188 protein-coding genes, 6 tRNA genes and 1 riboswitch (2 of these 195 running past the window's edge) are annotated in these 230,686 nt (G+C 70.1%); of the genes, 82 read left to right on the plus strand and 112 right to left on the minus strand.

Going from position 1 to position 230,686, the window contains the following annotated elements:
• Both OV427_RS02660 and OV427_RS02665 read right to left on the minus strand, forming a co-directional pair.
• On the minus strand, window positions 1-822 hold the 5' portion of the coding sequence (locus OV427_RS02660) for a potassium transporter Kup (protein ID WP_267854544.1). The gene continues 1,161 nt to the left of window position 1, outside the view; 822 of the gene's 1,983 nt are visible here — the first part of the coding sequence; its start codon is at window positions 820-822; the stop codon falls past the left edge of the window.
• A riboswitch (cyclic di-AMP (ydaO/yuaA leader) is annotated at window positions 822-960 on the minus strand. It overlaps the preceding gene by 1 nt.
• Before the next feature lie 85 nt (window positions 961-1,045).
• Window positions 1,046-2,155 carry a winged helix DNA-binding domain-containing protein gene (locus OV427_RS02665; protein ID WP_267854545.1) on the minus strand — a complete coding sequence of 370 codons (1,110 nt, stop codon included), beginning with the start codon at window positions 2,153-2,155 and terminating at the stop codon, window positions 1,046-1,048.
• A 91-nt stretch (window positions 2,156-2,246) separates the two neighbouring features.
• Between OV427_RS02665 and OV427_RS02670 the strand changes: the two genes are divergently transcribed.
• On the plus strand, window positions 2,247-3,347 hold the full coding sequence (locus OV427_RS02670) for a D-TA family PLP-dependent enzyme (RefSeq protein WP_267854546.1): 1,101 nt from the start codon (window positions 2,247-2,249) through the stop codon (window positions 3,345-3,347).
• Window positions 3,348-3,356: 9 nt separating this feature from the next.
• Here OV427_RS02670 and OV427_RS02675 read toward each other — a convergent pair whose 3' ends face one another.
• Window positions 3,357-4,349: a hypothetical protein gene (locus OV427_RS02675; RefSeq protein WP_267854547.1), complete on the minus strand. Its 993-nt coding sequence runs from the start codon at window positions 4,347-4,349 to the stop codon at window positions 3,357-3,359.
• 237 nt (window positions 4,350-4,586) lie between these two features.
• Here OV427_RS02675 and OV427_RS02680 point away from each other — a divergent pair, with 237 nt between their 5' ends.
• From OV427_RS02680 to OV427_RS02690, 3 genes are all read left to right on the plus strand, one after another.
• A complete protein-coding gene (locus OV427_RS02680) occupies window positions 4,587-5,909 on the plus strand; it encodes a styrene monooxygenase/indole monooxygenase family protein (RefSeq protein ID WP_267854548.1) in 1,323 nt (440 codons plus the stop codon).
• A gap of 52 nt (window positions 5,910-5,961) precedes the next feature.
• Window positions 5,962-6,921 (plus strand): ketopantoate reductase family protein, encoded by a 960-nt coding sequence (locus OV427_RS02685; protein ID WP_267854549.1) that lies wholly within the window; start codon window positions 5,962-5,964, stop codon window positions 6,919-6,921.
• Between the two features lie 91 nt (window positions 6,922-7,012).
• Window positions 7,013-7,750: a hypothetical protein gene (locus tag OV427_RS02690; protein WP_267854550.1), complete on the plus strand. Its 738-nt coding sequence runs from the start codon at window positions 7,013-7,015 to the stop codon at window positions 7,748-7,750.
• Here the strand turns inward: OV427_RS02690 and OV427_RS02695 are convergent.
• Entirely contained in the window at window positions 7,739-8,743 is a 1,005-nt protein-coding gene (locus OV427_RS02695) for a DUF4105 domain-containing protein (protein WP_267854551.1), read from the minus strand. The two genes, OV427_RS02690 and OV427_RS02695, sit on opposite strands and share 12 nt — an antisense overlap.
• 656 nt (window positions 8,744-9,399) lie before the next feature.
• Here OV427_RS02695 and hppD point away from each other — a divergent pair.
• Together hppD and OV427_RS02705 are read left to right on the plus strand one after the other, a co-directional pair.
• On the plus strand, window positions 9,400-10,473 hold the full coding sequence (gene hppD, locus OV427_RS02700; RefSeq protein ID WP_267854552.1) for a 4-hydroxyphenylpyruvate dioxygenase: 1,074 nt from the start codon (window positions 9,400-9,402) through the stop codon (window positions 10,471-10,473).
• 189 nt (window positions 10,474-10,662) lie between these two features.
• A complete protein-coding gene (locus OV427_RS02705) occupies window positions 10,663-10,887 on the plus strand; it encodes an MbtH family protein (RefSeq protein WP_163997411.1) in 225 nt (74 codons plus the stop codon).
• A 195-nt stretch (window positions 10,888-11,082) separates the two neighbouring features.
• Here the strand turns inward: OV427_RS02705 and fruA are convergent, their stop codons facing one another.
• Window positions 11,083-11,775 (minus strand): response regulator transcription factor FruA, encoded by a 693-nt coding sequence (gene fruA / locus OV427_RS02710; RefSeq protein WP_163997410.1) that lies wholly within the window; start codon window positions 11,773-11,775, stop codon window positions 11,083-11,085.
• A gap of 526 nt (window positions 11,776-12,301) precedes the next feature.
• Between fruA and OV427_RS02715 the strand changes: the two genes are divergently transcribed.
• Window positions 12,302-13,069, plus strand: coding sequence for an RDD family protein (locus OV427_RS02715; RefSeq protein ID WP_267854553.1), 768 nt, complete (start codon window positions 12,302-12,304; stop codon window positions 13,067-13,069).
• A 1-nt stretch (window position 13,070) separates the two neighbouring features.
• The gene (locus tag OV427_RS02720) at window positions 13,071-14,063 is read left to right on the plus strand and encodes a stage II sporulation protein M (protein ID WP_267854554.1); all 993 of its coding nucleotides are present in this window, start codon (window positions 13,071-13,073) and stop codon (window positions 14,061-14,063) included.
• On the opposite strand, the gene OV427_RS02725 is transcribed toward OV427_RS02720, so the two are convergent.
• Complete coding sequence (locus OV427_RS02725) at window positions 13,997-14,506, minus strand: DnaJ domain-containing protein (protein ID WP_267854555.1); 510 nt, start codon at window positions 14,504-14,506, stop codon at window positions 13,997-13,999. The two genes, OV427_RS02720 and OV427_RS02725, sit on opposite strands and share 67 nt — an antisense overlap.
• A 135-nt stretch (window positions 14,507-14,641) precedes the next feature.
• Here OV427_RS02725 and OV427_RS02730 point away from each other — a divergent pair, with 135 nt between their 5' ends.
• The 5 genes from OV427_RS02730 (at window position 14,642) to OV427_RS02750 (ending at window position 18,192) form a co-directional block, all read left to right on the plus strand.
• Entirely contained in the window at window positions 14,642-15,235 is a 594-nt protein-coding gene (locus OV427_RS02730; RefSeq protein ID WP_267854556.1) for a HEAT repeat domain-containing protein, read from the plus strand.
• Window positions 15,236-15,350: 115 nt separating this feature from the next.
• A complete protein-coding gene (locus OV427_RS02735) occupies window positions 15,351-15,878 on the plus strand; it encodes a DivIVA domain-containing protein (protein ID WP_163997405.1) in 528 nt (175 codons plus the stop codon).
• Between the two features lie 3 nt (window positions 15,879-15,881).
• On the plus strand, window positions 15,882-16,181 hold the full coding sequence (locus OV427_RS02740; protein WP_267854557.1) for a DUF167 domain-containing protein: 300 nt from the start codon (window positions 15,882-15,884) through the stop codon (window positions 16,179-16,181).
• Window positions 16,182-16,192: 11 nt separating this feature from the next.
• Window positions 16,193-17,467, plus strand: coding sequence for a peptidase MA family metallohydrolase (locus OV427_RS02745; RefSeq protein WP_267854558.1), 1,275 nt, complete (start codon window positions 16,193-16,195; stop codon window positions 17,465-17,467).
• Between the two features lie 200 nt (window positions 17,468-17,667).
• Complete coding sequence (locus OV427_RS02750; protein WP_420718240.1) at window positions 17,668-18,192, plus strand: hypothetical protein; 525 nt, start codon at window positions 17,668-17,670, stop codon at window positions 18,190-18,192.
• A gap of 318 nt (window positions 18,193-18,510) precedes the next feature.
• Here OV427_RS02750 and polA read toward each other — a convergent pair whose 3' ends face one another.
• The 11 genes from polA to OV427_RS02805 all read right to left on the minus strand — a co-directional run bounded on the left by polA (window position 18,511) and on the right by OV427_RS02805 (window position 37,779).
• On the minus strand, window positions 18,511-21,240 hold the full coding sequence (gene polA / locus OV427_RS02755) for a DNA polymerase I (protein WP_267854559.1): 2,730 nt from the start codon (window positions 21,238-21,240) through the stop codon (window positions 18,511-18,513).
• Between the two features lie 43 nt (window positions 21,241-21,283).
• Window positions 21,284-23,542: an FHA domain-containing protein gene (locus OV427_RS02760; protein WP_267854560.1), complete on the minus strand. Its 2,259-nt coding sequence runs from the start codon at window positions 23,540-23,542 to the stop codon at window positions 21,284-21,286.
• 6 nt (window positions 23,543-23,548) lie between these two features.
• On the minus strand, window positions 23,549-25,327 hold the full coding sequence (locus tag OV427_RS02765; protein WP_267854561.1) for an ATPase, T2SS/T4P/T4SS family: 1,779 nt from the start codon (window positions 25,325-25,327) through the stop codon (window positions 23,549-23,551).
• 156 nt (window positions 25,328-25,483) lie between these two features.
• A complete protein-coding gene (locus OV427_RS02770) occupies window positions 25,484-26,932 on the minus strand; it encodes a type II and III secretion system protein family protein (protein WP_267854562.1) in 1,449 nt (482 codons plus the stop codon).
• 38 nt (window positions 26,933-26,970) lie between these two features.
• Window positions 26,971-27,501 carry an A24 family peptidase gene (locus OV427_RS02775; protein WP_267854563.1) on the minus strand — a complete coding sequence of 177 codons (531 nt, stop codon included), beginning with the start codon at window positions 27,499-27,501 and terminating at the stop codon, window positions 26,971-26,973.
• A 103-nt stretch (window positions 27,502-27,604) separates the two neighbouring features.
• A complete protein-coding gene (locus tag OV427_RS02780) occupies window positions 27,605-28,471 on the minus strand; it encodes an FHA domain-containing protein (RefSeq protein WP_267854564.1) in 867 nt (288 codons plus the stop codon).
• A gap of 63 nt (window positions 28,472-28,534) precedes the next feature.
• On the minus strand, window positions 28,535-30,697 hold the full coding sequence (locus OV427_RS02785) for a hypothetical protein (RefSeq protein ID WP_267854565.1): 2,163 nt from the start codon (window positions 30,695-30,697) through the stop codon (window positions 28,535-28,537).
• Window positions 30,694-32,154, minus strand: coding sequence for a YncE family protein (locus OV427_RS02790; RefSeq protein WP_267854566.1), 1,461 nt, complete (start codon window positions 32,152-32,154; stop codon window positions 30,694-30,696). Before OV427_RS02790 ends, OV427_RS02785 begins: the two co-directional genes overlap by 4 nt.
• Before the next feature lie 187 nt (window positions 32,155-32,341).
• Window positions 32,342-34,453 (minus strand): glycine--tRNA ligase subunit beta, encoded by a 2,112-nt coding sequence (glyS, locus tag OV427_RS02795; protein ID WP_267854567.1) that lies wholly within the window; start codon window positions 34,451-34,453, stop codon window positions 32,342-32,344.
• A complete protein-coding gene (gene glyQ, locus OV427_RS02800; protein ID WP_267854568.1) occupies window positions 34,443-35,435 on the minus strand; it encodes a glycine--tRNA ligase subunit alpha in 993 nt (330 codons plus the stop codon). Before glyQ ends, glyS begins: the two co-directional genes overlap by 11 nt.
• 82 nt (window positions 35,436-35,517) lie before the next feature.
• Window positions 35,518-37,779 (minus strand): protein kinase domain-containing protein, encoded by a 2,262-nt coding sequence (locus OV427_RS02805; protein WP_267854569.1) that lies wholly within the window; start codon window positions 37,777-37,779, stop codon window positions 35,518-35,520.
• An 11-nt stretch (window positions 37,780-37,790) separates the two neighbouring features.
• Between OV427_RS02805 and OV427_RS02810 the strand changes: the two genes are divergently transcribed.
• The 6 genes from OV427_RS02810 (at window position 37,791) to OV427_RS02835 (ending at window position 48,206) form a co-directional block, all read left to right on the plus strand.
• A complete protein-coding gene (locus OV427_RS02810; RefSeq protein WP_267854570.1) occupies window positions 37,791-38,201 on the plus strand; it encodes a hypothetical protein in 411 nt (136 codons plus the stop codon).
• A gap of 130 nt (window positions 38,202-38,331) precedes the next feature.
• Window positions 38,332-39,297 (plus strand): LysM domain-containing protein, encoded by a 966-nt coding sequence (locus tag OV427_RS02815; RefSeq protein ID WP_267854571.1) that lies wholly within the window; start codon window positions 38,332-38,334, stop codon window positions 39,295-39,297.
• Window positions 39,298-39,367: 70 nt separating this feature from the next.
• Window positions 39,368-40,462: a hypothetical protein gene (locus OV427_RS02820; protein ID WP_267854572.1), complete on the plus strand. Its 1,095-nt coding sequence runs from the start codon at window positions 39,368-39,370 to the stop codon at window positions 40,460-40,462.
• Between the two features lie 6 nt (window positions 40,463-40,468).
• Window positions 40,469-41,641: a hypothetical protein gene (locus OV427_RS02825; protein WP_267854573.1), complete on the plus strand. Its 1,173-nt coding sequence runs from the start codon at window positions 40,469-40,471 to the stop codon at window positions 41,639-41,641.
• A complete protein-coding gene (locus tag OV427_RS02830) occupies window positions 41,638-46,068 on the plus strand; it encodes a M15 family metallopeptidase (RefSeq protein ID WP_267854574.1) in 4,431 nt (1,476 codons plus the stop codon). Before OV427_RS02825 ends, OV427_RS02830 begins: the two co-directional genes overlap by 4 nt.
• Before the next feature lie 26 nt (window positions 46,069-46,094).
• The gene (locus OV427_RS02835) at window positions 46,095-48,206 is read left to right on the plus strand and encodes a hypothetical protein (RefSeq protein WP_267854575.1); all 2,112 of its coding nucleotides are present in this window, start codon (window positions 46,095-46,097) and stop codon (window positions 48,204-48,206) included.
• A gap of 11 nt (window positions 48,207-48,217) precedes the next feature.
• Here OV427_RS02835 and dbpA read toward each other — a convergent pair whose 3' ends face one another.
• From dbpA to OV427_RS02850, 3 genes are all read right to left on the minus strand, one after another.
• Complete coding sequence (gene dbpA / locus OV427_RS02840; protein ID WP_267854576.1) at window positions 48,218-49,606, minus strand: ATP-dependent RNA helicase DbpA; 1,389 nt, start codon at window positions 49,604-49,606, stop codon at window positions 48,218-48,220.
• Window positions 49,607-49,717: 111 nt separating this feature from the next.
• A complete protein-coding gene (locus OV427_RS02845) occupies window positions 49,718-50,917 on the minus strand; it encodes a cyclic nucleotide-binding domain-containing protein (RefSeq protein ID WP_267854577.1) in 1,200 nt (399 codons plus the stop codon).
• Between the two features lie 144 nt (window positions 50,918-51,061).
• Window positions 51,062-51,457: an MmcQ/YjbR family DNA-binding protein gene (locus tag OV427_RS02850; protein WP_267854578.1), complete on the minus strand. Its 396-nt coding sequence runs from the start codon at window positions 51,455-51,457 to the stop codon at window positions 51,062-51,064.
• 78 nt (window positions 51,458-51,535) lie between these two features.
• Here OV427_RS02850 and OV427_RS02855 point away from each other — a divergent pair, with 78 nt between their 5' ends.
• From OV427_RS02855 to OV427_RS02865, 3 genes are all read left to right on the plus strand, one after another.
• Window positions 51,536-52,363, plus strand: coding sequence for a helix-turn-helix transcriptional regulator (locus OV427_RS02855; protein ID WP_267854579.1), 828 nt, complete (start codon window positions 51,536-51,538; stop codon window positions 52,361-52,363).
• 31 nt (window positions 52,364-52,394) lie between these two features.
• On the plus strand, window positions 52,395-52,940 hold the full coding sequence (locus OV427_RS02860) for a hypothetical protein (RefSeq protein WP_267854580.1): 546 nt from the start codon (window positions 52,395-52,397) through the stop codon (window positions 52,938-52,940).
• 108 nt (window positions 52,941-53,048) lie between these two features.
• Window positions 53,049-53,858 (plus strand): metal-dependent hydrolase, encoded by an 810-nt coding sequence (locus tag OV427_RS02865; protein ID WP_267854581.1) that lies wholly within the window; start codon window positions 53,049-53,051, stop codon window positions 53,856-53,858.
• 3 nt (window positions 53,859-53,861) lie between these two features.
• Here the strand turns inward: OV427_RS02865 and OV427_RS02870 are convergent, their stop codons facing one another.
• Entirely contained in the window at window positions 53,862-54,581 is a 720-nt protein-coding gene (locus OV427_RS02870) for a TetR/AcrR family transcriptional regulator (protein WP_267854582.1), read from the minus strand.
• A 138-nt stretch (window positions 54,582-54,719) separates the two neighbouring features.
• On the opposite strand from OV427_RS02870, the gene OV427_RS02875 reads away from it, so the two are divergent.
• Window positions 54,720-55,361, plus strand: coding sequence for a hypothetical protein (locus OV427_RS02875; protein ID WP_267854583.1), 642 nt, complete (start codon window positions 54,720-54,722; stop codon window positions 55,359-55,361).
• A 78-nt stretch (window positions 55,362-55,439) separates the two neighbouring features.
• Here the strand turns inward: OV427_RS02875 and OV427_RS02880 are convergent, their stop codons facing one another.
• Window positions 55,440-56,417 (minus strand): hypothetical protein, encoded by a 978-nt coding sequence (locus OV427_RS02880; protein ID WP_267854584.1) that lies wholly within the window; start codon window positions 56,415-56,417, stop codon window positions 55,440-55,442.
• 193 nt (window positions 56,418-56,610) lie between these two features.
• Between OV427_RS02880 and OV427_RS02885 the strand changes: the two genes are divergently transcribed.
• Window positions 56,611-58,194, plus strand: a complete 1,584-nt coding sequence (locus OV427_RS02885; RefSeq protein ID WP_267854585.1) for an alpha/beta hydrolase family protein — start codon at window positions 56,611-56,613, stop codon at window positions 58,192-58,194.
• A gap of 249 nt (window positions 58,195-58,443) precedes the next feature.
• Entirely contained in the window at window positions 58,444-59,862 is a 1,419-nt protein-coding gene (locus OV427_RS02890; RefSeq protein WP_267854586.1) for a sigma 54-interacting transcriptional regulator, read from the plus strand.
• A gap of 3 nt (window positions 59,863-59,865) precedes the next feature.
• Here the strand turns inward: OV427_RS02890 and OV427_RS02895 are convergent, their stop codons facing one another.
• The 4 genes from OV427_RS02895 to OV427_RS02910 all read right to left on the minus strand — a co-directional run bounded on the left by OV427_RS02895 (window position 59,866) and on the right by OV427_RS02910 (window position 68,683).
• Entirely contained in the window at window positions 59,866-61,203 is a 1,338-nt protein-coding gene (locus tag OV427_RS02895; protein WP_267854587.1) for a serine/threonine-protein kinase, read from the minus strand.
• Window positions 61,204-61,227: 24 nt separating this feature from the next.
• Entirely contained in the window at window positions 61,228-62,703 is a 1,476-nt protein-coding gene (locus OV427_RS02900; RefSeq protein WP_267854588.1) for a hypothetical protein, read from the minus strand.
• Between the two features lie 163 nt (window positions 62,704-62,866).
• Window positions 62,867-66,811: a serine/threonine-protein kinase PknK gene (locus OV427_RS02905; RefSeq protein WP_267854589.1), complete on the minus strand. Its 3,945-nt coding sequence runs from the start codon at window positions 66,809-66,811 to the stop codon at window positions 62,867-62,869.
• 15 nt (window positions 66,812-66,826) lie between these two features.
• Window positions 66,827-68,683, minus strand: coding sequence for an OPT family oligopeptide transporter (locus OV427_RS02910; RefSeq protein ID WP_267854590.1), 1,857 nt, complete (start codon window positions 68,681-68,683; stop codon window positions 66,827-66,829).
• Between the two features lie 72 nt (window positions 68,684-68,755).
• On the opposite strand from OV427_RS02910, the gene OV427_RS02915 reads away from it, so the two are divergent.
• A complete protein-coding gene (locus tag OV427_RS02915) occupies window positions 68,756-69,154 on the plus strand; it encodes a hypothetical protein (protein WP_267854591.1) in 399 nt (132 codons plus the stop codon).
• A gap of 43 nt (window positions 69,155-69,197) precedes the next feature.
• Here OV427_RS02915 and OV427_RS02920 read toward each other — a convergent pair whose 3' ends face one another.
• From OV427_RS02920 to OV427_RS03060, 29 genes are all read right to left on the minus strand, one after another.
• Window positions 69,198-70,205, minus strand: a complete 1,008-nt coding sequence (locus tag OV427_RS02920) for a carbohydrate kinase family protein (RefSeq protein ID WP_267854592.1) — start codon at window positions 70,203-70,205, stop codon at window positions 69,198-69,200.
• Window positions 70,206-70,224: 19 nt separating this feature from the next.
• Window positions 70,225-70,959, minus strand: coding sequence for a DNA repair protein RecO (gene recO / locus OV427_RS02925; protein WP_267854593.1), 735 nt, complete (start codon window positions 70,957-70,959; stop codon window positions 70,225-70,227).
• 9 nt (window positions 70,960-70,968) lie between these two features.
• A complete protein-coding gene (locus tag OV427_RS02930; RefSeq protein WP_267854594.1) occupies window positions 70,969-71,355 on the minus strand; it encodes a helix-turn-helix domain-containing protein in 387 nt (128 codons plus the stop codon).
• Between the two features lie 22 nt (window positions 71,356-71,377).
• Window positions 71,378-72,139: a social motility TPR repeat lipoprotein Tgl gene (tgl, locus tag OV427_RS02935; protein ID WP_267854595.1), complete on the minus strand. Its 762-nt coding sequence runs from the start codon at window positions 72,137-72,139 to the stop codon at window positions 71,378-71,380.
• 44 nt (window positions 72,140-72,183) lie between these two features.
• Window positions 72,184-72,651 carry a social motility and stimulation tgl protein gene (locus OV427_RS02940; RefSeq protein WP_267854596.1) on the minus strand — a complete coding sequence of 156 codons (468 nt, stop codon included), beginning with the start codon at window positions 72,649-72,651 and terminating at the stop codon, window positions 72,184-72,186.
• Between the two features lie 34 nt (window positions 72,652-72,685).
• Window positions 72,686-73,396: a hypothetical protein gene (locus OV427_RS02945; protein WP_267854597.1), complete on the minus strand. Its 711-nt coding sequence runs from the start codon at window positions 73,394-73,396 to the stop codon at window positions 72,686-72,688.
• 128 nt (window positions 73,397-73,524) lie between these two features.
• On the minus strand, window positions 73,525-74,274 hold the full coding sequence (locus tag OV427_RS02950; protein WP_267854598.1) for a lytic transglycosylase domain-containing protein: 750 nt from the start codon (window positions 74,272-74,274) through the stop codon (window positions 73,525-73,527).
• A complete protein-coding gene (locus OV427_RS02955; RefSeq protein WP_267854599.1) occupies window positions 74,271-74,621 on the minus strand; it encodes a phasin family protein in 351 nt (116 codons plus the stop codon). The genes OV427_RS02950 and OV427_RS02955 overlap by 4 nt, the downstream gene beginning before the upstream one ends.
• Window positions 74,622-74,790: 169 nt before the next feature.
• The gene (locus tag OV427_RS02960; RefSeq protein WP_267854600.1) at window positions 74,791-75,312 is read right to left on the minus strand and encodes a hypothetical protein; all 522 of its coding nucleotides are present in this window, start codon (window positions 75,310-75,312) and stop codon (window positions 74,791-74,793) included.
• Window positions 75,313-75,527: 215 nt separating this feature from the next.
• Window positions 75,528-79,739, minus strand: coding sequence for a DNA-directed RNA polymerase subunit beta' (rpoC, locus tag OV427_RS02965; protein WP_267854601.1), 4,212 nt, complete (start codon window positions 79,737-79,739; stop codon window positions 75,528-75,530).
• Between the two features lie 131 nt (window positions 79,740-79,870).
• Entirely contained in the window at window positions 79,871-84,103 is a 4,233-nt protein-coding gene (rpoB, locus tag OV427_RS02970) for a DNA-directed RNA polymerase subunit beta (protein ID WP_267854602.1), read from the minus strand.
• A 177-nt stretch (window positions 84,104-84,280) separates the two neighbouring features.
• Window positions 84,281-84,652, minus strand: a complete 372-nt coding sequence (gene rplL, locus OV427_RS02975) for a 50S ribosomal protein L7/L12 (RefSeq protein ID WP_163997357.1) — start codon at window positions 84,650-84,652, stop codon at window positions 84,281-84,283.
• A gap of 102 nt (window positions 84,653-84,754) precedes the next feature.
• Window positions 84,755-85,276, minus strand: coding sequence for a 50S ribosomal protein L10 (gene rplJ, locus OV427_RS02980; protein ID WP_163997356.1), 522 nt, complete (start codon window positions 85,274-85,276; stop codon window positions 84,755-84,757).
• A gap of 390 nt (window positions 85,277-85,666) precedes the next feature.
• The gene (gene rplA, locus OV427_RS02985) at window positions 85,667-86,380 is read right to left on the minus strand and encodes a 50S ribosomal protein L1 (protein ID WP_267854603.1); all 714 of its coding nucleotides are present in this window, start codon (window positions 86,378-86,380) and stop codon (window positions 85,667-85,669) included.
• Window positions 86,381-86,417: 37 nt separating this feature from the next.
• Entirely contained in the window at window positions 86,418-86,864 is a 447-nt protein-coding gene (gene rplK / locus OV427_RS02990; protein WP_267854604.1) for a 50S ribosomal protein L11, read from the minus strand.
• A 147-nt stretch (window positions 86,865-87,011) separates the two neighbouring features.
• Complete coding sequence (gene nusG, locus OV427_RS02995; RefSeq protein ID WP_163997353.1) at window positions 87,012-87,554, minus strand: transcription termination/antitermination protein NusG; 543 nt, start codon at window positions 87,552-87,554, stop codon at window positions 87,012-87,014.
• The gene (gene secE / locus OV427_RS03000) at window positions 87,554-87,997 is read right to left on the minus strand and encodes a preprotein translocase subunit SecE (protein WP_267854605.1); all 444 of its coding nucleotides are present in this window, start codon (window positions 87,995-87,997) and stop codon (window positions 87,554-87,556) included. Before secE ends, nusG begins: the two co-directional genes overlap by 1 nt.
• Before the next feature lie 101 nt (window positions 87,998-88,098).
• A tRNA-Trp gene (locus OV427_RS03005) sits at window positions 88,099-88,174 on the minus strand.
• A gap of 24 nt (window positions 88,175-88,198) precedes the next feature.
• Window positions 88,199-88,363, minus strand: coding sequence for a 50S ribosomal protein L33 (rpmG, locus tag OV427_RS03010; RefSeq protein WP_011553120.1), 165 nt, complete (start codon window positions 88,361-88,363; stop codon window positions 88,199-88,201).
• A gap of 102 nt (window positions 88,364-88,465) precedes the next feature.
• Window positions 88,466-89,656: an elongation factor Tu gene (gene tuf, locus OV427_RS03015; protein ID WP_267854207.1), complete on the minus strand. Its 1,191-nt coding sequence runs from the start codon at window positions 89,654-89,656 to the stop codon at window positions 88,466-88,468.
• 17 nt (window positions 89,657-89,673) lie between these two features.
• A tRNA-Thr gene (locus OV427_RS03020) sits at window positions 89,674-89,749 on the minus strand.
• Window positions 89,750-89,775: 26 nt separating this feature from the next.
• Window positions 89,776-89,851, minus strand: a tRNA-Gly gene (locus OV427_RS03025).
• 9 nt (window positions 89,852-89,860) lie between these two features.
• Window positions 89,861-89,943: transfer RNA gene (locus OV427_RS03030), tRNA-Tyr, on the minus strand.
• A gap of 82 nt (window positions 89,944-90,025) precedes the next feature.
• Window positions 90,026-90,098 (minus strand) — tRNA-Thr (locus OV427_RS03035).
• Window positions 90,099-90,231: 133 nt separating this feature from the next.
• Complete coding sequence (rlmB, locus tag OV427_RS03040; protein ID WP_267854606.1) at window positions 90,232-91,128, minus strand: 23S rRNA (guanosine(2251)-2'-O)-methyltransferase RlmB; 897 nt, start codon at window positions 91,126-91,128, stop codon at window positions 90,232-90,234.
• The gene (locus OV427_RS03045; protein WP_267854607.1) at window positions 91,129-91,578 is read right to left on the minus strand and encodes a hypothetical protein; all 450 of its coding nucleotides are present in this window, start codon (window positions 91,576-91,578) and stop codon (window positions 91,129-91,131) included. It lies immediately after the preceding gene.
• Window positions 91,579-91,643: 65 nt separating this feature from the next.
• Window positions 91,644-92,633, minus strand: coding sequence for an ATP-grasp domain-containing protein (locus tag OV427_RS03050; protein WP_267854608.1), 990 nt, complete (start codon window positions 92,631-92,633; stop codon window positions 91,644-91,646).
• 78 nt (window positions 92,634-92,711) lie between these two features.
• On the minus strand, window positions 92,712-93,983 hold the full coding sequence (gene cglB, locus OV427_RS03055; protein ID WP_267854609.1) for an adventurous gliding motility lipoprotein CglB: 1,272 nt from the start codon (window positions 93,981-93,983) through the stop codon (window positions 92,712-92,714).
• Window positions 93,984-94,232: 249 nt separating this feature from the next.
• Window positions 94,233-94,625: a DsrE family protein gene (locus OV427_RS03060; protein WP_267854610.1), complete on the minus strand. Its 393-nt coding sequence runs from the start codon at window positions 94,623-94,625 to the stop codon at window positions 94,233-94,235.
• Between the two features lie 82 nt (window positions 94,626-94,707).
• On the opposite strand from OV427_RS03060, the gene OV427_RS03065 reads away from it, so the two are divergent.
• The 4 genes from OV427_RS03065 to hrpB are packed head-to-tail and all read left to right on the plus strand — an operon-like array spanning window position 94,708 to window position 100,061.
• A complete protein-coding gene (locus OV427_RS03065; RefSeq protein WP_267854611.1) occupies window positions 94,708-95,355 on the plus strand; it encodes a HEAT repeat domain-containing protein in 648 nt (215 codons plus the stop codon).
• Window positions 95,356-95,408: 53 nt separating this feature from the next.
• Window positions 95,409-96,113, plus strand: coding sequence for an HAD family hydrolase (locus OV427_RS03070; RefSeq protein WP_267854612.1), 705 nt, complete (start codon window positions 95,409-95,411; stop codon window positions 96,111-96,113).
• Window positions 96,114-96,154: 41 nt separating this feature from the next.
• Window positions 96,155-97,453, plus strand: coding sequence for a hypothetical protein (locus OV427_RS03075; protein WP_267854613.1), 1,299 nt, complete (start codon window positions 96,155-96,157; stop codon window positions 97,451-97,453).
• 43 nt (window positions 97,454-97,496) lie between these two features.
• Entirely contained in the window at window positions 97,497-100,061 is a 2,565-nt protein-coding gene (gene hrpB / locus OV427_RS03080; RefSeq protein WP_267854614.1) for an ATP-dependent helicase HrpB, read from the plus strand.
• Between the two features lie 6 nt (window positions 100,062-100,067).
• Here the strand turns inward: hrpB and OV427_RS03085 are convergent, their stop codons facing one another.
• A complete protein-coding gene (locus tag OV427_RS03085; protein WP_267854615.1) occupies window positions 100,068-100,544 on the minus strand; it encodes a GNAT family N-acetyltransferase in 477 nt (158 codons plus the stop codon).
• A 77-nt stretch (window positions 100,545-100,621) separates the two neighbouring features.
• Here OV427_RS03085 and OV427_RS03090 point away from each other — a divergent pair, with 77 nt between their 5' ends.
• The 3 genes from OV427_RS03090 to OV427_RS03100 all read left to right on the plus strand — a co-directional run bounded on the left by OV427_RS03090 (window position 100,622) and on the right by OV427_RS03100 (window position 103,826).
• On the plus strand, window positions 100,622-101,797 hold the full coding sequence (locus OV427_RS03090) for an MFS transporter (RefSeq protein ID WP_267854616.1): 1,176 nt from the start codon (window positions 100,622-100,624) through the stop codon (window positions 101,795-101,797).
• A gap of 16 nt (window positions 101,798-101,813) precedes the next feature.
• A complete protein-coding gene (locus OV427_RS03095; RefSeq protein ID WP_267854617.1) occupies window positions 101,814-102,863 on the plus strand; it encodes a hypothetical protein in 1,050 nt (349 codons plus the stop codon).
• A 120-nt stretch (window positions 102,864-102,983) separates the two neighbouring features.
• Complete coding sequence (locus OV427_RS03100; protein ID WP_267854618.1) at window positions 102,984-103,826, plus strand: hypothetical protein; 843 nt, start codon at window positions 102,984-102,986, stop codon at window positions 103,824-103,826.
• Between the two features lie 74 nt (window positions 103,827-103,900).
• Here OV427_RS03100 and fdxA read toward each other — a convergent pair whose 3' ends face one another.
• The 4 genes from fdxA to OV427_RS03120 all read right to left on the minus strand — a co-directional run bounded on the left by fdxA (window position 103,901) and on the right by OV427_RS03120 (window position 107,152).
• On the minus strand, window positions 103,901-104,236 hold the full coding sequence (fdxA, locus tag OV427_RS03105) for a ferredoxin FdxA (protein ID WP_267854619.1): 336 nt from the start codon (window positions 104,234-104,236) through the stop codon (window positions 103,901-103,903).
• Between the two features lie 108 nt (window positions 104,237-104,344).
• The gene (gene asd, locus OV427_RS03110; RefSeq protein ID WP_267854620.1) at window positions 104,345-105,433 is read right to left on the minus strand and encodes an aspartate-semialdehyde dehydrogenase; all 1,089 of its coding nucleotides are present in this window, start codon (window positions 105,431-105,433) and stop codon (window positions 104,345-104,347) included.
• Between the two features lie 75 nt (window positions 105,434-105,508).
• Window positions 105,509-105,862 carry a rhodanese-like domain-containing protein gene (locus tag OV427_RS03115; protein ID WP_267854621.1) on the minus strand — a complete coding sequence of 118 codons (354 nt, stop codon included), beginning with the start codon at window positions 105,860-105,862 and terminating at the stop codon, window positions 105,509-105,511.
• 138 nt (window positions 105,863-106,000) lie between these two features.
• Entirely contained in the window at window positions 106,001-107,152 is a 1,152-nt protein-coding gene (locus tag OV427_RS03120; RefSeq protein WP_267854622.1) for an acyl-CoA dehydrogenase family protein, read from the minus strand.
• 153 nt (window positions 107,153-107,305) lie between these two features.
• On the opposite strand from OV427_RS03120, the gene OV427_RS03125 reads away from it, so the two are divergent.
• Window positions 107,306-107,377, plus strand: a tRNA-Cys gene (locus OV427_RS03125).
• A 108-nt stretch (window positions 107,378-107,485) separates the two neighbouring features.
• Here OV427_RS03125 and OV427_RS03130 read toward each other — a convergent pair.
• Window positions 107,486-109,144 carry a right-handed parallel beta-helix repeat-containing protein gene (locus OV427_RS03130; protein ID WP_267854623.1) on the minus strand — a complete coding sequence of 553 codons (1,659 nt, stop codon included), beginning with the start codon at window positions 109,142-109,144 and terminating at the stop codon, window positions 107,486-107,488.
• Window positions 109,145-109,296: 152 nt separating this feature from the next.
• Between OV427_RS03130 and OV427_RS03135 the strand changes: the two genes are divergently transcribed.
• The 3 genes from OV427_RS03135 (at window position 109,297) to OV427_RS03145 (ending at window position 113,482) form a co-directional block, all read left to right on the plus strand.
• On the plus strand, window positions 109,297-111,135 hold the full coding sequence (locus OV427_RS03135) for a SpoIID/LytB domain-containing protein (protein ID WP_267854624.1): 1,839 nt from the start codon (window positions 109,297-109,299) through the stop codon (window positions 111,133-111,135).
• A gap of 120 nt (window positions 111,136-111,255) precedes the next feature.
• On the plus strand, window positions 111,256-112,497 hold the full coding sequence (locus OV427_RS03140; protein ID WP_267854625.1) for an energy transducer TonB: 1,242 nt from the start codon (window positions 111,256-111,258) through the stop codon (window positions 112,495-112,497).
• Between the two features lie 73 nt (window positions 112,498-112,570).
• Window positions 112,571-113,482: a cation diffusion facilitator family transporter gene (locus OV427_RS03145; RefSeq protein ID WP_267854626.1), complete on the plus strand. Its 912-nt coding sequence runs from the start codon at window positions 112,571-112,573 to the stop codon at window positions 113,480-113,482.
• Between the two features lie 13 nt (window positions 113,483-113,495).
• On the opposite strand, the gene OV427_RS03150 is transcribed toward OV427_RS03145, so the two are convergent.
• The 4 genes from OV427_RS03150 to gcvT form a co-directional block, all read right to left on the minus strand.
• On the minus strand, window positions 113,496-113,873 hold the full coding sequence (locus OV427_RS03150) for a response regulator (RefSeq protein ID WP_267854627.1): 378 nt from the start codon (window positions 113,871-113,873) through the stop codon (window positions 113,496-113,498).
• Window positions 113,874-114,101: 228 nt separating this feature from the next.
• Window positions 114,102-117,008, minus strand: a complete 2,907-nt coding sequence (gene gcvP, locus OV427_RS03155) for an aminomethyl-transferring glycine dehydrogenase (RefSeq protein WP_267854628.1) — start codon at window positions 117,006-117,008, stop codon at window positions 114,102-114,104.
• Between the two features lie 79 nt (window positions 117,009-117,087).
• Window positions 117,088-117,477 (minus strand): glycine cleavage system protein GcvH, encoded by a 390-nt coding sequence (gene gcvH / locus OV427_RS03160; RefSeq protein WP_267854629.1) that lies wholly within the window; start codon window positions 117,475-117,477, stop codon window positions 117,088-117,090.
• A 30-nt stretch (window positions 117,478-117,507) separates the two neighbouring features.
• Entirely contained in the window at window positions 117,508-118,590 is a 1,083-nt protein-coding gene (gcvT, locus tag OV427_RS03165) for a glycine cleavage system aminomethyltransferase GcvT (RefSeq protein ID WP_267854630.1), read from the minus strand.
• A 96-nt stretch (window positions 118,591-118,686) separates the two neighbouring features.
• Between gcvT and metF the strand changes: the two genes are divergently transcribed.
• On the plus strand, window positions 118,687-119,559 hold the full coding sequence (metF, locus tag OV427_RS03170) for a methylenetetrahydrofolate reductase [NAD(P)H] (protein WP_267854631.1): 873 nt from the start codon (window positions 118,687-118,689) through the stop codon (window positions 119,557-119,559).
• On the plus strand, window positions 119,556-119,984 hold the full coding sequence (locus tag OV427_RS03175) for a hypothetical protein (RefSeq protein WP_267854632.1): 429 nt from the start codon (window positions 119,556-119,558) through the stop codon (window positions 119,982-119,984). Before metF ends, OV427_RS03175 begins: the two co-directional genes overlap by 4 nt.
• 57 nt (window positions 119,985-120,041) lie before the next feature.
• Here the strand turns inward: OV427_RS03175 and OV427_RS03180 are convergent, their stop codons facing one another.
• Complete coding sequence (locus OV427_RS03180) at window positions 120,042-120,986, minus strand: ADP-ribosylglycohydrolase family protein (RefSeq protein ID WP_267854633.1); 945 nt, start codon at window positions 120,984-120,986, stop codon at window positions 120,042-120,044.
• Window positions 120,987-121,153: 167 nt separating this feature from the next.
• Between OV427_RS03180 and OV427_RS03185 the strand changes: the two genes are divergently transcribed.
• The 4 genes from OV427_RS03185 (at window position 121,154) to OV427_RS03200 (ending at window position 125,013) form a co-directional block, all read left to right on the plus strand.
• On the plus strand, window positions 121,154-121,417 hold the full coding sequence (locus OV427_RS03185; RefSeq protein ID WP_267854634.1) for a hypothetical protein: 264 nt from the start codon (window positions 121,154-121,156) through the stop codon (window positions 121,415-121,417).
• Between the two features lie 159 nt (window positions 121,418-121,576).
• A complete protein-coding gene (locus tag OV427_RS03190; protein ID WP_267854635.1) occupies window positions 121,577-121,906 on the plus strand; it encodes a hypothetical protein in 330 nt (109 codons plus the stop codon).
• Between the two features lie 160 nt (window positions 121,907-122,066).
• Window positions 122,067-123,848: a glycoside hydrolase domain-containing protein gene (locus OV427_RS03195; RefSeq protein WP_267854636.1), complete on the plus strand. Its 1,782-nt coding sequence runs from the start codon at window positions 122,067-122,069 to the stop codon at window positions 123,846-123,848.
• Between the two features lie 106 nt (window positions 123,849-123,954).
• Window positions 123,955-125,013 (plus strand): hypothetical protein, encoded by a 1,059-nt coding sequence (locus OV427_RS03200; protein WP_267854637.1) that lies wholly within the window; start codon window positions 123,955-123,957, stop codon window positions 125,011-125,013.
• Window positions 125,014-125,047: 34 nt separating this feature from the next.
• Here the strand turns inward: OV427_RS03200 and folD are convergent, their stop codons facing one another.
• Window positions 125,048-125,899, minus strand: coding sequence for a bifunctional methylenetetrahydrofolate dehydrogenase/methenyltetrahydrofolate cyclohydrolase FolD (gene folD / locus OV427_RS03205; RefSeq protein WP_267863347.1), 852 nt, complete (start codon window positions 125,897-125,899; stop codon window positions 125,048-125,050).
• Window positions 125,900-125,951: 52 nt separating this feature from the next.
• Between folD and OV427_RS03210 the strand changes: the two genes are divergently transcribed.
• The 4 genes from OV427_RS03210 to OV427_RS03225 are packed head-to-tail and all read left to right on the plus strand — an operon-like array spanning window position 125,952 to window position 129,632.
• Entirely contained in the window at window positions 125,952-126,752 is an 801-nt protein-coding gene (locus OV427_RS03210; RefSeq protein WP_267854638.1) for a TerB family tellurite resistance protein, read from the plus strand.
• 24 nt (window positions 126,753-126,776) lie between these two features.
• The gene (locus OV427_RS03215) at window positions 126,777-127,484 is read left to right on the plus strand and encodes a Smr/MutS family protein (protein WP_267854639.1); all 708 of its coding nucleotides are present in this window, start codon (window positions 126,777-126,779) and stop codon (window positions 127,482-127,484) included.
• Between the two features lie 37 nt (window positions 127,485-127,521).
• On the plus strand, window positions 127,522-128,517 hold the full coding sequence (locus OV427_RS03220; protein WP_267854640.1) for an adenosine deaminase: 996 nt from the start codon (window positions 127,522-127,524) through the stop codon (window positions 128,515-128,517).
• Window positions 128,518-128,525: 8 nt separating this feature from the next.
• The gene (locus OV427_RS03225; protein ID WP_267854641.1) at window positions 128,526-129,632 is read left to right on the plus strand and encodes a quinone-dependent dihydroorotate dehydrogenase; all 1,107 of its coding nucleotides are present in this window, start codon (window positions 128,526-128,528) and stop codon (window positions 129,630-129,632) included.
• A 117-nt stretch (window positions 129,633-129,749) separates the two neighbouring features.
• Here the strand turns inward: OV427_RS03225 and OV427_RS03230 are convergent, their stop codons facing one another.
• The 6 genes from OV427_RS03230 to OV427_RS03255 all read right to left on the minus strand — a co-directional run bounded on the left by OV427_RS03230 (window position 129,750) and on the right by OV427_RS03255 (window position 136,051).
• Complete coding sequence (locus OV427_RS03230; protein ID WP_267854642.1) at window positions 129,750-130,439, minus strand: DUF4097 family beta strand repeat-containing protein; 690 nt, start codon at window positions 130,437-130,439, stop codon at window positions 129,750-129,752.
• A gap of 106 nt (window positions 130,440-130,545) precedes the next feature.
• Entirely contained in the window at window positions 130,546-131,700 is a 1,155-nt protein-coding gene (exoK, locus tag OV427_RS03235; RefSeq protein WP_267854643.1) for a spore coat polysaccharide biosynthesis glycosyltransferase ExoK, read from the minus strand.
• Window positions 131,690-132,976 carry a spore coat polysaccharide polymerase ExoJ gene (gene exoJ / locus OV427_RS03240; RefSeq protein ID WP_267854644.1) on the minus strand — a complete coding sequence of 429 codons (1,287 nt, stop codon included), beginning with the start codon at window positions 132,974-132,976 and terminating at the stop codon, window positions 131,690-131,692. The genes exoK and exoJ overlap by 11 nt, the downstream gene beginning before the upstream one ends.
• Window positions 132,977-133,126: 150 nt before the next feature.
• Window positions 133,127-134,800 carry a DUF6178 family protein gene (locus OV427_RS03245; protein WP_267854645.1) on the minus strand — a complete coding sequence of 558 codons (1,674 nt, stop codon included), beginning with the start codon at window positions 134,798-134,800 and terminating at the stop codon, window positions 133,127-133,129.
• Between the two features lie 125 nt (window positions 134,801-134,925).
• Window positions 134,926-135,549, minus strand: a complete 624-nt coding sequence (gene yihA, locus OV427_RS03250; RefSeq protein WP_267854646.1) for a ribosome biogenesis GTP-binding protein YihA/YsxC — start codon at window positions 135,547-135,549, stop codon at window positions 134,926-134,928.
• Window positions 135,550-135,553: 4 nt separating this feature from the next.
• Window positions 135,554-136,051 (minus strand): cytochrome c3 family protein, encoded by a 498-nt coding sequence (locus OV427_RS03255; protein ID WP_267854647.1) that lies wholly within the window; start codon window positions 136,049-136,051, stop codon window positions 135,554-135,556.
• Window positions 136,052-136,203: 152 nt separating this feature from the next.
• Between OV427_RS03255 and OV427_RS03260 the strand changes: the two genes are divergently transcribed.
• Genes OV427_RS03260 through OV427_RS03285 form a run of 6 tightly spaced genes read left to right on the plus strand, consistent with a single transcriptional unit; the run spans window position 136,204 to window position 140,295 of the window.
• Window positions 136,204-136,671, plus strand: coding sequence for a hypothetical protein (locus OV427_RS03260; protein WP_267854648.1), 468 nt, complete (start codon window positions 136,204-136,206; stop codon window positions 136,669-136,671).
• A 10-nt stretch (window positions 136,672-136,681) separates the two neighbouring features.
• Window positions 136,682-137,278: a dephospho-CoA kinase gene (coaE, locus tag OV427_RS03265; RefSeq protein ID WP_267854649.1), complete on the plus strand. Its 597-nt coding sequence runs from the start codon at window positions 136,682-136,684 to the stop codon at window positions 137,276-137,278.
• 23 nt (window positions 137,279-137,301) lie between these two features.
• The gene (locus OV427_RS03270; protein WP_267854650.1) at window positions 137,302-138,471 is read left to right on the plus strand and encodes an SDR family oxidoreductase; all 1,170 of its coding nucleotides are present in this window, start codon (window positions 137,302-137,304) and stop codon (window positions 138,469-138,471) included.
• A gap of 2 nt (window positions 138,472-138,473) precedes the next feature.
• Window positions 138,474-139,388 carry a hypothetical protein gene (locus OV427_RS03275; RefSeq protein ID WP_267854651.1) on the plus strand — a complete coding sequence of 305 codons (915 nt, stop codon included), beginning with the start codon at window positions 138,474-138,476 and terminating at the stop codon, window positions 139,386-139,388.
• Between the two features lie 27 nt (window positions 139,389-139,415).
• The gene (locus tag OV427_RS03280; protein ID WP_163997289.1) at window positions 139,416-139,811 is read left to right on the plus strand and encodes a MaoC family dehydratase; all 396 of its coding nucleotides are present in this window, start codon (window positions 139,416-139,418) and stop codon (window positions 139,809-139,811) included.
• Between the two features lie 4 nt (window positions 139,812-139,815).
• Window positions 139,816-140,295, plus strand: coding sequence for an FAS1-like dehydratase domain-containing protein (locus tag OV427_RS03285; protein ID WP_267854652.1), 480 nt, complete (start codon window positions 139,816-139,818; stop codon window positions 140,293-140,295).
• Between the two features lie 4 nt (window positions 140,296-140,299).
• Here OV427_RS03285 and OV427_RS03290 read toward each other — a convergent pair whose 3' ends face one another.
• The 10 genes from OV427_RS03290 to trmFO form a co-directional block, all read right to left on the minus strand.
• The gene (locus tag OV427_RS03290) at window positions 140,300-141,184 is read right to left on the minus strand and encodes a hypothetical protein (RefSeq protein ID WP_267854653.1); all 885 of its coding nucleotides are present in this window, start codon (window positions 141,182-141,184) and stop codon (window positions 140,300-140,302) included.
• Window positions 141,185-143,023: a molecular chaperone DnaK gene (dnaK, locus tag OV427_RS03295; protein ID WP_267854654.1), complete on the minus strand. Its 1,839-nt coding sequence runs from the start codon at window positions 143,021-143,023 to the stop codon at window positions 141,185-141,187.
• A gap of 17 nt (window positions 143,024-143,040) precedes the next feature.
• On the minus strand, window positions 143,041-144,384 hold the full coding sequence (locus OV427_RS03300) for a J domain-containing protein (protein ID WP_267854655.1): 1,344 nt from the start codon (window positions 144,382-144,384) through the stop codon (window positions 143,041-143,043).
• 107 nt (window positions 144,385-144,491) lie between these two features.
• Entirely contained in the window at window positions 144,492-145,733 is a 1,242-nt protein-coding gene (locus OV427_RS03305; RefSeq protein ID WP_267854656.1) for an aspartate aminotransferase family protein, read from the minus strand.
• A gap of 34 nt (window positions 145,734-145,767) precedes the next feature.
• Window positions 145,768-147,165, minus strand: a complete 1,398-nt coding sequence (gene hslU, locus OV427_RS03310) for an ATP-dependent protease ATPase subunit HslU (RefSeq protein ID WP_324289920.1) — start codon at window positions 147,163-147,165, stop codon at window positions 145,768-145,770.
• A gap of 12 nt (window positions 147,166-147,177) precedes the next feature.
• Window positions 147,178-147,705, minus strand: a complete 528-nt coding sequence (hslV, locus tag OV427_RS03315) for an ATP-dependent protease subunit HslV (RefSeq protein WP_267854657.1) — start codon at window positions 147,703-147,705, stop codon at window positions 147,178-147,180.
• Window positions 147,706-147,834: 129 nt separating this feature from the next.
• The gene (locus OV427_RS03320) at window positions 147,835-148,737 is read right to left on the minus strand and encodes a tyrosine recombinase XerC (protein WP_267854658.1); all 903 of its coding nucleotides are present in this window, start codon (window positions 148,735-148,737) and stop codon (window positions 147,835-147,837) included.
• A 54-nt stretch (window positions 148,738-148,791) separates the two neighbouring features.
• Entirely contained in the window at window positions 148,792-151,029 is a 2,238-nt protein-coding gene (locus OV427_RS03325; RefSeq protein ID WP_267854659.1) for a kinesin, read from the minus strand.
• A gap of 111 nt (window positions 151,030-151,140) precedes the next feature.
• Window positions 151,141-152,811 carry a gliding motility protein gene (locus OV427_RS03330; protein ID WP_420718346.1) on the minus strand — a complete coding sequence of 557 codons (1,671 nt, stop codon included), beginning with the start codon at window positions 152,809-152,811 and terminating at the stop codon, window positions 151,141-151,143.
• On the minus strand, window positions 152,811-154,178 hold the full coding sequence (gene trmFO / locus OV427_RS03335; protein ID WP_267854661.1) for a methylenetetrahydrofolate--tRNA-(uracil(54)-C(5))-methyltransferase (FADH(2)-oxidizing) TrmFO: 1,368 nt from the start codon (window positions 154,176-154,178) through the stop codon (window positions 152,811-152,813). Before trmFO ends, OV427_RS03330 begins: the two co-directional genes overlap by 1 nt.
• A gap of 270 nt (window positions 154,179-154,448) precedes the next feature.
• Here trmFO and OV427_RS03340 point away from each other — a divergent pair, with 270 nt between their 5' ends.
• Window positions 154,449-154,841, plus strand: coding sequence for a TraR/DksA family transcriptional regulator (locus OV427_RS03340; protein WP_420718241.1), 393 nt, complete (start codon window positions 154,449-154,451; stop codon window positions 154,839-154,841).
• 48 nt (window positions 154,842-154,889) lie between these two features.
• Here the strand turns inward: OV427_RS03340 and OV427_RS03345 are convergent, their stop codons facing one another.
• From OV427_RS03345 to pgeF, 8 genes are all read right to left on the minus strand, one after another.
• Window positions 154,890-155,471, minus strand: a complete 582-nt coding sequence (locus OV427_RS03345) for an ExbD/TolR family protein (RefSeq protein ID WP_267854662.1) — start codon at window positions 155,469-155,471, stop codon at window positions 154,890-154,892.
• Between the two features lie 3 nt (window positions 155,472-155,474).
• The gene (locus OV427_RS03350; RefSeq protein WP_267854663.1) at window positions 155,475-156,005 is read right to left on the minus strand and encodes an ExbD/TolR family protein; all 531 of its coding nucleotides are present in this window, start codon (window positions 156,003-156,005) and stop codon (window positions 155,475-155,477) included.
• A gap of 18 nt (window positions 156,006-156,023) precedes the next feature.
• Entirely contained in the window at window positions 156,024-156,761 is a 738-nt protein-coding gene (locus tag OV427_RS03355; protein WP_267854664.1) for a MotA/TolQ/ExbB proton channel family protein, read from the minus strand.
• 164 nt (window positions 156,762-156,925) lie between these two features.
• A complete protein-coding gene (gene topA / locus OV427_RS03365) occupies window positions 156,926-159,484 on the minus strand; it encodes a type I DNA topoisomerase (protein ID WP_420718242.1) in 2,559 nt (852 codons plus the stop codon).
• Window positions 159,485-159,495: 11 nt separating this feature from the next.
• Window positions 159,496-160,617 carry a DNA-processing protein DprA gene (locus OV427_RS03370; protein ID WP_267854665.1) on the minus strand — a complete coding sequence of 374 codons (1,122 nt, stop codon included), beginning with the start codon at window positions 160,615-160,617 and terminating at the stop codon, window positions 159,496-159,498.
• Window positions 160,618-160,776: 159 nt separating this feature from the next.
• Window positions 160,777-161,985 (minus strand): LysM peptidoglycan-binding domain-containing protein, encoded by a 1,209-nt coding sequence (locus OV427_RS03375; protein ID WP_267854666.1) that lies wholly within the window; start codon window positions 161,983-161,985, stop codon window positions 160,777-160,779.
• 26 nt (window positions 161,986-162,011) lie between these two features.
• On the minus strand, window positions 162,012-162,857 hold the full coding sequence (locus tag OV427_RS03380; RefSeq protein WP_267854667.1) for a tetratricopeptide repeat protein: 846 nt from the start codon (window positions 162,855-162,857) through the stop codon (window positions 162,012-162,014).
• 82 nt (window positions 162,858-162,939) lie between these two features.
• Window positions 162,940-163,698 (minus strand): peptidoglycan editing factor PgeF, encoded by a 759-nt coding sequence (gene pgeF / locus OV427_RS03385; RefSeq protein WP_267854668.1) that lies wholly within the window; start codon window positions 163,696-163,698, stop codon window positions 162,940-162,942.
• Between the two features lie 181 nt (window positions 163,699-163,879).
• Between pgeF and OV427_RS03390 the strand changes: the two genes are divergently transcribed.
• On the plus strand, window positions 163,880-165,814 hold the full coding sequence (locus tag OV427_RS03390) for a diguanylate cyclase (RefSeq protein WP_267854669.1): 1,935 nt from the start codon (window positions 163,880-163,882) through the stop codon (window positions 165,812-165,814).
• 17 nt (window positions 165,815-165,831) lie between these two features.
• Here OV427_RS03390 and OV427_RS03395 read toward each other — a convergent pair whose 3' ends face one another.
• The 4 genes from OV427_RS03395 to OV427_RS03410 form a co-directional block, all read right to left on the minus strand.
• Window positions 165,832-166,425 (minus strand): SGNH/GDSL hydrolase family protein, encoded by a 594-nt coding sequence (locus OV427_RS03395; RefSeq protein ID WP_267854670.1) that lies wholly within the window; start codon window positions 166,423-166,425, stop codon window positions 165,832-165,834.
• 22 nt (window positions 166,426-166,447) lie between these two features.
• Window positions 166,448-167,941, minus strand: coding sequence for a trypsin-like peptidase domain-containing protein (locus OV427_RS03400; RefSeq protein WP_267854671.1), 1,494 nt, complete (start codon window positions 167,939-167,941; stop codon window positions 166,448-166,450).
• Between the two features lie 98 nt (window positions 167,942-168,039).
• Window positions 168,040-169,629, minus strand: coding sequence for a glycoside hydrolase family 57 protein (locus OV427_RS03405; protein WP_267854672.1), 1,590 nt, complete (start codon window positions 169,627-169,629; stop codon window positions 168,040-168,042).
• A 25-nt stretch (window positions 169,630-169,654) separates the two neighbouring features.
• Complete coding sequence (locus OV427_RS03410) at window positions 169,655-171,664, minus strand: DUF4912 domain-containing protein (protein WP_267854673.1); 2,010 nt, start codon at window positions 171,662-171,664, stop codon at window positions 169,655-169,657.
• Window positions 171,665-171,795: 131 nt separating this feature from the next.
• Between OV427_RS03410 and OV427_RS03415 the strand changes: the two genes are divergently transcribed.
• The gene (locus OV427_RS03415) at window positions 171,796-175,326 is read left to right on the plus strand and encodes a glycosyltransferase family 4 protein (protein ID WP_267854674.1); all 3,531 of its coding nucleotides are present in this window, start codon (window positions 171,796-171,798) and stop codon (window positions 175,324-175,326) included.
• A 100-nt stretch (window positions 175,327-175,426) separates the two neighbouring features.
• Window positions 175,427-179,668: a response regulator gene (locus tag OV427_RS03420; protein WP_267854675.1), complete on the plus strand. Its 4,242-nt coding sequence runs from the start codon at window positions 175,427-175,429 to the stop codon at window positions 179,666-179,668.
• Window positions 179,669-179,870: 202 nt separating this feature from the next.
• Here OV427_RS03420 and OV427_RS03425 read toward each other — a convergent pair whose 3' ends face one another.
• A complete protein-coding gene (locus tag OV427_RS03425; protein ID WP_267854676.1) occupies window positions 179,871-180,092 on the minus strand; it encodes a hypothetical protein in 222 nt (73 codons plus the stop codon).
• 189 nt (window positions 180,093-180,281) lie between these two features.
• Between OV427_RS03425 and OV427_RS03430 the strand changes: the two genes are divergently transcribed.
• From OV427_RS03430 to OV427_RS03460, 7 genes are all read left to right on the plus strand, one after another.
• On the plus strand, window positions 180,282-181,220 hold the full coding sequence (locus tag OV427_RS03430; RefSeq protein ID WP_267854677.1) for an AAA family ATPase: 939 nt from the start codon (window positions 180,282-180,284) through the stop codon (window positions 181,218-181,220).
• 21 nt (window positions 181,221-181,241) lie between these two features.
• A complete protein-coding gene (locus OV427_RS03435) occupies window positions 181,242-182,657 on the plus strand; it encodes a patatin-like phospholipase family protein (RefSeq protein ID WP_267854678.1) in 1,416 nt (471 codons plus the stop codon).
• Between the two features lie 101 nt (window positions 182,658-182,758).
• Window positions 182,759-183,706: a branched-chain amino acid transaminase gene (locus OV427_RS03440; RefSeq protein ID WP_267854679.1), complete on the plus strand. Its 948-nt coding sequence runs from the start codon at window positions 182,759-182,761 to the stop codon at window positions 183,704-183,706.
• A gap of 119 nt (window positions 183,707-183,825) precedes the next feature.
• Entirely contained in the window at window positions 183,826-185,163 is a 1,338-nt protein-coding gene (locus tag OV427_RS03445) for an AAA family ATPase (RefSeq protein ID WP_267854680.1), read from the plus strand.
• 116 nt (window positions 185,164-185,279) lie between these two features.
• The gene (locus tag OV427_RS03450; protein WP_163997256.1) at window positions 185,280-186,122 is read left to right on the plus strand and encodes a Fic family protein; all 843 of its coding nucleotides are present in this window, start codon (window positions 185,280-185,282) and stop codon (window positions 186,120-186,122) included.
• Window positions 186,123-186,515: 393 nt separating this feature from the next.
• Window positions 186,516-187,661 (plus strand): DHH family phosphoesterase, encoded by a 1,146-nt coding sequence (locus OV427_RS03455; RefSeq protein ID WP_267854681.1) that lies wholly within the window; start codon window positions 186,516-186,518, stop codon window positions 187,659-187,661.
• Window positions 187,658-188,803 carry a cysteine desulfurase family protein gene (locus OV427_RS03460; protein WP_267854682.1) on the plus strand — a complete coding sequence of 382 codons (1,146 nt, stop codon included), beginning with the start codon at window positions 187,658-187,660 and terminating at the stop codon, window positions 188,801-188,803. The genes OV427_RS03455 and OV427_RS03460 overlap by 4 nt, the downstream gene beginning before the upstream one ends.
• A gap of 6 nt (window positions 188,804-188,809) precedes the next feature.
• Here OV427_RS03460 and OV427_RS03465 read toward each other — a convergent pair whose 3' ends face one another.
• The 5 genes from OV427_RS03465 to OV427_RS03485 all read right to left on the minus strand — a co-directional run bounded on the left by OV427_RS03465 (window position 188,810) and on the right by OV427_RS03485 (window position 193,876).
• Entirely contained in the window at window positions 188,810-189,892 is a 1,083-nt protein-coding gene (locus OV427_RS03465) for a hybrid sensor histidine kinase/response regulator (RefSeq protein WP_267854683.1), read from the minus strand.
• On the minus strand, window positions 189,889-191,358 hold the full coding sequence (locus OV427_RS03470) for an ATPase domain-containing protein (RefSeq protein WP_267854684.1): 1,470 nt from the start codon (window positions 191,356-191,358) through the stop codon (window positions 189,889-189,891). Before OV427_RS03470 ends, OV427_RS03465 begins: the two co-directional genes overlap by 4 nt.
• 263 nt (window positions 191,359-191,621) lie before the next feature.
• Window positions 191,622-191,864, minus strand: coding sequence for a hypothetical protein (locus OV427_RS03475; protein WP_267863598.1), 243 nt, complete (start codon window positions 191,862-191,864; stop codon window positions 191,622-191,624).
• 48 nt (window positions 191,865-191,912) lie between these two features.
• Entirely contained in the window at window positions 191,913-192,920 is a 1,008-nt protein-coding gene (locus OV427_RS03480; RefSeq protein WP_267854685.1) for a serine/threonine-protein kinase, read from the minus strand.
• Window positions 192,917-193,876, minus strand: a complete 960-nt coding sequence (locus tag OV427_RS03485; protein ID WP_267854686.1) for a tetratricopeptide repeat protein — start codon at window positions 193,874-193,876, stop codon at window positions 192,917-192,919. The genes OV427_RS03480 and OV427_RS03485 overlap by 4 nt, the downstream gene beginning before the upstream one ends.
• A gap of 376 nt (window positions 193,877-194,252) precedes the next feature.
• Here OV427_RS03485 and OV427_RS03490 point away from each other — a divergent pair, with 376 nt between their 5' ends.
• From OV427_RS03490 to OV427_RS03505, 4 genes are all read left to right on the plus strand, one after another.
• A complete protein-coding gene (locus tag OV427_RS03490) occupies window positions 194,253-194,876 on the plus strand; it encodes a 5-formyltetrahydrofolate cyclo-ligase (protein ID WP_267854687.1) in 624 nt (207 codons plus the stop codon).
• Window positions 194,873-195,661, plus strand: coding sequence for a TIGR00282 family metallophosphoesterase (locus OV427_RS03495; RefSeq protein ID WP_324289922.1), 789 nt, complete (start codon window positions 194,873-194,875; stop codon window positions 195,659-195,661). Before OV427_RS03490 ends, OV427_RS03495 begins: the two co-directional genes overlap by 4 nt.
• A 59-nt stretch (window positions 195,662-195,720) precedes the next feature.
• Window positions 195,721-196,992: a tyrosine--tRNA ligase gene (gene tyrS / locus OV427_RS03500; RefSeq protein WP_267854689.1), complete on the plus strand. Its 1,272-nt coding sequence runs from the start codon at window positions 195,721-195,723 to the stop codon at window positions 196,990-196,992.
• Window positions 196,993-197,140: 148 nt separating this feature from the next.
• Window positions 197,141-198,280 carry an EndoU domain-containing protein gene (locus OV427_RS03505; RefSeq protein WP_267854690.1) on the plus strand — a complete coding sequence of 380 codons (1,140 nt, stop codon included), beginning with the start codon at window positions 197,141-197,143 and terminating at the stop codon, window positions 198,278-198,280.
• A 64-nt stretch (window positions 198,281-198,344) separates the two neighbouring features.
• Here OV427_RS03505 and OV427_RS03510 read toward each other — a convergent pair whose 3' ends face one another.
• Genes OV427_RS03510 through OV427_RS03520 form a run of 3 tightly spaced genes read right to left on the minus strand, consistent with a single transcriptional unit; the run spans window position 198,345 to window position 202,884 of the window.
• Entirely contained in the window at window positions 198,345-200,198 is a 1,854-nt protein-coding gene (locus OV427_RS03510; protein WP_267854691.1) for an ABC transporter ATP-binding protein, read from the minus strand.
• On the minus strand, window positions 200,180-201,079 hold the full coding sequence (locus OV427_RS03515; protein WP_267854692.1) for a CCA tRNA nucleotidyltransferase: 900 nt from the start codon (window positions 201,077-201,079) through the stop codon (window positions 200,180-200,182). The genes OV427_RS03510 and OV427_RS03515 overlap by 19 nt, the downstream gene beginning before the upstream one ends.
• Window positions 201,076-202,884, minus strand: coding sequence for a bifunctional metallophosphatase/5'-nucleotidase (locus OV427_RS03520; protein WP_267854693.1), 1,809 nt, complete (start codon window positions 202,882-202,884; stop codon window positions 201,076-201,078). The genes OV427_RS03515 and OV427_RS03520 overlap by 4 nt, the downstream gene beginning before the upstream one ends.
• 63 nt (window positions 202,885-202,947) lie before the next feature.
• On the opposite strand from OV427_RS03520, the gene OV427_RS03525 reads away from it, so the two are divergent.
• A complete protein-coding gene (locus OV427_RS03525; RefSeq protein WP_267854694.1) occupies window positions 202,948-204,189 on the plus strand; it encodes a hypothetical protein in 1,242 nt (413 codons plus the stop codon).
• An 8-nt stretch (window positions 204,190-204,197) separates the two neighbouring features.
• Here OV427_RS03525 and OV427_RS03530 read toward each other — a convergent pair whose 3' ends face one another.
• Window positions 204,198-204,776 carry a hypothetical protein gene (locus OV427_RS03530; RefSeq protein ID WP_267854695.1) on the minus strand — a complete coding sequence of 193 codons (579 nt, stop codon included), beginning with the start codon at window positions 204,774-204,776 and terminating at the stop codon, window positions 204,198-204,200.
• Window positions 204,777-205,004: 228 nt separating this feature from the next.
• Here OV427_RS03530 and OV427_RS03535 point away from each other — a divergent pair, with 228 nt between their 5' ends.
• From OV427_RS03535 to OV427_RS03565, 7 genes are read left to right on the plus strand one after another with little or no spacing between them, the layout of a single operon-like run.
• Window positions 205,005-206,450: a class I adenylate-forming enzyme family protein gene (locus OV427_RS03535; protein ID WP_267854696.1), complete on the plus strand. Its 1,446-nt coding sequence runs from the start codon at window positions 205,005-205,007 to the stop codon at window positions 206,448-206,450.
• Window positions 206,447-206,746 carry a phosphopantetheine-binding protein gene (locus OV427_RS03540; protein WP_267854697.1) on the plus strand — a complete coding sequence of 100 codons (300 nt, stop codon included), beginning with the start codon at window positions 206,447-206,449 and terminating at the stop codon, window positions 206,744-206,746. The genes OV427_RS03535 and OV427_RS03540 overlap by 4 nt, the downstream gene beginning before the upstream one ends.
• A 37-nt stretch (window positions 206,747-206,783) precedes the next feature.
• Window positions 206,784-208,067: a coproporphyrinogen-III oxidase family protein gene (locus tag OV427_RS03545; RefSeq protein ID WP_267854698.1), complete on the plus strand. Its 1,284-nt coding sequence runs from the start codon at window positions 206,784-206,786 to the stop codon at window positions 208,065-208,067.
• Window positions 208,068-208,084: 17 nt separating this feature from the next.
• The gene (locus OV427_RS03550; RefSeq protein ID WP_267854699.1) at window positions 208,085-208,834 is read left to right on the plus strand and encodes a hypothetical protein; all 750 of its coding nucleotides are present in this window, start codon (window positions 208,085-208,087) and stop codon (window positions 208,832-208,834) included.
• Window positions 208,835-208,850: 16 nt separating this feature from the next.
• A complete protein-coding gene (locus OV427_RS03555; RefSeq protein ID WP_267854700.1) occupies window positions 208,851-209,558 on the plus strand; it encodes an SDR family oxidoreductase in 708 nt (235 codons plus the stop codon).
• A gap of 5 nt (window positions 209,559-209,563) precedes the next feature.
• Window positions 209,564-210,445, plus strand: coding sequence for a sulfotransferase family protein (locus OV427_RS03560; RefSeq protein WP_267854701.1), 882 nt, complete (start codon window positions 209,564-209,566; stop codon window positions 210,443-210,445).
• The gene (locus OV427_RS03565; protein WP_267854702.1) at window positions 210,442-211,128 is read left to right on the plus strand and encodes a GrpB family protein; all 687 of its coding nucleotides are present in this window, start codon (window positions 210,442-210,444) and stop codon (window positions 211,126-211,128) included. Before OV427_RS03560 ends, OV427_RS03565 begins: the two co-directional genes overlap by 4 nt.
• Here OV427_RS03565 and OV427_RS03570 read toward each other — a convergent pair.
• From OV427_RS03570 to OV427_RS03580, 3 genes are read right to left on the minus strand one after another with little or no spacing between them, the layout of a single operon-like run.
• Window positions 211,125-211,958: a CCA tRNA nucleotidyltransferase gene (locus OV427_RS03570; RefSeq protein ID WP_267854703.1), complete on the minus strand. Its 834-nt coding sequence runs from the start codon at window positions 211,956-211,958 to the stop codon at window positions 211,125-211,127. The genes OV427_RS03565 and OV427_RS03570 overlap by 4 nt on opposite strands.
• Before the next feature lie 14 nt (window positions 211,959-211,972).
• Window positions 211,973-218,029, minus strand: a complete 6,057-nt coding sequence (locus tag OV427_RS03575; RefSeq protein ID WP_267854704.1) for an alpha-2-macroglobulin family protein — start codon at window positions 218,027-218,029, stop codon at window positions 211,973-211,975.
• A gap of 49 nt (window positions 218,030-218,078) precedes the next feature.
• Window positions 218,079-218,717, minus strand: a complete 639-nt coding sequence (locus tag OV427_RS03580) for an RlmE family RNA methyltransferase (protein ID WP_267854705.1) — start codon at window positions 218,715-218,717, stop codon at window positions 218,079-218,081.
• A gap of 76 nt (window positions 218,718-218,793) precedes the next feature.
• On the opposite strand from OV427_RS03580, the gene OV427_RS03585 reads away from it, so the two are divergent.
• Together OV427_RS03585 and OV427_RS03590 are read left to right on the plus strand one after the other, a co-directional pair.
• Window positions 218,794-219,207, plus strand: a complete 414-nt coding sequence (locus OV427_RS03585) for a hypothetical protein (RefSeq protein WP_267854706.1) — start codon at window positions 218,794-218,796, stop codon at window positions 219,205-219,207.
• 62 nt (window positions 219,208-219,269) lie between these two features.
• The gene (locus OV427_RS03590) at window positions 219,270-219,557 is read left to right on the plus strand and encodes a hypothetical protein (RefSeq protein WP_267854707.1); all 288 of its coding nucleotides are present in this window, start codon (window positions 219,270-219,272) and stop codon (window positions 219,555-219,557) included.
• A 9-nt stretch (window positions 219,558-219,566) separates the two neighbouring features.
• Here the strand turns inward: OV427_RS03590 and OV427_RS03595 are convergent, their stop codons facing one another.
• On the minus strand, window positions 219,567-221,897 hold the full coding sequence (locus OV427_RS03595) for an arylsulfatase (RefSeq protein WP_267854708.1): 2,331 nt from the start codon (window positions 221,895-221,897) through the stop codon (window positions 219,567-219,569).
• A 319-nt stretch (window positions 221,898-222,216) separates the two neighbouring features.
• Here OV427_RS03595 and OV427_RS03600 point away from each other — a divergent pair, with 319 nt between their 5' ends.
• Window positions 222,217-223,035 (plus strand): NHL repeat-containing protein, encoded by an 819-nt coding sequence (locus tag OV427_RS03600; protein ID WP_267854709.1) that lies wholly within the window; start codon window positions 222,217-222,219, stop codon window positions 223,033-223,035.
• 82 nt (window positions 223,036-223,117) lie between these two features.
• Here OV427_RS03600 and OV427_RS03605 read toward each other — a convergent pair whose 3' ends face one another.
• Window positions 223,118-223,726, minus strand: coding sequence for a hypothetical protein (locus OV427_RS03605; protein ID WP_267854710.1), 609 nt, complete (start codon window positions 223,724-223,726; stop codon window positions 223,118-223,120).
• Window positions 223,727-223,802: 76 nt separating this feature from the next.
• On the opposite strand from OV427_RS03605, the gene OV427_RS03610 reads away from it, so the two are divergent.
• Window positions 223,803-224,429, plus strand: coding sequence for a class I SAM-dependent methyltransferase (locus OV427_RS03610; RefSeq protein ID WP_267854711.1), 627 nt, complete (start codon window positions 223,803-223,805; stop codon window positions 224,427-224,429).
• Window positions 224,430-224,489: 60 nt separating this feature from the next.
• On the opposite strand, the gene OV427_RS03615 is transcribed toward OV427_RS03610, so the two are convergent.
• A complete protein-coding gene (locus tag OV427_RS03615; protein ID WP_267854712.1) occupies window positions 224,490-225,587 on the minus strand; it encodes a M35 family metallo-endopeptidase in 1,098 nt (365 codons plus the stop codon).
• A 342-nt stretch (window positions 225,588-225,929) separates the two neighbouring features.
• On the minus strand, window positions 225,930-227,072 hold the full coding sequence (locus OV427_RS03620) for an acyl-CoA dehydrogenase family protein (RefSeq protein ID WP_267854713.1): 1,143 nt from the start codon (window positions 227,070-227,072) through the stop codon (window positions 225,930-225,932).
• Between the two features lie 339 nt (window positions 227,073-227,411).
• Between OV427_RS03620 and OV427_RS03625 the strand changes: the two genes are divergently transcribed.
• A complete protein-coding gene (locus OV427_RS03625; protein WP_420718347.1) occupies window positions 227,412-228,494 on the plus strand; it encodes an efflux RND transporter periplasmic adaptor subunit in 1,083 nt (360 codons plus the stop codon).
• Between the two features lie 39 nt (window positions 228,495-228,533).
• On the plus strand, window positions 228,534-230,686 hold the 5' portion of the coding sequence (locus OV427_RS03630) for an efflux RND transporter permease subunit (RefSeq protein ID WP_267854715.1). It continues 997 nt past the right edge of the window; 2,153 of the gene's 3,150 nt are visible here — the first part of the coding sequence; its start codon is at window positions 228,534-228,536; the stop codon falls past the right edge of the window.

A 230,686-nucleotide genomic window follows, 5' to 3' on the forward strand; every position in this document is an offset into this window, starting at 1 on the left:
GCCCATGTCCGCGTACAGCGCCTCGCCACCGGTGACGACGAGGAACACCGCGCCCAGCACCAGGAAGCCGTGCCACCCGTTGTGCACGAAGAAGCGCACCGCGTGCGTGGGCAGCACGGCATGGAGCACCGAGAGGTTGCTCACCACTTCGTGGATGCCCAGCACCGCGATGACGGTGAACCACACCACCATCAGCGGGCCGAACACCCGGCCGATGCCACCCGTGCCCTTGCTCTGCACGAGGAAGAGCGCGAGCAGGATGACGAGCGCAATCGGCACCACGTAGGGCGTGAAGAGCGGCGTGGCCACGCTCAGTCCCTCCACGGCGGAGAGCACGGAGACGGCCGGAGTGATGACGCCGTCGCCGTAGAGCAGCGCGGCACCGAAGAGGCCGAGCGTCAGCAGCACCATGCGCCGGGCCCCGCTGCCCTCCCGCCCTCCGCGCTGCACCACCAACGCCAGCAGGGCGAGGATGCCGCCCTCGCCGCGGTTGTCGGCCCGCATCACGAAGCCGAGGTACTTCACGGAGATGACGATGATGAGGCTCCAGAAGACCAGGCTGAGCACGCCCAGTACGTTCGCTGGCGTCGGAGCGATGCCGTGCTCGCCGCTGAAGCAGTCGCGGAGCGCGTACAGCGGGCTGGTGCCGATGTCGCCGTAGACGATGCCGAGCGCCCCCAGGGCCAGTGGGGCCAGCCGGGAGAGCGGCTCCGGGCCCGCGCCATGAGCACGGTGTCCAGGGGAAGACGGAGGCGAAACGGGAGCGGCCGAGCCCGCGGACGTTGGCGAGCCCGGCCCGTGACTGCTGGGGTCGGAAGACATCAGGTTCTCCTCGACGCCTGCGGGGTTAGCTGACGGACTCGGGCTGGGAACCTGCCCTACGCTCGCTTGCGAGCGACTCGCCCCTACGAACCTGGGTCCCCCGCTCCCGCTGACGGCGGGACTCGGCGTTTTGCGGCATAACTAGCCCCGCTCCAGGCAGGTCGCAATGGCCTCGGGGAAAAGGTCAACAATCCCGGACACCTGGCCGAGGCCCGCCGGCCGTTCAGGCGAAACGGACCTCGAACGCCCGGGCCTCGGACTCGACGAAGCGGAGCAGTGCCTCCCCCTCCCCGGCCAGCGCGTCTCGCGTCTTCTTCGTCAGCGGCTCGAAGGGCTCGACGAGGAGGACCGCGGTGGTCTTCTTGCGCTCCACCTTCCACGTGCCGGTGACGAAGCCGTCCACCAGGAACGTGGCGGGAATGCGCAGGTTCTTCGTGATGAGCCGCGGGCGGTGCGCGTCCGCCACCAGCCGCGAGCGGTCGTCATGGCCGAGCACGAGGCTGTCGAACTCGGGAAGGAAGCGCGGGGGCGCGGCCATGTCCTCCGGCGGTCGGGGCGCCTTGGGCAGGTCGAACAGTTCGCGGCCCTTCTCGTCGCGGAAGGTGCGCAGCTTCGGCTTCAGCGACGCCAGCACGTCCTTCAGGCCCTTGAGGCCCGTCCACGTCTGCACGTCGCCCACGGTGGCGGGGCCGAAGGCGGACAGGTAGCGGAGCACGAGCGTGTCCAGTTCCGCGCCGGCGCCCAGTGGCTCGCCCAGCCAGGACTCCGCGAGCGCGAAGTCCGTGGCGGGCGGGAAGCCCCACTCCGCATCCGTGGGGACCTGGACGAGTGGCAGGTACATGCGCACGAGGAAGCCCATGGCCCGCTCGTCGGCCTTCGGGTAGCGCTCCAGCAGGTGGTCTCTCACCTCCTCGAAGGTGCGGGGCTCCTCCTCCAGGTACTCGCGCGCGGCGCGGACGAGGGGCTCGATGTCCAGCCCCTCCGCTCGCTCGCGGAGCACCGAGTGCACCGAGGCCTCCAGCAGCGGGCTGAAGGCGGCGCGCAGCTTCAGGTAGTCCTTGGCGCTCGCGAGGTGCAGCGTGCCGCGCATCAGCGTGGCGCGGACGACGTCTCGCTTCTGGAGGAGCCGCGTCAGGTCCTCGCGCCGGAAGCCCTCGACGCGGGACCAGAGGCCGACGAAGGGCGGCTTCGCCTGCTGGGCCTGGAGCGCCACCAGTCGCTCCACCGCGCGAAGGAGGGGAAGCTTCTCCCGCTCCAGCAGCAACTGGCGCGCGAGCGTGGCGCGGTTGAGCTCTCGGGTCGTCAGCGTCGGGGAGGCAGTCGCGGCGGGCATGGGACCTCGGGGCCGGGAAGCCCGTGTGTAGCACTCCGCTGCATGTCGGGGCGCGCTCCCCCACTGGAGCCGTGTCGTGCGGGGTGTCACCATGCGGCGCATGGACGCCCACTCGCTGGACTCGCTCGTCACCCCCGCCGCCCTCGTGGACCTGGACCGCGTGGAGGCCAACCTCCAACGCGTGGCCACGTATGCGCGCGAGCACGGCCTGCGCTGGCGCCCCCACACGAAGACGCACAAGACGGCGGAGCTCACCGCCCTCCAGCTGCGGGCCGGTGCGATTGGCGCCACCGTGGCCACGCCCCGCGAGGCCGAGGTCATGGCCAACGTCGCGGCCGACGTGCTGCTGGCCTACCCGCCCGTGGGCGCCGGACGGCTCGCGCGCCTCATGGCCCTGCCCCCCTACGCGCGGCTTTCGGTGGCGCTCGACTCGCGCGAGGCGTTGGAGGGACTCGGCCGCGCCGCCGACGCGGCGGGGCGCACCGTGGGCGTGCTGGTGGAGGTGGACATGGGCATGCGCCGCGTGGGCGTGCAGACGCCCGAGGACGCCGTCGCCCTCGCGCGCGCCATCGCTTCCACGCGCGGCGTGGAGTACCGCGGCATCATCTTCTATCCGGGCCACCTGCGCGCGCCGCTGGCCGAGCAGGGCCCCGCGCTGCACGAGCAGTCCTCACGCCTGGGCACCTTCGTGGACGCGCTGGCCGCCGCGGGGCTGCGGCCCTCCATCGTGAGCGGCGGCTCCACGCCCACCCTCTGGCGCTCGCACGAGGTGGTCGGGCTCACGGAGATACGCCCCGGCATCAACGTGCTCAATGACCGCAACTCCGCCGCCGTGGGCGCGTGTGATTGGAGTGAGTGCGCATACTCCGTGCTCGCCACCGTGGTGAGCACCGCCGTGCCCGGCCAGGCCGTCATCGACGCGGGCTCGAAGGCACTGGCGAAGGAGGAGGGCCTCGCGCCCCAGGGCGGCTACGGCGCCCTGTTGGACAGGCCGGAGGTGCTGGTGCGCGGGCTGTCCGAGGAGCACGGCCTGCTGGATTTGTCCGGCACCGCGTGGCGCCCGCGCGTGGGAGAGCGCGTGCGCGTGGTGCCCAACCACGTCTGCGCCTCCGTCAACCTGCATGAGCGGCTGCACGTGCTACGCGGTGGCGCTCCCCATGCCACGTGGGCCGTCGCGGCGCGCGGGTGGTGAGCGCGGCCTTCAGCCGAGCCGCTCCAGCTCGCGTGCCAGCACCGTCTCCAGCTCGCGAATGCTGCGGTAGACGATGCAGCGGTACGAGGCGACGTCGAACCGGAGCTCCTTCACGTCGCGCACCAGCATGATGGTGGGCCGTCCCTTCCCCCACGCGTAGCCGACCTCCAGGTACACGTTGGGGTTGGCCATGGACAGGTCGGCGATGACGACCTTCGCCGTGTCGATGCGCTCCTTGATGCGCTGGATGATGGGGCCGTCGAACACCGCCTGGTCCACGCGCTCGCACAGCAGGCCCGCCGCCTTCACCGGCCCCAGGATGCCGTAGTGGTAGGTGTCCTCCAGTTCCGGCGCGAAGGGCATGGCCACGAAGGCATGCGGCTTCGCCATGGACACCGTGCCCGCCGTGGCCATGGGCGGCGCCTGGACGAAGGCGCTCATCCGCTCCACGCGGAAGCCCCCGCCCGGCAGCGCCGTCACGCCCGGCGTGCCGCTCAGGCCCCGCTCCATCGCCTTGCGCAGCCGGTTCGCCCGCCGCGCGTCCACCTCCACCACCGTGAAGCGCTCCAGCCCCTGCGGCCCGGTGCCACGCTGGAAGGCCTCGACGAGGCCTCCGACGAAGGCGAGCACCGCCTCGTCCTCGTCCAGCCCGTAGTTGGGCCCGTGCACCGTGCCCGCGACATGCTTGAGCCCCGAGTGCGCCTCCAGCGCCTTCAGCGCGCGCACCGTGAACTGGCGGATTTCGTGGTAGCCGAAGTCCCCCAGCCGCACCGTGCCCACGAAGAGCGCCAGCGGCGAGGCCAGGCTCCCGCGCGTCTCCACGAAGCGGTACTCCCCCGGCTTCAGCTCCAGCTGGGATGACGGCACGCCCGCGAGCTCCAGCCGCTGCGCCGCCGCACCCGCCGCGCCGTAGAGTCGCTGCGCGTACTTGAAGACCACCGCGTCCGCGGACGTGTCCGCGAGGTCTCCCACTTCCAGCATCACGTCGAGGGACACGCTCATCGCCCCTGACTGTAGGCGCTCCCGCCACGTCTCCCCAACCCGGCGCCACGCCGTCCGCGCGGGTGGAAATTCGAAGCCCTCCGCGAATTCTCAACGAATGAGTGCGACCAATTTGTAAGTCTCCATTCGTATTGTGCTAACTAGCCCGCGTTCCCGGGAAGCCGGGTACCCCATGTCCCCTGGGGGGGTCCATCCCGACATAGCTACGACGGCACGCGGGACGCGGAGGAGAGACATATGGCGAGCATCGGCATCGTTGGCGCCGGCACGGCCGGTTTGCACCTCGGACTGAAGCTGCTGTCCCACGGCATCTCCGTGACGATGTACGCGGAGCAGGACCCCGCGAAGCTGCGCGCGAGCCGGCTGCCGAACACGGTGGCGCACCACTCGCCCACGCGCGCCCGGGAGCGGGAGCTGGGGGTGGACCATTGGGGCGGGCCGCAGGCGGACATGCACCAGGTGGGCATCCATGTGAATGGGCCGCAGTCGTTCGGGCTGAAGGGCCGGCTGGAGCACCCGACGATTTTCGTCGACTACCGGCTGTACCAGCCGAAGCTGGCCGAGGACTTCGTGGCACGCGGGGGCCTGCTGGAGGTGCGCTCCGTGGACGCCGCGGCGCTGGAGGGACTGTCCACCCGGCATGACCTGGTGGTGGTGGCCACCGGCCGCAACGGGCTGACGGCGCTCTTCCCGCGCATCCCCGAGTTGTCGCCGCACACGCAGCCGGCGCGCCTGCTGTTCGCCGCGCTGCTCAAGGGCGTGCGAATGCAGGACCCCATCGGCATGGAGGCGCACCTGGTGCCCGGCCAGGGAGAAATCTTCGAGGCGCAGGTCATCTCCCGCCAGGGCCGCGTTCCGAGCATCCTCATCGAGGCGCTGCCCGAGGGTGAGCTGGCGGTGCTGAGCACCCAACGGTACGACGAGGACCCGCGCGCCTTCGAGGCGCTGCTGATGGACCGGCTGCGCCGCTTCGCGCCCGCCACGTACGAGCGGGTGAACCCCGCGGAGTTCGGCGTGCTGGGCCCCATGGACTGGCTGCAGGGCTCCTTCACGCCAATGGTGCGCCGGGGCTGGGCGCCGCTGGCGAACGGCCGCTTCGTCGTGGCCGTGGGCGACACGCACGTGACGAACGACCCCGTCGCGGGCCAGGGGGCCAACGCCGCGTCGGCCTCCGCCTTCGCGATGGCGGAGAGCATCGTGGAGGCGCTGGGCTCGGCGCGTCCGTTCGACGAGGCCTTCTGCCGCACCACGGAGGAGAAGACGTGGGCCGCCGCCGCCCCGGCGACGCACTGGAGCAATGCGCTGCTGCAGCCGCCCCCGCCGCATGTGGTGGAGGTGCTGGTCGCCGGCAGCCAGGAGCCGCGCGTCGCGGACGCCATCGCCAATGCGTTCATGATTCCGGAGCACATCCTCGGCGCGTGCGCGAGCCCGGAGAGCGCCGCCGCGTTCCTCGCGAAGAACCGTCCCGCGACGGCCCGCGAGGCGCTGCCCGTGCCCGAGGCGCTCGCGTGGCGGCCCCTGCCCGACAAGGTGGTGGCGCCAGGGGTCGAGGTGCACTGATACCGCTGAATCGTCCCTGCCGTGAGCGGAGCGCGCCGTTATGGTGCGCGCCATGCGATTCGCCATCGTCGGTTCGGGTGGAGTGGGCGGCTATTACGGCGCCCGGCTGGTGCGCGCCGGCCAGGACGTGACGTTCCTCGCCCGGGGCGCGCACCTGCGCGCCATGCGTGAGCGGGGGCTGAGCATCCGCAGCGCCGAAGGGGACTTCACCGTCCAGGTGCGCGCCGAGGAAGACGCCACGCGCGTGGGCCCCGTGGACGTCATCGTCCTCGCGGTGAAGAACTACGACGTGCCGTCGGTGCTGCCCACCGTGAAGACGCTGGCCGCCGCGTCGGACAGGCCTGGCCTGGGCGGCTCCACCGCCGCCGTCCTCACGCTGCAGAACGGCGTGGACAGCCCCGGCGAGGTGGCCACCGTCGTGGGCGAGGCACCGGTCATCGGTGGCACCACGTACATCTCCACCGCCATCTCCGAGCCGGGCGTCATCTCTCAGACGGGGACGCTCCACCGCATCATCCTCGGCGAGGTGTTCGGCGACACGTCCCGCGTGTCGGCGCGCGTGCAGACCCTGCGCGACACGCTGGCCGGCGCGGGGCTCAACGTGGAGGCGGTGGCGGACGCACGCGCGCCGCTCTGGGAGAAGCTCGCGTTCCTGGCGCCCATGTCCGGCTTCTGCACCGCGGCCCGACTCCCGCTGGGCCCGCTTCGCGACGCGGGGCCCGCGTTCCGCGAGCAGTTCCAGGAGGCCGCGGCCGAGGTGCTCCGCGTCGCCAACGCCGAGGGCGTGGCCACCACCACCCGCGCCGAGGACGTCGTCGCCTTCATGGCCGGCCTGCAGGACGGCATGCGCCCCTCCATGATGGTAGACTTGGAGGCCGGCAAGCCGCTGGAGGTGGAGTACCTCCAGGGCACGGTGTCCCGGCGAGGCCGGGCCCGAGGCGTCCCCACCCCGGTGATGAGCACGCTCTATTCCCTGCTGCTGCCGCACGCGCGCGGGCCGGGGAAGGGCTGAGCGTCCTGCATCCAGCAGGTGGGCCGGGGCCCGGCCGGACAGGCGCGACACGCCGCGCAATGGAAGGCCGGGATTGGCATATGAACAGGGCATGACCGAGCCGAAGTCGCGCCCTGCCTCGAAGAACGACCTGCCGCCGCTGGCGGGCCGCGTGGCCTTTCTCGCCGTCGCCTCCGGCCTGACGCCGCTCATCCCCGTGCCCTTCCTGGACGACTATGCCCTCGGCCAGGTACGCGAGGGCATGGTCCGGCAGATTCTCGGGGAGCACGGCCTGCCCACCCCGGCCAAGGCGGTGGAGGTGCTTGCCGGCTCGCACGTGAGCACGTCCCTGAGTGGCCACGTGAAGAGCTTCGTCAAGGGCGTGCTGCTGTTCCCCATGCAGTGGGTCTTCCGCAAGGTCTTCTTCGTGCTGTGGGTGAAGGACTGCGTGGACATGGCCTCCACGTCCCTGCACCACGGCTTCCTGCTCACCCACGCGGTGGAGCGCGGGGACCTGGACGCGAAGGCGCTGGAGGCGGACATGCCGCGCAAGGTCTACGACGCCATGGTCGCCACGTGCGCGGAGGTGGACGCGCGCCCCATCAATCAAATCCTGCGCAGGCTCTTCGCCAGCAGTCGCGTGCTGATGGCCGAGGCCTCCCGCGCCTTCTTCAGCCAGAAGAACCCCGGCCCCCGCACGCCCGACGCGGCGGAGAGCGCCGAGGTGAAGTCCCTGACGGACCGCCTCCTCGCGGAGTTGTGGGAGGAGCGCGGCTACTTCGTCACGCTCCAGCAGCACTACGACAAGCACCTGAAGGCCGGCCCGGCCGCGGGCGGCTCAGGGCGCTGAGACGGCGGTGGCCTGCGACTCGCGGATGCGCCGGGAGAAGTCCGGCAGGCCATTGGCCGCCATCGCCTTCGCGTTGATGCGATGCCGGGCGCGCACCACTTCCAGGGGCGCGTCCTTCTCGATGAGGCCCAGCTCGTACGCCAGCGCATCCGAGTACGCCGGCAGCAACGTCCGGTGGTCATACGGCACGTCCACCGCGCTCACCTTCTCCACGTGGTGCACGAGGTTGGTGGTGCAGTTGCTGGAGAGCGTGTCGTAGAACTCCGGCCGCGCGTGCAGCGCGTTCATCCGCGCCACCATGTCCAGGAAGAAGGAGGCGATGCGCTCCTTCGACGCGTCCACCGGGTACAGGTACACGTCGTCCTTGCGGTGGTTGGAGCGCAGCTGGACCAGGTCTCTCTCGTCGCCCACCACGTAGATGAGCTCGAACTGGCGGAACAGGCCGCCCAGCGCGGAGAACGTCTCGCCCTTCTCGCGCCGCACCTCCACGGAGAAGACGACGTAGCGCCCGTCCGCGAAGCCGAAGCTCACCATGGTGTGCGCCGCACCCCAGACGCCCGAGAACGGCTCCACGATGAACCACGCCCCCGTCAGCTCGCGTGTGTCGTACGTGGCCGTGTACCAGCTGGTGTCCCAGTCGGAGGTGCTCCGGTAGCGGAAGTCGCGCACGTCGTGAATCGTCACGCGGGTGCCGTCCACCTCCGCCCGGGCCGCGCGCGCCAGGTCCGGCGCCCAGTCGCGCTGCTCCGACGGCTGCACCGTCCGCACCCAGCCCCAGGTCGCCGCGCAGCCCAGCACCACGACGGCCACCGCCGCCCACCGCGAGCCCCGGCGCCACACCGCCACGGCCGCCCCGGCCAGCACCAGCGCCAGCAGCGCCCTCACGAGGTGCGCGCCTTCCGGCCCCGCGCCCGTCAGGGCCAGGGCGAGCGCGACCCACGCGGTGCCCAGCAGCAGCACGAGGGCGGTGATGATCCAGGAGAACAGGCGCATGCCGCGAGTATCGACGTCCCCGTGCGGGCTGTCACCGGGCGGCTACGACCAGCCCTTCCGGCCTCCCCCCTGTTCACTCTCCACGGCGCCAACTTCAACGGGGGAGAGCTTCGCGGCCAGCTCGAGCCCTGAGCCCGAGGCTTCCGCTCGTCGAAGTGAAGCCTCCGCGCGGCGGAGGCGTGTGACGGCCCCCGGAATCCGCTGAGCCGGGTTCCGAGGCGCCGGGGACGCGCGCTGCTCGCACTGATGTTCCAGACGCCCGACGCGCCGCGACATCTCGCGGCGCGTCCAGGGCTGCCCGCGGCGCCTGCTGTCGCAGGCCCGTGTTCCATGCGCACGTGCCTCCGTCAGGAATTCCAGCAAAAGCAACTCAGGTACGGAAGGCGCGTTTTGGACGTGAATTTACGCGTCGGATGCTTCCTCGTGGCCTCTCGCGTCATGAGATGCCAGCGAGCCCTTCCCTCTCAAGTACCCGAGACTTCTAGGTTTTCGGTGCGAGGGTCGGATTCTCAGCTTCAAATTTTCCGCCCTGAATACACGAAGCTCACGTCAGATCCGTGATTCATGCTAGGGATGTATCACTGCATCCAGTGGCCGATAGTGCCGCCGTCCTAGAAGGTGATGGACGGGCCACGCCAACAGGATTGGAGCGTCGAGTGGAATTCACAAGCGTGGATCATGTGGAGCTGTACGTTGGGGACTCGATGCTGTCGGCATACTTCTTCTGCCACGCGCTGGGCTTCCGGATGGTGGCCCATGCAGCGCCGGAGAGTGGCCTGGAGGGGCGGCGGTCCATCGTCCTGAAGCAGGGCAACTCGCGGGTGGTCGTCACGTCCGCGCTCGGCTCGGTGGGTCCGGTGGCGGACTTCGTGCGGCAGCACGGCGACGGCGTGAAGGACGTGGCCTTCGCCACGCCGGACGCGGCCGGGGCCTTCGAGGCGGCGGTGCGCCGGGGCGCGCGGCCGGTGATGGAGCCCGCCACGTTCGAGGGCGCGGGCGGCCGCGTGGTGAAGGCGACCATCGCCGGTCCCGGTGACCTGGTGCACTCGTTCATCCAGCGCGACACCGCGGCGAGCGGCTTCCTGCCGGACGTGTACCTGCCGCTGGAGACGGCGCCGGCCGTGGGCGAGGAGCTGTTCACCGGGCTGGACCACGTGGCGCTGTGCCTGGACCGTGGCACGCTGCTGGACACCGTGGCCTTCTACGGGAACGTGCTGGGCTTCGAGCAGACGCACGAGGAGAACGTGCGCACGGAGTACAGCGGGATGAACTCGCGGGTGATGCAGACCGCCGGCGGGCGCATCTGCTTCCCGATGCAGGAGCCGTATACCGGCACCCGGCGCGGGCAGCTCGAGGACTTCCTCGCGGCGCACGGCGGCACGGGCGTGCAGCACCTGGCCTTCCTGGCCCCGGACATCTCCCGGGCGGTGGACGTGCTGCGCCGGGGCGGCATGAAGATTCTCGACGCGCCGCCGGGCTACTACGAGTCGCTGGAGGCGCGACTGGGCGACCTGGGCGGCTTCCGCCGCGAGACGCTCCAGGAGCGCAACATCCTCATGGACCGCGACGCGTGGGGCCACCTGCTCCAGGTCTTCACCCGCACGCAGCACGCGCGCCGCACGCTCTTCTTCGAGGTCATCCAGCGTCAGGAGGCGCGCGGCTTCGGCGGCGCCAACATCCAGGCGCTCTACGAGGCCAAGGAGCGGGAGACCCTCCGCGCCACGCGCTGAGCGGCCCTGGCGGCACACCTCCCCACCCATGCCCGCCAGGCGACCGGTCGTCGCCGCGGGCCCACGCTGGGAGGAACAGGGTTCCTGCGCGGTGCGGCACTGGAACTCGGGGTGCCAACCAGCCTACCCTGCTTGACGCCTTTTTCAGGGGTGTGAGCAGAATGCACCCACTCCCAGGAGTCGAACACCATGGCGGATGAGCGCGAAGATACGACTATCTACAAGGTCGTCGTGAACCACGAAGAGCAGTACTCCATCTGGCCGGCGGACCGCGAGAACGCGCTCGGCTGGAAGGACGCGGGCAAGCAGGGCCCGAAGGCCGAGTGCCTCGAGTACATCAAGCAGGTCTGGACGGACATGCGTCCCCTGAGCCTCCGCAAGAAGATGGAGGAGCAGGCGCAGCTGAAGAACTGAAGCAACCGGGTCCACGCCCCCGAAAAGCCCGGCATCTGTGCCAGGGCCCGGGGGCGTGCTTCCCTCCGCCGTACCGCCGTCGCCGCGCGGGCCGCCGAAAAGGGCAGGCCGCCATGAGACGGCCCGCCCGCGACACTGCCGTGATTCAAGGACTCCCTCTCCCCGCGGAGCGAGGAGAGGGTGGGCCGGCCTCGCTCAGAGGTCCGGCGGTGGGCGGACGCCCAGGTGGCACGCGCGCAGCGCCAGCTGCGTGCGGTTCTCCGCCCCCAGCTTCCGGTAGAGCTGGGTGACGTGGGACTTCACGGTGCGCTCGGCAATCTGGAGGTGCGCGGCAATCTTCAGGTTGTCCGCGCCTCCCGCCACGTACGCCAGCACCTCGCGCTCCCGCTGCGTGAGCGCCAGCAGCACGCTCGCGGTGGGCGAAGTGACGGGCGGATGCTCGAAGTCGTTCCGCAGCAGCTGCACCGGGAACAACCGCTCGCCTCGCACCAGGGACTGGATGGCGGAGGCCACGGCCGTGGTGCCGAGCCCCGCGCGGAAGAGGTAGCCGGAGGCTCCCTCGTCGAAGCACTGCGAGATGATCTCCGGCTGACTCACCGCGGAGAGCAACAGCATCCGGACCTCCAGGCGGCGCTTGCGCGCCTCCCGCAGGAGGTTGATGCCCTCCGTGACGGAGCAACCGACAGCCGCCTCGCTGTCACCCTCCACGTCCATCACCGCCACCTGTGGCGGATCGGTTCCCAGGCCATCGAGGAAGAGGCGCACGTCCCTCGTCACCGAGGACACCTGCACGCCTTCTCCGCGGAGACCATCGGCAAGGCCCTGCCAGGCCGCCCACGGTCCCTCGAGAATAGATACACGAATCGCTGCTTGATTGGATGTTGCCATGCGAAGGCCCCCCAGCCGCCATGGCGAAGACTTCTGGAACTACCTGTTGACCACAGCCGACTCCGAAACTCCGGTGCCAGCGGGGAGAGACCTGTTGAAGAACGAGCACGTCCGCTGAATCACTTCGGGGTCGGTCTACCGATACAAGACTCGACTCCTGACTGCTTTCGACTTTCGACTACGTCCAGCGTCCTTCCGGGCCACCTCCAAACGGCCCACTTCATCGTCCTACGGCATGAAACCCTAACACCGGGAAAGCGCAGACGCGAATCAGCCCGGGCGCGAGTGTCTGGTGCGCATGATTTGGAGAGGGATCCAGGGGCTTCCGACGTCGGTTCGTCATCGCTGTCAGCCTCCTGACACACCCTGGCGTTCAGTATGAGATGGCAATGCCCTCCGGTACCGGCCCCGCCGTTCAACGCCGCACACCCTACAGCAACCTGGAATTCATGTAAATCGCCACGTAACGCGGGGAGTCGGGTTCCGCGAGGCCGAAACCGTGGGCGTGTATGCTGGGGGTGCCCACATGCGCACCGCCCCATCTCCGCACCTCGACGTGGCCACGCCCGAGCGCGTGGCGCTCACCCTGCCCGTGGCCGGCATCGGCTACCGGTGCCTCGCGTGGCTCGTGGACGCGGGCCTGCTGTTCTTCTTCTGGATTGTCGCCTACTTCGTCTTCACGCTGCTGGTGTCCGACGTGCTGGGTGTGTTGCAGGCGCTGTCCGGGCTGGCGCGCACGCTGCTGGTGGTGGGGCTCTTCGCCACGCAATGGCTGTACTGGACGGTGGGCGAGGTCTTCTTCCATGGACAGACAGTGGGCAAGCGGGTGCTGGGCATCCGCGTGGTGAGGATGGACGGCTCGCCGGTGGGCCTCTTCGAGAGCGCGGTGCGCAACCTCTGCCGCGCGGTGGACTTCCTGCCCATGCTGTACGCCGCCGGCTGCATCTCCATGCTGCTCACCCGCCAGCATCGGCGCCTGGGAGACCTGCTCGCCGGCACGCTGCTGGTGCGCGAGGAGCGCATCGACCTGGACAAGTACACCGCCACCTCCGAGCTGTCGCAGGGCGTCGTGCCCGCGCAGTCCGCCACCCGCGCGCTGACGCCGGGCGAGGTGGAACTGGTGCTGGCCTTCCTCGCGCGCGCGGGAGGGCTCACGCCCGAGGTGCGGCAGCGGATGGGTGAGAAGCTCGTGGACCGGGTGGGCGGGCTGTCCGGCGACGAGCGCGCCGCGGTGCTCGCCTCGCCCGAGCGCACGGAGGCCTTCCTGCGCGCCCGCGCCCGGGCGGAGGTCTGAGTTGGCCACCCCGCTGCCCGCCTTCGTAGCGAAGCGCCGCCCGGACTGGGACGCGCTCCAGGCGCTGCTGGGCCGCCAGAAGGCCGGGGCCCTGAAGCTGGAGGAATTGCGCACGCTGGACACGCTCTACCGGCGCGCGGCGTCGGACCTGGCCCACACCCAGACGTTCTACCCGGGCACGGACGCGCACCGCTTCCTCAACCAGCTGTGCGGGCAGGCCTACGCCGCCATCTACCAGCCGCCGCGCGAGCGCTGGCCCGCGGTGCGCGACTTCTTCCGGCGGGACTTCCCCGTCACCCTGCGCCGTGAGCTGCGCTTCGTGGGCGCCAGCGCGGCGGTGTTCTGCCTGGGACTGCTGCTGGGCGCGCTGGTGGTGCTGTGGGAGCCCCGGGGCGCGGAGCTGCTGGTGCCGGCCGGCATGCGCCAGTACGTGGCCGAGGGCCGTATGTGGACGGACGACATCCTGTCGGTGGCGCCGCCCAACTCGGTGGCATCCGGCATCGCCACCAACAACCTCACCGTCACCATCGCCACCTTCGCCCTGGGCATGCTGGGCGGTCTGGGCACCCTCTACATGCTGGTGAACAACGGTGTGCACATCGGCGCCATCGGCGCGCTGTGCGTCCGCGAGGGAATGACGCGAGGCTTCCTGGACTTCATCGCCGCGCACGGCCCGGTGGAGCTGTCCATCATCGTCATCGCCGGGGGCGCGGGCCTCATGGTGGGTCAGGCGCTCATCGACCCGGGCGAACTGCCGCGCGGCCAGGCCCTGGCGCTGCGGGGGCGCGAGGCCGTGAAGCTGGTGCTCGGCTGCGCGCCCTTCCTGGCCCTCATCGGCGTGGTGGAGGGCTACGTGTCCCCGGGCAGCCTCTTCCCCACCTGGGTGAAGGCGGGGCTGGGGCTGTCGCTGGGCGCCCTCTTCTGGGGCTACCTGCTGCGGGCGGGCAGCTCGGAGGCGGGGCGCACCGGGGAGCCGGCGGACAGCGCCTCCTGACGCTTGCGCGCGCGGTGCCGGAGGATCTTCTCGTAGGCCGCGTTCAGCTCGCGCATCTTCTCCGTCGAGCCGCCGCGGTCCGGGTGGCTCTCCATGGCCAGCGCGTGGTAGCGCGCGCGCACCGTCTCCTCGGTGTCCAGCGGGGATACGCCCAGCAGGCGGTACGGGTCCTGGTCCTCCAGCGCGTTCAGCCAGCGGTCCAGGCGGCCCTTCACCTCGAGGAACTGCTCGTCCTGGGCGCCGGTGTCCTTCACCGGGTGGGTCCGCACCTTCGCGTCCGCGCGGAACACCTCCGAGTAGGTGCTGGACACCCAGCGGTGACACCCGGAGCACCGGTAGTACCGCACCCGGTTCCCGGGCTGCAGGGTCATCCGGATGCCGCAGTGGGTGCACTCCACCTCGACGTTCTCCAGCGTCTGCCAGTTCGCGACCGCCGCGCTCATCAGCCCTTGCTCCCTCTTGCAACACGCCTGTAGCGCCGCCAAGGTCCCACGATCGGAGATCGCGTCAAGAAAAACTCCCGCGCCGCGTCAGGGCCGCCCCTCCCGGGAAGCGGGTTTCGGGGTAGAAGGGGGGCCATGCGTCCCCTGCTCGTTGCCGGACTCCTGGTCGCCGCCGCCGCGCGGGCCCAGGCTCCGGCCCGCCCCCGTCCCGCTGCCCCGGCCCGGCCCGCCCCGGCGAAGGAGCAGCCCGCGCGCGCCACCCCCACCGAGGCGCCCGTGCCGCCCTCCGCGCCGCCCCCGCCTCCCGCCGAGCCCGCCGCCACCGGGCCGGACGACACCGCCCTGCTGCGCGGCCTGCTGTGGGCGGTGAAGCCGGCGCCGGAGGAGGTCCGCGCCATCGCGATTGAAGACGTGGCGCTGCTGGGCGACGCGCGCGCGCTGGACTCGCTGGCCACGCTGCTGTGGGACTCCAACCCCCGCATCCAACAGGCGGCGCTCCGCGCGGTGGCGCTCTTCCAGGAGCCGCGCGCCGAGGAAATCCTCGGCAACGTGGTGCGCCACCCGCGCATGCCGGACGCGCTGAAGATTCAGGCGCTCAACGGGCTCATCTTCCAGCGCACGGCCACCGCGCGGCGCACCGTGCAGGACGCGGCGCTGGACGCCCGGCTCACCGCCCCGGTGCAGAACGCCGCGCGCACCGTCGCCGCCCAGTGGGAGGCCCCGCGCTGACGCCCGCCTGCTCCCCTTCCGGGCAGGCGCATGTAAACCACCGGACGCGGCCGCCCCCCACGTGGGTGGGGCGGTTTCCTGGAGAAGTCATTGCCCTGCGCTAGAATGCGGGGCCATGAAGATCACCCCGCTCGACATCCGGCAGAAGCGGTTCGAAACGGCCCTGCGCGGCTTCTCGCGCCGCGAGGTGGAGGCCCACCTCGAGCTGATCGCCGGCGAGTTCGAAGAGGTGGTGAAGGAGAACATCGCGCTCAAGGAGGAGCTGAAGCGCACGCAGCTCAAGCTCGAGCAGCATCAGGAGCGCGAGCGCACCCTCCAGGAGACGATGGTCACCGCGCAGCGCATCAGCGAGGACCTGAAGGCCGCCGCGAAGAAGGAAGCGGAAATCATCATCGCGGACGCCGAGCATCAGGCGGAGAAGATCGTCCACGGCGCCCACCAGCGGCTGGTGCAGGTGGTGGAGGACATCAACGAGCTGAAGCGCCAGCGCACCCAGTTCGAGTCCCAGGTGCGCTCCGTGCTGGACGCGCACCAGAAGCTGCTGGAGACCTTCAAGGGCCCCTCCTTCGCGGACCGCGACTACGCGCGCGTCGAGGACAACGTGGCCTACCTCTCCCAGAAGAAGGCCAACCTGGGCGAATAGCCCGTGGCCCCACCCTGGCTGAAGGCCGTCCCCGACGGCGTGGAGCTGGCGGTGCTCGTCCAGCCGCGCGCCTCGCGCACCCGCGTCGTGGGTGAACACGACGGCCTCCTGAAGGTGCAGCTCGCCGCGCCCCCCGTGGACGGCGAGGCCAACGCCGCCCTGCTGGAGTTCTTCGCGAAGCACCTCGGCGTCCCGCGCCGGCAGGTGACGCTCACGTCCGGTGACGCGTCGCGCCGCAAGCGGGTGAAGGTGGTGGGGGTTGATGCGGCGCGGGCCGAGGCTGTTATGTCTGGGCAAACGTGAGGCCGCCGCACATGCGCCACCTGCTCCTCCTGCTTCCGCTGCTGCTGGCCGCACCCCGAGCCCTGGCCCAGGAGCCGGGGGACACGCATGGCTCCCATGCGCACGAGGTGGTGGTGGATGACGCCGTGCTCGTGCCCCATGAGCGCCCGTCCCGCGTCACCGGCGAGGTGACGACGAAGCGCTTCCGCATCCTCCACACCGCGGCGGCCACCGTGGCCGCGAAGGACCTTGCGGGACAGATTGAAGGCATCCGCGACAGCTTCGGCGCCATCCTCGGGCGCGACTGGTCCGGCATCACCGAAATCCGCCTGGGCGTGGGCCGCACGGAGTTCGAGGCGCTGGCGCTGCCCGGAGGCCGGCCTCCCGGCTGGGCGGTGGCGCTGGCCTACCCGGCGCACCAGATCATCCTGCTGGACGCGCTGAGCCTCTACGAGCCGGACGGCCAGCAGACGCTGCGGCACGAGCTGGCGCACGTGGCGCTGGGCCAGCTGGCGAAGGGCTGGCCCCGCTGGTTCCAGGAGGGCGTGGCGCAGAACGTCACCGGCGAGCGCTACTCCCTCACGCACTACTCCGCCCTCTTCCGCGCGGTGACGCAGGAGCGCGTCTTCCACTTCGAGGACCTGGAGGACTCCTGGCCGGACCACCCGTCGGACGTGGAGATTGCCTACGCGCAGAGCGCCGCCTTCGTGGCGCACCTGTCCGGCAAGTTCGGCCCCCAGGCCATGGGCGTGCTGGTGGACGGCGTGCGCGACGGCGAGCCCTTCGAGCAGGCCTTCGGCAAGGCCTTCCGCACGTCGCTGCTGGTGGAGGAGACGGACTGGCGCGAGGGCCTGGCGGCGCGGTACGGCTGGCTGCCCCTCACCACCAGCTCCGCGCTGCTGTGGCTGGCCGCCTCCGCCCTGTGCGTCGCCGCGTACATCCGCCGGCGCCAGCAGAAGGAAGCGCGCCTGGCGGAGATGGCCGCCCAGGACGCCGCGGAGGACGCCGCGCTGCGGGTGCTGGCCGCGCGCGCCGCCGCCCTGCCGGGCGCCCTCCCCGGCCCGGACGCCGCCGGCCCCGCCCCGGCGCTGACCTGGCCCGAGTGGCCCGCCGGCGCCACCTCCAACGAGTCGGACGCCCTCGAGTCGCACGACTCGCAGGAGGCCGTCAGCGGCCCCCACGAGACGCCCCCGCTCGCCAGCGAGGCGCCGGGTGAGGCCCCGGAAGAGCCTCCGGAGGAGACGTCCGGCGAGTCCGTGGCGGACCTTCCGGCGGGCCCCCGCCCCCCGAAGCCCACCCTGCACTGACGAGGTGCCCTCCCCACCGGGGGACCCCAGTGCTTTCGGACACCCCTACAGTCAGCCCCCCGGAAGAAATTACCTGCTGCATGCTCCTCTGCCTGCTCTAGGGGTGAGCCCAAGCGGTTGATTTTCCTGGAAAATGGTACCTCCAGGGCGTTGGCAGTCGGCTTGCTATGCCTCCCGTCGCGATGCGGAAGGCACTGGACATGAACGAGCGGGGACGTAAGGCGGCGGTGCTGGCGCGGTTCTTCCGCCAGCAGCCGGATCGCATCGCGGCGCTGTGGCGCCGGATGCGGCTGGCCACGCATGAGGCGGACGGTTCAGCGGCCTCGCTCGGACAACTGGACGGGCTGGTGGAGCCCTTCATCCGCGAGGTGGGGCGGACGCTGGAGGGCGAGGAGACGAGCCCCTGGAGCCGCACGCGGGCGGTGCTCCGCCTGTCGCCAGAGCGCGGCGCGCGCGCCCTCTACGAGGAATTCGCGGCGCTGCGGCGCTGCCTGGTGGACGCCGCGGAGGTGCTGGGCGGCGGGGATTGGGAGCGCGAGCGCATCAACCGCGCGGTGGATGAGGCGGTGGACTCGGCGGTGGCCCTGCTGCAGCGGCTCAAGGATCCGCGCGCGGACGGCCCCCGGGTGGCTTTTGGAGGTCTGGTCGTCGAGTACTTCGAGAGACCTTCACGAGTGAAGCGCACCACGCCGGACGCGAAGGACGGGCGTCCAGCGATGCACTGAGGAAGGGGTTGGTCGGGTTTGCCGACCCGTCCGGCTTGATGCTCCCGTCTTGGGGAGCGTCCGAGGCCGGCGGGAGGGAGCGCGCCGTGGGTGGGGGCCCGTGGCGTGCCTTTGGGGAGCGTGTTCCCACTGGGGAGTGGTGAGCGCGCCTCGTGAGCTGCTGGCAAGACGCGTGGATGGGGGTCCGCGCGAATCGCCGGTCGGACGGGTCGGCACTTTTGTGGGGTCAGGCTGGGGAGCCTGGGTGGAGAGCAGGGACACGGGAGGGGCGCCTACGGGGGTGGGCGCTCCTCCCGTACTTTTTGGGGGTGCGCCGCGTCAGTGCGCGTCCGCCCAGCTCCGGCCCGCGCCCACGTCCACCTTGAGCGGCACCTTCAGCGAGGCCACCGAGGACATGCCCTTCATCGCCAGGGCCTTCACCCGCTCCACCTCGGCGTCGGGCGCCTCGAAGAGGAGTTCGTCGTGCACCTGCAACAGCATGACGGTGCGCAGGCCCTCTTCGCGCAGCGCCGCGTCCACCACCAGCATCGCCTTCTTGATGAGGTCCGCGGCGGTGCCCTGAATCGGCATGTTGATGGCGGCGCGCTCGGCGGCCTGCACCACGCCGCGGTTCTTCGAGTTCAGGTCCGGCATGTACCGGCGGCGCCCGTAGAGCGTCTCCACGTAGCCCGTCTTGCGCGCGGTATCCACGGTCTCCCGCAGGTAGCGGTGGATGCCTGCGTAGCGCGTGAAGTAGCGCTCGATGATGTCGCGCGCCTCCTCCTGCGGAATCCCCAGCCGCGCGGACAGGCCGTGCGGTGACAGGCCGTAGGCGATGCCGAAGTTCACCATCTTCGCCCTGCGGCGCTGCTCGCGGTCCACCTGCTCCGGGGGCACGCCGAAGACTTCCGCCGCCGTGCGGGTGTGGATGTCCTGGTCGTTGAGGAAGGCGTCGATGAGGACCGGGTCCTCCGCGATGTGCGCCAGCAGCCGCAGCTCCACCTGGCTGTAGTCCGCGCTGACCAGCTGGTGCCCTTCCGCGGCCACGAAGGCGCGGCGGATTTCGCGGCCCAGCTCGGTGCGCACGGGGATGTTCTGGAGATTGGGGTCCGTGGACGACAGGCGCCCCGTCGCGGTGGCCGCCTGGTGGTAGGTGGTGTGGATGCGCCCGTCGGCCGCCACCAGCGTGGGCAGCGTGTCCAGGTAGGTGCTCTTCAGCTTGGTGAGGCTGCGGTACTCGATGATGGCGGCCGGCAGCGGGTGTTCCTCGGAGAGCTTCTCCAGCACCTCCATGTCCGCGGACGGGCCCGTCTTGCCCTTCTTGATGATGGGCAGCCCCAGCCCTTCCGGCTGGGGCGAGAAGAGCACCTCCACCAGCTGCGGGTTGGAGCCGATGTTGAACTCGCGCCCGGCGTGTTTGTAGACCTCCTTCACCTGCGCCTCGACGGCGGCGTCCACCTTCACGGAGATGCGGGCCAGCTCGGTGGTGTCCAGCTTCACGCCCCGCTGCTCCATCCGCGCGAGAATCGGCAGCAGCGGCAGCTCCATGTCCCGCGCCAGCTCCGCCAGGCTCGCCGCCTGAAGCTCCTTCCACAGCTCCGGCGCCAGCCGCCGCGCCGCCTCCGCGCGGATGGCGAAGCCCGCGGCCACCTCCTCCACCGTGTGGTCCGCCAGCGCCTTGTCCTTCTTGCCCCGCTTGCCCTCGGCCGCGGGCGGCAGCGCGGGCAGCTCCGTCTGCAGGCGCTCGCGCGCCAGGTCCGCCAGCGCGTGCTCGCGGCGGGACGGGTTGAGCAGGTAGCTGAGCAGCTCCACGTCGTCGTGGCCGCCGCGCAACGTGATTCCCTCGTTGGCGAGGACGAGGGTGAGCGCCTTGAGGTCGTGCCCGCCCTTCTTCACGGCCGCATCCTCCAGCACCGCCTTGAGCGCGGCCGTGAAGGACTCCGGCTTCACCTGGGTGGCGCCGAGCACGCCATGGCGCAGCGGCACGTAGTACGTGCTCGCGTCCGGCAGCGCGGCGCCCAGGCCCACCAGCTTCGTGGCGAAGGGCATGCCCTCGTACGCGGGGATGAGGCTGACGGTGCCCGCCGCGCGCACCGCATCCGCCAGCGCCTTCAGCTCCGCCTCGGTGCCCACCAGCTTGTGCTCGGCGGCCAGCGGCGCGGCCTTCTCCTTCGGCGCGGCCTCTGGCAAGCCCTGCTGCGGCAGGTCCTTGATGAGCGCGTAGAACTCCAGCTCGGTGAAGAGCTCGCGGGCCTTTGCCGGGTCCACCGCCTTGCGGGCCAGGTCCGCCATCTTCACGTCCAGCGGCAGGTCCGTCTTGAAGGTGACGAGCTGCTTGGCGCGCAGCAGGCTCTCGCGGTGCGAGGCGATGGCGTCGCGAATCTTCGGCTTCTTCACCTCGTCCAGCTTGGAGAGCAGCGTCTCCACGTCGCCGAACTGCTGGATGAGCTCCGTGGCCGTCTTCGGGCCGATGCCCGGCACCTTGGCGACGTTGTCCACCGCGTCACCGATGAGGGCCAGGTAGTCGCGCATCTGCCGGGGCTCGATTCCCAGCTTCGCCTTTACCTCGTCCGGCCCGGTGTGCGTCTCCTTCATCGGGTCGAACAGGCGCACGTCCGGTTCTACAATCTGCACGAAGTCCTTGTCGCCCGTGACGACCTGGACGCAGAAGCCCTCGGCCTTCGCCTTCACCGCCAGCGTGCCGATGACGTCATCCGCCTCCCAGCCGGCCATCTCCAGCACCGGCAGGTTGAGCGCCTCCACCACCCGGCGGATGAGCGCGAACTGCGGCACCAGGTCCTCGGGCGGACCCTCGCGGTTGGCCTTGTAGTTGGGGTCTATCTTCTGCCGCTCCGTGCGGCTCTCCTTGTCGAAGGCGAGCGCCACGTGCGTGGGGTTCAGCTCCCTCAGCCCCTTGAGCACCATGCGGGTGAAGCCCAGCACGGCGTTGGTGGGCACGCCCTTGCTCGTCGTGAGGGGCGGAATCGCATGGTAGGCGCGGAAGATGAAGCCGGACGCGTCGATGAGGACCAGGGTGGGCGCGGAGCGCGAGGGGCTGGTGTCGGCCATGGCCCCGTGCCTAGCGCGCCCGTCCGCCCCTGTCCATGTCGCGTCAGGGGCAGCTCCACTCCTTCTTCTTCTCGTCCACCTTCTCCGCGATGCCGTCGCCCTTGACGGCGTAGTCGAGCACGGCCGCGAGGTCCGGGCAGGCGCCCGCCGCCCGGAGGGCGTCCGAGGCGTTGCTCGAGCAGAAGGCCGCCGCCTTGTTCAGGTCCGGGTTGCCCGCGTAGAAGCCGAAGCCCAGCTTCCAGATCCTGCACGCGCGACGCTTGTCCTGCCGGTCCGCCCACTCCCTGCCCCGCTGGTAGGACTTCTCCGCCATGTCCTGGAGGATGTTGCGCCGGTAGAAGGACGGCTTGGACTCGGCCAGGTCCAGCATCAGCTCCTTGTCCACCTGCAGCGCCTCGCGGAAGGGCTCGGCGGCCTTCTCCGGGTCGTCACCAGCGAGGAACGTCTCACCATTCTTGAAGAGCTGATCCACCGTGGACATGATGCGCACCAGCTCGTCCGACTGGGCGTGGAACGCGGCGGCCTCGTAGTTGCCGCGCAGCTTCTGCAGGGTGGCCAGCGCCTCGCTGCCGCGGCCGGCCCAGTAGTCCATCATGGCCGCCTGGAGCAGCTTGTGGCCGAAGCGCTTCTTCACCGCCGCGTCCACCACGGAGCGCGGGTCGGTGGTCGCCTCGTCCGGGCCGATGATTTCCGTCACCGGGCACACCCACGGCGCCGCGTTCGGGTCCAACCGGAACCGCGCGATGAGGAAGCGCACGTAGAGCGAGTCCTTGGGCCGCCACTCGTTGCGGCGCAGCCGGCCCTCCAGCTTCATCGTGTAGCCCAGCGGTGGCTGCAGGTCCTCGCGCGGCTGCCCCTGGCACCAGACGGCCATGTACTGCTCGCAGCGCGGCACCGCGGCGCTCAACTGGGAGTTGCCCAGGTAGCGCTTGCAGTCGTCCAGCGCCCGCTTCGTGACCTGCTCGGCCGCCTCGCGCGCCTTGCTCTTGCCGCGGCGGAAGTACTCGCTCTCCTTCGGAATCTTGCTGAAGGCCTCGAGCGCCTCATCCGGCTTGAGGCGCTGCAGCGCCTTCTCGCCCGTCGAATAGTGATCGAAGGACTCCTTCTCCAGCTTGATGCGCCGGATGAGGGTGTTGGCCTCCGGGTGGATGGGGTCCAGGTCCAACGCCTTGGTGCAGCTCTCCTCCGCGCGGGCCCAGTTGGGTGATGAGCCCAGCTCGTTGGACGCGTAGGAGCGGCACTCGCTGAGCAGCGCTTGAATCTGCTCCGCCGGGTCCACCACCGCGCCCGCCGGGTCCACCGGCGTGTCCGCCGGCCCGGCGCCCGGCATGGCCACCTTCACCACCGCCGCCACCACCAGCAGGCCCACCACGCCGCCGGCCACCATCATCAGCTTCTTGCGGCTCGGGGGCGCTGCTTCCATTTCCGACGGCGCCGCCGCGGCCCCACCGCGCCGCGTGGGGACGGGACCCGAGCCCCGCCGCACCGGCGCGGCCAGCGCCACGTCCTCGGCTTCGAAGGACATCTCCACCACGCCGAACTGGAGCTGGTCGCCCGGCTGCAACTCCACCGGCTCCGGCCCCAGCGGCTCGCCGTTGAGCAACGTGCCGTTGGCGCTGCCCAGGTCCTTCACCGTCACGCCGGACGCCGTCGCCTCCAGCTCCGCGTGCCGCCGGCTGACCGAGTCGTCCTCCAGCATCACCAGCGCCGGAGGCTGCCGCCCCACCAGCACCTTGCCCTTGAGGGGATACGTCCGGCCGGCCCACGGGCCCACCAGGCCCTTGAGCATGGGGCCCGCGCCACCGCCCGCCGCGCCGCCTTCCACCACGGCACCGGCCGGCTTCGCGGGCCTCGCGGGCCGCTTCGGCGGGGGCGCGCCCGCGGGCGGCCTCGCCTTCAGGCTCGGCAGGGCCCGCGTCGCGCGCGCGCCGCTGCCCTCCGCGCCCACCGGCATCTCCTCGGCGGGGGGCGCCGCGGCCTTCGCCGCCTTGCGCGGACCGGAGCGGGAGGGCGCCGCCGCGACCTTGAGCCGCAGCGTGTAGTCCCCCAGCACCACCTCCGACTGCGGGGTGAGCGGCGTGGGGTCCGCGATGCGCTCACCGTCCACGAAGGTGCCGTTGGCGCTGCCCAGGTCCTCGATGAAGACGGCGCCGCCGTCCTCGAAGACCCTCGCGTGGTTGCGAGACACCCCGCCCTCGGTGAGCAGGAGGTCATTGCCCGCCTGACGGCCCAGCTTCAGCTCGCCAGTGATTTCGTGTTCGTTCTCGGAGCCGTCGGGGAGACGGACGACCAGGGTGGGCATGACGCGTCAATCCTCCCGGAAGATGCTCATGTTGACGGGGATGCCCTTGCGCTGCAGCTCGTCGTAGAACTTCGGTACGAAACCGGACGCGACGAAGCGGCCCCGGACCTTGTGGTCCTCCGTGAAGCCATCCTGCTTGAAATAGAAGATGTCCTGGAGGGTGACGATGTCCACCTCCATGCCCGACACCTCGGTGACGTAGTTGATCTTCCGCGTGCCGTCGGAGAAGCGCGTCTGCTGCACGATCATGTGCACCGCGCTCGCAATCTGCTCGCGGATGGCCTTCACCGGCAGCTCCATGCCGGACATCAGCACCATGGTCTCCAGCCGGGCGATGGCGTCTCGCGGCGTGTTGGCGTGCAGCGTGGTGAGCGAGCCGTCATGGCCCGTATTCATCGCCTGGAGCATGTCCAGCGTCTCGCCGGAGCGGCACTCGCCCACGACGATGCGGTCCGGACGCATGCGCAGGCAGTTCTTCACCAGATCACGGATGGTGATGGAGCCCTTGCCTTCGAGGTTGGCCGGACGGCTCTCCAACTGCACCCAGTGCTCCTGCGGCAGCTGCAGCTCGGCGGCGTCCTCCACGGTGATGATGCGCTCACCGTCGGGGATGAAGGAGCTGATGATGTTCAGCGTCGTCGTCTTCCCGGAGCCGGTGCCGCCGGAGATGACGATGTTGCGCTTGGCCTTCACGCACATCTCCAGGAACTCGGCCATCTGCGCGGTGAGCGTCTTGTACTTCACCAGGTCCTGGATCTTCAGCGAGTCCTTCTTGAACTTGCGGATGGTGATGCACGGACCCTTGAGCGCCAGCGGGGGGATGATGGCGTTGACGCGGCTGCCGTCCTTGAGGCGCGCGTCCACCAGCGGGCTGGACTCGTCGATGCGCCGGCCGATGGGCGCCACGATGCGCTCGATGACGCCGAGCACCGCCTGGTTGGAGGAGAAGGTCTTCTCCGCCAGCGTCAGCTTGCCCTTGCGCTCGATGTAGATCTGGTTGGCGTGGTTCACCATGATCTCGCTGATCTCATCCGACGCGAGGAACGCCTCGAGGGGCCCCAGGCCCAGCGCCTCGTTGATGACGTCGGTGAGCAGCTCCTCCCGGTCCACGTCCTCCGGGAGCTCTCCGTCCGCCTCCATCTGGTCGATGATGTCGCGGATGGCCTTCTCGGTGCGGCGCCACAGCTCGTCGTCCCCGAGCCGGTCCATGTCCATGCGGCGCAAATCGAGGTACTCGATGAGCCGGTCGTGGATCTCCTTCTGGAGCCGGGTGTAGCGCTCGATGCGCGGGTCGACCTTCTTCTTGTTCTTCGCCATGGCGGACGCCATGGACGCCGGCATGCGGCCGGCCACGGGCGCCGGAGCGGGAGCCTCCTCCTCTTCGTACGGCTCCTCCTCCTCTTCGTACGGCTCCTCCTCCTCGGGGTACGGCTCCTCGCCGTCGTCGTAGCCCTCCTCTTCCGGGGCCCCGGCGCGCGTCATCGCCGGGCCCTCTTCCAGGGCCTCGACGTTGAGGATGTAGTCGCCAATGGAGACCTGGTCCGTCGGCTTGAGTACCTGAGGCGCGGCAATCTTCTTGCCGTTCACGAAGGTGCCGTTCGTGGACTTCATGTCCACGATGATGAACTTCCCGTCCTTGGCGACGATCCGCGAGTGGTACTTGGAGACGTTTCCCTTCGCGAGGATGATGTCGTTGCCGGGCAGGCGGCCGATCGTGACTTCGTTCTTTTGGTACTCTCGCTGCTCGGTCCCGCCGCCCTTTTCCGCGAGGGTGATGAGAAACATGGTGGGGTCGGATGCTAGCAAGCGCCTCTTCGTCCTCAAAGCTCCAGGCGCTGCGGCATGCCTGCCCGCAAGGCGACGGGCCGGCACCCGCCCCGGAAACGGGGGAGGACGCCGGCCCGCGGGGAGCCAGGAACGGGGGCCCGGGGCCCCCGGACCTCAGTCGAAGATGTTGAAGTTCACCTCGGACCGGGCCTGCTTGTAGCGGCTCTTCACGTCCTCGATGATGGTCCGGACCTTGTCCGAGTCCGGGTTGACGATGCGCGGGGTGACGAAGATGACCAGCTCGCGCTTGGTCGAGTCGAACCCGCGGCTCTTGAAGAGCTCGCCGACAATCGGGATGTGACCCAGGCCCGGAATCTTGGACACCGACTTCTGCTCGTCGTGGCTGAACACGCCGGACAGGACGATGGTCTCCCCGTGGCGCACGGTGACGTTGGTCTTCACCTTGCGGGTGCGGAAGCCGGGGATGGCGGACGAGCCACCGAAGGACACCGACACCGACGCGTCGATTTCCGACGCCTCCGCCTCGATTTCCGTCTGGATGTTGCCGTTGCGGTCCGCGGTGGGGCGCAGGTTCAGGATGACGCCGTACTTCTTGTACTCCACCGAGAACTGATTGTTGGTGATGAGGGGGATGGGCACCTCGCCGCCGGCCAGGAACTCGGCCTTCTCACCGCTGGCGCACACCAGCTTGGGCTGGGCAAGCAGGCGGCCGTAGCCGTCGTTGCCCTGGAAGCCGATGGAGAAGTCCGCGCCCGCGTTGAGGCCGAGGGTGCCCGCGCCCTCGCCGAACGTGCCGGGGAACAGTTGCTGCGAAATCGTCGCGGAGGCGGCCGCCGTGCCGGAGATGTCCGTGGGGTACTTGATGCCGTAGCGGTCCCGGCTGTTGCGGCGGATTTCGACGAACTGCACCTCGGAGAGGATCATCCGCTTGATGCCCACGACGAGCAGGTTCTCCACCTTCTCGCCGATGGCCTTGGTGATGAGCTCCGCCTTCTGGAGGTCCTGCTGGCTCTCCACGGAGCCCTCCAGGAAGATGGTGGCGCCCACCACGTTGGCCTGGACGTTCTTGAGGCCGGCCTTCTGGAAGGCCGCGTTGAGGTTCTGCGCCACCAGCTTCTTGGCGTTGGGGGCGATCTTCACGAACGACTTCACGTTCGGATAGAGGCTGACCACCTCGTTGATGCGGTCCGCGTCCTGCGTGGTGTAGGCCTGACCGTCCAGGTAGATGCGGTCACCCACCATGCGGACGGAGACGCCTTCGATTTCGCCCAGCAGGCGCTTGATTTCGGAGATGACCTCGTTGGGGTCCTGCTTGCGGACGGCGACGAGGTAGCTGACGCGCTGACCGGAGGTCTTCCAGACGAGGAGCGTCGTCTTGCCCTCGCCGAGGCCGGTGATGAGCAGCTGGCCGGAGCCGAGCGTCTTGACCTCGGCGATGGTCGGGTCGCCGAGTGCGACGCGGCTCAGGCCGGGAATGGTGAGCACCTTCTGGGAGCCGACGCCGAGGCTGACGGTGCTGCCCTCTTGCGCCAGGGCGCTGCCGCCGGCCACCAGGGCGACCAGGGCGCTCAGCGCCGCGGCATGCGTGAAGCGTGTGAACATCGTCCGTATCCCTTCCAGTGTCCGAGCGAACCCGAGCTTCAGCTTCCGTGTTGCCACCACAGCGCCCAGAAAGTACCCAGCGCGATGGCCACCCCGTAGGGGATGTGACGCTGGGTCGAAGGCTGCGCGTCCGCGCTCGCCAGCCGCACCCGCGCCGCCCACCGCCGCACCACCGCCGCCAACGTGTCCCATACCGCGCCCTGCCAGAGCAGCGTCACCACCGCCTGGAGCGCGCCCACCAGTGAGATGAAGGCCGCGGCCGCCAGCACCGCTGGGAATCCCAGCACGGCCCCCACCCCGCCCATCAACTTCACGTCACCCCACCCCATCCGCCCGCGCAGCGCCGCCGGCAACAGCAGCACCGCCAGCCCCGCCCCCGCCACCAGCCCGCTGAGCACCCCGTGCTCCAGGTCCCCGAAGCCCTCCGTGGCCAGGCGCACGCCCAGCGCCACCGCCATCAGCGGATAGGTGACGGCATCCAGGATTTCCCGGCGCAGCACATCCGTCACCACCGAGATCACCAGGGCCACTCCAAGGACCGTCCACAGTGCGATCTGAACAGGCGTCATCCATCGCCTGTCCCATCCGTGGCAGGCCGTCCGGTATCAAACCAGCGAGGCCGGAGCCCGTCAATTGTCGAACATCCGGAAGCCCTGCGGGGAGGTGCGCCGGTCAGCTCACCATGAGGCGAATCTTCTCGCTGCAGATGAAGTACTCGTCGCCGTCTTCGATCTTCCGGCGCTTGATGCGCTGCTTGTTGTACCAGGTGCCGTTGGAGGACCCGAGGTCCTCGATGATCCAGTCATTCCCCTCGTGGACGATGACGGCGTGCTCGCGGGACACCTTGCCGGAGTTGATGACGAAGTCGCAGTGCTTGCCGCGGCCGATGACGAAGCGGTCCTTGACGATGCGCTCCTGGTCTCCGGCCTCGGTGACGAGGTACAGCGCGCCGGGCTCCTCCTCCTCGGCCACCTCGTCCGCGGGCTCCTCCTCGGCCTCCTCGGCGGGCTCGTCCTCCATCGCCGGGTCCTCGGGCTCGGGAAGCGGCTCCTCCTCGTCCTCGATGATGTCGTCGTTGGGAGGAGGCGGCTCGTTCTTGCCCTTGATGAGGCGCTCGAGCTCCGCGGCCGTCTCCAGTACGCGCTCGGCGACCTCGCGGCGCACCGGATCATTGTCCAGGCCGTTGGAGGACGAGCCACGGTCCTCGACGGGCGCGGCGCCGCGGCCGGCGGGACGGGCCGGCTGGGGAGTGGACTCGGGCTTGGGCGCGGGGGCCAGCACCGGGGGCGCGCCCCGGGCCGGAGCCGGCGCCGCGGCCACCGGGGCCGGCCGCGCGGACGCAATGGGGGCGGCCGCCACGGGTGCCTCGCCCCGGGACTTCACCTCGATGAAGCCGTTGAGGCGCGCGAACATGAAGAGCGCCTGGTTGATCAGCGCATCGCGATCCGAGCCCATCTGCTGGGCCATCTCTTCGTACGTCTCCCACAGATGGTCGGCGATGCCGACCTTGCGGGCGGGGCGGGAGTTCTGATCGATCATCGGTCTTGACTCGGGTGATTCAGGATGTCCCGGACGATAGCAGAGCCCCCCCGGGGAGCCCAATTACTCGAAGGGATTGAGCGCGCTGGCGTTGAGGGTGTTGTCCACCACCAGCCCCAGGTTCACCTGGAGGATGCCGTCCGCGGACGGGTAGGCGATGTAGGCCAGATCCGATTTCGGCGCGGCGACCACGGGGCCCGGCAGGGTGTAGAAATTCAGCCCCACTCCCGCGGTGGTGGTATCCACACCAAACGTGTGGGTCCGGATGCCGGAGTCCAGCGTCACCACGAAGCGGTCTCCGCGTGTGAGCCGCCCGGCGACCGAGGGCACGGCCACCCGGATGACGATGTCCGGCGGCGTCGCCGGGAAGGCCGGCACCGTCCAGGCCGGGGGGTCCACATTGGTCACGTCGTCCACTTCGGCGGTCGCCGTGAGCAGGCCCGCCGGATGGAAGTAGTAGCTCGTGGGAATCCGGTACTCGGCCGTTTCGCCCGTGATGTCCCGGGCCAGCAGCGTGCCGGAGTCGTTGAGGAGGATGAAGGGCTGATCCCCCGCGACCCGGACGTTGAAGCGAGGCAGGGTGGAACAGCCGTCGGGGATGGGGGTGGCGCTCTCCAGGCGGACGCGGCCGGCGGTGGTGGGCACCACGGCCGTCACCACGAGGTCCGTGTCACACACCACGTCGTCGCCCGCCAGCTCGATGATGTCGCCCACCGCCACCTGCTGGCGCGGGTCCGTGGGCTGGTCCACCTCGAAGAGCGCGGGGGCCGACAGGTCGCGGCTCAGCGACGCCATCGTCGGGAAGATGCCCTGGTAGACGATGCGGTAGAGGCTGCTGATGACCGAGCCCTCGAAGAGCGTCTTGCGGACGGCCCGGCGCGAGGAGTCCGTGGGGTTCACGTACTCCACGGTCTGCTCCACGGGCACCACCGTGCTGATGTTGGCGACGCCCCGGTCCACGACCTGCTCCGCCGCGTTGCGGATCTCCACGGCGACGCTGGCCCCGGCCGGGTTCAGGTCGAACATGCGCCGGTCGCTGGCGTTGAACAGGGTGATGACACCGGTGGACGACGGCAGGATGCCCAGCAGCGGCACGGTGGCCGTGCCGCCGGTGCCGTCGGTCAGCACCAGCCGCACATTGCCTTCGGGGACGATGGCCAGCCCCGTGGGCAGGCCCGACACGATGATGGGCAGCATCGGCGCGCCGCTGAGGTCCGTGGCATGCGCGCCGGTGGCGGACTCCACCGCCAGCACGCCCGAGCACTGAGGGCCCGCGCCGCACGCGGCCTCGTCGAGCACGCCGTAGATGAACTGGCCGGCGGTGAGGATCTCCTCCTCGTTCACGCCCGTCGTTGCCGGGTTGTCGAAGACGCGAGTCACCTGCGGGTGCGTGGCGAGCAGGCGCACCGGGGCGCCGTCGAAGCCGGCCGACAGGTCCCTCGTGACGCTCGCGAGCCCGCCCGCCGCCGCCTCGGTGAGCAGCAGCGTGCGCCCGGGGAGCGCGGGGGGAAGGTTGGTGTTGCTGCGCGTGGCCAGCACGAACTGTCCCGCCTCCGGCATCACCAGCAGCGCCGCCGCGGACTCGCGCGGGTTGAGGCAGAACACCGGCACAGGGGCCGGACGCGTCTCTTCCGAGAGCACATCCGGGCCGGGCAGCTCCTGGCGCATGACGACGCTCGCCGTGCAGGTGACTCCGGCGGGCGGCGTCTGCAGCGCGTAGTACAGCACGCTGGGGGCGCCCTCCCCCGCCGGCGCGCGTGCGGCGAAGGCCGTGACGAGGCCGCCCGTGCGCAGGCGGGCCACCTCCACGAGGCGCGCTCTATCCGCGGCCACCACGGAGATCTCCTGGGAGCCGGAGCTGCGCGCGTAGACGTACGGGCCCGCTACGTCGGCGGTGCCGGCGCCGGGGGCTCCGTCGGCGAGGACGACGTAGCTCACGTCGTGGGTGAGTGCGTCCGGCCGCTCCAGCACGGGGACGGACAGCGCCTGCAGCGGGTTGGGCGCGGCGATGAAGTCGCGCGGGACCTTGCTCAGGTCCAGCACCCGCAGGTCGTCGTCGTCCGAGGACGTCACGAAGATGAGGTCGTTGGAGAGGACCAGGTCATACGTGCCCGACAGGCCGGCGATGCCGGTGGTGACGTTGGAGTCGGAGCAGGCGCCGGAAAGCCCGGCGCAGGCGAGGAGGACGGCAAGGGTACCGCCAGGGACGAGAGCGCTGCGCTTCAAGGGGAGGTCTCCTGGCACACGCTGGTGCCCTGGCGCGGGTCGCGCAGCTGGCGCGGGCCGATCCGCGCCACCATCCGTGCGTCCTGCGGCCGGTCGAGGTCGGGAATGTCGATGACGGCGACGCGGCCGTCGCCGAAGGTGCTCGCGAAGAGGCGCGCCGAGTTGCCGCGCACGTCCGCCGCCAGGCCGAAGGGCTGGGCGGGCTGGCTCGGGTCCTGCTCTCCCACCAGCACCTGGGCGACGAGCTGGCCCACCTCTTCGTCGAAGAGGGCGACGGCCTCGTCACCACTGCCCGTCACCGCGACGATGTTGCCGCGGCCCACGGTACGGGGAATGACCTCCACCTCGGAGGAGCCCTCGGGGAGGGGCACCGCGGTGACGACGTGAAGCGTCGGGAGGTCCTGGAGCGCGTTCTCCACGTCCATCACCAGCAGGGTGTCCGGCCCGCGCGCCAGCAGGTAGACGCGCTCGCGGTTCGGGTCCAGCACCGTGGGGTTCGCCACGGAGGGGCGCTGCACGACGGCGACACCGCGCGCCTCGCGCACGGAGTAGACCAGCTCCACGTCGCTCTCCAGCACGCGGTCCGTCGAGTTCCGGTCCACCAGCCGCAGGATGAAGCGCGCGGCCAGCGCCCCGAGCTGGGTGGACGAGGAGTTGCGTCCGGAGACGTACACGTACCGGCCGCCGAGGGCCGCGGAGTTCGCGGCGCCGGACAGCCGGCCGTTGGTGCCCAGCGGCGAGAAGTTGCCCACGCCCAGTGCGTCCCGGTTGGGGTCCGCCGCGGGGAGGTCGACCAGGTACGACTGGAACTCGGCCTCCCGGCCCGACTCCTCCGGCCCCACAATCTCCGAGTGGGTCACCCAGACGCGGGAGTCCGGGTTGGTGCGCTCCACGGTGACGCCCACCGGGCCCGGCGCCGACGGGATTCCGGCCGTGGCGCCCGGCACGTCGAGGAGCGACAGCGCGCCGTCGCGGCAGTCGCGTCCGCTGCCGCCCTGTACGCACGTCAGGCTGAGGCCGTCCGCCCCCACGTCGACGGCGTGCAGGAAGCTGCCCTCGGCGCGGGTCGGGACGAACAGGCGCGGGCTGCGGCCGGGCGGGAGCCAGAGGGCCATCTCGCCCGCGAAGCTGTCGATCTGCACGTTCGCCGACGCGCCGACGCCCAGGTCCACGAGGAGCGTCGCGCGGTCCTCTTCGACCGAGCGGGTGAAGGGCGCGCCGAACGGGCGGAGCCCCAGCGCATCCAGGTCCAGCGCGGACACCGCGCCGGAGTCGTAGCACTTGTCGAAGTTGGCGCTCGCCACGTAGAGGTACCCGTTGGTGGACGGGCCTCCGTCGGGATGCCAGAAGGCGAGGCCACTCGGGTAGACGAGGCGGGTGGACGGCGGAGGCCGCGGCTCGGGCGTGGTATCGCACGACACGAGCAGCAGCGCGGCGGTGAGGAGATGGGCGCGCATCAGAGGGGGGCGGAGTGTAGGAAGGGGCCTCCCCCCGGGCAACCGGAAACGGGGCCCGTCATTCCCGGGCGCCCGACAGCGGACGTCACGGCACCCCCAGGGGCCCGCGACGTCCCTGGAAGTCATACCTCTCCCTCCGGAGGCCTGCTTCATCCCCCGGAGGGCAACCAACCGTGCGCGGTGGCGCTCAGGCCGCCGCGGACGCCTCAGCCTGGATCTTCGAGAAGTCGGCCACCTGGTTGAACAGGGCGCCAATCTCCGTGAGGAGCCGGATGCGGTTCTCACGCAATTCCTTGTCCTCGGCCATCACCATCACCTTGTCGAAGAAGGTGTCTACGGCGGGCTTGAGGCCGGTGATTTCGCGAAGGGCGCCGGCGAAGTCGTCCGCCTGCACCAGCCCCGTCACCGTGTTGCGAGCCTGGGTGAAGGCGGTGTGCAGGTGGCGCTCCGGCTCGTCCACCAGCTTCTGCGGGTTGATCTGCCCGCCCTTCACGTCCTTGCCCTGCTTCTCCACGATGTTGGCCACGCGCTTGAAGGCCACGGCCAGGGGCTGGAAGTCCGCGCGGCCGACGATGAGGCTCAGGGCCTCCAGCCGCTTCTGCGCGGCCACGAGGTCGTCGAAGCCGGCGGCCAGCACCGCCTCCACCACGTCCGTGCGGTACTGGTCCGCCCACAGCGCCTTGAGGCGGCCGCGGAAGAACTCCAGCACCTGCTCGCGCGGGGCGGGCTCGCCGGCCTTGCGCTTGACGTTGGTGAGCTTCGGGGCGAGCAGCCGCAGCGCCTCGTCCACGGCGGCGGCGAGGCTGAAGCGGTAGCCGCGGCCCAGCACCAGCCGGATGATGGCGATGCACGCGCGCCGCAGGGCGAACGGGTCCGCCGCGCCGGAGGGCGCCTTGCCGATGGCGAAGATGCCCGTCAGCGAGTCGAGCCGGTCCGCGATGCCGATGAGCGCGCCCGCGTCCTGCGTGGGCAGCGCGTCCTCGGCGCCGCGCGGCAGGTAGTGCTCGTAGATGGCCTGCGCCACCGCCTCCGGCTCGCCGCTGGCGCGCGCGTACTCGCGGCCCATGACGCCCTGGAGCTCGGGGAACTCACCCACCATGCCGGTGACGAGGTCCGCCTTGGCCAGCGTGGCGGCGCGCTCAATCGTGGCCGACTCCCCTGCCCTGCCGGTGTTCTGCGCCAGCCACATGCCGAGCGAGCGGAAGCGCTCCACCTTCTCCAGATAGGTGCCGAGCTGGTTCTGCCACACCACGCGGCCCAGCTTCTCCACGCGGTCCTGCAGCGGCGTCTTGCGGTCCTCGTCGAAGAAGAATCGGCCGTCCGCGAGGCGCGAGGCCAGCACGCGCTGGTAGCCGCGCAGGCTGAGCTGCTCGTCGCGCACCGGCGTGTTGGACACGGCGATGAACTTCGGCAGCAGCTTGCCGCCCGCGTCCACCAGCGAGAAGTAGCGCTGGTGGCTCTTCATCTCCTGCACCAGCACCTCGGGGGGCAGGTCCAGGTGGCGCGCCTCGAAGCTGCCCACCACGGGGTTGGGCTGCTCCACCAGGTTCGTCACCTGGTCCACGAGCGACGCGTCCTCCAGCAGCTGACCACCGGCCTTCTTCGCCGCCGCGCCGAGCTTCTCCACCAGTTGCGCGCGGCGCTTCGCCACGTCCGCCACCACGTGCGCCTTCTCCAGCGCCCCCTCGTAGTCCGCGGGCGCCTTCAGCTCGATGGGCCCGCCCGAGAGGAAGCGGTGGCCGTACGTGGTGCGGCCGCTCTTCACGTCGCCGAAGATGACAGGCAGCACGTCGCCGCCCAGCAGCGCCACCAGCCACTGCACCGGGCGCGCGAAGGACTGGTCCACGTCACCCCAGCGCATGGACTTCTTGAAGTTGATGGAGTGCACCGCCGTGTGCAGCGCCTCCTGGAGGATGTCCGCCGCGGGGCGGCCCTTCTCCTCCACGCGCGCGGACAGGTACTCGCCCTTGGGCGTCGTGGCGCGGCCCAGCTTGTCGACCGACAGCTTGAGGCTCTCGGCGAACTTCTCCGCCGCCTTGGTGGGGTTGCCCTGCGCGTCGAAGGCCGCCTTGGCGCTGGGCCCCAGCACCTCCTTCACGATGTCCTCGCCCGCGTCCGCCACACCCTTCACCCACACCGCCAGGCGCCGCGGGGTGCCGAAGACGCGGACCTCGCCGTGCTTCAGCCGGGCCTCGGCCATGCGCTCGGTGAGCACCCGCTGGAGGTCCTCCAACGCCGGACCGATGAACGACGCCGGAATCTCCTCGGCGCCCACTTCCAGCAGCAGGTCACGCGCCACGGGCCACCTCCGCCTTCTCCTTCTTCTCCACGGGCTTGTTGAGCTGCACCGTCTTCCAGTAGTCGCTCGCCGGCTTGCCCTCGAGCACGGGGGGCTGCTCACCCACCGTCCACGGCGTCTTCAAGAGCGGGTAGCCCAGCCGCTCGCGCATCTGGAGGTAGCCCTCCGCGCACAGGCGCGCGTTGTCGCGCACGCGCTTGATGAAGTTGGCGCGCTCGGTGACGGAGATGGCGCCGCGCGCGTCCAGCAGGTTGAAGGCGTGCGAGCACTTCAGCGCGTAGTCATACGCGGGCAGCGGCAACTGACGCTCGATGAGCCGCTTGCATTCCTTCTCGTACGCGTCGAACAGCGCGAAGAGCATCTGCGGGTCCGACTCGTGGAGCGCGTACTTGCTCATCTCCACCTCGTTGGGGTGGAAGACCTCGCGGTACTTCACGCCCTTGACCCACTCGAGGTCGAAGACGTTCTCCACGCTCTGCAGATACGTGCAGAGCCGCTCCAGGCCGTACGTCAGCTCCGCCGCCACGGGCTTGCAGTCGAAGCCGCCGCACTGCTGGAAGTAGGTGAACTGGGTGACTTCCTGCCCGTCACACCAGACCTCCCAGCCCAGCCCCCAGGCGCCGAGCGTGGGCGACTCCCAGTCGTCCTCCACGAAGCGCAGGTCGTGCTCCATCGGGTCGATGCCAATCTTGCGCAGCGACTCCAGGTACAGTGCCTGCACATTCTTGGGCGCGGGCTTGAGGATGACCTGGAACTGGTGGTGCTGGAACAGGCGGTTGGGGTTCTCTCCGAAGCGACCGTCCGCGGGGCGCCGGGAGGGCTGCACGTAGGCCACGTTCCAGGGCTCCGGACCGAGCGCGCGGAGGAAGGTGGTGGGGGCCATGGTGCCCGCGCCGACCTCGAGGTCGTAGGGCTGGGCGATGATGCAGCCCTGGTCGGCCCAGTGCTTCTGCAGCGTCAGGATGAGGTCTTGAAAATACATGACTGGCGGATCCTTCTCGCAGTGCGTCGAAGGAGAAACGCGCGGACCCTAGTGAGGGGGGTCCAGAGCGTCAAGGACGCGGTCACTCCTTGTACAGAGGGAGGTCCGCCAGTCGAATCTGAATCTTCGTCACCTCGCCCGGCTTGACGGGCGCGGACAGGAGCCTGCTCGCAGCCTCCGCGTCCGTGGGGTCGACCACGCGCAGGCGGTAGGTGCCCACCGGCAGCGGCATCTTCTGCAACGGTGTGGTGCCCAACTGGGTGGCCCCGTCGAACACCGCGGCGCGAGGCACCGTCTGGAGGGTGAGCCACCCGAGCCCCGCCTTCGCGGCCCCCTTGGGCGTACTGGTGTCCAGCACCTCACCCACGTCGTCCGGATTCTGCGTCACCGTGGTGACGGGCTCAGGGGCAGCCGCCTCCGCCGGGGTGCGCGCGCGCTTCACCGTCCTGCCCGTGTCGGTGCCCGAGGGCTCTCGCGAAGCGGTGGCTCCGTCCTTCGCCTTGCGGCCGGGCGAGGACCGCGTCGCCTTGGAGTCAGGACGGGTCCCCTGCCCTTCTTCGCTGGGGGCGGGGGCCTCGGTGTCCGCGGCCACGGCGGGCTCGGTGGCCGGCGGGGTCTCCTCCACGCCGCGCGGGAAGCCCGGCGGAGGACCTGCCTTCTGGGGCGGAGGCCAGGCCCCGCTGGCGGCGGGGTCCACCGGTGGCGCGGGGTCCAGCTCCGCCTTCACCCAGGCCTTCGCGGACTCATAGGCGGGGACGAACTGCGCGCGGACCATGGGCAGCGTCGCGAGCCAGCCCAGGCCGCCCAGCAGCGCGAGCAGGAACAGCCGGCCCACCCAGCGCGACGCAGGGCGCGCGGCCGGCGTCTCCATGGGCGTGTCGGAGCGCGGGGCCGCACGCGCCGCCGGGCGTGCACCCGGGCGCGGAGGCCGCGTGCGGAAGCGCTGCGTCGCCAGATCACTGGGCTCGTCGAAGGTCTCCGCGGCCTCGGCCTCGGGCGCCTCCTGGCGGGGCGCGGGGCGGGGCCGGGGCGTGCGCGTGATGGGCGCCGCGTCCTGCGCGGGCCGGGGCGGGCGCGGGGTGGGCGCGGCGGCCTCCGTGGGGCGCCGCTGGGGCACCGGCTTGGGGCCACTGCCACTGCTGGCGGGGGCGACGCGCGTGGCTGCCGCCTCGGTGGGACGGCGCTGGGGCACCGGCTTGGGCCCACTGCCAGCACGGGTGGGGGTGGCGCTCTCCGTGGGGACGGAGGGCGCGAGGCGCGTCCGCTTCGCCGGCACCTGCGCGGTGGGCGCGCTGTCCCCGCCGCCGTCGTCCTGCTGGAGGGCGCCGGCCACCTCGCTGACGCGCGCGTCCTCCGCGCTGCTGGCGAGCTCCAGGAGCGTGCGCGTCTTCTGCCGCTTGTCCGCGAACAGGTCACCCATCACCGCGGTGATGCCGTCCTCGTCGAACAACTCCGAGCCGAGCGCCGCCTCGATGGCGCGCGACATCTCCCGGCCGCTGGTGAAGCGCTGGGACGCGTCGCGCGACAGGGCGCGCAGCGCCACGGCCTCCAGGGCCTCGGGCACGTCCGGGTTGATGGAGCGGGGTGCCGGAATGTCGCTCTCGACAATCTGCAGCATCACCGCGGCCTCGTGCGGGCCGTTGAACAGCCGCTGGCCGCAGAGCAGCTCGTGCAGCATGACGCCCACGGAGAACAGGTCGCTGCGGCCGTCCAGGGGCGCGCCGCGCACCTGCTCCGGGGACATGTAGCCGCTGGTCCCCTTCACCGTGCCCACCTGCGTGCGGCCCAGCCGCCCGCGCGCCTTGGCGATGCCGAAGTCGATCACCTTCACGACGCCGTCGTAGGTGAGCATCACGTTCTTCGGGGACACGTCGCGGTGCACCACCACCGCGGGCCGGCCCGACGGATCCGTGAAGTGGTGCGCGTAGTGCAGGCCCAGGCAGGCATCCCGGATGACGCGCCCGATGAAGCCCATGGGCAGCGCGTAGCCCTGCCGCGCGGTGGCCTTCACCACCTGCTCGAGGTTCTGCCCTGGCAGGAACTCCATGGCGAGGTACAGCTCACCGCCCTCCTCGCCCAGGTCGAACACCTGCCCGATGTTCGCGTGCGAGAAGGCCGCGGTGATGCGCGCCTCGTCGAGGAACATCTTGACGAACTGCTCGTCCTTCTTGATGTCCGGGAGGATCTGCTTCACCGCGACGAACTTGCGGAAGCCGCCGGGGCCCGAGGTGAACGCAAGGAAGAGCTCCGCCATGCCGCCCATCGAGAGGCGGGTGAGGATCTCGTATTTTCCGATGCGCCTCCCCCGATCGGGATCTTCTCCGGCGCCACCCAACATGGCCATTTAGCGCGCGCATGTTAGCCCCCGGCGTCGCTCGCGCCAATGATCCACGCCCGGAAAGCGCCCTACCCGGCAGGCAGGGCTCCGACCTCCAGCGGTATCGCGTCGCACGGCCCCCCGACGGGGAGTCCTTCGGCGACAGCTTCGCGCGGCCGTGGCCCCGGATTCAGCGCTGGAGCATCCACGACGTCTCCGATCTGCGATGCCCCATCGTGCGCTTCCACGGCGCCCACACCCTGAGCGTGTCCGCGAAGCTCACCAACGAGTGGCACGCCCGACTGCGCGCACCGGAGATGCAACGCGTCTCGTTCGAGCACTCCGCGCACAGGCTCTTCGAGGAGCCCGGGAAGGTGTTCCAGCACCTGCCGCAGGACGTGCGCCCGCTCGCCCTGAAGCACGAGCCCACATCGTCCTCCATGCCCTGAAGGGCCACACCTCACGGGATGGACAGTTGTCGAAGCGCTGTGGGATATTTGACAGCTGCGAAGTTTTCCGTCCGGCTCAATCCGGTTGGTTGAGCCGCCTGCGTCCTATCGCTTCGGCCCGAGCTTCCAAATGCTCCTTCATCAACGCCTGAGAGAAGGGCAGCGCGAGTACCTCCTGCTCGCACTGCATGACCCACTCCCCGAAGGCTGCCAGCCGCTGGATGCCGGCCGAGGGTGGACGCTGGAGCGCCGGCTGCGGCAGCTCGCACAGGACGAGTCAAACCTGAGGACGCTGAGCACGCTGGTGCAGGCGCACGGCCCCCTGGGCCGGCATGCGACGCGCACGGCGGAGGACGTAGTGAAGCAGGCGGCCACGCTGCTCTCCTTCGGCCACCTGCGGCTGGCCCTGGCGCCGCCGCCCGCGCGCTACGGCGCGCCCGCCTTCCCGGAGGAGATACCGAAGCAGGAGCCGCCCGTCACTCCCGACGAGGACGTGACGCTGCGCCTGCAGGTGGTGGACGACGCCTCCGACGGCCCCATCTCCGGCATCAAGCTGCGCATCCTGTTCGCGGACAAGACGGAGAAGGAAGTCACCACGGACGCCGACGGCAACGTCAACCTGGAGAAGGTGCCCAGGGGCAACTTCGATGTGCTGTCCCTCATCGACGGCGCGACGCTGAGCAACAGCGTGGCGATGGTCCGCACCGGCGGCCCGTGGTCCGGCCAGAAGCCCGCGAAGACGGGCACGAAGTCCAAGGCCAATTCGGAGCGCGTGCTGGTGAAGGTGACCGAGCACCGCGTCATCGACGGCGAGACGATGGACAGCGTTGCCGAGATGTATGACCTCACCGCGGATGACCTCTCCCAGTTCAATTGGGAGACGACGGACCCGGCCGAGGTTCAGCAGCGCCTGGAAATCTCGGTGGGCTGCACGCGCAAGGACGAGGGCGGCAAGTTCGTGTTCAGCCGCGACGACGACCCCGGCATCCTCTACGTGCCCCGCCCCGTGGCGCTGAGCGGGCTGGCGGTGGACCAGAGCCACATCCTCCGCGTGAAGCGCGCCCGCAGGCCGCAGCCCTTCAGCTTCTCCATCTGAGGCGGGAGGGCGCCGGGGGGCATTGAGAGCCGCTGGGAACGTAGAATCGCGCCAGGTGACTCGAATGGGGATGACGACGCACAGGACTCGGAGGGCGACGGGCTCGACCCGTGCGCTCGCGCCGTGCGCGCGCTGGCTGCGCGCCTGTGTGCTGGTCCTCTCCGCGGCGGTGCCCGTTGCATCAGCCCGGGCGGCGGAGCCTTCCGCGAGCCCCACGCGCTGCTCGAAGCCGGAGTTCACGAAGAGCCGCCGGAGCGCCGAGGCGCTCTACCGCGACGGCAGGTACGCGGAAGCCGTCGGACTGCTGCGTCAGGTGAAGGAGTCCTGCTGGAGCGCGCTGGACGCCACGGACCGGGGCTGGCTGGTGTCCGACCTCGGCCTGGCCGCGCTGCGCGCCGGTCAGCCGGAGGTGTGCCGGCAGGTACTCGACGAGGCGCCCGCGGAGCTCGACGCGCAGTCTCGCGTGGCGAAGGCCATCGTCCACAACCGGGGCCTCTGCCAGGGAGAGGGCGGCTTCCCGGTGCAGGTCTTCTTCTCGGGACTCCTCATCTCCTCGCCCACGGAGGCACCCGAGGCCCTGACGCGCGAGTGGCCCCATGTCCTCGAGCTGCGCGACGGGCGGCTCCCCCAGCGGAGCGACCGTGAAATCGACCGCTGCACCGAAGCAGAGGGCGTGGCGCTGGATGACCTCGACGTCACGGCCACGATTGAAATCCAACCCGCCCGGGCGCGGCTCCTGCGCTGCCGTGCGCTGAAGAAGGTGACGCAGGCCCGGCCCTCGCGGGTGAGCTACGTCCGGGACCTCTTCTCCACGAAGGCGCTCGGCAATGTCCTTCCGGCGGACCTCGCCCCGGCCTTCGCTCCCGGCGAGGACGAGGAGCGCGCACAGGCCGGCCGCGAGGGCCGGACGTGGAGCAGTCTCGACCGCAAGGTGCGCTTCGAGCCGGACCCCGACCGCAAGGGGACCCTCCGGGTCCAGGGCAACGGTGTGTCGGGCATCCTGGCGCTGTGGGCGATGGGAGACTTCAACGGTGACGGCGTCGAAGATGCCGTCGTGGATCGCAGCATGAGCCCCGAGGGTGGCAGCGCGGTCGACATGGCCACCTTCCTGCTGACGCGCACCCGCCCCGGCGGCGTGCTGACCGTCCTCGAGCGAATGGAATAGCCGAACATGAGCGGGACAATCCCCATGAACGCTGGCAGTGCCTCCCTCCGGTCCGCCGGACTCCCACGCCCCGCGTGGCCGGCCATCCTCACCCTGCTGACGTTGGCGTGTGTCACGCCCCCCACTCCGGCGGACGCCTCGCAGCCGCCAGCGGCTTCTGGCGCGGCGGCCTGCGATGGCGGCAACTGCGGCGCGCCGAAGCCTCAGCAAGCCCAGGCGACCCCTCCCGCTACGCCCCCGGCCTCCACGCCCGCTGCAGCTCCGGCAACGCCCGCGGCGACGCCTCCTGCTCCCGTGACGCCGCCTCCGAGCAGCCCCGTGGCGGCGACTCCCGCGCCTTCGAGCGCGCCCACAACGGCACACGCCGAGTCGCCCTGCGATGCCGACTGGGTGGATGGCCAGGCGCTCATCATCGTGCAGGGCGAGCGGCAGGACGATGGCAAGCCGCTCACGCCCTTCAGACCCTCCGACCCCATGTATCCCTATGAGCTCCGCGGAAGCCGCTTCCTCTTCGGCGGGCAGGGCACCGTCTTCACGGCGGTGGGCAGGTTCGAGGACCCAGAGGAAGCCGAAGCGGCGTTGAAGCGGATGGAGCGAGAGATGCCCAGCACCCGCTCCGTCCTGACGACCCTGGGGCCGTATCTGGTGCCCGAGTCACCCAAGTGCCGGCCAAGCCGGGTGGCCCGCGGGAAGAATCCTGTCATCGATGCCGCCTCGTGGATTGTCGAGAAGGAAGGCGTGCTCCTGGCCGGCTCCCAGACGCAGTGCAAGAACGGCAAGCTGACCAAGAAAGTCACCGTCATGTCCTGCGACGGGATGAAGAACCTGATGACCGACACCTCGGAGCACGTGTGCGACCACGACCGGCATGTCGACACCTGCGTGTACACCCTGGCGCCGGGAGTCGTCTTCCTCAAGCACGCCTATACGCTGAACGGAGTGAACTCCATCCAGGGGCGTGCCCTGGACGTGCGCAAGAAGAAGGTGGTCTTCAAACAGGACATCACCAACGGCAGCGGGCTGCCGGGCGGTGACCCGGAGAACACGCCCCGGACGGACTTCGAGGACGTCGACCAGGACGGAATCCCCGAACTCGTGGTGAGCGTGCCAGACAAGGGCGAGCGCACCTCGGTGCGCAAGTGGCGGCAGGGCAAGTTCGTCGACACGAGGTCGCCATGAGCTATCCCTTGCAGGAACCGTCACACAAGTGCCTCACCAAGCCCGCTGTCCGGGCCCTCTACGGCGACCCGGCCTTCGAGCGCGAGCTGTACAGCACGGACGGCAACAAGAAGTTCGCCAACACAACGCGGTTGCTGGGCAATCCGCTCGTCGAGGGCTTCGAGGCGAACAACATCGTCAGCGTGCCCGTGGTGGGCTTCGGCCCCGACAAGAGCCGATCCATCAACGTGCGGGTCAACCGCAAGCTCGCGCCGCTCATCCAGACGGCCTTCGAGAAGATCAAGGCGGCCCGGCTGCCCTATGTGCTGCACGAGGTTGGCGGCTATTTCTTCCGCTACATGCTCAACGACAGCGTCCACGCCGCCCTCAAGGGCCGCGGCGAGTACGCCGGTGTCGGCGGTGCCTGGAACATCGAGTTCGCGAAGCGCGACCTGAAGAACCAGGCCTTCGACCAGGTCATCCCCTACGGCAAGGGACAGACGGCCAAGAAGAACCTGCTCTCCAACCACGCCTTCGGCAGCGCCATCGACATCAACTGGGGGACGAACGACTACGACGAGGCGAAGCCGTTCGACATGCCGCAGAAGGTCGTGAAGATCTTCGAGAGCCTGGGCTTCTACTGGGGCGGCTACTACCACGACTACATGCACTTCGAGTACGAGCGCTCCAGCATCGTCGGCATCTCCGACGAGGCGCCGCCGCTGGTGCTCTACCCGTTCGGCGCGGACATGCAGCGCCGCGAGTCGCCGCTCAAGTACTACTTCTTCAACGAGGGCGGGGCCGGCGGCTACTTCCCGCTGGGCAAGCAGCAGAACATCCACGCGGGCCTCCACCTGGAGCCGGACTCGCGCGAGGAGCTGGTGCCCGTCAAGGCGGCCATGCCCGGCTACGTCGTGGCCGCGCGGCTGCTGACGCCGGGGAAGGAAGGCGACGACCCGTTCCTCCTGGAGGCCACCGAGGGCCGGCCGCTGGGCTTCGTCCTCGTCAAGCACGAGCTCGCGGCGCTGGAGAACGGCCAACCCTCCGAGGAGGTCCACCCGCTCTACAGCCTCTACATGCACCTGGCCCCGCCCGAGTGGGGCGGCGGGGCGGAGCAGGACAAGGAGTTCCAGAAGGCCCCCTGGCTCGCCGCGTTCCTCCAGTTGCAGCACGGCGCGGTGGTCAACCTGGACCCGACCACGGAGGACGTGGGCAAGACGTTCTGGTCCCAGGAGCCGCTCGACCCCGAAGCGGAGACCTTCAAGGTGAAGGACCGCGCCGACCCGCTGACCGGCAAGAAGAACGGGCAGAGTCTCGCGCTGACGAAGCCCAGTCCCGAGGACGTCCAGGAGGCCATCGAGTCCCTCAAGAAGGGCTCCGTCGTCACCTTCGACCGTCCCCTCTTCCCCGTGGCCGCGGGGGACATCGTCGGCTTCGTTTCCAAGGGGCGTGCCGTTCCCCAACCGGCGGGCGCCACCACGAACCGCGCGCCCCCGCCTCCGCCCCGGTACCTGCACTGGGAGCTGTTCTCCCTGAGCGGCGATGACGGCGGCTTCCACTTCCTCGCCCAGCAGGACCCGGCGCTCAAGCAGCTCCTCCTCGAGGTCAAGGAGCAGCGCCCGGACAACTTCCTGCAGATGCCCTCGGACGGGGCGCCGGGCGCCGACAACGAGGTCGACACCATCCTCGGCTCCACCGGCGTGGAGGTCGTCAAGGCGCTGAAGCGGGCGCAGTACGGCCGGACGCTCCAGGAGTACTTCAACGACGGCACGAAGTTCTTCTCGGCGGACGCCGCCCGCGAGAAGGCGTTCACCTGGCCCCTCCCGCTCACGCTCGACAACAAGCACAAGTTCGCGGGGACCCCGGGCCGGCAGTGCACCCTGGAGGTCCTCTACAAGAAGGCGGGGAAGCCCCTCTCGAAGGAGGTCATCCCCCTCAACCCGAAGAACCAGTCCAAGCTGGACGTGACGCTGAACGTGCCCGCGGACGCGGACGCGCTGGCGCTCTGGTCCGCGGATTTCTTCTCCGACCCGGTGGAGGTGGCACCGGAGGTGCTCCGCGAAAAGCGACTGGCGAGCCGCACGAAGCTCTTCCAGAAGGCCGCGGGCCACCGCTGGCGCAACCTGGTGCTGGACCACCTCAACGAGTGGACCCCCAAGGGCCTGGGCGAGCAGCTCGCCGCGCGCGACGAGGCGAAGCTCTTCGAGCACCTCAAGGACGACCCCGACTTCAGCGTCGAGCGCCTGAAGAAGCAGTTGCTGCCGCTGTGCTGGTGGGCGCGCCCCGCGACGAAGGAGGACCCGTTCGGCGAGGTCCCCGTACTGGGGGCCGAGCAGAAGAGCCTCTTCGGGGCGGACGCGGGACGGCTCCCCGAGGATGCGTCCATCGTCAACATGCACCCCGTCACGGCGCTGTGGCTGGTGGACCTGCTGCTGGAGAAGGAACTCATCGCCCTCAAGAAGGAGTGGCCTCCCGCCACGCTGAAGCGCGACGAGAGCAACGAGAAGCCGCTCTACCTGGGGCTGCTCTCCAGGCAGTCGACTGCGCTGTCCGGCCTGGAGGTGCTGGCCGTCCTCGTGCAGCACGGCTACGGCACCACGGAGGGGACAACGGGCGCCCACGTCACCTTCTGGCTGGCCCCGAAGGGCGACGGGGCCGCGGGTCCGCCACGCGTCCTGTGCCGAGCCCCCTACGACGAGGGCGTCGCGAGGGCGCGCATCCGCATCCCTTCATGGGGGCAGTGGGAGGTCTACGCGACGGGAGCGGACGAGAAGCGCTTCGCGCCCGCGCAGACGCAGGCGACGACGTTCGAAGTGCCGAAGCCCGTGCTCACCGGGCAGCCCTTCGTGCTCGGCACGAAGCAGGTCAAGGCCGCCTCCAAGCAGGGCCCGTTCCGCCCGCTCACCACCGGCAGCTTCGTCGTCAGTGACAACTGGCCCGTCGCGCTCGCGGGCTACGTCGTCTTCGAGTACTGGAAGGTGCCCCCGAAAGGACAGCCTCCGGCCGACGTGCCCCCGACTCCCGCCACCCTCGCGGTGCCTGTCGTCGCGCAGCGCCCCCCGGAGGAGACGACGGCCGGCGGGCTCAAGTACAAGAACGACTTCATCGTGGGCGTGGAGAAGAAGGGGACCAACCCGAAGGTCACCCCGAACTTCTCCTTCAACGAGTTCCTGAAGCATCCCACCCGAGGGATGATCTTCGATGGTAACGAGGCGAAGTTCCAGCTCGCCGTCCCCCTGGCACTGCGGCTCCAGCAACTGCGTGACAAGTGCAAGCCGACGACGCCCGGGGGGAAGGACCTCCAGCTCAGGGTGCAGTATCTGTCGACCCTCGGCACCTCGCTCCTCGTCGGCCCCTCCCTGGGCACTCCCGCCGCACTCAACACGCTCATGGAGAAGGTGGCCCTGCTGCCACTCTCGGACCCGCCCGGGCTGTTCACCATCACCCGCGACGACACCGAGGTGGCCATCCGCATCACCTACCACCCGCCGACCACGGCCACCGGCGTGCTCCTGCTCGAGTTCGACCCGGCCCCCGCGCTGGGACGGCTGGCCGCGGAGGCCCTCAACGGCGAGACGGCCGGCGAGACGCTCCACGTCCGCCCCCGCTTCATCGTCCCGAACACCGGGCACGCGCTCCACCAGTCCGGGACGCTCGCCCCCGTGGAGGGCGTGGCGGACGTGTTCACCGCGTCGGCGGCGCAGCTGAAGGCCGCGTGTGGCAACGACTTCCTCGAGGTCATCGCGGACAAGAGCCTGCCCCCGGTGGCCCGGTTCGAGTTCGGCGACATCCAGTTCAAGATGGGCGGCAACAAGCTGCGCACCGAGGTGCCCCTCCACGGAGACGCCAATCAGTGGAAGGCGGGCGAGCCCCTCTTCAAGCTCGCGGGCGCGTCGCAGAGCAAGCGCGTGGGCACGGTGCTCCAGGCGGACTGGCCCCTCGTCGACGCGCAGGGCGCGCGCATCCCCGCCATGTGGGGCGGGCCGCTCAAGTTCACCGCCGAGGTCTCCCAGGCCGGCAAGGTGCTGACGCCGCCCCCGCCGGTGACGCTGGAGGTCAAGGTCGAGCCGCGCCTGGAGCCGCTCACCCACGAGGTCCGAGCCAAGGAGCTGGCCTTCACCGGCAAGGGGCACTTCATCCCCACCGACGCGGACTTCCGACTCTTCTGCGAGAAGCTGGACGCGGCCACGAGCCAGTGGGTGGAGGACACCACCGTCAACAGCGCCGTCCGCTACAAGACGCCGGGCGACCCGGCCTACGGCCGCTGCACGGAGCTGGGGGTGTTCGAGGCGTCCGTCCCCAAGACGGCGCTGAAGAAGGCCGGCGGCCCCTTCCGCTTCACCTGGCGCCGTCGGCCGGACAAGGCGGGCGCGCCCCGGCCGGTGCTGGGCGTCGTCCTCGACGAGCCGACCACGCCGCAAATCACGGTTGAAGAACTGGGCCTCTAGCCACGGCGCACAGCCGCTCCCGAACCATGCCCCCACAGAACTCCCAGCAGAACGGTGCCGCGCCCACGTGGACCGCGCCCCAGGAGACCGAGGCCACCCACGTGAGCGCGGGCTACCGGGACGCGCTGTCGTTCGTGCTCGTGCCGCGCACGTCCCTCCAGTTCGACACGCCGGACCCCGCCGCCGTGAAGCAGCTCAACAGCCCGAGCGCGTTGCTCATCGACGTGCCCATCCGCGGCAAGGCGGTGAACTTCGAGCCCGGCGTGACGCTGCCGTGCGAGCTGTCCTGGCTGGTGCAACACGGGACGGGCTCGCCGCTGGGCGTGCCCGTGGGCAACGCGCAACTGAAGGTCGACGCCAACGGGCGCTTCCAAATCCTGGTCGACAACAAGACGCCCGTCGTCGACCTGGTGGCGCACAAGCTCATCAACCAGGGGCTGCTGGGCTACTCCGTCACGCCCCGCTTCCCCCACGCGGAGGCGTCCGAGCTCGCGCCGGCCATCCGCTTCAACAACCCCTGCGCCATCAAGCCGAAGAAGCCCGCGGGTGAGAACATCCGCATCGGCGAGCTGGTGACGTTCGTCCCCCAGTTCGCGTCCGTACTGAACAAGGCGGACCTGGAGCTGCGCGTCGTCGAGCTGGACGAGGGCTCCGGCGAGGTGCCGTCCGCCGCGGGCCGGTATGCCTTCACGCACCGGTGGGCGCCCGCCGGCTTTGCCATGTTCCTCAGCAACAGCAGCGTGGACTGGGCCATCGGCTTCACGGATGACACCTGCGAGCGCTTCGCGGACGTGGGCGACGAGGAGGAAGGCAGCTACGAGTTCGGCTGGGAGCTGTGGGGCCGCAGCCTCCCCGGCGGCCCGCAGACGCTGCTGCTGGAGGACAAGGACTTCCTCAAGCTGCCGAAGCCCCACCTGGAGGAGCTGCGCGTCGAGTATGACCTGTCCTGGGATGGCACCTGGGAGGTCCACGGGAAGATTGTCGGCGTGGCCCCGCGCGCGCGCCTGTTGCTGGAGGTGGCGGTGGTGGAGCCCGCCGCGCCCCCGCCGGGGACGGCCACGCCGCTGATGACGCCGTCGCCGCTGATGACGCCGGCCACACCCTTCTCTCCGCTGATGCCCACGGCCCAGGCCGGCGCGGCGACTTCCCACGCGGAGGACAAGCGCACCGCCACCGTCCGGGTGCAGCTCGGGGCGGACGGAATCTTCGAGGCCCACCTGGGCGAGCGGCACTGGGGCATCAACCTGGCGCAGAGCTCCACCGTCGCGAAGCCGAGGGGCTACGCCATCGTCACGCTGGTGGCGGCGACGCGCGAGGGCAAGCCGGGTCCCGTGCAGCCCTACCTGGACTTCGACGAGAACAAGCACTCCCCCTTCAAGGACGACAAGCTGTCCTGGGACGTGGACTCGCCGTGGGTCTGCTCGGAGGAGGCCACCACGCTGGCGACGCGGCCCCCCAAGCCGACACGGCGCAAACGGGGCGTCTCCGTCGCTCCGGCGCCCGGCCCCGAGGTGGGTGACCCGAAGACGCCCATCACCTTCGACGACATGTGGCTGGACATCATCGCCTGGGAGGGCGTGGTGCCGTACATGTACCTGGACACGGAGGGCTGGGTGACGGTGGGCGCGGGCAACCTGCTCAAGCACATCGAGCCCAAGTCCGTCGGCGACAAGATTGCCGCCAAGACGCACCCCTTCCAGAACATGGACGCGGGCCGGGCCGCCACGGCCGCCGAAATCACCGAGGCCTTCAACAAGGTGAAGGCCATGCCCGCGAAGCTCTTCTACACGGAGTACGCGCAGCGGCCGAAGATTGCCCTCACCGACGCGTACATCAAGCAACTGGCGAAGGAGCGCTACGAGAAGGAGTTCCTGCCCGCCGTGAAGAGCGGCTTCCCCGACTTCGAGACGTACCCCCGGTCCGCGCGCCGCGGCATCCTCGACGTGACGTACAACGTGGGCACGTCCGTCCCCACCAAGTGGACGAACCTCATCGCCGCGGTGAAGGCCCGCAACTGGACGAAGGCCTCCATCGAGTGCCGGACCAAGCCCCAGAACAAGGAGGACACGCGCAACGAGTGGCGCAAGGCGCTCTTCCTGTACGCCGCGAAGACTGACTGGAAGAAGCCGGGCGCGTGAGGCCGGGGGCGCTACTTCACCCGCTCGATGCGGGCCTTGCGCCCCTTGATGCGTCCCTCGCTCAGACGCTGGAACGCGACCTTCGCGACGCGCTTCGCGACGGCGACGTACGACAGGCGGTCCTGGATTTCGATCTTCCCCACGTCGGAGGCACTCAGCCCTCCGGCCTCGCCCGTCAGCGCCCCGAGGATGTCTCCGGGCCGCATCTTGTCCTTGCGGCCCGCGGAGATGCAGAGCGTCTCCCACGCGGCCTCCAGCTTCACCGCGTTGCGCGGGTCCGCTGACGGCAGGGCCTCCAGGTCCGCGCGCTCCAGCTTCACGCCGGTGGTGAGCTCGATGTCGTCCAGCCTGCGCGTGTCGCGAGGGGTGATGAGGGCAATGGCCAGGCCCGCCCTGCCCGCCCGCCCCGTGCGGCCGATGCGGTGCACGTAGGGCTCCGGCTGCTGGGGCAAATCGAAGTTGATGACCGCGTCCAGCGCCTCCACGTCGATGCCGCGCCCCGCGACGTCCGTGGCGATGAGCACCCGCGTGCTCCCGTTGCGGAACTTCGCCATGACCCGGTCTCGCTCGAACTGCTCCAAATCCCCCTGGAGGCCGTCCGCGCTCATGCCCGCCTCGGTGAGCGCCTTCTTCACGTTCGAGACTTCAATCTTGTGGTTGCAGAACACGATGGCGGAGCCCGGCTGGTACTGCCGGAGGATGCGCACCAGGAGCTCCGGCTTCTCCTCCACCGCGCAGTCGTAGCGCAGCTGCCGGATGTCCGGCGCCGTGCCGGCCGCCTCCTCCACCGTCACGCGCACGGGCTTCTTCTGGAAGGTGCGGCTGAGCGCCTCGATGTCCGGGGGGAACGTCGCGGAGAAGAGCACCGTCTGCCGCGACGCCGGGGTGACGGAGAGGATGCGCTCCATGTCCTCGCGGAAGCCCATGTCGAGCATCCGGTCCGCCTCGTCCAGCACCACCGTGGCGAGCGTGCGCGGGTCCAGCACCTCGCGGTCCAGCAGGTCCAGGATGCGGCCCGGCGTACCGACGGCGAGGTGGGCCCCCTTCTCCAGCGCGTCCACCTGGGGACGGATGGGCTGCCCGCCCGCGAGCACGAGCACCTGGAGTCCCGGCAGCCTGCGGGCCAGGCGGCGAATCTCCCCCGCCACCTGGGCGCACAGCTCGCGCGTGGGGCAGAGCACCAGCGCCTGGAGCCGGCGGTTTCCCAGGCGCACCCGCTGGAGGATGGGCAGCGTGAAGGCCGCCGTCTTCCCGCTTCCCGTCTGGGCCTGGCCCACGAGGTCCTGCCCCTGAAGGAGCACGGGAATGCTCTGCGCCTGGATGGGCGTGGCGGTCTTGAACTCCAGCTCCTCCAGGACCTGGAGCAGGGGCGGTGCGAGCGGGAGCGCGGCGAAGTCCATCTCTGCCTCGAATGAAGAAAGGGGGCCCTTGTAGCAGCGGGCCCGATTTAGGACTCCTTTCAATTCCAGTTCCTGTTCAAGAACTTCTACATCGCCCGCTGAGCACGCGACTCAGGTGCTCAGGGCGCGGACACGTGCGGCGAGGTTCTGCGTGAAGAGCCGGTAGATGCGCAGCGCGGCGGCTTCGTGCGTGTCCAGGTAGTGCTCGAAGTCGGTGCGGCTGATGCGCAGCGCCCGCACGGACGTGCGGGCGCGGACGTGCGCCGACACGGACGCGTCCTGCACGAGGGAAATCTCCCCGAGGTACTCGCCGGGCCCCAGCGTGTTGAGCTGCCGGGCGTCCGACTCGGGGCCGGTGAAGACCTCCACCGTGCCGTCCAGGAGCACGAAGAGCCCCGTGCCCTGCGTGCCCTTCTCCAGCAGCACCGTGCCGGGGGCGATGACGACCTGCCGGGCCAGCCGGTAGAGGTCCTTCATGTCCTCCAGCGACAGCTCGCCGAAGATGGGGATGGCCTTGAGGAAGCGGTAGCCATTGGCCGCCGGAGCGGACGCACCCGCGGCGCGGCGCAGCAACATGGCCTCGGCTTCCGCCTCCATGCCCATGCGACGCAAGAGGCGCGCCTTCTCAGTCACCAGGGCCGGGTCGGCACGCGCCTCCTCCGAGCTGCTCAGCGCATCCGCCAGCACGGCGAGCGCGCGGTGGGTGAAGCCCTCCGCGTCCAGCAGCGTGCTGGTGCGAAGCACCGCATCCACGTACCGCGAGTCCTCCGGCTTCACCCCGCCCAGCGCCTCCACCTCCGCGTGGGCCTGGCCCAGTTCGCGGTAGAGGTCCGCCGCCTCGAAGGGCCGGCCCAGCCGGACCAGGCACTGCGCCATGGACTCGCGCGCGCCCAGGGTCCGGTACACGTCCAGCGCGCGCTCCAGTGCGCCCGCGCGCTCGAAGGCGGCAGCGGCGCGCTCCGACTCATTGGCACGCAGGTACGCCTCGGCGGCCTCCAGGTACTGGCCGCTCTGGACGTAGAGGTCCGCGACGGTGGCGTCCTCGCCGTCTCCGTCCATCAACCGGGCCGCGCCGAGGAAGTCCCTCGCGCGCCGGAGGACTTCCACCAGCCCGCGCCGCTCCTTGACGGGGCGCTGGGCGGCTTCGCGCCGCAGACGCTCGCGCTGCGCGGCGCCCAGTTCTTCGTAGAGCTGCGTTGCGCGGTCCGTCTCCTGCAATTCCACCAGCGACCGCACCGCCCTCAAGGCCCCCTCGGCGGGCGTGTTGATGCGCCCGCTGCCTTCTCCCTGGCCACCTGCCGCTCCAGCCATGTGCTGCCTCCCCATCCGGTCAGACCGGTCAGCCTACGCCGGCCCCGGCGCTTTCCCGCGTCGTTATCACGTGTCGGCGCGGGGGTCTTCCCAACATGAAAGGAGACGGATGTTGGCGTGGAGACAGCGACGCGCCCGGGCGCGTCATCTGGGTTGCTTCGCCCGCGCCTCCAGGTGCTGTCTGGAGGCGGACTTCCGCCAGGCCTCCTCCACGAGCTTCGCGAGCATTTCGCGGCGGACCTTCGAGAGGCGGACGAGCAGGTACTCGGGGTAGCCGGCGTAGTGTTCGGTGATGAAGAAGGTCTCCGGCTCGGCGCGGGTGAGCACCTCGCGGGCCTCCGGGTCGACCTTGAGGACGAGGGACTCTCCGTCCGGGTGGAGTCGCGCGATGAACTTCTTGCGCACCTTGAAGGAGGGCGTGCCGTAGGACGTGCTCTCTTCCATGCCGGGCAGCGCCAGGGCCAGCTCGCGCACCGCATCGAACGTCAGCCCCGGCTTGCTGCCCTTGCGCGCCGTGCTCCGCTTGCCCCGTGTCGCCATGGTGCCGCGCCTCCTCGTTGGCCCCAGGCAAGCATGGCCGCCGTGCCGGGAGCTTGGAAATTCGTTACCCTGTTGCACATGCGGAGCGTCCCGGTCCCCACCGTTTCCCTCTGGCGCCCTCCCCTGCTGCCGGACGTGCAGGTGGTGCGCGTGGAGGACGACACGCGGCTGTGGTCCGGCCACTCCATCCAGTACGCCATCACCGTGACGCACGCGGGCGCCTTCGACTTCTGGTACCGCAAGCGCGTGTGGACGCATGGCCCGGGAAGGCAGCTCAAGCTCAAGGAGCCGGGTGAGGTCCACCGCGATGTCCACGTGCATGCCCCCGTCACGGCACAGTCCGTGGCCTTCGCGCCCCGACTGGTGGACGAGGCCGCGAGACAGCTCGGCCTCCCCTCCTCCCCCCACCTGAGTGTCGTTCTGAGCCGGGGCACGGGGCGCTGCGAGGCCGCGGCGCTGGCCCTGCACACGACACTCACGCGGCGCTCCGCCAACCGACTGGAGTGCGAGTCACTGCTGACGGAGACGCTCGACGCGCTGCTCACGGAGTATGCGGAGCGCTCGCCTCCGGAGGGGTGTGCTTCGCATCGGCCCGCGGCGCTGCGCGCACGGGACTGCCTGCACGCAAGCTTCACGGAGAACGTGGGCCTGGACGCGCTCGCCAGCGGCGTGGGCCTGAATCGCTTCCACCTGCTGCGCGTGTTCCGCGCGGAGTTCGGCCTGCCACCCCATGACTACGTCACGCACCTGCGCGTGGCGCGGGCCCGGACACTGCTGTCGCAGGGGATGGCGGCCGGAGATGTCGCCGCCGAGGTGGGCCTCTACGACCAGAGCCAGCTCAACCGGCACTTCAAGCGCATCGTCGGTCTCACTCCGGGACAATATGCCCGGGCCGTGTGCCAGTGACGGCTGCTTCCCGTCAGCCCAGGAGCAACGCATGTCCGCCATCAAGCTCGTCAACAACGTCCCCGCCTCCAATGTCCCCACCGTGGAGTTCCGCCTGTTCCAGGGCAACAACCAGATTGCCCGCATCGGCGTCCACGCCGGTGGGCAGGCCTCCATCCCCACGACGACGAACTACCAGGTACAGGCCTTCACCTCGATGGGCGACTTCTCGCTCACGTCCAACACGCTCTCCTTCAACGCCACGTCCGCCACGCTGATCGCGCAGGTGCTGACGGAGGGCGGCATCTACGACTTCCGGCTCGTGCAGTCCTCCGGCAGCCAGCCCTCCGCGCTGGTGTGCGAGAACACCTGGCGCAACCCGGTGCAGTTCACCATCACCCAGCCGGGCTCGCCGGTGCAGATCGTCACCGTGGTGGACGAGCACAACAACACCTCCGTGAGTACCGCACAGCAGTGGCAGTGTTACGCCATCGCCAACGGCATCACCACGCAGACGGTGACCCTCACCAACCCGAACGGTGCCATCACCATCACCCCGGACAACAACGACGAGAACTACATCCTCACGGTGAGCTGAGCCCGGTCAATAACGCCCAAGCGCGCCCCGCTCCCTCCCCTCTATTCCTCCCGTCCAGGACCTCGCCGCGCACCCTTTCCCGCGCGGCGTCTTCGACGCGGAGTGACGATGCGTGGCAATCCTGTTGTTGGTTCCCTGCTCCTGGCCTCATGCCTGCTCGCGGCCCCCACCCTCGCCCAGGCTCCGAAGCCGGCGGAGGGTGCCCCCCAGGCACGGCCCTCCGGTGGCCCTCGGCTGACGTGGCTCGGACACGCGGCCTTCGAGATCGTCTCTCCCGGAGGCACGCGACTGCTCATCGACCCGTGGCTCTCGGAGAACCCGAAGACTCCCGCCGCATGGAAGGAATTGACCCGCTTCGGCCGGGAGGGCGACAAGCCCGCGGCCATCCTGGTGACACACGCGCACGGAGACCACGCGCCCGACGTGCCCGAGCTGGCCCGGCTCAGCGGCGCGCTCGTCGTCAGCACCGGCGAGCACCTCCGGGCCATGAAGATTCCCGAGGCGCAGCAACACAGTGTCAACGTGGGCGGCTCGTTCCGTCTGGGTGACGTCACCGTGCACGCGGTGCCGGCGATGCACTCGACGGACCCGGGAGGCCGGCCGCTCGGCTACGTGGTGACGTTCGCCGACGGGCGCTCGCTGTACCACACGGGCGACACGTGGCTCTTCGGGGACATGGCCCTCATCCAGGAGCTGTACCACCCGGACATCATCCTGCTCACCACCGGTGGCGGTCGCTGGGGGTTGGATCCGAAGACGGCGGCGCTCGCCGTGAAGAAGTACTTCCGCCCGTCCCTCATCATCCCCATGCACTTCGGCACCTTCGAGCCGCTCGCGGAGGAGCCCGAGGTCCGCGCCGCCTTCCCCGGTGACAAGCGCGTGCGTTTCCTCACGCCCGGGCAGCCCACGACGCTCTGAGCGTCAGCGGGAGCGCGGCTTGCGCGAAGCAACCCGGCGCGGTGAGGGCACCTTCCCCCGCCGCGCCTGCCCCTTCGTCTTGCGCGCCGGGGGCTTCTTCCCGCTCGTAATCCCCTGGCTCTCCAGCACGATGCGGCTCAAGAGCGCGTACACGGGCGCGGGGTCGAAGCTCTCGTCCAGCAGGTGGTGCAGCGACAGCCCGTCCACGCATGCCTTGACGATGGCGGCGTAGTGGTAGTCCAGCGGCTCGGGCTTCGCCCCCTCGCCATTGCGGACGGCCGCCACGGTGAGCGCCACCTCGTCGCCCACGCATTGCAGCATCTCCGCCACCGCGGGCTTCAACTCCTTGTTGTGCAGCCCCATGGCGAACAGCTCGTAGCGCACGCGGAACTGCTCCGGCGTCTCCTTCAGCAGCTTCTCGCCCCACGCGAAGCTCGCGGCGGCGAGCTGCTCGTGCGGCGTCTCCTGGCGCAAGCGCTTCAGCTCGTCGATGTACTTCTGGCGGGCCTCCTTCGCGACGGCCAGCAGCAACGCGTCCTTGCTGCCGAAGTAGTAGTGCACCAGGCCCTGATTCACGCCGGCCTCGCGCGCCACCTCCTTCACCGTCGCCGCGTCGTACCCGCGCTCGGAGAGCACGCGGTACCCCGCGGTGATGAGCCGCTCCCGGGCGTCGGGTTCCGGCGAGGAGGCAGGCGTCTTCGAGCCACTGCGTGGACGGGCCATGCCATTCCCATAGGTCAGACGATGTAGGCCCGCAAGGGACACCCGCCCCCCAGTCAGGCCGTCTTGACAACACGCGTCAGCGGCCTTAGTTAGTCGTGTAGCTAATTTAGTCGAACGACTAAAGCCTGGAGGAAAGCCATGAGCGTCTCGTCCCTGAATGTCGTGAAGGTGTCCAAGGCCGTCCTGATGATGGTTCCCCTGCTGGCCGCGCCCGCGTTCGCGGACGACTCCGGCGAGCAGATTCCCGGCCGGGAGCGCGAGCGCCGGGGCGCGGTCCTCCTGGAGGTGTCGCCGCCCGCGCTGGACGGGTCCATGTACGGCGTGCGCCTGGACATCGCGCCCTCCATGGAGGGGCCGTTCTCCTTCGGCCTGATGGGGCGCGCCGGCCAGTGGGGCAACTCGCTGGGAACGAAGACGCGCTTCGACGGCGTGGGCGCCAGCGAGGTGAAGCTGAACTACGCGGTGGGCGTGGACGGCCGCTACACCGTGGGCGCCTTCGCCAACGGCACGCTGAAGCCCTTCGTGGGGCTGACGGTGGGCATGGAGGAGTTCGTGGGCCGCTCCGGCAAGGGCCCCTCGGAGAGCGCCACCACGACGGCGTTCCTGGAACCCGCGGCGGGTTTGATGTGGCAGCCGGGCTCGGGCCGCATCGGCCTGTCGGCGCGCGTGGGTCCGGGCTTCACCTTCACGGACGTGCGTGAGCTGGATGTGCGCTCCGGCAACCTGGAGCTGCGCACGGTGTACCCCACGGCCTCTCTGGGCCTGCTCGTCGTCCTCTGAGAATCGAGCGTCTCGCCTCGCCTGGCACCCGGCCTCGCGCCGGGATGCCAGGCGGCAGACACCCGTAACGCCGTCACCTCACCAGAAGTGCTCCTGCTCCAGGACGAGCACCTTGCGTGACTCCGGGAACAGGATGACGAAGAGGTTGAAGTCCGAGCCCTGCACCGGGCTGGCGTAGGACGCCACCTGCACGTTCTCCGTCCCGTTGCCGTACGTGGCCAGCAGCTGCTCCGGTACGTCATACGTGGAGAAGATGGGCAGCAGCCGCGGCTCCAGGTTCGCGTACGGGAAGGTGCCGGTGCCTTGGTAACCCAAGGTCTGGAAGTGCGCCTGCTGCTCGACGGTGCGCGTGGCCATGGCCAGCGTGGGCTGGTCCGTGTACGGCCACGGGAAGTGGTACGCCGTCAGCCAGCCGTTGCAGGCGCCCTCGCAGCCCCAGTAGACGTCCTCGTTCATCGTCTCCTCGAGCGCGGGCGTCAGGGCCTCCCCCTGGAGTTGCAGCGCGTACCCGGACGGGGCCGGCGCCGAGACACACCCGCCGGCGAGGCAGTCCATCTGGAGGCGGAACTGCTTGCCCACGCCGGAGCCGCTGCTCACGACAACGAGGTACTCGCCCCCCGCGAGATTGACGGAGGAGATGCGGCTGAGCTCGCCGTAGCCGGAGTCGTCGTCCTGGGCCAGCAGCGTGGTGCCGTAGCTGCCATTGGCCTGGCGCGGCCCGTACAGGAACAGGCCCGTGTCCAGGTACATGCTGCTGCCCAGGTGCGTCACCTCCAGCTTCACGGTGGAGCTGGGGCGCACCTGGAAGCTGATGGAGAAGTACTGCGGCGAGGTCGTGTACTGCGCCTGGATGGAGCCGGGGACGTTGACCCGCCCCATGTACGTGGTGCTGTCCAGGATGTTGCCGCTGGTCGGCGCGGCCGGCGGATAGAGCACGGCCTGCGTGCTCTCCCCCACCGGCGACGTCGGGGCTTCGCCGGTTTCGGAGACACCACCACACGCGGTGGCCACGGCCATCAGCATCACGAGACAGGACTTCAGGAGCGGCGAGCGCATCGGTCTTCCTCTTGGGGTGTGGGGGGAAGCGGCAGTGAAGCAGATCCTCCCGACGCCACGCGAGCAGGTGACATGCCCGTCACGAAGATGCCGCACCGCGTTTTCGTGCACGTGGCGGTGACACCGCGCACGGGCCGCGGTGTTCCCCCCGCGTCCGCGAGAGCCGGCGGCCGCGCCGCCAGGAAGAGGGAGCATGCGTACGTGGGTGTCGAAACGTCGTCCCCTGAAGGAAGTCAGCGCGGCGCTCGCGCTCGCGTGGAGCCTGCTGGCCGGAACGGGTTGCGACGAAGACGACACGAAGCCTCCCGATGATTCGCCCTCCCTCCCGACGCACACCCGGGTCGACAACGCGTCCCTCGACGTGCTCCCCGGCGTGAATCCCAATGCCCTCGACGTGTCGGGCACGGGGAACATCGAGGTGGCGCTGCTCGGTGCCGAAGGGCTCGACGTGAGCGACCTGGACCCCGCGGAGGCGACGCTCTGGGACGCGAAGGAGGAGTCGAAGGTCCAGGCGCTCGGGGCCGCGACGGCGCGCGACGTGGACGGAGATGGCCGTCTCGACGCCGTGCTGACGTTCTCCGTTCCCGCGTTGAAGAAGGCGGGCGTGCTGACGCCGGAAACGCATCGGGTCGTCTTCCGGGGAAGGACGCGAAGCGGCGCGGCGCTCTCCGCACAGGACGCGGTGCATGACGTCCACCACGTCGTGGTGCAACTTCCCACGCCGACGGGCCCCCACGCGGTGGGCACGCTCGAACAGGCCTGGACCGACACCTCGCGCGAGGAGTCGCTGACGCCCGAGCCGGGTGACTGGCGCGAGCTGAAGGTGCGCCTCTGGTATCCGGCCGTGGCGCGGCCCCAGGCGCAGCCCGCGCCGTATTTCCTCCAACCGCTCGAAGGAGAGCTGTTCGCAACGCTGGGGGGACTGCCTCCCCAGGTCCTCGGCTTCGTCCTCGCGCACGCGGTGCGTGGCGCCTCCCTGCCCGAGGGCTCGGAGCGCTTCCCCGTGCTGCTGCTGTCGCACGGCTATGGCTCGGCGAGCGCGCTCAGCTCGCGCGTGGCCGAGGAGCTGGCCAGCCACGGGTACGTAGTGGCGGCCATCTCCCATCCGCGGAGCAGCAGCCCGCTCGTCTTCCCGGATGGCCGCGTGGTGAGTGACGTCGTCGAAATCTCTCCGGCGGACCCCGCGCTGAACCGGCGCGTGCAGGACGTCTGGACGGCGGATGCGCGGTTCGTGCTCGACCAGCTGGTGCGGCTCGATGAGGCGGATGACCAGGGGCGTTTCACCGGCCGGCTCGACCTCTCGCGCGTGGGGATGTTCGGCCACTCGTTCGGCGGCTCGACGGCGGGAGAGGCGTGCCGCACGGATGCGCGCGTCAAGGCGGGGCTCAACATGGATGGGACGTTCTTCGGCGACCTGGATGGCGAGGTCCGCGTCCCCTTCCTGGTGATGAACAGCGAGGAGGCCGCCGTCGACCGCAGCCGTGCCCGCTTCTTCGAGCACCTCCGCGCCACCGGCTATGCCGTGAGCTTCCAGGGCGCCGGGCACTTCTCCTTCACCGACCTGGGGCTCTTCCTGCCGCTGCTGCGGCACTACCTGCCGAACACGAAGGCCGAGGCCTACCAACTGGGGACGCTCGACGGAGCGCGCGCGTCCGCCCTCACGGAGACCTACGTGCTCGCCTTCTTCGACAAGCACCTGCGCGGGCACCCTGCCCCGCTGCTGGACGGCCCCTCCGCGCAGGCCCCGGAGGTGGAGCTCGTCGTCCACGCGCCTTGATGCAACTCTGTAACATCGGGCGCCACAACCCGAGGCTCCGTTGTGTCGCAATCCGTTACGTGCGGTGACGTGCGGCGAGCACGTCCCTCTGGGCGGTTCGCGGCACGCGTGCTGCAACCGGAATCCAGCACGGATTGTCCCGAGGGGGGACGCGGAGCCTGGCCGGCTGGACACCGCCGTGCCGGGCTCCGCATGCAGTTCCGCAGCGGAGCGGCCTTGCGGGTCGGGGGCCGTGATATCTTGAATTGCATGTCAGCACTGGATCGCCCCCGGGCCCCCTCCTCCTCGCCGGACGCGAAGGGCGAGCCCCCCTGGACGCAGGAGGCCGAGGAGGGCGGAGACGAAGCACTCCACGTGACGCTGCCGTACGAGCATGCCCGCCGGGCCTACGACGCCTCCACCGTGCGCCGCTTCCGGCTCACCGTGGCGGAGGGCCCCGGCGCGGGGACGATGTGGGAATCCACCGCGGACACGTGCTCGGTGGGCTCGCACCCTCTCAACGACTTCACGCTGGATGACCCCACCGTGTCGCGCTTCCACTGCGAGGTGCGCATCGGTCCGCGCGGGCCGCAGGTGAAGGACCTGGACAGCCTCAACGGCGTCATCGTGGACGGCGTGCAGGTGGTGGAGGGGGTGCTGCGCAGCGGCAGCCTGCTGCGGCTGGGGCGCGTGGTGCTGCGCTTCGACTTCAGCGCGGAGAGCAACCGGCTGCCCCTGTCGGAGAGCACGCGCTTCGGCACGCTGGTGGGCGCGTCGGTGGCCATGCGTGGCTGCTTCGCGATGATGGAGCGCGCGGCGGCACGCGACGTGACGGTGCTGCTGGAGGGCGAGACGGGCACGGGCAAGAGCCAGGCGGCCCTGGCCATCCACCAGGCCAGCCGCCGGCGCGACGCGCCCTTCCTGGTGGTGGACTGCGGCGCCATCCCCGCCCACCTGCTGGAGAGCGAGCTGTTCGGCCACGAGAAGGGCGCCTTCACCGGCGCGCTGCACCGCCGCGTGGGCGCCTTCGAGGAGGCCGTGGGCGGCACGGTGTTCCTGGACGAGATTGGCGAATTGCCCGCGGAGCTGCAGCCGAAGCTGTTGCGCGTGCTGGAGAACCGGGAGATTCGCCGCGTGGGCAGCAACACGCACCAGCCGGTGGACGTGCGCCTCATCGCCGCCACGCACCGCGACGTGCGCGCGGAGGTGAATGCGGGGCGCTTCCGCTCGGACCTGTTCTTCCGGCTGGCGGTGCTGCGCATCTCCCTGCCGCCCCTGCGCCAGCGGCCGGAGGACCTGCCCATGCTGGTGGAGGGCATCCTCGACTTGCTGGGCGCGGACCGCGAGCGGACCCCCGCGCTGCGCACGCCGGACTTCATCGCGCGGCTGCGGCACGCGGCGTGGCCGGGCAACGTGCGCGAGCTGCGCAACTACCTGGAGCGCTGCCTCGTCTTCGAGGAGGCGGTGGACCTCTCCGAGGAAGAGGCCCTGCACGGAGGTCCGCCCGAGGTGGACCCCTCGCAGCCCTACGCGGACCAGCGCCGCCGCATGGTGGATGACTTCGAGCGGCGCTACCTGCGGGCCCTGCTGGAGAAGCACCAGGGCAAGGTGGCCCAGGCCGCCGTCACCGCCGGCATGGACCGCGTCCACCTGTACCGTCTGCTGCGCAGGCACGGAATCAAGCCGTGAGGCTCAGCGGCGCACGGTGACCCTGCCGTCGCCGGGCTCCGTGAGGAAGCCCGGCTCCAGGTCCTTCAACGCCGCCTCGGTGACCACGAGCCCCGTGCCCGGCGACTCCGCCACCCAGCCGGGCAGGTGCAGCAGTCCCGCGTTGGCCACGTGGACGGTGACGGCCAGCGCCACCGCGCCCGCCGCACCCGGGCTGCCCGCGTCCATCACCAGCGCCAGTGCTGAAGCCAGCACCCGCTCGCGCAGGGCGCGCTCGCGGGCCTCGTCCTCCGGCAGCGCGGCCAGGGCCAGCACGCAGCCGCTCCCCTCCACCTTCACGTCCAGCCCCGCGTCCCGCGCCGCCTTCCCGGTCTGCTCCAGCAGTGCGTCCAGCCGCTCCAGCGCCACCGCGTCCGGTGCGCCCGTGAGCCGGGCCTCCGCGTACAGCGCCACCGCGTACCCCGCCCGCGCCGGCGCCCGCCCGCCGCGCACCGCGACGCGCAGCTCTTCCAGCAACGCGTCCACGTCCGGGTAGCGGTCCTCGCGCCGCTTGCCGAGACACCGCAGCACCACCGCATCCAGCGCCGCGGGCACGGGCGCACGCTCTCCGGGACGCGGCGGTGGCGCGTGCAGGTGCTGCTCCTCCACCTCGTGCCGCGTGGCGCCCAGGAACGGCGGCTGTCCCGTGACGAGCTGGAACAGGAGCACGCCCACCGCGTACAGGTCCGTGCGCGCATCGGGCGGCTCACCGCGAATCTGCTCGGGCGCCATGGACAGCGGCGTACCCAGCGCCACGCCGGTATGCGTGAGCGTGGACGCTCCGGGTGCGTCGGGCGTCAGCCCCTTGGCCACGCCGAAGTCCACCAGCTTCACGTGGAGCGCCTCGCCCTTCGCGGAGAGGCGCACCACGTTCTGCGCCTTCAAGTCGCGGTGCACCACGCCCGCTCCATGCGCGGCCCGCAGCGCGGCGCCCACCTGCTCCAGCACCTCCAGCGCCTCGTCCGCGGACAGCGGGCCTCTGGCGGCCAGCTCCGCCGCGAGGTCCCTGCCCTCCAGCCACTCCATGGCGATGAAGGCCCGTCCATCCGGCAGCTCCCCGTGACCGAGCACCTCGACGATGTGCGGGTGGCTCAACCGCTGGAGCGTGGCCGCTTCGCGACGGAAGCGGCGCAGCGCGATGGTGGCCGTGGCCGACTGCGGGTGCAGGACCTTGAGGGCCGCGGGCGCACCGGTGCGGATGTCCTTCGCGCGGTAGAGCGTGGAGACGGGCCCGCGGTAGTGGACGCGCTCCACCACCCAGTGCCCGACCAGGGCACCGGCACCCAGCTCCTCACCGTAGAGTGGCTCTTCTCCGCCTGACACCCTGCCCTCCCAGGACGAGCCCCGTTACTTCCGCCCGCACGAGCGCGTGCCCGCGGCCGACTGTACCGTGTCACACGCGGAGTTCAGCCAGGTGGTCACCGGCTCCCGCCAGACGTTGCCCAGGTTGTCCTTGCACTTCTCGAAGTCTCCATCGCCCGAGACGTCGGACCCATCCTGAATGGCGCACATCCCCGGGGAGGAGTTCGAGTTCCAGCACGGGCCCGTCACCGTGGCGGCGCAGTTCTCGCCGGACGACGGCAGCGCGCAGACGCGGTTGGCCGAGTACGCCGTCCCCGACGACCAGCTCGGGTCGTAGCAGGAGTACATCTTCCGGTAGATGGAACCCTGGACGTGCACGTTGTCGCCCACCACCGTGTAGCTATCCCCCTCGCGGGCGACGTACACGTTGACCTGCGGGTGCAGCGCCACCGGGTCGAACAGGTTGCCGTAGAAGGCGCCTTCGCGCATGCCGTACACCTGCTGCTCGGACAGGTTGTACTGCGCACCGGCGCTCGAGCTCACCGCCACCGTCGCCGAGGACGTCGTGTCCAGCGAGCTCCACGGCGCGGTCATCACGCTGAACCAGGCGGTGGTGGGGCTGCCCTGGTAGGGACAGGTGAAGGACGTCACCGGCGCGGACCCGGCGCAGCTCCCGGCGGCCTCGGTGATGAAGCGGCCCCCCAGGTGGTCACACCCGACGATGCCGTCGCAGACGCGCAGCACCATCTGCCCGCCCGTGGTGGAGCCCAGCCCCGGCCCGGGGCAGGAGACGGGGCCACCCGCGCCCACCCACACCTGCGAGCCCGGCGTGCAGGAGCCGATGGCGTCCGCCTTCCAGCCGCAGTTGCGCACCTCCCCGGTCTGCGTTCCGGCGCAGGGCGTGAAGCTGTTCAGCGCCACCAGCGGGTTCGGGTCCTGCTCCGCCGGACGCGTCACCGGCTCCAGCGTGAAGACGCCCGGGCCCGTCCAGTGCTCGCCCCGGATGGACAGCTCCACGCGCCGGCCCAGCGCGTTGTTGCGCGCGAGGATGCACGCGGACACCAGGCGCTTGCACTCGCCGGTGGGGGCGTTGTCGGCCCAGTCGGGACACAGGCCCGCCTTGCCGAGCCACTTCTTGGGACCGGCCGACGCCGCCCGCGGGTCATACCACTCCAGGACGTCTCCCGCGGGCAGCGCGCAGCCCACCAGGTACTCCATGAACTTCTGCGCGTCCGGGTCCTGGAGCTGCAGGCGGATGTGAGCAGGGCCTGAGATGGCCGTCGGACCGAAGAGCGTCGTGAGCGCGTTGGACGCCAGCAGCCCGTTGGAGGTCGGGTTGGCGGAGAGGGCGTTGAGGACCAGCGCGTCCGTGGTCAGCGAGTTGGCGATGCGGATTTCCGCGACCTGAGAGGAGGGCGCCGGGGACCCGTCCGCTTCGTGAAGCCCGGTGCCACAGCCGGAGAGGGCGAGGACCAGCAGACTGAGGGTGACCGGCAGCGGGCGACACGGACGGATGGCCATGGAGCTTTCCTCCAGTTGAAGCGGGGAAGATGACGGGATGCACCGGAGCAAGCACAGGCCGAGCCAGCCTCCGGAAAACCTCGGCTCACCAGAAGAACCACGTTGAGCCCCGGCCGTCTGTAGCGAGGAGCGTCACATCTCCGGGGCGTTGTGACGTTTCGCGCTACACGGCCCATAGAGAGGCCCTCAGTGACTCCAAACGGGGGCGCCACAGCGGAGCGCCTTCCACGGCGCGCTCGGCCCGCTCCAGCCAGTCCCGGGCCTCCCGGGTCCGTCCCGACTGGAGCGCGCCCCTGGCGGCCTGGAGGAGGATTTCGGCCTTCTCGTCGGCCGAGGCGTACGTGTCCGCGTCCTCCGCCAGCGCCTGCCAGGCCTGGGCGTCCGGGGCCGCGCTTCCGGGAGAGTCCTCACGCACCTGGAGCTCCACCAGCCGGCGCATGACGGCGGTGGGCGGCAGGGACTCCGGAGGGCAGTGCGACTCAATCCAGCGCAGCTGCCGCGCGGCCTCCGCCAGGTCTCCGAGCGCCGCGCCGATGCGCGCCAGGAGCAGCGCGTCCACCGGCACCGGGTGCTCGCGGAAGAAGCGCACGCCCAGCTCGTGGACGCGGCGGGCCAGCGGCAGCGCTTCCTCCAGGCGGCCCTGCATGTAGAGCACCTCCGCGAGGTTGAAGGTGGACCAGCGCTCCACCTGGGCATGGCCCAGCTCGCGGCCCAGGGCCATGGCGCGCCGCAGGTCCTCCTCCATCCGCCCCACGTCTCCCAGCCGCAGCCAGAGCAGCACGCGGTTGATGAGGGTGGCGGCGAGGTGGAGCGCGTCGCCCGTCTCCTCGCAGCGGGTGAGCGCCTCGTCGAAGCGCGTGGCGGCTTCCTCCGTGCGGTCGAGGAAGGTCAGCGCCGAGCCCAGCAGCGCGCCGGCCACCACCAGCGTCTCGTGGTCTCTCGCACGCTCGGCGCCCTCCACGGCCGAGGTGAGGACGCGAGCCGCCGCGCCCCACTCGCCCTGGCGCACGTGCAGCCGGCCCCGGGCCAGGGTGCAGCGCAGGGACAGGCGCGGGTCGTCGAGCTGCTCGATTCGCTCCAGCGCCTCGCGCGTGCAGGCGGCGGAGCCGTCCACGTCCTCCATCCAGTCGCGCGCGGTGGCTTCCTCCAGCAGCAGGTCCACCTGGAGCGCCACGTCCTTGCGGGCCTCGGCCAGCACGCGCGCGGCAGCCAGGTCCGCGAGTCCCTCGCGGAAGCGTTGGAGCCGGTGCCGCACGCGTCCACGCCCCGCCAGTGCGCGGGCGCGGCGCTCTCCGTCCCCGTCAGGCAGCAGTGCGAGCGCGCGGGTGTAGTGCTGCTCGGCCTCCACGGAGAGGTGGGCGCGGCGGGCTTCCTCAGCCAATGCGAGGAAGGTGGCGGTGGCCTCCGCGTGGGCGCCACAGGCCGCGGCGTGGTGCGCGCGGCGGCGGCGCTCGGCCAGGCCCTCGGTGGGCGTGGCACGCAGCGCGGCGGCGTGCAGGGCGCGGCGAGTCGGAGGGGGAAGCAGGGCCTCCAGGGCCTCACGCAGCAGCGGGTGCCGGAAGGCGAAGCGTCCCGCGCCGGCGGAGCGCAACAGTCCCGTGCGCGCCAGCCGGTGGAGCCCCGCGCCCGCGTCCAGGGAGGCCACGCGCTCGGTCTCCTCGTTGAGGTCCAGGTGCCGCAGCGCCGCGTCCACGCGCGCCACCTCCACCTCCGTGCCCAGCACCGCGCACAGGCGCGCGAGCACCCGGTGCGCCTCGGGAAGTCCGGCCAGCGCGCGCGCGGCGAGCCGCTCGAAGAGCGGGGTGATGGAGACGTCCAGCAGCGCGTCCGGGGCGACGTACCAGCCGCCGCCGGGAGACGTGCGCAACGCCCCCGCGGCCCGGAGCGCGCCGGCCAGTTCCACGAGGGAGAGAGGCACGCCTTGCGCGAGCTGCTCGAGTCGCGCGAGCACGGGCTCGGGAATGTGCTCGGCGGGAAGGAGCAGGCGCAGGAGGAGCGCGCGGCTGGCCTCGGGCGACAGCGGGGGCAGCGCGTAGTGCGAGACGCGGGCACTGCGCTCGCCGAGGTGCGGGCGCAGGCCCAGCAGCGCCGGCCGTGCGGCGATGCACACCCAGAGCGGCGCGCGAGTCCCGGCGAGGGTGGCCACCTCCAGCGCGTCGAGGCTGGTGGGGTCCGCGAGGTGGCCGTCGTCCACCAGCAGCACCAGGGGCGCCTGTCGCGCATGATGGCGAAGCTCCTCGGCGAGGGCGCGCGCGGTGGCATGGCGCACGTCCGCGAGCGGCGGCGAGCCCTTCTGGCGGAGCAGCAAGGGCGTGGCCTCGAGGCCGGCGAGACTCGCGGTGCGCTCGGCGGACACGCTCGTGGCAGGTCCTCCTCGCGGGAGCGCTCCGCCCTGGCTCGAGATGGCGGCCATCAGCGCGTCATGCAGCGGCTCCTGCGTGACGGCATCCGGCGACGCCGCGCGCAGGCGCACCACCCGGGCGCGCCCTTCCCCTTCGAGCCGTGCGGCCAGCGCCTCCATGACCCGGGACTTGCCATGGCCCACCTCGCCCGTGAGGACACAGAACCCGGGGACGCCATCACCGAGGCACAGCACCGCCTCCGCCACCAGCGCGTCCACCACGACATCACGTCCGGCCAGCGGAGGTGCCTCGGACGAGGACGTGGAGGCGCCACCGTCGTGGAGCCGCAGGCGCAGGCTCTCATCCCTCGGGCGCGAAGCCCCCGCGGCCGAGGTCTCCGTCGCCCCGGGCCCGAGTCGCGCCGCGGCCGCGGGCGTGACACAGGCCTCCCCCACCGCGAGGTCCTCGGGCCACCAGTCCGCGAGCGCTTCCAGCGCGGCGCCAGCAACCCGCGTGGTGGTGGCGCCCGGGTACACGTGCAACTCCGCCAGGTGGAGGACCGCACCGGCCCTTCCCTCCTCCGCCAGCCTCCTCGCGACGAGCGCTCCCGCACGCAGGTTCGCCTCGGCGGAGTGCGACTCGGAGAAGGCGACGACGTAGCCATGCGGCCAGACGCGCGCGAGCGTGCCCCCATGCGGCTCGACAGCGGCGAGCAGCGCATCCACCGTCAACTTCGCGGGGACACCGAGCAGTGCCACGGGCCGCAGCCCCGTCCCCGAGCCCGGGAGCACCGCCATGGGAGCCACGACGGACGGAGAAGGCTCCGTCGCCCGGACCCCTTCACGACAGGCGACGTCGAAGGCGGAGAGCACCTCGGAGGCCCGCGCGTAGCGCTCCGTGGGTGACTTGGCGAGGCACCGGCGCAGCACCTCGTCGAGCGCGGCCGGCACGCTCGCGCGCTCCGAGACGCGCGGCGGACGGAGGCTCACGTGCCCGTGACGGATTTCCTCGGAGCCGCCAGTGAAGGGCGGCGCGCCCGTGAGCAGCTCGAACAGGAGGACACCGAGCGCGTAGATGTCCGCGGCCGCTCCCGCTTCGCGCGCGTCCAGGCACTGCTCGGGCGACATGTAGATGGGCGTGCCCAGGCGCTGTCCCACGGGGGTGAAGCCCGGCAACTCCGCGTCCGGGGCGACGCCCTCTCCGGGCTCATCGAGAAAGCGCGCGAGGCCGAGATCGAGCAGGCTGAGCGCGCCGCCCTCGCGCAGGAAGATGTTCTCCGGCTTGAGGTCGCGGTGGGCGAGACCCGCGGCATGGACGCGCTCCACGGCGGCGCACAGGCCGCTCAGTAGTTCCCGCACGCGGGGCACGGACGCGGCACCCGTCCCGGGCAGCGCGGCCATCCACGCGGCGAGCGTCTGTCCGTGCAGGTGCTCCAGCACCAGGAAGGGGCGGCCGCGCGTGGTGCCGTGCTGGAGCAATTCGGGTGCGGTGGGCGGACCCAGGCGCCGGAGCGCGGCGGCCTCGCGGGCGAAGCGCTCGTGGTGGGAGCCCAGGCCCAGCTTGAGGGCCACCTCGCGCCCGTCCTCCTCGCGGTACGCGGTGAAGACGTGGGAAAAGCCGCCCTTGCCCAGCAGGGCGGCACTCGTCAGCCCGGGCACGTCCGGGAGCGGCAGCGGCTCGGCGGGGGGGCCCGGCGAGGGTCGCTGGCCGTGCACGGGACACGCCGCGCCGACGGTGAGGCGGCGGTGGCAGACCGGACAACGCATGGGCGGAGGCCCACGTTACCAGAGCGCTCGGACCAGGACGATGCCGACCCCCACGAGTCCCTCCCCCGCGATGAGGCCCGCGGCGAGCGTGACGACTCCCCCCTCGGCGGAAGGACGCATGCGCCGCGTCACGGCCGCTCCCAGGGCCCCCAGGAAGAAGCCCAGCGAGGTGGAGGCCGGCACCAGGCAGGCCAGACCCATGCCCAGGGGTGACGGCACCCACCGTTGCGCCCGCTCGGGTAGCAGGCGCTCGGCCAGGGTGAGGACGGCGGCGAGCAGCGCGGCCCACAGCATGGCAACCCGCGTGGTGGGCTCCAGGCCGCCCAGGCCCGTGGACAGCACCTGGGCCATGCCCGCCGTCATCGCGGCGACGGGCGCGGGAAAGCGCTCACTCCCCAGCACGGAACGGTCCGGCACGAGCAGGAAGAAGAGCGGGACGACGGCGGCGGCGCCCACGACACAGCCGAACAACTGCGCGAGGAACAGCCGTCGCGGGTGGGCCCCCAGCAGGTGGCCCGTCTTGAGGTCGCTGAGCAGGTCCGCGGCCGACGATGCCGCGTTGACGGTGATGCCGGCGGTGGCGAGGTTGGCCTCGACGTTGCGCGGCAGCAGCACGCCGAAGGTGAGCTGCGTCACCTGCTGGAGCGGACCCACGGGGGTGGCATCCGTCTCGCCCGTGACGCGACAGGCGATGAGGCACAACACGAAGGAGAGCGCCACCGCGAGCGCCGCGTGCGGCAGCGGTACGCCGAAGGCGAAATGGGCCAGCGCGAGGATGGCCGGTGTCAGCACGGCCACGCCCCCCAGCACCCACTGCCCCGGGACCTGGAGAGCATCCACCGGATGGGGCGCCGCGCGGCGGCCGGAGAAGAGCCCTCGCAGCGCGCGGCCCAGCACCCTCCCGTCCAGCGCGAAGTGCAGCAGCGAGGCGGTGGTCAGCGCGGCGGCGCCGGGCCAGAGACTCCACCCGAGGAACTCTCCGTCCGCGGGAAGGAGGCCGGCGGCGAACACGCGCGGAGCGACGAGGCCGTGGATGAGCAGCGCCCCCAGCAGCCACGAAGCGGTGAGGCGCAGGCCGAGCAGCGCGCCCCCGCCGAGGGCAAGGAGGCTCGTCTCCAGCCCGAAGCCCAGGCGCTCCAGCGGCATGCCCCCGAGTGAGCCGGCGAAGGGGATGAAGTACGGGATGCGACCGAGCCCCTCGCGGACCGCGGTGACGAGGCCCGCCACCAGGCCACCCACGCCGAGCATGCGCAGTCCCGGCCGGGCCGCGGTGCCCGTCGTGTGCAGGGCGCGGATGGTGACGGCGGCGGCGGTGCCGGTGGCGAAGGGAAGCTGCTCATGGTCCACGAGCCGGCGCTTGAGGGGTACGGCGAAGAAGACGCCCAGGGCCGACAGGAGGAAGGTCCACGAGAGCAGCGCCCAGCCCGGAGGGTGGCTCCCGGTGGTGATCAACCACGCCCCCTGCACGGAGATGAGCGCCCCGCCAGTGGCATAACCGGCGGAGGACGCCACCGCCTGCGCGCAGCACGTCTCCAGCGGGGACAGCGGCGCTCCCGAGACGCCGGGCGCGAGGCGGCGCAGGGCCCCATGCGACGCATGCGCGAGCAGCGCGGCGGTGATGGCGACGGGAAAGGCGACGGCCAGCTTGAGGCCCGCGTAGAGATTGGTGGCGCAGGTGACGGCACCGATGGCGCTCCCCAGCAGCACGGCGCGCAGGGTGAGTTGGGGGACGCGGTCCCCCTGATACACTTCGCGCAGCCAGTACGTGTCCGCGTCCTCGGGAGTGCCGCCGGGGATGCTCAGCAGCGACAGGGAGGCGGGCGTCGGGGCCTCGTCCTCGGGTGCGGGGCGTTGAGCGGGCTGGGCGGCCATGAGCCCCCCATCCTTCCACCCTGGGGCCCCCGGCACGAGCCCCCTCGCTCGCCTGCCCGCTAGACTGGGGACATGGCCTCTTCCGATGACGCGATGACCTCCGGGTCCATCAACCTCGGGTTGATACAGAAGCTGATGAAGGACGACTCCGTCGCCCCGCTCATCCACGTCCTCTTCCGCCTCACCGTGGAGGTGGAGGCGCTGAGAGAAGCCCTGTCGAGCCCCGACACGCCCGAGTCGGTGCGTCAGAGCTACCGACAGGCGTACGCGCGCATCGCGGTGCTGTCACACAACGCGGCGGGAATCGGCGGCGGGACGGAGAAGGTCCTCCGCACGTACTTCCCCAGGGCTCACGACACGCCGGACGCTCCGTACGCGACGGAGCGGATGATGATGCGGCGGCTCGGCGCGACGGAGGAGGAAATCGAGAAGCTGTGCAGGAAGATGGACGAGGTCAGCATGTACACGTGAGTGACGCGCGAGAAGGCACGAAACTCGAAGCCCGTCCGCCTTTTCAGCGAGACGCTGGCGGGCGCGAGGGCATCACGGAGGACAGCTCCTCCGCGCGCGGCAACCCATCCACCGCGCCGAAGCGCTGCACCACCCGAGCGCCCACGTCGCAGGCGAAGGTGGTCAGCGCCGTCAGCTCCTCGCGAGAGGCTCCCGACAGCGCCCGCGCGTCGCCGTACCACCGCACCAGCCCGTGCAGCAGCGCCGCCACGAAGCCGTCCCCGGCGCCCGTGGTGTCCAGCACCGTCACGCGTGGCGCGGGCACGTGGACGCGCTCGCCCTTCCACAGCAGCACCGCGCCCCGCTCGCCCAGCGTCACCACCGGCAGCATCACCCCGAGGGCGGCCAGCCGCGCCAGCGCCTCGTCCGGCGACTCCGTCCCGGTGGCGAAGCCAATCTCCTCCTCGGAGAGCTTCACCACGGTGCACAGCGGCAGCATGCGCGCCAGTTGCCCCTTGAGCTCGCTCGGGTCCGCCCAGGCGTGGAGGCGCAGGTTGGGGTCGCAGCTCACGATGCGGCCCGCGCCGCGCGCCAGTTCCATCATGCGCACCGTGGCGTCGCGGGCCTCCTGATGGTGCAGCGAGTTGGAGCCGCAGTGCACCGCCTTCGCCCGCAGCAGGAAGCCCGGGTCCACGTCCGCCGCGCCCAGCAGGAACTCCGCCGAGCGCGTCCGGAAGTACGTGAAGCTGCGCTCCCTGCGCGCGTCCAGCGAGATGAAGACCAGCCCGGTGCGGGCCTCGTCCGTCTGCCGCAGGTGGCTGACGTCCACGCCTTCGGAGGCGAGGCGCTCGCGCAGGAAGTGGCCGAACTCGTCCGAGCCCACCACGCCCAGCATGGCCGGCCTCAAGCCCAGCCGGGCGAGCCCCACCGCGACGTTGGCTGGAGAGCCGCCCGTGCACGGGTGCCACGCGGGCACGTCCCGGACGCGCTGGCCCGGAGCCGACGGGAGGAAGTCCACCAGCGTCTCGCCGAAGCACACCACGTCCAGCGGCGGCATCGTCCCCTCGCTCATCACTCCTCCGCGAGCGCCGTCAGTCCAGGCCCACCTGGGCCATGAAGTCCACGCTCTTGAGGCGCCGGCCGAGGTGGTGGGAGATGAAGACGTTGAGCAGGCCGCGCGCCCGCGCACGCAGGTCCGCGGGCAGCGGCGTGCGCTGGCCCTCCTGCAGCGCGCGCAGGCCCGACAGCAGCGCCACCGGCACCGCCACCGACTCGCGGGCGCGGCCGCTGCACGGCTCGCACACCGCGCCGCCGTGGGCCTGGTCGAAGCGGGGCCGCTCACCGGGCTCACCGCCGCACAGCGAGCACGTGTCGAAGCGCGGCATCAGCCCCGCATGCGCCAGCGCGGACAGCTCGAAGGCGAGCAGCGACGTGGGGCCCGCCTCCTTCGCGTCCAGGCGCACGAGGTACTCCTCCAGGAGGAGGAACAGCTCCGGGTGCGGCTCATGCTCTCTCGTCAGCTCGCGGCACAGCTCCACCGCGTACAGCGCGCGGGCGATGAGGGACAGGTCCTCCCGGGCCGCGTAGTAGCCCGACACGATGTCCACCGAGTCCAGCCGCACGGTGCTGCCGCGCGTCTCGACGATGTGCACGCGCAGCCGCATGAACGGCTCCAGCGCGCCCGCGAAGCGCCGCTTGCTCTTGCGGGCTCCGGCGGCGAAGGCCGTCAGCTTTCCGTGCTCCCGCGTCAGCAGGGTGACGAGCCGGTCTGTCTCGCCATAGTCCATGGTGGACAGCACCAGTGCGTCATCGTCGTAGCGCTCCATGGGGTGGATTCAACGCGCAAGCGGGGAGGGAAGCTTCCCGCTCAGCACGAGGAACAGGTACACGCCCAGCAGCAGGGCCACCACCAGCACCGTCAACCCCACGTACGCCCGCTTGCGCCGCTCCTGCTCGAGCTGCACCGGCGAAGGCGCCGGCACCGACTTGTCCACCTCCTCGTAGCGGAGCACCGCCTCCTCGGGGGACATGCCGATGACGCTCGCGTACGCCTTGATGTAGTTCACCACGAAGATGCGCGAGGGCAGCCGCTCCACCTGCCCGGCCTCCAGGGCCGAGATGAGGGTGGGAGGAATCTTCGTCTCCCGCGCGACGTCATCGCGCGAGAGTCCCCGAAGCTCTCTCTGCTGGCTGAGGTACTTGCCGAATTCGACGTGGTCCACGGGTGTCCAGATAGCCAACCGGCTAGAGCTTTTCCAGCAACCTCCGGCAGTCATCCTTCAGCTGTTGTTCAGCGGGCTTTGCCTTGGCCTCGCAACCGGCGAAGGCCTGCTTCGCCGCGTCCACCTGGCCCTGCTTCGCCTGACACACGCCGTCGCGCAGGTACGCGTCCGCCACGTCCGGGCAGCTCTCCCGGTACCGGGAGAACTGGCGGCACGCCTCGTCCGTGCGCCCCGTCTCGTCGTAGATGAACCCCAGATTCCTATAGCCCAGGCAGAACGAGGGGTTTGTCGTCACCGCCGCCTTGATGCTCTCCAGCGCACGGGCCGTGTCGCCCTTCTTGTACCAGGCCCAGCCCATGTTGCCCTGGGCGATGTAGGGCGTCGGGTAGAGCATGTCGTTGAGGACCTGCTCGTAGAGCTTGATGGCCTCGTCATAGCGGCCCTGGTCCAGGTGCACGTTGGCCAGGTTGGTGCGCGCCTCGGAGAAGGTCGGCCGGACTTTCAGGGCGCGCTCGTAGTGCGCCACGGCCTCCTCCGGCCGGCGGAACGACAGGTGCAGCAGGATGCCCATCGCGTTGTTGGCTTCCGGGTAGTCCGGGTCGTTCTCCAGCGACAGCTTCAGCTCGCGCACGGCGTCCTGCATGTTGCCCAGCTGCTGCGCCTGGATGGCCAGGTCGTAGTGGATCTCCGCGCTCCGGCGCTCCTTCTCCGTGGGAGTGTGGGCACAGCCGGCGGACACCAGCAGGAGCGCGAGCGAGCAGGACGCGAGGGCGAGGCGGGACATGGGGCGTTGGATTCTCTCGGCGGGAGGGGGGAAACGAGGGGGCTTCAGAAGGCGGCGAGGAAGCGGCCCAGGGTGGTGGTGACGTTCTTCTTCTCCTCGGCGCGCGCCACCACGGCGGGCACGAGCTTCGGTTCCTTGAAGAACACGGGCAGCGTCTTGAGCCACTCATCCTGCTGCGTGGGCGGCGCGGCGCGCCAGTTGGCGTCGTCCATCATGAAGCCGAGCGACTCCACGAAGGCCAGCGCGTCGCCTTCGTCCTCTCGGTACTCGTCGCCCGTCGTGTTGCGCCGGCCGGACAGGTACACGGCGCAGTCGGCGGCCTCGGCCAGGTAGAGGTACACGAAGACGGCTGCGGCGCCCTGCCCTCCACGGATGCCCACGACGAACGCCTGCGCCGGCCCGGCCTGCTTGCCCGGAATCGCCACGTGCGGCGTGTTGAGGGAGATGTGCAGCGCGAGGACCTGCTCCCGCGTGGCAGGCAGGCCCCGGTAGCGCTCGTCGAGGTTGAACACGGTGGTGTCTCCGTTGCCCTTGAGCCCGCGGCCTTCAGCGCGTGGTGAGGGTGAACTCTTTCGTGACGTCCTGGGAGTCCGCGGCCGTCGTCTGGAAGCGGATGAGGGGGTTGTCGATCATCACATTCCCTCCGCCCTCGTTCCCTTCACCGATGATGACCCGGAACACGTGGTTGGGCGAATTGCTGCGCCGGCTTCCCGAGCCGACCTTCCGTGCAATCAGCGTCACGTTGTTCGTCCCGGGCTCGAGGTTGCGGGTGATGTCGGTCACCACCTGGTCCTCGTTGCCGCGCAGCTTCCGCAGCCACTTGGAGTTGACGTACACGTCGATGTCGTACTCCGTCATCCCCGGCACCGTCTGCTCCGTCACCAGGTAGTAGCGCTGGGTGATGCGCCCGGGCACCACGGGCGCGGGGGCCGCCACCGGAGCCGGAGCAACCGGGGCACCCGCGACGGGAGCCGCTGCGGGAGCCGGAGGCTGCGCCGTGGGCGCCGTCGCCTGGGGCGCGGGAGTCACGGGCGCCGGAGGCGCGGGCGGAGTCACCGTCGTCACCCGGGCGGCGTAGCCGGGCGCGTCGATGTAGATGTTGCCGGCCTCGTCGATGCGGACGGTGGCCTTCTCGAACTTCGTGTTGGTGACGCCGTCAATCTTCACGCCGTTGAGGAAGACGGAGCCGGCGAGGGCCCCCATGGGGGCCAGGGCCAGCACGGCGGCGAGAGCGGCGCTCGGAAGCAGGCGATTCATGCGGGTCTCTCCTGTGAATCTCCAACAGTCCCGGGCACTTGCAACGCTTAGCGCACCCCGGGGGACGGGACAAGGCGCGCGTGCACCCGGATTGGAGCGGCCGAGCCGCCCGGAGATTCACCCGCCCGTCAGGGGGCCGGCTGCACGGGCTCCGCGGGCAGCTCCCGCTGCGCCAGGGACCAGTCGCCGCCCAGGCCGTGGCCCTCGCGGAAGCGCCGGAAGTCCCGCCGCACCAGCCGGGGATAGCGCCGGAAGCGATCCAACTCGCCCTCCTTGATGGCGGTGCGGATGCGGGTGGGCCCGGCGTTGTAGGCCATGAGGGCCAGGTCCAGGTCCCCGCCGAAGCGCTCCTGCAGGGAGTGCAGGTAGCGGATGCCCAGCCGCACGCAGAGGGCGGGGTCCGCCGTCACTTCCTCGCGCGACAGGCGCAGGCCCTCCTTCTCCGCCAGGAAGTGCAGCGTGCTGGGCTTGATCTGCATCAGCCCCTTCGCGCCCTTCTCGGAGATGGCCTCCTCCTCGAAGTCGGACTCCACGTCGATGAGGGCCAGGATGAGCAGCGGGTCATACCCCGTGCTCCGGGCCTCCTCGGCGATGGCCTGCCCCAGCTGCCGCCGCAGGGTGAGCCCCAGGTCCGGGGCCCGTCGCGCCAGCACCGCGTCGATGAGCCCGCCCTCGGGGGGCGTGGCTTCCGCCGCCACCACCTCCGGCACCACCGGCTGCACGGGCCGCTGGTCCAGCAGCGGCACCAGCCGCGCGGACACGACGAGCGCCAGCCCCGCCAGGAGCGGGAGCCGGGAGCAGCCAGAGCTGAGGGCGTGGAGATGCTCGAAGAGCCGCGTTCCGAAAGACCTCCCGCCCGAGAGGGCGGGGGCTTTCACTTGCGCTGCTCCAGTTCCTGGATGCGCTCGGCGAGCTTGTCCAATCGCGCGCCGAACGACGCCAGCTCCTCACGACGAGGCAGCTTCAGCCGGGTGAGGGCCAGGCGCACACGCTCTTCGACGTTGTGCTCCAGGTCCTTCCGGTGTCCCGCCAGCCGGTCGGTGAAATCACGGGCCTGACGCTTCACTTCTTCCTGGCTCCAGCCGGCCACCGCCGCCACGCGCTGCACGGCGCGGGAGGCTTCCTCCTCCGCCGTGTTCACCGCCAGCAGGGCCTGACTCCAGAGCTTCTCAAAGGTCTCCGCGACAGGGTTCTTCTCTCGGGCGGCCTCGGGCTTGTTGTCCATGGGTCTCTCCGGGAGTGGGTCCACCGGGCCGCCTGGCCCTGAGGGGTCGAGGAACGGCCGAAGTAAGCACACCCCCGACGTGAAGGGAACGACGGCGAGCCCCCTCCCCCTTCCAGAGTCCACTCATGGAAGGGGGAACCGGCACCCACCGTCACAGGTCAGACGGTTCTCAGGCGCGCGGGGACGACGAAGCCCCGTTGGCGGCCTTGGAGCCCACCCGGCGCACCGGCTTGAGCAGCGCGTCCACCTTGCGCGACAGCTTCGCCAGCTCCTTGTTGAGGTCCTTGAGCTGGGCCTGGCTGGCCACGCCCACCGCCTCCACCACCTTCGTCTGGAGCCCGTCCAGCCGCTTGCGCAGCTCGGTGCCCGCCCCTTCCACCTTCTTGCCCAGCTCCTTCACGCGCGGGTCCGTCAGCAGCTCACCGGCCTGCAGCTTGGCCCACAGCGCCTGGGCCTCCTTCGCCGCCTCCTGGCCGCGGCTCTCCAGCGTCTTCACGGCCTTCTGGGCCTCGCCCTCCAGCGTCTTCACCGCCTTCTGGGCCTCACCCTCCAGCTCGCCGAAGCGCTTCTGCGCCACCGCCAGCTGCGTCTTCAGGAACGTCTCCACGTTCTGCGCGATGCCGCTCTTCGCGGCCTCGGCGGCAGGCGTCGTCTCGGCCTGGGTCTCGGTCGTCTCGTGCTTCGCGGTCATACCGTCCTCCCCTTTGTTTTCCCGGTTGAACCGGGCGGTAGCCAACTGCGTCAATCAGCTCTGCGCCCTGACTTAACGCAGCGCGCCATGACCGTCAAGTCAACTCACGAAGAAAACGGGAAAGCTCGGACAAAAAGAAAACCGCCGCCCCGGTATGGAAACCGGAGCGGCGGCTCGAGTTCAGCGGGACGCCTTCAGAGGCGGCCGGGCGGAGTCTAGGCCGCGCCGGTCGTCTGGGTGCCCTCCGGGCGGGAGGGCGGCGGCGTCAGGGGGCCGTCGCCGTGCGTGGCGGCGAGGGCGGCCTCCATCTCGTTGACCTCGTCGGTCGGGCTCTCCACCTCGATGTCGAGGTGCTTGTAGTTCGGCAGGCCCGTGCCGGCGGGGATGAGCCGGCCCATGATGACGTTCTCCTTGAGGCCGCGCAGGTAGTCCACCTTGCCGTTGATGGCGGCCTCGGTGAGCACCTTGGTGGTCTCCTGGAAGGAGGACGCCGAGATGAACGACTCGGTGGAGAGCGAGGCCTTGGTGATGCCGAGCAGCAGCGGCTCACCGACGGCCGGGCGCTTGCTCTCGGCCATGACCTTCTCGTTCTCCTCCTCGAACACCCACTTCTCGACCTGCTCGTCGACGAGGAAGTTGGTGTCGCCCACGTCGGTGACGCGCACGCGGCGCAGCATCTGCCGGACGATCGTCTCGATGTGCTTGTCGTTGATCTTCACGCCCTGGAGTCGGTAGACCTCCTGCACTTCGTCCACCAGGTAGCGCGCCAGCTCCTTCTCGCCGAGCACCTTGAGGATGTCGTGCGGGTTGGCCGCGCCGTCCATCATCGCCTCGCCGGCCTTCACGCGGTCGCCGGAGTGGACGCTGATGTTCTTGCCCTTGGAGATGAGGTACTCCTTGGCCAGGTCGGTGCGCTGCTCGCCATTCACCTCGGGGGTGATGATGAGCTTGCGCTTGCCCTTGGTGTCCTTGCCGAACGACACCACGCCGTCGATTTCGGCAATCGCCGCCGCGTCCTTCGGCTTGCGCGCCTCGAAGAGCTCGGCCACGCGGGGCAGACCGCCCGTGATGTCCTTGGTCTTCGTCGTCTCGCGCGGCACCTTGGCGATGACTTCGCCCGGGTGGATTTCATCGCCGTCGTTGACGGTGATGATGGAGCCCTGCGGCAGGAAGTAGCTCGCCGGGTTGCGGGAGCTGGGCAGGTCCTTCACGTTGCCGTTGGCGTCGCGGATGGTGACGCGCGGGCGCGCCTCCGGGTCCTTGGACTCGATGATGGTCTTCCGGGACAGGCCGGTGACCTCGTCGAGCGTCTCGGACATCGTCACGCCTTCGATGATGTCCTCGTACCGGACGACACCACCGACCTCGGTGAGCAGCGGGATGGCGAACGGGTCCCACTCGGCCAGGAGCGTGCCCGCCTCGATGCGCTGGGTCTCCTTCACGAGGATGCGGGCGCCGTAGATGACCTGGTAGCGCTCGCGCTCGCGGCCCGAGTCGTCCACCACGACGAGCTCGCCGTTGCGGTTCATGGCCACCAGCGTGCCGTCCGTCTTCTGCACGGTGCTGAGGGCCGCGAACTTCACGGTACCCGCGTAGCGGTTCTCCAGGCTGGACTGCTCCGCGCGCCGCGTCGCCGCACCACCGATGTGGAAGGTGCGCATCGTGAGCTGGGTACCCGGCTCACCGATGGACTGCGCCGCGATGACGCCGACCGCCTCACCCACGGACACCTTGCGGCCGCGGGCCAGGTCACGGCCGTAGCACTCCACGCAGATGCCGCGCTTGGCCTGGCACGTGAGCACCGAGCGGATCTTCACCTTGTCCAGACCGCTGTTCTCGATGCGGCGGACGCGCTCCTCGTCGATCTCCTCGTTGGCGCGCACCAGCACCTCGCCCGTCACGGGGTCGAGGATGTCGTCCAGGGCCACGCGGCCCAGGATGCGCTCGCCGAGCGGCTCGATGATCTCGCCGCCCTCCACCAGGGCGCCGATGAACAGGCCGTCCATGGTGCCGCAGTCGTACTCGTTGATGATGGCGTCCTGCGCCACGTCGACGAGACGGCGGGTGAGGTAGCCGGAGTTGGCCGTCTTGAGCGCCGTGTCCGCCAGGCCCTTGCGGGCGCCGTGCGTGGAGATGAAGTACTGGAGCACGGAGAGGCCTTCACGGAAGTTGGCCGTGATGGGCGTCTCGATGATTTCGCCGGACGGCTTCGCCATCAGGCCGCGCATACCCGCCAGCTGGCGGATCTGCTGGGCGCTACCACGCGCGCCCGAGTCGGCCATGATGTAGATGGGGTTGAAGGACGGCTGCTTGCGCGTCTCCTTCTTGCCGTCGCGCTCGCCCGTCGTCTCCTCGCCGGAGATCTGCTGCATCATCTCCTGGGCGACCTTCTCCGTCACCTCGGCCCAGATATCGATGACCTTGTTGTAGCGCTCACCGTCGGTGATGAGGCCCTCGAGGTACTGGTTCTCGATCTCCGACACTTCATTGCGCGCGTAGTCCAGGAACTCCTGCTTCTTCGCAGGGATGATCATGTCCTTGAGCGCGATGGAGATGCCGGCGCGGGTGGCGTTGTAGTAGCCGAGGCTGCGGATGCGGTCGGCCAGCAGCACCGTCTCCTTCTCGCCGGTGAGGCGGTAGCAGAGGTCGATGAGGCCGCCGAGCGACTTCTTGTCGAGCACCTTGTTAATGGCGTCGAAGCCCACGCGGCGCGGCACCACTTCCCACAGGAGGACGCGGCCGACGGTGGTCTCCTTGCGCTTGCCGTCGATGCGGCAGACGACCTTGGCCTGGAGGTGCACCTCGCCGTGGTCGTACGCGGCCCGCACCTCGTCCGGGGACGAGAAGATGCGGCCCTCGCCGTTGGCGAACTCACGGGCGCGGGTCATGTAGTAGATGCCGAGCACCATGTCCTGCGTCGGGACGATGATGGGCTTGCCGTTCGCGGGGCTGAGGATGTTGTTGGTGGACATCATCAGCACGCGGGCCTCCATCTGAGCCTCGATGGAGAGCGGCACGTGCACGGCCATCTGGTCGCCGTCGAAGTCGGCGTTGAAGGCGGCGCACACCAGCGGGTGCAGCTGGATGGCCTTGCCCTCGATCAGGACGGGCTCGAAGGCCTGCATGCCCAGGCGGTGCAGCGTGGGCGCGCGGTTGAGGAGCACCGGGTGCTCGCGGATGACGTCCTCGAGGATGTCCCAGACCTCGGGACGCTCCTTCTCCACCATCTTCTTCGCGGACTTGATGGTGGTGACGTAGCCCTTCTCTTCGAGCTTGTTGTAGATGAACGGCTTGAACAGCTCGAGGGCCATGATCTTCGGCAGGCCGCACTGGTGCAGGCGCAGCTCGGGGCCCACCACGATGACGGAGCGGCCCGAGTAGTCCACGCGCTTGCCGAGCAGGTTCTGGCGGAACCGGCCCTGCTTGCCCTTGAGCATGTCCGACAGCGACTTCAGCGGCCGCTTGTTGGGGCCGGTGATCGTCTTGCCGCGGCGGCCGTTGTCGAACAGCGCGTCCACGGCCTCCTGCAGCATCCGCTTCTCGTTGCGGATGATGATGTCCGGAGCGTTGAGCTCCTGGAGGCGCTTGAGGCGGTTGTTGCGGTTGATGACGCGGCGGTACAGGTCGTTCAGGTCGGAGGTCGCGAAGCGGCCACCGTCGAGGGGAACGAGCGGGCGCAGGTCCGGCGGAATCACCGGAATCACGTCCAGCATCATCCACTCGGGCTTGTTGCCGGAGACGCGGAACGCCTCGGCCACCTTCAGGCGCTTGGCGTACTTCTTCCGCTTCGCCTCGCTGGAGGTCTCCCGCATGTCCTTGCGGAGCTCCTCGGAGAGCTTCTCCACGTCCAGCGACTTGAGCATCTCGCGGACGGCCTCGCCGCCCATGCCCGTGGTGAAGGAGTCCTCACCGTGCTCCTGGAAGAGCCGGTGCATCTTCTCCTCGCTGATGAGCTCGCCCTTCTGCAGGGGCGTCGCCTTCGGGTCGAGGACGATGTAGCTCTCGCAGTAGAGGACCTTCTCCAGCTCCTTCAGGGTGATGTCGAGCAGGTTGCCGATGCGGCTCGGCAGCGACTTGAGGAACCAGATGTGGGCCACGGGCGTGGCCAGGGTGATGTGGCCCAGGCGCTCACGGCGCACCTTGGACTGGATGACCTCCACGCCGCACTTCTCGCACACCACGCCACGGTGCTTCATGCGCTTGTACTTGCCGCAGTTGCACTCGTAGTCCTTCACCGGCCCGAAGATGCGGGCGCAGAAGAGGCCGTCACGCTCGGGCTTGAACGTGCGGTAGTTGATCGTCTCGGGCTTCTTCACCTCGCCATGGGACCACTGGCGGATCTTGTCGGGCGACGCCAGCGCGATGCGGATGGCGTTGAACGACAGCGGGTCCTTGGGCTTCTCGAAGAAGTTGAAAATGTCCTTCACGTTGCCTCCGAAATCTCGTTGGGCGGCCCCCCATGGGGGCTGCCAGCTGATTCGGGCCCCCGCCCCGACCCGGCCGCGCCCTCCCCTCTTCGGGGAGGCGGGCGGCCGGTCAGGCGGGCGCTCCGGCTAAATCAGGCCTCGGTCCCCGTCTTGCTGCCGCGCTCCTCGCCGTCACCGCCGCCGAGGAAGTCACCGCCGAAGCTGCGCTGCCGCTCCGGCGGAGCGCTCTCCAGCAGTTCCACGTCGAGCGCCAGGGACTGGAGCTCCTTGAGGAGCACGTTGAACGACTCGGGCAGGCCGCTCTCGAGGACGTTGTCGCCCTTGACGATGGCCTCGTACATGCGCGTGCGGCCCACCACGTCGTCGGACTTGACGGTGAGGAACTCCTGCAGCGTGTACGCCGCGCCGTAGGCCTCCATGGCCCACACTTCCATCTCGCCCAGACGCTGGCCGCCGAACTGGGCCTTGCCGCCCAGGGGCTGCTGCGTGACGAGCGAGTAGGGCCCAATCGACCGGGCGTGGATCTTCTCGTCCACCAGGTGGTGCAGCTTCAGGATGTACATGACGCCCACGGTGACGTTCTGGTCGAACGGCTCACCGGTGCGCCCGTCGAAGAGCACCATCTGGCCCGTGCGCGGCAGGTGGCCCTCGTCCAGCAGCTTGTGGATCTCCAGCTCGTGGGCGCCGTCGAACACCGGCGTGGCCACGTGGATGCCCCGCTTGGAGCGACGGCACAGCTGGACGATCTCCTCGTCGCTGAGGGAGTCGAGGAACTCGCCGAACTTCGGGTCGTCGTAGATGACCTTCAGCCGCTCCTTGATGGCCGCGGAGCTCCAGTTGGCATCCACGTACTGCTGGAGCGCCTCACCGGTGCCCTTGGCCGCCCAGCCCAGGTGCGTCTCGAGGATCTGCCCGATGTTCATGCGGCTGGGAACGCCGAGCGGGTTGAGGACGATGTCCACCGGACGCCCGTCCTCCAGGTACGGCATGTCCTCCTCGGGGAGGATGCGGGACACGACGCCCTTGTTTCCGTGGCGGCCGGCCATCTTGTCGCCCACGGCCAGCTTGCGCTTGATGGCGACGTACACCTTCACCATCTTGATGACGCCCGGCGGCAGCTCGTCGCCCTTCTTGATGCGGGCGATCTTCTCGCCGAAGGCCAGCTTCACGGCCTCCTTCGTCTCCTCCAGGTTGCGGAGGATGTCACGCAGGCGGGAGTCGAGCGGGTCGCCCACGGAGATCTCGCCCCAGTACTTGTAGGGCACCGTGGTGAGCAGCTCGTCGTTGAGGAGGTCGCCCTTCTTCAGGAGGATCTTCCCCTTGTCGTCCACGAGCTTGCCCTGGACCTCCTTGCCGCGCACCAGCGCGCGGATGCGGCCGAAGGCGCTGTCCTGGAGGACCTTGATCTCGTCGTTCTGGTCCTTGAGGAGCTTCGCCTCCTCCATCGACTCGATCTGCTTGGCGCGCTCGTCCTTCTCCACGCCCTTGCGGCTGAACACCTTGGCGTTGATGACGGTGCCCACCACGCCCGGGGGGACGCGCAGGGAGCTGTCGCGCACGTCGCCGGCCTTCTCGCCGAAGATGGCGCGCAGCAGCTTCTCTTCGGGAGAGAGCTGCGTCTCGCCCTTCGGGGTGATCTTGCCCACCAGCACGTCGCCGGGCTTCACCTCGGCGCCGATGCGGATGATGCCGCTCTCGTCGAGGTCCTTGAGGGCCTCCTCACCCACGTTCGGGATGTCGCGGGTGATCTCCTCCTTGCCCAGCTTGGTGTCGCGCGCGATGCACTCGAACTCCTCGATGTGGATCGACGTGAAGACGTCGTCCTTGAGGATGCGCTCGCTGATGAGGATGGAGTCCTCGAAGTTGTAGCCCTGCCACGGCATGAACGCGACGACGACGTTCTGCCCCAGCGCCAGCTCACCCGTCTCGGTGGCCGGGCCGTCGGCGATGACGTCACCCTTGCGCACCCGGTCGCCCTTGCTGACGATGGGCTTCTGGTTGAGGCAGGTGTTCTGGTTGGAGCGCTGGTACTTGAGCAGGTTGTAGATGTCGACCTCGCTCGTCACATCGCTCAGCGAGGCCGGCACGTCCGCCTTCACCACGATGCGGCCGGCGTCCACGCTCTCCACGACACCGTCGCGGCGCGCCACGCACGTCACGCCGGAGTCGCGCGCGACGATGGCCTCGATGCCCGTGCCCACCAGCGGGGCCGCGGTGCGCAGCAGGGGCACCGCCTGGCGCTGCATGTTGGAGCCCATGAGCGCGCGGTTCGCGTCGTCGTTCTCCAGGAACGGGATGAGCGACGCGGCCACCGACACCAGCTGGTTCGGGGACACGTCCATCAGGTCCACGTCCTCGGCGCGAGCCTGGACGAACTCACCACCGCGGCGGCTGGACACCAGCGCGTTGGCGAACTTGCCCTTCTTGTCCGTCTCCGCGTTCGCCTGGGCGATGGTGTGCTTCTCCTCCTCGAGCGCGGAGTAGAAGGCCACGTCCGTCGTCACGATGCCGGCTTCCACCTTGCGGTACGGCGTCTCGACGAAGCCGAACTCGTTGACGCGGGCGTAGGTGGACAGCGACGCGATGAGGCCGATGTTCGGGCCTTCCGGCGTCTCGATGGGGCAGATGCGGCCGTAGTGCGTCGGGTGCACGTCGCGCACCTCGAAGCCCGCGCGCTCGCGGGTGAGGCCGCCGGGCCCGAGGGCGGACAGACGACGCTTGTGCGTGACCTCGGACAGAGGGTTCGTCTGGTCCATGAACTGCGACAGCTGGCTGGACCCGAAGAACTCCTTGATGACCGCCGTGACGGGCTTGGCGTTGATGAGGTCGTGCGGCATGAGCGTCTCGATCTCCTGGAGGCTCATGCGCTCCTTGATCGCCCGCTCCATGCGCACCAGGCCGATGCGGTACTGGTTTTCCAGCAGCTCGCCCACCGCGCGGACGCGGCGGTTGCCCAGGTGGTCGATGTCGTCGATGGTCCCCTTGCCGTTCTTCAGGTCGATCAGGTAGCGGATCACCTCGAGGATGTCCCGCTTGGTGAGGATCTGCCCGTCGAGCGGCTCCTCGAGGCCGAACTTGAAGTTCAGCTTGAGGCGGCCGACCTTGGAGAGGTCGTAGCGCTCGGGGTTGAAGAACAGGTTGGTGAACAGGTTGATGGCCGTCTCGGGCGTCGGCGGATCGCCAGGGCGCAGGCGGCGGTAGATCTCCATGATGGACTGCTCGGGCGTCTCGAGCTTGTCCAGCATCAACGTCTCACGCAGGTACGGACCCACGTTGAGGTTGTCGATGAAGAGGACCTTGAACTCCTTGATGTTGCGCTTGAGGAGCTCGTCGACCTTGTCCTGCGAGACCTCCTCGTTGCACTCGAGGATGACCTCGCCGGTGTTCTCGTCCACCACGTCGTAGGCGGACACCTTGGTGAAGAGCTCGTCCGCGTCGATGGGGAGCGTCTTCATCTTCGCCGCTTCGAGCTTCTTGATGGCGGCGCGGGTGAACTTGCGGTTCTTCTTGACGATGAGCTCGCCCGTCTTCGTCTTGATGTCGCGCGTGGCGCGCTGACCGGGGAGCAGCTCGAGCTCGACGCTCTTCTCGAAGTCCTGCGCGCTCTGGAGGTAGATGGTCTCCGTGGCGTAGTAGTAGTTGAGGATCTCCTCGGTGGAGCCCTTGAACTCCAGCGGGTTCTTCTTCGCGGTGTCGCTGACGGCGCCCAGGGCGCGGATGAGCACGGTGGCCGGCAGCTTGCGGCGCCGGTCGATGCGCACGTACAGCAGGTCCTTGTGGTCGAACTCGAAGTCGATCCACGAACCGCGGTAGGGAATGATGCGGGCGTTGTAGAGCAGCTTGCCGGACGAGTGGCTCTTGCCCTTGTCGTGGTCGAAGAAGGCACCCGGGCTGCGGTGCAGCTGGCTGACCACCACGCGCTCGGTACCGTTGATGATGAAGGTGCCGTTCTGGGTCATCAGCGGGATTTCCCCGAAGTAGACCTCCTGCTCCTTCACGTCACGGATGGACTGGGCGCCCGTCTCCTCGTCCTTGTCCCACACGACCAGGCGGACGACGACCTTGATGGGCGCCGAATAGGTCATGCCACGCTGGTGGCATTCATCGACGTCGTACTTCGGCTTCTCCAGGTGATAGCTGACGAACTCCAGCGAGGAGGTCTCGTTGAAGTCGCGGATCGGAAAGACGGACTTGAAGACACCCTGAAGACCGATGTCCTCACGCTTCTCCGGCGCGATGTCCGCCTGGAGGAACTTCTCGTAGGACTGCTTCTGGATGTTGATAAGATTGGGAATGTCGATGATCTTCGCGATCTTCGCGAAGGTCTTCCGCACGCGGAAATTGTTCTGGATCTGCGTCGGCATTCTGGCTCCGGGGACGACTGCTCGGGCGGGCAAACATCAGTAACGCGCGGCGGCGCCGGGAAATTTGTAACTGTCAAATGGGCAAAGCCGGCACCCCCTTGCTGGGAGCGCCGGCCTGCTCATCCGGTCAGGAGGCTGCTCGTAAATTCCCGGAAAACCGGGCAGCCCCTGTAAGCGTTACTTGACTTCGACGGTCGCGCCAGCCGCGGTGAGCTGGTCCTTGATCTTCTTGGCGTCGTCCTTGTTGACGCCTTCCTTGACCGTCTTGGGGGCGCCCTCGACCAGGTCCTTGGCCTCCTTCAGGCCCAGGCCGGTGATGGCGCGGATCTCCTTGATGACGTTGATCTTGTTGGCGCCGGCGTTGGCCAGCACCACCGTGAACTCCGTCTTCTCCTCGGCGGGAGCGGCGGCAGCGGCGGCCGGGCCGGCGGCCACGGCAACAGCGGCGGCGGAGACGCCCCACTTGGACTCGAGCTGCTTCACCAGCTCCGCCGCCTCCATGACGGTCAGCGAGGAGAGCTGGTCAACAATCGCATTCAGGTCAGCCATTGAACTGTGTCCTTCTGGTTTCGACTAACGGCCTGCTCGCCCGCGGGAGAGGTACGGCCGTTGAGGTTTGGGTAGAAATACTTCTCGGATGGATGAGGGAAACTAACCCTGAGCCTTGTCCGCGTGGGCCTGCATGACCCGCGCGAGCTGGGAACCGGGGGCCGCGATGGTCCGGACCAGCTTGCCAGCAGGCTGGTTCAGCATGCCCAGCAGCTGGGCGCGCAGTTCCGGCAGACCCGGCAGCTTCGCCAGGGCCTTCACACCGTTGACGTCGACCTTGCGGCCTTCGACGACGGCGACGCGGATCTTGATCTTGTCCTCGAGGTCCTTCGTGAACTCGGTCAGGATCTTCGCCGGGGCCACCACATCGCCGTAGCTGATGCACAGGGCCACGGGGCCCGTGAAGTCATCGGCGATGACCGACACGGACGTGCCCTGCGCTGCACGGCGCGCCAGCGTGTTCTTGATGACCTTGTACTCGACGCCGCCCTCGCGGAACTTCTTGCGGAGCTTCGTCACCGTCTCCACGTCCACCTTGGAGAACTCGGCGACGACGGCCGACTTGGTCCGCGAGAACTTCTCGTGGAGCTCCTTGATCATCTCTTCCTTCTCGCTCTTCAGCACTTTGACTCACCTCCTTACTGGCCCGTCCGTTCAGGACGGGCGTGATGCCTGGGCCAAAGTGGCAGAGCGAGAGGAGCCTCCGAGAGGCACCACACCGCACCCTCAGTCTCGGCAGGGCTGACCTTACGGTCGTTTGAACCCCGGGTAGAGAGAACAGCCCGACCGGTTGCCCGGTTCCCAACGGGACACGTCCTCTCTTCCCTGGGTCCCTGCTGTCATGAACCAGGTCGGAACGCCGTATCTCGCGACATGGCGCTCCAATTGCAAAAGCCGGGGGCCTATACCCCCGGCTTCAGCAAAGATCCAGAACTTTCGAACCTGTGACGTCAGGCAGGCAAAGGGCCTGACAGCCCCTTCGGGGGCGTGACCCTTCCCTGCCCTCCAGGGCGCCTAGCGGTGGCGCGCCAGGATTTCCGTGGTGTCGAGCTTGATGCCCGGCCCCATCGTCGTGGAGATGGCGATACCCTGCAGGTAGACGCCCTTGGCGGTGGCCGGCTTGAGCTTCATCACCAGGTCCACCAGCGCGTTGAAGTTGGCCTCGAGCTTGTCCTGCGCGAAGGAGGACCTGCCCATCTTCGCGTGGACGATACCGGCCTTCTCGGCGCGGAAGTCGACCTTACCGCCCTTGGCGTCGCGAACGGCCTTGGCGACGTCCATCGTGACGGTGCCCACCTTCGGGTTGGGCATGAGGCCGCGGGGGCCGAGCACCTTACCGAGGCGACCGACGATACCCATCATGTCCGGGGTGGCGATGACGGTGTCGAAGTCGAGGAAGCCCTCCTCGATGCGCTTCTGGAGGTCCTCGGCGCCGACGATGTCCGCGCCGGCGTTGCCGGCCTCCGTCGCACGCTCGCCCTTGGCGAACACGGCCACGCGCACGGTGGCGCCAGTGCCGTGCGGGAGCACCACGGCGCCACGGACCATCTGGTCCGCGTGCTTCGGGTCCACGCCCAGGTTGATGGCGACATCCACCGTCTGGTCGTACTTGGAGGCGCGCGCGTCCACGGTCTTCTTCAGGAGCGCGAAGCCCTCGGAAATCGGATAGCGCTTCTCGCGGTCCACCAGGGCGGCGGCCGCACGGAACTTCTTCCCATTCTGAGCCATGACAGAAATCCTTGTCGTGAAGGGGGTGGGCGGCGGCCTAGCCGACGACGTCGATACCCATGGAGCGCGCGGTGCCAGCAATGGTGTTCATGCAGGCCTCGAGCGACGCGGCGGTGGTGTCCTGAATCTTCTTCTTGGCGATCTCCTCGAGCTGCGCCCGGGTGATCTGACCCACCTTCTCCTTGCCCGGCTTCTTCGCGCCCGAGCCCTTCTTCTTCTCGGTGTGCAGGCCCGCCGCCTTCTTGATGAGGATGGCCGCGGGAGGCGTCTTCAGGATGAAGGTGAAGGAGCGGTCCTGATACACGGTGATGATCACCGGGATGATCAGTCCCTCCTTGGCCTCGGCCTGCGTCTTCGCGTTGAACTGCTTGCAGAACTCCATGATGTTCACGCCCTGCTGACCGAGCGCGGGGCCGATCGGCGGGGCGGGGTTCGCCTTGCCGGCGGGAATCTGCAGCTTGACCTGTCCTGTGACCTTCTTCATCGGCTGACGACTGCCTTTCGAGGGGGTGGTGCCAACGGGCCGCCAGACGGGGAGGCCCTCCCACCCATGGTTCCGCGCCCTTTCCGGACGCGGAAATACGAGCGCGGCGTGTCCTAGCTGAAGGACACGCCGCGAACAACATCTGCGCTAGCCGGTGGTCTTCTCCACCTGCATGAAGTCCAGCTCCACGGGGGTGGCACGACCGAAGATGCTCACGAGCACCTTCACCCGGCCCTTCTCCGCGTTGACCTCTTCGACGGTGCCGTTGAAGTTGGCGAACGGGCCGTCAATGACGCGCACCGTGTCGCCCTCGTCGAACTGCACCTTGGGCTTCGGCTTGAGCGTGCCCTCGGAGATCTGCGACGTGAGCCGGGCCACCTCCTGGTCGGAGATGGGCAGCGGATTCTGGTTCTGCGCGGTGCCGGGGAAGCCGGTGATCTTCGGCGTGTTCTTCACCAGGTGGAGCGTCCGGTCATTCAGCTCCATCTGCACGAAGATGTAGCCGGGGAAGAACTTGCGGCGAGACGTCTTCTTCTCGCCCTTCACCATCTCGACGACCTGTTCCATTGGAATCAGGATTTCGCCGAATTGGTCCTGGAGCCCCTCGAGGCGCACCTTCTCCTCCAGGCTCTTCTTGGCCTGGTTCTCGAAGTTCGAGTAGGTGTGGACCACGTACCATTTCATCGCCATTACAGCGTCCCCCACACCGCGGGCAGCCACTCCACCATCAACTTGTACGCGATGGTGTCGATGAAGAAGAGGATCACCGCGGCCACGAGCGAGGCGACGACCACGGCCATGGTCGACGTCCGGGTCTCCGACCAGGTCGGCCAGGTGACCTTCATCAGCTCGGAGGCCACGTCGAGGGAGAGCGCGTGGGTGCGTGGATGGAAGTACGCGCCGACGGCAATACCCACGGCAAGCAGGTAGCCCATCAGCGTGGACACCTTCCAGTCCAGGCCCTCGATGAGGATGGGGTCGCCCCAGCCAAACCGTGCCCACAGCATCCCGAAGACGCGCTCCAGGAAGAGGGCCAGGATGATGCCGGCGATGAGATAGAAGATGACCACGAGCCGCTTCGGGTCCATCGCCGAGCGGTTAGCCTGCTGGCTGGCCTCTGATGCCGTCGCCATGGTGCCTCACGGGGGTACTACGGATGCGAAAACGTGGGACTGCGAAAACACAGGAACCCCCGGTACCTCCAGGTACCGGGGGCCCCGCTCCCACTGAGAGTTGGCAGGCCAGGAGGGATTCGAACCCCCAACACGCGGATTTGGAGACCGCTGCTCTACCGTTGGAGCTACTGGCCTAGAACCTTCCCTGGAACTACCGACCTAGACCTTACCTTCCTTATGGTCCTGATGCTTGCGGCAACGAGGGCAGAACTTGCTCAGCTCGAGCTTGTCCTGGCTCTTCCGCTTGTTCTTCGTGGTCGTGTAGTTCCGCTCCTTGCACACAGTGCACTCGAGCGAAATGATGGAACGATTGCCCTTCGGCATGACCTACCTCACCAGATACGAGAGGGGAAGGCTACCACGAAGGAGCCCTCCCCTCGGAATCGGGAATGTTGAGCCCGGCAACCCGAAGGCCGCCCAGGCAAGTTACTCGATGATCTCGGCCACGACGCCGGCGCCCACCGTACGGCCACCCTCGCGGACGGCGAACCGGAGCTCCTTCTCCATGGCCACCGGGGTGATGAGCTCCACCTCGATAGCAATGTTGTCGCCCGGCATCACCATTTCCACGTTGTCCGGCAGCTTCACCGTGCCCGTCACGTCCGTGGTGCGGAAGTAGAACTGGGGACGGTAGCCCTTGAAGAACGGGGTGTGACGACCACCCTCCTCCTTCGAGAGGACGTAGATCTGCGCCTTGAACTTGGTGTGCGGGGTGATGCTGCCCGGCTTGGCCAGCACCTGGCCACGCTCCAGGTCCTCACGCTTCAGGCCGCGCACCAGCGCGCCGATGTTGTCGCCCGCCATGCCCTCGTCGAGCAGCTTGCGGAACATCTCCACGCCCGTCACCACCGTCTTCTGCGTGGGGCGCAGGCCGACGACTTCGACTTCCTCGCCGACCTTCACCTTGCCGCGCTCGACGCGGCCGGTGGCCACCGTGCCACGACCGGCGATGGAGAAGACGTCTTCCACCGGCATCAGGAAGGGCTTGTCGGTGGCGCGCTGCGGAGTGGGGATGTAGCTGTCCACCGCCTCCATCAGCTTCAGGATGGCAGGCTCGCCGATGTCGCTGGTGTCACCCTCCAGCGCCTTGAGGGCCGAGCCGGGGACGATGGGGATGGTGTCGCCGGGGAACTCGTACTTCTTGAGCAGGTCCCGGACTTCCATCTCCACGAGCTCGCGCAGCTCGGGGTCGTCCAGCATGTCCACCTTGTTCAGGAAGACGACGATGTAGGGCACGCCGACCTGGCGGGCCAGGAGGATGTGCTCACGCGTCTGGGGCATCGGGCCGTCCGCGGCCGAAACCACCAGGATGGCGCCGTCCATCTGCGCCGCGCCGGTAATCATGTTCTTGACGTAGTCGGCGTGGCCCGGACAGTCGACGTGGGCGTAGTGCCGGTTCTTCGTCTGGTACTCCACGTGCGCGGTGGAGATGGTGATACCGCGCTCACGCTCCTCCGGCGCCTTGTCGATCTGGTCGTACGCCATGAACGTGGCGCCGCCCGTCTTCGCCAGCACCTTGGTGATGGCGGCCGTCAGCGACGTCTTGCCGTGGTCCACGTGTCCGATCGTGCCGATGTTCACGTGGGGCTTGTTACGCTCGAACTTCTCCTTGGCCATGACACTCCTCTAAAAAATGGAGCCCTGAACCAGGATTGAACTGGTGACCTCATCCTTACCAAGGATGCGCTCTGCCAACTGAGCTATCAGGGCTTGGCGATGCTGTGGACTACAACGGTTGGAGCGGGAAATGGGACTCGAACCCACGACATTCAGCTTGGAAGGCTGACGCTCTACCAACTGAGCTATTCCCGCGTTGCCGAGTGGAGGGAGGTGGATTCGAACCACCGAAGGCGTGAACCGGCAGATTTACAGTCTGCTCCCTTTGGCCGCTTGGGTATCCCTCCATATTCCCATGTCATCTACTGCTACAGCGTACCGCGACTGCCAACTGCGTCCCGGGCCCTCATCCGCGGCCCCGTCCTGCTTGGCCGGCGGCGGGACTTGAACCCGCGACCTACTGATTACAAATCAGTTGCTCTACCGACTGAGCTACACCGGCACTCATCCGGCTGCCACCACCACGCCCAACCCGACATCAGCGGAACCGTCGACCACCCGGCACCGCCCTGAGAGGGGCGCCCTTTTAAAAGTCCCCACCGCCCAAGTCAAGGACATTGATCCCGGGTGGCGGCCTACCGAACGGGGGCACTCCCCCGCTGGCGGGCGACCTCGTATAGCAGAATGCCCGCCGAAACGGACGCATTCAGTGAACCGACCTGACCGGTCATCGGAATCCTGAGGCGGAAGTCGCAGTGCTTCAGGACGCCTTCCCGCACGCCTGTCCCCTCGGCCCCCACCACCAGGGCCAGGGGGCCGTCCAGCCGGGCGCTCCACATGGGTTCGGTGGCTTCCACGTCCGCCGCAGCCACCCACAGGCCGGCCTCCTTCAACTCCTCCAGGGCGCGGGAGACGTTCACCACGCGGGCGATGAGGGTGTGCTCCACCGCCCCCGCCGACGCCTTGGCCACGGTGCCCGTCACCTGCACCGCGCGGTCCTTGGCAATCACCACCCCGTGCGCACCGAGCGCGTTCGCCGAGCGGATGATGGCGCCCAGGTTGTGCGGGTCCTGGATGCCGTCGAGCACCACCACCAGCGGAGGCTTGCCGGTGGCCTTCGCCGCCTCGAGCACGTCCTCCAGCTCCGCGTACGTGTAGCCGCGAAGCTCCACCACCACGCCCTGGTGCACGCCGCCCTCGGACAGCGCGCCCAGGCGCTCGCGCGTCACCTTCTCCACGCGGACGCCAGCATCGCGCGCCCGGCTGAGCAGCTCTCCCGCCGCGCGGGCGCCGAGCTGCCCCTCCACCAGGTAGAGGCGCTCCACCTCTTCCGGCTTCGCCCGCAGGGCCTCGAGGACGGGGTTCACCCCGTAGACGAAACGCTGCTGCGACTCGGCGCTGCCACGCCTGTCCTCGCGCTCCCCTCCTCGCTCCCGGCGCTCGCCTCCACCACGCTCACCACCGCCGCGCTCGCTGCCACCGCGCGCGTCGCCACCACCACGGCCCCGGGGAGGACGCTCTCGTGTGGCCACCTAGAGGACCTCGACAGGCAGGGACACCGTCTTCTGCTGACGGGCGCAGATCTTCTCGGTGCAGATGAAGAACAGGAGCTTGGCGTCCACGCTGCCCTTGCCGGCGGTGGTGGTGGTGAAGGGGACCTCGAAGCGCGGGTCGGCGAACTCCTGGCCCGCGGCCTTCTTCGCCACCGAGTCCTCGCGGCCCAGCTTCTCCTTCGCTGGAGAGAGCTGGGTGCCCTTCACCTCCAGCTTCAGCGGGGCCTCCTCGGACACATGGGCGCCCGACTTCGTCTTGATGGCGAGCACGAAGACGCCCTTCTCCCCCGCCTTCACCTGGGTGGAGGTGCCCTCGGTCGTCACCTCGTAGAGGCTGGTGGGGTCCACGTCCTCGGCGAGCGCCGGGGCCGAGCCGGCCAGCACCGCGAGCACGGCGGCCACGGAAGTGAAGCGTTGGATGCGCAGCATGAAGTCGTCTCCTGGAATCGGGTGTTCCGTATCACGGCCTGCGACGGCGGGGGCCGCCTTTCTCTTCAACCGCCCCCCGCGCTCGCCTTCGTCGCGCGTCCGTTCCCCTTCCGCGGCGCGGTCGCCGGCGGAACCGGCAACACCGCCGGCGGTGACAGGTCCGGCAGGGACACGGGGGGCGCGCCGGCCACCAGCGCTTCGGCACGTTCGATGATGAGGGTGGCCAGGTCCATGCCGGTGGCGGCCTCCATCTCCGGAAGCGCGGGAGAGCTGTTCACCTCGAAGACCTTGGGCTGCCCCTGCACGTCGAGCATGTCCACCGCCGCCACCTCCAGCCCCACCAGGCGGGTGGCCTTCTCCGCGGTGGCGCGCTGGCTCGGGGACAGTTCAATGACCTCCAGCCGGGCGCCCTTGTTGAGGGTGTGCGCCAGACGCCCGGGGCGCGGCTTACGGCGCACCGCGGCCACCGCCTGCCCGCCCACCACGAGCACCCTCACGTCCTGGCCGGAGCTCTTCACGTACTCCTGCATGACGAGGTTGTGCCCCAGGCCCAGCACCGCCTCGAGCGCGGCCTCCAGCGACTGGAGGCTTTCGCACACCATGACGCCGTGCTTCTCCTGCCCCTGGAGCAGCTTCACCAGCACCGGAACACCACCGACCAGGCCCACCATCTCCTTGAGGTGGGCCGCGTCACGCGCCATCACCGTGGCGGGAATGCCGATGCCGTGCGCGGACAGCAGTTGCAGCGAGCGCATCTTGTTGCGCGACTGGGCAATGGCCTGGGCGTGGTTGACGAGCGGCACGCGCGCCAGCCCGAACTGGTTCACCACCGCGAGCCCGTACGTGCTGATGGACTGGGCGATGCGGGGGAGGACGACGTCCGTGGGCGCCAGCTTCTTGCGGTCGTAGTAGAGGGTGGCGCTGCCCCCATCCAGGTGCATCTGCACGCGGAGCGGGTTGAGCACCCGCATCCGGTGCCCCCGCGCGCGGCCCACCTCGACGAGGCGCCGGGTGGACGGGATGGAGGCGGAGCGCGACAGGAGGGTGGCTTTCATGGGGGCGGCCCCACCGGGGAGCGACGGACCTATAATCCTCGCCCCGCGCCGGGTAAAGCCGCCCCTCAGGCCACCAGTCTAGCGCTGGCGGATTGCCCGGATCTCGATGTTGATGGGCGAGTCCGGGCTGGACGCCTTGATGCGCTCGCAGGCCGCGCCGTTGAACAACACGCCACGGTCATCCAGCGTCCAGGTGTTGCCACCCGTGAGGGTGCGCTCGCTGTCGATGTAGACGACGATGAGCTTCGGGTCCGACGGAAGCTGGGATGGGTCCATCGGGATGAGGCAGGGCTCCGGGTTGACGACCTTCTTGCTGATGGCCTCCAGGGCCTGGGCCAGCTCGGTCTGGTTGCCCGCCTGGTAGAAGCTGCGCTGGCACAGGCGCGTCACGGGGTCACACGGATCATTGGGGCCGCAGGACGTCTGCCCTGCCTCGCAGGTGCGGGCGAAGCCGCCGGCGCGGGCCATGGCGTCCAGCACCGCGGGGCCGTCGCCCTCGGCCGTGTCCGCGCCGAAGCCGATGACGATGGTGGTGATGTCCTTGCCGGACAGCTCCCGCACCGCCGTCACCGACGCGTCCATGTCCAGGCAGCCGCGCCGCGAGAAGGTGCCAGAGCACGCCGACGCGCCCGTCTGGGTGCACTTGCACGCCGCCGGGTTGGTGCCATCGTTGACGTTGTCCGGGTTGCAGTTGGGCAGGCCGTCCGTGAGGAGGATGACGAAGTTCGTGCGGTCCTTGGACTGCATTCCCTCCAGGCCCCCCACGAAGCGCAGGCTCAGGCTGGTGGGCGTGCCGCCGAAGGGCCGGCCCGCCCCCGCGTTGGGGATGCCCTGGATGAGGTCGTTGATCTGGTTGGCATGCGTCAGCAGGGACGCATCGTCCTCGGCCGCCGGCAGGTCCTTTCGCACGGACAGCGTTGAGGAGGGGGTGCACGAAACGCTGCTGGAGGTGGAGCCGTTGGTCTCCGGGTAGGTCGTCAGGCCGAAGCGGACGAACTGGCCGGAGTTGGCGAGGAACTGCGGCACCGCGGCCTGCAGCTCCGTCCAGCGCGTGGGACAGATGGCCGTGTTGCAGGGCAACGAGTCACCGCACGTCTCGACATGGTTATCCACCGGGACCTGGCAGTCCGGATCCGCCTTGTTCACCGGGTCCGTCATCGAGCCGGAGATGTCCACCAGCATCATGATGTTCGGCTTGCGGCTGCGAGCCTGGATGGTCTCCTCGACCGTCGTCTGCGCGATGGCGAGCGGCTCCACCGGCTCGAAGTCGTACGTCTGACAGGCCGTGGCGAGGGCACCCGTGATGGTGCCGAAGGCAAGTGCGCTGAGGAGGGTCAGCTTGGCGCGCATAGGTGATGGGTTCCTTCTGATGCTGATGGGATCGCGGAGCTTCCGCGCGGCCGGGGCTTCAAGGGGGGGTACGGCGTTACCGCAGCGTACCAAGTCATTCCCGCCGGACGCTACAGTGTCGGCGGACGGGTGCCCGGTCGTTCGGATGCTACTGCGACGTTACAGCGGTAGCCGATACGAGGTGGGCGCAGGTGCTCACACGTGCCGCGTAGCTGACAGGCATGTCCGCCTGGAGGGCACGCGCCGCGGTTACAGCGCGAGGGTGCGAGCGCCCTGCGTGAGCCGCCAGAGCGAGGCCAGTCCCAGTACCTCGTCCAGCGTGCGTTCCAGCTCTTCCGGGACAAAGCCGCAGATGCGCACCGTGGTGTCGCAGGCAACGAGCTTCACGCCCAGGGCCCGCGCCTCCTCCAGCATGCGCGCGGGTGGAGGCACGCCGAGGCCTTCCGCCCGGGCGCACTCCTCCTGCTCACGCGCGCCCTGGGGATGCCCGAAGCCCCCACCGACGAGCTGTCGCAGCGCATCGAAGGCGAAGACGACGTACACCTCGTCACCCATCGCCGCGGCGGTGATACCCATGGAGGCGGCCTGGAACGCCGGCTCATACGTGGCGTGCTGGAGGAAGAAGAAGACGCGTCCGGCCATGACGGTGAGACCTTAGTGCGGTTCGAGTCCGGCGGGGCAATCGGCATATAACCCGGGAAGTCACCCTGTCCGGGGAGCCCCCATGACGACATCCCTGCCCTCTCGTTCTGGCGCTGTTGCTTCGCGCCTCCGTCGACGCTGGATGCCGGGCGTGCTCGGTGCGGCGCTGCTGCTCGCCGGCTCCGGCGTCATGGCCCGGATGAACACGCGCGCCACCGTGGAGCCGCCCTCCGCTCCGGGCACGGACGCCCTCCCCTCCAGTGAGCTGCGGGCCCGGGTGCTCGCGCTGCTGGATGCCTCGCAGGCGGGAGCGCGGGAGGAGGCCTGGCGCCGGCTGGGGCCCGACGCCGCACCCGTGCTCACCGCACTCGCAGTGGACCGCGAGACGCCCGTCGCTCGACGTGCGCTGGCCCTGACCTCGCTGGCGATGGTGGACCCGGCGGGTGGCGCGGGCTCCATCCGCGAGGTGCTGGAGGATGCGCGCGCTCCCGCGGACGTGCGCGCCAGCGCGGCGGTGGCCCTGGGCCGATGCCTGGGACTGGAGGCCATTCCCGCCCTCCTCAACCGACTGCGGGACCGCGAGGACCGCGTGCGCGAGGCCGTCGCCGTGACGCTCGGACGCCTGGGCGGGCAGCAGGTGCGGCAGGCGCTGGAGGACCGACTGCCCCTGGAGGAGCGCCCCCTCGTCCGCGAAGCGCTCCAGCGCGGCCTCACCCTCGTCGAGCCTTGAGAGGGCATGTGGGGCCCGACTCGGGGCTCGCGTCGGCCCGGAGCTTCCGTTAGATGGGGGCCATGCGGCCTACCGTCCTGCTCTTCGACATCGATGGAACCCTCGTCACCACCGGAGGCGCCGGGCGCCGCTCCATGGACTTCGCCTTCGAGCAGCTCCATGGGCGCCGCGACGCGTGCGACTCGTTCAGCATGTCCGGGATGACGGACCGGGCCATCGTCCGCAAGGCGCTGAACATCATCGGCGCGGAGGACTCGACCGGGGCCATCGACGCGGTCATCGCCGCCTACCTCGCCCACCTCACCGAGGAGGTGCGGAGGGTGGATGACCAGCGCTACCGCGTCTTCCCGGGCATGCGGGAGGCCGTGCTCGAGGCCCGCTCGCGCACGGGCTTCGCGGTGGGCCTGGGCACCGGCAACGTGCGTGAGGGCGCTCGCGTGAAGCTGGAGCGCGTGGGCATCTATGACCAGTTCGCCTTCGGCGGCTTCGGCTGCGACGCCGAGGACCGCGTGGAGCTCATCCGCTGCGGCGCGAAGGCCGGCGCGGCGCTGCTCGGCGCCCCCGTGGACGACTGCCGCGTGGTCGTCATCGGCGACACACCCAAGGATGTGCACGCGGCCCGGGGCATCGGCGCGGAGTGCATTGGCGTGGGCACCGGCACCTACACGGCAGAGGCCCTGCTCAAGGCCGGCGCCAACGTCGCCTACCCGGACTTCACGCACCGCGAAGCCATGACGGTGCTGCTCGGCGGACGCTGAAGCCGTGCTATCTCCCGCCGCTCTTCCGAGGAGCCCGCTGAATGTCGTCCACGCTCGAGTCGTATGAGCTCATCCGCTTCGCCGAGGCCTTCGAGGCCCGGCTCGCCACCGCGGGAGAGATGATCGCGGGAAGGCCCGGTCTGGAGTCCGAGAAGCGCTGGCTGGCCGATGCCCTGGAGCTGGTGCGCACGTCGCGCGCGCCCTCCGCGGGCGTGCTGGACCGCGTGAAGGATTTGCCGGAGCTGGAGGAGGCGCGCGAGGAATATGCGTTCCACCAGCAGGGCCTGTGGGTGGACGCGCTGGAGAAGCTCCACGCCGGAATCACCTTCACCGCGAGCAGCCGCGCGCCCGTCATCGAGGCCCTCTTCCCGCACGTGAAGTTCCCCCAGCTTCGCCGCGCGCCTCGCGACGCCGTCATGGAGTACGCCACGTCGTACGAGCGCCGCACCAAGAGCTCGTACGTGACGCGCATCTTCGGCCGCGACGACTTCGCCCTCGTGCGCCCGGTGATGGAGCAGGTGGCCGCAGCCCACGCCGCGTGGCGCTCCAGCCACGAGCCCGCTCCGCTCTCACCCGAGGTGGAGACCGTCCTGCGCGAGGAGCTGGTGTCCCTGGGCCGCAAGCTCGACGTGGCCCTGCGCCAGGCGCGGCTGCTCTCCGAGGCCGCGATGGTGCCCGTCCCCAGCGTCTACGAGGCCGCGGGATTGAGCCTCAAGCCCAAGCGCCGCGCCGGACGCGGGCTGGGACCGACGGCCGACGAGGCCCTGGCCGGCTTCGGCGACGAGGCCGTGGACTCCATGGAGCCTACCGAGGCGGAGCTGGCCGAGGTCGCCGCGCTGGATGCGGGCGGTGATGATGGCGCGGTGGGCGCCGCTGCACCGGTTGCGGGGGCGCACGCGCAGACCGGGGATGCGCGGGAGAACGCAGCGGAGCTGGAGGCGGCGGAGCAGGCCAGCCCGGCCGCGAGTGCTGAGAGCAGCGCGGACGATGCGGAGGTCCCGAGCCCCGTGATTGGCGGAGCGGAGGACTCAGCGCACGAGGGAGTAGCCTCCGTACCGGGCTCCCGGGCCAACACCTCGCCCTCCCGTGAATCCCCTGCCCCGGGTTCGGAGGACAGCGGCGATTCCTCTCAGTCGTCGGAGGCTTCCACCGAGTCCGTCAGCGAACCCCAGGCCGAGCCTCGTGGAGCCCGGAAGGGCCGCAAGAAGGCGGAGGCCGCCCCCACTCCGTCCGAGGGAGAAGCACCGCCGCCCCCGGCGAGCGCGGAGGCCCAGGCGCCTCGCGTGCGGAAGAAGAAGGGGGCGCCCACTCCGGACACCTCCGGATCCGATACACCCTGAGCTCTGAGCGGTCCCCGGACCGCGCCGTTAGAGGAACCCGGCCATGGCGGACGTCGCCCTTCCCATCGATCCCCTCCTGCCGGAAATCGTCTCCACGCTGCGGGGCTCGCGCTCGCTCGTGCTGGAGGCCCCTCCCGGCGCGGGCAAGACGACGCGCGTCCCCCGGGCGCTGCTGGAGGCGGGGCTCGGACAGGGCAAGGAGATTGTCGTCCTCCAGCCGCGCCGCCTCCCCACCCGGCTCGCCGCCCAGCGCGTCTCCGAGGAGATTGGCGAGCGCGTCGGAGACACCGTCGGCTACCAGGTCCGCTTCGAGGACGTGCGCAGCGCGAAGACGCGCCTGTCCTTCGTCACCGAGGGCGTGCTCGGCCGCCGCCTGCTGTCCGACCCGAAGCTGAAGGACGTGGGCATCGTCGTGCTCGACGAGTTCCACGAGCGGCACCTGTCCGCGGACATCTCGCTCGCCCTGCTGCGCCGGCTCCAGGAGACCGCGCGCCCCGACCTCAAGGTCGTCGTCATGTCCGCCACCCTGGAGGCCGAGCCCATCCGGGCATATCTCGGAGGTTGTCCCTCCCTGCGCTCCGAGGGCCGCCGCTTCGACGTGAGCGTCGAGTACCTCCCCGCACCCGATGAGCGGTACCTCGACCAGCAGGTGCTCTCCGGCATCAAGCGCGTGTTCGCCAACGGCCTCGACGGCGACGTGCTCGTCTTCCTTCCCGGCGCCGGAGAAATCCGCCGCGCGCGCGACGTCTGCGCCGAGTTCGCCGAACGCCACGGCACCGACGTGCTTCCGCTCCACGGAGACCTCTCCCCCGCCGAGCAGGACCGCGCCGTGCGCCGCAGCCCGCGCAGGAAGATCATCCTCTCCACCAACGTGGCGGAGACCTCCGTCACCATCGACGGCGTGGCCGTGGTCATCGACACCGGACTGGCGCGCGTGGCCAGTCACTCGCCCTGGTCCGGCCTGCCGCAGCTCAAGCTGTCCAAGGTCAGCCGCGCCTCCGCCATCCAGCGTGCGGGCCGCGCCGGCCGTACGCGCGCCGGCCAGTGCCTGCGCCTCTACACCCAGCACGACTTCGACGGTCGCCCCGAGCAGGAGGCCCCCGAAATCCGCCGCATGGACCTGGCGGAGACGGTGCTCTCCCTGCGCGCCTCCGGCGTGACGGACCTGGCCTCCTTCCCCTTCTTCGAGTCGCCTCCCCCCGCCTCGCTCGACGCCGCGGAGACGCTGCTGCGCAGGCTGGGCGCGGTGGACGCGAAGGGGCTCGTCACGGACGTGGGCCAGCGACTCCTGCGCTTCCCCGTCCACCCGCGCCAGGCCCGCGTCATCGTCGAGGGCGAGCGCCGGGGCGTGGGCAACGAAGCCGCCACGCTCGCGGCCCTCATGGGCGAGCGCGACATCCGCCGCGAGGCCCGCGCCAACCTCGGCAGTGGCAGCCGTGGCTCCGCCGTCGTCAGCGGCCCGTCCGACCTGCTGGAGCTGCTCGAGCGCTTCCGCGAGGCCGAGCGCGCGAACTTCGCCTCCGGGCGTCTGCACTCGCTCTCGCTGGAGGCCGGCGCGGTGCAGTCCGTGGACCGTGTGCAGAAGCAGCTCCGGCGCGCGGTGCGAGGCCAGGGTGCGCGCCCCCACCGCCCCGAGGACGTGGAGCAGTCGCTGATGCTCAGCGTGCTCGCCGGCTATCCGGACCGTGTGGCACGCCGTCGCCGTCCCCGCGCGCCCGAGCTGCTCCTGTTCGGCGGCGGCACCGTCTCCCTCTCCGAGATGAGCGTGGTGCAGGACGCCGACCTCATGGTCGCCGTGGACGCCGAGGAACGGCCGGGGCGTGGCGCCATGGTCCGCATCGCCAGCGCCGTGGAGCCCGAGTGGCTCCTGGACCTCTACCCGGATGCACTGGAGGAGGTGGACACCCTCCAGTGGAACGCCGAGGCCCGCCGCGTCGAGCGCCTCACCCGCCTGTCCTACGGCAACCTCGTGCTGGAGGAGACGCGCACCCCCGCTCCTCCATCCGAAGCAGCCGCCCGTGTGCTCGTCGAGGCCGCGCTCGCCGCCGGACCGGGGAAGTTCGCGGACCCGGAGGCCCTGGAGCAGTGGCGCACGCGCGTGGCCCTGCTGGCGCAGGCCTTCCCCGAGGCGAAGTTCCCCGCCGTGGACGACGCCTTCCTGCGCGACGCGCTGGCCTCGCTGTGCTCCGACGCGCGCAGCTTCAAGGACCTGGAGGGTGTGTCACTCCTCGACGCGCTCTACGCTCGGCTCACCTCCGAGCAGCAGCGGCTGTTGGCCACCCATGCGCCGGAGCGGGTGACGCTGCCGGGCGGACGCGGCGTCAAGGTGCACTACGAGCCGGGCAAGCCGCCGTGGGTGGAGTCACGCCTCCAGGACTTCTTCGGCATGGCCCAGGGACCCAACGTCTGCGCGGGCCGCGTCCCGCTCGTGCTGCACCTGCTGGCGCCCAACATGCGCGCGGTACAGGTGACGACGGATCTGGCCGGCTTCTGGGAGCGGCACTACCCGGCCATCCGCAAGGAGCTGTGCCGCAAGTACCCGCGGCACTCGTGGCCCGAAGACCCGCGCCACGCCCAGCCGCCCGCGCCGAAACCACCTCGGCGCTGACAGAGGTTACAGGCGCTTGTGCATCTCCAGGTGGTCGATGCCGGCTTCCTGGAAGACGGCGCCCACCGGCTCGTAGCCGTGCTTCTTGTAGAACTCGAGCGCGTACAACTGCGCGTGCAGCATGATGCCCGTGACGCCACGCCGGCGCGCTTCGTCCTCCAGCGTGGTCAGCAGCAGCGAGCCCACGCGCGCCTTGCGGTGCGACTGGAGCACCGCCATGCGGCCAATCTGCCCCCACCTGCCGGGCTGGTTGGCGGGAGCCTGCGGCAGCATCACCAGGCGCCCCGTGCCGATGGCATGGCCGCCCTGGTTGGCGATGACGTGGTAGGCGTTGGCGTCCTCCGCGTCGCGCTCGATGCCCTCGGGGACGTGCTGCTCCTCGATGAACACCACTTCGCGGATGGCGAGCGCCTGCATGAGCTCCGCCTCACCCTGAATCTGGGTGATGATAACGGGCGCGGTGGTATCCGTGGGAGTGGCCATGTCGGGGGCAAGGTACACAAAAGCCCGCGACGCCAACAGGCGGAAAAAGCCGCCCGGCATGCCAAGGTGCGGTCCCCATGCCAGGCCAGCATCCGGCAGCCGCCCGAGTATCCCTGGCCGGCTTCTATTTCCTCTATTACGCAACGGTAGGGATCGTCCTGCCCTTCATGCCCGCGTACCTCAAGTCGCTGTCGCTCTCGGCGACGCAGGTGGGGCTGCTCCTGTCCATCGGTCCCCTGGTGTCGCTGCTCGCGCCGCCGATGTGGGGACACCTGGCCGACCGCACGGGCCGTGCTACTCGCGTGCTCACCGGGCTGGCCTGCGGCGCGGCGCTCGCCTTCTCCCTCCTGCTGGTGGCGCGCACCTTTCCGCAATTGGTAGCCACGCTGGTGACATACGGCGTCTTCGCGTCCTCCTTCACGCCGCTCATCGACAGCCTGGCGATGCACCACGTGGCGCGCGCGGGCGGCAGCTACGCCCACCTGCGGATGTTCGGCTCGCTGGGCTTCATCGCCTCCAGCGTGGTGTTCGGCCTGTGGGTGACGCGGGTGGACCGTACGCTGGTGGTGACGCCGCTCGTGCTGCTCGCCCTGCTCATTCCGTGGACCCTCACGCTGCGCGACAGCGCCGCGCCCGGTCCCCGTCCACACCCGCTGGCCGGGCTGCGCCTGCTGCGCCACCCCGATATCCGCTGGTTGCTGGCGGCCACGTCCCTGCACTGGCTGGCATGCGCGCCCTACCACGGCTCACTCTCCATCCACGTCATGGCGCTGGGACTGTCCCCCGCCGTGGTGGGCCTGACGGCGGGCGCGGGCGTGCTGGCGGAAGTCGTGGTGATGGCGCTGTATCCGCGCCTCGCCGGAGGCCTCGCACCGCGCCACGTGCTGGGCTTCGCCTTCGCCATGAGCGCACTGCGCTGGGCCGGCATGGCGCTGACATCCTCGGCGGGCGTGCTGGTGGCGCTCGCGCCGCTGCACGGACTCACCTTCGGTGCATTCTACGTGGCCTGCGTCGCCTTCCTCGCACGGCGCGTGCCGCCGGAATTGCGCGCGTCCGGGCAGGCCCTCTTCGCCGCCGTCACCTTCGGCGTGGGCGGGCTGGTGGGCTATGCCTCCTCCGGGGCGGCCTATGACTGGCTGGGCGGACACCGGCTCTTCGCCGTGGCGGGCGTGCTGGAGCTGGTCGCGGCCGTCCTGGTGCTCCAGGCGTCGCCGCCCCCCGAGCCGGAGGCCCTTCTGGAGAAGGCCTCGTGATAGGCTTCCGGGCGTCATGCGTTACGCCCCACTGCTCGCACTCGCCCTGGGCCTGCTGGCCACGCCCTCCGTCGCCCAGCCGGAGTTCTTCTTCGGCAACGGCCAGGACCCCGTCTTCCGCGAGGAGGACATGGACAAGCGCTTCGCGAAGACACGCCTGAACAGGGCGCTGCGCGAGGGCACCCAGGACGCCAACTGCGCGCAGGTGGTGGGCGCGATGTTCACGCTGCTCGGTGAGACGGGGGCGCTGTTCCACAAGCGCGACGAGAACTTCATGCTGGAGCCGGTGCTGGTGCAGGCGCTGAGCACCCAGCTCGTCAGCCAGCGCTTCCCCGGCAACGCCTTCTTCGTCGCCATGGTGCGGCGGGTGCTCATCGACAAGAAGCTGCCCCCTGAGTGGCTCGTCACCGCACAGGCGCTGGCGCCGTACTACCCCGCCATCGACCTGGCCAAGCTGCGCTTCCTGTCAGACGGCGTGAAGCCGCTGGACAGCTTCCTGCTCACCCTGCCCGTGCTGCGCGAGCGCTACAACGAGGACGTGGTGCGCGCCACCTCCGTGGCCGCCTCCACCGCCGAGGCGCTCTTCCGCGACAACTACCTGGACCACGAGCTGGCCTTCGCCGGGCTGGAAGTCGTCGACGTGAGGCTGGAGAAGCCCAAGAAGAAGCGCCTCAAGAAGGGCGAGGAGCCGGAGAAGCCCTACATGGTGGCCCGCCTCGTCTGGGTGGAGCCGGAGACTCCCTCCGAGGCGCAGTACGAGTTCCAGTTCGGCAAGCCGCGCAAGCGCGCGAAGGTGGACATCACCGCGAAGCTCGCCGAGTCGCAGTACGTGGACCTCAACAAGCTCCTGCGCGGGACGAAGGTCCTCCTGCGCGGCCGCTTCTGGGAGTACAAGAAGGGCATCACCTCCGTCGAGATGCGCGATGCGCTCGTGTTCCCGGAGCGCGACTGGACGAAGGTGAGCGGGCTGGTGGACCCGATGGCGCTGGAAGCCTGTCCCCTCGCCATCAATGACCTGACGGGCCTCGCGCCACTACAGCCCGGCGCCTTCGGCACGCGCCGCTAGACGGCCGTCCCCCTCCCGGACGCCCGTCCGCCGCATCGCACGCTCCCGGGGGGCCTCCCGGGGCGTGGTTCCTGGCACGTCCCCTGCTCTCTCCCTCGCGCCACCCACGCGAGGGATGCCATGAAGGTCGACGCTCCAGAGTCCCCATCCGACGCCGCGAAGCAGTCGCCGGACGGTGAACGGTTCAAGAAGGCACTGCAGGAGGAAGACGCGCGCCGGGGCACGGACGCCCGTCCACCGCCCAGGACCGCCCGGGCGCCCGCGAGCGAACCCGCTCCGTCACCCCGGCCCGGCGTTGCCTCCGCCAGAAGCCCCGGCCTGCCTGGAGGGCGCGCTCCCGCGCCCGTGCAGGCGCGAGCATCGGGGCCCGTCCTCGCCACCTCGCGCGGGGCGCTCGCCAGCGCGGAGAGCCTCGGACGGACGCGACAGGCGATGCACTCCGAGGCCTGGCGGCTGGGCACGGTACGAGGCGAGGCCAACACCCAGGTCCAGGAGCGCACCGAGCACCGTCTCACCGACCTCATCGCGCGCGAGCTGTCACGGGACTCACGGCCGGCCGCGGCATCTGTCCCCGAAGCGCGGCCGGCCTCCAGCTCCCCCGCCACCGACCCGGGCCGTGGCGCGGCGGATGCGCCCCCGCCCGAGTCCCGAGTCACCGGCGCCGGAGCGACGGGGAGCGGCGGGGCCTCCAGCGCCGAGACGGTGAGCCCGGCCACGCGCGCGGAGGCGGCCCTGGAGCTCATCGAGCGCATCGAGGTCTTCGTGAAGTCCCAGCGGCCGGCGCTGAGCCTGAGCCTGCGCGGTGCGCTGGACGCCACGGTGGAGGTGGAGCGCACGGGCCCGCGAGAGGTGGCGCTGCGCATCCAGGGCCGGCGGGGGCCACTTCCCACCGAGGACCTGGCGCGCTTGCGGGACGCGCTCGAGGCGCGCGGGCTCCGGCTGCGCTCGCTGCGCGCGGAATGACGGGGCCCGCAACGACGAAGGCCCTCTCGCCAGGGGGCGGGAGGGCCTTCCAGGGACACGCCGGGGTGGGTGACCTACTTGCCGGGCTTCGCCTCGAGCAAGCCGCGCTTGTCCTGCTTGTCCTTGAAGTCCTCTGCCTCGGGCAGCGGCTCCTTCTTCTCGGCGATGTTCGGCCACTTCGCGGAGAAGTCAGCGTTCAGCGGCTTGTACTCCTGCCACTTCGCGGGCAGCTCCGTCTCCGGGAAGATGGCCTTGGTGGGGCACACGGGCTCGCAAGCGCCGCAGTCGATGCACTCGTCCGGGTGGATGACCAGGAAGTTGGCACCTTCGTAGAAACAGTTGACCGGGCACACCTCGACACAGTCGGTGTACTTGCACTTGATGCAAGGCTCGGCGACGACATAGGCCATGAGAGATCTCCTCTAGAAGAATCTAGCGCGTCCGTGGGCGCGCACAGTAGTGGTTCAAGGTTGCGATGGCACCCTGAATCTGTGGCGCGGATGCGCCGGAATTCGGGGTCAGCCCAGCAGTCCCTGGGCCCGCAGCTGCTCGGCCACGAGGATGGCCCCGCGCGCGGCCCCCATCTTGGTGTTGTGGGAGACGAGCACGTACTTGAAGCCGTTCTCCAGCACGCCGTCCTCGCGCACGCGGCCCACCGTGGTGGCCATGCCGCCGTGGGTGTCGCGATCCAACCGGGGCTGCGGGCGGAAGGGATCATCCAGCACCTCAATCCACCGCGGGGGGGCGGACGGCAGGCCGCGAGCCACCTCGGCGCCCTTCCACTCGCGCATCGCCTGCACCACCTCGGCGACGGTGGCCTTCGCTCCCAGCGACACGAAGACGGACTCCGTGTGCCCCTCCATGACGGCCACGCGGGTGCACGTGCAGGACACCCGGACGTCATGCGGCGTGAGCGCCGCGCCGTCGGCCTTCAGGGCACCGAGGATCTTCTTCGTCTCCACCTCCACCTTGTGCTCCTCCTTGGGGATGTAGGGGATGACGTTGTCGAGGATGTCCAGGCCGATGACGCCCGGCGAGCGGCCGGCGCCGGACATGGCCTGCAGGCTGGTCATCAGCACGGCCTTCACGCCGAAGCGCTCGGCCAGCGGAGCCAGCGTCACGGCGAGGCCGGTGGTGGTGCAGTTGGGAATCGGAACGATGTAGCCCTTCCAGCCGCGCCGCTTCTGCTGCTCCCGAACGAGCGGGGCATGCGCGGCGTTGACGGGGGGAATGAGGAGCGGGACGTCGTCCTCGTAGCGGAAGGCGCTGGCGGCGGAGAAGACGGGGATGTCCTTCGCCAGCCGGGGCTCCAGCTCGCGCGCGACGTCCGCCTCCACGGCGGAGAAGACCAGGTCGTAGTCCTTCGCCTGGAGCGAGTCACCGCTCACCACGGGCATGCGGGCCACGTCGGGCGACAGCGGCTCGGGGACGAACCAGGCCGTCATGCCGTTGGCCGTCTTCAGGGCCTCCCCGTAGGCTTTGCCCGCCGAGCGAGGCGACGCGGCGAGGCCGGTCAGCTCGATGAACGGGTGGTCCTTCAGGGCCGCGATGAACTGCTGTCCGGCGAGCCCAGTGGCGCCGATGAGCGCCGCGCGAAGCCTGGCCATGGGGGCATGTCTCCAGTGGAGGGTGAAGTCGGCCGCTCCATACACCCTTTGACGACGCGCTGCATCCACCCTGCTTCAGTGATGCAGGGCGACCTGGGGTGCGGAGGCATGGCGCTCGGTGGGGTAGCCCCCCGTCACCCAGGCGCCGAGCCCCCCTTCGAGGCACACGGCCTCGCGCCCGCGCATGCGCAGCAGGCGGCAGATGCGGCGCGTGTCCCGTCCGTCCGGGGCGCAGCCACACAGGACGATGAGCTCATCGTCCGGGAGCATGTGGAGGTCGCGGGAGATTTCCGTGGGCGTCATCCTCAACGCGCCCGGGATGTGCAGCGCATAGCGTTCCCAATCCGACGGATCACGACAGTCGAGGACGAGCACTTCGTCGTCACCCAGACGCATGTACAGCTCGGCACAGACGATGGTGGGCTCCACGGGGACCTCCGCGGGGTCTTCTCCGGGAACCCGGAGCCCCGGGGGCCTCTTCCGTCCCGCTCGCCCGCCTGCCCCGCCGCACTGGCGGCGCGGGCATGCCGCACCGCGCCGCCCACCGTGAGCGCAATATTCCTACAGTCAGAGCCCGAGCTGCTTGGCGATGATTTCGTTCATCACCTCGCTGGTGCCGCCGCCGATGGGGCCCAGGCGCGCGTCGCGCCAGTGGCGCTGGATGTCGTACTCCATCATGTAGCCCGCGCCGCCGTGGAGCTGGAGGCACTCGTCCGCCACGCGGCAGGCCGTCTCGGTGGCGACCTTCTTCGCCATGGACGTCTGGGCGACGGCCCACTCGCCGGCCACGTGCAGGCGCAGCGCGTGGTACGTGAGCTGGCGCGCGCACTCGCGGGCGGTGAACAGGTCCGCCAGCTTGTGGCGCACCACCTGGAACTGGTTGAGCGACTGGCCGAAGGCGCGGCGCGACTTCACGTGCTCGAGCACCTTCTCCAGCATGTCGTCCATGGCGCCCACCGCCCCCAGGGCCAGCGACAGGCGCTCCCACTGGAAGTTGCCCATGATCTGCGAGAAGCCCTGCCCCTCCACGCCCAGCAGGTTCTCCGCGGGCACGCGGCAGTCCTCGAAGAACAGCTCCGCGGTGTCCGAGGCGCGCCAGCCCACCTTCTTCAGCTTGCGGCCCACGCTGAAGCCCGGCGTGCCCTTCTCCACCACGAATATGGACAGGCCCTTGTGGCCCGCGGCCGGGTCCGTCTTCACGGCCAGCACCACGAAGTCCGCGCGCACCCCGTTGGTGATGTACGTCTTGGAGCCGTTGAGGACGTAGGAGTCACCGTCGCGCCGCGCGGTGGTGCGCAGGCCCGCCACGTCCGAGCCGGCGTCGGGCTCGGTGATGCCCAGCGCGCCAATCTTCTCTCCTCGGATGGCGGGGGTGAGCCAGCGGCGCTTCTGCGCGTCCGTGCCGAAGAGGTGGATGGGGCCGGTGGAGATGGTGAACTGCGCCCCGAGCCCGGCGGACACCCCCCCGGAGCCGCAGCGGCCCAGCTCCTCCAGGAGCACCGCCTCGTAGAGCTCTCCAGCCGCCGAGCCCCCGTACTCCACCGGGTACTTCAGCCCGAGGAACCCCAGCTCGCCGAAGCGCGTGAAGAGCGCTCGGGGGAACTCCTCCCGCTCCTCCCACTCGGCGACGAACGGGAGGATTTCCTTGTCCACCACGGCCCGCACCGTGCGGCGGAACGCGTCATGCTCTTCCAGGTACAGCCCGTGGCCATGCAGCATCTCGGAACACCTCACTGCCGGGGCCTGTGCGCACCCGGGGTGGAACCTTCTTGATTGCGCGCGTCATCGTAGCGGGACGCGTTGCATCCACGCTGCTGTTGGATCCTTGACCGGGCGGTGGCCCGCTGCGTATAAAGCCGACCCCATCCTCTCGGCGCCATAGCCAAGTGGTAAGGCAAAGGTCTGCAAAACCTTCATTCCCCGGTTCGAATCCGGGTGGCGCCTCAAAGACAAAGGCCCGATGCGGAAGTCGCTTCCGCATCGGGCCTCGTCATTTTCCACCGCTGAAGTCCGCGGCCCGGCTCCCTCGCAGGTGAGCCGGGCGGGCCGCCGTCAGCAGCCCATTTCCACCGCGCCGATGTCCGGGCTCGCGCCGCAGAAGGGCAGGCCCACGTCGGCGCCGCGGTCCACCGCCGCGACGCCCGGGGCGAAGGCCTCGCCGAGGTCCGGCGAGGCGGCGGTGGAGGTGGTGTCGCCGGCGGCGGCCTTGAACTGCTCCAGCCCCTGGAGCGCTCCGTTCTGCTTGAACTGCGCGCCGGCCGGGAAGAGGTTGGCCCCCATCTTCATGCCCGGGGCCTGACCGCCGAGGTCCACCGCGAGGGGCGCGGTGTCCACGATGTTGTTCTGCACCACCGGGGCCTGCGTGGGCCCGCCGGTGCCGTGGCCGATGATGAGCGCCGTGGACACGCGCGCAATCGTGTTGTTGACCACCACCGTGCCGCTGGAGTTCTCCAGACGGATGCCGGTGCCCTCACCGCCGCCGACGTTGGAGATGTCGTGCACGCGGTTGCGCCGGACGACGATGCCGGTGGGCACGGGGCCCTCGTGGTTGCCGCCCACGGAGATGCCCTTGGCGGAGTCGTAGATTTCGTTGTCCTCCACCGTCACGTTGCGCGCGGAGTAGTGCACCACCACCACGTCCCCCTTCGCCGTGGACGTCGGGCGGAACTGGTGCATGCGGTTGTTGCGGATGACGACGTTGTGGCACGTCTTGATGTCCACCGCGTTCTCCCGGTTGGCGTAGAAGTGGTTGTTCTCCACCACCAGGCCATCCGCGGGGGGCAGCGAGCTGAAGCCCTCGGGCCCCAGGCACTGCACGGAGTCACCCGAGTTGTCGTGGATGTCGTTGTTGCGCACGGTGATGTCGTGCGACGTCGGCTGCACCACCACGCCGTGCGAGTCCTTGTTGCCGGTGTTCCGCACGAAGTCGTGGATGTGGTTGTTCTCGATGGTGGCGCCGGTGGCGTTGCCATAGGTCGTCACGCCGGCCCCGCCGCCGCCATGGTGCAGCTCCGAGTTGGCCAGCACCGAGCCCTGCACGTTGCCCTCGAAGGTGACGGCGAAGAAGGCCTGGCCCTGGACGTCCAGGTCGAAGCCGTCGATGACCCAGTTGGGGCGGCGCACCTGCACGAGCGCGCCTCCGCCGTTGCCGGGGATGATGTGCGGGCGGCCCTCGCCCTGGAGCGTAATCTTCGCCTCCGGGGTGCCCGCCTTGGCGTTGTCTCCGAGGACGATGCGCTCGTTGTAGTCGCCCGCGAGCACGCGGATGACCTCGCCGGGGTTGGCCTGGGTGATGGCCCTGGCGATGGTGCGGAAGGGCTGCGCGGCGCTGCCGTCGCCGGCGTCGTTGCCGGACGGGCTCACCACCCACTCACGGGAGAACGTGGGAGTCACGGCGGGCATCAGCGCAGCGGCCGAGACGCCCGGCTGGGGGCCCGGCTCGGCGATGTTCGCATGGTCCGCGTGCTCGGGCAGGGACTCCACCGGCGTGTTCGGCACCGGCTGCACGCCCAGGGGCGGCTCCATGCCGGGAGTCGTGGGCGCGCCAGGGGTGGCGGGCGTGCCGGGCTCCGTGGGGGCGGGAGCGGGCGTCGGCGCGGGCGCCGACGGAGCGCCGGGGAACCCGGGAATGGGGAACAGCCCGCCGTCGGCGTGGGCAGTCGCGCCGAGCATGAGCAGGCTCGCGGCCAGGGCGGCCGTCGGGGTCTTCATCCGCTTCAAGCAGTTGCCTCGTCGATTTCGCATGAGCAGGGGCAACGCGGGAGCCGATGCGTTGTATTCACCCCAAGTGGAGGCAATCCAGGCGCCCCGGCGGGCGTCCGGCCGTGACAGCCCACGGGGCCGCGACTACGGTGGCGCCCTCCGTGCGACTCGCCGTCCCGCTGCTCCTTGCCGCCCTCCTGCTCTCCGCGTGCGCGGCCCCGAAGCCCGCGTCCGGCCGCGTTCCCTCCCCCTCGAGCGGACAGGCGGGCGCTCCTCCGGACGGAGGCGCGGCCTCCGCGGACGCCCGCCCTCCCGACGCTGGCGCCCTCGAAGACTCCGACGGAGGCGCGGACGCCCGCCCTCCCCTCGCCGGAGCCTCCGATGGCGGCGCCGACGCGGGCCCGGGTCTCCCGGGACTGGAAGACCCGCTGGCGCAGGGCATCCCCGGGCCGGGAGACCTCAAGCGGCTCGATTTCCGCGGCGGCGAGCCGCGCATCCCCATCCGGCTGATGGAGGGCCGGCGCGAGGTGACGTTCTCCTCGCGGGGCCGCATGCGGCTGCGCTTCGGCGGGCCCGACGACAAGGTGCTGGACGCGGCGGCCGGCACGCGCTGGTCGGTGCGCGTGACGCAGGGAGAGCCGGCGGTGCTCACCGCACGCGTGCAACTGGGCGAGTTCCGCATCGCCGACCGCGAGGGGCTGAACGCGGCCCAGGAGCAGTGGCGCGCGCGCGGAATCGCCGTGCGCGCGCACGTGCTGGGCGCGGTGTACGGCATCGCCGGCAAGGTCATCGACAACCGGCGCTACCTGCTCCTGGTGGACGAAGCACTCCCCCCCGACGCCGCGAGCCGCAAGCAGGCCTCGCTGCTGCGCGAGTACGGCGTGAGGACCACGCTCTTCGAGGAGGTGCGCACGCCCGCGAGCGCCATCCTCGAGCTGCGCGACGAGTCCGGCGTGGTGGTGGGGCTGGCGCAGGACCGGCTGGACGCGGAGACGCCGGATGGCGCGGGCTTCGACGTGCGGCAGGTGGAGTACGGCGTGGGCTACGACTTCCACGGCTTCGAGGACCGCACCTTCCGGGGCGCCCTCCAGCTGGTGGTGGACCGCGCCGGCAAGCTGGCGGTGGTGAACGTGGTGCCCCTGGAGGACCTGCTGAAGGGGCTGGTGCCGTCCGAAATCTTCGCGCGCGCCCACCCGGAGGCGCTCAAGGCGCAGGCCGTCACCGCCCGGGGCGAGCTGCTGGCCAAGGTGGGCATCAAACACCTGGCGGACCCGTACCTCCTCTGCTCGGAGCAGCACTGCGCGGTGTACCGGGGGCGCACCGGCGAGGTGGCCAGCACCACCGCCGCCGTGGAGGCCACCCGGGGCGAGGGGCTCTTCAGCCAGGACGGGCGACTGGTGGACTCCGTCTACAGCGCCGTGTGCGGCGGCCACACGGAGGACAACGACGTGGTGTGGGGCGGCCCGCCGGACCCCAGCCTGCGCGGGCGCCCGGACGTGCTGCCCTCGGCGGGCCGCTACCCGCTCCCCGCGCACCTGGAGGAATGGCTCGCGGCCACCGACCTGCCTGCCGCCTGCCGGCTGTCCAGCTTCGCGCAGCCCAGCAAGTTCCGGTGGGAGAAGCGCTTCACGGCCGAGCAGGTGAACGCCCTCACCCGCCACCTGGGCATCGGCCGGGTGCAGGCCCTGGCCTTCTCCGAGCGCGGGGTGTCCGGACGGGCCCGGGTGCTGACGCTGTCCGGGGACCAGGGGGCCACGCAGATTCGGGGTGAACTGAACATCCGCCGCCTCTTCGGGATGCTCAACAGCAGCATGGCGGTGGTGGAGGCCGAGCGGGACGTCGAGGGCCAGATTACCGGCTGGCTTTTCCGTGGCGGCGGGTGGGGCCACGGGGTAGGGATGTGCCAGACAGGCGCCATCGGCCGGGCGGAGGCCGGGCAGCGCTACCAGGACATCCTCCGTCACTACTTCAACGGCGCCGAGGTGGCCCCCATTTATTGAGACCGGAGGGGGCTGCTCATGCGTACCAGTGCACGTCTCGCGAATCTCCTCCCCTGCCCGCCTGTTCTGCCGCGAACGGGACGGGACTAGATCGCCGGCCCGGAGGTTTATCATCGCGCCGTGAGCACGGGTTCTTCTCCTACAGACTGGCGCCGCCGCCGGCGGCAGGGCTCCTCGTGGCGCGTCGTCGCCGCGGTGGTGCTCGCCCTGCTGCTGCACGGCGCCTACCTGGGGGCCGTGCTGCTCACGGGCAGCCTCGCGCCCTCCCGGGACAAGCGGCCCGCGAAGCCCACCTCCGTGGCCGTCCGCCCGCTCACCGCCGAGCAGTGGGCGAAGAACCGGGGGCCCGTGGACCCGCGCTCGAAGTCGCAGATGTCCGAGCCCCGCCGCGTCAAGGAGAAGAAGGAAGAGGAGAAGAAGCCCGAGGACAAACCCAAGGGCCAGGTGGTGGACGTCGCGCCGGGCAACGACAAGGTGGACCCGAACGCGAAGTACCTCGCCGAGAGCGACAACCAGGTGGACAAGGAGACGCGCGCCCGGGAGCAGACGCCCTTCTACCGCAACGCCATGCCGCAGCGGACGGCGCCGCAGTCCCAGGACGGCACGGACGCCCGGCAGGAGCAGGCGCCGCGCATCGCCGGCAACAACGGCCTGGGCAACGACGAGAAGCCCGCGGCCGAGGCCCGCCAGAAGTCCGCCCTCGAGCTTCCCGACGCGCGCCGCAAGAACGAGGTGGCCGTGAAGACGGACCCCAACACGCGGGGGCCGGGCGTCGTGGTGAACAACCAGAACGAGAGCGACGAGATGGTGGGCAACTCGAAGCGCCTGAAAATCCAGCCGGGCGTGGGAGGCGAAGAGGAGGGCTCGGCCGGGCGCGCGGGCGCGCCGGGCATGGCCGCGCTGCAGCCCTCGCGCGCCGTCATGGACAAGGTGCTGGGCGCCGCCCCCAATGACCACCTGGACGACGCGGACGAGGGCGACGCCACCATGCTCAACACGCGCGAGTGGAAGTACGCCAGCTTCTTCAACCGCGTGAAGCAGAGCGTGGGCATGCACTGGAACCCCAACGAGCAGATGCGCCGCAGAGACCCCACCGGGGCCACCTTCTCCGGGAAGGACCGCTACACGCTGCTGACGATTACGCTCGACGAGAAGGGCCAGCTGAAGGACGTCCAGGTGGAGAAGAGCAGCGGCCTGGACTTCCTGGACCTGGAGGCCGTGTCCTCCTTCAAGCGCGCGCAGCCCTTCCCCAACCCGCCGCCGGGCCTCTTGAGCCAGGACGCGGAGGTGAAGTTCCAGTTCGGCTTCTTCATGGAGATGGGCGGCGGCCCGCGCATGCGGCTGTTCCGCGGGCCGAACTGAAGCCGGGCACGGGTGAGCATCCGGCCTCACGAGTTCTCGCGGCCGGACGGGCTTCCCACTACCCTGCCGCGTCGTGGAAACGTCCCCCGTCGACCGCAGCGTTCTTCAGCAGCAGCGCAACCGGAAGGTCCGCCTCGTCCTGCTCGCCATCCTGGGGGCCAACTGGGTGGTGGCCGCCGCCAAGCTCGGCTTCGGCCTGCTCAGCCAGTCCGCGTCGGTGACGGCGGACGGGCTGCACTCCTTCATCGACGGCGGCTCCAACGTGCTGGGTCTCGTGGCCATGGGCGTCGCGTCGCGCCCGGCGGACGAGGACCACCCCTACGGGCACGGCAAGTTCGAGGCGCTCGCGTCGCTGGGCATCGGCGCCATGATTGGCATCGGCATGCTGGAGCTGGGGCGCATGGCGCTCGACTCGCTGCTGCACGACAAGCACCCGGAGGTGACGGCGACGATGGCGGGCGTCATGGCCTTCACCCTCGTGGTGAACATGGTGGTGACGCGGGTGGAGCGGCACTACGGGCACAAGTACAAGAGCTCCCTGCTGCTGGCGGACGCGAGCCACACGATGTCCGACGTCTACGTCACCCTTGCCGTCCTCGCATCCCTGTTGCTGGTGTGGCTGGGTTACCCGCGCGCGGACGGGCTGATTGCCCTGGGCGTCATGGTCTTCGTGGCGTGGGTGGCGTACGGCATCGTCCGGCACTCGGTGGGCATCCTCTCCGACACCGCGCGCCTGGACCCGGCGGACGTGGCGCGGCGGACCCTGGGGGTGACGGGCGTGCGCTCCTGCCGCAACGTGCGCAGCCGCGGCATGGAGGAGAGCGTCTACGTGGACCTCAAGATTGAGGTGGACCCGCTCCTGACCACCGCCCAGGCCCATGAGGTGGCGGACCAGGTGGAGACGCTGTTGCAGGACGCCTACCCGCAGGTGGTGGACGTGGTCGTCCATGTCGAGCCCGCGAGCGCCACGCCGTCCCGCGCGTAGGTTTGTCCGGACCTCACCCTCCCCTTCCTCGCGCCCCGCCCTTGTCGAGCGCGCCGGAGACGACGTCGAGCAGCGTCTCCAGCTTGAAGGGCTTGGCGAGGAAGCCCGCCACGCCGTGTCCCTGGAGCACCGCGCGCGTCGCGGAGGTCATCACCACCACCGGGACGTGTTGAATCGTCGCGTCCAGAGCCTTGGCCGTGAGGAAGGCGGTGCCGTCCATCAGCGGCATCATCATGTCCAGGAGCACGAGGTCCGGGCTCTTCTCCGCCAGCAACCGCAGCGCGTCCTGGCCGTTGCAGGCGGACAGGGCTTCGTAGCCCTCGTCCTGCAGGACCTCGCACAGGGTGGCTGCGAGGATGTCTTCGTCCTCCACGACGAGGATGCGGCTCATCGCGGCTTCCTCCCTCGGGAGCTGCGGGTGTCTGTCACCCAGCAGACGATGAGCATTCGCCCGAGCACCCCTCGCATGCCGCCCGTCGCGCAGGCGTGAGGCCGGTCCGTTGTCGGTCCGGCCGCGAGGCAGGCAGGCCAGCGACATGACGGGGGCCGGAAAAGACGAGGGCCGCCTCCCCGCGAAGGGAGACGGCCCGGGTACATCACAGGGACGCCGTGCGAGGCGTCAGGCCACCGCGGCCGTCGGCTCCGCCGTCATGTAGTCCTCGATGGGCGGGCACGAGCACACCAGCTTGCGGTCACCGAGCACGTTGTTCAGGCGGCCCACGGACGGCCAGAACTTGTTCTCGCGCACCCAGGCCACGGGGAAGACGGCCAGCTCGCGCGAGTAGGGACGGTTCCACTCCGGGGCGGTGAGGACGCGCGCGGTGTGGGGGGCGTTCTTCAGGACGTTGTTGTCCTTCGGCATGCGCCCCTCCTCGATGTCGCGAATCTCCTGGCGGATGTGGATCATCGCGTCGCAGAAGCGGTCCAGCTCCGCCTTGGACTCGCTCTCCGTGGGCTCAATCATCAGCGTGCCCGCCACCGGGAAGGACACGGTGGGCGCGTGGAAGCCGTAGTCCATCAGCCGCTTGGCCACGTCCTCCACCTCCACGCCGGAGGTCTTCTTGAGCTGGCGCAGGTCGACGATGCACTCGTGCGCCACCTTGCCGCGCTTGCCGCGGTACAGCACCGGGTAGTGCGGCTGGAGCCGCTCGGCGATGTAGTTGGCGTTGAGGATGGCCAGCTTGGTGGCCTGGGTGAGGCCCTCGCCGCCCATCATGGTGGCGTACATCCACGAGATGAGCAGGATGCTGGCGCTGCCCCACGGCGCGGCGGAGATGGCGCCGATGGCCTCCGCGCCGCCCGTCTGGATGACGGGGTGGCCGGGGAGGAACTTCACCAGGTGGCTCGCCACGCAGATGGGGCCCATGCCCGGGCCGCCACCGCCGTGGGGGATGCAGAACGTCTTGTGCAGGTTGATGTGGCAGACGTCCGCGCCGACGAGGCCCGGAGCGGTGAGCCCCACCTGGGCGTTGAGGTTGGCGCCGTCCATGTACACCTGGCCGCCACGCTCGTGGACGATGGAGCAGATCTCCTTGATGTCCTCCTCGAACACGCCGTGCGTGGACGGGTACGTCACCATCAGCGCCGCGAGCTTGTCCTTGTGCTCGTCCGCCCTGGCGCGCAGGTCCGCGAGGTCGATGTTGCCGTCCTCGTCGCACTTGGTGACGACGACCTTGTAGCCCGCCATCACCGCGGAGGCCGGGTTGGTTCCGTGCGCGGAGGACGGAATGAGGCACACGTCGCGGTGCGCCTGGCCGCGGCTCTGGTGGTACGCGCGGATGACGAGCAGGCCCGCGTACTCACCCTGGCTGCCGGCGTTGGGCTGCAGCGAGCACCCGGCGAAGCCCGTCACCTGCGTGAGCATGTGCTCCAACTGCTCGAAGATGACCTTGTAGCCGGCCGCCTGCGAGGTGGGGGCGAACGGGTGCAGCTTGCCGAACTGCGGCCACGTCACCGGAATCATCTCCGCGGTGGCGTTGAGCTTCATGGTGCAGCTGCCCAGCGGAATCATCGAGTGCGTGAGGGACAGGTCCTTCGCCTCGAGCCGCCGGATGTAGCGCAGCATCTCCGTCTCGGAGTGGTAGCTGTTGAAGACCGAGTGCGTGAGGTACTCGCTGGTGCGGCGCAGGGCCGGCTCCACCGGGGACTCCACGCTGCCGCCCAGCTCCTCCAGCGACGGGGCGGTGGCCTTGCCCGCGCCGGTGGCGAAGGCCGCGAGGATGGACTCCACGTCCGCGGGCCGCGTCGTCTCGTCGAGCGACACGCCCAGCGTCTTCTCGTCGATGCGGCGGAAGTTCATCCGCGCCGACTCGGCGGCGGCGAGCACCGCGCGCACGTGCGCGGACGTCATCTCCACGCGCAGCGTGTCGAAGTACTGCTCGTGCTTCACCTTGAGGCCCAGCTTCGTCAGGCCGCGCGCCAGCACCACGGTGAGGCCGTGCACGCGCTCGGCGATGGCCTTCAGGCCCTTGGGCCCGTGGTAGACGGCGTACATGCTGGCGATGACGGCCAGCAGCACCTGCGCGGTGCAGATGTTGCTAGTGGCCTTCTCGCGGCGGATGTGCTGCTCGCGCGTCTGCAGCGCCATGCGCAGCGCGCGGCGGCCCTGCGCGTCCTCGGACACGCCGATGATGCGGCCCGGCATCACGCGGGTGTACGCGTTCTTCGTGGCGAAGTAGCCCGCGTGCGGACCGCCGTAGCCCATGGGGACGCCGAAGCGCTGGGCGCTGCCCACCGCCACGTCCGCGCCGAACTCGCCCGGGGGCGTCAGCAGCGTGAGGCTGAGCAGGTCCGCGGCGACGACGAGCAGGCCGCCCGCCGCGTGCACCTTGTCCGCGAAGGCGCGGTAGTCGTGCACGACGCCGTCGGTGGCCGGGTACTGCACCAGCGCGCCCACGAACTTCTTCGAGCCCAGGTCCACCGTGCGGTGGTCGCCGACGACAATCTCCACGCCCAGCGGCTCGGCGCGGGTGCGCACCACGTCCACCGTCTGCGGGTGGCAGCCCTCGGACACGAAGAAGGCGATGCCCTGCCCGTCACCCTTCTGGTGCACGGCCAGCGCCATGGCCTCGGCGGCGGCGGTGCCCTCGTCGAGCAGCGAGGCGTTGGCGACCTCCAGGCCCGTCAGGTCCATGATGAGCGTCTGGAAGTTGAGCAGCGCCTCCAGCCGGCCCTGGGCAATCTCCGCCTGGTACGGCGTGTACTGCGTGTACCAGCCCGGGTTCTGGAAGATGTTCCGGAGGATGACGTTCGGGGTGTGGGTGTCGCTGTAGCCCATCCCGATGTACGAGCGGAACACCTGGTTCTTCGCCGCAATCGCCTCCAGCTGCGCGAGCAGCTCGTGCTCACCGCGCGCGGGCGCGAGCTTGAGCGGCTCCTTGGAGCGGATGGCCGGGGGGACGGCCTGCTCGATGAACGCATCCAGCGAGGTGACGCCCAGCGCGGACAGCATCTGCTTCAGCTCATGCTCGTCCGGTCCGTTGTGACGGCCGGCGAACGACTCCTGGTACTTCCAATTCAAGGACATGGCAGTCGGGCTCGCGTGCGAGTCGTGAGTCGAAAAAATCGAGGACCGTCACTAACAGCGAAGGGGCGGCGTTTCCGTGCTACGCGCTCTTGAGCAGGTTGCCGTACGCGGTGGCGTCCATGAGCGCGTCCACCTGCTTGGGGTCCGACAGCTCGACCTCGACAATCCAACCCGCCCCGTAGGGGTCCGTGTTCACGGTGGAGGGGTTGTCCGCCAGGGCGTCGTTCACCTTCACCACCGTGCCCGACACCGGCGAGTACAGCTCCGACACCGCCTTGGTGGACTCGATGACGCCGAACTGCTTGCCCTCGGTGATGGTGGCGCCCAGCTTGGGCAGCTCCACGTACACCACGTCACCCAGCGACTCCTGGGCGTGCGCGGTGACACCCACCACCACCACCTTGCCCTGGACGCGGGCCCACTCGTGCTCCTTGGTGTACTTCAGGTCGCCGGGAATCGTATCGGCCATGTCGTTGCTCCTCAAACGGGGCTGGAGGTTTCAGGGCTTCTTGTAGAACGGCGTCTTGACCACCACGGCGGGCACGGCGCGGCCGCGGATGTCCACGTCGAAGGTGGAGCCCTCCGCGGAGAGCTCGGTGGGCACGTAGCCGATGCCGATGGCCTTCTTCACGGACGGGCCCATGGTGCCGCTCGTCACCTCGCCCACCGGCTTGCCGTCCTTGTGGATGGCGTAGCCGTGGCGGGGGATGCCGCTGCCCGTGACTTCGAAGCCCACCAGCTTGCGCTTCACGCCCGCGGCCTTCTGCGCCACCAGCGCGTCCTTGCCAATGAAGGTGGCCTTGTCGAGCTTCACGATCCAGCCCAGGCCCGCCTCGAGCGCGGTGTGCTTGTCGTCGATGTCGTTGCCGTAGAGCGCGTACTTCATCTCCGTGCGCAGGCTGTCGCGCGCGCCCAGGCCGCACGGCTTCACGCCGTCCTGCTGGCCTTCGGTGAGCAGCGCGTCCCAGAGCTTCACCGCGTCATCCGGCGCGCAGTACAGCTCGAACCCGTCCTCACCCGTGTAGCCGGTGCGGGACAGGACGCTCTTCACCCCCGCCACCTCGCCCTCGGCGAAGCGGTAGGTGCCAATCTTGGAGGTGTCCGTCTTCGTCAGGCGCTGGACCAGGCCGGCGGCCTTCGGGCCCTGCACGGCGATCTGCGCGAAGTCGTCCCCGCGGTCCACGGGCTTCACACCCCTGGCGTGCTCCTTCATCCAGGCGAAGTCCTTCTCGCGGTTGCTGGAGTTGACGCAGATGAAGATGCTCTCGGGGCTGAAGCGGTAGACGACGATGTCGTCGACGAAGGTGCCCTTCTCGTCGAGCAGGCCCGCGTAGACCGCCTGGCCGTCGGAGATGCGGGCGAGGTCGTTGGAGATGAGGGCGTTGACCGTCTCCAGGGCGCCGGGGCCGGAGAACTCCACCTCGCCCATGTGGGAGACGTCGAACAGGCCGACGGCGGTGCGCACGGCTTCATGCTCGCCGATGACAGACGAGTACTGGACCGGCATGTCCCAACCCACGAAGTCGACCATCCGGGCACCCAACTTGCGGTGGGCCTCGTTGAGGGGCGTACGCCGGGCCATCAATCTCTCCTGGAGGGGGTGTGGAAAACGGCGCGGACTATAGCCGCGAGACTTCGCCAATCAAGGCCGACGGGGAACGTCTACACTGGGGCCGACATGAAGATTCGTAATCGGTTGAATCCATCCAACCCCTGCTTCTCCTTCGAGTTCTTCCCGCCGAAGACGGACGAGGGCGTGGCCAACCTCCTCAAGGCGCTCGAGGACCTGGCCCCCTTGCAGCCCGGCTTCGTGTCCGTCACCTACGGGGCGGGCGGGAGCACGCGGGACAGGACGGTGGAGCTCGTCACCCGCATCAAGAAGGAGACGGGCATCGAGGCCATGGCGCACCTGACGTGCGTGGGCCACACGCGGGACGAATTGCGCGAGCTGCTCAAGCGGCTGGCGGAGGCGAAGCTGGACAACCTGCTGGTGCTGCGCGGAGACCCGCCGCAGGGCGAGAAGTCCTTCGTGCCGTCCGCGGGCGGGTTCCAGTTCGCGTCGGAGCTGGTGCGATTCATCCGAGAAGAGGATTTCAACTTCTGCCTCGGAGGGGCGTGTTATCCGGAGGGCCACGTCGAGACGGTGTCCCGTGACGACGACCTGCGTCATCTGAAGGAGAAGGTCGACGCGGGGCTGGACTTCGTGGTGACGCAGCTCTTCTTCGACAACGCCTTCTTCTTCGACTTCGTGGAGCGGGCACGGCGCGCGGGCATCAACGTCCCCATCGTCCCCGGCATCATGCCGATTACGAACTACGAGCAGCTCCAGCGCTTCACGCGCATGTGCGGAGCCACCGTGCCCATGCGGCTGGCGCTGCAACTGGAGCGGGTGAAGGACCAGCCGGACGCGCTGGTGCAGCTCGGCGTGGCGCACGCGACGGTGCAGTGCATGGAGTTGCTCTCGCGCGGCGTGCCCGGCATCCACTTCTACACGCTCAACAAGTCCCCGGCGACGCGGATGATCGTGAGCGCCCTGAGAGCCCGTTCATGAGTGGTCCTGGAATCCAGCTCCCCCCGGATGACCCGCGCATCAAGATCCTGAACATCATCCGGCCGCCCGCGTTCTTCCTCTTGTGCGCGGGCTCGCTGTCCATCCTGTTCAACGTCCTTCAAGTCGTGCTGTTCGTCTTCAAGATTCCCTCGCCCTTCGCGCCCCCCGAGGCGGCGCAGGCCGGTGGCGTCTTCGAGCTGTCGTGGTTCTTCGTCCTCCAGGTGACGGCGGCCATCCTGTGCGGCTCGCTCGCCGTCTGGGCGGCGCTGAGCGCGATGCAGCTCAAGGGCTACGGACTGGCCACGGTGGGCGCCATCACCGCCCTCTTCCCCTCGCTGCCGGCGTGCTTCATCAGCGTGCCGGTGGCCGTGTGGATGCTCTTCACGCTGCGCCGCGAGGGCGTGCGCGAGGCCTTCCGGAACTGAAGCCGCGCGCAGTGAGGACCTTGCGCTGCCTGATCACCCGCGTGGGCAGCGCGGCGCTCAGGGGCGCACGTGGGCCAGCAGCTTCTTCACCAGCGGCTCGACCAGCTCCTGCCCACGTAGCGCCGAGCGCCACCGCTCGGGAATGCCCTGCACGCCATGGATGAGCCCGGCGATTCCGCCGGCCACCGCCGCCGTGGTGTCCGTGTCGTGCCCCAACCGGATGGCCGCCTTCACCACGCCCTCGTAGTCGCGCCCCGCCGCCACGCACTGCCGCGCCGAGCGCAGGCAGTCCACCACGTACCCGGTGCCATTGCCCGGTGTGTCCTCCGCATCCGGCCGCGCGATGTACGTGTCCAGCTCCGTGCGGGCCTCGAGGCCCTCCGGGTACAACGCCCGGAAGGTGGCCAGCGCGTCCGCCCAGGGGTCCACGGCGCCTTCCAGGATGCGGCGGGCCCACAGGCAATACACCGCGCAGCACGCCTGCGAGCGCATGTGTCCATGCGTCACCCGCGACTGCGCCATCGCGTCCGAGGCGAGCTTCGCGTCATCGCCCTGGTGCCAGAGCGCCATCGGCAGCACGCGCATCAGCGAGCCGTTGCCGTTGTCCCGCTCCCCCTTCGGCCCGGACATCAACGCGGGCGTTCCGGCGCGGAAGTGCGCCAGCGCAGTGCTCGTCTGGATGCCCACGTCGAACACCTTGCCGTCCACGGCGAGGTAGCCCCACTCGTACCAGTTCACCAGCCGCCGCCCGAGGTCCTCCAGGTCCAGGTGGCCGTGGTACAGCAGCGAGTCCAGCAGGCACAGCGCATGCGCGCCATCATCGGACCAGGTGCCCGGCGGCACGCCGTCATGCGAGCGCTCGAAGCCGGCGGGAGGCTCGAAGTCGATGGCCTCGGCGGCGGGAAGCTGCTGCGGCGAATGGAACTCGTAGGGCACTCCGAGCGCGTCGCCAATCAGCAACCCGTACACCCCACCTGAGATTCGCTCCTCGCGCGTCGGCATGACTGCTCCCTCCCCTTCCCCGCTGTCGGGGACCCGCGTCCGAAACCTAGCAGCGCGGCCCTCGAATATCTGAGCCTCCCGGCCGCGGGTGTCAGTTTCCCGGGTGCGGTCGGGAAGTGTCTCCCTCGGAGCAGTCCGTGGCATGCGACATGAAACAGGATGGGCCCATGCGAACCTTCATGCTCCTCGCGCTCTCCGTGGGACTGATTGCCGGCTGTGGTGGTTCCCGGACCCGCGACAACTCCAGCGTCCCCGAGGGGGCCGTCTGTCAGTCCAGTGCCCAGTGCGCGATTGACTTCGCGTGCCTCGGCTGCGCGAACGAAGACGCGCACTGCATCGCCGGGTGCGAGAGCGACTCGGACTGCTCCGAGGGGCACTGCGAGAAACAAACGTGCATCACCTGTCCCTGTCCGGGTCGCTGTGAGCAGTAGCGGCATCCCCGCGTCCTGAAGCGGACGGAGCGGCACTGCCCCTGCGTCACGCAGTTCTGTCAGCGCGCGGCGGGACGCCCGAACCCGGGAGCGATACCCGCCCCGTGCATGCCTGCCCACCGTTGGGCGGACCCGCGTGGGGTCGGGAGGCGGACCGGCATGACGACGAAGACCCGCGGGGGTGCCGTGCTGGTGGGAGCCCTGGTGTCCGTCTCGCTTTGGAGTGGTGGATGCGCGAAGGAGAAGGCCCAGGAGACGGGCAGCACGCGCGCCACGACCGCGGAAGGCGGCGGAGCCACCGCGAATACGGGGCATGGCTCCGGCACGAGTGACAAACGAAGGGGCGGCTCGGGCACGGCCGGTTCCCTCGGCACTCACGGGTCCGGCACGCATGGCTCGGGCGCGGGTGGCACCATCATGGGCGGCGGCGCGGCGACGGGTGGCAGCTCGTACACGGGCGGCGGCAGCATGGGCGGTGGCGGCGAGTGAGCTGAGCCCTCCCGGGCGGCCCGAGACAGCGGAAGGAATGTTCATTCCGCGCCGCTGCCCCGGAGGACGGGTGGGAGTCCGGGCTCCCTCGCCCCATCTCATTCCCTGTCACCGGTGACGGGAGTGGTGCGTGGAAACAGGCGGGAGGTCATGGCCGCGAGTGCTGGCGCTGGGCCTGACGCTGGCGGGACTGTCCGCGCTCGCCGGCCCGCAGGTGTACGGCGAGAGCCTCATGGTCAAGGTGCGCCCGGACGCGCAGCCTCGTGCGGCGGCCCCCGTGGAATTGCTCGGCGCACGCAACGAAGCCCTGAGCTTCCAGGTGGTGATTCACGGCGGAGACACCGGCGCGGAGGAAGTGACGGCCCGATTCGATGCGCTCATGGGGCCCATCTCCATCGGGAGCCGTCAGCTCACGCTCTACCGGCAGGACTTCCTGAACATCACCGTCCCTTCGAACCTCACCCTCTCCTCGGGCCGGTGGCCGGATGCGCTCATCCCCTCGGTGGATGAGGTCGCCGGAGAGCCGCGCAACGCCTTCCCCTTCGACGTGCCCGCGAAAGAGGCCCGGGCCCTCTGGGTGGACGTGCTCGTGCCGGAGGACGCCCCCTCCGGACGCTACGAGGGCTCGGTGGAAGTCCAGGCCCGGGGAGGCTTCTCCGTCTTCGTCCCCGTGACGCTCACCGTCGTCGACCTCACCCTCCCGAGCACGCCGTCCTATTCCACGTCCTTCGGCCTGGGAGCGGACTTCGTCTGCGAGGCGCACACCGGACGCAAGGACTGCGGAGGCGACAACGTGCGCCTGGAGTTGCTCTCACGCTACGCCCGGCTGGCGCTCGACCACCGCTTCACGCTGTCCAACGTGCTGGTCCCCCAGCCGGAAGTGGGGCCGTGGGAGGCCTTCGACGCGGCCTATGCCCCACTGCTCGACGGCACCGCGCCCACCCGCCTGCGCGGCGCGCGGATGACGAGCGTCCGGTACCTGGGGCCCCTCGAGGACCAGGCCCTCGCCTCCTTCGTGAGCCACTTCTCCGCCCGGGGCTGGCTCGAGCGCGCGTACGACTACACCGGGGACGAGCCCCCGCACTTCACCTCGTTCGAAGAGGTGCGCACCCGCGCCGCGCAGCTCGTGCGCTCCGCGCCGGAACTGCCCCGGATGGTGACCACCACGCTGCCGATTGCGCGGGACAACGGGTTCGACGGGCTCATCAGCCGCCTGTCGGTCCTCATCCAGCGAATCACTCCGACAGAACCCCAGTACGACGCGGACGCGTCACGGGCGGACTACGACGCCTTCCTCGCGCGGCCCGGCAACTCGCTGTGGCTGTACCAGAGCTGCATCAGTCATGGCTGCATTGGAGGCCTTCCGCTCGGGCGGCACTGGCCCGCGTACATGGTGGACTACCCGGCCAACCTCAACCGCGCCATGCCGTGGATGGTGTTCCTCCTGCGCGCCTCGGGGGAGACCTATTACGACACCGGCGCGCGCCTGCTGACCGCGTGGACCGACCAGCTCTTCTACGGCGGCAATGGCGATGGGACGCTCTTCTACCCGGGTACGACCGCGAGGATTGGCGGCCGTTCCGACGTGCCGCTGCCGAGCCTCCGCCTCAAGCTCCTCCGCGCCGGAGTGCAGGACTACGAATGGCTCATGCTCGTCGCGAACGGAGGCGACCCCGCGTTCGCCGACGAGGTGGCCCGAGAGCTCGTCCCCACGCCCGACCAGGTGTCGCTGGACCCCGCGGCCTTCGAGAACGCACGGGCCCGGCTCATCGGCCGGGCGCAGCAGCTCGTCCAGGCCCAGAAGAGCCCCGGGCTGACCCCGGCGATGCCGGGGGATTCGAGCGGGTGCGGCTGTGACACGGGCTCGTCCGGCGCGGCGCTGGCGGTGGGCCTGGGCGGGCTCGTATGGGCGCTGGCGCGGCGGCGCTTCCGCGCCCGGTGAGGCACTGCCCCCCTCACTCGCACCGCGGCTCGGTTCCCATTCGCGGAGACCTGGGGTACGAGTCGTGGCAGGCGCCGCTGTCGGAAGCTCGCGCCAGGACGTGGCCATGCCCAAGCGCCCCACCCCTCTCGAAATCGAGGCCGTCCTCCGGACTCCGTACCACGAGCGCTCGAACCTCCTGGAGGTCCTCAAGGTGCTCCCGGACGACGTGGACCCCGCCCTGGCGGCCCGAGCCGCGGTGGGGCTCATCGGCGACAGCTATCACCCGACCTGGCTCTTCGCGCGGACGTGCCGGCGCCTGCCGGTGCCCGTCATCCGCGCCAGCCTGGCGCTGCTCGAGTCCGACCGGCGGCCCCACGGCTTCATCATCCGCGAGTACGTCCGGCGCGACGCGAAGGACGACGTGCTCGCCGCCGACTGGGACGAGGCGATGCAGGTGCTGCTCGGCCTGGAGACGACGTACGCCTGGGGCTCGAAGCAGAAGCGGGCGAAGTTCCAGACGCTGGCGGACCAGCCGCGCGTCCTCCAGGCCCTGCAGACGGCCGCCGTGGCGTGCGAGCAGGTGTCGCTGGACCTGCTGGCGGTGCTCGCCGCCGACGGCTCGGAGGCCTCGCTCGACGCGCTCATCCCGCACATCGAGCGGGCGGTGCGGCAGCAGGACTGGGAACTGGACCGGCTCCAGGCCCTGCGCACGCACGCGCGCGCCACGCCGGTGATGGAGGACCTGTTCTCGCGCATGAAGGCATTGTTCGAGGCGCGGCAGGCCCGCTCACCCGCGCTCGGCCTCGCGAAGGAACTGGGCTTCGGCGAGCCCGACGCCTTCTGGTTCCAGGTCCACATCTCCTCGCCCGCGTTCGACGGAGCCCCGGCCTACCAGCACCAGGTGCACCTGTCCGTCGACAGCCGCTCCGCGACGTGGTTCCACGCCTCCCTGTCCGCGTCCAACCCCGCCGACATCCTGCGCCCGCGAAGCACGTCCTTCACCAGCGACAAGGTGCACTGCGACGACCTGGGACTGGGCACGTGCGTGCCGTCCGCCTTCCCGGCCTGGCTCGCCGCCTCGGCCGAGCGGCTCCGCACGCGGTGGAACTTCGACCAGCTGAGCCTGGGCACCAGCGTGCGCGGCAAGAAGCGCAACCAGTTGGAGCGCTGGCTGCGCGGGTAGGACACCGGGCCGCTTCACCCAAGGCCCGCGGGCGTCACTTCACGCCGCGCTCGGCCGCTTCCAGCGTGTTGCGCATGAGCATGGCAATCGTCATCGGCCCCACGCCGCCCGGCACGGGGGTGATGTACGAGGCGCGCTCGGCGGCCTTCGCGAACTCCACGTCGCCCACCAGCTTGCCGTCCGGCAGGCGGTTCATCCCCACGTCGATGACCACCGCGCCGGGCTTGATCCACTCGCCCTTCACCAGCTCCTTCACGCCCACCGCCACCACGACGATGTCCGCGCCCTCCACCTCGCGGCGCACGTCGCTCTTGCTGTGGGCGATGGTGACGGTGGCGTTCTTCTGGAGCAGCATCAGCGCCATCGGCTTGCCGACGATGTTGCTGCGCCCCACCACCACCGCGCGCTTGCCGGCCGGGTCGCAGCCAATCTCCTCCAGCAGCCGCATGATGCCGTAGGGCGTGCACGCGCGCGTCGCGGGCCGGCCCAGCAGCAGGTTGCCGGCGTTCATCGGGTGGAAGCCGTCCGCGTCCTTCTCCGGCTTCACCGCGGAGATGATGACGTCCGCGTCGATGTGCCTGGGCAGCGGCAGCTGCACGAGGATGCCGTGCACCGCCGGGTCGTCGTTGAGCTGCCGCACCAGCGCGAGCAGCTCGTCCTGGGTGATGCTCGCGTCGCGGTGGTGCTCCCACGAGTTGAAGCCCACCTCCGCGGCGGCCTTCTTCTTCCCGCCGACGTAGACCTGGGACGCGGGGTCCTCGCCCACGCGCACCACGGCGAGCCCGGGGGTGAGGCCGCGCTCCGCCTTGAGCCGGTCCACCTCCGCCTTCACCTCCGCCCGCACCCGCGCCGCCACTGCCTTGCCATCAATCAACTGGGCCATAATGCGGCGCACTCTATGCAAAACTCCCCGGTGGAAAGGGAGCGAAACCTCGGACATGGGCGCGGGAAGAGTTCTGGGGGCGATTGTCGGGCTGGCGGTGGGCCTGCTCATCGGACACCCGCTCGCCATCGTCCTCCTCGCCGTCGTGGGAGGCCTCGTCGGCCACCGTCTCGACGAGCAGCATTCCCAGTTCACCGGGTCGCCAGAGGTGCTCTCCGACTTCGTCCCCCCCGACCCGCGCTCCTTCGAGGAGGCCGGGACTGAAGAAGCGCCGGTCGATGAGCTGACCCGCGACCTCTGCGCCCTCTTCATCGAGGTGGCCCACGCCGACGGTGACGTCCGCCGCGAGGAGGTGCGCGAGGTGCGCCGCTACTTCGAGAGCGTCCTCGGCTACGGCCCCGAGTCCCTCCAGCTCGTGCGCGGGCACCTCAAGGCGTTCCTCGCCCGGCCCCCGGACCTGGATGCCGCCGCGCGGGCCTGCGGGGAGCAGCTGCCTTCCGCCGAGCGCCACCAGTTGCTCGACGCCCTCTTCGAGCTGGCGCTGGTGGACGGCGCCCTCCAACGCTCCGAGCGGGAGGTGCTGCGCCGCGCGGCCCGGGGCCTGGATATCTCCGAGGAGGAAGAGCAGGCCATCGCTGCTCAGCACCTGGGCGCCGGCGACGACCACTACGCCGTGCTCGGCCTCACCCCCGACGCCACCGACACGGAGGTGAAGCGCGCCTTCCGTCAGCTCGCCGCCGAGCACCATCCCGACAAGGCCGCCCACGCCGGAAGGCAGGCCGCCGAGCAGGCCTCCCGCCGCTTTCAGGAGCTCCGGGATGCCTACGAAGAGATTCGACGACTGCGCGGACTGTAGCGCCCCGTTAGACCCAGGAATCCCATGAGCCAGAAGAAGAAGGACGAGGCGTTCCACAACAACCCCTTCAAGTCCGCCATCAAGGCGATGAAGGACCAGGAGAAGAAGGAGGCCCAGGACAAGGCCGCCGCTGCCGCCGCCGAGGCCGCGAAGCGCAAGGCCCCGCCTCCCCCGCCCAAGGCGAAGAAGGGGCCCAAGGTCAGCGAGGCCGATGAGGCCGCCCTCTTCTATTCCGCCATGGACGGCGTGCAGCAGATCACCAACCGCGGTGAGGCCCCGGCGCCCAACCCGCGCCTGCCCGAAATCATCGACGAGAATGCCGAGGCGCTCGCCGAGCTCTCGGAGCTCGTCGCAGGCCAGGGCGACTTCGACATCACCGGCGGCGACGAATACTTCGAGGGCGCGGGGCCGGGCATCGACCGGAACCTGCTGCGCTCGCTGCGCCGGGGCGACTTCTCCGTGCAGGGCCGCCTGGACCTGCATGGCATGACGCAGGCGGCGGCCAGGGACGCCGTGGAGCGTTTCCTGGCGGACAGCCGCCGCTCCAAGAAGCGATGTGTGCTCATCGTCCACGGACGTGGGTTGAACTCCAAGGACCAGATTCCCGTCCTCAAGGAGAGCGTCAGGGAGTGGCTGTCCCAGAAGCGCGTGGGGAACATGGTGCTGGCGTTCGCCACCGCACGTCCGCAGGACGGGGGCACCGGGGCGGTGTACGTCCTGCTCCGGCGGTAACCTTTACGCGCGCCCGGCACTGTGCATACATGCCGCCATGGCACGCGAACTCATCGACCTGCACATCCATGTGGGCGGCGCCGTTGCGCCCCACATCCTCTGGTCCATCGCCCACCAGCAGGGCTTCAAGCTCCCCGTCAAAAACTACTTCGACTTCGTGGAGCTCATCACCTCCCGACCCGGCAAGGTCGGGAGCCTCGACGACTATCTGAAGATCCTCCACACGTGGACGGAGAAGATTCAGTCCTCGCCGAGCGCAATCGAGCGCTCCGTCTATGAGGTCATCGGCAAGGAGTACCGCGGTAGCCGGGTGACACAGATGGAGCTGCGCTTCAACCCGATGAAGCGCAACCTCAACTCCGAGCTGGACCTGGACCACATCATCCACGCCGCGCTGCGCGGCATGGACCGCGCGGTGCTGGAGTACGGCGTGAAGATGGGGCTCATCTTCTGCCTCGCTCGCGAGTTCGACCACAAGCTCAACAGCATCATCGTGGACAAGGCCATCAAGTACCGCACGCGCGGCGTGTACGGCATCGACCTGGCCGGCACCGAGACGAACGCCATGGAGCTCAAGCCCGAGCGCGTGGCCGAGTACGAGGACCTCTTCGCGCGCGCCCGCAAGGCCGGCCTCAAGTGCACCGTGCACACCGGCGAGACGCGCGGCACCGGCGCCGAGGGCGTCATGTCCGTGGTGGAGAAGCTCAAGCCGCACCGCATCGGCCATGGCATCCGCGCCGCCTACGACGAGCACGCCATGAAGGTGCTGCGGGAGAACGACATCGTCCTGGAGCTGTGCCCCACGTCCAACCTGCACACCAAGGCGGTGGAGGGCGTGGAGGAGCTGCGCCACATCTGCCGCACCTTCTGGGACCGCAAGGTGAAGTTCACCATCAACACCGACGGCCCCTACCTGCTCGAGACGGACATGCGCCGGGAAATCGAAATCATCGAGCAGAACGGCATCCTCACGCCGGAGCAGGTGGACCAGACGCTCGCCTGGGCCCGGCAGGCCTCGTTCATCCCCGCCTGAGCGTGCCCATGTACGGACTCACCCGCTCGCTCCTCTTCCAGCTCTCCGCGGAGCGCGCGCACCGGCTGGGCATGGCCGGGCTGCACCAGCTCGGCCGCGCCCACGGCCTCTGCGAATCCATGCGCGCGAAGGCACTGCGCGGCACCACGCCGGGCATGGCCGTGGACGTCGCGGGCCTGCGCTTCGCCCACCCCGTGGCCCTGGCCGCCGGCCTGGACAAGGACGCCGAGGCGGTGGACGGACTCTTCGCCTGCGGCTTCTCCGCGGTGGAGATTGGCACCCTCACGCCCCGGCCCCAGCCCGGCAACCCCACACCGCGCCTGTTCCGCCTCCCGGAGCACCGTGCCGTCATCAACCGCATGGGCTTCAACAACCACGGCGCCACGGACGCGGCCACGCGCCTGCGCGCGCTCACGTGGCGCCCCGGCCCGCTGGGCGTCAACATCGGCAAGAACAAGGACACGCCGCTGGAGAAGGCGGTGGACGACTACGTGGCCTGCGTGGACGCGCTCGCGCCGCTGGGCGACTACGTGGTGGTGAATGCCTCGTCGCCCAACACGCCCGGCCTGCGCAAGCTGCAGGAGCCGGAAGCGCTGGGCCACCTGCTGCGCACCGTGCAGGAGCGCCTGGCCTCGGTGGCCCCCGGCAAGCCCCTGTTCCTGAAGATTGCCCCGGACCTCACGCCCGAGGCCGTGGACGAGGTGGTGGACGTGGTGCGCGCGTGCGGCCTCTCGGGCCTCATCGCCACCAACACCACCATCGCCCGCCCCTTCGAGCACCCGCTGGCGAAGGAGGCGGGCGGCCTGTCCGGAGCGCCCGTGCGCGAGCCGGCCAACGCCGTCATCCGCCGCGCGTACCTGCGCAGCGGCGGCGCCCTGCCCATCATCGGCGTGGGCGGCGTCTTCACCGCCCAGGACGTGTACGAGAAGCTGCGCGCCGGCGCGTCCGTGGTGCAGGTCTACACGGGCTTCATCTACGAGGGGCCCGGCATGGTGGGCCGCATCCTCCCCGGCCTCGCCGCCCTGCTCTCCCGGGATGGCTTCAGCCAGGTGCGGGACGCCATCGGCGCCGAGCACCGGGGCACCGGACAGGCCGCTTCCCCGCCCTCCGCATAGACGAAGCCCCGGGTGCCTGGAAGGCCACCCGGGGCTGTCTGAAAAATGAGCGCTCGCCGGCGCCTTGGAGTTTCACCGGCGAGCGCCCCGGGCCCAGTGCTTGACGGGCCGCGAAAGCTATTCCTGCACCGTGAGCGCGCCGCTCACCGTGCTGACTTCGACTGCCTGGGAGCCGGCGCCGTAGCTCTTCTCCTTCGAGCCGAGCGCGACGGAACTCCCATTGAAACTTCCACTGACGGAGCTGAATTCCACCTTCGCGTCCGCCTTGGCCGGCAGCTTCAGCCGGACATCCCCTGAAACGGTGCTCACAGAAGTAGTCACGACCTTCCGCGGTGCCAACACCACTTCTCCATCTACGGAGCTGACCGAGATCCTTCGCTCCGAGCCGTTCACTTCCACACGGCCGTTGACCGCCGAAATCTCCTGCTCCCCCGTCACGCCCCCTACTGACACCGTGGCATTCACGACACTGACGTGAAGCTCCGTGCTCCGGGGCACCTTCACCGCGAACCGCACCTTCCCCAGGTCACCCTTGCAGGAGTGCCGCTCCTCCTCGCACTTCCCGCAGCACACCTGCGCCCTCACCACGTCGCCTTCTTGGACGACTTCAACCTCGGTTTTGTTCCGGCCCGAGTCCGAGCCTTCCCTAACCACCTCGAATACCACGCTATTCCCGTCTACCGCATCTACCCGCACCGCGCCATCCACATTGGAAATATGGACCTCGGGAGTGCCATCCGTTTCAAACTTCCACGTCTGGGGTGTTGCCGGGGCAGCAGCCAGGATGACCAGGAGGGCGAGGTGCATGGTGGGTCCTCATGTAGGGGTAAGGCTTCCCTCCTCCCTACGTAGGGCCCGCCTTTCGATTTCGTCGACGGCGTGCGGCAGTATCCACGCCGGTCTGACATGCGCCTCAGGCGCCAATGCCGCGAGCCACCTTCTGGTACAGCGCGTCGTGCACGCGGATCATCTTCTCCAGCGACAGCTCCCGCGCCACGAAGTCCCGCGCGGCCCGGCCCATGGCTCTCGCCTTCTCGGGATTCGAGAGGAGCTGGGCAAAGGACTGGGCCAGTTGGGCGGGCTGCTCGGGTGACACGATGAGGCCGCGCACGCCGTCCTGGACGAGGTCGGTGTTGCCGCCCACCCGTGTCACCACCATGGGCAGCCCGGAGGCCATGCCCTCCATGACGGCGTTGGACATGCCCTCCGCGGAGGAGCACAGCACGCCGAAGCTGGCGCGCGCGTAGATGGCCGGCACGTCGGTGCGGTGCCGGAGGAAGTGGACGGTGTCCGTCACGCCGAGCTCCGCGGCCAGCTTCTCCAATTGCGGCCGGCGCGGGCCGTCCCCCACGAGGAAGGCATGCAACTTCGTGCCGCCGTGGCGGAGCATGGCCAGCGAGAGCAGCAGGTCTTCCTGCCGCTTCACGGGGTGGTTCATGTTGGCCACGTGCACCACCACCGGCGCACCGCCCGTGTCCGGCAGGGGGCCCTTGAGGCCCTCGCGCACGCGGGCGTCGAAGCGCCGCAGGTCCAGGCCGTTGTGGATGACGGAGACGCGCGAGGCGGGCAGGCCCTCCTCGGACACCAGCATGTTCCGGATGGCCTCCGCGTTGGCGATGACGTGGTCCGCCATCCGCGTCAGCCGCGCGTGCACCGCGCGCCGCACCCGGCCCTGCCAGTGGGACAGGTCCAACCGCCCGACGATGACCTTCGCCCCCGCCAGCTTCGCGGCGGGCACGGCGATGAGCGTGGAGTAGAAGTCGTGCACGTGCACCAGCTCCACGCGGTGCTGCTTCAGCCAGCGCGCCATCCGGTACACCTGGTACGCGGTGTTGGGCTGCGCCACCGAGCCCTTGAGCGGGAAGGCCTCCGGCGCGTGGCCGAGCTTCCAGAGCGAGCCCATCAGCGGCCCCGCGTCCTCCAGCACGGAGACCTGGAGCCGGTAGCTGGGGGGCAGCCCCCGCAGCAGCTCCAGCACCTGCACCTCCGTCCCTCCAATGTGGAACGACCGGGTGAACTGCACCAGGCGGAGGGGCTCCCGCCCCATCCGCACCTCCTCACGCCGCATGTCCAGACCCCTCCCAACCCGCCACCGCCGGCTCCCTGGGAGCCGGAACCTTCTGCACCGCCACCGAAGACGTCTCCGCCGCGCGGGCAATCCGATGCGCCGCCGCCGCCAATCCGAAGAGCACGTAGCAGTGCGCGGACAGGATGTAGCCGGAGAACAAGTCACACACGAGGTAGCCGACCATGGAGGCGGACAGCGCCCGCCCCAACCAGCCCATCTCCGGGTTTCTCGACGCCGCGAAGGCGCCGCCCGCGGCGCCGCCCGCGAAGACCAGGAAGAAGGCGAGGCCCACCCAGCCCAGCTCGCCAATCACGTCCAGGAAGATGTTGTGCGCCACGTAGGCCCGGCGCGCCTCGGGCGGCGCATACAGCGGCCACGCGTAGCGGAAGCTGCCCGCGCCCACGCCCAGCAGCGGCCGGTCCAGGCTGATGCGGCTGGCCACCTGCCACGCGTACACGCGGCCCATGGCGGACGCGTCCTCGTGGAACGTGGCCACCGTCTCGTTGCGCTCCCAGAAGCTCTTCGGAGCGAACACGAGCAGGCCCACCACGAAGAGGGAGCCCACCACCACCGCCTGCATGCGGCGCTTCTCGCGCACCGCCCAGATGCCCATGGCGAGCGACAGGCCGATGAAGCCGCCGCGCGAGTGAGAGAAGACAATCGCCGTCACCGCCAGCGCCGCCGCGACGAGGCACGCCAGCCGCCACAGCCACGCGCTGCCCTTGCGCGCCATGAAGGCGACGGCCAGCGGCACCACCAGGCCAATGTTCATGGCCATGTGGTTCGGGTCCGCGTAGACGCCCACCCACCGCGCGCGGAAGCCCTCCACCAGGTCCTCGCCCACCAGGTACCAGTTGATGACGCCGATGGACGTCACCACCGACGCCAGCACCATGGCCCCGCACACCACCGCGAGCCGCTTGCCGCTGGTGATGACGTTGACGATGGTGAGGTAGATGGCCGTGAGCTTCAGCAGCTCCACGCCCGTCGCCTGCGTCACCTCCGGGTTCAGCGACCAGGAGAGCGACGCCACCGCCAGCGTCGAAAAACCAATCAGCGCCAGCCCTCGCGAGCCGTCCACGTAGAGCGGCTCGGCCTTGCCCAGCCGCCGCATCACCATCAACCCCGCCGCCAGCACCGATGTCACCAGCGCCAGCCGCAGCTCCGCCAGCGCGGGGATCCACTCACCCGGCGCCGCATACAACACCGCCGCGAACGCGGTCAGCGCATAGAAGGCCCACAAGTCACGGCGCTGTCCCTGGTCGCCCGGCACCATTCCCTCCACCTCCCAGCAGTTGCCTCGCGCACAATCACGCGTGCCCTGCCGGTAGCAGAGGACATGCCAGCCGCCCCAACGGGCAAAGGCTTGGATCTCCTACGCTTGGGCGGCCCCTTCCGTGCCCCGGGCCGCCCAGGACTGAAAAACCTACGGTACCGGGCTGCTCTCCATGGGAAGCACGGCGGTGGCGACTGGATCCAACCGCCCCTCCTGGAGCCAGGCCGTGCCCAGCTCGTCCAACAGCCGGGTGAGTGTCAGTCCCACCAGGCGCCGCAGCTCCTCGCGGGCCTCGGGGGGCACCGCGTTCTCCAGGCCGGCGAAGACGCGCTCGGCGGCGGAGGGGCGCAGACGCGGCTCCTCGGGGGTGCCCTCGAAGAGGCGCTGGCCCAGCTCCACCGTGCGCCCCAGGGGCACGGGGCGCGCGTCCGCCCGGCCCTCCAGCACCGCCATGGCCACCACCGCGGCCAGCAGGCGCTCCACGCCCAGCGTCTCCAGCGGCACGCCGAAGCGGGCCACCGCCGTGTGCGCGGCCTCGGCGGAGCCGCCCAGCATCCCGCGCAGCAGCGCCACCTGGGCCTCCGCGCGGGCCAGCAGCGCCTCGGTGGAGGCCACCTCGCGCAGGGAGCGGAAGGGCACCGGCTCCGCGCCCTCCACCCGCAGCGCGCGGCGCGGCCGCTTGCGCCGGAGCGCGTCGATGGCCGCGGCCTCCTCCGGCAGCACCATCAGCACGCCCTCGAGCATGGCGCCCGGTGCCTTCACCAGCCGGTCCGCCCGGAACTTGAGCTGGAGCGTCAGCGAGAAGCCCACCTGGAAGACGCGGCGCAGCGGCGTGTCGCGCAGCGCGTCCGAGGCGCGGCCGGGGACGGCGCCCGTCAGGTGCTCCAGCCCCAGCGAGAGGTAGTCGCGGACCATCTCCGCCGCCTGGCGCGTGGCGTCCAGGTCTCCAGGGTCCGCCAGCTCCGCCACCAGCGCGGCGTTGGCCACGTCCCGCAGCTCGTCCTCCGCGTTCTCCCGCTCCAGCATCGTCAGCCCGCGGAAGGCCGCCTCCAGGTAGTCCACGTGCCCGCCGGTGGCCGCCAGCGCGGCGCCCGGCGCCTTCGTCGTGTCCACCGGGGCGCCCACGTCCACGCGGCTGAAGAGGGACACCGCGTCCTCCAGCGTGGGGAAGCCCATGTCCAGCAGCCGCCCGCGGCGGAACTGGTAGGCCGTCTCCTCCATCTCGCTGGGAATCTCCCAGCGCACGGCCTCCAGCAGCCGCACCGCCTCGAAGGGGTTCTCCGCGATGAGGTCATTGAGGAGCGAGCGCACGGCGGACATCTCCACGCCCTCGGCCTTGATTTCGATGAGGTAGCGCCCCTCGGGCGTCTCCATCGTCACGCCGGGCGGGTTGACGTCCGGGTTCTCCTCCAGGTCATGCACCTCGGAGAACTCGCGCAGCAGCAACTCCAGCACCTCCAGGTCCACCGCGTGCAGCTTGCGGAGGAAATCCCCGGTGTCGTCCACCCCGCCGCGCGCGGCGCGCAGCCAGGTGAGCACCGCGTGCGAGTCCACCTTGTCGCGGTGCCAGCCGCCCAGGTCCACGAAGGCGCGGAACTGGCCGGGCGACGCGAGCTGCACCAGCTCCGTCGCATCCGCCAGCCCCACTTCCTGGATGGTGACGTAGAGGTCCTCCGGAGGCAGCGAGCGCACCACCGCCCGCGCATCCGAAGCCTCCAGGAGGGCGTCCATCCGCTGCCGCGGGGACAGCCGCATCAACCGCTGGCGCAGCTCTCGCGGGGCGAGCTGCGCGTCTCTGCCATTTCCCTTGCCGTTTTCAGACACGCGGCGTGCCTACCACACCCCCTCCCGAGCCGGGAGGGGAACGCCACCGCGAGCGGCGACTACCGGATGACGACCTCGCACCCACAAACGGAAAAGGTCAGGAAACGTTCTGCGCCGCGCCCTGCTCACTCCACCCGGGTGGACTTCCCGAAGGTATCGAGCAGGGCGCCCCAGACTTCATCGACTCCCAGCTTCTCCGTCGAGGAGAAGGGAAGGATGATCTCCAGGGGCAGGTCCATGGCCTTGGAGAGCGCCAGCATGCGGGGCTTGCGCTGGGCCTTGGTGAGCCGGTCCACCTTGGTCGCCACGACGAGGATGCGACGGTTGTGGGCCTGGAGGTAGTCGAGCGTGGCCAGGTCGTCCGGGGTAGGCCCCACCTCCGCGTCGATGATGCTGACCACCGCCTCCAGGCGGTGCCGCTTCTCGAGGTAGGTGGTGATCATCTCCTCCCACTGCTTCTTGTCCGTCTTGCTGGCCTTGGCGAAGCCGTAGCCGGGCAGATCGCACAGGCGCACCGCGTGGCGCACGCCTTTGCGCTCCAGGTCCACGTCGAAGAAGTTGAGCGTCCGGGTGCGGCCCGGGGTGTTCGACACGCGCACCAGCTTCCTGCGGTTGGTGAGCGCGTTGATCATGGAAGACTTGCCCACGTTGGAGCGGCCGACGAAGGCCACCTCCGCGGTATGGCCCGGCGGGTAGCCCTTGGGCTCCACGGCGGTGACGACAAAGCGGGCGTCGAGAACCTTGATCACGCGACTATTTCTTGGCGCTGGCCGGGGCTGGCGCCGTGGAGGTGGAAGTAGAGGACGCGTCGGTCCGGCCGGAGCGGCGGGCGCGCTCGGCGGACCAGTGGTCGATGGCCTTGAGCGACTCCTTGAAGTCGAAAGGCCGGAGGGAGGGCGAGGAAGCGTCGTGGCAGGAGCGGCACTGCTTCTCTGACGGGTCCACCAGCCCCACCAGCCGGGCCAGTTCCGGGTCCTTCATCACGTACTCGGGCGAGTAGTACTGGCCGCCGCCGTGGCACGTCTCGCAGGTGACGCTGGCCGTGGCCTGCGCGCCCTGATCCGGGGAGTGGCAGGACAGGCAGCGCCCGTCCTTGCGCTGCTGCTCGGAGAGGGAGTTCTCCGCGCGGGCATGCTTGGACTGCATCCACGCGTCGTAGGCCTCGGGGTGGCAGCCCTTGCAGCTGTCCGGGCCGACGAAGTCGGCGGCGGCGGCCGCGCCACCGAGGGCGAGGGCGAGCAGGAGCATCATCCTGGAGCCAGGAGCAGGCATGACGGTCCGACTAGCAGACCCCCCCGGACGGGGCAAGGCGTCTCGTGATTGAATGCCGGCCAGCATCATCCGTTTGAAACACTGTGGATTTCTTGAGCCCTGCCTGCTCAATCCGTTAGGGAGGAATCGTGATGCGGACCCTGACCCTGCTCGCCGTGCTCGCCTTCGCCGTCCCCGCCGCCGCCAAGCCCTGGCAGGGCATCGAGCCCGGCACTTCGAAGCGCGAGGAAATCATCAAGAAGTTCGGTGAGCCCTCGCGCACCGTCACCCAGGACGGCAAGGAGATCATCGCCTACCTGGGCAAGGAGGCCATCAAGGGCACCACCCAGGCCCAGTTCAAGGTCGACCCCGGCTCGCAACTGGTGGAGCGCATCGACGTGTTCCCCGGGCCGGTCATCGACAAGGAGACGATTGAGAACAGCTACGGCCCCGCCTGCCCCGCCGGCCCGGCGCCCGCCAGCCCGTGCTACCTGCGCAAGCTGACGGAGGACTTCCGCACCTACTTCCTCTACCCGAAGCTGGGGCTGGCCATCTTCTTCAACGAGGACGGCAAGTCGGTGCAGTCGTTCACCTTCACCACGCAGAAGGCCGCGAAGTAGGCCGCGCACCATGCACGTCTTCGGGCTGACGGGCGGCATCGCCTCCGGCAAGAGCACCGTCACCCGGATGCTCCGCGAGCTGGGCGCCGAGGTGCTGGACGCGGACGTACTGGCCCGCGAGGTGGTGGAGCCCGGCACCCCGGGCCTCGCCGACGTGGCCGCGCGCTTCCCCGGCGTGGTGGGCCCCGACGGCCGGTTGGACCGGGTGAAGCTGGGCGCGCACGTCTTCTCGGACGCCATCGAGCGCGCCGCCCTCAACGCCATCATCCACCCCCGGGTGCGCGAGGCCTTCCTGGAGAAGGTCCAGGCACTGGAGGCCCGGGGCGTGAAGCGCGTCATCTACGACGTGCCCCTGCTCATCGAGGCGGGGATGCACCAGTGGATGGAGGGGGTGGCGGTGGTGTGGGTGCCCCGGGATTCGCAGAAGGCCCGGCTGATGTCGCGGGACGGGCTGGACGCGGCGGGGGCGGAGGGCCGGCTGGCCGCCCAGCTCCCCCTGGACGAGAAGCGGGCGCACGCCACGTGGGTCATCGACAACAGTGGTGACCTGGCCGCCACCCGGGCCCAGGTGGAATCTGTGTGGCGGGCCATGCTCGCGCGGGGCTGACGGGCGGGTATGCTGCGCGCCGCATGAGCGAGACGCGCAAGAAGGGCGGCGGCGCCGGGACGTATTTCATCACCGGCTACCCCGGGTTCATCGGCAAGCGGCTGGTGGAGCACATCGCGCGGGAGGACCCGAAGGGGCACATCTACGCGCTGGTGCAGCCCAAGCACCTCAAGGACGCGCAGAAGCACGCGGCGAAGGTGAAGGGCGCTCCGGTGGAGCTGCTCACCGGCGACGTGGTGGACATGCACCTGGGCCTGTCCGGCGAGGAGTACCAGCGCCTGTGCGAGCGGGCGACGGACATCTTCCACCTCGCGGCGGTGGCCCAGCTCGGCGTGCCGAAGGACACCGCGTGGCGGGTGAACGTGGACGGCACCCGCAACATGCTGGAGCTGGCGCGGGACTGCTCGCACCTGGCGCGCTTCAACCACTTCTCCACCTGCTACGTGTCGGGTGACAGGGTGGGTGTCATCGCCGAGGACGAGCTGGACCGCGGCCAGGCCTTCCGCAACCCGTACGAGGAGACGAAGTTCCAGGCGGAGCGGCTGGTGCAGCGCGCGGGGGCCACCCTGCCCGTCACCATCTTCCGTCCCTCCAGCGTGGTGGGGGACTCGCGCACGGGGGAGATCGACAAGTTCGAGGGGCCCTACTACCTGGGCATCCTGCTCGTCACGTCGCCGCTGGTGGTGCCGCTGCCGCTGCCGGGCAACGGCGTGGCGCCGCTCAACGTGGTGCCGGTGGACTTCGTGGTGGACGCGGTGCTGCGGCTGTCGAAGGACCCGCGCGCCGCGGGGCGGACGTTCCACCTGGTGGACCCCAACCCCATGAGCGCGCGCCGCGTGTACGAGCTCATCGCGGAGAAGGCCAACAAGAAGCTGCCGCGCTTCAACCTCTCCGCCCGCGCGGCGGATGTCATGCTGCGGCTGCCCGTGCTGGAGAAGCTGGCCCGGCCCCAGCGCGCGGCCATCAGCTACGTGAATCACCTGGCCATCTACAACTGCCACAACACGCTGGAGCTGCTGGACGGCACGGGCGTGCGGTGCCCTCCCCTCTCCTCGTACCTGGACCAGCTGGTGACGTACGTGCGCGAGCAGTACCGCAAGCGCCGCGAGGACCCCCAGGTGGACGACCCGCTGGACCACGGCCCCTCGCCCGAGCGTGACGAAGCCGACTCCAGCCACCGACAGGGGCGCTGAGCATGGGCACACGCATCCTCCTCCTCGCGGCGGTCCTCGCAACCACCGGCTGCGTCGTCGACTCGGGCGGTGACGAGCCCCTCTGCACGCCGTCCACCTGCCGCGAGCCGAACCGCTCTCAATGCGTCGTGGAGGGAGACGAGGCGCGGTGCCTGTGTGACACGGGCTACGTGGCCCGTCCGAGCGGCGCGTGTGAATTGGTGAGCGAGGCCAACTGCGCGGAGCACGCCGGGGACGCGTCGGAGCCGGATGACTGCCAAGCGCGTGCACGGACGCTGGTGCCGGACGGGCGGGTCAATCCGCGGAGCATCAATCCCATTGGCGACCTGGACTTCTTCCGCTTCGAGGCGCGGGCGGGCCGCATCTACTCGGTGACGGTGGTACCCGAAGGCGGCAGCCTGCTGCCCCGAGTGGACGCGTTCGACCAGGGCGGCGTGTGGCTGGACGCGGTGGATGGCCGGCCTCGCGCGGAGATGACCTTCAAGACGCCCACCACCGCGCCCTACTTCCTGCGCGTGAGCCACTCGCCCGTGGACATCTCCGCGGCCACCGGCAACTACGTGCTGACCTTCAACGAGCTGGGCGAGGACGACCACGGGGACGGCCCGGACACGGCTACACGAATCGCTCCCGACGCGTTCGACACCGTCTACGGGCGCTTCGAGTACCAGCGCGACGAGGACTGGTTCGAGTTCTCCGCGAGCACCACGAGCCAGTACCGCCTCACCTTCGAGGGGCCTTCCGGCCGCGTGCTGCCGGTGGTGGAGGTGTACCTGGCCAGCGACTTGAGACAGCCGCTGTTCACCCGGCGCAATCCCATCGTGGACTTCACGGTTCCGGCAGGAGGCACGGCGTTCCTGGTGATGTACCTGCCGGATGGTGGACAGGGCAGCTACGGGTTCACCTTCCTGGAGTAGGGCCCGGGCGTGGTAGACACGTCGGTGATGCCACGCACCTTCCAGACAGGCGACACGTTCACGCACGTCCGCGAGTGCGATCGGTACCGGCCGATCTACTACGCGGGTGCTTCCGGGGACTTCAACCCCATCCACATCGACCCCGAGGCGGCCAAGGCCGTGGGCCTCGGCGGCAACATCCTCCAGGGGCTGTGCACGCTGGGCTGGGCCGTCGAGGCCGTGGGCGTGTTCGTGGGAGACCCGGGCCGGGTGCGCCGCGTGCGGGTGCGCTTCTCGAAGCCCGTGCGTCCCGAGGACACCATCACCTTCCAGGGCAAGGTCACCGCCATCCAGGACGGCCGGCTCACGGCGGAAATCAGCGCCACCAACCAGCGCGGCGAGGACGTCCTCAAGGGCGCCGTCGTCGAAGCCTCCCTGGAGTAACGCCATGGCCCTCGACAAGCGCTTCATCGGCCGTGAGTACGGCCCCTTCGTCTACACGATTGGCGCGGAGAAGCTGCGCGAGTTCACCCTCGCCATTGGCGGTGCGGTGCCCGGCGCCGGCACTCCGGGCGAGCCGCTCCCCCACGTCAGCCCGCTCCTCCACGACGCGCAGGCGGCGAAGGTCGGGCCGTATGGGGACGTGATTGCGTTCCCCAGCTTCGCGGTGGTGTTCGCCATCCGCCCCTTCAGCGCGGCACTGTCGGACCCGGACATGGGCATCGACATCCAACGCGTCGTTCACGGTGAGCAGGAATTGGAGTTCATGGACGTGATGCGCCCCGGTGATGTCATGACGACCACCGGCCGCATCGCGGACATCTACGAGAAGGCCCGCATGGGCTTCGTCGTCGTCACCACCGAGTCGCGCAACCAGCGCGGCGAGGTCGTGGTGAAGGGGACGTGGTCCGGCGTGGTGCGGGGCTGAGTCCTCAGCCCGCGGTGATGACGCCTTCGTCCAGCAGCTGCGCGAGGATGCGCGCGGTATCCAGCCGCGTCATCCCCGACAGGGCGAACAAATCTTCGTAGGACACCGCGCCGTCAATCTGCGCCAGCACGAAGCCGGCGCGGTGGTCCAGGTTCAGCCAGATGATGTCATCCGGCTGCAGGCGCACCCGGGGCACCCGCCCGAGGTCACCCAGCTTGGACTCCAGCATCGCCATCAGCATCCGCTCGCTGCGCTGCCGCAGTGCCTCGACGCGCGGGTCCCCCGGCGCCAGTTCCTGCGCCTTGAACAGCAGGTCCACCGCGCCGGAGTGGTCATCCAGCTCCAGCAGGTCCTCCGCCCCGCGCAGCAGCAGGTCCAGCTCACCCTCGGCGGGGGGCAGGCCATACTCCTGCGTGTCACCCTTCGGGATGCCGAACTCCTGCGTGTCGTTGTCGGCGAGCGCGAACACCTGTGGCTCGGAGTCGTCGTCCTCCCGCGCCAGCAGCTCCATCGCGTCCACGCGGCTGTTGGCCAGAACTTCCGGCAGGTACACCGGCGCGGGCGTCTTCCAGCTCGCGCCCTCCGGCGGCGGTCCACCCTGCCCTTCGGCCCACGCGCCCCAGTCCCCGTCCAGCGAGGGAGCCGTCGGCGCCAGCCGCCCCAGCACCTGCGCCGGGAGCCGCACCACGTCCGCCTGGGGCGGTGAGAAGGGCGTCACGCTCCCCGCGGACAGCGCCGCCGTGGCGGCCTCCAGGTACTCCTTCGCGCGCGTGTTACCCGGGTCCAGTTGCAGGGCGCGCTCGAAGAGACGCTGCGCGCCCCGCATGTCGCCGCTCAGGCGCAGCCACAGTCCCGCCTCGATGAGCTGATTCGCGCGCTGGGGACTCATCTATCGCCCCATCCCACCCGGGCCGGGCTTCCGCAGCTGGGTGAGCGAGCCCGACAGCAGCTCACAGGCCCGCGCGAGCGCCCCCACGTCTTCGTTCTCCCTCACCCGGCGCGCATGCTCCAGCGCCTGTTCCGCGCGGGGCACCACGTCCGGCCCCAGGCCTCCACCGCCCGGCAACAGCCGCGCCCGCGTCAGCGCATCCACCACGTCGCGCGCCAGCGAGTCCAGCTCCATGCGCTTCGTCTTCAGCTCGTCGGAGATGCGCGCGGCCATGAGGTACTCGCGCTGCTCCTCCATGATGCGCTGCAGCTCCTCCTCCGTCAGGCCGCTGGACGCGGTGACGGTGATGGACTGGCGCAGCCCGGTGTCCCGGTCCTTCGCGGACACGGAGACGATGCCCTCCGCGTTGATGTCGAACGTCACGTCGATTTCCACCTGCCCGCGCGGTGCCTGGCGCAGGCCGGTGAGGACGAACTCGCCCAGCAGCTCGTTCTGGTGCGCCAGCTCGTGCTCGCCCTGCAGCACCATGATCTTCACCGTGTGCTGGAAGTCCTTCGACGTGGCGAACACCTCCGTCGCCGACGTGGGCACCGTGGTGTTCTTGGGGATGATGCGCTTCACGGAGCCCCCGGCGATGGCCACGCCCAGGCTCTGCGGCGTCACGTCCAGCAGGAGCAGCTCGCTCTCCCCCACCAGCGCGTGGGCCTGGATGGCGGCGCCCAGCGCCACCACCTCCTCCGGGTGCACGCCCTTGCACGGCTCGCGGCGGAAGTAGCCGCGCACGGCCTCCACGATCTTGGGCATGCGCGACATGCCCCCGACGAGAATGACCTCCTTCAGCTCCGAGGGGCGCACAGCCGCCTCGCCCAGCACCTCGGTGGTGAGGCCCACCACGCGCTCGGTCAGGTCGTTCGTCAGGTCATCCAGCTTGTCGCGGCTGAGCGTGGACTGGAGGTGCAGCGCCGCCCCGCCTCCGGGCGGCGTGCTGATGAAGGGCAGGTTGAGCTGTGCCTCGCGCACGCCGGACAGCTCCACCTTGGCCTTCTCCGCCGCGTCCTTGAGCCGCTGCAACGCCATGCGGTCCTTGCGCAGGTCGATGCCGTGCTCCTTGGCGAAGCCGAACACCAGCCACTCGATGATGCGGTTGTCCCAGTCCTCTCCGCCCAGGTACGTGTCCCCGCCCGTGGCCACCACGTCGAAGACGCCCTGGTTGATTTCCAGCACCGACACGTCGAACGTGCCGCCGCCCAGGTCCAGCACCGCCACGCGCCCGTTCACCGTGCGCCCGAAGCCGTAGGCCAGCGCGGCCGCGGTGGGCTCGTTGATGATGCGCAGCACCTCCAGCCCGGCGATGCGGCCCGCGTCCTTCGTGGCCTGGCGCTGGGCGTCGTTGAAGTACGCCGGCACGGTGATGACGGCCTTGCTCACGGGCCGGCCGAAGTGCGCCTCCGCGTCCGCTTTCAGCTCCTGGAGGATCATCGCGCTGAGCTCCGGGACGGACAGGTCCTTGCCGCCCATGCGGATGCGCAGGTCGTCATGCTGCCCGGCCACCACCTCGTACGGCAGTGAGCGCAGCGCGTTCTGCACCTCGTGCGAGGAGAACTTCCGGCCGATGAGCCGCTTGGCGGCGTACACCGTCTCCTGCGGGTTCGTAATCGCCTGGCGCTTGGCGATGCTCCCCACCAGCCGTTTGGCGTTCTTGGACACCGCCACCACGGACGGCGTGAGCGCCTGGCCCGTGCGGTTCTTGATGACGATGGGCTGGCCGTCCTGGACGGTGGCGACGATGCTGTTCGTCGTCCCCAGGTCGATGCCTATGAGGGGTTCGGCTTCAGCCATGGGGAACCGTATGCATCCTAGAACGTCCAGCGCAGCTTCTTGAGGGCCGCCTTTGCCTCGGCGTTGTCTGGATCCAGCTTCGCGGCTTCCTCGAAGGCCCGCTTGGCGAGCTTCTTCGATCCAGCGTCCATGAGCACCTTTCCGAGCAGCACATGGTGTTCGATGCGCTCCGGTTGTTGGTCCACGGCGCGCTGCGCCAGCGACTTCACCTCCGCTACGTCCTGGCCAAGCTGGTACCCCAGGCGCGCGGCGCGGAAGGCGGCCTCGGCGCTCTGCTCGTCCAACGAGCTGGCGAGCCGGTAGGCCGCATAGGCCCCGTTGGCGTCCGCGCCCTGCTCCAGCGTCTTGCCGCGGGCCAGCTCCACGGAGGCCCGCTGCGCGTCGTGGCGGCGGCGGGCCTCCACCAGCAGCGTTCCGGCCTCGCGGTTCTTCGGGTCCAACATCTGCACCTGGTGGAAGTCCTGGTACGCCCGCTCCCAGTCGCCCTTGGCGACGGCGGCCTTCCCCCGGGCCAGCAGCTCGGACAGCTTGCCCGTCCGGGCGAGGTACGGGTGCCGGGCCAGGCGGGCCTGCCGCTCGGCGCGGCGGGCCTCGGACTCCGCGTCATTCACCGGAGGCGGCGCGGGCGCGGGCGGAGCCCGGGGCGGCGGCGCGGCGGGCCTCGGCGGCGGGGCCGGCGGGACGTACGCGACGTGGACCGGAGGGGGCACGGGGGTGAGCGGCGGCGGAGGCTCGGGCGGCGGCGGGGCCACGGGAGGCGGCGTGGCGGCCGCGGCGGCGAGCCCCAGCGCGGGATTCGCCCGGAGGTACGCCTCGCGCTTGTCCGGCTGGGTGAGGACGTTGTGGGCGTCGGTGAGGCGCCGGAAGATGCGCTCCATGCGGGCGCGGAAGCTGCCCAGGTTCTTCCCGAAGTAGCGGTCCGGATGGAAGCGGCGCGAGGCGTTGTAATACGCCTGCTTCACGTCCGCCGGCGAGGCGCCCGGCTTCAGGCCCATCACGGCGAAGTGGTCCAGCGCGTCCAGCGCGCGCTCCAGCTCGATGATTTCCTTCTTCCGCTCCGGCTCGAGGTCCACCTCCTCGAGCAGGGCCGCGTCCACGGAGGGCGCGGGCTGGGTGCGGGCCACCACGCGGGCGGGGACGATGGCGCCCTTGGCCCGCAGCGCCAGCAGCACCGCAATCGTGCGCGCCTCGCCGAGCGATGAGCGGGCCAGCACCTGGTCGATGCGCTCCACCCGGCCCACGAGCGAAAGCACCGCGCCCTCCTCCGCGGTGAGCTGGAGGCGGACCGGGTCCACATGGGGCACCGTGGCGATGTGGTCCGTCCGGGCCCCCAGCCCGACGATCGTGTTTGGCGCGCTCACTAGGACGGTCCGCGAAAGGGCAGCGGGAGTGCCCAGACTAGGGTTCCGGACGCGGGGCGTCAAACGTCCGTTACAGGGTTTTCTGGATTTCTTCGATTGGCACCGCGTCAGAGCGCGGCCAGCACGCGTTCGACGATGGCGAGGCCCTCGTCCAATTCCTTCCGGGTGACGATGAAGGGGGGCGCGAAGCGCACCGTGCGGTCGCCGGCGGCATTCACCAGGAGTCCGGCCTCGCGGAGGCTGGCGATGACGGGGGCCACGTCGCGGTCCAGCTCCAGGCCCAGCAGCAGGCCCTGGCCCCGCACGGCCTGGATGCGGCCGGCGGGCAGCCGCGCCTGCAGCTCGCGGGCGCGGGCGAGGAAGTGCGCGCCCTTCTCGGTGACCTCCGGGAGCGTCTCGGGCCGGCGGAGGATGCGCAGCACCGCGTTGGCGGCGGCGGCGGCGACGAGGTTGCCGCCGAAGGTGGAGCCGTGCGTGCCCGGGACGAGGCTGGCGCCGAGCTCCTCCCGGCAGAGCATGGCGCCGATGGGCAGGCCGTTGCCCAGCGCCTTGGCGAGGCTGATGGCGTCCGGGCGGATGCCCTCGTGCATGAAGCCGAAGGGCTTGCCGGTGCGGCCCATGCCCGTCTGCACCTCGTCCACCAGGAGCAAGAGCCCGCGCTCGTCGCACAGGGCGCGCAGGGCGGTGAGGAAGCCCGGAGGCGCGATGCGCACCCCGCCCTCGCCCTGGATGGGCTCCACGAGGATGGCGGCGGTGGCGGGGCCGACGGCGCGGCGGACGGCTTCCATGTCGCCGTAGGGCACGTGGGTGAAGCCGGCGGGCAGCGGCTCGAAGCCCGCGTGGTACTTCGGCTGTCCGGTGGCGGTGACGGTGGCGAGCGTGCGGCCGTGGAAGCTCTTCTCGAAGGAGATGACCTCGTAGCGCTCGGGCGTGCCGCGGTCCTTCATCACCTTGCGGGCCAGCTTGAGGAGCGCCTCGTTGGCCTCGCCGCCCGAGTTGCAGAAGAACGCGCGCGGCAGCCCGGACCACTCGGTGAGCTGCGCGGCGAGGTCTATCTGCGGCTGCGAGTAGAAGACGTTGGAGACGTGCCAGAGCGAGTCGAGCTGCGCCTTCGCCGCGGCCGTCACCTCGGGGTGGCAGTGGCCGAGCGCACACGTGGCGATGCCGCCGAGCAGGTCCAGATACTCGCGACCGTCCGCGTCCCACACCCGAGTCCCCTGCCCGCGCACCAGGACGATGGGCTGCTGCTTGTAGTTCTGCAGCAGGTGCCGCTTCGCCTCCTGGATGATGGCGTCGTTGGCGGGCGTGGGGACGGAGGGGGACGGCGGGGGTTGCGACAAGGCGGTCATCCTTCTTCAGGGCCTGAAGCGCGCATATAGCGCGCTAGAGGATGTAGCGCGACAGGTCCTCGTCCTGGACGATGGAGGTCAGGCGTTCACGCACATAAGCGGCATCCACCTGGAAGTCGCGAGGGCCCATCTCCGTGGCGGAGAAGGACACCTCGTCCAGCAACCGCTCGAGCACGGTGTGCAGCCGCCGCGCGCCGATGTTCTGCGTGCGCTCGTTGGCCTGCTGGGCGATGCGCGCCAGCTCCGTCACGGAGTCGTCGGTGAAGGACAGGCGCACGCCCTCGGTGGCGAGCAGCGCGGTGTACTGGCGCAGGAGCGAGTTCTTCGGCTCGCGCAGGATGCGGATGAGGTCCTCGCCGGACAGCGGCTCCAGCTCCACGCGGATGGGGAAGCGGCCCTGCAGCTCGGGGATGAGGTCGCTGGGCTTGGAGACGTGGAAGGCGCCCGCGGCGATGAAGAGCATGTGGTCCGTCTTCACCATGCCGTACTTGGTGGTGACGGTGCTGCCCTCGACGATGGGGAGGATGTCGCGCTGGACGCCCTCGCGAGACACGTCCGGACCACCGCCGCCCTTGCCGCCCTCGCGGCTGGCAATCTTGTCGATTTCGTCGATGAAGATGATGCCGCTGGACTCGGCCCTGAGGACGGCCTCGCGCTGGACGCGGTCCGGGTCCACGAGCTTCGCGGCCTCTTCCTGGCGCAGCAGCTGGAGCGCCTCGGGCACACGCACGCGGCGGCGGCGCGTCTTGTTCATGCCCGGCATGTTCTTGAAGAGGTCCTGGAGGTTGACGCCAATCTCCTCCATGCCCTGGCCGGAGAAGCCGCGCATGAAGGTGGGCGCGGAATCGGCGGTCTCCAGCTCGATGTACTGGTCATCGAGCGTGCCGGCGCGCAGCTGGGCGCGGAGCTTCTCGCGCTCGGAGTCGCCCAGGCGCTGGGGCGCGGGCTGCGGCGGAGGGGAGAAGCCGAAGGGCGGCGGCGTGGACGGGCGCGGCGCGCCGCCGTTGTGGAGCAATTCCATGAGGCGGTCCTCGGCGAGCTCTTCCGCGCGGGGACGGACCTTCTCTGTTTCCTCCTCGCGGACGAGGCCGATGGCGGCTTCGACGAGGTCGCGAATCATGGATTCGACGTCGCGGCCGACGTAGCCGACCTCGGTGAACTTGGAGGCCTCCACCTTGACGAAGGGGGCCTGCGCGAGCTTCGCGAGGCGCCGGGCAATCTCCGTCTTCCCCACGCCGGTGGGGCCAATCATGATGATGTTCTTCGGGTGGATTTCGTCGCGCAGGTCGTCGGAGACCTGCTGGCGGCGCCAGCGGTTGCGCAGGGCGATGGCCACGGCCCGCTTGGCGGCGTTCTGCCCGACGATGTAGCGGTCCAACTCGCTGACGACCTCGCGGGGCGTGAAGGCGGACATCTTTCGCGGTTCGGCCACGGGCGGTGACTCCTAGAGCTCTTCGATGGAGATGTTCGAGTTGGTGTAGATGTCGATTTCGCCGGCGATGGACAGGGACTGCTGGGCCACCTCGCGGGCGGGAAGCTGGGTGTGGGCCATGAGGGCACGCGCGGCGGCGAACGCGTACGGGCCTCCGCTGCCCACGGCGGCGATGCCGTAGTCGGGCTCAATCACGTCACCGGCGCCGGAGAGGATGAAGGTCTTCTCCTTGTCGGCGACGATGAGGAGGGCTTCCAGACGGCGGAGGAAGCGGTCGGTGCGCCAGTCCTTGCCGAGCTCGACGCAGGCGCGGGCCATGTTCTTCTGGTGCTCCTTGAGCTTGCCCTCGAAGCGCTCGAAGAGGGTGAAGGCGTCGGCGGTGCTGCCGGCGAAGCCAGCGAGCACCTGGCCCTCACCGAGCTTGCGGACCTTCTTCGCCGTGTTCTTCATCACGGTCTTGTCGAAGGAGACCTGGCCGTCGCTGGCGATGGCGACCTTCCCGTCGCGCCGCACGCAGAGGATGGTGGTGCCGTGGAACATAGGGCCCCGGGTCTAACAAGCCGGGGCCCGCATTTCCAAGGAACAGTGACTGGCTGTCCGCTCCAGTACCGTTCATGGGCCCGGAAGGTGGTGGCCCGGAATCAGTCGCGGCCCTGTCTCTCCGCCCGCTCACGCCCGCGGATGCGCGGCGTCGTAGACCTGCTGCAACTGCTCCCACGTCACCTGGGTATACCGCTGCGTGGTGGACAGGCTCGCGTGGCCGAGCAGTTCCTGGATGCTGCGGATGTCCGCGCCGCCACCCAGCAGGTGCGTGGCGAACGAGTGGCGCAGCGCATGCGGGCTCACCTTGCGCGCCAGCGCGCACTTGAGCACGTGGGCATCGAGGTGCCGCGCGATGCTTCTCGGCGTCAGCCGGCCTCCGCGGAAGTTGAGGAACATGGCCTCCGGGGACTGCCCCGCCTTGGGCGTGGCCAGCAGCTCGCCCCGGCGCGCGAGCCAGGCCTCCAACGCGCGAATGGCCTGCGCGTTGACGGGCACCAGCCGCTCCTTGCTGCCCTTGCCCATCACCCGGACGATGCGCCCGCTCCGGTCCACGTCCAGCGTGTCCAGGCCGCACAACTCGCTGATGCGCAGCCCCCCCGCGTAGAGCAGCTCGAGGATGGCCTTGTCCCGCAGCCCGAGCACCGTCTTCAGGTCGTGCACATCGAGGAGCGCGAACACCTCTTCCACCGGAAGAACCTTGGGCAGTGCCTTCGGCAGCTTCGGGCTCTTCACCAACTTCGCCGGGCTGGCCGGCAAGAGCTTCTGCCGCACGAGGTACTTGTAGAAAGATTTGATGCTCGCCAGCCGTCGCGCCCGGCTCGCGGGAGCATGGTCCGTGCTCAGCGTGCCCAGGTAGCCGCGAATCGCCGCGTGCGTGCCCGCCAGGAGCGACAGCTTCATCCGCTCCACCAGGTAGCGCTCGTAGTCCACCAGGTCGATGAGGTAGTTCCGCACCGTGTGCGGGGACGTGCCCTTCTCGTCCTCCAGGTGGACGCGGAACTGCTCCAGCAGTGGCGACAGGTTCGTCATGGCGCGGTCAGCCTACGGGGCCGGGAGATCCTCGCAAGATTCCCGGCCCGGTGCCTACTTCGTCGCGGGTGCCGCCGCCGGAGGCGCCGCGGGAGCAGGCTCCACCGATGACGGCAGCACCACCGCGCAGGTGTCCTCGGACAGCCAGCGCGCCCCACACATCGCGGTGAGAATCGGGATGCGGACCTGCCAGAGCAGGACGAATATCACCAGCAACGCGATGCCCAGCCGCGCCCAGCCGGACAGGCCCTCCGTCTCCCCGTCCTCCTCCTGCTGACGGGCCAGCTCCGGACGCACCATGTCCATCCGATCCACCCGCGCGCCCTTGGGCAGCCTCGGACGCCGCGTCACCAGCGACGACAGCGCGGGCGTCAGCATCAGCCGGTCATTCAGCGCCCAGCCCGAGCCCTCCAGCAGCAATGCCAGGTTGCGCCGCCGCAGCTTCAGCCAGCCCAGCAATCCCGCCGGAGCCATCACCACAATCGCAATCAACGTTGCAGCCGAGATGAGGTCGATCAACGTCAGCGACTTCACCTGCGTCACGATGAATGCGAACGAAGAACCCAGCGCCGCCGCCGCGATGCTGCCCGCCGCCACCATCCCCGCGATGCCACCCGTGGCCGGAGCCGCCGCTGCCGGAGCAGCACCCGCCGCGGGAGGAGCCACCACTGCCTGCGTGTAGCCCTTCTCCAACGTCGTATCGAACGTCTTCTCCCCCGCTGTCGCCAGTCCCTCCACCTTGCTGGTGATGAAGGCACCCATGCGCGTGAAGGGCATGGTCATCGCCTCCCACAGCGACACGGGCTGGCGGATGACCTGGGTCACCGTGGCGTCGTGCTCCTTGCCGTCCACGTCGTAGAAGATGCCGCGCTTGCCCACCACCAGGTCCGTGCTCCGCCCGCGCGTGACGGGCACCGCCACCTCGTAGCTCGGCGCCCCATCCTTCGGCGCCACCTGGACGTAGAGGACACACGTCGTCCCCTGCGCCGTGAGCGCCGCATGTGCAGCCCGATTCGTCGTCAGCACCGACAGCGTGTACTTGCGCCCGCCGAGGATGAGCGTCCCCTTCTCCACCAGCGCCAGCCGCCTCGGCAGGTAGATGTTGGGCATGCTGATGAAGTTGTTCGCGAACACCAGCAGCCAGCGCTGGTAGAGCACCAACCGCTCCAGCTCGACGATGGCGTCCAGCGTCGGCTTCAGCAGCAGGTCCGCGGCGCACGCCGATTCAATCGCCGCCAGGTCCGTGGCCTCGACAGTGGGGCGCGCTTCCACCACCTTGCGCACCGGGCTCGCGTCGAGCTTCGCCTGCCACGCCAGCACCGCGTCCGCCTTCGCCAACATCTCCCGCCAGGCCGGGTCCGTCAGCCGCCTCGCGTCGCCCGTCACCTGCGTCGCCACGTCACGGCGGAACGCCTCCAGCGTCTCGTACGCCGGACCGCGGTGGATGCGGGACCACTCCAGCACGCCCGCGGGCTCGGGCGGGGCGATGGGCAAATCTCCCGCAGCCTTCCCTAGCGCCGCCACGTCTCCCAGCGCGCCCTCCACCCGCCCGGCGGGCAGGCGCAGGCTCGCGGCGGCCTCCGGCTGCGCGGCCACCAGCCGGCACTGCACGAAGTACGCGTCCAACCATGGCGCCACCTCGCGGATGCGCTTCGCCGTGTCCAGGCTCGCGTCGCCCAGGGTGAAGACCGCGCCGCGCGCGTCCAGGTGCGCGAGCAGGGCCGTGCGCTCCTCGCGGAAGCGCTGCACCATGGCCGGGTCGATGCCCGCCTCACCCGCCCGGTTCTTCACCTCCGGGAAGCAGGCCATGAGGTCCACCGCCAGCGGGCGCAGCTGCTCGGGCAGGTGCGCCGGGGAGACGATGCCGTCCCCGTTCTGCCCCGCCGCACGCAGCGCCGGGTCACTGGCCCGCACCTGGTCCAGCGAGATTCGCGCCATGTCCGGCGCCTTCAGCGTCCGGAGGATGGTCTCCGCCGCGCTCCGCAGCGGCCGGGCCTCCTCGGTGAGGGCACCCAGCTCCAGCACGGGGCTGCCCTCGTCCGCGCCCTTGCGGTCCTTCAGTTGCTTCGCCGCCCACTCCACCGCGGCGCGCACCTCCGCCACGCGGATGCGGGCGTTGCCGTCCGTGTCCAGGAACGTCAGGAAGCGCGAGTCACAGTTCAGCCCCTCCAGTGGACACGCGGTGGCAATCCACTGCGTCTCGGGGATGCGCACCGCCTCCTCGAGCACGTCGAAGGAGGGAAGGTCCACCTGGAGCGAGCCGCCATAGCGGCGATAGATGAGAGAGGCCATCGGGCGGCGGAAGTAAGCACACCGCCCGAGGTCCTGCACGCTTCCGGCGAGGGCGAGCGGTGAATCCGCTTCCGCCCCCCGTCCTTCACGGTGCTCGAACCGGCCGCCGGACTACTTCTGCGCGGCCGTCTCGAGCGTGGCGGGCACGCTGTACACGCCCGCCTTCGGTCCCTGCGCGATGATGTACACGGCGCGCGAGTCGCCCTTGCCCGCGAACGACACCGGCACCTGCACGCCCTGGTCGAGCGTTTTGCGCGCCTGCGTCTTCACGTCGTACACCGCCACGTCATACGTGTCCGAGTCCATCCGCGCGTACGTGAAGAGCACCCGCTGGCCATCCTCGGACAGCTTGTAGCTGAACATGCCCTGGATCCACGTCTGCGGCTCGCCGTTGCGCGGTAGCCCCAGCGCCTTGAAGTCACACGCGCGACCGTTGCGGATGCAGTTCGAGCGGAACACCACCTGCGTGTTGCCCGGCATGAAGCCGTAGCCGAACACGCCCCTGTGCACCTTCTCCGCCTTCTCCGTGCCCAGCGCGTACAGCATCAGGTCCACCGAGTACTCGGGCTTCAGGAAGCGCGAGAGGAACAACACGTACTTCCCATCCGAGCCCCACAGGAAGTTGGGCACGCGGCCCCCCACCTGCTTCGTCGCCCCGTCCGGCAGCGCCGCCACCGCCATCAGCCCCGCGCCCGCCGTCTGGTCGTACTTCTCCAGGAAGCCCACCGCCTGCGAGTCCGGCGAGAAGGCGAACTTCTCCACCCGCTCCCCCAGCTTGCGCCCCGCACCGCCCGCCGCCGGCCCCACGTAGAAATCACCCGGCACGTCCGGCTTCCCGTTCTCCGTGCGCCCCAGCCACTTGCTGTCCGGCGAGAAGGCGAAGGCGCTCGACGCCACCGCCAGCCGCTTCGGCTTCAGCGCCGGCACCTCCGCCAGGTACAAGTCGTAGAGCCCGCGCACGGACTCGCTGCGCACCTGGAAGGCCACGCGCTGTCCGTCCGGAGACACCGCGTAGTCGCCCACCTGGTCCGCCAGCTTGCGCGGCGCCACCTCCGGCTGCTCCACGGACACCGCCGCCAGCCCACCCGCCGCCGTCAGCCGGCGCTTGATGAGCAGCGTCTTCCCGTCCGGGGTGAACTGCGCGGTGCTCACTTCCCCCGCCACCTCGGTGAAGGGGCCCGAGGGCAGCGGCCCCAGCTTCAGCCGGCCCGCGTCCACGAAGGCCAGCCGCGTCCCGTCCGGGCTGGGCAGCATGTAGCTCACCGCCGTGCCCAGCACCGCGGGCTCCGACTTCGCGTCGTCCAGCGCCGCGACGGTCAGCGCGCCCGACTGCGAGGCCGGGTTGTAGCCCGCGAGGAACAGCGCGTGCTTCGAGTCCGGCGTGACGAGCTGCCCACCCGGCACGTTCGTCACGCCCTCGCCCAGCTTGCGCGGCTCGCCGCCCTCCACCGGGACGACGTAGAGCTGCCCCAGGAGCATCTGCGGAGGAATCCCGTCCAGCCGGGGCTTCTGGCCGTTGAGCAGGTACGTGGCCTTCAGCCCGTCCGGCGTCACGCGCAGGTCCGCCGCCCGGCCCGCCGCCAGGAGCAGCCCCTGTCCCGCTTCCGGTGCGCCACGGCTGGGAGCCGGCGCGCGCGCCGCGCTTCCACCCGTCGAGCCACTGCTGGCCGCGGGCGCCGCCGCGCCGCCGCTGCCCTCATTCCCCTTCTTGCAGCCCGCACCCGCCACCGCGAGCGCGGCCAGTAGACCTGCACCCAGAAGTCGCCCCTGCCGCGTCCGCATCATGCGCTCCTCTGTTCCCCGTGCTCGGGCGTGCCCGGCACGCCCGCGTGCGGTAGCCACTCCGCCAGGGCCTGCTTCGCCCTCGCCGAGTACGCTGCCCGCTTGTCCGCCTTCTTCACCCGCCCGGCCAGCGGCGGGAAGAGGCCGAAGATGATGTTGGAGGGCTGGTGCGGGTAGTCCGGTGGGTGCGCTTCTCCCGTCACGTGACGGAACAGCGCGCCCAATGCCGTGGTGGCCGGAGGCGGAACGAACTCCTTCCCCGTCAGCTTCGCGTGCAGCGCCAGCGCCACCAGGTACCCGCACGCCGCGCTCTCCACGTAGCCCTCCACGCCGGAAATCTGCCCCGCGAAGTACAGCCTCGGCTCCGACTTCAGCGACAAGTCCCGCGACAGCAGCCGGGGCGAGTCGATGAAGGTGTTGCGGTGGATCTGCCCCATCCGCAGGAACTCCGCCTGCTGGAGGCCGGGGATGCACGTGCTGAAGATGCGCTTCTGTTCACCCCACGTCAGCCGCGTCTGGAAGCCCACCATGTTCCATGACGTGCCCGCCGTGTCCTCCATGCGCAGCTGCACCACCGCATAGGGCTCCTGGCCCGAGCGAGGGTCTCTCAAGCCCACCGGCTTCATCGGCCCGTAGGCCAGCGTGTCGTCGCCGCGCTCCGCCATCACTTCAATCGGCAGACACCCTTCGAAGTATTTCGGTTCCTCGAAAGCGTGCGGCACCACCTTCTGGCCGGCCTTCACCTCGGCGATGAAGCGGTAGTACTCGTCGCGCGTCATCGGAAGGTTGAGGTAGTCGTCCCCGCCGCCCTTGCCGTAGCGGCTCTGCCGGAAGGCCACGTTCAGGTCGATGGAGTCCCCGGAGATGATGGGGGCGATGGAGTCGTAGAAGTAGAGCTTCGTCCCCACGTGCCGCTCCAGCTCGCGGGTAAGCGCGTCCGACGTGAGCGGCCCCGTGGCCACCACCACCGGGCCCTCGTCCGGCAGACGCTCCACCTCGCCCGCCACCACCTCCACGCCCGCCATGCGGTGGAGCGTCTCCGTGATTGCACCGGAGAAGCGCTCGCGCTCCACCGCCAGCGCGTCACCCGCGGGCACGCGGTGCGCGTCCGCGGTGCCCAGCACCAGCGAGCCCAGCGCGCGCAATTCCGCGTGCAGCAGGCCGATGGCGCTCTCCGGGTTGTCCGAGCGCAGCGAGTTGCTGCACACCAGCTCCGCGAACTGGTCCGACTTGTGGGCCGGCGAGCGCTTGTGCGGCTTCATCTCGCGCAGTTCCACGGACACGCCGCGGCGGGCGAGCTGGTATGCGCACTCGCTGCCCGCCAGGCCTCCGCCAATCACCGTCACCCGCTGCTTCACGTCAGCCATCCCGCTCCTCCCGGGCGCGCGCCGTCGCCCGTCGGTGAACTGTTAGCAGGACCGGGCCGCCCTTTCCCAGAAGTGAAAGCGGGCGCGTCAACCACTGTCTCCCAGGGCATGCCGCCTGCCCGCCTGCCCAGCGACCCACCGGAGCCCCCCGTTGGAAGGCGCGGTTTCCCTACCTGGGTTGAACCCCTACGTTTCTCGCGTTCGTCGCGCCGGAGCGGCCTTCCATCCGGACGAGCGGAAATGAACTCGAAGACTGGAGCAATCGGAGACATGGCCATGGCCCGAAGCAACGACCTGAACAGGATTCGCGAGCTCCTCCAGCGCCGGCGCCGGGAAATCCTCACGGCGAACGCGGGCGCGCATCGGGAGCTGACCGCCCTCAAGGACCAGGAGAGGGACCCCGAGTACGAGGAGAATGCCCAGTCGGAGCTGGCGGACTACACCCTGTCCAGCCTGCTCGAGTCCCAGCGGCGCGAAATCATGCTCATCGACGCGGCCCTGCGCCGCATGGAGATGGGCGTCTTCGGAGACTGCGTGGACTGCGGCTTCGAGATTCCAATCGAGCGCCTGGAAGCCCTGCCCTTCGCCATCCGCTGCGAGGAGGACGCCAGCATCCACGAGCTGGAGACGCGCGGCGGGCCCATGGCCACGCCCTCGCTCTAGCCTTCCGTCCGCTGAATGAGGGGCGCTCCCGCCGTGCCGGGGAGCGCCCTACTCGCCTTCCTTCTGGAGGACGACGAACCGGTAGTTCTCCAGCTCGTTCTGCCCCGCCGTGTAGAGCACGGTGAGGAGCATGTCGTAGGGAACCTTCTTGTCCGCGATGACGGACAGCTCCCGGCTGAAGGGGGCGGAGGGGTTCCGCTCGGCGATGTACTTCAGCTTCTCCACTTCCTTCTTCAGCTGCGCGTCCAGCGGCAGCACCAGCCGGCCCTGAATCTTGTCGGCTGGAATCACGCCGTTCTGCAGCCGGAGCACCTCACGCTCGCCCACCAGGATGTTCTTGGGGGTGATGGTGACGGCCACGGTGTCCTTCGGCGTGGCGCGCGTGGTGGACACGGGCGGGCGCACGTCCTCGGACGCCGTCACCGCGGCGGAGGACGAGGCGAAGGACTTGAGCAGGAACACCAGGAGGATGGTCATCATGTCCATCATCGCGGTGATGTTCAGCTCCTTGATTTCCCCCGCGGCCTCGCGCTCCTTGCGCTTCTTGCGCGCCAGCGCCTTGCGGTAGCGCAGCCGCGCCAGCGTCTCTTCGTCGGCCTCGCTCAGGGCGGGTGTCGTCGGCTCGGCCATGGGTCAGATCGCCCCGAGGGTGACGTCCGGGAACAGCAGGCGGTGCGGGCTGGCCTGCGTCTCGCGGATGGCGTCCAGCGTCTGGGTGAGGGCCTCGTAGGGGATGTCCGGATCCGCGCCGACGATGACCTTCGTCTCCTTGGGAAACGCCGCCTTGATCTCCACCATCTTCGCGTTGAGCGCCCGGAAGTCGTAGGTGCCGTCCGCCAGCACCGGCACGGTGGGCTGGTCCGCCGCCGCGCCCTCCTGACCGAGGATGGCATTCTCGCTGCTGACGAAGTGGCCCTTCTTGGAGATGAGCACGGACAGCGTCAGCTTCTGCTCGTCCTGCCCCTCCTGCGTCATGCCCGCGCTGGGCGCGCCGTAGCTGGGGGCATTCACGTTCAGGATGCCGAACGTGGCGAGGCCCGTGATGGACAGCAGCATGAAGATGATGAGGTTCATGAGGATGTCGAGGTACGGGACGATGTTCAGCTCGCCCGACTCTTCTTCCTCACGGACCTTCAGCTTGCGCCGGGAGTAGTGGAACGCCATGGACGCGCACCGTGCGCCTTACGACGCGCGGGACTCGAGCTCCGTGGTTGCCGGGTCCACCGAGCCGCGACGCGACAGGAGGTTCTCCAGCTTCAGCGCGTTGAGCTCCATCGACTCCACCAGCCCCTTCGCGTACGAGGTGAGGAACAGGTGGAAGACGATGCAGAGCACCGCGATGGAGAGCGCGAAGGCGGTGTTGTTCATCGCCTTGGAGATACCGTCGGACAGCAGCACCTGCTTCTGCTCCGCCGGCACGTTGCCGAGCGCCTGGAAGGTGCCGATGAGGCCGAAGATGGTGCCGACGAGGCCCACCAGCGTGGCGATGTTGGCGAGGGACCACAGCCACGGGATGCGCTTGGACACGTGCGGGCTGTGCTCGACGATGGCCTCTTCCACCGCCTTGGCCACTTCAATCTCGCCGCGGTTGGCATTCACCAGGCCCGCGCGGATGACCTTCGCCAGCGGCGAGTTGGGCGCCATGCTGCACACCTTCACCGCGCGGTCCAGGTTGCCACTGCGCACCAGCTTGGCGATCTGCTCCATGAACGGCGGCGCGGGCAGGTTGTAGCGGAACACCACGGTGACGATGCGCTCCAGCGCCACCGCCAGCGAGCACGCCAGCCAGAACAGGTTCACGAACATGAACGGGCCGCCATCCTTAAAGAACTTGATGACGGAGTCCGTGACGCCCATCTTGCCGCCCTCCGTGGCCGCAAGTGTCACGTCCAGCAGCAGCTCGCTCACCGAGTGAATCATCGCGCCTGGTGTCCTTTCGACGCCCGTCCCCCCGGGTGGGCCCGTGCCGGACACGGGCTCCCACAGGACTCTCCCCGAGGAGGGGGCAGCCTGGACTTCTAGGGCGGGCCCGCCGAGCGTGTCAAGCCACGGACAGGGCCCAGCCCTCCGGAACTACTGGGCTTTCAAGCAGCCGAGGAGGCTTCCGGTGACCCGGGTACGCCCGCCTGCTCCACGACCTCACGCCGGTAGTCGCACTCCTTGTTCGGGCAGGCGATGTAGGCACCGTCCCGCTTGGAGAACTTCTGCAGGAGGTACGGGGACGCGCACTGCGGGCACTGCTCGGCCAGGGGCCTGTCCCACGCGGCGAACTTGCAGTCCGGGTAGCGGTTGCAGCCGAAGAAGATCTTCCCGCGGCCGCTGCGGCGCTCCGTGAGGTAGCCCTGCTTGCACTCCGGGCACCCCACGCCGATGGAGATGGGCTTGGACGTCTTGCAGTCCGGGTAGCCGGAGCAGGCCATGAAGCGCCCGAAGCGGCCGCGCTTGATGACCATGGGCCTGGCGCACTTCTCGCACTTCTCGTCCGTGGTCTCCTCCTCCACGATGACGATCTTCCCCTCGGCGTCCCGCTTGAAGTCCTTGGTGTTCTTGCAGTCGGGGTAGTTCGAGCAGGCGAGGAAGTGCCCCATCTTCCCGAACTTGATGACGAAGGGGTTGCCGCACTTCTCGCAGGAGATGTCGGTCTTGATCTCCTCGCGCTTGACGTCGCGCATCTCCGCCTTGGCCTTCTCGAGCGTCTCCTTGAAGGGCCCGTAGAAGTCGTGCAGCACGGCCTTCCAGCTCGTGCCGCCCTCGGAGATCTGGTCCAGCTTCTCCTCCATGGTGGCGGTGAAGGTGACGTCCAGCTCGTGGGGGAAGTGCTTGACCAGCATCTCGTTGGTCATCTGCCCCAGGTCCGTGGGCCGGAAGCGCCCCTCCAGCTTCTCCACGTACTTCTTGTCCTGGATGGTGGAGAGGATGGCGGCGTAGGTGGACGGGCGGCCGATGCCGCGCTCTTCCAATTCCTTCACCAGCGTGGCCTCGCTGAAGCGCGGGGGCGGCTGGGTGAAGTGCTGCTCGTGGAGCAGCTTCTGGAGGGCCAGCTTCTCGCCCTCGGTGAGGAAGGGCAGCTCGCCGATGGCGTCCGCGCCATCCGCGCCCTCTTCACCGGCGGCCTTCGCCTTCTCCTTCTCGGCCTCCTCCTCGGGGGTGAGGCCCGCGCCGTAGACGGCCAGGTATCCGGCGAACTTCAGCGTGCTGCCCGAGGCGCGGAACGTGGCCCGGCCCGCGGAGATGTCCGCGCTCGTCTGGTCATACACGGCCGGCATCATCTGGCACGCCACGAAGCGGTTCCAGATGAGCTCGTAGAGGCGGAACATGTCCGACTCGCCCATGGCCTCGAAGAAGGGCCGCACGCGCTCGGGCGGGTACTCCAGGGACGTGGGGCGGATGGCCTCGTGCGCGTCCTGCGCGCTCTTCCGGGAGCGGTACACCACGGGCTCGGCCGGCAGGAACTCCTTGCCGTACTTGCCGTCGATGAACTCGCGCACCTGCTTCACCGCGTCGTCCGACAGACGGGTGGAGTCCGTACGCATGTACGTGATGAGCGCCGTCTGGCCCTCCTCGCCGAGGGGCACGCCCTCGTAGAGCTTCTGGGCCAGCGTCATCGTCTTCTTGGCGGTGAAGGACAGCCGGTTGGCGGCCTCCTGCTGCAGCTTGGAGGTGATGAACGGCGCGGGCGCGTTGCGGCGGCGCTCGCGGCGGTCCACCTTGGCCACCACGAACTCGGCCCCCTGGAGCTCGGCGACGAGCCCCTCGGTGGTGGCGCGGTCCTTCAGCTCCATCTTCTTGCCGTCCACCTTGGACAGCTTCGCCTTGAAGGGCGGCGGGCCGGCGGAACCGGCCAGCAGCGCGTCCAGCGACCAGTACTCCTCGGGGACGAAGGCCTTGATTTCGGCCTCGCGCTCCACGACGAGGCGCACCGCCACCGACTGCACGCGGCCGGCGGACAGGCCCCGGCGGATCTTCTGCCAGAGCAGCGGGGAGATTTGATACCCCACCAACCGGTCGAGGATGCGGCGCGTCTGCTGCGAGTCGTAGTTGTCCTGGTTCAGCTGGCGCGGCTGGGCGATGGCCTCCTGGACGGCCTTCTTGGTGATTTCGTTGAAGGTCACCCGCATGGCGTCGGGGTGGGCGAGCTCTTCCTTGATGTGCCAGGCAATGGCCTCGCCCTCGCGGTCGGGGTCCGTCGCGAGGAAGACCTTGTCGGCGGACTTCGCCATCTTCTTGAGCTCGTTGAGCACCTTCTCCTTGCCCTTGATGACCTCGTACTCGGGCTGGAAGTCGTGCTCCACGTCGACGCCCATCTTGCTCTTGGGCAGATCCTTCACGTGGCCCACGGAGGCCTTCACCGTGTAGCCGGAGCCCAGGTACTTCTTGATGGTCTTCGCCTTGGCGGGAGACTCCACCACCACGAGGTAGTGCGGGCCCTTGCCGCGGGGCGCGACTTCCTCGTCCGCGTCCGCATCCACGGTGGGCAGCTCGTCGTCGCCCTTCTTGCCGCGGCGGCGGGCCGCCGTCTTCTTCGCCTTGGCCGCCGGCTTCTTCTTGGCGGCCGTCTTCTTCTTGGCGGCCGCCTTGCGGGGCGACTTCGTCTCCTCCGCCGCCTCCGTCTCTTCCACCTGCTTCTTCGTCCGCGTGGCCATGACTCTCCTACCTAGACCTTTTCGTACAGCTTGCCCGGGTGCTGGATGACCAGCCCCGTCAACTCCAGCTCCACCAGCGCGCCGGTGAGCGCCGCCGGTGAGAGGGTGCTGCCGACCAGCACCTCGTCAAATGTCCGGGGAACCCGGTCCAACACTCCATAAGTGCCCTTCGCTTCCGCGGAGAGCTCCTCCCACGAGGCCGTGTAGTCCGGCGGCCCCATGACTTCCGGCTGAACGCCCACCACCCTCCACACATCCTCCGGGCCCATGCAGGCGCTCGCATGCCCGTCCCGGAGCAGCTCGTTGCACCCCGCCGCCGCCACCTGCCTCACATCCCCGGGCAGCGCGAACACCGGCCGCCCCTGTGCCCGCCCCGCGTGGGCCGTGTATAGCGCCCCCGACTTCTTCCCCGCCCTCAACACCAGGACCACATCGGATGCGCCGGAGATGAGTCGGTTGCGGCGCGGGAAGGTGGTAACGCTCGCCCGGACCCCAGGTGGGAGCTCGCTGAAGAACACGCCTCCCCGCCCCAAAAAGTGAGGAAGCAGGCGGGCTTGCGCCGGGTCCAACGCATCCAGGGCAGACCCCAGGAAGGCCCACGTCTCCCCGCCCACATCCAGCGCGCCCCAGTGGCACGCCTGGTCCACCCCCACCGCGGCCCCGGACACCACGCCCACCCCCGCCCCCGCCACCTTCCTCGCGAAGTCCCGGGCAAAGGGCAGGAAGCCGTGGTCCGGATGGCGGCTGCCCACCATGGCCACCCGGCGCCGGGGCAGCCCCGGACGCCCCCGGTAGAAGAGCAGCGGAGGCGCGTCCTCCACCTCCCGCAGGCGGTCCGGATAGGTGTGCTGGCCGGAGAAGGCCACGCCCATGGCCACCCGGCGGCAGGCCTCCAGCACGCGCTCCGCCAGCGGAGGGAGCGTGTCCACCGCCGCCAGCCGTCTGCGCACCTGTGGGGAGACCGGCGCCTGGGACACCCAGTCCCGTACAGGGACGGAGGCGAGCGCCGCGAGACTTCCATCCGCGAAGGCGCGCAGGGCGGCCAGCGTCCTCGGCCCCAGGCCGGGAACGGCCCAGAGCGCCAGGCACGCCTGCTGCTCCGCCGTGAGGCTGTCCGTCTCAGCGTCCGCCATACCCGTCCCCTGCCCGTTTCCCACCTATATAGAAGATGGGTCCCCGGGAGGGGCGCGACACATAGACACCGGACCGCCACCGGTCAAGCACTCAGCCCCTCCACTGGCGGAGGGGATGCACATTTCCTGCCGGGTTCCGGGCTCTCGGGCCCCGGGAGTTCAGCGGCTGGCGGTGGGCTCGCCGACGCGCATGACGGCGCGGTCGCCGGGAACGAGCTCTTCCATGGAGCGCGTCATGAGGCAGTTGGAGGTGCGCTCCTTCACCTCGGTCACCATGCAGGTGCCGATGTTCTCCCAGGGGAAGCGCTTCTCGTTGGCGGTGAGCGGCTTCGCCTCCTGGCCGAGCACCTGGAGGGACGGGTCGCCCTGGCGGAGGATGGTGAAGGTGTTGCCCAGCTGGACGCCGTCCGCGCTGCCCCGGTCCACCACCACCGTGTGGAACTCGCCGAGCAGCGTCAGGTACGGCACCAGCGCGGTGATGACGGTGGCCTGCAGCTCCTTCGCGTTGGCCTTCGGGGCCACGCGCTCGGTGAGGCGCTCGCCGACGGGGCCCACCAGGTCGCCGCGCTCCATGCCGTCCCACGTGTCCACCACCTGCGCGGTGACGACGTTGTCGCTCACGCGAATCACGCGCAGCGTGCCGAGGAAGTCGGTGAGGTAGCCCAGCTTCTTCTTCGTCACCGGGTGCTGGACGGCCTGGGTGGTGTGGTAGACGACGTAGCGGTCCCCCACCTTGGCGCTGCCCTTCTTCTTGAAGCGCACGTAGGCGGTGTCCGGGAAGGACAGCATCAGCGCGCCGGAGGACGAGCCCTCGATCCGGCCGGCCTCGTCCAGCTCGCGCTGGGTGACGAAGCCCTGGGTCGTCACCGGGCGCGCGGCCGACACGTCGTAGCCAATCTTCCCCGTCACCGTCACCAGGTCGCCGCCGCTCATCTCGGTGGGCGCCGTCACGTCCTCGGCGGCAATCTCCGTGCCCACGCGGGTGGGCACCTCTTCGCCCGAGGCGAAGAAGCGCACCTGGTTGCCCGGGTAGATCCAATGCGGGTTGGCGATCTCCGGGTTGTAGGCCCAGACCTTCGGCCAGTACCAGGGGCTGCCCAGGTAGCGCTGGGACAGGTCCCAGAGCGTGTCACCGTCCTGCACGGAGTGGACCTCGCCCGGGGCGCTCTCGCGGCCCTTGGGCGTGCCCGGCGGGACGGACACGGTGCCCTGGGGGCGCTCGGGGGCCTCGTCCATGACCTCGGCGCCCTCCGTCTCGCTGCCGGTGTCCTGGTCCTGCTCCTCCGTGCCCTCCTGCTGGGCGCGCGCGCTCCAGGCCGGCGCGACGGCGAGGCTCAACATCAGCGAGGTGAGGATCCGGGAGCGCATCGCACGACGTCCTTTCGAAAGAGCCTTCACTGCGGGAGCGCGGCGAGCCGCTGCTCCGCCTGCGTGGCGGCGGCCGTCCCCGGGAACTGGGTGACGACGCGGGTGTAGAGCGCCTTGGCATCCGCGGCCTGGTTCAGCCGCATCCGGCACTCGGCGAGCCGGAGCATGCTGTCCAGCATGGCATCCCCGGCGGGATAGGTCTTGATGAGCCGCTCGAACGTCCGCGCGGCGTCCTTGAACTCGCTGAGGCCGATCAGCCCGAGCCCGCTGAAGTACAGCGCGTTGTCGGCGCGAGGGTGGCGCGGATTCTCCTCCGCGAAGCGGCGCAGGCGCTCCACGCCGCCCTCCACGTTGCCGGTACGCAAGAGCGACACGGCCTTGTCGTACTCGGCGTCGAGCACGTCCGGGTCCTTCGCGTCCGCGTCGTCGTCGCGCGAGGCGACCACGGTGGCGGCCTCGCCGCCCGAGGCGGCCGCGGCCCCTTCCGGCACGGCGCTGATGAACATCTCCATCTGCTCCGTGTCCGGCTCCACCACGGGCACCGCGGTGGGCAGCTTCGGCGCGGGCTCGTTGCGCGGCTTGAGCTTCACCACCGCCAGCTCCGGCGTGGTGCCCAGGCCGTCTCCAGAAGCGCTGGCGTCCGCGGGCGTGGCGCGCGCGGGGGCACCACTCGTACGGGCCTTCTCCACCGCGTCGTGCGCCTCCAGTCGCTGCAGGCGCTCGGTCAGCCGGGCCTGCGTCTCGCGCAGGGCCTGCACCTCCGCTCGCAGCGCCCCCACGTCCGCCTGGCTGGCGGCGTTGGAGGCGCAAGCGCTCATCACGCACAGGGGCGCGGCGGCGAGCAGGCGGAAGATGACGGAGCGCGCGGGCACGGGCCTCTTCGGACGGGGATCACCCCGAGGATAGGAAGGCCCGTCGGAGAGCGTCAAGAAAACGGCCGGCGCCGCTCGGGGGCTAGAAGCGGTGTACCACGTAGTTGAGGTGGCGTCCGGTGCGCCCCGCGTCGCGGCGGTGGGAGAAGAAGCGCTCGGGCTCACATGCGGTACAGGCCGGTAGCACGTCCACGTGCGCCGGCTTCAGCCCCGCGCGCAGCAGCGTCAGCCGCACCGCCCGTGTCAGGTCCAGCTTCACCGCGCCGCCAGCGGCCTCCACCACTTCAGCACCGAAGCGGGCGGTGAAGCGCTGGCCCAATTCTCCGGACACCTCGTAGCAGCAGCGCTGGATGCAGGGCCCCACCGCCGCGAGCAACCGCTCCGGCCGCGCGCCCTTCGCCACCAGCGCCTCCACCGCCCGCGCGCTGATGTCCGCGTCCGTGCCCCGCCACCCCGAGTGCACCGCCGCCACGCGCTGTCCGTCCGGGTCCACCAGCAGCACCGGCACGCAGTCCGCCGTGCCCACCGCCACCCACGTGCCAGGCGCCTCCGTCCAAAGCGCATCCGCCTCGCCCTCCACCGGCCGCAAGGCCTCCCCTTCCCCGCCCCGCGCCTCCAGCACCCGGTCGCCATGCACCTGTGACACGCGGCACAGCGCGCCCAGCGGAGCCCCGGCGCCCGTGGCCAGCCGGCGGAGGTTCTCCAGCACCTTCTCCTGCGCGTCGCCGGTGGAGAAGCCCAGGTTGAGCGACGCGTACGGCCCCTCCGAAACGCCTCCCGCGCGGGTGGCGAAGCCATGGGGAACGGGCAGCAGCGAGGACGTCAGGAACGCGGTCGACATGCGACTCCGGGAGAGGCCAGCAACCCGCTGATGACGGGACGCAGCAAAGGAAGCAACACCACCGGAACAGGAAAATTCTTGTCCCGGTACGTTTGACAGTCCGCGTCAGCCAATTGACAATTCCGATGGAAGTTCGTGAAACAAGTTTAATCCACCGCTGCGGAGAGCTGCGAACAAGCGCATGCCCCTGGGTCCCGACACTGTTGGCAGGAAGCTCCTGTGGAGCATCGCCCTGCCGGGGCTGGTGGTGGCGTTGCTGGGCGTGGGCCACTTCTGGCGCGAGGCGCAGGTGGCGGTGCAGGACGCGACGCAGGTGGAGTCGCTGGCGCTGGCGGAGTTCGTCGCCTCCACCTTCACGCTTCCGCAGGCGCCGGGCGCATCCAAGGCCCACGCGGCGGTGGCGGAGGTGCTGAGCTCGGACACGCGCCTGTTCCGCTCGGTGGAGGACGCGCGGGTGCTGACGCCGGACGGGCACATCCGCTGGTCCCGCCGGCCGGACGAGGTGGGCCAGGAGCATGCGGAGGCCAAACGGCTGACGGCGCCCGGGCCGGAGGCGGCACGCTCCGTGGACGGGGTGACGGAGGTGGTGCGGCCGCTGGGCGGTCCCGAGTGCGGCAGCTGCCACTCGGAGGGCGAGGTGCCCGGCGCGAGCGTCCTGCAGATGCGCGTGGCGGAGCCGACGCTGCACCAGCAGCTCACGGAGATGTTCCGCGGCGCGCTGGGCGCCATGGTGCTGTTCATCGTGCTGCTGGCGTTCATCACCGCGCTGGCGCTGCACTTCAACCTCACCCGCCCGCTGCACAAGCTGAGCGCGGCCATGGGGCGCGCGGAGGCGGGCGACCTGCTGGTGCGCGCGGACGCGCGGGGCACGGACGAGCTGTCCCGGCTGGGCGCGGCCTTCAACCAGATGCTGGCGCGGCTCACCGCGATGAAGGCGGAGGAAATCGACACCCACCGGGACCTCGCGGTGGTGAAGGAGAAGCTCGCCCTCAAGGAGGAGCTGGAGGGACGCCTGCGCGAGCTGTCGCTGCTCTTCGACGTGGCGCGCTCGCTCAACGCCACGCTGGAGCTGGACGAGCTGCTGGAGGCCGTCACCCGGCTGGTGGTGGAGCGGCTCCAGATTCCGGACTTCTCCATCATGCTCCTCAACGTGGAGGGGCTGCTGGAGGTGAAGCACGCGTGGCCGGAGGGCCGCGCGGCCGAGGGGCTCACCTTCGCGCTGGGCGAGGGCGCGTGCGGGCGCGCGGCCCAGACGCTCAAGGCGGTGTACCTGCCGGACCTGGGTGACCGCACCAGCATCTTCGCGCGGCGCGGCCTGGTGGAGGGCGCGGTGGACACGGGCGCGCTGCTGGCGGTGCCCATGGTGCACATGGGCACGCTGTTGGGGGTGATGAACTTCCAGCGCCCCGAGGTGGCCAGCTTCTCCGCGGAGGAAATCGAGCTGCTGACAGCCGTCGCGGACCTGGCGGCCACGGCGGTGAAGAACGCGCGGCTGCACGCGGAGACGGTGAAGCTCACCATGACGGACCCGCTCACCGGCGTGCCCAACCGGCGCCACCTCTTCCAGCGCATGGAGCTGGAGCTGGCGCGGGCGCAGCGCTTCGGCGTCCCGCTGGCGCTGCTGATGGTGGACGTGGACCACTTCAAGCGCCTCAACGACGTGGCGGGCCACCGGGTGGGCGACGAGACGCTGCGCCGCGTGTGCGACGCGCTCCGGCTGCGCGTGCGCAAGGTGGACACGCTGGCGCGCTACGGCGGCGAGGAGTTCGTCCTGCTGTTGCCCCAGGCCTCCAAGGAGGACGCGGTGGAGGTGGCGGAGAAGCTGCGCCGCGCGGTGGCGGACAACGTGCTGCTGTCCCAGCCCGGCCTGCCCGGCAACCACGTCACCGTGTCCGTGGGCGTGGCCCACTACCCCACCGACGCCGCCACCCAGGAAGAGCTGGTGGACTGCGCCGACGCGGCCCTCTATTGCAGCAAGCGCACGGGCCGCAACCGCACCACCCCGTACGAGTCCGGCATGGAGATGCACCCCGGCCGCGAGCGCGGCCCCCACTCCCCTCCCGCCGACGTGCCCGCCGCCACCACCACCACGCCGGGTGGCGTGGCCAAGGCGTAGGCGCGCGCGCCGTCAGCTCAGCGCGACACCAGCGTGCGCACCGTGGGCAGCAGCAGGTCCGCCCACTCCTCGTACCCCTCGTCGGACGGGTGGAAGCCGTCGTGACAGAAGAACTGCGGGCGCTGGGGGATCATCTCCTTGCTGGCCGTGTACAGGTCCACCAGGTGCAGGCCGTGCGCACGGGCCACCTCGGCCATGGCGGCGTTGAAGGGCTCGATGCGGCCCTCGTAGAGGGAGCTCGGCACCAGCTTCGCCACCGGCGCCAGGGCCATGTCCGCGATGTTCACCACCACCAGCGGCGCGCCCGTCTGTTTCAGCCGGCGGGCGATGCGGTCCAGTTCCTCCTGGAAGTCCTCCACCGAGGTGCCGCGCCAGAGGTCGTTGGTGCCCACCCCCAGTGTCACCAGCGTGGGCTGCGCGGCCACCGCGCGCTTCACCTGCCCCGTGAAGACGTCGCGGATGCGGGCCCCGCTCTGCCCCAGGTTGGTGAGGCCCACCGGGAGCCCGTCACTCCGAAGCCGGGAGGCGAGGCGCTCGGGGTAGCCCCCGCCACGCGCCGCCCCCACGCCCACCGCCGTGCTGTCGCCGAGGGCGACGTAGTTGACGCTCATGCCGCTCCGCTTCCCGTCCGCCTCACGGCACCCGCAGGGCGCGCAGGGAGCGATTGCCCCCCGGCGCGGCGACGCGCAACAGCAGCGTGCTGCCGGACTGCGCGCCCTTGATGACCTTCGCCAATTCCTCGGCGCTGTTCACCGGCTTGCGGTTCACCTCCACCACCAGCATGCCGGGCTCCAGGTTCGCGCGGTCCGCGGGCGAGCCGGGCAACACGTCGGTGATGAGCGCGCCCTGGCGGTCGGTGAAGCCCGCCTGCTGCGCGGTGCGCGCGTCCAGGTTCTGCAGGCTGACGCCCACGCGGCGCGAGCTCTCCTGCGCGTCGCCCTCGCGCGGCTGCTTGGAGGCCACGCCCTCCAGGTCCGGCCGCGTGCCCAGCGTCACCTTCACGTCCTGCTTCTTGCCGTCGCGGTACACGGTCAGCGTGGAGACGCTGCCCGGGCGCTTGAGCGCCACCGTGCGCGTCAGCTCGCTGCTGGAGGAGACATTCCTCCCGTCGATGGCGGTGACGACGTCGTCCGTCTTCAGCCCGGCCTTCGCCGCGGGCGAGCCCGGGTTGACCTGGGTGAGGATGGCACCGGCCGTCACCTGCAGCTTGAGCGCGCCGGCCAGGTCCCGCGTCAGGTCCTGGATGCCCACGCCCAGCCACGCGCGGGTGACGGCGCCCTCCTTCTCCAATTGCGGCAGCAGTGCGTGGATGAGGTTGCTGGGCACCGCGAAGCCGATGCCCGTGCCGCCGCCGACGATGGCGGTGTTGATGCCCACCACTTCGCCCTTCATGTTGAAGAGCGGGCCGCCGGAGTTGCCGGGGTTGATGGCCGCGTCCGTCTGGAGGAACTCGTCATACGGGCTGGCGCCAATCTCACGCGCCCGCGCGGAGACGATGCCGAGGCTCACGCTGGAGGCCAGGCCGAACGGGTTGCCGATGGCCACCACCCAGTCACCCACGCGCAGCGCGTCCGAGTCGCCCAGCTTCACCGTGGGCAGCCCCTCCACCTTCTCCTTCAGCTTCACCAGCGCCACGTCGGTGAGCGGATCCCTGCCCAGCACGTCGCCGGAGAAGGTGCGCCCGTCGTCCAACCGCACGGTGATGGAGACCGCGTCCTGCACCACGTGGTTGTTGGTGAGGATGACGCCCTTGGGGTCGATGATGAAGCCGGAGCCCGCGCCTTGACGGAGCGGCTCCCGCTGCTGCCCGCCCCGCCCTCCGCCGAAGAAGCGGTCGAAGAACGGGTTGTCCTCCATGCCCTGAGGTCCGCCACCGCCGCGCGCCTGCACGTCCACGTTGACCACCGCGGACTTCACGGACTCCACCAGCGGCGCCAGCGACGGCAGCGCCTGCGCCTCGCGCGTGGCGGGCTGGAGCGGATTGCCCCCGGGCACCGGAGCCGCCTGGGCCGCCGGTGGAGGCGGGGCCGGCTGGGGCGCCGGAGCCTGGGCGAGAGCAACGCCGGGCAGCACGAGCAGGAGCGCCGCGACCAGGGCCCTCCGGGGAGCGACGGGAGAACGGTTCATATGTACTCCTAGCTAAAGCGGAAAAGACTCACCGCAAGCGAAATGGAGCCCTGGGACGAGAAGGAAACACCCCGCCGCCCCGCCTGTTCCCGGAGCACTCAGCCGGGCCGGTAGACGCGGTAGTCCAGCTCCGGGAAGAGGTTGTCGCGGCCCTCCACCTGGGTGAGCCAACCCTCGTCGATGGTGTCGGCGCGCAGCTCGTCGTGAAGGCGCTGGAAGCGGAGGACGTGCTCGCGCGTGCGGCGCCGGGCGTACTCCACCATGGTGCCCGTCTTCATGATGAAGGCCCAGTCGGAGGACTGGGCGAGCAGCAGCTCACGCGCGGCCTGGTTGAGCGCACGGCGCTTCAGGGAGTCGGCGTCGGGGAAGTCGCGGGCCAGCTCCACCATCTGCTTCGCGCAGTGGTGCAGGTGGCGGTAGATCCAATCATTGGCCCCGTCGAGCCACATGTTCGCGTAGCCGCCCGCGCCCCACGAGGACAGCGGCGGCGTGGCCACCTGGTTCTCCGGGTTCTCCCGCAGGTCGTCCGAGGGCGTCACCAGGCGGAAGGTCTTCTGGTCATACGCGGCCTTGCGGATGAGGAAGTCGAGGAACATGGGCCCCTCGAACCACCAGTGGCCGAACAGCTCCGCATCGTAGGGAGCCACGACGACGGGCTTGCGTCCCCCCAGGCGTGAGGCGAGGTGCTCTATCTGCCGCTCGCGATTGAAGAGGAAGTTGCCGGCGTGGATGGCGGCGCGCTCGCGGGCGGCGGCCGGGTTGTAGGGCTGCTTGTCGTGCGTCTTGCCGGTGATGCGGAAGTACTTGAAGCCGGTGTTCTTGCGGTCGCCGGTGGGCTGGATGAACGGGCGGATGTAGTCCAGGTCCAGGTCCCAGCCGATGTCCCGGTAGAACTCGCGGTAGTCCCCGTCACCGGGATAGCCGAACTCGGTGCTCCACACCTGCTGGCTGCTCTCCGGGTCTCTCGCATATGCGGCCACGCCCGTTTCCGTGAAGATGGGCGCATAGGGTCCGTGCAGCGGGCGCGGTGTGGCGTCCGTGAGGCCGTGCGTGTCCACGAAGAAGTAGCGGATGCGCTCGTTGGCCAGCACGCGCTCCAGCCCGGGGTAGTAGCCGCACTCGGCCAGCCAGATGCCCGCCGGGTCTCTCCCGAAGTTCTGCCGGTAGTGGTTGGCGGCCACCGTCACCTGTGCGCGCACGGCCTCGGGCACCTGCTGCATGAGCGGCAGGAAGCCGTGCGTGGCGTTGCAGGTGATGATGTCCAGGAAACCCGCGTCCTGGAGGCGGCGGAAGGCGGTGACGAGCTCGCGCTTGTAGCGGTCGTGGAAGGCGCGGCGCAGCGACTCGAAATGGTCGCGGTGGAAGCGGGCCAGCGGGCCGAAGGTGGCGTCGTTCCGGGTGCGGTGGACCTCGCGCGCGCCCAGCTCGCAGAGTTGGTCCAGCCGGCGCGCGTAGCGCGACATGAGCAGCTCGTCCCGCAGCATGGCGACGAGCGTGGGGGACAGCGTCATCGTCAGACGGAAGGGGACGCCGTCCTCGGCCAGCTTGTCGAAGACGAGGAGCAGCGGGAGGTACGTCTCGGAGATGGCTTCGTAGAGCCAGTCCTCCTCGAGGAAATCCTCGTGCTCGGGGTGTCGGACGAAGGGAAGGTGCGCGTGGAGGACCAGCGCGAGAGAGCCCAGGCTCATAAGCGTTCGAAGTGTCCGTGCGGGTTCACGAGCGGCCGCTGCCCGAAGGCGGCTTCCGGGGAAGAGGCTCCTCCGGGGAACCCGGAGGACGCTGCGCGGATTCGGTGGGGCGCGGCTCCGATGCACCTGACGGACGGGCTACGTGTTCCAGGTAGCGCATGTCGGAAGCACCCGGTGCGCGTGGAGGAGAGTCCAAGTAGCGCATGTCGGAAGCGCCCGGCGCACGCGGAGGAGATTCGAGGTAGCGCATGTCCGAGGCCCCCGGCGCACGGCCCGGTGACTCCAGGTAGCGCATGTCCGAAGCACCCGGCGCACGGCCCACCTCGAGGTATTGATGAGGCCGGGCACCACCGGCTGGCTGAGAGCCCCCCAGATAGCGCTGGTCGGAAGCCCCGGGCGCACGGCCCGGTGACTCCAGGTAGCGCATGTCCGAAGCACCCGGCGCGCGCCCCACGTCGAGGTACTGACGCTCGCGCGGCTGCGTACGGCCCTCCAGATAGCGTTGCTCCGATGCCCCCGGAGCCCGACCCGGCGCCTCCAGATACCGCTGGTCCGACGCTCCCGGCGCGCGCTCCGTGGACTCCACGTAGCGCATGTCCGAAGCACCCGGGACGCGCTCCCGAGCCTCCATGTAACGCACGTCCGAGGCCCCCGGCGCTCGCGGTGGCGCTTCGAGATGGGACTCGGGCTGCTCGGCGGAAACGGTCCGCTCACGGTGCGACTCGGGGATGTCCCGCACGCCTCCGCTGCCCGGCAGATTCACACGGCGCCAGGTGATGTACTCGCGCTCCTCGGCCTCCTGCGCCCGGGTGCGCACCGGCGGCACCACCTCCGGCAGGGGCTGCGGCTCGGGCATGCGCTGAGGCACGCGGAGGAAACGAATCGAAGTGTCCGTGGACGTGCCGCTGGGCGGTAACGCAACCCGGCTGCTGGAGTGACCGATACGGCGACTGCGGCCATCCCTTCCGATGAAGTGCGCCTCCACACGGTAGTGCCGGCCCGGCTCCAGGCCGTGGATGTAGAAGCTCCGGGACTCGAGCGCGCAGTCCAGCTCGCGCGCCATCTTCTCCCCGTCGAACACGCGCAGCACGGCACGCGGAGCATCCAGCCCCTGCAGCGCCCGGGCCCGAGCGGCCGTACTGAAGTCCCACGAGACGAAGAGCGTCTGCGGATCCCTCGGCAGCAGCAACGCGCCGTCGTCCTCGTAGCCCGCTGGCAACTCGCCCAGCCCCTCGTCGTCCTCCGGTGAAGGCGGCGGGTGAGACGACGCGTCCACCAGATGGTGCCGGCGTGCCTCGTCCGGCCCCATGACGCGCGCCACGAAGAAGCCTTCGAGCACCGGTTCCGCGTCGTGCTGCGCGGGAGGAGGCGGCGGCGCAACGGGCGCGGCGGCGGGGACTTCAGGCGACGACGCCGGGGTGCTTTCAGGAGGAGCCCCCGTGTCTCCGGAGGACGCGGAGACCGGCGAGGAAGCCGTGGGCGTCGCCGGCTCGCGGGGGACGCGAGGCTTCGGCGGGAACGTCACCACCTGGGCGGGGCGCGCCGGCGGGGCGTCACCCGGCTTCTCCGACGCTCGCTTGGCCGCCACCCGCTTGGGCGCGGACACGCGGCCCTGGCCCATCTTCTCGGCTGGCTTCGCCTTCGCCGGAGCACGCTTCTCCTCTACCGCCACCTTCTGCCCCCGCGTGGAGGCCTTGGAAGCGCTCGCCTCCCTGGCAGCCTGCCTGCTCTCCCGGGCGGGCGCCTTCGGCACCTTCACGCCCCTGGCAGGAGTCTTGGACTCCCGGGCCTTCCTGTCCTTGGGGGACTCCTTGGCCTTCGCGGCCGCGGCCTTCGCGGGAGCAGGAGCCTTGGTGGCGGAACTTTTGCGCGCCACGGTGATACCCACCAGGCGAGCGAGCTTCGCCAGGGCGGGGACGTACGCGGCGAGCGCCGCGATGAGCTCCTCCTTCTTCAACTTGCTGTAACCGCTCCCCAGGTGCTTCTGGGCCAGCTCTCTCAGATGGCTGACGGTTACACTCTTGAGGTCGTCCATAGGCAAGGTCGCCTTTAGGTCGCTGGCAGTGGAGGGTCAACGTGCCAGCATTTCATGTGTTCGTCGCCCGACCCCCCCTCCCCTGCATCGCCCGATGACACCCAGGATGGGGCCAAGTATCCTGCCCACGCTTGAGCGACCTGCCCAGACTGCTCCTGTGCAGTTTCGACGTCATCCCCGGTCCGTCGGGCTCGTCGCGCCGTGTCACGGAGTACCTCAAGGCGCTTCCAGACCGCTTCTCCGTGGTGGTGCTGTCGGCGAAGACACCTGACCACTCCCATATCGAGAAGTACCAGGGCGCCCGCCTGCTGCGGGTGCCGGTAGGCTCGGGCGACCTGGCCTCGCGCATCCAGGCCTTCGAGCGCGCCGTGCGCCGCCAGTTGGAGAGCGAGGAGTACGCGCTCGCCCACTTCACCGACCCCTTCGGCGGCTATGCGCTGTGCGAGCTGAAGGCGGACTACGGCCACCGGCTCGTCTACGAGGCGCAGACCTTCCCGTCCCAGGAGCTGCGCTACACGCACCCGCAGACGGAAGGGGACCGGCGCTTCCTCTCCAAGATTCGCAGGCAGGAGCTGTTCTGCCTGATGAACGCGGACCTCATCATCACCGGCTCGCAGACGACGCGCTCGTACATCCAGTCGCTCGGGGCGAGCGACGACCTCATCCACGTGGTCCGCGCGCCGGTGGACCTCAAGGCCTACGAGCCCGAGGCGATGGGCGCGCCGGATGGGCAGCCGCTGCGGCTGATGTACCTGGGCAGCCAGGTGGGGTGGCAGGGCCTGCCCACGCTGCTGCGCGCGGTGGCGCTCGCGGCCCAACGCGCGGACGTGCGGCTCACCCTGGTGGGCGCGCAGCACGCGGACTGGCAGCCGCACCTGGATGACCTGGTGAAGGAGCTGGGGCTGAAGGAGCGGGTGGAGTTCCAGGCGCCCGTCCTCCACGACGACGTGGCCAAGGTGCTCGCGCTGGCGGACGTGGGCGTGCTCCCCCTGGACGACGTGGAGCGCAACCGGCTGCAGGGCGGTCCCCTGGCGAAGGTGTCCGAGTACTGTGCCGCCGGCCGCCCCGTCATCGCCGCGGACCTGCCCGTCACCCGCGAGCTCATTCCCCAGAGCGCGGCCCTCTTCTTCCCGCCTGGAGACACGCAGGCCCTCGCGAACCACATCGTCGACCTGGCGCGTGACGTTCCCCGCCGCATGGAGCTGGGACGCCGGGCGCGCGCGCATGCGGAGCAGGTGCTCGACGCGGGCCTCATCCGCGGCAGGCTCCTGGACCTCTACGACTCGCTCCTGGAGAAGCGGTCGGCATCGGTGGCGCCCCGGAGCGAGGACGACCTGCCCGCTCCCACCACGGTGACGGGCACGCCCACCAACCGGCTCGCGGCCCTGCTGCCGCCGGAACCGACGCCCAGGAAGGAAGCGTCGAAGCCGGAGGCCGCGCAGGCTGGCAGCTCCGAGCCGACGGGCGAGGACGTGCCGCTGGTCATGGGCCAGGTGCTGGACGAGGGGCTCGACACGCGCCTCATCAAGACGGAGCTGGAGTCGCAGCCCTCCGAGCCTCCCGTGGTGATGGGCCTGCCCCTGCGCGAGAGCTCCGCGAAGGGCAAGGGAGCTGAGAGCGCCTCGCCCGCCTCCGTCATCGTGGATCCGGCGCTTCCCACTTCGAGCCGTGCGGGCACGGAGTCCGGCGGACCGGTGTCGCTGAGGTACTCCCCTCCGGGGAAGGCCACGTCGCCCTCGCTCGTGGAGGAGCCGCCCGCGCCGACGCCGACTCCGACGCCCATCGTCCGGGGCTCCAGCACCGCTGACAGGGAGGAGCCCCCGGCGCCCACGCCTGTCGTGCGCGCTCCGGTCGCCCAGGATGCGGAGGAGCCTCCCTCGCCCACGCCCGTCGTCCGCGCGCCGTCCAGGGCCGATGCAGAGGAGCCTCCCGCTCCCACACCTATCGTCCGCGCGCCGTCCAGGGCCGATGCAGAGGAGCCTCCCGCTCCCACGCCTATCATCCGTGCGCCGTCCAGGGTCGAAGCAGAGGAGCCTCCCGCTCCCACGCCTGTCGTCCGCGCCCCCGTGGCGGCGGACCGCGAGGAGCCTTTCTCGCCCCGGGTTTCTGGCGCGGGCCTTCGTGAGGAGTCCCCGGGTGCTGCCTCCGGCGGCCGCACGCCCGCCACGTCCGACCGCGACGAGCCGCCGGCCCCGACGCCCATCGTCAAGGTGCCCGCGGCGCTGTTCATGCGTGACGAGGCGTTCGCGCCGTCCTCGGCGGGACGCGACTCCGGCACCGCGAACCGGAAGGACGAGCCGCCAGCGCCCGGCGGCGCATCACGCTCACTGAGTGGTGGGCGCAGCACGTCGGCCCGCGTGGAGACGCCCTCGCGGCGCATGTCCGCGCTCTCCACGCCGGCCCGAGGCACCTCGGCCACCGAGTCCGAGCGTGCGCCCTCCGCGCCCCGCTCGGGCTCACCCACCTCCGAGACCGGACTGCCCCCGGTGGTTCGTCCGGGCTCGCCCACCTCCGAGCCGGGGCTGCCCCCGGTGGTTCGTCCGGGCTCCTCGCCTTCGGAAACCGGGCTGCCCCCAGTGGTCCGCTCGGGCCCGCAGACCTCGGAGACCGCGCTCCCGCCGGTGCTGCGCTCGGGGCCTCCGACCTCGGAGACCGCGCTCCCGCCGGTGCTGCGCTCGGGCCCGCAGACCTCGGAGCTCGTGATTCCCCAGGTGCCGCGCTCGGGCTCCGCGTCCCACGACTCGGGACTGCCTCCAATGATTCGCGGAGGCACCCCCTCCTCCGAGGCCGAGCGCCCTCCCCCGGTGCTGCGGCCGGGCACCGCGCCCTCTGAGTCCGGGCTGCCTCCGATGATCCGCGGAGGCGCCGCCTCCTCCGACGTCGAGCGCCCGCTCCCCGTCCTGCGCCCCGGTTCCTCGGACGCGGACCGCCTGGCGCCGATCCGTGGAAACACGGCCGGCGCTGATCAGGACCGTGCCCCGCCGATTCGCGGAGGCCTCCCCGCCGCTGATCAGGACCGCCCCCCGTCCATCCGCGGAGGCACCACCCCCTCTGAGCCGGAGCGCCCGCCCGCGCTGCCACCCCGTGCCACCGCGCCGCCCCCCGTCCCCCGCCAGCGGCCGCCCCGGCTGATGGCCGAGGGCCCGCCCCGCCTCGCCCCCGTGGACGTACAGGCCTCGCGCCCGGCGCCCCCATCGCTGAAGGCCTCCCTCCCCGCGTCCGCCTCCTCCGAGGACGAACCCGAGGAAATCTCCCCGGACGAAGCCCAGTCCATCGACGACGGCTCCGACACCTCTCCGACTCCCGCGCACTCGCGCCCACGTCTCGACGAGCCGGACGAGATCAGCAGCGACGAAGTGGAGGAAGCCGAGGTCTCCGTGGCCAACGGCGCCCGCCTGCTCGAGGACGCGGAGCTGCACGAGGTGGAGGCCGAGCCCGCGTCGGAACCCGAGGACGAGGGCGCCGCGCCGGAGCCCGTCCCCTCGGCACTCAACCCGTGGTTCGCCCAGCTCGCTCACGGGTACTGTCCGCCGGACGGCATCCGTTTCGACCGCCACACGCCACCGACCACGTTCCCCGGTCGGGACGAGGACACCAGCCCCTCCCGCGTCCCCCCGGCCGTACGTACCTCCCCGGGCGTCGGTCGCGGCAAGAGCTCGTGAAGCAGCCAACCGAGCGCCACCCATAAACTTTCCAAGGCTTGCACGCGCCCGATAGGATGCTGCGGTTTTCACTGCACTTTTTCCGGGTCAGAAGGGCTTCATGGAGCGTCGGGTCCTCATCGTCGAAAGCCAGAACGAGTTCGCCCTCAGCATGGCCACCGTGCTCAAGAGCGCGGGGTATCAGACGGCCATGGCGGCGACTGCGTCTGACGCGCAGCGTGAGCTGGAAAAGCGTCGGCCGGATCTGGTCGTCCTGCGCGCCGAGCTGCCGGATCAGTCCGGCTTCGTTCTCTGTGGGCAGATCAAGAAGGGCAAGTGGGGACAGAACCTCAAGGTCCTCCTGCTCTCCTCCGACACGGGAGTGGATGGCCTGACGCAGCACCGGCAGACGCCGGGCGCCGCGGACGGCTACCTCGTCATCCCCTTCGAGATGGGAGAGCTCGCGTCCATGAGCTACGGCATCATCCCGCCGGGCACGGACGAATCGGACGCCTCGCTCGACGCGGCGCTCAACGGCACGCCCCGTGAGGCGCCGCCGCCCATGCCGCCCCCCATGCGCACCAGCGCCGGTGGCCCGCCCAAGCTGCCCAAGCGCGAGCGCCGCAGCGCGATGACGGACGAGGACCGCGCCTTCCTCGACCGTGCCTTCCAGTCCATCGCCGACCGCAAGGCGGAGCTGCTCGCCGAGTCCCGCCAGCTCAAGCGCCCGCCCCCGCGGCGCGAGCTGATGGGCACGCCGGAAGGCAAGATTCAAATCCTCCGCGACGAGCTGAAGACGCGCGAGGCCCAGCTCGCCCGCCTCTCCGAAATCTGGAGCGTGCGCGAGCGCGAGCTCCTCTCCGGCGAGGACCGGCTCCACGAGAAGGACGTGGAGCTGCAAGGGCTGAAGATGCAGGTGGACGACCTGCTCCGCCGCTTCAACGAGGCCCAGCAGGGCATGCTCCAGAAGGAGCGCGAGCACGGCGCCGCCGTGGACGACCTGCTCCTCCAGAAGTTCTCCTCGGAGAAGGACCTCATCGAGGTCGTGGCCTCCAAGGAGAAGGACATCAACGTCCTTCGCAAGGAGGTCCACAACCGCGAGGACGAGCTGGAGCGCCGCGTCTCCGAGCTGGAGAACCTCCGCGGCGAGTACGACAAGCTGGAGAAGCACCTCGGCGTCGTCACGCTGGAGTTCGAGGTCAAGGAGCAGAAGCTCCAGGACTCCCTCCGCGCCCACGAGGCGGAAGTCGCCCGCCTGGGCAAGCGCGGTGACGACTTCGAGGCCGAGCTGGCCCGCACCGTCAGCGAGCGCGACGCGCGCTACGCAGAGCTGAGCGGAGAGATTCAGGCGCTCCAGGACCGGCTCCAGGAGACGGAGCAGGAGCGCGACAGCACCGTCCGCGCCCTGGAGGCGCGCGCCACCGCCGCCGAGGAGCACGGCACCCAGGCGGACGCCGAAATCGTCCGGCTCAACGCCGAGCGCGAGGCCCTGGAGGCCCGCCTCACGCAGCAGGTGGCCGACCTGGAAGGCGACCTCGCGCGCACCACCAGCGAGCGTGACCAGCTCCGGCTGGACAAGGACGCCCAGGAGACCGAGCTCACCCAGCGCGTCGAGGACCGCGACGCGAAGATTGGCACCCTCGAGCGCGAGCTGTCGGAGACCATCGCCCGCAACGAGCAGAGCGAGGCGGAGCTCAACGCCAACATCCAGCAGCACCTGGAGCGCATCGGCGAGCTGGAGGGCGAGGTCGAGTCCGTCAAGACGCACCTGGCGGACCGCGAGGCGGAGCTCTCCGCCGAGCTGCAGGCCCTGCAGCAGGCCAGGGACGAGCTGGAGACGGACCTCACCGACCGCCTCCAGGCGCTCAACCAGGCCAAGGACGCCCTGGAGCAGGACCTCTCCCAGCAGTTGGAGGAGCTGCGCTCCGCCAAGGCCGAGCTGGAGGCGGACCTCACCGGCCAGATCCAGGCGCTCACCCAGCAGCTCGAGCAGTCGCAGAACACGGGCGAGCAGCTCACCGCGCGCGTGGCATCGCTGGAGGACACCGTCGCCCAGCGCGAGGCCACCATCGAGGGCCTGCAAGGCGACGTGGCGACGCGCGACGAGCGCATCGCCGAGCTGAGCGGCAACCTGGAGGCCACGAGCCAGACGCTCGCGCAGACGCAGGACACGCTGTCGCGCACGGAGGCCACCCTCTCCGAGACGCAGGGCACGCTGGCCCGCACCGAGGAGACGCTCTCCGAGACGCGCGGCGAGCTGGAGGCCACCTCCCAGACGCTGGCGGACACGCAGGCACGCCTCTCCCAGACGGAAGAGGCCCTGTCCAACACCCGCGGCGAGCTGGAGGCCACCAGCCAGACGCTCGCGCAGACGCAGGACACCCTCTCCTCCACGGAAGCGACGCTCGCGGACACGCAGGCGCGGCTGGCCCAGACGGAGGGCTCGCTGGCGGAGACGCGCGGCGAGCTGGAGGCCACCAGCCAGACGCTGACGCAGACGCAGTCCGCGCTGGAGGACACGCGCGAGCAGCTCGCCACCACCACCGGCCAGCGCGACGCGCTCCAGGCCGAGCTGGAGGAGACGCGCGGCGCGCTCCAGGAGACGAACGACACCCTGGCCCGCACCACCCGCGAGCGCGACCAGCGCACCGCGGAGCTGCAGGCCCTGGGCGTGGCGAAGGACGCGCTGGAGGACCAGCTCACCGGCCAGATTGGCCAGCTGCGCGGCGAGCTGTCCGAGACGCAGGGCCACTACGAGGCCGAGCGCGCCGCCCACGAGAAGCTGGCCGCCGAGACGAGCGCGCACATCCAGGACCTCACGGGCGAGCGCGACGGGCTTCGCCAGGAGCTGGAGGCCACCAGCCAGACGCTGGAGCAGACGCAGGGCCAGCTCGCCTCCACCCGCGATGCGCTGGGCAAGGAGCAGCAGGCCCACACCGCCACGCGGCAGGCCGCGGCCAGCGCCCAGTCCGCGCTGGAGTCGCAGCTCAACGAGGCGCGCAACCAGGGCGAGGACCTGGGCGAGCAGCTCACGCTCACCAAGCATGAGCTGGGCGCCGCCGTCGCCGAGGTGACGCGGCTGTCCTCGCAGCTGGCACAGGTGGAGGATGCGCGCGGCACCCTCGAGGAGCGGCTGCACGCGCTCACCGAGGAGTCGCAGCGCAAGGAGGAGCTGCTCCAGAACGACCTGGCCAGCAAGGGCAAGGAGCTGTCCGACACGCTCCGCAAGCTCACCCAGGTGACGCAGGAGAAGATGCGTCAGGCCGAGGTGCTCAACCGCGAGGTGGCCACCCGGACCGAGCAGCTCAAGGCGATGGAGGCAAAGCTCCAGACGCAGGCCGCCGAGTCGAAGCGTCAGGCCGACGCGCTCGGCCAGCAGATGGCCGGCCTCAACAACCAGCTGGAGCTGGGCAAGAAGGCCCTCGCCGACCGCGAGGAGCAGCTGCGCGCCGCGGGCACCGCCCACCAGAAGCTGACCGCCGAGCGCAACGAGCTGACCACCCGCCTCCAGCAGTCCGAGGCGAAGCTCCAGCAGCAGGCCCAGCAGGCGGCCCAGGAGCGCACAGAGGCGAAGAAGTCGGCGGACGACCTGGCCGCGAAGCTGGCCAAGGCCGAGCAGCGCGTCGCCCAGCTCACCCAGGAGGCCCAGGCCCGCACCGCCGATGCGGAGGCGAAGGCCAAGGACCTGCAGGGGCAGCTCGCCACGCGCACGAAGAAGATCCAGGACCTGGAGCTGGCGGTGGAGAACGCGCAGGGCGCCAAGGCCCGCGTGGAGAAGGAGCTCAACGCCCGCGTGGCCACCGCCGAGGGCAAGGCCAACGAGGCCGCGGCCCGGCTCGCCACCGCGCAGAAGGAGCGCAAGGACCTGGAGACGCGGCAGCTCAAGGAGCTGGAGGACCTCTCCGCGAAGCAGAAGGCGGAGCTGGAGCGCCGCGAGGCCATCAAGACCCAGGAAGTGGCCCGCCTGCAGCAGTCCGTGCAGGAGAAGAGCAAGGCCCTCAAGGTCGCCGAGCTGGAGCTGGCCCGCTTCAAGAGCAAGGCTCCCGCCGCCGCCGCCACCCCGGCCCCCGCGAAGCCCGCCGCGGCGAAGGCGGCCACCGCCCCCGCCCCCGTGGAGGAGGAGGACCTGGCCGTGAGGACGCAGCTCAACCAGGTCATCCCGGCCGCCGCGCCCGCCGCGGCGAAGCCCGCCGCCGCGAAGGCCCCGGCGAAGCCCGCCGCGAAGAAGGCCGCGGCCCCCGCCCCGGCCCCTGTCGTCGAGGAGTCCGAGCCCACCGACCGCACCGTGATGATCCAGATTCCCGCCGGCGTCGCGAAGGAAGACGACGACTGGACGGCCCTGGTCGACGAGCTCGACAAGTAGTCCCCGGGCGCCGGAGCTCCCTCCGGCGCCCCTTGCGGCTTTCCGGCACCACCCGCCGGATGCCCGGCACCCTCCCCCGAAAACGACTCACCCCGGAGCGCCTCGTCATGGGCGGTCCGGGGTGGCGGTTTCATCAGGTGCCCCGGAATCCCGGGGGCTTTGGGGTCAACCATGACATCCGTGCCCTACCCGGGCGTGGATGTCACAGGGCGGCGCGCGCCTCGCGGATCAGCTCCTTGAAGTGGAGCGAGGCGACCACATCGCGGAGGGAGGCCTCGCGACCGCGGCTGTGCGCCTCCACCTGCGCGTTGTGCCACCGGGCGCGGAGCGTCCGCACCGCGATGTAGGCCAGCAGGAGCGGGAAGCCCCCGGGCAACAGCACCACCGCCACCGCCATCGCCATCCTCAACCACGCCCAAAACATGACCGCGACCTCTCTGCTTCGTGAATTGCGCGGTGTAGATGCACGACGTGTGCCCACGGTGCGCAGAAAATTTCCACACGTGGTTACGCCGGGTTGCAGAGCAGGGAGGCAGAAGGGCCACGGCGGGGGCGCCGGAACCCTGGCATTTTTGCCGCAGTGGGGTGGAGGGCGTCGGTTAAGTTTCCAGGCGTGAGCACCCCTTCGACGGTAGATGGCCGCGGCTTCAGCAGCGTGGCGGACGCGGAAGAGCGCCTGGAGCAGGTGGGCTACCTCTCCTCCCCCGAAATCGCCACCGCGGCCTTCCTCGCGGACCGGATGGACAAGCCCATCCTCGTCGAGGGCCCCGCCGGCGTGGGCAAGACGGAATTGGCCAAGGCGCTCGCCCAGGCCCTGGGCCGCGAGTTCATCCGCCTCCAGTGCTACGAGGGCCTGGACGAGGCCAAGGCGCTGTACGAGTGGGAGTACGCCAAGCAGCTGCTCTACACCCAGCTGCTCAAGGACAAGATTGGCGAGATGGTGGAGGGCGCCCGCACGCTGACCGAGGCCGCGGACAAGCTGGCCTCCAGCGACGCGGTGTTCTTCTCCGAGCGCTTCCTGCTGCCGCGCCCCATCCTCAAGGCCCAGCTCTCCGAGCACCCCGCCCTGCTGCTGGTGGACGAAATCGACAAGGCGGACCCGGAGTTCGAGGCCTTCCTCCTCGAAGTCCTGTCGGACAACGCCGTCACCATCCCCGAGCTGGGCACCTTCCGCGCGAAGCACATCCCCCGCGTCATCCTCACGTCCAACAACGCCCGCGAGCTGTCGGACGCGCTCAAGCGCCGCTGCCTGCACCTGCACATCGACTTCCCGGACCGCGAGCGCGAGCTGCGCATCGTCAGGTCGCGCCTGCCCGGCGTCCCGCAGGTGCTGGCAGAACAGGTGGTGGAAGCCGTCGCCGCCATCCGCACGCTGGACTTGAAGAAGGCGCCCTCCATCAGCGAGACGCTGGACTGGGCGCAGAGCCTGGCCCTGCTCAACGCGGAGCAGCTCACCTCGGACCTGGTGGCCTCCACGCTCAACCTCGTCCTCAAGTACGAGGGCGACATCGAGAAGGCCAAAGCCAACCTCCCGCAGATTGCCCAGGCCTGAGGCACCCGGGACGCCCCGCCCGTGCTGCTGAAGGAACGCTTCCAGATCAATCGGCCGCTCGAGGAGCTGGAGCTCAACCTCGTGCGCGCCACCATGGCCTCCCCGCACCTGCTGGACGCGCGTGAGGAGGCCATCCTGCGCACCGCGCTGTCGCTGGCACGCCTCTACAAGGTGCAGCACGGCGGGCTGGACGTCGGCGTGGGCGCGCTGCTCACCCCTTTTCGCGAAGAGGTGGAGCGGCGCCTGACGCCCGTGCTCGGTGGCCCGCGCCCGCCCACGCGCGACAGGCTGGTGCCCCACGTGCGTGACTTGCGCGAGCACGCCGCGCGGGCCCGGGACGCGGTGGCGCAGCGGCTGCGCGAGCGGGTGCCGGTGGAGGCGCTGGACCGGGAAATCCGCCACAAGGAACTGGTGCTGGTGGCGGGCGGCGGCGGAGGCACCGCGTTCGTCTACCTGGGCGTCATGAGCCTTCTGGACGAGCACGGCCTGGAGCCGAAGCTGATTGCCGGTGCGTCCATGGGGGCCATCCTCGCCATCATGCGCGCGCGCATGGCGCGCTTCGACCCCACGGAGATGATCAACATCGTCCGGGGACTGTCGTTCCGGAAGCTCTTCCGCTTCATCTCCACGGAGAGCCGCTACGGGCTGCCCGCCGCGCTGCGGTTGTTCCTGCGCGCGGGGCTGGGGCGCTTCTTCGGCGCGGGCCCCGAGGGCAGTGGCCTGCGGCTCAAGGACCTTCCCATCCCCACGCTCATCTCCGTGGGTGGCATCCGCCGCGGCATGCTGCCCCGCCCGCTGGAGTACTACGAGCGCCTGCTGGGCACGAGCCCGCTGGGCCTGCTCAACCCCGCGGGCGTGGCCCGGCGCATCCAGGCGGCCATGGGCGCCATGGCGGAGCTGTTCACCCGCCCGGAAATCACCGTCCGCCTCCACCTGGGCGCGGACGACGCCACCGCCGACTTCGACGCGCTGGACGCCGCGGGCTTCTCCTCCGCCCTGCCCGGCGTCATCCACTACGACGTGCTGCGCGAGGACCCGCGCATGCACGGCCTGCTGGACGGGCTGCTGGCGCAACACGGCGTGGCGCGCCTCATCGACGGAGGGCTGGTGGACAACCTGCCCGCGAAGGCCGCGTGGAAGGCCGTGGCGCGCGGGCGCATCGGCACTCGCAACACGCTCATCCTCGGGCTGGACGGCTTCGCGCCCCGGCTGGCCACGCCCTTCTGGCTGCCCCTGCAGCGGCTGGCCGCGATGACCGTGACCCCCAACCTGCCCTACGCACACCACATCAAGCGGTTCTCCCGCACGCTGTCGCCGCTGGAAGTCGTGCCCAACGTGGAGCTGGCCTCGAAGGCCCTGCACCTGGGCCGCAAGGCGCTGGCCGAGGACATGCCCTTCCTGCGCCGCATGCTCACCCCGCTGCCCCCCGTGTTGTGACGCAGCGCGAATCCGTTTTCGTGCTTTGACCTCATAGGGCCGGGCTGGCATGAAGGTCCGGGCAGTCCCATCTTGAAGTCCCCCGCGGAAGGAACCTTCGAATGAGCTCGACCTCGAGTAGCACGTTGCGCGCGGATCAGATCTGGCTCGATGGGAAGATGGTGAAGTGGGACGAGGGCCAGGTCCACGTGATGACGCACGCGCTCCACTACGGGCTCGGCGTCTTCGAGGGCATCCGGGCGTACAAGACGCATGATGGCCGGCTGGCCGTGTTCCGGCTGCGCGAGCACATCCGCCGCCTGCTCGACTCCGCCCACATCATCCAGCTGAAGATGCCCTACTCCGAGGACGAGCTGGTCGAGGCGTGCCTGGAGCTGCTGCGCCGCCAGAAGACGCTGTTCGCCAACGGCGCCTACCTGCGCCCGGTGGCCTTCATGGGCGACGGCGCCATGGGCCTGGGCGCCGTGAATCCCACCCGCGTGTCCGTCACCGCCTGGGACTGGGGCGCGTACCTGGGCGACAAGGGCATGAAGGAGGGCATCCGCGCCAAGGTCAGCTCGTTCACGCGCATGCACGTCAACGTCAACATGGTCCGCGGCAAGATTACGGGCCAGTACGTCAACTCCATCCTCGCCAAGCGCGAGGCCGTCAACGCGGGCTACGACGAGGCCATCCTCCTGGACATCAGCGGCTTCGTGGCCGAGGCGTCCGGCGAGAACATCTTCATGGTGAACAAGAAGGGCATCATCAAGACGCCCCCCCTGTCCTCACCCATCCTGGACGGCATCACCCGCGACACGGTGCTCCAGTTGCTGCGCGACAGCGGCCGCCCGGTGGAGGAGGTGACGTTCACCCGTGACGCCCTCTACATCGGCAATGAGATCTTCTTCACCGGCACCGCCGCCGAAATCACCCCGGTGCGCGAGGTGGACAACCGCACCGTGGGCACCGGCCAGGTCGGCCCCATCAGCAAGTTCGTGCAGGAGACCTACTTCCGCACCGTGCGCGGCCAGGAGCCCCGCTACGCGGAGTGGCTCACCTACGTCTGAGCGACGCTGCCCGCCCCTCTTCCCACCCTGGGGAGGGGGGCCGGCCAGGCGCTCGGGACTACCTGCAATCGAATGTCGGCTGCCCCGTCGTGCGGCGAATGGGCTAGAACGGGGGGTCGATGGCTCCCGCTGGCTACGCGTACGACGACAATCCGTTCAAGCTCGAGAACCCGTCCATCCTCGACATCGCTCCGGCCGAGCCGAAGTCGGTGGAGGAGACGGGGCTCAAGATGGGCCTGCTGGCCGACATCGCCCTGAAGTTCCTGTACTACGCGGGCACCGGCACGGGCATGGCCATCGCCGAGGAGATGCGCCTGCCATGGCCGGGCGTCATCGAGCACGTGGTGGACTTCCTCACCACCGAGAAGCTGGTGGACCTGCGCGGCGGCAAGGGCTTCGGCCGCGCCTCCGTGGAGTTCATCCTCACGGAGAAGGGCCGCGAGTACGCGCGCGACGCGCTCACCCGCACCACCTACGTCGGCCCCGCGCCCGTCCCCATCGAGCAGTACAACGCCCTCATCACCAGCCAGACGGAGGAGACGCCCGTCGTCAGCCAGGAGGAACTGGTGATGGCGCTCAGCCACCTCACCGTCCCCGCCGAGCTGATGGACAAGCTGGGCCCCGCGGTGAACTCGGGCCGCTCGCTGTTCCTCTACGGCCCGCCCGGCAACGGCAAGACGAGCCTCGCCGAGGCCGTCTCCCACATGTTCGGCGGCGAGGTGTACGTCCCGCACTGCCTCGAAATCGGCAATCAGATCATCCAGGTCCATGACCGGCTCATCCACACGCCGGTGTCCCTGGAGAATGGCGGCGACACGTCCGGCCGCCGGCAGACCTTCGAAATGGACAACCGCTGGATGCTCTGCCGCCGGCCCGCCGTCGTCGTGGGCGGCGAGCTGACGCTGGAGACGCTGGACCTCATCTACTCGGAGAGCACCCGCTTCTACGAGGCGCCGTTCCAGGTGAAGGCCAACGGCGGCATGCTCCTCATCGACGACTTCGGCCGCCAGAAGGTCCACCCCACGGACCTGCTCAACCGCTGGATCGTCCCCCTGGAGAAGCGGGTGGACTTCCTCACCCTCCACACGGGCAAGAAGTTCGAGATTCCCTTCGACCAGCTCCTCGTCTTCTCCACCAACCTGGACCCCAAGGAGCTGGTGGACGAGGCCTTCCTCCGCCGCATCAAGTACAAAATCGAGGTCGGAAACCCCGACGAGGAGTCATACCGGGAGATCTTCCGCCGCGTCTGCGAGGCGGCGGGCATCCCCTACGTGGAGCAGGCGGTCACCTACCTCGTCGAGCACTACTACAAGCCCCGCAGCATGGACCTGCGCGCCTGCCACCCTCGGGACCTGGTCTCCCTCATCAAGGACGCCGCCCGCTACCGGCAGATACCGCCAGCGCTCTCCAAGGACCTGCTCGACCAGGCGTGCGAGGTCTTCCTCGTCAATCTGTGATGATTTCGTTGTTCCAACCGCGCGGAATTTCTAGAATCCGCACGCCGTTGTACAGCTCGGCCGCATGCTTCGGATGCCGCCCGCGGCGGACCCGCAGCGAGAAGGAGCCGTAGTCCGTGAAGGAACGCTACCAGGACATCGACGAGAAGAACGAGGCGCTGCGCGAGTACCTCGATATCTACAAGGAAAAGCAGCCGGCGCGCGAGTTCCTCGACAGGCTCGAGATGTCGTGGATCTACCACGACGCGGCTCTGGAGGGCGTCGTCTACACCCACCAGGAGCTGATGGCCGCGCTCTTCCCCGGCCGTACCAACGCGGAAGCGTCCATGATTCCGGTGGTCCTCGAGATCCGGAACCACAAGGCCGTCTGCGACTACATCCGTGAGGAGGCGGCGGGCGCCAAGAAGCAGGCGCAAATCACGCTCACCACCATCAAGCGGATGCACGACCTGTTCCTGGGCAACACGCCCGAGGCACAGACGGAGCGCGCCCGGATGGAGCGGCGCGAGCGCACGGAGAAGGAACTGGCGAAGGAGCGAGACCGCTCCGGGCTGCGCAAGGACATGCCGCTGCACCGCACGTACTTCCACGACATCTCCCAGCCCGCCAAGATTCAGGGCGAGCTGGAGAAGCTGGTGGACTACACGGCGAGCGCGGAGTTCCGCGAATTCCACCCCATCAAGCAGGCCGCCACCGTGCAGCACCGGTTCCTGCAGATCTTCCCCTTCACCGAGCACAGCGGGAAGGTGGGGCGCATGTGCAGCAACCTCATCCTCGTGCGCAATGGCTACATGCCGGCCATCATCCACTCCATCGACCGGCAGCGGTACTACGAGTCCTTCCGGGGACCCGTGGCCGCGTTCCGCACGGTGTTGATGGACGCCATGGAGAACTCGCTCGACAACGGCGTGAAGTTCTTCAAGGACCTCGCCCGCAAGTACAAGGCCATCAACAGCTAGCGCCTTGCCATCCGGCCGCAGTGCTCTCCGTGCGCAGGTGCGCCGGGAGCCGCGGCTCGGGGGCCCGGGCACCTGCCACCTGTTCGCCACAGGTCACGAATTGTCCACCGTACTCGGGTACGAGTCCGTCATGGATGGGTGCGACCGCCTGGTGGGCCTGTCCCGGGTGCGCTGTTTCCCCCTGAACGACTGCAAAAACCCCTGGGATGTCGCGTGGATCGCCACGCTGAGCCCGCCAGGGGGGCGATCGGGCTCACGGCCTTCCGCCGCCTCGTGAAGGACGCGCGCGTCGTCGACACCATTGGTGTGCTGGAGACACCGTTTCCAGAACGTTATGGGGAGAACATCCGGCTTCTCGAATCCCTCGGCCGGAGGAAGTAAAGAAGAGCACCCATGCCTGTGACCCACTCCTTCAACAGCCGCCGCGGTAACGGAGCCCCCGGGGTCGTCCCCGGTGGCCCCCCGGGAGGCGAGCTGTCGGAGCCTCCGCCACCACGACTCGCCACGTTGCCCGCGCGCGACAAGCTGGAGCGGCTCCTCCGTGTGGCGAAGGGCCACAAGAAGGCCCTCATCCTCACTCACGACAATCCGGATCCGGACTCCATGGCGGCGGCGGTGGCGCTCGCCCAGTTGCTGGAGCGCAGGGCGAACATGGAGGCCCACGTCGGCTACGGCGGCATCATCGGCCGGGCGGAGAACATCGCCTTCGTGAAGGTGCTGCGCCTGCCGATTTCGCACGTGTCGCAGATTGACTTCGACGACTACGACCTCTTCGGCCTCGTGGACACGCAGCCCAAGGTGGGCAACCACTCGCTGCCGGCGAAGCTGGAAGCGCACATCGTCGTGGACCACCACCCGCTGCGCGAGGAGAGCCTGCAGTCGCCCTTCGCCGACGTGGGCGGTGACTTCGGCGCCACGTCCACCATGCTGGTGGAGTACCTGCGCGCGGCGCGGCTGGAGCCCTCCGAGGAGGTGGCCACCGCCCTCTTCTACGGCCTCAAGGCGGACACGCGAGACCTGGGCCGCGAGACGACGCAGACGGACGTGGACAGCTACCTGTGGCTGTTCCCGCGCATGGACAAGTCGATGCTCGCGCAGATCGAGCACCCGGAGCTGCCGGCGCGGTACTTCCAGCTGTACCACACGGCCTTCGAGCGGGCGAAGGTGTACGGCACCGCCATCATCACGGATTTGGAGGAGGTCTACTCCCCGGACATGGTGGCGGAAGTGGCGGAGAGGCTGATGTTCCTCGAGGGCACGAAGTGGTCGCTCGCCTTCGGCACCTACCGCAACCAGCTCTACATGAGCCTGCGGGTGAAGGACCGGCGGATGAACGCGGGCCGCCTCATCCGCGAAATCTTCGAGGACTACGGCGGCTCCTCGGGAGGCCACGGCAGCATGGCGGGCGCGCGGCTGCCGCTGTCCGGCAAGGCGGCGCAGCGCAAGGCGCTCAAGCGCGAGCTGGTGAATCGCTTCAAGGAAGCCTTTGGCGTCGCGGGCGAGCGGCCCGTGTCGCTGCTGTGCGCGCAGGACACGTGATCTACTGGGACTACAACGCCGCCGCTCCGGTGCGTCCGGAGGTGGCGGCGCTCCTGGCCCGCGCCTTCTCCCAGGGCGGCTTCGGCAACGCCTCCAGCGTGCACCAGGGCGGCCGCGACGCGCGCGCGAGGCTGGACGCCGCCCGCGCGAAGGTGGCCCGCGTGCTGGGCTGCGAGCCGAAGGAAATCACCTTCACCGGCTCCGGCAGCGAGGCGGACGCGCTGGCCCTCGTCGGCGCCTTCCACGCCAGGCCCGTGCCCGAGCGCCGCCGCGTGGTGACGTCCGCGGTGGAGCACCCCGCCCTGCTGGGCGCGGTGGCGCAACTGGAGCGCGAGGGCGCCAGCGTGGTGCGGCTGGCCCCCGGGCCGGATGGCCGCGTGCGCGCCGAAGACGTGCTGGCCGCGCTCACGCCGGACACGGCCCTGTGCTCGCTGATGTGGGCCAACAACGAGACGGGCGTGGTACAGCCCGCGGCCGAAGTCGCACGCGCATGCCGGCAGCGAGGCGTGCTCTTCCACACGGACGCGGTGCAGGCGGCGGGCAAGGTGCCGCTGTCGCTGCGCGAGGTGGACGCGGACCTGCTCTCCCTGTCCGCGCACAAGTTCGGCGGCCCGCCGGGCGTGGGCGTGCTGGTGGTGCGCAAGGGCGTGGACGTGCGGGCGCTGACGCCGGGCCACCAGGAGGGCGGACGCCGCGGGGGGACGCAGAACGTGCCCTACGCGGAGGCCCTCGCCCTGGCGCTGGAGCTGGCCGCCGGGGAGCTGTCGGAAGTCTCCGCGCGCGTGGGTGCGCTGCGCGACGCCTTCGAGCGCGAGGCCCTCGCGAGCCTCTCCGGCGTGGAGGTGAATGGCGCCGGGGCGCCGCGCGTGCCCAACACCAGCAACCTGCGCTTCGACGGCGTGGAGGGCGAGGCACTGCTCATGGCGTTGGACCTGGACGGCATCTGCGTGTCCACCGGCGCGGCCTGCGCGTCGGGGACGCTGACGCCTTCGCACGTGCTGCGGGCCATGGGCCTGTCGGCGACCCAGGCGCGCGGCAGCCTGCGCTTCAGCCTGGGCCCGTCCACCTCCGAGGTGGAGGTGGAGCGGGTGATCCAGGCGCTCCGCCAGCACGTGCCGAAGGTGCGCGCGCTGGCGGGGTAGCGGCCGTCAGTGCCGCAGCGGCAGCCGGAGCAGGAAGGTGGAGCCCTCGCCTCGCGAGGAGCGCACCGACAGCGAGCCGCCGTGCAGCCGCGCCAGCTGCGAGGCGATGAACAGGCCCAGGCCGTGGCCGCGGTCCGGGTTGTCGTCGGCCCGCTGGAAGCGGTCGAAGATGTTGGGCAGCTCCGAGGCGGGGATGCCCGCGCCCCAGTCTCGCACGTGGATGACGGCCAGCCCGGGGCTCAACCCCAGGCCCAGCTCCACCCGCTTCCGCTCGCCGCAGTACTTCACCGCGTTGGAGAGCAGGTTGTTGAGCACCTGCCGCACCCGCTCGGCGTCGAAGGAGACCAGCACCGGGTCGCGGGTACCCGTCAGCAGGAACTCCACATGAGGCTCCAGCTCGCGCCACTCGCTCACGACCTCGGTGAGGAACGGGACGATGTCGCAGTACGCCGTCCGCAGCTCCACCTTCCCCTCGGACAGGCGCCCCGCGTCGAGGATGGAGGTGATGAGCTGGTTCATCCGGTCCAGCTGGCGGAGCACGGCCTCCGCGGACCTGCACTCGGCCTCCGCGCCCCGCTGCGCCACCTTGCGCAGCAGGACCTGGGCGTTGAGCCGGGCCGAGCTCAGCGGCGTCTTCAGCTCGTGCGCCACCCAGTTGATCAGCTCCTCGCGCGCCGCCCCGGATGCCGGCCGGGACTCACGCATGGCCCCGTGCCCGGGGGGACGTGGCTCGGAAGGAGTCCGCGAGCGAAGCGCCGCCGTGACGGCCTGCTCGAAGCTCGACAGGTCCACGGGCTTGGCCAGGAAGGTGTCGGCCTCCTCGCGCCCGACGGGCCGCGCCGCGCTCAAGAGCACGAAGGGCACGGTGGACAGGTGGGGCTCCTCGCGCAGCGCGCGCAGCAACTCCATGCCCGTGCGCCGCGGCATCATGTGGTCGCTGACCACCAGGTCCGGCGGCTCGGTGCGCGCCAACGTGAGCGCCTCCTCGCCGTTGTGCGCCCGCACCGCGCGGTGGCCGAGCCCCTCCACCACCTCGGCGAAGATTTCCAGCAGCGCCTCTTCGTCTTCCGCGATGAGGACGAGACTCATTCCGCGGACCCGATGCTCGTGCCCAGCGGCCTCGCCTGCCCCGTCAGGAGCCCCTCCGCGGAGCGCATGGGCGACTTGACCTTCATCCCCGTGTCGGCGATCTCGAACTCCCGCAGGTCATTGTCGTACTTGCTGTCGCGCATCTTGAGGACGGACAGGATGCGGTGGATGCGCCCGCGCAGCTCCACGTAGCGCAGGAGCAGCAGGTTCTCCCCGAGGATGGCGATGGGCGCGTCGCTGAAGTCCAGCTCGGTGCCCGCCACCTTCGGCACCTCCCGGGTGAACAGGGTGGAAACCTCCGCGACCCGCAGGCGCAACGCCAGCGAGGCGAAGAACGTGCGCCGCCGGTCCCGGTCGTCGATGGACTCCTCCAGGGAGGTGAGCCCGTCGATGACCAACCGCTTCACTCCCAGGCGTGAGACCTCCGCGAGGACGCGGTCCACGATGAGGTCGGCCTCCGCCTCCATGGGCGGCACGTTCATGAACGAGAGCAGGCCGCTCTTCACGTGCTGCCCCATCTCCAGGCCGATACGCCGCGCCCGGTTGCTGAGCGAGGCCGGCGAGTCGAAGAAGGAGACGAAGAGGGACGGCTGCGAGCGGCGGGCACCCTCCACCGCGAAGTGCGCGGCGAGCAGCGTCTTGCCGATGCCCATGCTCCCCGCGACCATGGTGGCGCTGTGCAGTGGCAGGCCCCCCTCCATCAGCACGTCCAGCTCCGGCAGCCCGAAGCTGGCGCGGCCCTCGGGCGGCGCCTCGTCCTTCATGTCGGGGACTTGCGCCTCCAGGCGGGGGATGAACCGCACCCCGTCCTCGTCGATGCGCATCAGGTGCTCACCGGTGAGGTGCGGCCGGCCGCGCAGCTTCACCACCTCCACGCGTCGCAGGCGGCGCGCGGACCGCTTGTTGACCGACAGGGAGACGACGCCGTCCACGGTGGTGGCTTCCGGCAGCGTCAGCAGCTTCTCCAGCGGATACTCCGTGGTGAAGAGCCCCACGCAGTCCGCCGCCGCCAGACCGATGCCCAGCTCGTAGAGGAACTCGCGCAGCCGCGCCTCGTCCTGCCAGAGGTCGCGAATGGCGCGCAGCCCGTCGATGAAGAGCAGCTTCGCGCCCCGCTTGCGCACCGTCTGCATGAGCAGGTCCCGCGTCTCGCGCGCCCCCTGCTTCAGGGTGGAGTAGGCGCTCATCACGAAGAGCCTCTCGTCGAGCAGCTCCCGCCGGAAGAAGGAGAAGCCGGCCAGCTCGCTGACCAGCTTGTCGTGCGGCTCGGAGGTGACGGTGGCCACCACCACCGGCAGTCCCCGCGACGCCGCGAGGAAGGCCACCTGGCTGCACAAGACCGTCTTTCCGCAACCCGGGTCGCCCGTCACGATGACGGACTGGCGCCGGGGGATGCCACCACCGAGGAGCCTGTCGAAGCTGGGGATACCGGTCTCGAAGAGCGGCCCCGAACGGCTGCTGTCCATCTGTCATGTCCATCGAGCGGCGGGGTACGACGCGCGGCTCCGCAGCTCGGAAGAGGGCGCGTGGAGGGTGGGTATCAGGGGGATGCCCGAAGCACGGGAGCTAACAACTGGGGGGCACGACTCCAAGGCCCTGCCCTGGCACGAAGAGGCGGGTGCCCGCTCCAATGCTCAATGCCAGACATGCGCTCCAGAGCCGGGGATGCAGGCTCCCGCATCCACCGCGCTCCCGGTGCAGGACTTCCTTCACGGCCAGGCCGGGCGCCCTACCACTCCTGCTCGGGGATGGACTGCTCGCGCACTTCTTCGTCGGGCTGGCCGTAGCCGGGCATTCCATCCTCCCGGGCCTCGTCCGCCTTGGAGGGCCGGCGGGGCGCCTCTTGCTGCGTCTTGCGCTCGGGCGCGTCCTGCTCGGGCTTCGGCTGCTTGGGCTCGGTGGCCATCGCTCTCCTCCCCTGCGCGGCTTCGCGCGCGGGAGGAAATGTCGTCATCTCCGCGGCGGGCCGCATGGGTGCCTCCCTCCCGCGGCGGGCAGGCAGCCGAGGAGCCGCCCCCGCCTACCCCGCGCTCGAGCCCGGAGTCCCCGTCGCGGGGGCCGCGCCGCCCGGCGAGGACGACGAGGGCACGTCGTCGCTGGCGCCGAAGAGGCCGCGCACCACGGCGGCGATGGCCAGGGGCGTGCCCACGCGCTCGTCGTAATGGGGCGTGAGCGCCTGGGCGAACTCCTCGGCCGAGGGGAAGCGCTCCTCGGGATGCTTGGAGAAGGCGCGGTCCACCACGGCCTCCAGCGCCTCGGGCACCTCCGGGCGCAATTCGCGCAGCGGGCGGTACTGGCGGGACCAGATGGCGGCGAAGACCTCGTCCGGCGAGCCGCCCACGAAGGGCCGCTCCAGCGTCAGCAACTCGTAGAGCACCACCGTGGCGGCCCAGAGGTCGGCGGCGGGGTTGACCTCGCCGAGCAACGACTCCGGGGACAGGTAGTACGGCTTGCCCAGCACCTCGCCGCCCTGCAGCTTGCCGTCCACCAGCACGCGCGACACGCCAAAGTCGCCCAGCTTGATTTCTCCCACGCGGGAGATGAACAGGTTGGAGGGGGACACATCGCAGTGGACGATGCCCAGCGGCTCGCCCGTCGGCCCGGTGGCGGTGTGCGCGTACGCGAGCGCCTCCAACAGCACCTTGCCCAGGTACACCGCGAAGTCCAGCGGCAGGGGGATGCCGCGCACCTTGCAGCGCCGGAGAATCTGGCCCAGGTCTCGCCCGTCCACCAGCTCCATGACGATGAAGTAGATGCCCTCCAGCACGCCGGCATCCAGCACCGTGACGATGTTGGGGTGGTGCAGCTGCTTGGACAGCTGCGCCTCGCGGGCGAAGAGGGACACCGAGGCGGGGTCTCTCGTCAGCGCCGGCAACAGCCGCTTGAGCGCCACCGTCCAGCCCTCGCGAGGGCCGGCCAGCACGCGCGCGCGGTACACCTCCGCCATGCCGCCCTTGCCGAGCACGGAGAGGATTTCGTAGTTGCCGAAGACCCGGGTGGTCTTCCCTGGAGCGGGCGGCTGGCTCACGGGATGGTGCTTCCGGACCCCAGCGCCTCGCGGCCGGGTGCCCGCTTGCGGTTGCGCTGCTGAAGCAGCGCTTCGATGTCCTCCTTCAGCGCGGCCTCCGGCACGGCCTCCGCGGGCCGGTTCCCCGGCGCCCAGCCCAGCTCCATGGCCCGGCGCAACGCTTCCCGGGCGCGGGGGCGCTTCCTGTCCCGCAGGTGCGCGTAGGCCAGCCACAGTTGCACGTCCGGCCGGTTCGACGTGCGCATGCGCTCCAGCGTCGTCAGGGCACCGGGCACGTTCCCCAGCTCCAGCTGGCAGGCCGCGAGCCCCACCACCGCCGCGGGGTTGCGGTCATCCGTCGCCAGCACGTATTCGAAGTGCCGCTGCGCCGCCGCGTGGTTGCCGGCCGCGAGCTGCCGCAGCCCCTCATCCAGCGACGGCACTCCCGCCTCCGGCGCACGCCGGGCCTCCGCGGCAGGCGCCGCCGCGCTCGCACTCTTCGGCGCGGGGGCGGCGGCCTCCTCGTCGGCCGCTTCCGGCTCGCCGTCCTGGGAGTCGTCCTGCGAGGCCGTGGACCTCAGCAAGAGCAGCAGGCCGTCCTTCAGCGCCGGAGAGCGGCAGCCCTTGGGCGGCTGGACCAGCGCGCTCAGCACCCGGTCATACGCGTTGATGAAGAAGAGCGCGGGGTGGCTCTCCCGCTCCATGCAGCTCGGCCCCGTCTGGCACAGCAGCACGCTGCCCACCAGCACGTGGCCCTGCAGCTCGCCCTTCACCACCTGCGTGCCGGGCTCGAAGCCGCAGGCGCCGCCCTTCCCGGTGGCCGTGCCAATCACCTGCTCGCCCTCGGTGCGGAACTCCACCGGGCCGTACATATCCCCCAGGTAGGGGCCGGACACGGTCGGCCCCGCCCATGCGAGGCCGGAGGCGACGACGGAAAGAACCGTCGCGAGTGCCTTGTTGGAAAGCGCGGGCGGCATGTGCGGGAGTCTTTTCATCATAGAAGCCGCGAGGCTGCCTTGTAAACGCACGAGGAAGCCTTGACCCCGCCGCCCCCCGTCCTTATCATTTCCCCAGACTCTTACGGGTTTTCCCAATAGATTCGAGGACTTGGTAGCACTGTAGCTTTGTTACAAAGGCTGTCCCCTGCGGGGCGCGTGATGCCCAGCAGAAATTCGAACCGATACGTCCATTCCGGGGTCCGTTTCGGTCGCCATGTGCAAGCCCTCCCTCCTCACGGGGGATGAGGGAAGCCTGCGGCGGCATGATTTCGGTTCCCACCTGGCTTTCAGAGGGTTCAATGGACGCTGGGCACACGGCCATGCGGCGGGGGACTTTTTCTGCGGAGCGGCGGCGGTGAGCGAGACGGTGGTGGAAGAGGCGGCGGCGAGGAAGCAGACGCTGCGTGAAGAGTTGACGGCGCGCCGCAAGGCGATGACGCCGGACATCATCGACACGCGGGGTCTCAAGGTTCAGTCTCGGTTTCTGGCAGCTCCGTATTATCAGAAGGCGAGAACGGTAGCCTTGTATGCCCCGATTCGGGGCGAGGTGCCCACGCGGGACATTTTGATTGCGGCGTTGCAGGACGACAAAATCGTCTGCTACCCGCTGTCCCACGTCCACGGGCGCATCCTCTCATTCAGGGCCATCAAGTCGGAGAGCGAGCTGGAGCCGGGACGGTTGGGGGTCAGGGAGCCAAGCAACTCCTCGGACCTCATCCCGGTGGACCAGATAGACCTCTTCGTGGTGCCGGGCCTGGGGTTCACCCGGGACGGCAAGCGGCTGGGGCGCGGGGGCGGCTATTACGACGCCACCCTCCGTGCGGCCAGCCAACGCAGTCGCCGGGTGGGTCTGGCCTTCAATGACCAGGTCGTCCAGGTGCTGCCCACCACGACGGATGACGTGGACATGGATCTCATCGTGACGGAGTCCGAGTCGCTGCGGGGCCTGTACCGCGACTGGGACTTCCTGGATACGTGAGGGTCCTCTTCATGGGAGACGTCGTGGGCCGCCCGGGACTCCAGGCGGTCCGCACGCTCCTGCCGCGTCTCGTGTCCGAGCACGGGGTGGACCTGTGCGTGGCCAACGCGGAGAACAGCGAGGGCGGTGCCGGCATCAGCGCGGAGACCGCCACGTACCTGCTCGACAGCGGCATCAAGCTGCTGACGAGCGGGAACCATTTCTACTCGAAGAAGGCCATCCTCCCCTGGGTGAAGGAGCATCCGGACCTGCTGCTGCGTCCGGCGAACTACCCCAAGGGGACGCCGGGGCGCGGGCACGGGTTGGTGCGGCTCGCGGACGGCCGGGCCCTGGGCGTCATCAACCTGGAGGGGCGCGTCTTCATGCGCACCGAGGACAGCCCCTTCGAGGTGGTGCTGCCCCTGGTGGAGGAGCTGCGCAAGGAGACGCCCTGCATCCTGGTGGACATGCACTGCGAGGCGAGCAGCGAGAAGAACGCCATGGGCGTGCACCTGGACGGCAAGGTGTCCGCGGTGGTGGGCACGCACACGCACGTGCAGACGGCGGATGAGCGGATCCTCCCCGGCGGCACGGCCTTCATCACCGACGTGGGCATGTGTGGCCCGCTGGACTCCGTCATCGGCATGAAGAAGGAGTCCTCGCTGGCGCGCTTCCGCGGGGAGAAGGCGCCCTACGAGGTGGCGGAGAAGCTGGTGTACCTGCAGGGCGTCGTCATCGACATCGACGACACGACGGGCCGGCCCCGGAGCATCGAGCGGGTGCGCCAGCGCCTGCCGGGCACCTGAGCGCCCTCGCGGAGGAAGTGCCGCCACGGGCGGTGCAAATCGGGTAGGTTTCGCGCGCCATGAACACGGACGCGCTGCGCAAGGCGACCCCCGAGGAGCAGTTCGAAGAAGTCACCCGAGGCACCGTGGACATCCAGGTGCCCGAGGAGCTGAAGAAGAAGCTCCAGCGCTCGTATGACACGGGCAAGCCGTTGGTCATCAAGGCGGGGTTCGATCCGAGCCGGCCTGATTTGCACCTCGGCCACTCGCTCCTGCTGACGCGCATGCGGCGCTTCCAGGACTTCGGGCACACGGTGGTGTTCCTCATCGGCGACTTCACGGCGCTCATCGGCGACCCGACGGGCCGCAACGCCACGCGCCCGGCGCTCACGCGCGACGAGGTGAAGGCCAACGCGGAGACGTACAAGCAGCAGGTCTTCAAGGTGCTGGACGCGGACAAGACGCTGGTGCGCTTCAACTCCACCTGGCTGGACGCGCTGGGCACGGAGGGGATGATCCGCCTGGCGGCGCGCTACTCGGTGCAGCGCATGCTGGAGCGCGACGACTTCAAGAAGCGCTTCCGGGAGAACGTCTCCATCTCGCTGCACGAGTTCATGTACCCGCTCTTGCAGGGGTACGACTCGGTGGCGCTGAAGTCGGACGTGGAGCTGGGCGCGACGGATCAGCTCTTCAACCTGCTCGTGGGCCGCCAGCTCATGAAGGAGGAAGGGCTGGAGCCGCAGGTCATCATGACCGGCCCCATCCTGGAGGGGCTCAACGCGAAGCTGGTCGACGGCAAGATCGTCGGCGACAAGATGTCCAAGAGCCTGGACAACTACGTGGGCATCGACGAGCCGCCGGAGACCATCTTCGGCAAGCTGATGAGCATCACCGATGACCTGATGTGGCGGTACCTGGAGCTGCTCTCGGCGAAGACGCTGAAGGAGCTCGCGGAGATGCGCGCGAAGGTCCAGGGCGGCGAGCTGCACCCCATGACGGTGAAGAAGGACTTCGCCCGGGAGATGGCGGTGCGCTTCCACGGCGAGGACGGCGGCCGCAAGGCGGTGGAGGCCTGGGACAACCTCAAGAAGGAGGCGCCGCAGGCGAGTCTGGAGCTGGTGGAGGTGTCACTGGCCGGGGCGGAGAAGCAGCTCCTGTTCAAGCTCTTGCCGGAGACGAAGCTGGTGGCCTCGGCGACGAAGGCCCGCGAGGCGATGGCCCAGGGCAGCGTGCGCGTCAACGGCGAGAAGGTGACGGACCTGAAGGCCGAGTACGGCGCGGGCGAGTACACCGTGCAGGTGGGCAAGGCGCGCACGGACAAGCCGAACTCCGTGCGCCTGAAGCTCACCTGAGCCTGACGCCCGCCTGACCCCGTCTGCCTGCCCTCGGGTGACGCCCGGTTGAATGCCGGGCGGGGAAGGGCCGTCCCAAGCGCCAACCCCGTCCAAGAGGGTCGCTCCTCCCGAGCGACTGACGGGCCGCTGTAGACTCCCGCGCGCCATGCGTCTTCCCCTCCCCTTCCTTGCCCTCTGCCTCGTCACCGCCCTCCCCGCCCTGGCGGGCCCGGGGGCCTTCGTGTCCGAAGTCCGCGTGGACGCGGTGGAACAGCCCGAGTCGACGCGGGTGGTCTTCACGGTAGAGCCCGGCACCTCGTACCCGCTCCTGAAGAAGGGCGGCCCCAATCGGACGTGGTGCAAGCTGAAGGGCCCGTCCTCGGAAGGCTGGGTGCTGTGCGAGGGCGCGCCGGAAGCCGCCGCCCCCCGTGCCCCGAGCCCCGCGGAATTGGCCGCTGCGGACCGCGCCAACTCCGAGCAGCAGGCCCGGGGCAAGGCGGAGCAGCAGGCCCGCATCGCCGCCATGGCGAAGCCGGAGACGGGGGCCGACGAGGAGCGCGGCGACATCCAACCCACCTCCTCGCGCGGGGCCACGGTTCGAGTGACCTGGAAGCCTGCCACGGGCTGCGCGACGACGTGTGAGACGAAGCCCCTGTTCGGCAAGCAGCCGACGCTGACGCCAATGGACCGCGAGGTGCTGGACCTGTGCCCCGCGCGTCCGGACGTGAGCGTGGGCGCGGGGGACGTGCAGCGCTTCTTCTCGCGGTACTACGACGACCCGCGCATCCAGCGGGCGCTGTCCGTCGCCGGGCGGCCGGGCTCGCGGCAGGGCAACCTCGAGTGGCTCACGGGGTTGTGGGTGAGCACCGGCCCGCGCAACGCCTTCACGCACGTGTTCTGCGGGGACGACTGGGAGCGCGGCCCCATTGGCGGGCTGCACTTCCTGCCGCGCTACGCGCAGCTCGAAGCAGAGGGGAAGCTCTGCTACGCCGGCCCCGCCCGCGGGAGCAGCGCGACGAAGGGCGACAACTACTTCATCCGCTACCGGGGCGTGGCCCCCTGGTCCTGCGGCGAGAAGAGGACGGGCGGCTTCTCGCGCGTGACGGACGCGGTGCAGATGGTGGCCATCGGCACGCGGGCCTTCGCGAAGTGCTGCGCGCGTGGCGGCGCGAAGAAGGAGGGTGGCGTCTACTCCGCGCCCGACCTGGGCGGCGCCTCGTGGCGCATCTGGTGCGGCACGCGCAACGGCACCTACGGCATCGCCTCGCTGCACCCCACCGACGAAGCCGCCACCTGCGGCGACTGACGCACCGCACGCTCGCGGCCACGCCGGAGGAGCGCGGCTGGCTCCTCGCGCGGTGGCGCCCGGCTCACGCCGCCTGGTAGCCGCGTGCCTGGAGGCTGAACAGGCGCGCGTAGCGCCCGGCCCGGGCCATCAACTCCGCATGGCTTCCCAGCTCCTCCACCCGGCCGTCGTGGAGCACCGCGATGCGGTCCGCCATCCGCACCGTGGAGAAGCGGTGGGAGATGACGAGGGCGATGCGGTCCTTCGAGAGCGCCTGGAAGCGCTCGAACATGGCGTGCTCCGCCTCCGCGTCGATGGCGGCCGTCGGCTCGTCGAGGATGAGCACCTCCGCGTCGCGCATGAAGGCCCGCGCCACCGCCAGCTTCTGCCACTGGCCTCCGCTCAGCTCCAGGCCCTTGTCGAACCAGCCGCCCAGCATCGTCTCGTACTGCTGCGGCAGGGCCTCGATGACGGCGCTCGCGCCGCCCTCCTCCGCCGCCCGGCGGATGCGCTCCCGGTCCTCCAGCGCGGACACGTGGCCCAGGCCGATGTTCTCCGCCACGCTGAACTGGTAGCGCACGAAGTCCTGGAACACCGCCCCGAAGCGCTGGCGCAGGTCCTCCACGTCCATGTCCTTCAGGTTGACGCCGCCGTAGAAGATGTCCCCCTCCGTCGGCTCGTACATGCGCAGCAGCAGCTTCACCAGCGTGCTCTTGCCCGCCCCGTTCTCCCCCACCAGCGCCAGCTTCTCCCCGGGCTCCAGCCGCAGGGACACGTCGCGCAGCGCCCACCCGGGTCTGCCGGGGTAGCGGAAGGACACGTTGCGCAGCTCCAGCGCATGGCCCCGCTGCGCGGGCGGAGACAGGGCCGGCAGCACGCGCGGCGCCTCCGCCCCGGTGGGGATGGCCAGGTAGGAGAAGAGGTTGCTCATGTAGAGCGCGCTCTCGTACAGGGTGCCGAGGCTCGTCAGGATGCCCTGGAAGGCGGCCTGCCCGCCCCGGAAGAGCGTCAGGTACAGCACCAGGTCGCCCAGGGAGAGGGCGCCCCCGGCCGCCTGCCAGGCCATGAAGGCATAGCAGCCGTAGAACGCCAACAGCGCCAGCGTGCCCAGCACCAACCCCCACAACATCCGCCGCACCGCGAGGCCGCGCTCCTCGGAGAAGAACTGCCAATGCAGCGCGCGGTAGCGACCCAGCACCAGCGGCCCCAGGCCGAACAGCTTCACCTCCTTGACGTGGTTGTCGCGCGTGAGAATCCACTCCAGGTAGGCCAGCTTCCGCCGCTCCGGCGCCCGCCACGAGTGCAGCCGGAAGCCCTCCTCCGCCATGCGCGCCTCGGCGATGAAGGCGGGGATGGAGGCCACCACCAGCACCGCCACGCTCCACACGGACAGGGACACCAGCATCACCGCGTACGTCGACAGCGTCACGCCGTGGCGGATGATGGCGAAGGCATCCATCACCAGTGCCAGCGGGCGCGTGGCCGCGTCCCGCCTCGCGTTCTGCATCTTGTCGTAGGTGTCCGAGTCCTCGAAGTGGCGCAGCTCCAGCTCCAGCGCCTTGTGCAGGATGCGCTCGTTGACGAGGTTGCCCAGGCGCACGCGCAACAGCTCGCGGGTGAGCGCCAGCCCGCGCTCCACCGCCGCCTGGCCCACCATCAGCCCCAGCTCCAGCGCCACCAGCCACACCACCCGCTCACGCGCCGCCCCGCCGCCCTCTCGCGCCGCGACGGACACCCCGTCGACGATGAGCTTGCCCACCCAGGCCACGGCCGCGGGCAGCAGCGCCGCCAGCAGCGTCAGCACGCCGAGCACCACCGCCCCCTGGGGGCTCGCCTCCCAGAAGATGCGGAAGGTGCCGGGGAGCTCGCGGAGGAGACTGCCCGCGTTGCGAAGGCGCTCCTTGAGCGAGGAAGGCGGGGTCAGGGGCGGCGCGGACACGCCGTCCTCTCTACCCCAACCGGCTCGCCCGGCGGGAGCCCCGGGCTCCCGTCCTCGCGCGAGAGGACGGCCTCGAGCACCCGCCGGGACGCCTCCTCGCGGGCACAGGCGACCAGCCGCCGTGCGAACACGGCGCGAGCCTCGGAGCCGGTCTCGAAGTGGCTGGCCATCCACCCCGCGAGGCGCTGCCCCATGCCCTGGATGTCGTGGTCCGCGTACCGCTCCAGGTGCGCCAGGACGTTGGGGGCCGGCGTGTAGCCCCGGCCGAGGAACTGGAGGATGCGGAAGGTGATGCGGTAGCTCGTCTCCAGCACGCGCGGGTGGGTGACGAGGCGGAGGACGCGCCCGGAGACGTCCTCCAGGCCGCACCCCAGCGGGTCCAGCAGCACGCCCCCCTCGTGACACGCGTAGTAGAAGGCGTTCACGGAGAAGTCCCGCATGAGCGCATCCTCGCGCACGTCCGCCCGGGGAACGAACGTGGTGGTGCGCATGTCGTCGTTCTGGATGTCACCCGGCGCGCGGAGGAAGGACAGGTCCACCCCGCCCGTGTCCGCCGCGCCCCAGCACATCATCCCGAAGCGGTCGAAGCGCGAGAGCACCGGGTCGATGGCGGGGAAGGCCCGGCGCAGGTGCTGGTGCACCTCGTCCATGGAGCGGTCCACGGCGATGTCCACGTCGCGGGCCACCTCGCCCTGGAGCCAGTCCCGGGGCGCGCCGCCCACGACGTAGACCTGCATCCCCGCGCCCACCAGCACGTCGATGACGTCCCGCACCCGGATGAGGTGCCCTGCGTCCTGGTAGGCGACCTGCGCCAGCGACGCGCCCACGAGGCCGGCGTCGACGGGGTGGCTCGGCGGGCCCGCGTGCGAGGCGGCGCTCACGGCGTGCGCGGCGCCGGGGCGGCGCAGGGCCCCTGCCCCTCCAGCTTGAGCCGTCCCGGGGCGGGCGCGGTGAGCGGGCGGCCGCGCTTCTGCCACCAGGCGATGAGCGCGTCGCGCAGGCTCAGCTCCTGGTCCAGCCCCAGGTCGATGCTGCCCTCGGGAAGGGTGGCCAGCACCGGCCCGAGCCCGTTGCCCCCTCGCGCGAGGAAGTCGGGCATCACCACGCGGTAGCGCTGCTCCGGTTGGAGCGGCCGCCCGTCCGCCAGCGACACGCGCAGCAGGCGGCCCGGCCCCGGACAGTGGGCCAGCACCAGCCGCAGGCCCGCCACCTGGTACACCCCCATCTGCGCGGTGCCGTAGACGTGCTCCAGCAGGCGCTGGAGCTGCGCGCCCGTCAACGTCAGCGTGGCGACGGTGTTGTCGAAGGGGATGACCTCGTACAGCGTCCCCGCGCGCAGCTCGCCCGAGGGCAGGTCGCCGCGCAGGCCGCCCGCGTTGAGCAGGGCCGCGTCGGCGCCCATCAGCTCGCGCAGCGAGTCGGTGACGAGGCTGCCCAGCGCGCTCTCCCGCACGAAGTCGCGGCGCAGTGGCTCCGGCACCGTCAGCCCCAGGGAGCGGCCCCGCTCCGCCTCCGCGCGCGCCAGCGCGGGCGCGATGAGCTGCTCGAGCGCCGCGTCCTCCACCACCGGCCTGCCGTGGAAGCTCGCCTGCACCAGCTTCACGCCAGGCTGCTCCTTCAGGAGCTTCGGCTCGCAGCTCCCGGTGGCCTCGTCCACGCGCGCGCACACGGGGATGAGGGGAGTGAGGGTGGTGCGCTCGGAGAGCACCTTCCGCGTGCGAGGGTCGACGTAGAGGTCGATGACGCCGAAGTGGCGCGCGTACTCCCGGGACTGGATGACGGGCGTACCGTGGACGAAGTGCCCCAGGGGCTGGTGCGTGTGGGCCGCCACCACGGCGTCGAGCGTGCCCGGCGGCAGCTCGCGCAGCATCGCGAAGACCTCTTCCTCCGGCTCGCAGGTGGAGACGTCATGCGGGTCGCTCCACGCGCGGCACTGGCCTCCGGCGTGGGCCACGGCGATGACCACCTCGGCGCCCCGGGCACGCAGGCGCTCGGCGGCGGCACGGGCCTCGGGGACGAGCGGGCCGAAGCGCAGGCCGGCGACGTTCGCCTTGTTCGTCGTCTCGGGCGTCCTCGGCGTGGAGAGGCCGAGGATGCCGACCTTCACCCCATTCGCCTCCACCAGCCGCGTCCCGTCGTCCGGCAGCCAGCCCGGGCGCTGCCCCGTCGCCGCGTCGTACAGGTTGGCCGAGAGCAGCGGGAAGCGGGCCTGCGCCAGGCGCGCCTTCAGCGCGCCGAGCGGGTCCATGTCCGGCCCCTTCGCGATGGGCAGCGGCCCCACCGGGCCATAGTCGAAGTCGTGGTTGCCAATGGCCGCGGCGTGGTAGCCGAGGTGGTTGAACGCATCGATGATGACGTCGCCCTCGCCCATGTTCGACGCGAGCGTGCCCTGGAACATGTCGCCGCCGTCCAGCAGCAACACGCCGCCAGGGTTCTCCGCGCGGAGGATGGCCAGGTAGCCCGCGAAGGCGGCCAGCCCGCCTTCTTCCACCTCCGTGCCGTCCGCGAGCGTGGCGGTGTGCGGCTGGGCCCAGCCGTGCACGTCATTCGTCCCGACGAGGGTCAGCCGGAGGGGCTCGGGCACGGGCTCCGGACGCGCGGGCAGCGTCGCCCGTGCGCCCTGGCATCCCGCGACGGACAGCAGCAGCGAGGAGAGGCAGGCACGAAGGGTTCGGGGAAGGGGCATGGAGGCACGGTGCTATAAGCGATGGACCACGAGTCGGCGGCTCGCGGGCGGGAGGGTACCACGATGAGAGAGCGCGGCTTCCAGCGCGTCTACCAGGCGGGAACACGGGACGTGAGCGGCCGCTACCTCGGGGGCACGGAGCTCATGCACCTCGTCACCCACGCGGGCCGGCTCTACGCCGCCACGTCCGTCATGTGGGACCGGCCCGGTGACGACCCGGCGGTGGGCTCCCAGGTCCTCGTCCTGGATGCGCCGGACGGCGCCTGGCGGGTGGCGCACGAGTTCGAGCCGAGGAACTGGCGGATGAGCCTGGTGTCCGTCACCTTCACCCGGGACGGCCGGGGCCACGCGCTGCCCGCCCCGGTGTCGATGCTGCTGGCGGCGCCCTCGGATGGCCAGGGCCTCTCCACCGTCCATGCGCTCGACGACAGCACCGGGACGTGGACGCGGATGACGCTCGCGAAGAGCCACCGCACCGCCAGCATCCGCAGCCTGTACCTCCACCGGGACACCGTCACCGGCTGCGAGCGCCTCTTCGCGGGCACGCTGACGAACGGCGTCTACAGCGGCGTCTACGACGAGTCCGCGCCCGGGAGGATTCGCTGGGACGAGGCCCCCGAGCTGTCGGGCTACGCGGCCCGCCCCATGGCCTTCGCCGTGTGCGACGGCGCGCTGCACGTGGCCATCAAGCCCCACCTGTACCGGCGGGTGGACGGCGAGGCGCCGCGCTGGGAGAAGGTCTACACGCTCCCCGAGGAGGTGACGCGCATCAGCAGCGGCCTGCGCGGGCTGACGACCATCCCCTCCCCCTCGGGCGGCGAGTGCCTGCTGGCCGCGCTCGAGGGCGACCACGCACGCATCCTCCGGCTCGAGCCGGACGACGCGGGCTACCGCGCGACGCTCGACCTGGACGTGCTCGGCTTCCTGGAGGAGCGCTGCGGACGGCGTCCCGGCTACGCCATCGCCGCCTATGACGACATGACGCCCGTCGCACGGCCCGGGGGCGGCACGGCGCTGCTGCTCGGTGTGGCCGCGACGTTCAGCGACGCGCTCGACACGCACCCGAAGGACGGCTGGGAGCCCGAGGCCTGGTACCTCATCCGCCACCCCGAGGGACGCTATGAGGCGAGGCACATCGTGGCCCCCGCCCCCCATCCGCCGCTGGGGGCCACGCGCACCATCCTCGTCTCGCCCTTCGACGGGCAGACGCTCTACTTCGGCGGGTATGACCCGCACGCGACGCCGGCCCACAACACCGCCTGGGTCTTCTCCGCGCCGCGCGACGTCGCCCTGGGCGGGGGCTGAGGGACGCGCTACCCGGCGCGCAGCACGTGCGCGTCCCGCGCGGCACGCACCGGCGCGAGCACCTCCACCACGTCCGCAAGCACACCGCCGCCCGGCGTGAGGATGCGGTTGCACCGGCCGAAGAGCGGCGGCACGCCGGCCTCCAGCGCCAGGGCGGTCCGCACCAGGCTGTCCGCCTCCACCCGGAAGTACGCCGTCGGCTGGCACGAGAAGGCGACGTCGAACTCCCGCAGCAGCGTGCCCAGCGGCGTGAGACCCTCGCGCAGCCGCTCCCGCGCCGGCGCGTCGAAGCAGGCGAGCTCGATGAAGATGGCGCCCAGCTCCACGGGGTGCCCGTCGCGCGCGCCCGACAGCACCACCTGCCGCCGCAGCACGCTGGCCTCCTCGCGGGAGCTCAGCACCCGCAGCGCCAGGCGCTGCCCGCAGAAGTCCTCGAGCGTCGGAGTCATCGCCTGCTCGTGGACCAGCAGCCGGTGATACGGCTGCGGCACGTCCGCGGGGGCCATGCGTTCCATGCGCGGCCGAGGCAACCCCTGCTCCCGGTAGAACGCGATGAAGGGCTCGAAAGGTTCCGCGCGCTCGGCCATCAAACCGTCCATCAGGGAAGCCAGGAACCTTGCGTCAACATGTAAAAATCCGATAGATGACAAAACCTAACGTACACCGTCTCGTCACACAAACGTGAATTGAAAGCGCCAGCTGACCAGCGGAGATGGCCTCCCGACGCGCCGCTTCCCGCGCCTTCTGGACGGGCGTGTAGCGCCTTCACGGCGTGGTACCGCCAGGCGCTCGAGGCCGCGGCCCCGCATCAGGGCGTGCTGACGGACGGACTGCTCACGCTGCCCTACGCGGCCCTGGACGCGCACCTCGCCTCGCTGGAGTCCTTCTTCACGTCGCGCGGCGTGTCACCGGGCGCGGTGGTGGCCCTGGAGTGCGCGAACACCGTCACCGGGGCGCTGAGCCTGTTGTCGCTGCTGTCGCGCGGGTACAGCGTCGTGCTGCTGCCGCACCCGGGCGCGGCGTCTCCGAGGCCCGAGGTGCCGCGCGTGTGCCGCCACCGCGTGACGGTGCGCAGCCAGCTCGCCTCCGGCACGGACGTGTCGCTGGAGCACCCCGAGAGCTTCCTCACGGTGGAAGAGGTCCCCGGCCACCACGTGCCCGGGGGCGCGGAGGCCTGGGCCACGGGCCACCTGCTGCTGCGCACCTCGGGCAGCATCGGCACGCCCAAGCTGGCCCTGTACACGCACGAGCGGCTGCTGGCCAACGCGCTCGCCGCCCTCCCCCGGCTGCGGCTGACGGGCGAGGACCGCGTCCTGCTGCCCGTGCCGCTGGCGCACATGTTCGGGCTCGGCGCGGGCTTCCTCCCCGGCTTCACCGTGGGCGCGTCACTGGACTTCGTGGAGGGCGCCAACCTCCTGCGCTGCCTGGAGCACGAGCGCACCTTCCGGCCGAGCGTGGCCTTCATGACGCCCGCCCTGTGCACCATGATGCTGCGCGGGCGGAGCGTGCCGGAGCACTACCGGCACGTCGTGGTGGCCGGTGACAAGCTCAAGCCGGAGTCCTTCCCCTCCGTGGAGGCGCGCTTCCGGCGCGTGGTGAACCTGTACGGCACCACCGAGCAGGGCGTCATCGCCGCCGCGGACGCGGAGGTGGCCGACGGCCCCCGCGCCACCACCGTGGGCGCGCCCCTGGAGGGCGTGGCGCTGCGGCTGGAGCCACCGGAGTCGGCCGGCGAGCTGCCGGGTGACGCGGGCAGCCTCCTCTGCCGCCACCCGCACGGCTTCGAGGGCTACGTCGCCGGAGATGGCGGACCGTGGACGGGCGAGCCCCCGCTGCGCGACGGCTGGTACCGCACCCGGGACCTGGGCCGCCTGCACCCGGGCGGGCTGCTGGAGGTGCTGGGCCGCGAGGACCACAGCGTCAACCGGGATGGCCGCCTCGTGCTGCTCGCGGACATCGAGCGCGCCATGGAGACGCTCCCGGACGTGGAGCGCGCCGTCACCGTGCTCGGTGGTGAGCACCTGCGCGGCCGCCACATCCTCGCCTTCTGCACCCCCAGGGAGGGCCGCGGGCTGGACGGCGCCGCGGTGCGCGCGGCCTGCGCCAGCGTCCTGCCGCCCTACGCCCTCCCGGACGAGGTCCGCGTCCTTCCCACCCTGCCCCAGCTTCCCAACGGGAAGGTGGACCGACGGGCCCTGACGGCCCTCGCCACGGTGGCCGAAACCCCCAACGCAAGCGACGACAAGGAGTGCCAACCATGAATGCCAGCCCCTCGGTGCCCGAGGTCGCCCAGCTCGTCGTCGAGCTCCGGCGGATGATTGCCCATGAGCTCGACGTCCGCATCCAGGAGTCGGACATCTCCGACGATATCTCCCTGCTCGAGGGCGGGCTCGCGCTCGACTCCATCGTCCTGTTCGAGTTCATCGCCCTCATCGAGAAGCGCTTCGGCTTCGAGTTCTCCGACAAGGGCCTCAGCCCGGAGACCTTCGCGAGCCTGACGGTGCTTGCCCAGCACATCCACGGCATGGCGGCGCAGCGCCAGTCGGCCGTGGCCTGAAGACCCCCACCGCCTCACCCGAGAAGAGGTCGTCGCCATGAGCACCGCCACCGAGGAGCTGCCCCGCGGCATCGAGCTGACGCGCAAGGGGTTCGTCACCAACTACCCGCCCTACCGCTACTGGCGCGGCGATGTCGCCCAGCGCTTCCTGACGCCCGCGCCGCTCAACATCTACGTGCACACGCCCTACTGCGTGCAGCGGTGCGCGTACTGTCACTACAAGACGACCACCCTCAGCGAGAACCGCAAGCCGGAGATCGACCGCTACGTCAGCTCGCTGTGCCGCGAAATCGAGCTGGCCTCCAAGCGCTTCGACCTCAAGGCGCGCCCCACGCACTCCATCTACTTCGGCGGCGGCACGCCCACCCTGCTGTCCAAGGACAACCTCAGCCGCATCATGGACACGCTGCGCGAGCACCTCACCCTCGCGGACCCTGAAATCACCGTCGAGGGCGAGCCCGTCACGCTCATCCAGGCCAAGGCGGACCACCTCCAGCACCTGGGCGTCAACCGCATCAGCCTGGGCATCCAGTCCTTCGCGGACGAAATCGTCCTCAAGACGGGCCGGCGGGACACGGAGAAGCAGGGGCTCAAGGCCATCGAAATCGCCCTGGGCACCGGGGCGGTCGTCAACATCGACCTGATGAGTGGCCTGGCGGGCGAGACGGACGCCACGTGGGCGCACACCGTGGAGACGGCGCTGGGCACCGGCGTGCAGTCGCTCACCGTCTACAAGACGGAGCTGTATTCCAACACCGACTACTACGCGAGCGTGAAGAAGGACGCGCAGTTCCTCCCCTCCGACGAGGAGGAGGTGAAGTACGCGGCCCATGCCATCAAACAGCTGGAGCGCGCCAACTACCTGCCGGTGAACTTCTTCACCTTCACGAAGGGCGGCGGCTTCATGCAGCGCCACACCACCAGCAAGTGGCGCGGCGACGACATCTACTCCTTCGGCGTGTCGGCCTTCGGCGCGCTCGGCAACATCTCCGTGCAGAACACCAGTGACTTGCAGAAGTACTCGGACATGGTGGAGGCGGGCGAGCTGCCCGTGGCGCGCGGCTACCAGCTCAGCGCCAAGGACCTGATGGCCCGTGACGTGGTGCTGGGCCTGAAGCTGCTGCGCCTGGACCGCAAGGAGTTCCAGCGCCGCCACGGCTTCGACCTGGTGAAGCTGGTGCAGCCCACCGTGGACGCGCTGGTGGGCGGCGACTTCCTCACCGTCACCGACGCGGAGCTGGCGCTCACGCGCAAGGGCCTGCTCTGGGGCGACTACACCGGGCGCCAGCTCTCCGCCGCCGTCGACGCCGTCGCATCCTGAACCACCCGCACCGCTCCATGCTCCTCACCGACGACTTCGTCTACCTGCACCAGCCCAAGACGGGCGGCACCTTCGTCACGAAGATGCTGGAGCGGCTCTATGCGGGTGGCGGCCGGCCCTGGGTGAACACCCAGAAGCACGGGGGCTGCTCGGCCATCCCCGAGCCGTGGCGTGGCAAGCCGCTGCTCACCACGCTGCGCAACCCGTATGACCGGTACGTGTCCCAGTACCACTTCGGCTGGTGGAAGCTGCACCCGGACATGTACTGCGGCGCGGACGAGATGCGGGCCCTCTTCCCGCACTACCCGGACCTGTCCTTCGCCGAGTTCGTCGTCCTGGCGAACACGAAGTTCGTCAACCGGCACAACCGCGAGGAGACGGGCTTCCGCAATGAGCGCCTCCCCGAGGAGCGCCGGCCGGGCTGGCACACCGAGCAGTTCGTGCGCTTCTACTGCGCCAACCCTCGCGAGGTGTTCGCCGCCATCGACGACGACTACCTCACCTCCGGCCGGTGCCGGCAGGACATGTACCCGGTGCGCTTCACCTTCTCCGAAAACCTCAACCGGGGCCTGCACGGCTTCCTGCTGGAGATGGGCCACGCACCAGAGGCGCTCGCCTTCATCCTGGACGCGGAGAAGGTGTACCCCGCCGAGGGAGGGCGCGCGCCGGAGGACCGCTGGGAGTCCTATTACACGCCCGAGCTGAAGCAGCTCGTGCGCACCCGGGAGCGGCTCCTCTTCGAGCTGTTCCCCCAGTACGACGTCTGACGCGAGAGGGAGAGGGATGGAAATCACGGAGAGGGTCGCGCTCGTCACGGGCGCCAACCGGGGCATCGGACTGGAGGTCTGCCGGCAGCTCGCGGCCCGGGGCATCCGCGTCGCGCTCACCGCCCGCAACGAGGACAAGGGGCGCCCCGCGGCGAAGGCGCTCGCGGAGCAGGGGCTGCCCGTCACCTTCTTCCCGCTCGACGTCACCCGCGAGGAGAGCATGGTCCAGACGGTGGAGGCCGTCACCCGCGAGCTGGGCCGCCTGGACATCCTCGTCAACAACGCGGCCGTCGCCCTGGACATGAAGCAGCCCGGCCTGGAGCTGGGCATGGACACCGTGCGCACCACCCTGGAGACGAACGTCCACGGCCCGCTGCGCCTCATCCAGCTCTGCGTGCCGGTGATGCGCCAGCAGGGCTACGGCCGCATCGTCAACGTCTCCAGTGGGCTGGGCTCCTTCTCGCGCCTGGCCGCGGGCAAGCTGGCCTACCGCATCTCCAAGGCGTCCCTCAACGCGATGACGTGCGTGTTCGCCGACGAGCTGAAGGACACCAACATCCTCGTCAACGCCGTGACGCCAGGCTGGGTGCGCACGCACCTGGGCGGCATCCGCGCGGAGCGCTCGGTGGAGGAGGGCTCGGAAGGCATCGTCTGGCTGGCCACCATTCCGGACGACGGCCCGCGCGGGAAGTTCTTCAAGGACCGCGACGAGTTCCCCTGGTAGGCCCCATGCCCAAGCCCAACTTCTTCATCGTCGGGGCACCGCGCTGTGCCACGACGTCGATGTACACGTATCTCAAGCAGCACCCGGGCATCTTCCTGTCGCTGCTCAAGGAGCCCATCTACTTCGGCTCGGACCTGACGCGACAGCCGCTCGCCGTGGGCGACGAGGCCAGCTACCTGAGCCTCTTCGACGGCGCGGGCGACGCGAAGGTGGTGGGCGAGGGCTCCGTCTTCTACATCATGTCCAGGACGGCCCCCGCCGAGCTGAAGGCCTTCTCCCCGGACGCGCGCATCCTCATCATGCTGCGCGAGCCCGTGGCGATGATGCACTCGCTGCACTCGCTGTACCTGCGCACCGGCAACGAGGACCTGGAGGACTTCTCCGCGGCGCTCGACGCGGAGCCGGAGCGGGCGCGCGGGCAGCGGCTGCCCCCCCGGTGCTACTTCCCCGAGGGGCTCCAGTACCGCTCGGTGGCGCGCTACGCGGAGCCGGTGGAGCGCTTCCTGCGCACCTTCGGCCGCGAGCGGGTCCACATCGTCATCTTCGACGACCTGGTGAAGGACGTGCGGAGGGAGTACCGGCGCACGCTGGAGTTCCTCGGCGTGGACCCGGAGCACACCCCGGAGTTCGACGAGGCCCGCGCCACGGCGCTCATCCGCCCCCTGGTGCTGCGGCAGATGCGCGCGGCCACCCCGGAGATTCGCGCCCGGCTGAAGACGGGCCGCGACTCCCACCTCGGCACCAAGAGCCAGCGGCTGTCGCCGGGGGCGCGCGAGCGCGTCTGCGCGGAGCTGCTGCCAGACGTGGAGCGACTGAGCGCGCTGCTGGACAGGGACCTCACCCACTGGTGCCGTCCTTCCCACCCCGGCCCGGAGGCGCGCCCATGAGCGCAGACACGGGCGGCGGCGCGGCGGACGCCTTCCGGCTGGCCCGCATCATCCGGCGCCTCAAGGAGCGCGTCCGCCCGGAGGAGCTGGGCGGCGAGTCCGTGGAGGGGCTCGTGCGCCGCTGGTCCCGGCTGCGCTCGCCGGAGCTGGACATCCAGGTGCGGGAACATGACCCGGCGTGGGCTTCCGCCTTCGAAACCGAGAAGCAGCGGCTCCACGCCGCGCTGGCCGACGAGGGGCTGGTGGACATCCAGCACATCGGCAGCACGTCCATTCCACCGCTGCCGGGGAAGAACATCCTCGACCTGGCGGTGGCGGTGCGCGCCCTGCCCTGCACCGCGCGGCAGGCGGAGCTGCTCGCGGGGCTCGGCTATGAGTCCTATGGCCCGAGCCCCATCGACCCGGACTTCACCTGGTTCTGGAACGTAAACGCGGACGGCCAGGGCGCCTTCGTCGTCCACGTGTGCGGCCACCAGAGCCCGTGGTTCTCCTACCTCACCAACTTCCGCGACTTCATGCGCGCCGAGCCCGAGGAGCGGCAGCGCTACGAGGCCCTGAAGCGGGAGCTGGCGGCGGTGCCCGGGCAGAGCTGGCTGGAGTACAGCATCGTCAAGCGCGCCCTGGCGCTGCGCATCACCGAGCGGGCCAACGCGTGGGCGGCGGCCCGGGACGGGGCACGCTAGCCGCCCGCCTCCGCGAGCCGGGCGAAGACGTCGTCCAGCACCCTCCGGGAGGCCTCCTCCTTCGCGCACGCATGGAGGCGCTCCCGGAACTCGGCCATCAACTCCGGGGTGCTGCCCAGGTGGTTGGGAATCCAGTTCAGCAGCCGGTCCCCCATGCCCTGGATGTCGTGGTCGGCGTAGCGCGCCAGGTGCTCGTGGATGTCGGGCGCCGGACGGTAGCCGCGGCAGAGGAACTGGAGGATGCGGAAGGTGGTCCGGAAGCTGGTGTCCAGCACGCGCGGGTGGGTGATGAGCCGCAGCACGCGCGCGTGCACGTCCTCCAATCCGCAGTCGAGCGGATCCAACAGCCGGTCCTCCCTGTCGCACGCCAGGTAGAAGGCGTTGACCGAGAAGTCCCGGGTGAGGGCGTCCTCGCGCAAGTCGCCCCGCGCGACGAACGTCGTGGTCCACATGTCGTCATTCTGGATGTCGTGGCGGCTGCGCAGGATGTTGAGGTCCACGCCACCCGTGGCCCTGCTGCCCCACCGGAGCGTGCCAAAGCGCGGCGAGTGGCGGAGCACCGGGTCGATGCCGGGGAAGGCCGCGCGTAGCACCGCGTGGGCCTTCTCCACCGGCCCATCCACCGACAGGTCCACGTCCTTGACGGCCTCGCCGGTGAGCCAATCGCGGCACGCCCCGCCCACCACGTAGACGCGAAAGCCCTCCCGCTGGAGCAGCCCCGCGACGTCGCGGATGCGCACCGTGTAGCCCGCATCCGCGACGAGCAGCCCGTCCAACGAGGCCCGCACCACGGCCGGGTCGACGGGGTGGCTCCGGTAGTCGTCCGTCATCTCGTGCGCCTCGCCTACTTCGCCGGGCCCACGGTGAGCACCGCGCCCGTGGAGTACGCGGTGAACTCGGGCGCGTACATGGACTGCACGGTGGCGGGGCCCACGCGGAAGGTACCGGCCATGTTGGCGCGCAGCCGGTACTTGAAGGTGTACTCGCCGGCGGGCAGCCACTCGAAGAAGAAGTTGGTGCCCGAGTCCCGCGTCTCCTCGTACCAGACGATGCCCAGGTCCCACTTGTGGCGGGACTGCGCGTTCTCCGGCTCCAGGCCCGCGGCGCGTGGGTCTCTCAGGTGGACGTACTCCGCCGCGTGCTTCGTGCGCAGGGAGATCTGCACCTCCACCTCGTCACCGGGCTTGAGCACCGCGCCCTCCGCCAGCGGCTGGAGCACCGCCTCACGGCCCTCGCGCTCGCGCCGGAAGTAGCGCCGCGACACGTTGAAGAAGTCGCCGCGCTCCTCCTCCGGGAGCTTCTCCGTGGAGAAGTGCCACGTGGCGGAGGCGAAGGCGAAGCCCGGCGTCGTCTTCTCCACCACCACCGAGCTCATGGTGGCCGGATTCAATTCCGGCCCGGGCACCACCACCTGGTTCTTCTTCCCCGTGTATTCATCCGGGGAGAACTCCATCTGCACCACGCGCGGGCCCACCGTCACCTTGGCGTCCTCGCGCACGCCCAGCGCGCCTTCGGACTGGAGGTACTTCACCAGCGCGTAGAGCGCCTCGGCGGTGGCGCGGGTGGACTTCCAGTGGTTGAGCTTCTTGTCCAGCAGCAGCCACTGCACCAGTCCCTCGCGCCGCGGGTCCTTCGGCTTGAGTTCCGTCAGCGTGCGCAGGGCGAAGGCGTGCGTCTCCGTGGTGTCGTTGTACCAGAGCCAGCTGCGGTCCTCGGGCGCCCAGTACGTGCCCAGCTCCTCGCTCGACTTCGCCGAGTCCATGACGCTCTCCCAGACCTTCTCGGCGTCCTTCCCCTGCCCCGCGCGCTTCAGCGTCAGCGCCAGGTAGCCCTTGAGGTACGGCGAGTGCTTCTTCCAGTGCTTGTAGCTGAAGGCGAGCATCCGCTCGCGCTCGGCGGCGGTGAGCGCCTCGCCCGTGTAGCGCTCGCTCGGGTACGCGGAGGCCACATAGTTGAGGAACGTGAGGAACTCCCAGCCCTGGCCCTTCTTCATCAGCTTGTCCGCGTACTCCTCACGGAAGTGCCGGGCCACGTAGCCCCACGCGTTGCGCGTCATCTCCGGCGGCACCTCCACGCCATACTCCATGGCGCGCGACAGGCCGTGGAGGATGTAGAGCGTCATGAACGGCGACGGCGGTCCCCCCGGCCACCACGGGAAGCCGCCGCTGGAGGTCTGCGCCTTGCGCAGCTTCCCCATCGCGGAGATGCGCTCGGCCGCGGCCACCTTCGGGTCCAGCACGCGCACCAGGTCCGCTTCGGCCTGGGGTCCGCCCTTCGCCATCTCCAGCCAGGGCGTCTCCTCCAGCGCCATCTTCCGGTTCGGGTCCACCTCGTCGAAGGTTTCGAATTGGGTGGCGCGCTCGCTCATCTTCTTCGCCATCTTCGCCACCTCGGGGTACTGCCCGTAGAGGCTGGCGAGGATGCCGGAGGACACGAAGCGGTTGAGCGTCTGCTCCGTGCACTCGTAGGGGTAGTCCATCAGGTACGGCAGCGACTGGAGCGCCGCGTAGAAGAGCTGCGCGTCCACGGTGACGACGAGCTGCTCGTTCACCCGCGTCGGGTCCCCGCCCGCGCGCAGGTCCTCGAACGTCATCGTCTTGGAGGACTTGCCCTTCAGCGTGACGAAGCGTGACTGCGACAGGTGCATGCGGCCGGGCAGCACCGGCAGCGGGCGCAGCTCACCGTCGCTCAGGTTGCCGGCGCGGGCCTCCACGCGGAAGGCCACCGCCCCCACCTTCGCGGGCGCGGTGAGCGCGAAGCGCAGGTTCGTCCCCCGCCCCGCCGCGACGTTGAAGGCCTGCGACGCGCCCTTCACGCCGAAGTCCGCCAGCAGGCTCTTCTGCGTCTGCGCGTCCACGATGTCGAGCGTGAGCGTGCCCTGCTGCGGCTTCTCCGCCGCGTTGTTCACCACCACCTCCAGCACCGCCCTGTCCCCTTCGCGCAGGAAGCGCGGCACGTACGGCCGCACCATCAGCTCCTTCACGCTGCGGGTGGTGCGCTGCACCGAGCCACCCTTCAAGTCGCGGGTGATGCCGTGCACCCAGACGCTCCACGCCGTCACCGAGTCCGGCACGGTGAACTCCAGCGTGGCCGAGCCATCCGCTCCCGTGAGGAGCTGCGGCACCCAGAACGCCGTCTCCGCGAAGTTGGAGCGCAGTCCCTCGGCCGGCGCGGCCTGCCCCGCCTGGGCATTCTGCGCCTTGTCCGCATTCTTCGCCTCCGCCTGCAGGGTCGGCTTCGCCGGCTCGGGGGGAGGCGCGGGAGGCGGAGGCGGCGGAGCTCCGCTCTCGGACTCCTCCATCGGCCGCGCGGCGCTCGGGGCTGCCGTCATCCGCTCGCGTCGCACCGCACCGCCCATCGCCTGGTTCCGGTAGCGTCGATAGCCCGGCCCGCCCAGGCCGTACTCGTCCTCGAAGCGCAGCGCGTCCGGCTCGGGCGGGTTCCACCCCTGCACGTCGCCGTACCCCTGGCTGACGACCCACTGGGCCATGGCCACGGCCAGCGAGGAGCGCAGGTCCACATGCGAGGCACGGTGCGGGTAGAGCGCCGCGACGCTCGGCGGCGTGTGCGGCGCGAACAAGTCGAGCGACTGGTCGTACATGTACGCGAGCAGCTCGGCGGCGCCGGCCTCCACCTTCGCGCCCTTCGGGCCGCGCACCGTCACGCGCCAGGTCTCCTTCGCGCCAGGACGCAGCTTGTCGCGGAACGTGGCGAACTCCAGGCTCAGCTCCTTGTCGTCCCACGGGACGAACACGGGCGAGGAGAAGCCCAGGTACTGCCAGTCGCGCACGGCCACCAGCACCGCGGTGAAGCCGCCGCGCAGCTCCTCCGTCACGGGCACCTCCACCACCACCGGTGCCTTGCCGCCCGTCAGCGGCTTGCGCAGCACGCGCCGCTCGCCCTGGTACACGTCCAGCATCAGGGGCTGCCCCTCGAAGCCGGAGAAGGCCAGCAGCCGCGCCACCTCACCCACCCGCACCGTGGCGCGCTCCAGCACCAGCGACGCCGGCAGTGCAATGGGCGCGGCCTCGCCCGCCACCAGCAGCTCGCGCGCCACGGTGAACGTCTGGCCGAAGGCGTCCGTCGTCTCGTAGTGCAGCCGGTACGCACCGGCCTTCAGCGCGGGCAGCTTCACCCGGGCCAGGCCCTCCGCGTCGTGCTGCACGGCGCCCTTCGCCTGCTCCCCGCCGTCCTGCCAGCGGGCCAGCGCCGCCTGGGGCGAATAGTCCGTGTCCCAGCGGGGCTGGAGCTTGTCGCCTGGAGTGGGCGTGCGCACCGCCTCCGGATCCACCTCCACGGCGGGCGGCTCGACGATGGGCTCGTCCGCGGGCAACAGCGGCTGCGAGGGCTGCTTCAGCGCCACCAGTCGCCAGCGGCCGGGGCCGGGTTGCGGCACGCCGTCCAGCGTGGTGCGCACCAGCTTCACCTCGGGGGCCACGCCCTCGCGGAAGAAGCCCTCGTCCGCGTCCACGCGTCCCTCCACCGCGACGAAGCCCAGCCGGAAGGCGCGCTCGGCCGAGCGCGTCTCTCCGCCCTCGTCCGTCGCGTCCGCTTCGATGCGGTAGCGCCACGTGAGCCCCGGCGTGCGCGCGGAGCGCTCATCCGCCTCGGGCGTGAAGGTGATGCCGAAGCCGCCGTCCTCCGCCAGCGAGGACGTGCCGGACGCCACCACCTGCCGCTTCACCGAAACGGAGGACCGGTCCCACCACCACCACCAGGGCAGCACCGGCTCGCGGAAGGCGCGCCAGCGCACGGTGCCGGACGCCACCGGCAGCCCGAAGTAGTAGCGCGCCTCGCCCTTGAAGGTGGCCGGCCGGTTGAGGCGCAGCGGTGCCTCCGGGTCCTTCAGCGTCACCTCGAAGGTGGGCCGCTTGTACTCCTCCACGCGGATGGAGGTGCCTCCGCCCGTCGCCACGCGCACGGACCAGGCGCCCAGCACGCGGCCGGTGGGCACGGTGAACTCCCCCGCCGCCGAGCCGAACCCGTTGGTGCGCACCTCGCGCTTCTCCACCTCCTGGTTGTTGGGGTCCATCAGCGACACCACCAGCGACTGCTCCGGCAGCGTCCGGTAGCGCGCCTGGTCGCCGCGCCCGCGGAAGGCCACGACCTTCCAGAGCACCTTCTGCAGCGGGCGGTACACGCTGCGGTCGGTGAAGACCAGCGACGAGGTGGACTCCTGCGGCTCGCTTCGCGGGTAGAAGGAGAAGCCATTGGGGTGGAGCAACGTCTCGCGCCCGCGTCCCGCCACCAGCAGGTAGCTCTGGTACGACTGTCCCTTCGGCGCCTGGAAGGTCACCTCGCCCTGCGGATTCGTGGTGGCGCTGGCCACCTCGCGGAAGCCCTTGTTGTAGTCGGTGAGGATGAGGCGCACCGGCACCTCCGACACGGGCTTGCCGGACTCCCCCTGCACCACCCGCGCCTCCACCGAGGTGCCCGCCGTGGCGCGCGTGACGATGACCCACGGCGACACCGTCATGAACACCGCCTGCACGCGGTTGTTCTTGCTCCCGAAGTCCTCTCGCGCGGAGGCGGCGATGATGTACGTGCCCGGCTGCTCCAGCGGCGGCGTGACGAAGGTGCGGTGCTCGCGCAGGTCCTGCGTCGCCGGCAGCTGCGTCGTCCACGAGGCCACCGGCTTCTGGCTGTTGAAGATGCGCAGCAGCGCGTCGCCGTAGGGGAGGACGTTGTAGTCGTCCACCTTCGCCAGTCGCTTCTCCAAATCGAACGCGTAGGCGCGGAAGTAGACCGCCGGCACGTTGCGGTGGGTGACTTCCACCGAGCGGCGGCGCGGCCCGTCCGACTGCATGGAGGCGAGGCGGAAGTCCGGGGCCTCCAGCGCGCTCACCAGGGCGGCGCAGCGCCGCGAGCCCTCCGACTTCGGGTACGCGTCCACGCACGGCTTCGCCAGCGCGAGCGCGCGCACCGGGTGCCCCGCGGCGCTCTCCAGCTCCGCCAGTTGCCCCTGCCCCATGCCCCACCACGCCACGTCGCGGAAGGGGGTGAGGAACGCGGCGAGGTGCTGGCGGATGCGGGCCGCGTCGTCCTTCTCGCTGAAGTGCACGGACAGCACCTCGTAGCGCTTGAGCCGCGCCTCCAGCGCCGCCTCACGCCGGCCCCCGGCGCGGTGCCAGGCCTCCAGGTCCGCGAGCACCGCCACCACCTTCACCAGCGGGTGGAGGTTCGGGTCCGTCAGGTCCACGGTGGGCGAGCCCTCGAGCAGCGAGCGCAGGTCCAGGCGATAGACTTCGTTGGCGTGCTCGGGCCGCCAGTGGGAGCTGTCCGCCAGCACCGCCACGCGCAGGTACGAGACGGCGTCGCGCAGCGTGGAGCGGATGCCCGCGGGGTAGGTGTTGGGCCGGATGTACTCGGACAGCACCGTCACCGGCTCGGTGCCCAGCTTCTCACGCTGCTTCCACACGTCCTCGTAGGCGCGCTGCGCCTCGGTGAGGATCTGCTCGTACGTCCACGACTTGAGGTCCACCGGGCCGGTGGAGGCCACCGCCTCGCGCTGGCGCACCTCCCAGCCGTAGGCCTGCGCGTAGGTGACCAGCGATTGGGCGTAGAAGAGGTTCAGCGTGGCGCGCGGCAGCACGCCCTTCGGCCAGGGCTGCTCGCGCAGGAAGCGCACCGACGTCTCGTAGCCATGCAGCGCGCTGCGCAGTTGCACCGTGCGCACCAGCGCCCGCGCCCACTCCGCCTCGTCGGTGCCGCCCTTCGCCTTCTCCAGGCGGGCCTCGGCGCCCTGCGCCGCGGCCTCCACCTTCTGCTCGTCCACCAACGCGTCGATGGCCTTCCACGTCGGCGGGGCCTTCCCCTGCCCCAGCGCGGGCAAGGAGGTCAGCAGCAGGGATAGCAGCAACAGGGCGGAGGAGGACGCTCGGGTCCAGGGAGTCCGGTGCATGGGCGGCACTCTAGACACAGCCGCCCGCCGAATCGTTCCACAATGAACCTCAAGGTGACGCGGGCGTGGGGGCCTTGCGGCGCAGCCCCACCAGGTAGACCTCCATGCTCGCGCCGCGCGTGGCCTCCGGGCGCACGACCTTCACTTCCTCGAAAAGTGAGCGCACCTGGTTGCGGAAGTCCTCGAAGTCGCCGCCCATGAACACCTTGGCGACGAAGGACGAGCCGGGCCGGCCGCGCGCGGCGGCCACCTCCAGCGCCTTGCCCGCGAGCCGCAGGCTGCGCGCCTCGTCCGTGGCCTTGATGCCACTCGTCTTCGGCGCCATGTCGGAGATGACCGCGTCGAAGGGGCCGTCGTACATCGCCGCCAGCTTCGCGTCGAAGTCGTCCGCCAGCACGTCCAGCACCGCGGTCTGCACGTGCCGCTGCGTGAAGGGACGGATGGCGACGATGTCCACGCCAATCACGCGCCCCCCCGTCCCCACCGCCTCCGCGAGAATCTGGAGGAAGCCTCCCGGGGCCGCCCCCAGGTCGAGCACCACGTGCCCCTTCTTCACCATCGGGAAGCGTTTGATGAGCTCGTCGACCTTGAACGCCGAGCGGGCGCGCAGCCCCTCTTGCTTGGCCTTCTGGAAGAAGTGGTCTTTCGGACGGTAGGGCTTGCCCATGTCAGGGGGGCTCCCTACCATCCGCTACTGTCTTCGGGAAGCCGGAGCGGTCGCGGGTGTCCTGGCCCGCGCAATGGCCAGTCCGGAGGACGTTGAAATGGGCACCCGGAGCGTGACTGTGGCGCTGTGCGTCTCCCTGCTTTCCGCGGGTATGGCGGGCTACTGCTACACGCGCTCGGACGCACTGCAGGTGCAGGGGCAGTGGCTGATGGAGCGCGGCACCGCCCAGGCCGAGGACTACGCGAACCGGCTGGACGGCTCGGCGGCGGACGCGCAGCTCAAGTCCTTCGCGGAGCGCCGGGCGGTGCTGGAGCGGGCACACCGGTGGCAGCGCGGCATGATGCTGGGCATCCTGGCGTCGATGCTGGCCGCCGTGTCCGCCTACCTGCTCTTCCTGCTCAAGCGCCTGGATGACCAGTTGGTGGACGCCACGGGTGAGCCGCGCCCGTCCGCGCCGCCGCCTGTCTCCTCGGAGCGCGCTCCGGCGCTCATCTCCAGCCCGCAGCGCTGAAGGCTCCCCACACGCGGGGACTCGCTGGCACAATGGTGGCCCCTTCTCCCGTGGAGGTGGCCATGCCCGGCTGCGCGCACTGTGGACGCCCGCTCGACATCATCGCCAACCAGGTGGGGCGGCGCGACGTATGCCCCGGCTGTGGCGAGGACGTACGCTCGTGCCGCAACTGCCGGCACTTCGACCCGGGCGTGGCCAAGGAGTGCAAGGAGCCCCTCGCGGAGGTGCCCAAGGACAAGGACGGCGCCAACTTCTGCGAGCTGTTCCAGATTGGCGAGGGCGGCATCCACGAGAAGGAGAGCCGCGACGCCCTGCTGAACGCCGCGGAGGCCCTGTTCCGGAAGAAGTGAGTCCCGCGCCTACTGAGACCTCAGCGCGGCGTCCACGTGCCCCTCATGCAGGGCCTGCTTCGTGCCGGCGTCCTGCTCGGAGCGGAGCGCTATCTCGACCTTCTTGATGGTGCCCGTGAAGGGCACGCCGTGCTCGTACGGCCCCACCGCGGCGCCGGTGTCCTCGCCGATGTCGAACGTCTCCCCGCTCATCGAGAAGATGAAGGGAATCGTCTTCTCGACACGGCCCTGGCCGGCGACCCGGCCGTTGACCCACAGCCGCGCGGTGCCGCCCCTGCCGAGCCCGCCGCCGTCGTAGTCGAAGGCCAGCTTCAGCGTGACTTCGCCGGGGGGCAACGCCTCCGCACATTCGACGGCGTACGTCTCATGGCCCATCCAGTTGTAGAAGTAGACGGGCTTCCCGTCGTGGACGGAGAGAGACCAGCCGGCCATGTTCCCGCCCTGGCTGACGATGACGCCCTCCGCGCCAGCTTCGGGGACCACCAGCTCGGCGGTCAGGTCGAACGAGGTGTTCTTCACGTTCACCGTGGACAGCTCCGGCATGCGGACGTTCTCACGGTAGTAGGTGACCTTCGTCCGGCCCTCGAGCAGGTTGGGCCGGTTCTCCGGCAGCGCCCGCTGGACGGTGTCGTCACTCAGTGGGTACACGTCGTATCTGCGCGCCTCCTGGTCGAAGAGCGCCTGCAGTTCACGGAGCTTGTCCGGGTACCGTGCCGCCAGGTCCTCGCTCTGGCTGTAGTCCCGGGCGATGTCATACAGCTCCCAGGTCTCCTCCGGACCGAAGGGCCGGTTCTCGGCGCGAATCCACGGCAGCCGCCCGTGGAAGCACGAGGCCATCCATCCATCGTGGTAGAGGGCCCGGTTGCCGAGAATCTCGAAGTACTGCGTCACGTGGGTGCTCGGGGCGTCCTTCTGGTTGAAGCTGTAGAGCATGCTGACGCCCTCGAGCGGCTTCTGCCGGACGCCGTTGACCTCGTCGGGTGGGTAGATGCCCGCCGCCTCGAAGACGGTGGGCGCGATGTCGATGATGTGGTGGAACTGCGAGCGCAGGCCGCCCGCGTCCTGGATGCCGTGGGGCCATGAGACGACCAGCCCGTTGCGCGTGCCACCCAGGTGGCTCGCGACCTGCTTCATCCACTGGAACGGGGAGTCCAGCCCCCAGGCCCAGCCCACGTTGTAGTGGTTCTCACACCGGGGCGAGCCGAAGTCCTCCAGGTGCGCGAGCAGCCACTCCGGGTCCTCCGGGATGCCGTTCTGGAAGGAGGGGGCGCTCCAGGCGCCGTGGAGGGTGCCCTCGGCGCTCGCGCCGTTGTCCCCCACGATGTAGATGAAGAGCGTGTTGTCCCAGGCCCCGAGGTCCTTGATGGCCTCGACGACGCGGCCAATCTGCGCGTCGGTATGAGCGAGGAAGCCGGCGTAGACCTCCATCAGCCGCGAGGCCACCGGCTTGTACCGGTCCGGGTACTCCTCCCAGGAGGGAATCTGCTCCGGGCGCGGCGTCAGCTTCGTGTCGGGAGGGATGACGCCCAGCTCCAACTGCCGCCGCCAGGTCTCCTCGCGCAGCCTGTCCCAGCCCTGGTCGAACTGGCCCTTGAACCTGTCAATCCACTCCCGCGCCACGTGGTGGGGACTGTGACCCGCGCCGGGCGCGAAGTAGACGTAGAACGGCTTGTCCGGCGCGGCCGTCTTCTGGTTGCGAATCCAGCCGATGCACTGGTCGGCCAGGTCCTCGGTCAGGTGATAGCCCTCCTTGTCGCGGTAGGGCGCAATCGGGGTGGTCTGGTCATAGAGGGCCGGCTCCCACTGCGACGTCTCACCGCCGAGGAACCCATAGAACTTCTCGAAGCCGAGCCCGGTCGGCCAGCGGTCGAACGGCCCCGCGGCGCTGACTTCCCACATGGGGGTGCAGTGGCCCTTGCCGAACCAGGCGGTGTTGTAGCCGTGCTCCCGCAACACCTCGGCGGTGGTGGCCACGCTCCGGGGAATGGCGCTGTCATAGCCGGGGAGGCCCGTGGCGATTTCCGTGATGGCGCCCATATGGGCGCTGTGGTGGTTGCGGCCCGTGATCAGCGCGGCGCGGCTGGGCGAACAGAGGGCCGTGGTGTGGAACTGGTTGTAGCGCAGCCCCTGTCCGGCCAGCGCCTCCAGGGTGGGCATGGGGATGGGCCCCCCGAAGGTACTGGCGGCGCCGAAGCCCACGTCATCCAGCAGCACGATGACGACATTCGGAGCGCTCCTGGGCGGATAGGTGATGGAGGGTTTCGTCGGCTGCACGTCGGCTGTCGTGACGGCCTTCGCGCCACCTGGCGGCCGGGGGGGCGTCTTCCTGCTCCGCGCCATCGCTGTGTACCTCCCGCCGCACGGACCATCCTCGGCGTCTCCGGTGGTGGAGGCACTCCAGGCGAACGGCGCCACGAACCCCCGTCACGGAGATGGACATGCACCGCGACATTGCCCCCTGCCCTCGTGGCGGAATCGGCTGACCGGGGCCTGGGATGCACGGAGGCTCGCTCCCGGAGACTGGGGGTCCCCAAAGCCCCATGCGAGTCAATATCATCACATCTTTCCAGTGTCAGTGACATGACACTACGCTCCACGGATGCACCTGGAACGACGTTTCTTTCTGCGGCTCTCGGCGGTGGGAGCCGCCTCGCTCATTTTGCCCGTCGCGGGCACCGGCTGTGTCGGCTCACAGGGGGTGAAGGCGCTCCAGGTGGGAGGGCGGGACTCACTCCTCTACATCGACGCCCTGGGGAACGTCCTGGAGCTGCGGCCGCGCGAGCACCAGGTGTTGGTGCGCGGCGTGGACGGCGCGGAGCTGGCCACACTGGGCGGCTTCGGCCGTGGAGCCACGGAGCTCAATGGCCCGGCGGCGGTGGCGCTCGGGACGGAGGGCCGCGTGTACGTCGTGGACCGGGGCAACCACCGCGTCCAGGTCTACACGCGCAACGGCGCGCACGTGGGGCAGATTGGCCGTGCGGGCAAGGAGGACGGGCGCTTCCTCTACCCCTCCGGCGCCTGTGTGGATGCGCAGGGGCGGCTCCTGGTCAGCGACGGGTTGAACCACCGGGTGCAGGTGTTCTCTCCCGGCGGTGAGTGGCTGGGCACGTTCGGCGCAGGTGAGCTGCAACTGCCACGCGGTATCGCGGTGGGGCCGGAGGGGCACATCCACGTGGTGGACTCCGGCCACGCTCGCATCGCCGTCTACGACGCCACGGGCCGTGGCGTGGGGAGCTACGGACACTACGGACGCGAGGCCGAGGGGATGATGTGGCCGCGCGCCATCACCGTGGACGCGGCCGGCACGGCGTACGTGGCGGATGCCACCTGCAACGCGGTGCACGTCTTCGACGCGGACGGTGCCTTCGTCGAGCGGCTCCCGCTCCAGCGCGAGGGCGGGCCCGCCTCGGCCGTCCACGTCGCGCTGTCTCCGACGGGGGAGTTGAAGGTCTCAGCGCGCGCGGGACGGCCGGACTGAGTCACGCCGCACGTCGGTCTCACGAAGCGGCACGGATGCGCTCGTGAGACCGGCGGCCCCGCGGCGGCGGAGCCAGCGCGGGTTACCGCTCGTGGGGTGCGCCCACCGCCACGGCCGACCCGAAGAACGGGAGGACGCTCGAGAAGTCCTTCGGCGGTGGAGTGACGACGGTGGGCCCGGCCTCTCCCCACTGGGTGATGCCGTGGGGCAGCAGCTGGCGCAGGTCATACCGCTGACCTTCGAAGTCGAACTCCGTGCTCCATACGAGCCGGGCCGTGAAGACGTTGAGCGAGAGCGCCCGGTGCGTGGCGGGCATCCCAGCGAATGCGCCACCCGCGACGACGCTGGCCCGCCGGAACGTGGCGATGCGCTTCCCATCCGAGAACGAGTCCGGGTGCTCGAAGGACGCGCCCACGTGCTTCGCGTCCTTGAGGTACAGGCTGAAGTCGCCCACCACGTCCATGCTCAGGGACAGGCTGCCGTTGGTGACCTTCGCCGCGGTGAACGGCTCGGACCGGAACGTGAGCCGCGCCGTCGCCTCGCTCATGTTCTTCATGTCCGTGAAGAGCGGCCCCTGAAGTCCCTCCAGGTGGAGGAAGTAGCCCAGGTCCTGCTCGGTCTTCCCGTCCGACGACACGTAGAACCGGCCCGTCACGTACCACGCCACGCTTGCCGCCATCAGCGGTGCCATCCGTCCTCCCGTTTCCGCACGTGAGCTTCGACCATGCCACGCACCCGGCGGTCCGGGGTACGGCTATCGTCGAGCCATGGCCGTGCTCGAACCCGAGGCCCTCCGAGCCGAAGTGCTGCGCGGGAAGCTCCGCGGCGATGCGCTCATGGCGTTGCTGGAGTCACTGCCACCCGCCGAGCGCGATGCCTGGGTGGAGCGCCTGCTGGGACTCCCCCCCGCGCCCGGCATGGAGCACACGGGAGAAGGCGAGCTCATCGGCCACCACGCGAGCGGCGTGGGCGCCCTGCTCCAACTCATCCGCGACGTGCCCATCCGCGCCACCGACGTGTTCGTCGACGTCGGCTCCGGACTCGGCAAGGCCACGCTGCTGGTGCACCTGTTGACGGGGGCGACGGCGGTGGGGCTGGAGCTCGAACCCGCGCTGGTCGACGCCGCGCGACGGCATGCCGAAGGCCTGGGCCTCACCGGCGTCACGTACGTGCACGGGGACGCGCGGCAATCCGTGCCGGAAGGCACCGTCTACTACCTCTACCTGCCCTTCACCGGCGGAGCGCTCGAGGCGGCCATGGCGCGCCTGGAAGCGGCCACGCGTGGGCGCACGGTGGTGGTGTGCACGCTCGGGCTCGACCTGTCGCGCTGGCCGTGGCTGCGCGCTCGCGAGTCCTCCGACTTCTGGACGTGCATCTACGACCGCGTGCCCTGAAATGCGAAGGGACGGGAGCGTCTCCGCCCCCGTCCCCGCGAATCACTTCACGCCGTCAGCTCAGTTCTGGGCCGGCGTGTTCTCCGCGAAGTACTCGTGGCTGTCGGCGTTATCCAGCGCCTGGGCCGGGTTGGAGAGGGCCAGCGACTTCGCGCCACTCTGGCCGTAGACGTGGTCGTCCGTGCCTGCCACCGCGGTGAAGTGGCTCATCTCGTGGATGAGCGTGCCACCCTTGGAGTCGGTGCCCGTCATCGGCGCGGACCAGAAGGCCTTGCACACGTAGATCTTGTACGGCTGCGCCGGGTAGACGTAGGCGTAGTAGGTCTTCTTGCAGCCGCAGTCGACGGTGACGGGCTTGGTGTCGAAGGCGTCCTTGATGGCCACGAAGTGCGTCTTCGCGGTGTTCCACCCGCTCGACGAGAAGGCCCCGAACCAGGTGGTGTAGCGCGGCGTGCCCGACGGCGTGCCCGCCAGGTAGGTGTTCGCGCCGTTCGCCATGGTGCTGGCGGCGTTGAGCGCCTGGAGGGCGGTGGCCTGCTGGGTGGCGTCACACTTGCTGTACGTCACCGCGCCCAGGGTCACCGTCCCGCCCGGAGCCGCCGCGGCCTCGCGGTCGACATTGGCGCGGCCCTCCACCCACACGTCCACGCTGTTGGAGGCGAACGCGGCCACCGAGCCGTGCGGCTGCGCGGCGTAGCTCACGCGGTAGCTGCCCGTGCGCGACAGGTCATAGAAGTCCGACAGCGCCACCGTGCGCGTCAGCGTCTCACCGGGGGCCAGCGTGAGGTAGTCGCTGTCCACCGGGGCCGGGCGCTTGTAGTGCGGGCCCGTGAAGGCGACGGCCGCGCCGTCCACCGTGACATCGAACAGCGCCTCCTCCACGTCGTCCGCAGGGGTGTTCCACTTGAGCAGCCGCGCCGCGCGGGAGCCGTCGTTGCGCAGGGTGACACTGACGAGGACGTCCTCGCGAGCGCTCAGCGCCGCCTTCGGCACCGACAGGCTCACGGAGATGCTGCCGGCCTCGACCGCGTCGGGCGAGGTGACCTGCGCGTCGCCCGCGGGGGTCTGGTCCTCGGGCGCCGCGCACGCACCGAGGAGGGACGCGCCAACCAGCCACCCGGCCAGCCAACGAGAGGAGACGCGAAGCTGCTTGCTCATGTGGGGGCTTCCTTGTGTGGGGAGTGGCCCGGTGGCGGCGGGGACGCAGCCGGGGTGGGCCACCTGGAGCAAGCTTCGCGCCAGCTTCCCGCCTGTGAGGGAACGCGGGTTTGGCGAGCCTCACGCGTCACACTGGAGCACCCTCGCACCACGCCGGACGCAAAGGAAGTTTGCAATCCGGGGGCGCTGGCGACGAATCCCCAGTGGTATCAGACGTTTGGCCGGAGCAGTGGGTGACCTGAAACAGGTCGGCTTCCCGTCCCACGCTTGCAACAGCCCCACGTTCGGCGCGCTGCGCCCGGGAGCCGCGCCCAAGGCACGGCCCCCGGCGGAGTCACGGCCTCAGAAGCCGTAGAGCTTGGAGAGGATCTCCTTCATCACCTCGGAGGTACCACCGCCGATGGTGATGAGGCGCACGTCCCGCCACATGCGGGCGATGGGCGTCTCCTCGATGTAGCCCATGCCGCCGAAGAACTGCTGGCAGTCGTAGGCCACGCGCTGGGCCAGGTCTCCGGCGAACAGCTTCGCCATGGAGATCTCCTTCACCGCGGGGACCTCCTTGCGGTCATACGTGTCCACCGCGTGGTAGGTGAGCCGCTTCGCCGCTTCGATGGCCGTCAGGTGCTCCACGAACTTGTGGCGCCACACCTGGAACTTCAGCAGCGGCCGGCCGAACGCCTCGCGCTCGGTGCCGTAGCGGATGGAGTCCTCCACCATCCGCTCCATGCCCGCCACGGTGGTGATGGCCCCCACCAGGCGCTCGCCCTGGAAGTTGGTCATGATGGAGTAGAAGCCCTCGTTCTCCTCGCCCAGCACGTAGCGGGCGGGGATGCGGCAGTCCTCGAAGTAGAGGATGGCCGTGTCCGAGGACAGGTTGCCCACCTTGTCCAGCTTCTTGGAGACGCCGAAGCCCTTCACGTCCGTGGGGAACGTCACCAGGGAGATGCCGCCGTAGCCCTCCCCGCCCGTGCGCACCGCCAGGGTGATGAAGTCCGCCCGCGTGCCATTGGTGATCCACATCTTCGAGCCGTTGATGACGTAGTCATCCCCGTCCCGGCGCGCCGTCGTCTTGATGCTGGCCACGTCCGAGCCACAGCCCGGCTCGCTCACGCCCAGCGCGGCGATCTTCTCGCCCTTGAGCGCCGGCTCGAGGAACTCGCGCTTCTGCTCGTCCGTTCCAATCTCGTTGATGATGGGCGTGGCCATCTGGCTCTGCACCAGCAGCGCCATGTTGACGCCCGCGTTGTAGCTGCGCGCCAGCTCCTCCGCGAAGGCCGTCACGTACCAGTAGTCCAGCCCGCTGCCGCCGTACTTCGGGTCGTGGTTGATGCCCAGGAAGCCCAGCTCCCCGCACTTCTTGAACAGCTCCTTCGGGAAGATACCCGCCCGGTCCCACTCCAGGCCGTGCGGCGCCATCTCCTTCTCGACGAAGGCTCGCACCGACTTGCGAAAGGCCTCGTGCTCCTCGGTGAACGGATTGGGCATGCGCGTCCTCGATCCTCGGCAGGGGGGAAAGGATTGATTCTTGAGTCAATAACAGGCACTTCCGGAGGCCACAAGCGCGGGGGATGTCCTACCCGGGTGGGGTTTTCCCCTCGGAGAAGGGCCACGCGACGGCTCGTGTCGATTTCGCCTGCTTGCTCACTCCCCGGGTGTTAAACACCCCCCGTTCGGAGATAGTCCGTGTTGCGGAGTATCTTCTTGACAGACAGTATAGGGCCTGTAGTTTCCGGGCCGCAGACTTTCCATAGCAGCAGCCGGTGCGGCCCTCCCCAGGGAGTGGGTGCGCGGACCGGCAGGAGCAGGACGACCGTGATTCGACGCATGTGGATGGCCGCGGTGCTGGCGGCGGTGGTGACGACGGGTTGCGCCAAGGGCCATGACAAGCCGGCCCTTCCGGCGGAGCAGGGCCCCGCGGCGCTGGGTGTGAAGGCCATTGCCCCGGCGACGGAGCTGGGCGCCAACGTCACCCGCGTGACGGGCCAGGTGCGCTCCAAGCAGGAGGCCACGCTGAGCGCGCAGGCCACCGGCACCCTCGCGAAGATGAACGCGAAGGTGGGCGACAAGGTGAAGAAGGGCCAGGTGCTGGCCGTCCTCGACACCTCGAACGTGGCCATCGGCGTGGAGCAGGCGCGCGCGGTGAAGGCCGCGGCGGACGCGGGGCTGCAGTTGGCCACCAACAACCTGGAGCGCGTGCGCAAGGTGGCCGAGGGCGGTGGCATGGCCGCCGCGGGCCTGGACCAGGCGGAAATCGGCCAGAAGCAGGCGGCCGCCGCCGCGGCCCAGGCCGGCGCGGCGCTGAAGATGGCCGAGGAGACCCTGCGGGACATGGCCATCATCGCCCCCTTTGACGGCGTCATCACCTCGCGCCAGAAGAACATCGGCGACACGGTGGCGATGGTGCCGGTCACGCCCATCTTCACGCTGGTGGACATCCAGGGCCTGGAGGTCCGCGCCCTGGTGCCCGAGTCCGTGGTGGACAAGGTGAAGCCGGGCAGCAAGACGCAGGGCACGGTGAGCCCCAGCGGCATGCGCTTCGACGTGCAGATCGCCACGGTGGGCTCGGTGGTGGACACCACCAACCGCACCGTCGAGGTGCTGGCGGACGTGGTGGGCGAGACGGCCTCGCCGCTGCGCCCCGGCGCCCTGGTGGAGCTGGACTTCTCCTCCGTGGGCGAGGCCGACGACAAGGGCCTGTTCCTCCCCGCCCAGGCCGTCAACGCCAAGGGCCAGCAGGGCTTCGTGTGGGTGGTGCAGGACGGCACGGTGCGCAAGCGCGACGTGCGCGTCGAGCGCGTGCTGCCCGGTTACGTCCGTGTCCTCCAGGGCCTGGGCGCCGACGAGCGCGTGCTCGCCGACTCCTCCCTGGACGTGAAGGAGGGCACGGCCGTCCGCGTTGTGCAGTGACGCCTGCCCTCCCCCCTTCGACTTCTTGGGAGCTCCTGAATGAGCCCGCTTAAAACCTTCATCACCCGCCCCATCTTCACCGCCATGCTGATGCTGGCGGTGGTGGTGTTCGGCATCAATGCCTATCCGCGCATCGGCGTGGACCAGTTCCCCGACGTGGACTTCCCCGTCGTCACCGTGACGACGGTGCTCCCGGGCGCGGACCCGGAGACGATCGAGAAGAACGTCAGCGACCCGCTGGAGGAGGCGCTCAACACGCTCAACGGCGTGGAGCAGCTGCGCTCCGTCAACGTGGAGAACGTGTCGCAGATCATCGTCCGCTTCACCCTGGGCACCAAGGTGGACGTCGCCGCGCAGGACGTGCGTGATCGCGTGCAGGCCACCCTGCGCAAGCTGCCGGCGGAAATCGAGACGCCGGTGGTGGAGAAGTTCGACATCGGCGCGGCGCCCATCATGACGCTGTCCTTGTCCGGCCCGCTGCCCATCGAAACGCTGACCAAGACGGCCGAGGACGTGGTGAAGCCGGCGCTGCAGCGTCAGGCGGGCGTGGGCAGCATCGACGTGACGGGTGGCCGCGAGCGGGAAATCCAGCTCGTGGTGGACCCGGAGCGGCTGCGCGGCTTCGGGCTGGCCATCAGCGACGTGAGCCAGGCGGTGAAGGCCCAGAACCTGGACGTGCCGGGTGGCCGCACCATGGACAGCGGCCGCGAGCGCGTGGTGCGCCTCACGTCCGAGGTGAAGAGCGTGGAGGAGGTGCGCAACCTCATCATCGCCAGCCCCAACGGCGCGCCCGTGCGCGTGCGCGACGTGGCGGACGTGGTGGACGGCCCCGCGGAGGCGCGCTCGGGCGCGAAGTACGCGGACCGCAGCGCCGTGGCCATGGTGGTGCGCAAGCAGTCCGGCGCCAACACGGTGCAGGTGGCGGAGCTGGTGAAGGAGTCGCTGGGCGAGCTCAACAGCAAGCTGCCCGAGGGCGTCAAGGTGGAGCTGGTGACGGACGGCGCGAAGTTCATCCGCTCGTCCATCGCCGCGGTGCAGTTCGACCTGGTGCTCGGCGGCATCCTCGCGGTGATCATCGTGCTGGTGTTCCTGCGCAACGTGAACTCCACGCTGGTGGCGGCGATTGCGCTCCCGGTGTCGGTGGTGGGCACGTTCGCCGTCATGGCGGCGCTGGGCTTCACCTTCAACATCATCACGATGCTGGCGCTGACGCTGTCCATCGGCCTGCTCATCGACGACGCCATCGTGGTCATCGAAAACATCGTCCGCCACCTGGAAGAGGGCAAGACGCCCATGCAGGCGGCGCTGGAAGGGGCCGGTCAGATTGCCCTGGCGGTGCTCGCGGTGACGCTGGCCATCGTCGCGGTGTTCATCCCCGTGGCCTTCATGGACGGGACGATGGGCATGTTCTTCTACCAGTTCGGTGTCACGGTGGCCGTGGCGGTGATGATCTCCTACGCCGTGTCCATGACGCTGACGCCCATGCTGTCGTCGCGCATGCTGCGCCACCACGGCGCGCCCACCGGCCTGTCCGCGGTGGTGGAGAAGGTGCTGGTCGGCACGGAGAACGGCTACCGCAAGGTGCTGGCGGCCATCCTCCGGCGCCGGGCGCTGACGCTGGTGGTGGCGGTGGGCGTGCTCTTCGCCACCTTCGGCATGGCGCGCTTCCTGAAGTTCACCTTCATCCCCGAGCAGGACAACGGCAACATCAAGCTGGCGGTGGAGCTGCCCATCGGCTCGACGCTGCAGGAGACGCAGGTGGAGCTGGACCTGCTGTCCGCGCAGGTCCGCGCGCTGCCCGGCATCGCCTCCACCTTCTCCACCGTCGGTGGCGGTGTGCAGGAGGAGGTCCACAAGGGTGAAATCATCATCAACCTGGTGCCGCTGAAGGAGCGCGGCTTCGGTCAGGGCGAGCTGAAGGCGTACCTGCGCCGCACCATCCACCCGCGCTCGGGCGTCAAGGCCACGGTGCAGGACATCTCCCCGGTGGCCGGTGGTGGCAACCGCACGCAGGCGGTGCAGTTCAACCTGCGCGGCGACAACTGGCAGGACCTGGTGACGTCCGCGGAGAAGGTGCGCCAGGAGATGCTGAAGAACCCGGGCCTGGTGGACGTGGACCTCACGTACCGCTCCGGCAAGCCGCAGTACGACGTCGAGGTGGACCGCGAGCGCGCGGCCGCCCTGGGCGTGCC

The sequence above is a fragment of the Pyxidicoccus sp. MSG2 genome, from assembly GCF_026626705.1.
In the GTDB taxonomy this organism is placed as follows: domain Bacteria; phylum Myxococcota; class Myxococcia; order Myxococcales; family Myxococcaceae; genus Myxococcus.

Bases quoted from the DNA above. Each gene is read 5' to 3' on its own strand.
- recO (WP_267854593.1), bottom strand. From the start codon at position 70,959: ATGGAGCGCTACGACGATGACGCACTGGTGCTGTCCACCATGGACTAT.
- OV427_RS03505 (WP_267854690.1), top strand. From the start codon at position 197,141: ATGCGTCTTCCCCTCCCCTTCCTTGCCCTCTGCCTCGTCACCGCCCTC.
- OV427_RS03355 (WP_267854664.1), bottom strand. From the start codon at position 156,761: ATGATTCACTCGGTGAGCGAGCTGCTGCTGGACGTGACACTTGCGGCC.
- gcvT (WP_267854630.1), bottom strand. From the start codon at position 118,590: ATGGCCCGGCGTACGCCCCTCAACGAGGCCCACCGCAAGTTGGGTGCC.
- OV427_RS03085 (WP_267854615.1), bottom strand. From the start codon at position 100,544: ATGGCCACTCCCACGGATACCACCGCGCCCGTTATCATCACCCAGATT.
- metF (WP_267854631.1), top strand. From the start codon at position 118,687: ATGAAGATTCGTAATCGGTTGAATCCATCCAACCCCTGCTTCTCCTTC.
- OV427_RS02900 (WP_267854588.1), bottom strand. From the start codon at position 62,703: ATGGCCATCCGTCCGTGTCGCCCGCTGCCGGTCACCCTCAGTCTGCTG.
- OV427_RS03390 (WP_267854669.1), top strand. From the start codon at position 163,880: ATGCCCCTGGGTCCCGACACTGTTGGCAGGAAGCTCCTGTGGAGCATC.
- OV427_RS03270 (WP_267854650.1), top strand. From the start codon at position 137,302: ATGAGCGAGACGCGCAAGAAGGGCGGCGGCGCCGGGACGTATTTCATC.
- OV427_RS02815 (WP_267854571.1), top strand. From the start codon at position 38,332: ATGCTCCTTCATCAACGCCTGAGAGAAGGGCAGCGCGAGTACCTCCTG.
- OV427_RS03420 (WP_267854675.1), top strand. From the start codon at position 175,427: ATGGAGCGTCGGGTCCTCATCGTCGAAAGCCAGAACGAGTTCGCCCTC.
- OV427_RS03060 (WP_267854610.1), bottom strand. From the start codon at position 94,625: ATGGCCGGACGCGTCTTCTTCTTCCTCCAGCACGCCACGTATGAGCCG.
- OV427_RS02865 (WP_267854581.1), top strand. From the start codon at position 53,049: ATGCGTGGCAATCCTGTTGTTGGTTCCCTGCTCCTGGCCTCATGCCTG.
- OV427_RS03580 (WP_267854705.1), bottom strand. From the start codon at position 218,717: ATGGTAGGGAGCCCCCCTGACATGGGCAAGCCCTACCGTCCGAAAGAC.
- OV427_RS03275 (WP_267854651.1), top strand. From the start codon at position 138,474: ATGGGCACACGCATCCTCCTCCTCGCGGCGGTCCTCGCAACCACCGGC.
- OV427_RS03090 (WP_267854616.1), top strand. From the start codon at position 100,622: ATGCCAGGCCAGCATCCGGCAGCCGCCCGAGTATCCCTGGCCGGCTTC.
- OV427_RS03570 (WP_267854703.1), bottom strand. From the start codon at position 211,958: ATGACGGACGACTACCGGAGCCACCCCGTCGACCCGGCCGTGGTGCGG.
- OV427_RS02705 (WP_163997411.1), top strand. From the start codon at position 10,663: ATGGCGGATGAGCGCGAAGATACGACTATCTACAAGGTCGTCGTGAAC.
- OV427_RS02690 (WP_267854550.1), top strand. From the start codon at position 7,013: ATGACCGAGCCGAAGTCGCGCCCTGCCTCGAAGAACGACCTGCCGCCG.
- gcvH (WP_267854629.1), bottom strand. From the start codon at position 117,477: ATGGCCGATACGATTCCCGGCGACCTGAAGTACACCAAGGAGCACGAG.
- OV427_RS03290 (WP_267854653.1), bottom strand. From the start codon at position 141,184: ATGAGTCCCCAGCGCGCGAATCAGCTCATCGAGGCGGGACTGTGGCTG.
- rpmG (WP_011553120.1), bottom strand. From the start codon at position 88,363: ATGCCGAAGGGCAATCGTTCCATCATTTCGCTCGAGTGCACTGTGTGC.
- OV427_RS03185 (WP_267854634.1), top strand. From the start codon at position 121,154: ATGCGAACCTTCATGCTCCTCGCGCTCTCCGTGGGACTGATTGCCGGC.
- OV427_RS02790 (WP_267854566.1), bottom strand. From the start codon at position 32,154: ATGCGCGCCCATCTCCTCACCGCCGCGCTGCTGCTCGTGTCGTGCGAT.
- OV427_RS02760 (WP_267854560.1), bottom strand. From the start codon at position 23,542: ATGCCCACCCTGGTCGTCCGTCTCCCCGACGGCTCCGAGAACGAACAC.
- OV427_RS03520 (WP_267854693.1), bottom strand. From the start codon at position 202,884: ATGCCCCTTCCCCGAACCCTTCGTGCCTGCCTCTCCTCGCTGCTGCTG.
- OV427_RS02915 (WP_267854591.1), top strand. From the start codon at position 68,756: ATGGCCTCTTCCGATGACGCGATGACCTCCGGGTCCATCAACCTCGGG.
- OV427_RS02860 (WP_267854580.1), top strand. From the start codon at position 52,395: ATGTCCGCCATCAAGCTCGTCAACAACGTCCCCGCCTCCAATGTCCCC.
- OV427_RS02820 (WP_267854572.1), top strand. From the start codon at position 39,368: ATGACGACGCACAGGACTCGGAGGGCGACGGGCTCGACCCGTGCGCTC.
- rpoB (WP_267854602.1), bottom strand. From the start codon at position 84,103: ATGCCGACGCAGATCCAGAACAATTTCCGCGTGCGGAAGACCTTCGCG.
- OV427_RS02845 (WP_267854577.1), bottom strand. From the start codon at position 50,917: ATGGCTGGAGCGGCAGGTGGCCAGGGAGAAGGCAGCGGGCGCATCAAC.
- OV427_RS02775 (WP_267854563.1), bottom strand. From the start codon at position 27,501: ATGACGCCTGTTCAGATCGCACTGTGGACGGTCCTTGGAGTGGCCCTG.
- OV427_RS03545 (WP_267854698.1), top strand. From the start codon at position 206,784: ATGAGCACCGCCACCGAGGAGCTGCCCCGCGGCATCGAGCTGACGCGC.
- OV427_RS02745 (WP_267854558.1), top strand. From the start codon at position 16,193: ATGCGCCACCTGCTCCTCCTGCTTCCGCTGCTGCTGGCCGCACCCCGA.
- OV427_RS03285 (WP_267854652.1), top strand. From the start codon at position 139,816: ATGGCCCTCGACAAGCGCTTCATCGGCCGTGAGTACGGCCCCTTCGTC.
- OV427_RS02805 (WP_267854569.1), bottom strand. From the start codon at position 37,779: ATGGCCATGTTGGGTGGCGCCGGAGAAGATCCCGATCGGGGGAGGCGC.
- OV427_RS03410 (WP_267854673.1), bottom strand. From the start codon at position 171,664: ATGGACGACCTCAAGAGTGTAACCGTCAGCCATCTGAGAGAGCTGGCC.
- OV427_RS03070 (WP_267854612.1), top strand. From the start codon at position 95,409: ATGGGGGCCATGCGGCCTACCGTCCTGCTCTTCGACATCGATGGAACC.
- OV427_RS03350 (WP_267854663.1), bottom strand. From the start codon at position 156,005: ATGGCGTTCCACTACTCCCGGCGCAAGCTGAAGGTCCGTGAGGAAGAA.
- OV427_RS02880 (WP_267854584.1), bottom strand. From the start codon at position 56,417: ATGCGCTCGCCGCTCCTGAAGTCCTGTCTCGTGATGCTGATGGCCGTG.
- hrpB (WP_267854614.1), top strand. From the start codon at position 97,497: ATGGCGGACGTCGCCCTTCCCATCGATCCCCTCCTGCCGGAAATCGTC.
- OV427_RS03620 (WP_267854713.1), bottom strand. From the start codon at position 227,072: ATGCCCAATCCGTTCACCGAGGAGCACGAGGCCTTTCGCAAGTCGGTG.
- rplA (WP_267854603.1), bottom strand. From the start codon at position 86,380: ATGGCTCAGAATGGGAAGAAGTTCCGTGCGGCCGCCGCCCTGGTGGAC.
- OV427_RS03200 (WP_267854637.1), top strand. From the start codon at position 123,955: ATGCCCAAGCGCCCCACCCCTCTCGAAATCGAGGCCGTCCTCCGGACT.
- tuf (WP_267854207.1), bottom strand. From the start codon at position 89,656: ATGGCCAAGGAGAAGTTCGAGCGTAACAAGCCCCACGTGAACATCGGC.
- OV427_RS03320 (WP_267854658.1), bottom strand. From the start codon at position 148,737: ATGACGAACCTGTCGCCACTGCTGGAGCAGTTCCGCGTCCACCTGGAG.
- OV427_RS03130 (WP_267854623.1), bottom strand. From the start codon at position 109,144: ATGAAGACCCCGACGGCCGCCCTGGCCGCGAGCCTGCTCATGCTCGGC.
- glyQ (WP_267854568.1), bottom strand. From the start codon at position 35,435: ATGTATTTTCAAGACCTCATCCTGACGCTGCAGAAGCACTGGGCCGAC.
- OV427_RS03100 (WP_267854618.1), top strand. From the start codon at position 102,984: ATGAAGGTCGACGCTCCAGAGTCCCCATCCGACGCCGCGAAGCAGTCG.
- OV427_RS03395 (WP_267854670.1), bottom strand. From the start codon at position 166,425: ATGAGCGTCAACTACGTCGCCCTCGGCGACAGCACGGCGGTGGGCGTG.
- OV427_RS03050 (WP_267854608.1), bottom strand. From the start codon at position 92,633: ATGAAAGCCACCCTCCTGTCGCGCTCCGCCTCCATCCCGTCCACCCGG.
- OV427_RS02770 (WP_267854562.1), bottom strand. From the start codon at position 26,932: ATGTTCACACGCTTCACGCATGCCGCGGCGCTGAGCGCCCTGGTCGCC.
- OV427_RS02830 (WP_267854574.1), top strand. From the start codon at position 41,638: ATGAGCTATCCCTTGCAGGAACCGTCACACAAGTGCCTCACCAAGCCC.
- OV427_RS03615 (WP_267854712.1), bottom strand. From the start codon at position 225,587: ATGAGCAAGCAGCTTCGCGTCTCCTCTCGTTGGCTGGCCGGGTGGCTG.
- dnaK (WP_267854654.1), bottom strand. From the start codon at position 143,023: ATGGCTGAAGCCGAACCCCTCATAGGCATCGACCTGGGGACGACGAAC.
- OV427_RS03625 (WP_420718347.1), top strand. From the start codon at position 227,412: ATGTGGATGGCCGCGGTGCTGGCGGCGGTGGTGACGACGGGTTGCGCC.
- OV427_RS02725 (WP_267854555.1), bottom strand. From the start codon at position 14,506: ATGAGCGCGGCGGTCGCGAACTGGCAGACGCTGGAGAACGTCGAGGTG.
- rplK (WP_267854604.1), bottom strand. From the start codon at position 86,864: ATGAAGAAGGTCACAGGACAGGTCAAGCTGCAGATTCCCGCCGGCAAG.
- OV427_RS02695 (WP_267854551.1), bottom strand. From the start codon at position 8,743: ATGCGCCTGTTCTCCTGGATCATCACCGCCCTCGTGCTGCTGCTGGGC.
- OV427_RS03470 (WP_267854684.1), bottom strand. From the start codon at position 191,358: ATGGACAGCAGCCGTTCGGGGCCGCTCTTCGAGACCGGTATCCCCAGC.
- OV427_RS03585 (WP_267854706.1), top strand. From the start codon at position 218,794: ATGGGCACCCGGAGCGTGACTGTGGCGCTGTGCGTCTCCCTGCTTTCC.
- OV427_RS03575 (WP_267854704.1), bottom strand. From the start codon at position 218,029: ATGCACCGGACTCCCTGGACCCGAGCGTCCTCCTCCGCCCTGTTGCTG.
- OV427_RS03565 (WP_267854702.1), top strand. From the start codon at position 210,442: ATGAGCGCAGACACGGGCGGCGGCGCGGCGGACGCCTTCCGGCTGGCC.
- OV427_RS02730 (WP_267854556.1), top strand. From the start codon at position 14,642: ATGCGTCCCCTGCTCGTTGCCGGACTCCTGGTCGCCGCCGCCGCGCGG.
- OV427_RS03280 (WP_163997289.1), top strand. From the start codon at position 139,416: ATGCCACGCACCTTCCAGACAGGCGACACGTTCACGCACGTCCGCGAG.
- OV427_RS02780 (WP_267854564.1), bottom strand. From the start codon at position 28,471: ATGATCGATCAGAACTCCCGCCCCGCCCGCAAGGTCGGCATCGCCGAC.
- OV427_RS02850 (WP_267854578.1), bottom strand. From the start codon at position 51,457: ATGGCGACACGGGGCAAGCGGAGCACGGCGCGCAAGGGCAGCAAGCCG.
- OV427_RS03305 (WP_267854656.1), bottom strand. From the start codon at position 145,733: ATGACCGCCTTGTCGCAACCCCCGCCGTCCCCCTCCGTCCCCACGCCC.
- OV427_RS03095 (WP_267854617.1), top strand. From the start codon at position 101,814: ATGCGTTACGCCCCACTGCTCGCACTCGCCCTGGGCCTGCTGGCCACG.
- topA (WP_420718242.1), bottom strand. From the start codon at position 159,484: ATGGCCACGCGGACGAAGAAGCAGGTGGAAGAGACGGAGGCGGCGGAG.
- OV427_RS03075 (WP_267854613.1), top strand. From the start codon at position 96,155: ATGTCGTCCACGCTCGAGTCGTATGAGCTCATCCGCTTCGCCGAGGCC.
- coaE (WP_267854649.1), top strand. From the start codon at position 136,682: ATGCACGTCTTCGGGCTGACGGGCGGCATCGCCTCCGGCAAGAGCACC.
- OV427_RS03560 (WP_267854701.1), top strand. From the start codon at position 209,564: ATGCCCAAGCCCAACTTCTTCATCGTCGGGGCACCGCGCTGTGCCACG.
- OV427_RS02945 (WP_267854597.1), bottom strand. From the start codon at position 73,396: ATGAATCGCCTGCTTCCGAGCGCCGCTCTCGCCGCCGTGCTGGCCCTG.
- OV427_RS03590 (WP_267854707.1), top strand. From the start codon at position 219,270: ATGCCCGGCTGCGCGCACTGTGGACGCCCGCTCGACATCATCGCCAAC.
- exoJ (WP_267854644.1), bottom strand. From the start codon at position 132,976: ATGGTGCCGGGCGACCAGGGACAGCGCCGTGACTTGTGGGCCTTCTAT.
- OV427_RS02765 (WP_267854561.1), bottom strand. From the start codon at position 25,327: ATGTTTCTCATCACCCTCGCGGAAAAGGGCGGCGGGACCGAGCAGCGA.
- OV427_RS03445 (WP_267854680.1), top strand. From the start codon at position 183,826: ATGGCTCCCGCTGGCTACGCGTACGACGACAATCCGTTCAAGCTCGAG.
- OV427_RS03440 (WP_267854679.1), top strand. From the start codon at position 182,759: ATGAGCTCGACCTCGAGTAGCACGTTGCGCGCGGATCAGATCTGGCTC.
- OV427_RS03340 (WP_420718241.1), top strand. From the start codon at position 154,449: ATGGCCATGGCCCGAAGCAACGACCTGAACAGGATTCGCGAGCTCCTC.
- OV427_RS03530 (WP_267854695.1), bottom strand. From the start codon at position 204,776: ATGGCCGAGCGCGCGGAACCTTTCGAGCCCTTCATCGCGTTCTACCGG.
- OV427_RS03455 (WP_267854681.1), top strand. From the start codon at position 186,516: ATGCCTGTGACCCACTCCTTCAACAGCCGCCGCGGTAACGGAGCCCCC.
- OV427_RS03405 (WP_267854672.1), bottom strand. From the start codon at position 169,629: ATGAGCCTGGGCTCTCTCGCGCTGGTCCTCCACGCGCACCTTCCCTTC.
- OV427_RS02955 (WP_267854599.1), bottom strand. From the start codon at position 74,621: ATGGACAACAAGCCCGAGGCCGCCCGAGAGAAGAACCCTGTCGCGGAG.
- OV427_RS03065 (WP_267854611.1), top strand. From the start codon at position 94,708: ATGACGACATCCCTGCCCTCTCGTTCTGGCGCTGTTGCTTCGCGCCTC.
- OV427_RS03255 (WP_267854647.1), bottom strand. From the start codon at position 136,051: ATGATGCTCCTGCTCGCCCTCGCCCTCGGTGGCGCGGCCGCCGCCGCC.
- OV427_RS02750 (WP_420718240.1), top strand. From the start codon at position 17,668: ATGAACGAGCGGGGACGTAAGGCGGCGGTGCTGGCGCGGTTCTTCCGC.
- polA (WP_267854559.1), bottom strand. From the start codon at position 21,240: ATGGCCGACACCAGCCCCTCGCGCTCCGCGCCCACCCTGGTCCTCATC.
- OV427_RS03175 (WP_267854632.1), top strand. From the start codon at position 119,556: ATGAGTGGTCCTGGAATCCAGCTCCCCCCGGATGACCCGCGCATCAAG.
- fruA (WP_163997410.1), bottom strand. From the start codon at position 11,775: ATGGCAACATCCAATCAAGCAGCGATTCGTGTATCTATTCTCGAGGGA.
- OV427_RS03260 (WP_267854648.1), top strand. From the start codon at position 136,204: ATGCGGACCCTGACCCTGCTCGCCGTGCTCGCCTTCGCCGTCCCCGCC.
- OV427_RS03325 (WP_267854659.1), bottom strand. From the start codon at position 151,029: ATGGCCTCTCTCATCTATCGCCGCTATGGCGGCTCGCTCCAGGTGGAC.
- OV427_RS03370 (WP_267854665.1), bottom strand. From the start codon at position 160,617: ATGGCGGACGCTGAGACGGACAGCCTCACGGCGGAGCAGCAGGCGTGC.
- OV427_RS02910 (WP_267854590.1), bottom strand. From the start codon at position 68,683: ATGGCCGCCCAGCCCGCTCAACGCCCCGCACCCGAGGACGAGGCCCCG.
- rplL (WP_163997357.1), bottom strand. From the start codon at position 84,652: ATGGCTGACCTGAATGCGATTGTTGACCAGCTCTCCTCGCTGACCGTC.
- OV427_RS02685 (WP_267854549.1), top strand. From the start codon at position 5,962: ATGCGATTCGCCATCGTCGGTTCGGGTGGAGTGGGCGGCTATTACGGC.
- OV427_RS02920 (WP_267854592.1), bottom strand. From the start codon at position 70,205: ATGAGCGAGGGGACGATGCCGCCGCTGGACGTGGTGTGCTTCGGCGAG.
- hslV (WP_267854657.1), bottom strand. From the start codon at position 147,705: ATGTTCCACGGCACCACCATCCTCTGCGTGCGGCGCGACGGGAAGGTC.
- OV427_RS03555 (WP_267854700.1), top strand. From the start codon at position 208,851: ATGGAAATCACGGAGAGGGTCGCGCTCGTCACGGGCGCCAACCGGGGC.
- OV427_RS03465 (WP_267854683.1), bottom strand. From the start codon at position 189,892: ATGAGTCTCGTCCTCATCGCGGAAGACGAAGAGGCGCTGCTGGAAATC.
- OV427_RS03540 (WP_267854697.1), top strand. From the start codon at position 206,447: ATGAATGCCAGCCCCTCGGTGCCCGAGGTCGCCCAGCTCGTCGTCGAG.
- dbpA (WP_267854576.1), bottom strand. From the start codon at position 49,606: ATGGACTTCGCCGCGCTCCCGCTCGCACCGCCCCTGCTCCAGGTCCTG.
- OV427_RS03045 (WP_267854607.1), bottom strand. From the start codon at position 91,578: ATGCTGCGCATCCAACGCTTCACTTCCGTGGCCGCCGTGCTCGCGGTG.
- OV427_RS03525 (WP_267854694.1), top strand. From the start codon at position 202,948: ATGAGAGAGCGCGGCTTCCAGCGCGTCTACCAGGCGGGAACACGGGAC.
- OV427_RS02835 (WP_267854575.1), top strand. From the start codon at position 46,095: ATGCCCCCACAGAACTCCCAGCAGAACGGTGCCGCGCCCACGTGGACC.
- OV427_RS03550 (WP_267854699.1), top strand. From the start codon at position 208,085: ATGCTCCTCACCGACGACTTCGTCTACCTGCACCAGCCCAAGACGGGC.
- OV427_RS03345 (WP_267854662.1), bottom strand. From the start codon at position 155,471: ATGGCCGAGCCGACGACACCCGCCCTGAGCGAGGCCGACGAAGAGACG.
- OV427_RS03330 (WP_420718346.1), bottom strand. From the start codon at position 152,811: ATGCGGACGCGGCAGGGGCGACTTCTGGGTGCAGGTCTACTGGCCGCG.
- OV427_RS02875 (WP_267854583.1), top strand. From the start codon at position 54,720: ATGAGCGTCTCGTCCCTGAATGTCGTGAAGGTGTCCAAGGCCGTCCTG.
- OV427_RS02810 (WP_267854570.1), top strand. From the start codon at position 37,791: ATGTTAGCCCCCGGCGTCGCTCGCGCCAATGATCCACGCCCGGAAAGC.
- OV427_RS02885 (WP_267854585.1), top strand. From the start codon at position 56,611: ATGCGTACGTGGGTGTCGAAACGTCGTCCCCTGAAGGAAGTCAGCGCG.
- OV427_RS02855 (WP_267854579.1), top strand. From the start codon at position 51,536: ATGCGGAGCGTCCCGGTCCCCACCGTTTCCCTCTGGCGCCCTCCCCTG.
- OV427_RS03425 (WP_267854676.1), bottom strand. From the start codon at position 180,092: ATGTTTTGGGCGTGGTTGAGGATGGCGATGGCGGTGGCGGTGGTGCTG.
- pgeF (WP_267854668.1), bottom strand. From the start codon at position 163,698: ATGTCGACCGCGTTCCTGACGTCCTCGCTGCTGCCCGTTCCCCATGGC.
- trmFO (WP_267854661.1), bottom strand. From the start codon at position 154,178: ATGGCTGACGTGAAGCAGCGGGTGACGGTGATTGGCGGAGGCCTGGCG.
- OV427_RS02715 (WP_267854553.1), top strand. From the start codon at position 12,302: ATGCGCACCGCCCCATCTCCGCACCTCGACGTGGCCACGCCCGAGCGC.
- OV427_RS03475 (WP_267863598.1), bottom strand. From the start codon at position 191,864: ATGCGGCCCGCCGCGGAGATGACGACATTTCCTCCCGCGCGCGAAGCC.
- secE (WP_267854605.1), bottom strand. From the start codon at position 87,997: ATGGCGACGGCATCAGAGGCCAGCCAGCAGGCTAACCGCTCGGCGATG.
- OV427_RS03400 (WP_267854671.1), bottom strand. From the start codon at position 167,941: ATGAACCGTTCTCCCGTCGCTCCCCGGAGGGCCCTGGTCGCGGCGCTC.
- OV427_RS02735 (WP_163997405.1), top strand. From the start codon at position 15,351: ATGAAGATCACCCCGCTCGACATCCGGCAGAAGCGGTTCGAAACGGCC.
- OV427_RS03180 (WP_267854633.1), bottom strand. From the start codon at position 120,986: ATGCCGACGCGCGAGGAGCGAATCTCAGGTGGGGTGTACGGGTTGCTG.
- OV427_RS02825 (WP_267854573.1), top strand. From the start codon at position 40,469: ATGAGCGGGACAATCCCCATGAACGCTGGCAGTGCCTCCCTCCGGTCC.
- OV427_RS02960 (WP_267854600.1), bottom strand. From the start codon at position 75,312: ATGACCGCGAAGCACGAGACGACCGAGACCCAGGCCGAGACGACGCCT.
- asd (WP_267854620.1), bottom strand. From the start codon at position 105,433: ATGGCCAGGCTTCGCGCGGCGCTCATCGGCGCCACTGGGCTCGCCGGA.
- OV427_RS03605 (WP_267854710.1), bottom strand. From the start codon at position 223,726: ATGGCACCGCTGATGGCGGCAAGCGTGGCGTGGTACGTGACGGGCCGG.
- tgl (WP_267854595.1), bottom strand. From the start codon at position 72,139: ATGTCCCGCCTCGCCCTCGCGTCCTGCTCGCTCGCGCTCCTGCTGGTG.
- OV427_RS03225 (WP_267854641.1), top strand. From the start codon at position 128,526: ATGTACGGACTCACCCGCTCGCTCCTCTTCCAGCTCTCCGCGGAGCGC.
- OV427_RS02675 (WP_267854547.1), bottom strand. From the start codon at position 4,349: ATGAGCGTGTCCCTCGACGTGATGCTGGAAGTGGGAGACCTCGCGGAC.
- OV427_RS03485 (WP_267854686.1), bottom strand. From the start codon at position 193,876: ATGCCGCCCGCGCTTTCCAACAAGGCACTCGCGACGGTTCTTTCCGTC.
- tyrS (WP_267854689.1), top strand. From the start codon at position 195,721: ATGAACACGGACGCGCTGCGCAAGGCGACCCCCGAGGAGCAGTTCGAA.
- OV427_RS03375 (WP_267854666.1), bottom strand. From the start codon at position 161,985: ATGCGCTCCCGGATCCTCACCTCGCTGATGTTGAGCCTCGCCGTCGCG.
- OV427_RS02905 (WP_267854589.1), bottom strand. From the start codon at position 66,811: ATGCGTTGTCCGGTCTGCCACCGCCGCCTCACCGTCGGCGCGGCGTGT.
- OV427_RS03120 (WP_267854622.1), bottom strand. From the start codon at position 107,152: ATGCTGCATGGCCACGGGCTGTACCTGGAAGAGCATGACGCGTTCCGC.
- OV427_RS02670 (WP_267854546.1), top strand. From the start codon at position 2,247: ATGCGGCGCATGGACGCCCACTCGCTGGACTCGCTCGTCACCCCCGCC.
- gcvP (WP_267854628.1), bottom strand. From the start codon at position 117,008: ATGTCCTTGAATTGGAAGTACCAGGAGTCGTTCGCCGGCCGTCACAAC.
- OV427_RS02665 (WP_267854545.1), bottom strand. From the start codon at position 2,155: ATGCCCGCCGCGACTGCCTCCCCGACGCTGACGACCCGAGAGCTCAAC.
- OV427_RS02870 (WP_267854582.1), bottom strand. From the start codon at position 54,581: ATGGCCCGTCCACGCAGTGGCTCGAAGACGCCTGCCTCCTCGCCGGAA.
- OV427_RS03595 (WP_267854708.1), bottom strand. From the start codon at position 221,897: ATGGCGCGGAGCAGGAAGACGCCCCCCCGGCCGCCAGGTGGCGCGAAG.
- OV427_RS03220 (WP_267854640.1), top strand. From the start codon at position 127,522: ATGGCACGCGAACTCATCGACCTGCACATCCATGTGGGCGGCGCCGTT.
- OV427_RS03230 (WP_267854642.1), bottom strand. From the start codon at position 130,439: ATGCACCTCGCCCTCCTGGTCATCCTGGCTGCTGCCCCGGCAACACCC.
- OV427_RS03210 (WP_267854638.1), top strand. From the start codon at position 125,952: ATGGGCGCGGGAAGAGTTCTGGGGGCGATTGTCGGGCTGGCGGTGGGC.
- OV427_RS03610 (WP_267854711.1), top strand. From the start codon at position 223,803: ATGGCCGTGCTCGAACCCGAGGCCCTCCGAGCCGAAGTGCTGCGCGGG.
- exoK (WP_267854643.1), bottom strand. From the start codon at position 131,700: ATGCGGCGTGAGGAGGTGCGGATGGGGCGGGAGCCCCTCCGCCTGGTG.
- OV427_RS03150 (WP_267854627.1), bottom strand. From the start codon at position 113,873: ATGAGCCGCATCCTCGTCGTGGAGGACGAAGACATCCTCGCAGCCACC.
- nusG (WP_163997353.1), bottom strand. From the start codon at position 87,554: ATGGCGATGAAATGGTACGTGGTCCACACCTACTCGAACTTCGAGAAC.
- OV427_RS02680 (WP_267854548.1), top strand. From the start codon at position 4,587: ATGGCGAGCATCGGCATCGTTGGCGCCGGCACGGCCGGTTTGCACCTC.
- OV427_RS02890 (WP_267854586.1), top strand. From the start codon at position 58,444: ATGTCAGCACTGGATCGCCCCCGGGCCCCCTCCTCCTCGCCGGACGCG.
- cglB (WP_267854609.1), bottom strand. From the start codon at position 93,983: ATGCGCGCCAAGCTGACCCTCCTCAGCGCACTTGCCTTCGGCACCATC.
- fdxA (WP_267854619.1), bottom strand. From the start codon at position 104,236: ATGGCCTATGTCGTCGCCGAGCCTTGCATCAAGTGCAAGTACACCGAC.
- OV427_RS03215 (WP_267854639.1), top strand. From the start codon at position 126,777: ATGAGCCAGAAGAAGAAGGACGAGGCGTTCCACAACAACCCCTTCAAG.
- OV427_RS03190 (WP_267854635.1), top strand. From the start codon at position 121,577: ATGACGACGAAGACCCGCGGGGGTGCCGTGCTGGTGGGAGCCCTGGTG.